At 50.6% G+C, this 230,686-nt stretch carries 211 protein-coding genes, 2 pseudogenes, 3 riboswitches and 1 other annotated feature (1 of these 217 only partly in view); of the genes and pseudogenes, 33 read left to right on the forward strand and 180 right to left on the reverse strand.

What is annotated here, in order from left to right; all coding sequences use genetic code 11:
• Positions 1–117 precede the first annotated feature (117 nt).
• The 13 genes from P40081_RS22805 to P40081_RS22860 form a co-directional block, all read right to left on the reverse strand.
• Positions 118–393, reverse strand: coding sequence for a stage VI sporulation protein F (locus P40081_RS22805; protein WP_039301788.1), 276 nt, complete (start codon positions 391–393; stop codon positions 118–120).
• Between the two features lie 66 nt (positions 394–459).
• Positions 460–1,500, reverse strand: a complete 1,041-nt coding sequence (locus P40081_RS22810) for an NAD(P)H-dependent glycerol-3-phosphate dehydrogenase (protein WP_039301785.1) — start codon at positions 1,498–1,500, stop codon at positions 460–462.
• A complete protein-coding gene (gene plsY, locus P40081_RS22815; protein WP_039301782.1) occupies positions 1,493–2,110 on the reverse strand; it encodes a glycerol-3-phosphate 1-O-acyltransferase PlsY in 618 nt (205 codons plus the stop codon). Before plsY ends, P40081_RS22810 begins: the two co-directional genes overlap by 8 nt.
• Positions 2,111–2,122: 12 nt before the next feature.
• Positions 2,123–3,448, reverse strand: a complete 1,326-nt coding sequence (der, locus tag P40081_RS22820) for a ribosome biogenesis GTPase Der (RefSeq protein WP_042138631.1) — start codon at positions 3,446–3,448, stop codon at positions 2,123–2,125.
• A gap of 173 nt (positions 3,449–3,621) precedes the next feature.
• Positions 3,622–4,935, reverse strand: coding sequence for a 30S ribosomal protein S1 (gene rpsA, locus P40081_RS22825; protein WP_081970066.1), 1,314 nt, complete (start codon positions 4,933–4,935; stop codon positions 3,622–3,624).
• Between the two features lie 156 nt (positions 4,936–5,091).
• A complete protein-coding gene (locus P40081_RS22830) occupies positions 5,092–5,679 on the reverse strand; it encodes a lysophospholipid acyltransferase family protein (RefSeq protein ID WP_042138632.1) in 588 nt (195 codons plus the stop codon).
• Complete coding sequence (gene cmk / locus P40081_RS22835) at positions 5,676–6,386, reverse strand: (d)CMP kinase (RefSeq protein ID WP_042138633.1); 711 nt, start codon at positions 6,384–6,386, stop codon at positions 5,676–5,678. The genes P40081_RS22830 and cmk overlap by 4 nt, the downstream gene beginning before the upstream one ends.
• 213 nt (positions 6,387–6,599) lie before the next feature.
• Positions 6,600–7,253, reverse strand: a complete 654-nt coding sequence (locus P40081_RS22840) for a flagellar brake protein (RefSeq protein WP_171716691.1) — start codon at positions 7,251–7,253, stop codon at positions 6,600–6,602.
• A gap of 186 nt (positions 7,254–7,439) precedes the next feature.
• The gene (gene ypeB / locus P40081_RS22845; RefSeq protein ID WP_042138635.1) at positions 7,440–8,798 is read right to left on the reverse strand and encodes a germination protein YpeB; all 1,359 of its coding nucleotides are present in this window, start codon (positions 8,796–8,798) and stop codon (positions 7,440–7,442) included.
• 151 nt (positions 8,799–8,949) lie between these two features.
• Positions 8,950–9,096, reverse strand: coding sequence for a hypothetical protein (locus tag P40081_RS39095; RefSeq protein WP_171716693.1), 147 nt, complete (start codon positions 9,094–9,096; stop codon positions 8,950–8,952).
• Between the two features lie 76 nt (positions 9,097–9,172).
• Complete coding sequence (gene prsW, locus P40081_RS22850; protein WP_039301765.1) at positions 9,173–9,868, reverse strand: glutamic-type intramembrane protease PrsW; 696 nt, start codon at positions 9,866–9,868, stop codon at positions 9,173–9,175.
• A 151-nt stretch (positions 9,869–10,019) separates the two neighbouring features.
• Positions 10,020–10,634, reverse strand: a complete 615-nt coding sequence (locus P40081_RS22855) for a genetic competence negative regulator (RefSeq protein ID WP_039301763.1) — start codon at positions 10,632–10,634, stop codon at positions 10,020–10,022.
• A 286-nt stretch (positions 10,635–10,920) separates the two neighbouring features.
• On the reverse strand, positions 10,921–11,292 hold the full coding sequence (locus tag P40081_RS22860; RefSeq protein ID WP_039301760.1) for a hypothetical protein: 372 nt from the start codon (positions 11,290–11,292) through the stop codon (positions 10,921–10,923).
• A gap of 85 nt (positions 11,293–11,377) precedes the next feature.
• Here P40081_RS22860 and P40081_RS22865 point away from each other — a divergent pair, with 85 nt between their 5' ends.
• Positions 11,378–12,304 (forward strand): polysaccharide deacetylase family protein, encoded by a 927-nt coding sequence (locus tag P40081_RS22865; protein WP_231575173.1) that lies wholly within the window; start codon positions 11,378–11,380, stop codon positions 12,302–12,304.
• A 735-nt stretch (positions 12,305–13,039) separates the two neighbouring features.
• Here the strand turns inward: P40081_RS22865 and P40081_RS22870 are convergent.
• The 3 genes from P40081_RS22870 to P40081_RS22880 are packed head-to-tail and all read right to left on the reverse strand — an operon-like array spanning position 13,040 to position 14,834.
• A complete protein-coding gene (locus tag P40081_RS22870) occupies positions 13,040–13,870 on the reverse strand; it encodes a metallophosphoesterase (RefSeq protein WP_052421949.1) in 831 nt (276 codons plus the stop codon).
• Positions 13,867–14,244 carry a hypothetical protein gene (locus tag P40081_RS22875; RefSeq protein WP_042138637.1) on the reverse strand — a complete coding sequence of 126 codons (378 nt, stop codon included), beginning with the start codon at positions 14,242–14,244 and terminating at the stop codon, positions 13,867–13,869. The genes P40081_RS22870 and P40081_RS22875 overlap by 4 nt, the downstream gene beginning before the upstream one ends.
• Positions 14,241–14,834, reverse strand: a complete 594-nt coding sequence (locus P40081_RS22880; protein ID WP_039301751.1) for a CPBP family intramembrane glutamic endopeptidase — start codon at positions 14,832–14,834, stop codon at positions 14,241–14,243. Before P40081_RS22880 ends, P40081_RS22875 begins: the two co-directional genes overlap by 4 nt.
• A 65-nt stretch (positions 14,835–14,899) precedes the next feature.
• Between P40081_RS22880 and P40081_RS22885 the strand changes: the two genes are divergently transcribed.
• Positions 14,900–15,805, forward strand: coding sequence for a hypothetical protein (locus tag P40081_RS22885; protein ID WP_042138638.1), 906 nt, complete (start codon positions 14,900–14,902; stop codon positions 15,803–15,805).
• A gap of 113 nt (positions 15,806–15,918) precedes the next feature.
• Positions 15,919–16,145, forward strand: a binding site (T-box leader).
• Positions 16,146–16,384: 239 nt separating this feature from the next.
• Positions 16,385–17,977, forward strand: coding sequence for a phosphoglycerate dehydrogenase (gene serA / locus P40081_RS22890; protein WP_042138639.1), 1,593 nt, complete (start codon positions 16,385–16,387; stop codon positions 17,975–17,977).
• Between the two features lie 128 nt (positions 17,978–18,105).
• Here serA and P40081_RS22895 read toward each other — a convergent pair whose 3' ends face one another.
• Positions 18,106–18,951, reverse strand: a complete 846-nt coding sequence (locus tag P40081_RS22895; protein ID WP_042138640.1) for an SDR family NAD(P)-dependent oxidoreductase — start codon at positions 18,949–18,951, stop codon at positions 18,106–18,108.
• A 216-nt stretch (positions 18,952–19,167) separates the two neighbouring features.
• Between P40081_RS22895 and P40081_RS22900 the strand changes: the two genes are divergently transcribed.
• The 6 genes from P40081_RS22900 (at position 19,168) to P40081_RS22925 (ending at position 25,923) form a co-directional block, all read left to right on the forward strand.
• A complete protein-coding gene (locus tag P40081_RS22900) occupies positions 19,168–20,127 on the forward strand; it encodes a helix-turn-helix transcriptional regulator (RefSeq protein ID WP_042138641.1) in 960 nt (319 codons plus the stop codon).
• 123 nt (positions 20,128–20,250) lie between these two features.
• Positions 20,251–21,501, forward strand: coding sequence for a methyl-accepting chemotaxis protein (locus P40081_RS22905; protein WP_042138642.1), 1,251 nt, complete (start codon positions 20,251–20,253; stop codon positions 21,499–21,501).
• A 504-nt stretch (positions 21,502–22,005) separates the two neighbouring features.
• Positions 22,006–22,102, forward strand: a riboswitch (cyclic di-GMP riboswitch).
• A gap of 118 nt (positions 22,103–22,220) precedes the next feature.
• Positions 22,221–23,864: a thiamine pyrophosphate-binding protein gene (locus P40081_RS22910; protein WP_052421950.1), complete on the forward strand. Its 1,644-nt coding sequence runs from the start codon at positions 22,221–22,223 to the stop codon at positions 23,862–23,864.
• A gap of 51 nt (positions 23,865–23,915) precedes the next feature.
• A complete protein-coding gene (locus P40081_RS22915; protein ID WP_042141354.1) occupies positions 23,916–24,278 on the forward strand; it encodes a carboxymuconolactone decarboxylase family protein in 363 nt (120 codons plus the stop codon).
• 200 nt (positions 24,279–24,478) lie between these two features.
• Positions 24,479–24,829, forward strand: a complete 351-nt coding sequence (locus P40081_RS22920; protein ID WP_042141356.1) for a hypothetical protein — start codon at positions 24,479–24,481, stop codon at positions 24,827–24,829.
• A 101-nt stretch (positions 24,830–24,930) separates the two neighbouring features.
• Positions 24,931–25,923, forward strand: coding sequence for a 3-oxoacyl-[acyl-carrier-protein] synthase III C-terminal domain-containing protein (locus P40081_RS22925; RefSeq protein ID WP_042138643.1), 993 nt, complete (start codon positions 24,931–24,933; stop codon positions 25,921–25,923).
• 196 nt (positions 25,924–26,119) lie between these two features.
• Here the strand turns inward: P40081_RS22925 and glpK are convergent, their stop codons facing one another.
• The 22 genes from glpK to P40081_RS23040 all read right to left on the reverse strand — a co-directional run bounded on the left by glpK (position 26,120) and on the right by P40081_RS23040 (position 50,661).
• Entirely contained in the window at positions 26,120–27,613 is a 1,494-nt protein-coding gene (glpK, locus tag P40081_RS22930; protein ID WP_042138644.1) for a glycerol kinase GlpK, read from the reverse strand.
• Between the two features lie 121 nt (positions 27,614–27,734).
• A complete protein-coding gene (locus tag P40081_RS22935) occupies positions 27,735–29,174 on the reverse strand; it encodes a HAMP domain-containing sensor histidine kinase (RefSeq protein ID WP_042138645.1) in 1,440 nt (479 codons plus the stop codon).
• The gene (locus P40081_RS22940; protein ID WP_039301726.1) at positions 29,175–29,891 is read right to left on the reverse strand and encodes a response regulator transcription factor; all 717 of its coding nucleotides are present in this window, start codon (positions 29,889–29,891) and stop codon (positions 29,175–29,177) included.
• Positions 29,892–29,967: 76 nt separating this feature from the next.
• Positions 29,968–31,230: a cytochrome c biogenesis protein CcsA gene (ccsA, locus tag P40081_RS22945; protein WP_042138646.1), complete on the reverse strand. Its 1,263-nt coding sequence runs from the start codon at positions 31,228–31,230 to the stop codon at positions 29,968–29,970.
• A complete protein-coding gene (gene resB / locus P40081_RS22950; protein ID WP_042138647.1) occupies positions 31,227–32,915 on the reverse strand; it encodes a cytochrome c biogenesis protein ResB in 1,689 nt (562 codons plus the stop codon). The genes ccsA and resB overlap by 4 nt, the downstream gene beginning before the upstream one ends.
• The gene (gene resA, locus P40081_RS22955) at positions 32,912–33,436 is read right to left on the reverse strand and encodes a thiol-disulfide oxidoreductase ResA (RefSeq protein WP_042138648.1); all 525 of its coding nucleotides are present in this window, start codon (positions 33,434–33,436) and stop codon (positions 32,912–32,914) included. Before resA ends, resB begins: the two co-directional genes overlap by 4 nt.
• Positions 33,437–33,548: 112 nt before the next feature.
• The gene (locus P40081_RS22960; protein WP_039301714.1) at positions 33,549–34,307 is read right to left on the reverse strand and encodes a pseudouridine synthase; all 759 of its coding nucleotides are present in this window, start codon (positions 34,305–34,307) and stop codon (positions 33,549–33,551) included.
• A 20-nt stretch (positions 34,308–34,327) separates the two neighbouring features.
• Positions 34,328–34,672, reverse strand: coding sequence for a peptidoglycan recognition protein family protein (locus P40081_RS22965; RefSeq protein ID WP_039301711.1), 345 nt, complete (start codon positions 34,670–34,672; stop codon positions 34,328–34,330).
• 814 nt (positions 34,673–35,486) lie between these two features.
• Entirely contained in the window at positions 35,487–35,927 is a 441-nt protein-coding gene (locus tag P40081_RS22975) for a hypothetical protein (protein WP_042138650.1), read from the reverse strand.
• Between the two features lie 30 nt (positions 35,928–35,957).
• The gene (locus P40081_RS22980; protein WP_042141358.1) at positions 35,958–36,446 is read right to left on the reverse strand and encodes a spore maturation protein; all 489 of its coding nucleotides are present in this window, start codon (positions 36,444–36,446) and stop codon (positions 35,958–35,960) included.
• A 52-nt stretch (positions 36,447–36,498) separates the two neighbouring features.
• Complete coding sequence (locus tag P40081_RS22985; protein ID WP_039301699.1) at positions 36,499–37,170, reverse strand: nucleoside recognition domain-containing protein; 672 nt, start codon at positions 37,168–37,170, stop codon at positions 36,499–36,501.
• 730 nt (positions 37,171–37,900) lie between these two features.
• Complete coding sequence (locus P40081_RS22990; protein WP_042138651.1) at positions 37,901–39,139, reverse strand: D-alanyl-D-alanine carboxypeptidase family protein; 1,239 nt, start codon at positions 39,137–39,139, stop codon at positions 37,901–37,903.
• 176 nt (positions 39,140–39,315) lie between these two features.
• Positions 39,316–39,804, reverse strand: coding sequence for a GerW family sporulation protein (gene ytfJ / locus P40081_RS22995; RefSeq protein ID WP_039301696.1), 489 nt, complete (start codon positions 39,802–39,804; stop codon positions 39,316–39,318).
• 82 nt (positions 39,805–39,886) lie between these two features.
• Positions 39,887–40,582 (reverse strand): DUF2953 domain-containing protein, encoded by a 696-nt coding sequence (locus P40081_RS23000; RefSeq protein ID WP_042138652.1) that lies wholly within the window; start codon positions 40,580–40,582, stop codon positions 39,887–39,889.
• Positions 40,583–40,763: 181 nt separating this feature from the next.
• Positions 40,764–41,366: an SMC-Scp complex subunit ScpB gene (gene scpB / locus P40081_RS23005; RefSeq protein WP_039301691.1), complete on the reverse strand. Its 603-nt coding sequence runs from the start codon at positions 41,364–41,366 to the stop codon at positions 40,764–40,766.
• A complete protein-coding gene (locus P40081_RS23010) occupies positions 41,335–42,126 on the reverse strand; it encodes a segregation and condensation protein A (RefSeq protein ID WP_042138653.1) in 792 nt (263 codons plus the stop codon). The genes scpB and P40081_RS23010 overlap by 32 nt, the downstream gene beginning before the upstream one ends.
• 236 nt (positions 42,127–42,362) lie before the next feature.
• A complete protein-coding gene (gene ribH, locus P40081_RS23015) occupies positions 42,363–42,830 on the reverse strand; it encodes a 6,7-dimethyl-8-ribityllumazine synthase (protein WP_036727378.1) in 468 nt (155 codons plus the stop codon).
• 42 nt (positions 42,831–42,872) lie between these two features.
• Positions 42,873–44,126: a bifunctional 3,4-dihydroxy-2-butanone-4-phosphate synthase/GTP cyclohydrolase II gene (locus tag P40081_RS23020; protein WP_042138654.1), complete on the reverse strand. Its 1,254-nt coding sequence runs from the start codon at positions 44,124–44,126 to the stop codon at positions 42,873–42,875.
• Positions 44,127–44,186: 60 nt separating this feature from the next.
• Positions 44,187–44,855, reverse strand: coding sequence for a riboflavin synthase (gene ribE / locus P40081_RS23025; RefSeq protein WP_042138655.1), 669 nt, complete (start codon positions 44,853–44,855; stop codon positions 44,187–44,189).
• A gap of 125 nt (positions 44,856–44,980) precedes the next feature.
• Entirely contained in the window at positions 44,981–46,078 is a 1,098-nt protein-coding gene (ribD, locus tag P40081_RS23030) for a bifunctional diaminohydroxyphosphoribosylaminopyrimidine deaminase/5-amino-6-(5-phosphoribosylamino)uracil reductase RibD (RefSeq protein ID WP_042138656.1), read from the reverse strand.
• A 223-nt stretch (positions 46,079–46,301) separates the two neighbouring features.
• Positions 46,302–46,474: riboswitch (FMN riboswitch) on the reverse strand.
• A gap of 106 nt (positions 46,475–46,580) precedes the next feature.
• Positions 46,581–46,982: a large conductance mechanosensitive channel protein MscL gene (gene mscL, locus P40081_RS23035; protein WP_042141359.1), complete on the reverse strand. Its 402-nt coding sequence runs from the start codon at positions 46,980–46,982 to the stop codon at positions 46,581–46,583.
• A gap of 178 nt (positions 46,983–47,160) precedes the next feature.
• On the reverse strand, positions 47,161–50,661 hold the full coding sequence (locus P40081_RS23040; RefSeq protein WP_042138657.1) for an LPXTG cell wall anchor domain-containing protein: 3,501 nt from the start codon (positions 50,659–50,661) through the stop codon (positions 47,161–47,163).
• A gap of 275 nt (positions 50,662–50,936) precedes the next feature.
• Here P40081_RS23040 and P40081_RS23045 point away from each other — a divergent pair, with 275 nt between their 5' ends.
• Positions 50,937–51,698: a YwaF family protein gene (locus P40081_RS23045; RefSeq protein WP_156118671.1), complete on the forward strand. Its 762-nt coding sequence runs from the start codon at positions 50,937–50,939 to the stop codon at positions 51,696–51,698.
• 472 nt (positions 51,699–52,170) lie between these two features.
• Here P40081_RS23045 and P40081_RS23050 read toward each other — a convergent pair whose 3' ends face one another.
• The 5 genes and pseudogenes from P40081_RS23050 to P40081_RS23070 all read right to left on the reverse strand — a co-directional run bounded on the left by P40081_RS23050 (position 52,171) and on the right by P40081_RS23070 (position 58,267).
• A complete protein-coding gene (locus P40081_RS23050) occupies positions 52,171–52,602 on the reverse strand; it encodes a peptidylprolyl isomerase (protein WP_039301672.1) in 432 nt (143 codons plus the stop codon).
• A 140-nt stretch (positions 52,603–52,742) separates the two neighbouring features.
• Positions 52,743–54,077, reverse strand: coding sequence for a diaminopimelate decarboxylase (gene lysA, locus P40081_RS23055; protein ID WP_042138658.1), 1,335 nt, complete (start codon positions 54,075–54,077; stop codon positions 52,743–52,745).
• A 193-nt stretch (positions 54,078–54,270) separates the two neighbouring features.
• Positions 54,271–55,935, reverse strand: a pseudogene (locus tag P40081_RS40110) (spore germination protein); the annotation flags it as partial.
• A 1,244-nt stretch (positions 55,936–57,179) separates the two neighbouring features.
• The gene (locus P40081_RS23065) at positions 57,180–57,605 is read right to left on the reverse strand and encodes a stage V sporulation protein AB (RefSeq protein ID WP_042138659.1); all 426 of its coding nucleotides are present in this window, start codon (positions 57,603–57,605) and stop codon (positions 57,180–57,182) included.
• A gap of 2 nt (positions 57,606–57,607) precedes the next feature.
• On the reverse strand, positions 57,608–58,267 hold the full coding sequence (locus P40081_RS23070) for a stage V sporulation protein AA (protein ID WP_042138660.1): 660 nt from the start codon (positions 58,265–58,267) through the stop codon (positions 57,608–57,610).
• Positions 58,268–58,454: 187 nt separating this feature from the next.
• On the opposite strand from P40081_RS23070, the gene P40081_RS23075 reads away from it, so the two are divergent.
• Positions 58,455–59,630, forward strand: coding sequence for a hypothetical protein (locus P40081_RS23075; RefSeq protein ID WP_042138661.1), 1,176 nt, complete (start codon positions 58,455–58,457; stop codon positions 59,628–59,630).
• Positions 59,631–59,833: 203 nt separating this feature from the next.
• Here P40081_RS23075 and P40081_RS23080 read toward each other — a convergent pair whose 3' ends face one another.
• Positions 59,834–60,805, reverse strand: coding sequence for a DMT family transporter (locus tag P40081_RS23080; protein WP_042138662.1), 972 nt, complete (start codon positions 60,803–60,805; stop codon positions 59,834–59,836).
• Positions 60,806–60,934: 129 nt separating this feature from the next.
• Positions 60,935–61,083: riboswitch (FMN riboswitch) on the reverse strand.
• Between the two features lie 226 nt (positions 61,084–61,309).
• Here P40081_RS23080 and P40081_RS23085 point away from each other — a divergent pair.
• On the forward strand, positions 61,310–62,488 hold the full coding sequence (locus P40081_RS23085; RefSeq protein ID WP_042138663.1) for a PstS family phosphate ABC transporter substrate-binding protein: 1,179 nt from the start codon (positions 61,310–61,312) through the stop codon (positions 62,486–62,488).
• Between the two features lie 216 nt (positions 62,489–62,704).
• On the opposite strand, the gene P40081_RS23090 is transcribed toward P40081_RS23085, so the two are convergent.
• The 6 genes from P40081_RS23090 to P40081_RS23115 form a co-directional block, all read right to left on the reverse strand.
• A complete protein-coding gene (locus tag P40081_RS23090; protein WP_042138664.1) occupies positions 62,705–64,213 on the reverse strand; it encodes a carboxylesterase/lipase family protein in 1,509 nt (502 codons plus the stop codon).
• A gap of 19 nt (positions 64,214–64,232) precedes the next feature.
• Positions 64,233–65,390, reverse strand: a complete 1,158-nt coding sequence (locus tag P40081_RS23095) for an AI-2E family transporter (protein ID WP_039301649.1) — start codon at positions 65,388–65,390, stop codon at positions 64,233–64,235.
• Between the two features lie 115 nt (positions 65,391–65,505).
• The gene (locus P40081_RS23100; protein ID WP_042138665.1) at positions 65,506–66,204 is read right to left on the reverse strand and encodes a 5'-methylthioadenosine/adenosylhomocysteine nucleosidase; all 699 of its coding nucleotides are present in this window, start codon (positions 66,202–66,204) and stop codon (positions 65,506–65,508) included.
• Between the two features lie 45 nt (positions 66,205–66,249).
• On the reverse strand, positions 66,250–66,981 hold the full coding sequence (locus P40081_RS23105; RefSeq protein WP_042138666.1) for an SDR family NAD(P)-dependent oxidoreductase: 732 nt from the start codon (positions 66,979–66,981) through the stop codon (positions 66,250–66,252).
• Positions 66,982–67,025: 44 nt separating this feature from the next.
• Positions 67,026–67,835 (reverse strand): GNAT family N-acetyltransferase, encoded by an 810-nt coding sequence (locus P40081_RS23110; RefSeq protein WP_042138667.1) that lies wholly within the window; start codon positions 67,833–67,835, stop codon positions 67,026–67,028.
• Positions 67,836–67,948: 113 nt separating this feature from the next.
• Complete coding sequence (locus tag P40081_RS23115) at positions 67,949–68,308, reverse strand: (2Fe-2S) ferredoxin domain-containing protein (RefSeq protein WP_039301636.1); 360 nt, start codon at positions 68,306–68,308, stop codon at positions 67,949–67,951.
• A gap of 146 nt (positions 68,309–68,454) precedes the next feature.
• Between P40081_RS23115 and P40081_RS23120 the strand changes: the two genes are divergently transcribed.
• The 3 genes from P40081_RS23120 (at position 68,455) to P40081_RS23130 (ending at position 71,526) form a co-directional block, all read left to right on the forward strand.
• Complete coding sequence (locus tag P40081_RS23120) at positions 68,455–70,044, forward strand: helix-turn-helix domain-containing protein (protein WP_042138668.1); 1,590 nt, start codon at positions 68,455–68,457, stop codon at positions 70,042–70,044.
• Between the two features lie 102 nt (positions 70,045–70,146).
• The gene (locus tag P40081_RS23125; RefSeq protein WP_231575176.1) at positions 70,147–71,163 is read left to right on the forward strand and encodes an ABC transporter substrate-binding protein; all 1,017 of its coding nucleotides are present in this window, start codon (positions 70,147–70,149) and stop codon (positions 71,161–71,163) included.
• 147 nt (positions 71,164–71,310) lie between these two features.
• On the forward strand, positions 71,311–71,526 hold the full coding sequence (locus P40081_RS23130) for a YczF family membrane protein (RefSeq protein WP_042138670.1): 216 nt from the start codon (positions 71,311–71,313) through the stop codon (positions 71,524–71,526).
• 13 nt (positions 71,527–71,539) lie between these two features.
• Here the strand turns inward: P40081_RS23130 and P40081_RS23135 are convergent, their stop codons facing one another.
• The 10 genes from P40081_RS23135 to P40081_RS23180 form a co-directional block, all read right to left on the reverse strand.
• Positions 71,540–72,637, reverse strand: a complete 1,098-nt coding sequence (locus tag P40081_RS23135; RefSeq protein ID WP_042138671.1) for a GerAB/ArcD/ProY family transporter — start codon at positions 72,635–72,637, stop codon at positions 71,540–71,542.
• Positions 72,638–72,672: 35 nt separating this feature from the next.
• Positions 72,673–73,878: a Ger(x)C family spore germination protein gene (locus tag P40081_RS23140; RefSeq protein ID WP_042138672.1), complete on the reverse strand. Its 1,206-nt coding sequence runs from the start codon at positions 73,876–73,878 to the stop codon at positions 72,673–72,675.
• Entirely contained in the window at positions 73,868–75,451 is a 1,584-nt protein-coding gene (locus P40081_RS23145) for a spore germination protein (RefSeq protein WP_081970067.1), read from the reverse strand. The genes P40081_RS23140 and P40081_RS23145 overlap by 11 nt, the downstream gene beginning before the upstream one ends.
• Before the next feature lie 169 nt (positions 75,452–75,620).
• Positions 75,621–76,661, reverse strand: coding sequence for an NAD(P)/FAD-dependent oxidoreductase (locus P40081_RS23150; RefSeq protein ID WP_042138673.1), 1,041 nt, complete (start codon positions 76,659–76,661; stop codon positions 75,621–75,623).
• Positions 76,662–76,688: 27 nt separating this feature from the next.
• Entirely contained in the window at positions 76,689–77,723 is a 1,035-nt protein-coding gene (locus P40081_RS23155; RefSeq protein ID WP_042138674.1) for a FecCD family ABC transporter permease, read from the reverse strand.
• 2 nt (positions 77,724–77,725) lie between these two features.
• Positions 77,726–78,784 carry a FecCD family ABC transporter permease gene (locus P40081_RS23160; protein ID WP_039301612.1) on the reverse strand — a complete coding sequence of 353 codons (1,059 nt, stop codon included), beginning with the start codon at positions 78,782–78,784 and terminating at the stop codon, positions 77,726–77,728.
• A gap of 251 nt (positions 78,785–79,035) precedes the next feature.
• Positions 79,036–79,347 carry a hypothetical protein gene (locus P40081_RS23165; RefSeq protein ID WP_039300260.1) on the reverse strand — a complete coding sequence of 104 codons (312 nt, stop codon included), beginning with the start codon at positions 79,345–79,347 and terminating at the stop codon, positions 79,036–79,038.
• 122 nt (positions 79,348–79,469) lie between these two features.
• Entirely contained in the window at positions 79,470–79,691 is a 222-nt protein-coding gene (locus P40081_RS23170) for a hypothetical protein (protein ID WP_039300264.1), read from the reverse strand.
• A 153-nt stretch (positions 79,692–79,844) separates the two neighbouring features.
• Positions 79,845–81,539, reverse strand: a complete 1,695-nt coding sequence (locus P40081_RS23175; protein ID WP_042138675.1) for an oleate hydratase — start codon at positions 81,537–81,539, stop codon at positions 79,845–79,847.
• Positions 81,540–81,674: 135 nt separating this feature from the next.
• Entirely contained in the window at positions 81,675–82,289 is a 615-nt protein-coding gene (locus tag P40081_RS23180; protein ID WP_042138676.1) for a TetR/AcrR family transcriptional regulator C-terminal domain-containing protein, read from the reverse strand.
• Positions 82,290–82,441: 152 nt separating this feature from the next.
• On the opposite strand from P40081_RS23180, the gene P40081_RS23185 reads away from it, so the two are divergent.
• A complete protein-coding gene (locus P40081_RS23185) occupies positions 82,442–83,377 on the forward strand; it encodes an aldo/keto reductase (protein WP_042138677.1) in 936 nt (311 codons plus the stop codon).
• Positions 83,378–83,389: 12 nt separating this feature from the next.
• Here the strand turns inward: P40081_RS23185 and P40081_RS23190 are convergent, their stop codons facing one another.
• Together P40081_RS23190 and P40081_RS23200 are read right to left on the reverse strand one after the other, a co-directional pair.
• Positions 83,390–84,118: a metallophosphoesterase family protein gene (locus tag P40081_RS23190; RefSeq protein ID WP_231575177.1), complete on the reverse strand. Its 729-nt coding sequence runs from the start codon at positions 84,116–84,118 to the stop codon at positions 83,390–83,392.
• Positions 84,119–84,318: 200 nt separating this feature from the next.
• Positions 84,319–85,899: a sigma-70 family RNA polymerase sigma factor gene (locus P40081_RS23200; protein WP_042138680.1), complete on the reverse strand. Its 1,581-nt coding sequence runs from the start codon at positions 85,897–85,899 to the stop codon at positions 84,319–84,321.
• Between the two features lie 309 nt (positions 85,900–86,208).
• On the opposite strand from P40081_RS23200, the gene P40081_RS39820 reads away from it, so the two are divergent.
• The gene (locus P40081_RS39820; protein ID WP_052421952.1) at positions 86,209–88,386 is read left to right on the forward strand and encodes a YDG domain-containing protein; all 2,178 of its coding nucleotides are present in this window, start codon (positions 86,209–86,211) and stop codon (positions 88,384–88,386) included.
• A gap of 331 nt (positions 88,387–88,717) precedes the next feature.
• Here the strand turns inward: P40081_RS39820 and P40081_RS23210 are convergent, their stop codons facing one another.
• The 19 genes from P40081_RS23210 to P40081_RS23300 form a co-directional block, all read right to left on the reverse strand.
• Positions 88,718–89,269, reverse strand: coding sequence for an RNA 2'-phosphotransferase (locus P40081_RS23210; protein ID WP_042138681.1), 552 nt, complete (start codon positions 89,267–89,269; stop codon positions 88,718–88,720).
• Positions 89,270–89,765: 496 nt separating this feature from the next.
• A complete protein-coding gene (sigF, locus tag P40081_RS23215) occupies positions 89,766–90,521 on the reverse strand; it encodes an RNA polymerase sporulation sigma factor SigF (protein WP_039300284.1) in 756 nt (251 codons plus the stop codon).
• Positions 90,522–90,532: 11 nt separating this feature from the next.
• Positions 90,533–90,988 (reverse strand): anti-sigma F factor, encoded by a 456-nt coding sequence (gene spoIIAB, locus P40081_RS23220; RefSeq protein WP_039300287.1) that lies wholly within the window; start codon positions 90,986–90,988, stop codon positions 90,533–90,535.
• Positions 90,985–91,338, reverse strand: coding sequence for an anti-sigma F factor antagonist (spoIIAA, locus tag P40081_RS23225; RefSeq protein WP_042138682.1), 354 nt, complete (start codon positions 91,336–91,338; stop codon positions 90,985–90,987). Before spoIIAA ends, spoIIAB begins: the two co-directional genes overlap by 4 nt.
• A 185-nt stretch (positions 91,339–91,523) precedes the next feature.
• Entirely contained in the window at positions 91,524–92,756 is a 1,233-nt protein-coding gene (locus P40081_RS23230; RefSeq protein WP_144026039.1) for a D-alanyl-D-alanine carboxypeptidase family protein, read from the reverse strand.
• Between the two features lie 140 nt (positions 92,757–92,896).
• Positions 92,897–93,322, reverse strand: a complete 426-nt coding sequence (locus P40081_RS23235; protein ID WP_052421953.1) for a hypothetical protein — start codon at positions 93,320–93,322, stop codon at positions 92,897–92,899.
• A gap of 99 nt (positions 93,323–93,421) precedes the next feature.
• Positions 93,422–94,447: an acyltransferase family protein gene (locus tag P40081_RS23240; RefSeq protein ID WP_042138683.1), complete on the reverse strand. Its 1,026-nt coding sequence runs from the start codon at positions 94,445–94,447 to the stop codon at positions 93,422–93,424.
• A gap of 273 nt (positions 94,448–94,720) precedes the next feature.
• The gene (locus tag P40081_RS23245) at positions 94,721–95,683 is read right to left on the reverse strand and encodes an ABC transporter ATP-binding protein (RefSeq protein WP_042138684.1); all 963 of its coding nucleotides are present in this window, start codon (positions 95,681–95,683) and stop codon (positions 94,721–94,723) included.
• A complete protein-coding gene (locus tag P40081_RS23250) occupies positions 95,680–96,657 on the reverse strand; it encodes an ABC transporter ATP-binding protein (protein ID WP_042138685.1) in 978 nt (325 codons plus the stop codon). The genes P40081_RS23245 and P40081_RS23250 overlap by 4 nt, the downstream gene beginning before the upstream one ends.
• Before the next feature lie 214 nt (positions 96,658–96,871).
• Complete coding sequence (locus P40081_RS23255; RefSeq protein ID WP_042138686.1) at positions 96,872–98,155, reverse strand: M20 family metallopeptidase; 1,284 nt, start codon at positions 98,153–98,155, stop codon at positions 96,872–96,874.
• Between the two features lie 119 nt (positions 98,156–98,274).
• A complete protein-coding gene (locus tag P40081_RS23260; protein ID WP_197074259.1) occupies positions 98,275–99,879 on the reverse strand; it encodes an ABC transporter substrate-binding protein in 1,605 nt (534 codons plus the stop codon).
• 146 nt (positions 99,880–100,025) lie between these two features.
• Positions 100,026–100,925, reverse strand: coding sequence for an ABC transporter permease (locus tag P40081_RS23265; RefSeq protein WP_039300310.1), 900 nt, complete (start codon positions 100,923–100,925; stop codon positions 100,026–100,028).
• Between the two features lie 30 nt (positions 100,926–100,955).
• On the reverse strand, positions 100,956–101,966 hold the full coding sequence (locus P40081_RS23270; protein WP_171716738.1) for an ABC transporter permease: 1,011 nt from the start codon (positions 101,964–101,966) through the stop codon (positions 100,956–100,958).
• Between the two features lie 254 nt (positions 101,967–102,220).
• Positions 102,221–103,747, reverse strand: a complete 1,527-nt coding sequence (locus tag P40081_RS23275; protein ID WP_042138688.1) for a PucR family transcriptional regulator — start codon at positions 103,745–103,747, stop codon at positions 102,221–102,223.
• 1,058 nt (positions 103,748–104,805) lie between these two features.
• Positions 104,806–104,994, reverse strand: coding sequence for a hypothetical protein (locus tag P40081_RS23280; RefSeq protein ID WP_197074260.1), 189 nt, complete (start codon positions 104,992–104,994; stop codon positions 104,806–104,808).
• 288 nt (positions 104,995–105,282) lie between these two features.
• The gene (locus P40081_RS23285) at positions 105,283–105,936 is read right to left on the reverse strand and encodes an aspartate/glutamate racemase family protein (RefSeq protein ID WP_042138690.1); all 654 of its coding nucleotides are present in this window, start codon (positions 105,934–105,936) and stop codon (positions 105,283–105,285) included.
• 111 nt (positions 105,937–106,047) lie between these two features.
• On the reverse strand, positions 106,048–106,992 hold the full coding sequence (locus P40081_RS23290) for an aminopeptidase (protein WP_042138691.1): 945 nt from the start codon (positions 106,990–106,992) through the stop codon (positions 106,048–106,050).
• 16 nt (positions 106,993–107,008) lie between these two features.
• Entirely contained in the window at positions 107,009–107,680 is a 672-nt protein-coding gene (locus P40081_RS23295; RefSeq protein WP_042138692.1) for an AroM family protein, read from the reverse strand.
• A gap of 110 nt (positions 107,681–107,790) precedes the next feature.
• A complete protein-coding gene (locus P40081_RS23300; protein ID WP_042138693.1) occupies positions 107,791–108,741 on the reverse strand; it encodes a DUF1177 domain-containing protein in 951 nt (316 codons plus the stop codon).
• Between the two features lie 294 nt (positions 108,742–109,035).
• Between P40081_RS23300 and P40081_RS23305 the strand changes: the two genes are divergently transcribed.
• Entirely contained in the window at positions 109,036–110,082 is a 1,047-nt protein-coding gene (locus P40081_RS23305; RefSeq protein ID WP_042138694.1) for a serine hydrolase domain-containing protein, read from the forward strand.
• Positions 110,083–110,546: 464 nt separating this feature from the next.
• On the opposite strand, the gene P40081_RS23310 is transcribed toward P40081_RS23305, so the two are convergent.
• The 10 genes from P40081_RS23310 to P40081_RS23355 all read right to left on the reverse strand — a co-directional run bounded on the left by P40081_RS23310 (position 110,547) and on the right by P40081_RS23355 (position 119,850).
• Complete coding sequence (locus P40081_RS23310) at positions 110,547–111,878, reverse strand: pyrimidine-nucleoside phosphorylase (protein ID WP_042138695.1); 1,332 nt, start codon at positions 111,876–111,878, stop codon at positions 110,547–110,549.
• Positions 111,878–112,741 carry a purine-nucleoside phosphorylase gene (locus P40081_RS23315; RefSeq protein WP_042138696.1) on the reverse strand — a complete coding sequence of 288 codons (864 nt, stop codon included), beginning with the start codon at positions 112,739–112,741 and terminating at the stop codon, positions 111,878–111,880. The genes P40081_RS23310 and P40081_RS23315 overlap by 1 nt, the downstream gene beginning before the upstream one ends.
• Before the next feature lie 51 nt (positions 112,742–112,792).
• A complete protein-coding gene (locus tag P40081_RS23320) occupies positions 112,793–113,617 on the reverse strand; it encodes a purine-nucleoside phosphorylase (protein WP_042138697.1) in 825 nt (274 codons plus the stop codon).
• 243 nt (positions 113,618–113,860) lie between these two features.
• Positions 113,861–115,039 carry a phosphopentomutase gene (gene deoB, locus P40081_RS23325; RefSeq protein ID WP_042138698.1) on the reverse strand — a complete coding sequence of 393 codons (1,179 nt, stop codon included), beginning with the start codon at positions 115,037–115,039 and terminating at the stop codon, positions 113,861–113,863.
• Between the two features lie 199 nt (positions 115,040–115,238).
• Positions 115,239–116,132: a site-specific tyrosine recombinase XerD gene (xerD, locus tag P40081_RS23330; protein WP_042138699.1), complete on the reverse strand. Its 894-nt coding sequence runs from the start codon at positions 116,130–116,132 to the stop codon at positions 115,239–115,241.
• A 145-nt stretch (positions 116,133–116,277) separates the two neighbouring features.
• Complete coding sequence (locus P40081_RS23335) at positions 116,278–116,511, reverse strand: DUF4227 family protein (RefSeq protein WP_039300347.1); 234 nt, start codon at positions 116,509–116,511, stop codon at positions 116,278–116,280.
• Positions 116,512–116,719: 208 nt separating this feature from the next.
• Positions 116,720–117,187 (reverse strand): ferric iron uptake transcriptional regulator, encoded by a 468-nt coding sequence (fur, locus tag P40081_RS23340; RefSeq protein ID WP_042138700.1) that lies wholly within the window; start codon positions 117,185–117,187, stop codon positions 116,720–116,722.
• Positions 117,188–117,383: 196 nt separating this feature from the next.
• Entirely contained in the window at positions 117,384–118,019 is a 636-nt protein-coding gene (gene spoIIM, locus P40081_RS23345) for a stage II sporulation protein M (protein ID WP_042138701.1), read from the reverse strand.
• A gap of 71 nt (positions 118,020–118,090) precedes the next feature.
• Complete coding sequence (locus P40081_RS23350) at positions 118,091–119,287, reverse strand: endonuclease Q family protein (protein WP_042138702.1); 1,197 nt, start codon at positions 119,285–119,287, stop codon at positions 118,091–118,093.
• Positions 119,278–119,850, reverse strand: coding sequence for an NUDIX hydrolase (locus P40081_RS23355; RefSeq protein ID WP_042138703.1), 573 nt, complete (start codon positions 119,848–119,850; stop codon positions 119,278–119,280). The genes P40081_RS23350 and P40081_RS23355 overlap by 10 nt, the downstream gene beginning before the upstream one ends.
• 77 nt (positions 119,851–119,927) lie before the next feature.
• Between P40081_RS23355 and P40081_RS38630 the strand changes: the two genes are divergently transcribed.
• Positions 119,928–120,101 (forward strand): hypothetical protein, encoded by a 174-nt coding sequence (locus tag P40081_RS38630; protein ID WP_156118672.1) that lies wholly within the window; start codon positions 119,928–119,930, stop codon positions 120,099–120,101.
• 154 nt (positions 120,102–120,255) lie between these two features.
• Here the strand turns inward: P40081_RS38630 and P40081_RS23360 are convergent, their stop codons facing one another.
• Complete coding sequence (locus tag P40081_RS23360) at positions 120,256–121,383, reverse strand: M20/M25/M40 family metallo-hydrolase (RefSeq protein WP_042138704.1); 1,128 nt, start codon at positions 121,381–121,383, stop codon at positions 120,256–120,258.
• Between the two features lie 97 nt (positions 121,384–121,480).
• On the opposite strand from P40081_RS23360, the gene prli42 reads away from it, so the two are divergent.
• A complete protein-coding gene (gene prli42 / locus P40081_RS38635) occupies positions 121,481–121,582 on the forward strand; it encodes a stressosome-associated protein Prli42 (protein WP_099052488.1) in 102 nt (33 codons plus the stop codon).
• Between the two features lie 73 nt (positions 121,583–121,655).
• Here the strand turns inward: prli42 and lipB are convergent, their stop codons facing one another.
• The 5 genes from lipB to lpdA all read right to left on the reverse strand — a co-directional run bounded on the left by lipB (position 121,656) and on the right by lpdA (position 127,937).
• Positions 121,656–122,357 (reverse strand): lipoyl(octanoyl) transferase LipB, encoded by a 702-nt coding sequence (gene lipB / locus P40081_RS23365; protein ID WP_197074404.1) that lies wholly within the window; start codon positions 122,355–122,357, stop codon positions 121,656–121,658.
• Positions 122,358–122,433: 76 nt separating this feature from the next.
• Positions 122,434–123,843: a dihydrolipoamide acetyltransferase family protein gene (locus P40081_RS23370; RefSeq protein WP_042138706.1), complete on the reverse strand. Its 1,410-nt coding sequence runs from the start codon at positions 123,841–123,843 to the stop codon at positions 122,434–122,436.
• A 381-nt stretch (positions 123,844–124,224) separates the two neighbouring features.
• Positions 124,225–125,211, reverse strand: a complete 987-nt coding sequence (locus P40081_RS23375; RefSeq protein WP_039300367.1) for an alpha-ketoacid dehydrogenase subunit beta — start codon at positions 125,209–125,211, stop codon at positions 124,225–124,227.
• 4 nt (positions 125,212–125,215) lie between these two features.
• Positions 125,216–126,247 (reverse strand): thiamine pyrophosphate-dependent dehydrogenase E1 component subunit alpha, encoded by a 1,032-nt coding sequence (locus P40081_RS23380; RefSeq protein WP_039300370.1) that lies wholly within the window; start codon positions 126,245–126,247, stop codon positions 125,216–125,218.
• Between the two features lie 268 nt (positions 126,248–126,515).
• Complete coding sequence (lpdA, locus tag P40081_RS23385) at positions 126,516–127,937, reverse strand: dihydrolipoyl dehydrogenase (RefSeq protein ID WP_042138707.1); 1,422 nt, start codon at positions 127,935–127,937, stop codon at positions 126,516–126,518.
• A 167-nt stretch (positions 127,938–128,104) separates the two neighbouring features.
• On the opposite strand from lpdA, the gene P40081_RS23390 reads away from it, so the two are divergent.
• Positions 128,105–128,410 carry a DUF2627 domain-containing protein gene (locus tag P40081_RS23390; protein WP_042138708.1) on the forward strand — a complete coding sequence of 102 codons (306 nt, stop codon included), beginning with the start codon at positions 128,105–128,107 and terminating at the stop codon, positions 128,408–128,410.
• 406 nt (positions 128,411–128,816) lie between these two features.
• On the opposite strand, the gene P40081_RS23395 is transcribed toward P40081_RS23390, so the two are convergent.
• The 4 genes from P40081_RS23395 to P40081_RS23410 form a co-directional block, all read right to left on the reverse strand.
• Positions 128,817–129,947, reverse strand: a complete 1,131-nt coding sequence (locus tag P40081_RS23395; protein ID WP_042135621.1) for an IS4 family transposase — start codon at positions 129,945–129,947, stop codon at positions 128,817–128,819.
• Between the two features lie 258 nt (positions 129,948–130,205).
• On the reverse strand, positions 130,206–132,053 hold the full coding sequence (locus tag P40081_RS23400; RefSeq protein ID WP_042138709.1) for an ABC transporter ATP-binding protein: 1,848 nt from the start codon (positions 132,051–132,053) through the stop codon (positions 130,206–130,208).
• Complete coding sequence (locus P40081_RS23405) at positions 132,034–133,812, reverse strand: ABC transporter ATP-binding protein (protein ID WP_042138710.1); 1,779 nt, start codon at positions 133,810–133,812, stop codon at positions 132,034–132,036. Before P40081_RS23405 ends, P40081_RS23400 begins: the two co-directional genes overlap by 20 nt.
• Before the next feature lie 18 nt (positions 133,813–133,830).
• Positions 133,831–134,064, reverse strand: a complete 234-nt coding sequence (locus P40081_RS23410; protein ID WP_042138711.1) for a hypothetical protein — start codon at positions 134,062–134,064, stop codon at positions 133,831–133,833.
• 157 nt (positions 134,065–134,221) lie between these two features.
• On the opposite strand from P40081_RS23410, the gene P40081_RS23415 reads away from it, so the two are divergent.
• Positions 134,222–134,791 carry a thymidine kinase gene (locus tag P40081_RS23415; RefSeq protein ID WP_042138712.1) on the forward strand — a complete coding sequence of 190 codons (570 nt, stop codon included), beginning with the start codon at positions 134,222–134,224 and terminating at the stop codon, positions 134,789–134,791.
• A gap of 350 nt (positions 134,792–135,141) precedes the next feature.
• Here the strand turns inward: P40081_RS23415 and P40081_RS23420 are convergent, their stop codons facing one another.
• Positions 135,142–135,660: a DinB family protein gene (locus tag P40081_RS23420; RefSeq protein WP_042138713.1), complete on the reverse strand. Its 519-nt coding sequence runs from the start codon at positions 135,658–135,660 to the stop codon at positions 135,142–135,144.
• Between the two features lie 130 nt (positions 135,661–135,790).
• On the opposite strand from P40081_RS23420, the gene P40081_RS23425 reads away from it, so the two are divergent.
• From P40081_RS23425 to P40081_RS23440, 5 genes are all read left to right on the forward strand, one after another.
• Positions 135,791–136,462, forward strand: coding sequence for a hypothetical protein (locus tag P40081_RS23425; protein ID WP_042138714.1), 672 nt, complete (start codon positions 135,791–135,793; stop codon positions 136,460–136,462).
• A complete protein-coding gene (locus tag P40081_RS37710; RefSeq protein WP_197074261.1) occupies positions 136,443–136,961 on the forward strand; it encodes an accessory gene regulator ArgB-like protein in 519 nt (172 codons plus the stop codon). Before P40081_RS23425 ends, P40081_RS37710 begins: the two co-directional genes overlap by 20 nt.
• A 143-nt stretch (positions 136,962–137,104) precedes the next feature.
• A complete protein-coding gene (locus tag P40081_RS23430) occupies positions 137,105–137,443 on the forward strand; it encodes a LytTR family DNA-binding domain-containing protein (RefSeq protein WP_042138715.1) in 339 nt (112 codons plus the stop codon).
• A 263-nt stretch (positions 137,444–137,706) separates the two neighbouring features.
• Complete coding sequence (sda, locus tag P40081_RS23435) at positions 137,707–137,886, forward strand: sporulation histidine kinase inhibitor Sda (protein WP_039300400.1); 180 nt, start codon at positions 137,707–137,709, stop codon at positions 137,884–137,886.
• 251 nt (positions 137,887–138,137) lie between these two features.
• Positions 138,138–140,705, forward strand: coding sequence for a bifunctional 2',3'-cyclic-nucleotide 2'-phosphodiesterase/3'-nucleotidase (locus P40081_RS23440; RefSeq protein WP_442950230.1), 2,568 nt, complete (start codon positions 138,138–138,140; stop codon positions 140,703–140,705).
• A 107-nt stretch (positions 140,706–140,812) separates the two neighbouring features.
• On the opposite strand, the gene P40081_RS23445 is transcribed toward P40081_RS23440, so the two are convergent.
• Positions 140,813–141,121: a hypothetical protein gene (locus tag P40081_RS23445; RefSeq protein WP_039300408.1), complete on the reverse strand. Its 309-nt coding sequence runs from the start codon at positions 141,119–141,121 to the stop codon at positions 140,813–140,815.
• Between the two features lie 119 nt (positions 141,122–141,240).
• On the reverse strand, positions 141,241–141,900 hold the full coding sequence (locus tag P40081_RS23450; protein WP_039300411.1) for a helix-turn-helix domain-containing protein: 660 nt from the start codon (positions 141,898–141,900) through the stop codon (positions 141,241–141,243).
• Between the two features lie 268 nt (positions 141,901–142,168).
• Here P40081_RS23450 and P40081_RS23455 point away from each other — a divergent pair, with 268 nt between their 5' ends.
• Positions 142,169–142,540: a hypothetical protein gene (locus P40081_RS23455; RefSeq protein ID WP_042138717.1), complete on the forward strand. Its 372-nt coding sequence runs from the start codon at positions 142,169–142,171 to the stop codon at positions 142,538–142,540.
• A 66-nt stretch (positions 142,541–142,606) separates the two neighbouring features.
• Here P40081_RS23455 and P40081_RS23460 read toward each other — a convergent pair whose 3' ends face one another.
• From P40081_RS23460 to P40081_RS23635, 37 genes and pseudogenes are all read right to left on the reverse strand, one after another.
• Positions 142,607–143,047, reverse strand: a complete 441-nt coding sequence (locus P40081_RS23460) for a copper amine oxidase N-terminal domain-containing protein (RefSeq protein WP_042138718.1) — start codon at positions 143,045–143,047, stop codon at positions 142,607–142,609.
• Between the two features lie 204 nt (positions 143,048–143,251).
• Positions 143,252–143,383, reverse strand: a pseudogene (locus P40081_RS37715) (sporulation initiation factor Spo0A C-terminal domain-containing protein); the annotation flags it as partial.
• Between the two features lie 431 nt (positions 143,384–143,814).
• Positions 143,815–146,931: a type I restriction endonuclease subunit R gene (locus P40081_RS23465; protein ID WP_081970069.1), complete on the reverse strand. Its 3,117-nt coding sequence runs from the start codon at positions 146,929–146,931 to the stop codon at positions 143,815–143,817.
• Between the two features lie 3 nt (positions 146,932–146,934).
• Positions 146,935–149,316: an N-6 DNA methylase gene (locus P40081_RS23470; RefSeq protein ID WP_081970070.1), complete on the reverse strand. Its 2,382-nt coding sequence runs from the start codon at positions 149,314–149,316 to the stop codon at positions 146,935–146,937.
• A gap of 456 nt (positions 149,317–149,772) precedes the next feature.
• Complete coding sequence (locus tag P40081_RS38645; protein WP_156118673.1) at positions 149,773–150,015, reverse strand: hypothetical protein; 243 nt, start codon at positions 150,013–150,015, stop codon at positions 149,773–149,775.
• A 1,298-nt stretch (positions 150,016–151,313) separates the two neighbouring features.
• Positions 151,314–151,562: a hypothetical protein gene (locus tag P40081_RS23475; protein ID WP_042138719.1), complete on the reverse strand. Its 249-nt coding sequence runs from the start codon at positions 151,560–151,562 to the stop codon at positions 151,314–151,316.
• 639 nt (positions 151,563–152,201) lie between these two features.
• Positions 152,202–153,113: a hypothetical protein gene (locus P40081_RS23485; protein ID WP_052421956.1), complete on the reverse strand. Its 912-nt coding sequence runs from the start codon at positions 153,111–153,113 to the stop codon at positions 152,202–152,204.
• Positions 153,110–153,313: a helix-turn-helix transcriptional regulator gene (locus tag P40081_RS23490; protein WP_042138721.1), complete on the reverse strand. Its 204-nt coding sequence runs from the start codon at positions 153,311–153,313 to the stop codon at positions 153,110–153,112. The genes P40081_RS23485 and P40081_RS23490 overlap by 4 nt, the downstream gene beginning before the upstream one ends.
• A gap of 190 nt (positions 153,314–153,503) precedes the next feature.
• Positions 153,504–153,743 carry a hypothetical protein gene (locus tag P40081_RS23495; RefSeq protein ID WP_042138722.1) on the reverse strand — a complete coding sequence of 80 codons (240 nt, stop codon included), beginning with the start codon at positions 153,741–153,743 and terminating at the stop codon, positions 153,504–153,506.
• Positions 153,740–154,093, reverse strand: a complete 354-nt coding sequence (locus P40081_RS23500; RefSeq protein WP_042138723.1) for a hypothetical protein — start codon at positions 154,091–154,093, stop codon at positions 153,740–153,742. Before P40081_RS23500 ends, P40081_RS23495 begins: the two co-directional genes overlap by 4 nt.
• A 396-nt stretch (positions 154,094–154,489) precedes the next feature.
• Complete coding sequence (locus tag P40081_RS23505; RefSeq protein WP_042138724.1) at positions 154,490–155,464, reverse strand: tyrosine-type recombinase/integrase; 975 nt, start codon at positions 155,462–155,464, stop codon at positions 154,490–154,492.
• 182 nt (positions 155,465–155,646) lie between these two features.
• Positions 155,647–156,465, reverse strand: coding sequence for a sporulation transcription factor Spo0A (spo0A, locus tag P40081_RS23510; RefSeq protein ID WP_042138725.1), 819 nt, complete (start codon positions 156,463–156,465; stop codon positions 155,647–155,649).
• Between the two features lie 171 nt (positions 156,466–156,636).
• Entirely contained in the window at positions 156,637–157,770 is a 1,134-nt protein-coding gene (gene spoIVB / locus P40081_RS23515; protein WP_042138726.1) for a SpoIVB peptidase, read from the reverse strand.
• 114 nt (positions 157,771–157,884) lie between these two features.
• Positions 157,885–159,612, reverse strand: a complete 1,728-nt coding sequence (recN, locus tag P40081_RS23520; RefSeq protein WP_042138727.1) for a DNA repair protein RecN — start codon at positions 159,610–159,612, stop codon at positions 157,885–157,887.
• 56 nt (positions 159,613–159,668) lie between these two features.
• Positions 159,669–160,118 (reverse strand): transcriptional regulator AhrC/ArgR, encoded by a 450-nt coding sequence (ahrC, locus tag P40081_RS23525; protein ID WP_039300423.1) that lies wholly within the window; start codon positions 160,116–160,118, stop codon positions 159,669–159,671.
• Between the two features lie 28 nt (positions 160,119–160,146).
• Entirely contained in the window at positions 160,147–160,617 is a 471-nt protein-coding gene (locus tag P40081_RS23530; RefSeq protein WP_052421957.1) for a hypothetical protein, read from the reverse strand.
• Between the two features lie 220 nt (positions 160,618–160,837).
• Positions 160,838–161,737: a TlyA family RNA methyltransferase gene (locus tag P40081_RS23535; RefSeq protein ID WP_042138728.1), complete on the reverse strand. Its 900-nt coding sequence runs from the start codon at positions 161,735–161,737 to the stop codon at positions 160,838–160,840.
• 41 nt (positions 161,738–161,778) lie between these two features.
• Positions 161,779–163,692, reverse strand: a complete 1,914-nt coding sequence (gene dxs, locus P40081_RS23540) for a 1-deoxy-D-xylulose-5-phosphate synthase (RefSeq protein WP_042138729.1) — start codon at positions 163,690–163,692, stop codon at positions 161,779–161,781.
• A gap of 94 nt (positions 163,693–163,786) precedes the next feature.
• Complete coding sequence (locus tag P40081_RS23545) at positions 163,787–164,734, reverse strand: polyprenyl synthetase family protein (protein WP_042138730.1); 948 nt, start codon at positions 164,732–164,734, stop codon at positions 163,787–163,789.
• A complete protein-coding gene (xseB, locus tag P40081_RS23550; protein WP_039300434.1) occupies positions 164,721–164,978 on the reverse strand; it encodes an exodeoxyribonuclease VII small subunit in 258 nt (85 codons plus the stop codon). The genes P40081_RS23545 and xseB overlap by 14 nt, the downstream gene beginning before the upstream one ends.
• Entirely contained in the window at positions 164,950–166,335 is a 1,386-nt protein-coding gene (xseA, locus tag P40081_RS23555) for an exodeoxyribonuclease VII large subunit (RefSeq protein WP_042138731.1), read from the reverse strand. The genes xseB and xseA overlap by 29 nt, the downstream gene beginning before the upstream one ends.
• Before the next feature lie 9 nt (positions 166,336–166,344).
• The gene (gene folD, locus P40081_RS23560) at positions 166,345–167,202 is read right to left on the reverse strand and encodes a bifunctional methylenetetrahydrofolate dehydrogenase/methenyltetrahydrofolate cyclohydrolase FolD (RefSeq protein WP_042138732.1); all 858 of its coding nucleotides are present in this window, start codon (positions 167,200–167,202) and stop codon (positions 166,345–166,347) included.
• Between the two features lie 31 nt (positions 167,203–167,233).
• Positions 167,234–167,683: a transcription antitermination factor NusB gene (gene nusB, locus P40081_RS23565; protein ID WP_042138733.1), complete on the reverse strand. Its 450-nt coding sequence runs from the start codon at positions 167,681–167,683 to the stop codon at positions 167,234–167,236.
• Positions 167,684–167,827: 144 nt separating this feature from the next.
• On the reverse strand, positions 167,828–168,061 hold the full coding sequence (locus tag P40081_RS23570; RefSeq protein WP_042138734.1) for a DUF2273 domain-containing protein: 234 nt from the start codon (positions 168,059–168,061) through the stop codon (positions 167,828–167,830).
• A gap of 15 nt (positions 168,062–168,076) precedes the next feature.
• Complete coding sequence (gene amaP / locus P40081_RS23575) at positions 168,077–168,616, reverse strand: alkaline shock response membrane anchor protein AmaP (protein ID WP_039295507.1); 540 nt, start codon at positions 168,614–168,616, stop codon at positions 168,077–168,079.
• A gap of 72 nt (positions 168,617–168,688) precedes the next feature.
• Positions 168,689–169,105 carry an Asp23/Gls24 family envelope stress response protein gene (locus P40081_RS23580; RefSeq protein WP_039295505.1) on the reverse strand — a complete coding sequence of 139 codons (417 nt, stop codon included), beginning with the start codon at positions 169,103–169,105 and terminating at the stop codon, positions 168,689–168,691.
• A gap of 119 nt (positions 169,106–169,224) precedes the next feature.
• The gene (gene accC, locus P40081_RS23585; RefSeq protein ID WP_039295502.1) at positions 169,225–170,568 is read right to left on the reverse strand and encodes an acetyl-CoA carboxylase biotin carboxylase subunit; all 1,344 of its coding nucleotides are present in this window, start codon (positions 170,566–170,568) and stop codon (positions 169,225–169,227) included.
• A gap of 56 nt (positions 170,569–170,624) precedes the next feature.
• On the reverse strand, positions 170,625–171,134 hold the full coding sequence (gene accB / locus P40081_RS23590) for an acetyl-CoA carboxylase biotin carboxyl carrier protein (protein WP_039295500.1): 510 nt from the start codon (positions 171,132–171,134) through the stop codon (positions 170,625–170,627).
• 271 nt (positions 171,135–171,405) lie between these two features.
• A complete protein-coding gene (locus tag P40081_RS23595; RefSeq protein ID WP_042138735.1) occupies positions 171,406–172,296 on the reverse strand; it encodes a SpoIIIAH-like family protein in 891 nt (296 codons plus the stop codon).
• A 78-nt stretch (positions 172,297–172,374) separates the two neighbouring features.
• Positions 172,375–173,013, reverse strand: coding sequence for a stage III sporulation protein AG (spoIIIAG, locus tag P40081_RS23600; protein WP_039295496.1), 639 nt, complete (start codon positions 173,011–173,013; stop codon positions 172,375–172,377).
• Between the two features lie 54 nt (positions 173,014–173,067).
• Positions 173,068–173,871 (reverse strand): stage III sporulation protein AF, encoded by an 804-nt coding sequence (locus P40081_RS36575; protein ID WP_052421958.1) that lies wholly within the window; start codon positions 173,869–173,871, stop codon positions 173,068–173,070.
• A 73-nt stretch (positions 173,872–173,944) separates the two neighbouring features.
• The gene (gene spoIIIAE, locus P40081_RS23610) at positions 173,945–175,228 is read right to left on the reverse strand and encodes a stage III sporulation protein AE (RefSeq protein ID WP_042138736.1); all 1,284 of its coding nucleotides are present in this window, start codon (positions 175,226–175,228) and stop codon (positions 173,945–173,947) included.
• 46 nt (positions 175,229–175,274) lie between these two features.
• The gene (gene spoIIIAD / locus P40081_RS23615; RefSeq protein ID WP_039295491.1) at positions 175,275–175,664 is read right to left on the reverse strand and encodes a stage III sporulation protein AD; all 390 of its coding nucleotides are present in this window, start codon (positions 175,662–175,664) and stop codon (positions 175,275–175,277) included.
• 9 nt (positions 175,665–175,673) lie between these two features.
• The gene (spoIIIAC, locus tag P40081_RS23620) at positions 175,674–175,877 is read right to left on the reverse strand and encodes a stage III sporulation protein AC (protein ID WP_020426549.1); all 204 of its coding nucleotides are present in this window, start codon (positions 175,875–175,877) and stop codon (positions 175,674–175,676) included.
• Between the two features lie 13 nt (positions 175,878–175,890).
• The gene (spoIIIAB, locus tag P40081_RS23625) at positions 175,891–176,409 is read right to left on the reverse strand and encodes a stage III sporulation protein SpoIIIAB (protein WP_039295486.1); all 519 of its coding nucleotides are present in this window, start codon (positions 176,407–176,409) and stop codon (positions 175,891–175,893) included.
• Positions 176,402–177,403 (reverse strand): stage III sporulation protein AA, encoded by a 1,002-nt coding sequence (spoIIIAA, locus tag P40081_RS23630; protein ID WP_042138737.1) that lies wholly within the window; start codon positions 177,401–177,403, stop codon positions 176,402–176,404. Before spoIIIAA ends, spoIIIAB begins: the two co-directional genes overlap by 8 nt.
• A gap of 82 nt (positions 177,404–177,485) precedes the next feature.
• Complete coding sequence (locus P40081_RS23635; protein ID WP_042138738.1) at positions 177,486–177,749, reverse strand: YqhV family protein; 264 nt, start codon at positions 177,747–177,749, stop codon at positions 177,486–177,488.
• Positions 177,750–178,090: 341 nt separating this feature from the next.
• Between P40081_RS23635 and P40081_RS23640 the strand changes: the two genes are divergently transcribed.
• Positions 178,091–178,957 (forward strand): YitT family protein, encoded by an 867-nt coding sequence (locus tag P40081_RS23640; RefSeq protein ID WP_042138739.1) that lies wholly within the window; start codon positions 178,091–178,093, stop codon positions 178,955–178,957.
• A 716-nt stretch (positions 178,958–179,673) separates the two neighbouring features.
• Here the strand turns inward: P40081_RS23640 and P40081_RS23645 are convergent.
• From P40081_RS23645 to P40081_RS23660, 4 genes are all read right to left on the reverse strand, one after another.
• On the reverse strand, positions 179,674–180,927 hold the full coding sequence (locus tag P40081_RS23645) for an aspartate kinase (RefSeq protein WP_042138740.1): 1,254 nt from the start codon (positions 180,925–180,927) through the stop codon (positions 179,674–179,676).
• 249 nt (positions 180,928–181,176) lie between these two features.
• On the reverse strand, positions 181,177–181,734 hold the full coding sequence (gene efp, locus P40081_RS23650) for an elongation factor P (RefSeq protein WP_039295482.1): 558 nt from the start codon (positions 181,732–181,734) through the stop codon (positions 181,177–181,179).
• 45 nt (positions 181,735–181,779) lie between these two features.
• On the reverse strand, positions 181,780–182,850 hold the full coding sequence (locus tag P40081_RS23655; protein ID WP_042138741.1) for a M24 family metallopeptidase: 1,071 nt from the start codon (positions 182,848–182,850) through the stop codon (positions 181,780–181,782).
• Between the two features lie 75 nt (positions 182,851–182,925).
• Complete coding sequence (locus P40081_RS23660) at positions 182,926–183,417, reverse strand: YqhR family membrane protein (RefSeq protein WP_042138742.1); 492 nt, start codon at positions 183,415–183,417, stop codon at positions 182,926–182,928.
• Between the two features lie 207 nt (positions 183,418–183,624).
• Here P40081_RS23660 and P40081_RS23665 point away from each other — a divergent pair, with 207 nt between their 5' ends.
• Positions 183,625–184,578, forward strand: a complete 954-nt coding sequence (locus P40081_RS23665; RefSeq protein WP_144026131.1) for a DUF1385 domain-containing protein — start codon at positions 183,625–183,627, stop codon at positions 184,576–184,578.
• A 7-nt stretch (positions 184,579–184,585) separates the two neighbouring features.
• The gene (locus P40081_RS23670; protein ID WP_042138744.1) at positions 184,586–184,927 is read left to right on the forward strand and encodes a hypothetical protein; all 342 of its coding nucleotides are present in this window, start codon (positions 184,586–184,588) and stop codon (positions 184,925–184,927) included.
• Between the two features lie 81 nt (positions 184,928–185,008).
• On the opposite strand, the gene P40081_RS23675 is transcribed toward P40081_RS23670, so the two are convergent.
• From P40081_RS23675 to mntR, 3 genes are all read right to left on the reverse strand, one after another.
• Positions 185,009–185,989 (reverse strand): patatin-like phospholipase family protein, encoded by a 981-nt coding sequence (locus P40081_RS23675; RefSeq protein WP_042138745.1) that lies wholly within the window; start codon positions 185,987–185,989, stop codon positions 185,009–185,011.
• Positions 185,990–186,057: 68 nt separating this feature from the next.
• Positions 186,058–187,764 carry a family 10 glycosylhydrolase gene (locus tag P40081_RS23680; protein ID WP_042138746.1) on the reverse strand — a complete coding sequence of 569 codons (1,707 nt, stop codon included), beginning with the start codon at positions 187,762–187,764 and terminating at the stop codon, positions 186,058–186,060.
• A 175-nt stretch (positions 187,765–187,939) separates the two neighbouring features.
• Complete coding sequence (mntR, locus tag P40081_RS23685; RefSeq protein WP_039295471.1) at positions 187,940–188,365, reverse strand: transcriptional regulator MntR; 426 nt, start codon at positions 188,363–188,365, stop codon at positions 187,940–187,942.
• Between the two features lie 192 nt (positions 188,366–188,557).
• Here mntR and splB point away from each other — a divergent pair, with 192 nt between their 5' ends.
• Positions 188,558–189,634, forward strand: a complete 1,077-nt coding sequence (splB, locus tag P40081_RS23690) for a spore photoproduct lyase (protein WP_042138747.1) — start codon at positions 188,558–188,560, stop codon at positions 189,632–189,634.
• Positions 189,635–189,643: 9 nt separating this feature from the next.
• Here the strand turns inward: splB and P40081_RS23695 are convergent, their stop codons facing one another.
• The 27 genes from P40081_RS23695 to P40081_RS23830 form a co-directional block, all read right to left on the reverse strand.
• The gene (locus tag P40081_RS23695) at positions 189,644–190,357 is read right to left on the reverse strand and encodes a cytochrome c biogenesis CcdA family protein (RefSeq protein WP_042138748.1); all 714 of its coding nucleotides are present in this window, start codon (positions 190,355–190,357) and stop codon (positions 189,644–189,646) included.
• Between the two features lie 86 nt (positions 190,358–190,443).
• Entirely contained in the window at positions 190,444–191,247 is an 804-nt protein-coding gene (locus P40081_RS23700) for a metal ABC transporter permease (RefSeq protein ID WP_042138749.1), read from the reverse strand.
• Between the two features lie 803 nt (positions 191,248–192,050).
• Positions 192,051–192,800 carry a metal ABC transporter ATP-binding protein gene (locus P40081_RS23710; protein WP_042138751.1) on the reverse strand — a complete coding sequence of 250 codons (750 nt, stop codon included), beginning with the start codon at positions 192,798–192,800 and terminating at the stop codon, positions 192,051–192,053.
• A gap of 34 nt (positions 192,801–192,834) precedes the next feature.
• Positions 192,835–193,803: a metal ABC transporter solute-binding protein, Zn/Mn family gene (locus P40081_RS23715; protein ID WP_042138752.1), complete on the reverse strand. Its 969-nt coding sequence runs from the start codon at positions 193,801–193,803 to the stop codon at positions 192,835–192,837.
• Positions 193,804–194,029: 226 nt separating this feature from the next.
• The gene (gene metG / locus P40081_RS23720) at positions 194,030–196,063 is read right to left on the reverse strand and encodes a methionine--tRNA ligase (protein WP_042138753.1); all 2,034 of its coding nucleotides are present in this window, start codon (positions 196,061–196,063) and stop codon (positions 194,030–194,032) included.
• A gap of 442 nt (positions 196,064–196,505) precedes the next feature.
• On the reverse strand, positions 196,506–196,769 hold the full coding sequence (yidD, locus tag P40081_RS23725) for a membrane protein insertion efficiency factor YidD (RefSeq protein WP_042138754.1): 264 nt from the start codon (positions 196,767–196,769) through the stop codon (positions 196,506–196,508).
• A gap of 2 nt (positions 196,770–196,771) precedes the next feature.
• On the reverse strand, positions 196,772–197,233 hold the full coding sequence (locus P40081_RS23730) for a Fur family transcriptional regulator (protein ID WP_039295454.1): 462 nt from the start codon (positions 197,231–197,233) through the stop codon (positions 196,772–196,774).
• Between the two features lie 233 nt (positions 197,234–197,466).
• Positions 197,467–199,776 (reverse strand): copper amine oxidase N-terminal domain-containing protein, encoded by a 2,310-nt coding sequence (locus P40081_RS23735; protein ID WP_042138755.1) that lies wholly within the window; start codon positions 199,774–199,776, stop codon positions 197,467–197,469.
• A gap of 344 nt (positions 199,777–200,120) precedes the next feature.
• Positions 200,121–200,912, reverse strand: coding sequence for a response regulator transcription factor (locus tag P40081_RS23740; protein WP_042138756.1), 792 nt, complete (start codon positions 200,910–200,912; stop codon positions 200,121–200,123).
• Positions 200,890–202,743: a cache domain-containing sensor histidine kinase gene (locus P40081_RS23745; RefSeq protein ID WP_042138757.1), complete on the reverse strand. Its 1,854-nt coding sequence runs from the start codon at positions 202,741–202,743 to the stop codon at positions 200,890–200,892. Before P40081_RS23745 ends, P40081_RS23740 begins: the two co-directional genes overlap by 23 nt.
• Positions 202,744–202,770: 27 nt before the next feature.
• Positions 202,771–203,598, reverse strand: coding sequence for a carbohydrate ABC transporter permease (locus tag P40081_RS23750; protein ID WP_039295446.1), 828 nt, complete (start codon positions 203,596–203,598; stop codon positions 202,771–202,773).
• Entirely contained in the window at positions 203,598–204,482 is an 885-nt protein-coding gene (locus P40081_RS23755; RefSeq protein WP_042138758.1) for a carbohydrate ABC transporter permease, read from the reverse strand. Before P40081_RS23755 ends, P40081_RS23750 begins: the two co-directional genes overlap by 1 nt.
• Positions 204,483–204,566: 84 nt before the next feature.
• Positions 204,567–205,970 (reverse strand): ABC transporter substrate-binding protein, encoded by a 1,404-nt coding sequence (locus P40081_RS23760; RefSeq protein ID WP_042138759.1) that lies wholly within the window; start codon positions 205,968–205,970, stop codon positions 204,567–204,569.
• A gap of 340 nt (positions 205,971–206,310) precedes the next feature.
• Positions 206,311–207,048 (reverse strand): pyruvate formate-lyase-activating protein, encoded by a 738-nt coding sequence (gene pflA, locus P40081_RS23765; protein WP_042138760.1) that lies wholly within the window; start codon positions 207,046–207,048, stop codon positions 206,311–206,313.
• A gap of 120 nt (positions 207,049–207,168) precedes the next feature.
• Positions 207,169–209,430, reverse strand: a complete 2,262-nt coding sequence (gene pflB / locus P40081_RS23770) for a formate C-acetyltransferase (protein WP_039295439.1) — start codon at positions 209,428–209,430, stop codon at positions 207,169–207,171.
• Positions 209,431–209,691: 261 nt separating this feature from the next.
• Positions 209,692–212,313, reverse strand: a complete 2,622-nt coding sequence (adhE, locus tag P40081_RS23775) for a bifunctional acetaldehyde-CoA/alcohol dehydrogenase (RefSeq protein ID WP_042138761.1) — start codon at positions 212,311–212,313, stop codon at positions 209,692–209,694.
• A 443-nt stretch (positions 212,314–212,756) separates the two neighbouring features.
• Complete coding sequence (locus P40081_RS23780) at positions 212,757–214,223, reverse strand: ABC transporter substrate-binding protein (protein ID WP_042138762.1); 1,467 nt, start codon at positions 214,221–214,223, stop codon at positions 212,757–212,759.
• Between the two features lie 133 nt (positions 214,224–214,356).
• The gene (locus P40081_RS23785; RefSeq protein WP_042138763.1) at positions 214,357–215,229 is read right to left on the reverse strand and encodes a carbohydrate ABC transporter permease; all 873 of its coding nucleotides are present in this window, start codon (positions 215,227–215,229) and stop codon (positions 214,357–214,359) included.
• Position 215,230: 1 nt separating this feature from the next.
• On the reverse strand, positions 215,231–216,058 hold the full coding sequence (locus tag P40081_RS23790) for a carbohydrate ABC transporter permease (RefSeq protein ID WP_144026132.1): 828 nt from the start codon (positions 216,056–216,058) through the stop codon (positions 215,231–215,233).
• 212 nt (positions 216,059–216,270) lie between these two features.
• A complete protein-coding gene (locus P40081_RS23795) occupies positions 216,271–217,599 on the reverse strand; it encodes a response regulator (RefSeq protein WP_042138764.1) in 1,329 nt (442 codons plus the stop codon).
• Between the two features lie 13 nt (positions 217,600–217,612).
• On the reverse strand, positions 217,613–219,406 hold the full coding sequence (locus P40081_RS23800) for a cache domain-containing sensor histidine kinase (RefSeq protein WP_042138765.1): 1,794 nt from the start codon (positions 219,404–219,406) through the stop codon (positions 217,613–217,615).
• Positions 219,407–219,569: 163 nt separating this feature from the next.
• Positions 219,570–220,532 carry an alpha/beta hydrolase gene (locus P40081_RS23805; RefSeq protein WP_042138766.1) on the reverse strand — a complete coding sequence of 321 codons (963 nt, stop codon included), beginning with the start codon at positions 220,530–220,532 and terminating at the stop codon, positions 219,570–219,572.
• Between the two features lie 18 nt (positions 220,533–220,550).
• A complete protein-coding gene (locus tag P40081_RS23810) occupies positions 220,551–221,060 on the reverse strand; it encodes a GNAT family N-acetyltransferase (protein WP_042138767.1) in 510 nt (169 codons plus the stop codon).
• Positions 221,061–221,100: 40 nt separating this feature from the next.
• Positions 221,101–221,901 (reverse strand): alpha/beta hydrolase, encoded by an 801-nt coding sequence (locus P40081_RS23815; protein ID WP_042141373.1) that lies wholly within the window; start codon positions 221,899–221,901, stop codon positions 221,101–221,103.
• Between the two features lie 79 nt (positions 221,902–221,980).
• A complete protein-coding gene (gene pgmB, locus P40081_RS23820) occupies positions 221,981–222,610 on the reverse strand; it encodes a beta-phosphoglucomutase (protein ID WP_042138768.1) in 630 nt (209 codons plus the stop codon).
• 49 nt (positions 222,611–222,659) lie between these two features.
• Positions 222,660–224,999: a glycosyl hydrolase family 65 domain-containing protein gene (locus P40081_RS23825; protein ID WP_063779803.1), complete on the reverse strand. Its 2,340-nt coding sequence runs from the start codon at positions 224,997–224,999 to the stop codon at positions 222,660–222,662.
• Positions 224,999–227,302: a glycoside hydrolase family 65 protein gene (locus P40081_RS23830; RefSeq protein ID WP_042138769.1), complete on the reverse strand. Its 2,304-nt coding sequence runs from the start codon at positions 227,300–227,302 to the stop codon at positions 224,999–225,001. Before P40081_RS23830 ends, P40081_RS23825 begins: the two co-directional genes overlap by 1 nt.
• Before the next feature lie 455 nt (positions 227,303–227,757).
• On the opposite strand from P40081_RS23830, the gene P40081_RS23835 reads away from it, so the two are divergent.
• Positions 227,758–228,477 (forward strand): Crp/Fnr family transcriptional regulator, encoded by a 720-nt coding sequence (locus tag P40081_RS23835; RefSeq protein WP_216626496.1) that lies wholly within the window; start codon positions 227,758–227,760, stop codon positions 228,475–228,477.
• Positions 228,478–228,611: 134 nt separating this feature from the next.
• Here P40081_RS23835 and P40081_RS23840 read toward each other — a convergent pair whose 3' ends face one another.
• The 4 genes from P40081_RS23840 to nirB all read right to left on the reverse strand — a co-directional run.
• A complete protein-coding gene (locus P40081_RS23840; RefSeq protein ID WP_042138770.1) occupies positions 228,612–229,094 on the reverse strand; it encodes an NUDIX hydrolase in 483 nt (160 codons plus the stop codon).
• 103 nt (positions 229,095–229,197) lie between these two features.
• Entirely contained in the window at positions 229,198–230,016 is an 819-nt protein-coding gene (locus P40081_RS23845; RefSeq protein ID WP_042138771.1) for a formate/nitrite transporter family protein, read from the reverse strand.
• Positions 230,017–230,040: 24 nt separating this feature from the next.
• Complete coding sequence (nirD, locus tag P40081_RS23850) at positions 230,041–230,382, reverse strand: nitrite reductase small subunit NirD (RefSeq protein WP_039295419.1); 342 nt, start codon at positions 230,380–230,382, stop codon at positions 230,041–230,043.
• Positions 230,383–230,407: 25 nt separating this feature from the next.
• Positions 230,408–230,686, reverse strand: the end of a protein-coding gene (gene nirB / locus P40081_RS23855) for a nitrite reductase large subunit NirB (RefSeq protein WP_076245662.1). Its footprint extends 2,148 nt past the window's final position; 279 of the gene's 2,427 nt are visible here — the last part of the coding sequence; its start codon lies beyond the right edge, outside the window — the gene reads right to left on this strand; it ends in the stop codon at positions 230,408–230,410.

Genomic DNA, 230,686 nt, shown 5'->3' on the forward strand with positions numbered 1-230,686 from the left:
TATATTAAAAAAAGAGCAAAAACCTCAGAATCTGGCTAGATTCCCGGGTTTTTGCCCTACACAAGCAGACAAGCAATTTGCCAGCCCTGGAGGGGTGGCTCCTTTATGCATGATATGCTATTTTTTCAGCAGCATTTTCATTAAAGACTCCATCGAACCGGAACCCGCGCCGCCTTTTTTAACGGCATTGATGATTTCCTGCACGGTAGCTTCACTGACTGGCACTTTGGCCATTGCTGACACCTGCTTAATTAACTGGCGGAGCTGGGCTTCATTCTGCGTGGTGCCCGGCTTGACCGTCCCGGCCAGCTTCTTGATGGCACCTTCCGTAATGTTCTTGCCCGCCTTCTTGTTAATGGCGTTCAAAGCATCCTTGGAAAAATCTCTGCTCACTATTCATCCCTCCTCCGTCAATCCCCAATACAACATATGAGGCTCTCCGGCAAAAGGTGAACGCGATCAGGAATGCCATTGCTCCCAGGTTTCCTGTGAAATGGCTTCCATCTCTGTCTTGCGGTCACGGCCCATCAAGGCTTCCACCGCATTACGCGGCGTTCTTCCCTTGAACAGCACATGATAAATCTGGTCCGTAATCGGCATCTGTACGCCTAATTTAAGCGATATCGCATAAGCAGCTTCCGTTGTCCGGATACCTTCCACTACCATGCCCATGGACTCCAGCACCTCTGCCAGCGGCTTGCCCTGGCCCAGCATGGAACCGGCACGCCAGTTGCGGCTGTGCTGGCTGGTCGCCGTCACGACAAGGTCACCGAGTCCGGCAAGACCGGAGAAGGTCAGCGGGTTCGCCCCAAGCTCTACGCCAACACGGGAAATCTCGGCCAAGCCGCGGGTAAGAAGCGCTGCTTTGGCATTGTCCCCGAAGCCCAGCCCGTCCGATAGCCCTGCACCCAGCGCGATAATATTCTTCAGTGCGCCAGCCAGCTCTACGCCGACCTGATCGCGGTTGGTATATACCCGGAAGTCATTGTTAATGAACAGTCCTTGCGCTGCAGCGGCACGGCTATCGTCAGGTGAAGCCACCACAACGGTAGTCGGACAGAGCCGTACTACTTCCTCCGCGTGACTCGGGCCGGAGAGGACAACGACCTGACTTTCATTGCAGCCAAGCTCTTCTGAGATCACTGTCGACATACGCTTCATGCTCTCCGTCTCAAAGCCCTTCGTAGCATGAATACAGAGCATATCTTCCTTCCAGAAGGGCTTCAGGCTGTGCGCAACCTGGCGCATTCCGGAAGAAGGCGCAACAATAACTACTGCCTTCGAACCGGAAACAGCCGTCTCCATGTCCGTAGTGGCAATAATGTTCGCAGGAAGAGTGATTCCCGGCAGAAAATGATGATTCGTATGGGCTTCATTAATCTCGGCAGCTTGTTCGGGCTTTCGCGTCCACAGATAAACCTCCGAGTGGTTAGCCGCCAGCACAGTGGCCAGCGCAGTTCCCCAACTGCCCGCGACCAGCACGGTTACTTTATCAGACAACGCGATTCGCCTCCTTAACTTTGGAGCCGATTTTGTTCTCCCGGCCCTGTGAAATCTTAAGTATATTGCTGCGGTGACGCCAGAACGCAAACAGTGCGATAATCAGGCTACCCCATAGCTCAGGCGTTGTGAACCCGGTAAACAGCAGAAATACCGGTGTCAATGCCACGAAGATCAGAGAACCCAGCGACACATACCGGGTCAGAACGATTGCCAGAATAGCAATCAATCCAGCAATCAGTGCAGGCCAAAATACAAGCGTAGCCATTACGCCAATTGTCGTTGCAATGCCTTTCCCTCCGCGAAAGTGAAAATAGAGCGGCCAATTATGCCCGATGATGGCAGCGATCCCACAGCCCACTGCAATCCAGGTTCCCCAGCCGCCGGCCCATGTTCCAAGCCAGACTGCGGCAATTCCCTTCAGTACGTCCAGAAACAGCACCAGTATGGCCGGTCCCTTCCCCATTACCCGCAGTGTATTGGTTGCCCCCGCATTGCCGCTTCCATATTGGCGGATGTCGATGCCTTTAAGCAGCCGGGCGAGCAATACACTGAAGCTGATAGAGCCAAGCAAATAGCTTACAACGATAACCAGAAGTTCAAACGCCACTACTCTTCTCCCCTAACCTTCGTTTTCGGATTTGCGCCGTGTAAAGAGACGGATCGGTGTGCCTTCGAAATTGAATGCCGCGCGCAGCTTATTCTCCAGATAACGCTCATAGGAGAAGTGCATCAGCGAAGGATCGTTGACGAATACCACGATTGTCGGCGGCTTCGTAGCAACCTGGGTTACATAATTGATGCGCAGACGCCGTCCTTTGTCTGTCGGCGGAGGATTGATCGCAACTGCATCGGATACCACATCGTTCACCAGATGCGTGGTAATCCGGAGTGCATGCTGCTGTGCGACATGCTGTACGACCGGCAGCAGCTTCTGCAGCCGCTGTTTGGTAAGCGCAGACAGGAACACCACTGGCGCATAGCTCATGAACAGGAAGTGATCACGGATATTGCGTTCGAAATTCTGCATTGTCTTGTCGTCTTTCTCAATGGCATCCCATTTGTTGACGACAAAGATAGAGGCTTTGCCAGCATCATGGGCATAACCGGCAATATGCTTGTCCTGATCAATAATGCCTTCTTCACCGTTAATTACCACCAGTACAACATCAGCACGTTCAATAGCCTTCATGGCTCTCATCACGCTGTATTTTTCCGTGTTTTCATAGACCTTGCCGCGTTTACGCATGCCCGCAGTATCAATGAGCACATAACGCTGGCCATCCCGTTCAAACGGTGTATCGATCGCATCGCGTGTAGTACCCGCAACATCGCTGACAATTACGCGTTCTTCGCCAAGAATAGCATTCACCAGCGAGGATTTACCTACATTCGGACGGCCGATCAAAGCTACACGAATGACATCATCGTCATATTCCTCATCGGTTTTATCAGGCAGACGTTCAACAACCGCATCCAGCAGATCTCCGATTCCGGTTCCGTGGCTTCCTGAAATTCCGATTGGGTCGCCAATTCCAAGGCTGTAAAATTCATAAATATCCTCGGTGCGCTTCATGTTATCCACTTTATTAATAGCCAGAACGATCGGCTTGCCGGAACGGAAAAGAATCTGCGCTACTTCTTCATCCGAGCTCGTAAGTCCGCTCTTCGCCTCGCACATAAAGACGATGACATCCGCTTCTTCGATCGCCAGCTCCGCCTGAACGCGGATCGACTTCAGAATGGCGTCTTCACCGTCAATTTCAATCCCCCCGGTATCAATCACACTGAAGGATTTGCCGTTCCAATCCGAAACTCCATATATCCGGTCACGTGTAATCCCCGGTTTATCTTCTACGATGGCCAGTCTATCGCCAATCAGCCTGTTAAAAATCGTCGATTTACCGACGTTAGGCCTGCCAACGATGGCCACAACGGGTCTTGCCATATTCATTCCTCCTGTCTTCCTTACGTTACTCATCATAGCAAAAAACAATACAATTGGCTAACAGTCTTACAACTGTTCCGCCGCTCCATACTTGCCTGTAAAACACAATCGGCGAACCCTCTTATCGAGGGCTCGCCGATTACTTTACCCGTTATGATGAAATAACAAAGGGATTAGTTGTTACCCTTGAATTTGTCCAGCTTGTCGCCGAAACGTTCAGCCAGTGTGAAGCTGAGGCCTTCATTGCTGAGCGATACGTTAGGATTGTTCAGCACTTCTTTTGGCGCTCTGTCTCTGCTGTTGCTGCGTTCAGGTCTAGCCGTAGGAGCCGGAGCTTCTTCGGTTTCCTTGATGCTGAGGCTTACGCGCTTCTCGGATGGATTGAAGTCAAGCACTTTCACTTGTACTTCCTGTCCTTCTTTGAGCACTTCATGCGGAGTGCCAATGTGCTTGTGGGAGATCTGGGAAATGTGCACAAGGCCTTCAACGCCTGGAAGCAGTTCAACGAACGCGCCGAAGTTTACAAGGCGTTTAACTTCGCCTGTAACTACATCGCCGATGTTGATCTGACCAGCTGCGGAATCCCAAGGACCCGGAGCAGCGGCTTTGATGCTGAGGCTGATTTTGCCTTTTTCAGGATCAACCTTAAGTACTTTTACGCGAACCTTATCACCTTCGGATACTACATCGGATGGCTTCTCCACGTGGTTCCAGGCGATCTCGGATACGTGAACCAGACCGTCAACGCCGCCAACATCCACAAATGCGCCGAATTGAGTCAGACGTTGTACAGTACCTTCGATGATTTGTCCTTCGGACAGCTCGGACATGATCTTCTGCTTGTTAGCTTCGAATTCTTCTTCCAGAACTTCTTTGGCGGAAAGAATAACCTTGCTGTTCTCACGGTCAAGTTCTTTCACTTTCACACGCAATGTGCGGCCTTTGTAGTCGCTGAAATCTTCAACGAAGTGACGTTCAACCATGGAAGCCGGAATGAATCCGCGCGCGCCAACGTCAGCCACGAGGCCGCCTTTGACAACGTCAGCCACAGTAACTTCGAACGATTCCTGGGAAGCGAAGTATTTCTCAAGATCTTCCCATGATTTTTCGCTGTCGATTGCACGTTTGGAAAGAACCAGGCTTTCCTTGTTGTCGTTGATGCTGACAACCTTGCATTCCACTTCTTGTCCGACTTCTACCGCTGCTGCGGCATTGTCCAGTTGTACGGAAGACAATTCGCGAATAGGAATGACGCCGTCGTATTTATATCCAATGCTTACATAAGCTTGGTTATCTTCGATTTTGACGATCGTTCCTTTCACGGTATCGCCTTTTTTCAAAGAAATGATTTCCAGGCCTTCTTGGCTTGTCACTTCTTCTTCGGTACCCGTAACAGCTTCTGCGGATTCCACAGCTTCTGTTGCTTCCACGGTTTCGTTGTTCTCAACGTTATCCGCAGCTTCTTGATTTTTGATTTCTTCAGACATGTGATTACCCTCCTCGATTCAAAACCCCATTTATTTAAACCCGCGTATAGCAGAGTTCAAAACAATCATCAATTGCACTTTGTACGTTAGTATGTTCCAAAAAATAGCGGTTATGCTATTAATCATCTGCGATTCGCAGATGCAAGGCGCCCGGGCTTAACGCGTACTGGGCTTGCCTGTTTGGATCATCTCGTGGATACGCCCCATAATAACATCGGTTACCGCTTCCAGAGATTCACTTCCTGCTCCTTCAAACGAACTGAGATCTATGGGAGCCCCGTAAACAACAGTCATCCGGCGAAAGGGCTTGTAAGATCCGATAATAGCCGCAGGTACAACGGCTGCGCCGCTGCGAAGGGCAAAACTTGCTGCGCCTTTCTTAGCTGCACCGGAGTCAGAGTTGCGCGTGCCTTCCGGAAAGATGCCCATAACATTTCCGCTGCGAAGCGTATTAAGGGCCGTTTTTATGGATTCTTTGCTTACGCCGCCACGTTTGACAGGAAAAGCTCCCAGTTGCTTAATGAGCCAGCCTAATACAGGAACAGTAAAGAGCTCCGCCTTGGCCATGTATTTCACCTGTCGTTTCAGCTTAATCCCAATCGTCATCGGATCGAGCAGGCTGATGTGATTTGCGCAGAGCAGGACTCCGCCCTCCTTTGGCACATTTTCTCTCCCCACAATCTTAAGCGGGAACAGTATGGCATAAATAAAGCGAAGCAATCCACAGCAAATTGCATAAATCATAGATGATTTCTCTCCCCGTCAACATAAGTTCTGCAGTGGGAGACGATGGCTTCCACGGCCTGACCGATATCCATATGGGTCGTATCCAGAAGAACAGCGTCTTCGGCACGGCGCAGCGGTGAAATCTCACGGCCCTCGTCAAGACGGTCCCGCGCTGCAATATCATGTTCAAGCTGCTGGAGAGTCACTGTTTCCGTATCCTTCAGTTCCTTGTAACGACGGAGAGCACGCTCCTCCACACTTGCCGTCATGAAAATCTTCACTTCAGCATCCGGCAGTACGGTTGTACCGATATCCCGGCCATCCATTACGACTCCCTTGCGGAGTGCCATCTGGCGCTGCAGCTGGCTGAGTCTGGATCTTACACCCTCGATCTTCGAATACTGCGACACTTGGCCGCTGACCTGAAGACTCCGGATATGCGGGGTCATGTCTTCCCCATTAATCAACACTTTCTGCACGTCTTTCTCCGGAAGAAGGTCAATATTCATGTCCTGGATCCTCTGATGCACCAGTTCATGCTCCTCCGCAGATATGCCTTCACGAATCATATACCAGGTGATTGCCCGGTACATCGCACCCGTGTCTACATAAATGTAAGACAGCTCCCGTGCTACCAATCGGGCTACAGTACTTTTGCCTGCCCCGGCAGGTCCGTCGATGGCGACGTTAATTCTGTCGTAAGTATGTGTCCCCTGCCTGTCCAACGGGGCATTCCTCCTCAAACACTCTTCCGCAGGAAATATGCCTATCGACATATCTCTCTAGGGACTTGCTGATATTATCAAGAAAAAAGCAGGCATTGCCTGCGACTTATAAAATTATACCACAGTTTATACCTCAGTGCAAAATGACTCGGAGGTTTTTGAGGAGAAAAAAGCTTATATTGATGCCTTTTGGGGAATCCCCGCACAGTCCTGTCACCGGTTACGGAAATCAAATTGGCGTTCAAAACAGTAACGGATTATTTTTTGGCGTTCCGAATCGGAAATGGACGAAAATTTCAGCATGACCAGATTACGTCCGGTTTCGAGCTTCTTGATCCGTACAATTTCGCCTTCGAAATTAACATGCTCCGTGCTGCCGTTACGGTACGCTACCAGCAGCCAGCAGCCTAGCTTATCTCCAACCTTCAAAGTAATTTTGGCATCGCTTAAGAATGAGGTCCCCCCGCCGCCGATATCCTCAGTCCGCACCAGAAAGCGGCTGCCCAAGGAATCTTTAACAGCAAGCTCCAGCTCGGCATTCACGCGGAAAAAGCTGCGGCGCTGGATTTTGAAGATGGATTCCACAGCAGGCTTGCGGAGGCGCACCATCCGGATGACCTCTTCCTTGAAGCCAATTACATGGGTGTTGAAATAATTTTTAATGCCGCCTTCAGTAAGAAAATAAACAGACAGCTCATCTCCGACAAACAGTTTTTTCAGACGCCCGTTACTCTCCTGCATGGGGATTTCTATCAGAAAGGTATCTTCCTCCATGTCAGCAATTCTTGCCCGGTATTCGACCTCTGACTCCGCTGCATCGCTGGAAGCAACCTGCAGGTATAAATATTCGTTGATTTTGGGATACAAACCTGTCACCGCCGCTTGAGTTAGTAATTAATGCTAACCCGATTATAGCATGGCCTTTCATGCCCGGTCAGAAATATTATTTGGGCTAAGCGGTTAAATACCGTTATACGGCCAGCAAAAAAGGCGCTTTCCTGTTTTGGAAAGCGCCTTTTCTTAAGGTTAAGCTTACTCTGCCTGAATCTCGGCTTATTTGTCCTGTGCTCCGGAAGAGGTACGGATCTGCTCTACAGATTCCTCATTCCCGTCTGCGGCATTCAGATAGATCCGGAACTGGGAGCCGTTGATTTTGCCTCCGAATTCATACGTCAGCAGTTCTTCAGCATCTTCATTCTCAATCCAGGCCAGCCTGTTATACAGCTCCTTGAACTCCGGGTTCAGCCTGGTTCTGACTTCGGCCAGGGACAGTTCCGGCTTTGGAATCACGCGCTTCTCCTTATGCTCATGCACATAATCACTGGCCTGGAATCCGGTGGCTTCCCCCGTATCCAGTCCGACCCGTACCGTCATCTTCTCCGGATAGATCAGAACACCGTCCTGGCTGGTAACAAAGGTTAAGTTGCCCAGGTTATCATACCTGTCTGCACTAACTGCGGTCATGCCGGGATAACCCTTCTTCTCCAGAAACTTGCCTGCCTTCTCCACGGCCTGCTTCATGGATACCTTGGCCGGACCCACTTCACGGTTGTCATTGTAGGAGATCAGCAGTCCGCCTTCTGCCGTGAAATCCATGGTGACCGGCTCTTTGTGGTCTGCCGATGTAATAGTTGCTGTGTAGGATGCCCATTCGGTCCCCTTACCGTTCTCCTGGATCTTCACGTTTGCATTCCCGCCCAACCCGGCAAATTTCAGCGCCTTGGCTTTGACCTGCTCTGCTGTGACGGGCTTGCCGCCCAGCTTCTTGACAGAACGCTTATCATATATACTTGCTACCGAAGGGCCATAGTCCAGCTCAGGATAGGCAGCAACCCGCTTGTCGACTGTTTTGAACCCGTCGATGATCGTGTTGTCTTCCGCTTCTTCCTCTGTAGCCAGTGCCGTTTCTACGTCCATCCAACGCAGCCTGTTACTGATGACTTTGTTCTGGACATCCTGCAGATCCTTGGAGATCTCTGCCGAATTCGCATAAAGTGTCTTCAAGTTAGCCATTTCACCTTCGGTCAGCGGTTTCTTGGTGAAATCCCGTACCGCTGCCTTATAGGAGAAATTGGAGATCTTCGAGAGGAATTCCTCTGTCTCACTGAACGGCAGCAGCGTAAGCGGCAGCTGGTTGATCTCGTTCTGCGCCTCGCTCGTAATCCGCCATACATTCACCAGACCCTTGCGGTGCATTCCATTGGAAGTGGTGTTGACCGCCAGCGTGTTACCCAGCTCTCCATGAAGCCGCTCCACATGGTAGGACAGATCATGGAACGCACGCTGATATTGGTTCTCCGCTTTGATCAGAATCGAATTCTTCTCCTGGTTCTCCTGATACCCCCAGACCAGTGCTCCAAGCAGCAAGAGTGCGGTCAGCGGGAACATTATGGCGCTTAATCTTTTGTACATAGGCCCGTCAAACTCCTTTCAGTAGCTTATTGCCGTTAGTTTGACAATAACTGAGAAGTCTTATGCACCCATGCGGAAACAGTTGCGCCGTTCTTTAAAGGACGGGGCGTTTCAGGGAGAAATAGAAATTCTTCTATTCTATTAACAGCAGTCAGGCGCGCTCTTCAATATCGAAGCCGCTGACACTGCTGCACAAGCATTGCTTGAAGCCGGTCTGAATGACTCCCTGCTCCTTGTTTCCTCTTAATATGTAGGTTTCGCCGCACTGTTTGCAGACAATCCGAACTTTTACACGCAAAAAAAGACACCCCTCTCCTCTCTGGAATTCCTTGCCTTAAGGAACTGCCCTGTAGGATTAAGTGTGTCCATCTCTATTATAGGTTAACCTCTTCCTCCCGCTTCAAAAAACGAAACGGGGAGCGGCTGTTGGCCCGCGCCACTTTGCCCATCCCTCCGTACCATAAAACAGCCATCAGGGGCACGATGAACCAGATCCAATAATTAGCCGTAGTTGTCAGTATGAAATCATAAATCCCGTGCCAGAGCCATGGCAGCAGCAGGGAAATAAGCAGAATCCCTCTGGTCTTGACTCCTTTTGAAAACTTGGCCCTCCCCATATGATATCCCATAATCACGCCAAACATGGCATGGCCGGATACCGGGAGCAGCGCCCTCATGACCATTGAACCGATTGAAGCATTGCTGTACCAGGCATACATTACATTCTCTATCGTTGCGAAGCCGAGCGAAATCGCCACGGCGTATAGTATTCCATCATAGGGCTCGTCAAATTCGGTATGATTGTAAATCATATGGTACAGCACAAACCACTTCAGACCTTCCTCCACGCCGGAGGAGATCAGAAACGAATCTACATAAGGGCCGCCGTCCAGACCAAGCACAAGACCTCTCTGGATAATCATCACCGGCAGAACTATAATCAGGCCGAGCAGGAACACCTTCAGCACCATATGGAGCGGCTCCTGATCATACTTGTCTTTCAGATAGAAAAAAGTCAGCAGCGCAAGTCCCGGTGCCACTGCTGACGAAATGACCGATAACAAAAGCACCGAATAGCCTCCCCCGCGCCTAAAAACTAGTATCTTTCTGAATTTCAATCCAGGGCTGAACTACTGCCCGTCCCTTAAATACGATCGTCTCCCGTCAGCAAAACCTCAGGGAAGGGCAGTTAAGCCGATGCTTCCTTGCCCTTCTCCGTCTTTATTCCTGGCGTTTAAAATGAGTGCATAAGGTCTCGATTGCATTCTCCGCCATCACTGTCTTGCCGTATTCAGCCAGAACAGCCTGAGTAACCGGAGATGAATCTCCAAACTCTGCAAGCACGCCTACAAGACCCGATAATGCCGCTTCTTCGAATTCCTTCGGATCAAAGTAGAGATACCATTTATCATTATAAGAATACAGCTGTCCTTGAGAAGTAATATTGCCGATGAGCACATGGGCCGCTTCAACCAGAACCTCAAAATCGCGGAATGCATACACAATGGAGTCGCTTTGTTCAAGAGTAACTTCCATCTCGTAAATCTCTTCAGGCAATTCATCTTCCCCGGGACCACCGTACGAATGGTGATCATATTTCCCCCGGGTCACAATAACGACCATGCCTTGCGCGGGCAATGCGAACACTTCCACGGCAAGCGGACCGGTAGCGTCAAAACCAAGTTCACTGTACGCCTGATCCATCATTTCCGTAAAGAGGTCGTGCACCTTGGGAACTTCCTGCCACATGTCTTCCTTCTGGATGCCCCGCTCGCTCAGGTCGTCAAAAGTGAGGAAAATCCGTATCTTATCTTGACTTAATCGCTCTATTCTCATGACAGGATCCTCCTTTTGCAAGCTCATTTAGTATTAATGTATGATGAGTCCCGAGTAATGAGCCAAAAATGGTTACTATGTATGTATGTTATCATTTTGACGCTACAAATGCACGTAAATAAATATAGAAAAGGCCCAATTAACTGCCCAATATCTGCAAAGCCCGGCTTCACCGCCTTTTCGTTGTATGCACATGCATGTATCCGAAACCTCTTCGCGGGCAGAAAAAAGAATCATTCTGGCGACTTTGGTGTCCCCAAAATGATTCTGCAGCGGCCTATTCCGGTTACAATCCCGGTATGGCTGTATGTGTATCCTTGAGAATCTGTTCTACTTCATGTTTCACATCGGGATTGCTGCGGATGAAGTCTTTGAGCATATTCAAGTTGGATTCTTTGGACTTCACCGGTGAATCCTCCTTCTTGTGTTCGCTGCTGCCGGAAGCATGAGAGCCGTTATCATGGCTGCTGCCCTCAGCGGTACTTCCGAAGCCGGTCATAGCCATTCCCATAATTTTGTCCTTGGCTTTCTCACCGGCACTTTCTGAAGAACCGCCCGTGTGAAGCAGTGAAGACATCATGGCGCTGCGTTTTTTGGACATAATCATACTGGCGGCCGCACCCATCAGCACTCCGCATAGAAATGACGAAGTATTCATATCTCTAACCTCCTTGTATGGTAAAATCATGCTTAGTGTTCGCGGAAAGATTCCGGCTCATACAGCCAAACAACAAGAAAGCGAGATGAAAAAAGTGGGTAAAGCAACAACACTGCTGCTCCTGGCTGCTTTTCTGCTGTCAGCTTGCAGCAACAACGACGTGAATACAGGCAACACCGCTGCGGGGAACGCGTCACAGCCTCCGGCTACAGTACAGCCTGCCACTGACCAGCCTGCCTCTGCTCCGGCTCAGACGGACTCTCCTGCCGGTGAATCCCCCGCTGCGCAGGCAACGCCTGCCGCAACAGCGGATGCGGCAGTTACAGCAACCGCTCAGCCAACCGGGGCAGCAGCTTCAGAGGAAATACCGCTGCTGTACCATATGAACAAAAACTACGACATCATCCCGAACGATGCCGCAACCAACAAAAAGGTCGTCCTGCTGACCTTCGATGACGGGCCCAAGGATGCGGAACTAATAAATCCGCTGATGGATACGCTGGACAAGCACAAGGCCAAAGCCATTTTCTTCGTCAACGGGTACCGGGTGAAGGAGCATCCTGAGCTGCTTGAGCTGATTCATAACCGCGGCGGCATTATCGGGAATCACAGCTGGGATCACATTGTGCTGAAGGATAAATCCGAGGCGGAAGTAAAGAAACAGATTGAAGATGTGCAGAATATTGTCAAGGAGGTCACCGGTGAGACTCCCGTGTTCTTCCGCCCGCCGCACGGTGCAGGCGGTGACGTCGGCAAAAAAATCGCCGCTGACAACGGACTGCTCTATATGACCTGGTCTGTCGGCTCGCTGGACTGGGAGATGAAGGAAAAGGACACGAATAAAACGGAAAAGCTGATCACGAATGTTACCAGCCAGCTGCATTCCGGCAGCAATATTCTGATGCATGAGCTCCCGTGGACCGTGGAAGCGCTGGATAAACTGCTGACTACGCTCGAGGGCAAAGGCTACAGCTTTGTCGATCCACGCAGCATTGAACTGAAAATGCGTTAAGTCTATCTGAAAACCGCAAAACAGCAAGAGGCTGTCTCATAAATAGATTTTCAACAAAGAAACAGCCCATATTTATTCAAAAGCCAGTAAAAAGACAGCAAAGCCGTGATTCTCCTGTTATTGGGGAATCACGGCCTTGCATTTTTGATCCACCGTGGCTTGCTTTAGCATAGGATCGGCAAGCGAAAGCCAACCGACCCCAAGCGTCACTTTTTCCATGTGCGAAGCAGAACGCACCGGAAGCCCCAATTATACTTCAGTTGTCCAAATACACTACCACTCCCCCATTTCCTGCATACTTGGTGCAGCGTTTGCCCAAACAAAGGTGTAGCAATTGGCATTCGCCTCGCCAGAAACCGAAGCACGGCGTTATATACCGCTTTGAGGACATTCCTCATCCATCCGCTCAGAGCGGAAGCAATTAATTAAGCGTACGAAAGTCGGGTCGCTGCCGAGCGGTTTCTTTTAATGTGTGTTTTTTAAGATTGAAGATTCGTTTTTCGCTTAAACAGTGGAGAGGACGGACTGATTGTGGAAAAGCGGTAGCGGTCGCCTTGGTCTCCGGATTTTCACCGCCAAGGGGAATGAAAAAAATCTGGAGAGCACAGCGATTGGAACAACGGTCCGTTCGCGGAGCGTCCAATCAAGTGCAAACGTTGATCTTACTCAAAAAAAGGAGACTTCTCAGAAGACATTACATGGCTTTTGAGGCAGTCTCTTAATTGTTTATAAGTGTTAATCCTGCCTGCAGCGGAGTGTAAGTACATGCATCTCGGCCGGGCTGCCCCAGCGCAGCGGTAAGTGCGCAGTACCGAAGCCACGGCTGATCAGCAGCTTCAGCGGGTGAGCGGCAGTCCCGTACCCGGGAATTTCGTACATGCCGGCATTATAGTGACGGTAGAATTCATCCCCATGCCTGCTTCCGATAAAGGGAAGCACCACTTGTCCGCCATGTGTGTGTCCAGCCAATATCAGATCAGCGGGCACCTCCTGCTGCTGGGACAGCCACAGCGGATCATGCACCAGGATGATCCGCAGGAGCTCTGTATCTGCGGCAGCCACGGGCGGCAGTGCTGCATAAGCCTTCTTGCCGCCTTTTCTCGGGAAATCCATGCCGGTGAGTATTACCCTTGATCCGGACCGTTCAATAGTCACATTCTCATCAAGCAGCAGTCTGGCTCCGCTGCCGCGGATGATATTATCGACAAGCGAGATATTCGCCCGGTAATCATGATTGCCATGAACTGCGTAGACAGGCGCCAGAGATGCTGTAAGCGTCATATTATCCAGCAGGCGCTCCGCCGGACTGCCCTTTTCCGTCAGATCGCCGCCCAGGAAGACTGCATCCACCTTCCTGCGGAGCGGTGCCAGCATAGCAGCCGGAAGACGGCGGCGGTGAATATCGGTAATGAACAGAATACGGAAGCCGTCAAAAGCAGCCGGCAGTCTGTCCAGCACTATTTCCTCGGCAATAATGCGTTTTTTGAAGGCTGCGGCAACCATGACTATACCCGCAGTCACCGCCACTCCAGCACATACGCTCAAGAGAATCAGCAGCCACATCATTGCCATAGCTCATGCAGCGGAGGTGCTCCTTTTATTCCCCAGAACAAAAGAAAGGCGAGCAGCATTACAAATATGACGATCAGCGAGTTAATAAACATTTTGCTGAAACGGATTCGTTCTGACGGATAACTCTGCGCCCGGGAGGGAGTTGCCTCTCCTTCCTGCTGCTCCACTTCACGCTTCGGTTTCCTGGTGGTCTGCTTCTCAGCATGTCGGACCTTTCTCGATAAAGTTCCTGGAGCAGGGACTGGAGCCTCCAGCTGTCCGGCAGCTGATTCGGAAGAACCATTTCCATTATTTTCTTTGACAGGAGACTGTCCTCCGCCCTTATACTGTTTCTGGCGGGACCTTACCCGGCTTAGTTCTTCGCTCATGATGCCCTCCTGTAACGAATCACCATTCCTGAGAACAGATCTATGAGGAAGTGGCACAGGATCGGTGCCCATAGACTGCCGGAATGGATATAGATGTAGCCGAGACCGTAGCTGCTGAGAAATACCCAGCCTGTTGGAATCCAGTGGCGCAGATAACGCACATGAATAACAGCGAAGAGAATGCTCGTCCAGTACGGCCCCAGTGAATGCTGTATGGCACCACGGAACAATAGCTCTTCGCATACTGCAACAATCGCCGCAATGACAATAATATGCCACAAAGGACGGTTGCCGAACAGCAGCTCATTAATCCCCCCGTCATCCATGCTGTCCTCAGGTACAATATGGGTCAGCAGGAAATCAACAACCAGCATAACAGCTGCAAGTCCAAGGCCCCAAAACACAAAATGTGCATTCTCCGGAAAATTTAATATGTGAATAGGATTTCTTTTCTGTAATAATATCCATATCAAACCGATAAATAGAGTAAGGCCCTGAGTAATATACAGATTAATTAACAGCAGCTTGTCCGTTAACTGCTGAGGATCGGCCTTTTTGATTTTGATTTCACCCAATTTGAATTTTTTCATCGTAACCTGCCTGTTCTTTAATATTTTTACATAAGATAATTTCCCTATACGAAGGAGCACTAATTATGAACAGCCGTACCTCCCGCACTCAAATGTTGTACACACTAGGTTTTATATTGTTTCTAATATCCGCATTCGCCTCATTTTTTACGGGAGTAAAGGTTGGAGCAGACAAAACAGAGGCCAAATATGCACAGCTGGCCGGGCATGAAGTTACGGAGGAATTCTCCGGCTCCTACCAGCAGCAGGATCTTGTTACGTTCTATCATAACGTATTTTTGCCCTATCGGGAATTCAAGCGCAACTGGAACGATCAGGTGGACAGCCTTGCACGCAGCACAGATGCACGGCAGAACGCGGCAACGTTGAAGAACCTCAGCCTTCTGGCGGACAAGCAGTATGACAAGGTCACGCAGGATTCCCTCTTCACCAATTCGCCGCTGCTGTATGAGTCACAGCTTAACGTCCTTAAGAGCCTGACTCTCTTCTCACAGGCTTCTGGGAAGGTCACTGCCGGATCTTCAGGAGCCGAAGCCGCCAAGCTGCTGAGAAGTGATAATTTTACCGCCAGCGCTGTGAAATTCGGACTGATGGCCCAGAAGAACTTCTATGATTCTATGCTGAAGTGGGGGGCCAAGGCCAACTCTGCTATACCCGATGCATCCGGGGACCTGAAGACACTGACTTTCATTCAGTGGAAAAAGATGCCTTTGCTCCTTAAGAATGCTTCTATCGCAAACATAATGCTGAACCGCGGAATTTATGCCGGCTATGACCCGCAGGATATTACAGCCAAGATCGACGATATGATCTATTCCGGAACCGCCAGTTCCCTGAAGCTTGGGGATATCCAGTCGTCGGTCAGCCTGCTCATTTCTACCGGTGCCGTGCAGGAGCAGGACTTCATTAAATGGCGGGAGCAATATTACGGCAAGGAAACGATGCCTCAGCTCCCTTTCTTCTATGAGTAGGACCAGTTATTGCATCATAACGAAAAACAGGGCTCACTTCAAGGCGGCACACCGCAGAAGAAGCCTATTGACACACTTGGCATCACCATGTTACATTATGAAAAATTAATCAAGCAAAACCGATGATGGAACAAAGATTACTGATGTCTACAGAGAGCCGGTGGATGGTGCAAACCGGTGGCAGACGGAAATCTTTAGCGCTCCTGAGATATTGTATTGAACCTTGAGTAGATACAATCGGATCACCTCCGTTACCAGTGTGGCCTATTCAGGCCAATGAGGCTGCTTCTTAACCGTTGCAGTGAATTAGGGTGGTACCACGAGAACTCTCGTCCCTTACTACGGCAGTAGTATGGGGTAGGGAGTTTTTTTTGTACCCGGATTCTCTAAATCTGCCTACCCGCCCATACGCTGCCTGAATCAGCACTTCTGCATGCCTTTTCTTTTATGCGACAACGCGTTGCCCCGTTGTTCCGACAAATTTCATTCTTTTGTATGAATCTGGTACTGCGGATTACCCCACCAGGGAATCCTTGGCATATATAATAGGCTTTCCAATTTGAAGGAGGACAAGAGACCATGTTTAAAGTATTAGTATCGGATCCGATCAGTGATTTGGGCATTCAGCAATTGATGGACGCAAGAGATGTGACTGTGGACAAAAAAACTGGACTTAGTGAAGACGAGCTTATTGCAATCATCGGCGAATACGACGGCTTACTCGTTCGCAGCCAGACAACCGTGACTGAGAAAATTATCGCAGCCGGTACTAATCTTAAAGTAATTGGCCGCGCCGGTGTCGGTGTGGACAATATTAAGCTGGAGGCAGCTACACAACGCGGTGTGGTGGTCATTAATGCTCCGGACGGAAATACGATTACCACCTGTGAGCATGCCTTTGCCATGATGATGGCTCTGGCCCGTCACATTCCTCAAGCCTATGCCAAGACCATCTCCGGCGTATGGGACAAGAAGACTTTCCTCGGCGTAGAGCTGCGCGGCAAAACGCTGGGTGTGCTCGGCATGGGACGGATCGGCAGCGAAGTGGCCAAACGGGCCAAGGCTTTTGGAATGGATATTCTGGCCTACGACCCCTTCCTGACTGCAGACCGTGCGGAGAAACTGGAAGTAAAGCTGGCTTCGGTAGATGACATCGTCCGGGGAGCAGACTTCATTACTGTTCACACACCGCTGACACCGGAAACCCGCCACATGATCTCCCGTCCGCAATTTGAAGTCATGAAAAAAGGAATGCGCATCATCAACTGTGCCCGCGGCGGTGTAATTGATGAGATGGCGCTGGTTGAAGCTATCGACAGCGGTATTGTTGCCGGTGCAGCCTTTGACGTCTTTGAGAAAGAGCCGCCGGAAGCGGATCACCCGTTCCTCTCGCATCCGAAGATTATCGTGACTCCGCATTTGGGTGCTTCTACCGTTGAAGCCCAGGAGAATGTTGCGATCGATGTATCGGAGCAAGTGCTGCATATTCTGCGCAACGAACCGTTCATTAACGCCGTGAACATCCCTCCGGTTGCTCCTAGTGTAATGAACAAGCTGCAGCCTTACTTCACCCTCGGCGAGAAGCTCGGCAGCTTCGTGACTCAGATTACGGATGGAGCGATCCGCGAGATTCATGTGGAATATGCCGGTGACCTCTCCGACGTGGATACACAGCCGCTGACCCGCTATATTGTCAAAGGCGTGCTCTCCCGCCATTTTGCCGGGGATGTTAACATTGTCAACTCCATGCACCTGGCAAAGACGCGTGATGTTAACGTAGTAGTGACCAAGGCTTCCAAGACCAAGGGCTTCACTAACCTCATTACCGTTACACTTAAGGCTGAGCATGACGAAGAACGCCTGGTTGCTGGAACCCTGCTGCAAGGCTATGGCGAACGGATTGTGCAGGTTAACAAGTTCCCGGTAGATATCGCTCCGGAAGGTCATCAGATCGTTATATCCCACAACGATAAGCCGGGTATCATCGGACTCGTCGGTACACTGCTCGGCCAGAACGACGTCAACATCGCCTCCATGCAGGTTGGCCGTAAAATTGTCGGAGGAGCTGCAATTATGCTGCTGACCGCTGACAAGGCTGTTCCGCAGGATGTACTGGTCAAGCTCGCCGGATTGCCGGAGATCAATACTGCGGAAGAGATCACTCTTTTGTAGCTGAAGAACGCGGGCTTATATTCTTGGAATACCTGAGTTCAATATAAGCGCACCAAAAAACACTCTTGAGGAATGACGGCCCGTGCCGCCATTTCAAAAGAGTGTTTTTGCATCTTCCGGCTTACGGGTTATTCCGGAATGTTAAATACCGGGACCCGCCGCCCGTCTGTGTCTGTATACCCATATTTCTCCGCCAGACTCCCCACCTGCTGAGGTCTGCCTGTCAGCTGCATCACCTCAGGATCAGCAGCGAGCGCCACGGCAGCCCGGCCGATGTACGCCGTAGACTCACTGGCCTGCAGCTCCTCTACCTCCTGCCAGTGCTCTTCATCCGTCTTCATGCTCTCCAGCACTAGTTCTGTACGCATCCAGCCAGGTGATAAGGGAATCACAGCGATCCCATCCGCTGCCAGTTCAAGGGACAATCCGTAGGCCATGCGCACAAGCGCATTTTTGGACAGATCATAATAGAAGTTCCCTACATATTTATACTGGTCCCAAAAGGTGGTATGAATGATCAGCTTCCCGGTGCCAGTGCCTTCTCTGCGCATCAGCGGAATAGCATAGTAGTTAGTCATGAGCTGCGCCCTGACTCCGGCATTAAACATATGGTCCCAATGAGCGGCCGGGAGCTCCCAGAAGGGTTTGTTCTCAATCGGAAGATTATTGCCTCCCCAGACATTATTGACCAGAATATCAAGCTTGCCCTGCTCCCCGGCAATCTGCCGGATCACTGCTTCCGTCTCCGCGTCATTGGTGTGGTCACAGCGGATATACGCGCCTTCTCCGCCGAAGCTGTGAATCTCACCGAGTACACCGGCAAGTGTCCGTTCGCCCCCTTCCTGCATTGAACCGGCGTTTCTTCCCGTAAAATACACAAACGCACCTGCCCGGGCCAGCTCCAGGGCAATGCCTCTGCCCGCTCCCCTGCTCCCGCCTGTAACTAATGCAACTTTCCCTTGCAAATCTGTCATTATATCCGCTCCTCTCAGCTTTCATCAGATGATCATGAAGTTATCTAAAAGCTATCTTGCACCAACCGGCTCTCCTTATTAATATTAACTCTTATATATGACATCAACTGACATATATATATGATAAACTTAAAATATGTTCTGCTTAAGCGGAAACGGCTTTGCCGTTCTTGAATAATCGGGAAAAATTTCATTATAACCAGGAGGCCTTTATCCATGAGAGCAGACCGACTATTATCTATTCTGCTGCTGCTGCAAAGCCGCGGTAAAATAAGCTCCCGCGAGCTGGCACAAACGCTGGAGGTTTCCGAACGGACCATCTTCCGGGATATGGAGTCACTGAGCATCTCCGGCATTCCCGTGCTGGCAGAACGCGGCCGTGAGGGAGGCTGGAGGCTGGCCGAGGGTTACCGGACCTCCCTGACAGGTATGAACCCCAAAGAGATTGGTGCGCTGCTGCTGCCGGCAGACCCGGCAATTCTGCAGGCGCTTGGGATTCAGGAGGAGTTCTCTTCCGCTGTCCGTAAGCTGCAGGCCGCTGGTGCAAGACAGCCCGCTGCCGCCTTCAGCCTTCTTAATGAGCGTATTCATATTGATGGCGCGGGCTGGCATCCGTCAGGCGAAACCTATCCCAGTCTAACTGCATTACAGGAGGCTATATGGGAAGACCGTAAAGTGAAAATCTGTTACATGCGCGGGGAGGAGAGATCAGAGCGGCTGATTTCACCCTTTGGACTCGTAGCCAAACGTGGTGTCTGGTACACCGTGGCCGAAACAGGCGGTGAAATGCGGACCTACCGGGTATCCAGAATAAGTAGTGCTGAAGTCACGGATGAATATTTTAGCAGACCTCAGGATTTCAATCTGGCACATTACTGGGAAGCTTCTACCATGGCATTCAAATCTGCATTGCCCCGCTACCCTGCCAGGCTGCTGGTGAAGGACAATATAATGAAGGTTCTCCAACAAGAACGTTATGTTTCCGTACTATTCCAGGAGCCTTCACCTTCACCCGGCTGGCACTCCGTCGAAGCCGAATTTAATACGCCGGAGTCTGCCTGCCGGATCATCTTATCCCTAAGCCCGGGCATTAGAGTTACCGCTCCGGCGGAGCTTGCAGACAATGTTGCGGCCACTCTGCGGGAAGGGGCTGCATTATATGAAGACAATGTGTAAACGTACTCTTTTGGAGCAGCCCGGGAAAAAGTTTTATGTCAGTTCTTACAATAGACCGATTACGCTTTAATCCCCTATAATATTACAATGCACAATATTTATTTCTAGGGGGAACTATAGTCTATGGACTGGATGAACAAGCTGCCTTTAAAACAAAGAATCGTTGCCGGATGTTACCTGGTTGCCGCTTTATTCGCTGTCCCTGTGTTAATTACGCTCATTGCAATGGGAAAGGTGATTATCGGTATTATTCTGATTGCGGTATTGGCTGCACTGACCTACCCGCTTGCGCGCTTCATTGAGAGAACGCTTACATCTTCATTTGAGGATATCTCCAATGTGACGCATACAATCGCCAAAGGCGACTTCACCAGCCGTGCAGACGAGAACGGATCAATGGGCGACATCAGCCGCTCCTTCAACACTATGATCGATAAATTGAAGAAGATCCTAACCGACGCTTCGCAGCTTACCCGCCAGGTTATGGATGCCAGCCGGGGTATTGAGGACAAGAACCAGAACCTGAAGATTGTAATGGCACAGGTAGCCTCCTCTTCCAACGAACTTGCCCTGGGTGCGAATGAAATCTCGGTGGATATTGCCGATATGACGGAATCGATCAAAGATATCGAAACCAAAGTCTCCAATTATACAAACTCTACCAAGGAAATGAATAAACGCTCCGCCCATACACTGGAGCTGGTTGAAAAGGGACGCCAGTCCGTGGACACTCAAGCCGAAGGCATGCGGAAGAATATCCAGGCTACACAAAAAGTAGCAGATACGATCGAAGCGCTCTCACAGAATGCCCGCGGCATTACCATGATCACCAAGACCATCACGGAAATTGCCGAACAAACCAATCTTTTGTCGCTTAACGCCTCAATTGAAGCTGCACGTGCAGGTGAGCACGGACGCGGTTTCGCAGTTGTAGCACAGGAGGTCCGCAAGCTTGCCGAAGAATCAACCGCCTCCACCAAGGAAGTGTTCGGGCTGGTACGCAGCATCGAGGCCGATATCAAGCAGGCTATCGATAACATCGCTATTAATGAAGAGGTTGTTCAGGTGCAGAACGAGATGATAACGGAGACAGCACATATTTTCGCGCAGATCGTACATAGCGTGCAATACATAACCGAGCAGATCTCCTCCTTCTCCGCAGAGAGTGATCTGATGCTGGAGAGTGCGCTCAAGATCTCCGGGGCGATCGAGAATATCTCGGCCATTACCCAGGAGACGGCAGCAGGTACCGAGGAGGTATCTGCGGCGATGAACGAACAAATTCATGCCCTGCAGTCCGTAGCGGAAGAGACCGAGAAGATGACACAATCTGTCTTCCAGCTGCAAAAAACAATCCATATTTTCAAATTCTAGCAGCAGCCCCAAGAGACCATTTCCGCAGAGCAGTATGCGGGAAGGGTCTCTTTTTGGCATGGAAAAAGCAGATTGTAATGTAATATTCACAAAGTGTTAAAATAGTGCATAACCCTAAAATAACACCTTTGCACTTCTTTACTGCTAATTCTTTATTACTAATAAACTAACATTATTTTAAATTTTAATCACCTATTTCTTAAGACCTATTTCTAGGTTTTCCCAGCCTATAATTCTAATACATCTGCATAGTTTCAGGAGGTTCCTACGACGTTATGAGGCTTATGGCTTATGCAGATTAAATTCTGCTCTTTTTCTGCATTTGCATTATAAGACTTTGGTCTTCCAGACGCATCCATTTTCAAAAGTTTGAATATCTAATATTTCATCTCCTATTACATCTGAATATTCGCCAAATTTCGCGTTTTGCTGCAAACGGCTTATTGACAAAAGGCGAGCGAGGAATATATTGTAAAGGAAAATTATCCTTCGCTGTATTGATAACAACATATGAGGCAAAATTCACCGAAAGGGAATGACGCAAAGCCATGGATCTACAGTCTCACTTATCCGGTGAGATCATGACAGCCAGGTTGCTGAAAAACTATGAACGTCCGGGAATCCGCGTTCAGTTATGGTGATTCGTGCAACAGGCCTGTGCTCCTATTTCGAGTACAGGTTTTCTATTGCTAGCATACAATCAAAAAACAACTTGTGGGGTGGATGTTCTGAAGACAGTTGCAGATTATATGGCGGAAGCATTACGCGATCTTGGGGTAACACATTCTTTTGGTATTATTGGCAAGTCCATTTGTCCTATAGCTCTCAAACTTGTTGACTATGGCATTGAGTTTATTCCCGGCCGGCATGAGTCCAGCTCCGGCTTCGCAGCAGGCGGCTATGCACTGAAAACAGGCAGTCTCGGGGTTGCCTTCGGCACCTCCGGTCCAGGCGGAACGAACCTGCTAACCGCAGCAGCACACGCCAAAGCCAACAATCTCCCGGTGCTCTTCATTACCGGTCATCAGTCTATTAAAGAGCTGGGGATTCCCCAGTGTCAGGATTCCACATCCTATCTCGCCGATTTGGCGGACATGTTCAGACCGGCCACTCTTTTCAGCAAGCTGGTAGAACGCGGCGACCATTTCAGTACGATTTTCAATCATGCCCTGTCTATCGCCCTTGGTGACAAGAAAGGACCTGTTCATTTATGTATTCCGTTTGATGTTCAGACCGAGCGCCTTGAAGAATGCCGGATTGTCCTTCCGCAGCGGGAAAGGCTCGTCAGCTACGCCAACTACGAACGGGTCATTTCAGCGATCAATGCTTCCAGCAGGCCTCTGATCATTGCCGGTAAAGGGGTTAACCGCTCCGGTGCGCACAAGGAACTGGTACAGTTGGCCGAGACCTTCAACATACCGGTAGTAACCTCCCCCGGCGGTAAAGGAGCCATTGCTGCGGATCACCCGCTCTATCACGGTCCTGTGGGCGTTGGCGGATGTACGCATGGGGATGAGATGTTGAACAACAGTGATCTGTTTATCGTGCTTGGTTCGCGTCTGAGCGATATGACCATATGCAATCTTAAGAGGGAGAATCATCCGGATCAGCTGATCCAGTTTGATGTCGATCCAACCTTTGTCGGTAAAATACTGACTTCCGATACCATCTCCGTCGGCGGCGATTTACGTGACAACCTGGAGCTGTACCTCGGCAAGATTGATCCGTCCACCATAACCAGACGTGAAATAGAGATCTCCAATCACTATACTGAAGAGCTGCCTGTGCTGTCCAAGCTCTCGCTGGCTTCGGTAATGAGCACGATGAGCGATTTGATTCCATATAACAGCAGCGTGTTTGTTGATGACGGCAGCCACGGCTTCAATGCGGTCAAATGGTTCAACGTGAAGAAACCGGGGAGCTTTGTATTTGATGCCTATTTCGCCTGCATGGGGAATTCAATCGGCATGGCCATCGGTGCCAAGGCGGCTGCGCCGGAAGAGACGGTCTTCTGCATTACCGGTGACGGCTGTTTCATGATGCTCGGAACTGAAATTAACACAGCAGTTTGCAAGAATATCCCGGTTATTTTCATCGTTGTGAACAATATGCAGCTGGATATGGCCCTTAAAGGAATGGAAAAAACAACCGGACGTATCGATGGAACCATCTTTGAAGTCCCTATGGATGCAGTGAAGTTTGCTGAGTCCCTGGGAGCCACCGGCTTCCGCGCAGAGACGCAAGAGGAGTTTGCCTTTGCAATCAGCCAAGCAGTTGAACTTAACCGCGTAGCCGTTATTGAGCTGTTGACCGACCGTGACGAAATGCCTCCTACGGCCCACCGTACACTGGATCTCAACTAGGCTGTATCTTACAGATTCTCTAACTTACTATCAGGAGGCAAACAAGTGAATATGAACGTAGACAGCGGACTGGACCATTTCACCAATCTTTCCGGGGACTATGGTGCCAAAGCCCTAGCTCCTATTAAAGAGCATTTTCCCGAATTAGCCGAGTATATCATGGGCAATGCATACGGTGATATTTTTCAGCGGACGACCATCGGTTCAGACTGGAAAGAAATTGCTGTCATCTCTTCTTTGATCACCATGGGACAATTTGAACAGTTGGGTGTTCACTATGTTATGGCTCTCCGCGTGGGGATGACCGTTGATCAAATCAAAGGTATCCTGCTTCATCTGACACCTTGTATCGGCGCACCCAGAGTGATCTCGGCATTCAATGTTCTGCTGGAGACGCTGGAAGATATTCGTTAATTAACAACATAATATTACATCATTCGACTTTTGTGTTGCGCATTCAAGAAAGTTCTGGTTATAATGAAGGCAAAATATCCCAAAACCAAGTTCATGTTGTCGAATTTAGTCGCAGGAACGTAGTTTTTCGGGATATCAACATGATGAATTATCAGATCACTCTGAATAGTCATGCAATTAAAATTACGGGAGAGATGAACATGGGACAATTTATTTTGAAGACGGACACTGCGAAGAAACTAATTAACATCGAGCTGGAAGGAACCTTCTCGAACGAGGACGGTCTTAAATCGATACAAGCCTATCAGCAGACCATCAATCCGATCAACCCGTCCGAATATGCACTGGATATCGATTGCCGCAAGCTGAATGTAACCGCTCCTGATGTTGTGCCGTTGCTCGAAGGCTGCTTCATTATGTTCAAGGCAGACGGCTTCCAAAAAGTGAGCCTTACCCTTGAGAATAACCCTATTCTCAAAATGCAGCTGGCGCGACTGGGCCGCAAAGCTGGACTCGAAAACCTGGAAATCACGTTTACGGTACAAGCTTAGGTTAACTTATTTTTAAACCATTGTTAGCGGTTTGAAACGCAAGATTCGCTCACGAAACTAAGTGTATGCTTACGGGCTACAAAACTTTTAGGAGGTTTACTATGGCAGGGATTCGCATTAAGGACATTGATATCTATCATCCAAGCAAAAGCATCGGCAATGACTTCTTCATTCAGCACTTCGATGAGAAGGGAATTGATATCCGTGGCCTGCTGGCTGCTCTTGGCCGTGAAAACCGCTACAGTATCGACAGCAAGGATGAGAACTCCCTGACGATGGCTTTTGAAGCCGCAAGCAATGTACTGGACAAGACCGGCCTGACCGGCGCAGACATTGACCTGATCGCTTATGCAAGCCAGACTCCTGAATATATTTTCCCAACGAACTCATTGATGATTCACCGCCTGATTAATGGTGCATCGCATACGATCTGTATCGACAGTAATGCCAACTGTGCAGGAATGACCGCTTCGGTTGAACAGGTCAGCCGTCAAATGATGGCGAACCCGAGAATCCGCCGTGCACTTGTCATCGGTTCTGACTACGTTGCCCCGCATGCGGACAAGAATGACCCGGTATATTACGCCAACTTCGGCGATGCAGCTGCCGCGCTCATTCTGGAGCGTGACGAGAATTCGGTAGGCTTCATTGATTCGATCTATCAGACCGATACCTGCGTCTACGGCAACTCGCTGTTCCCGGCGGAAGGTTTAGCCAATCTCGGACGTACGGGTGTGGCTGCTGGAGAATTCAATGTGAAGTTCATCCCGTTCGATGATTCCATCTGTGTGGATGCTGCTTCAGAATCAATTAACACCCTGCTCAGCAATAACGGAATCGCACCTGAATCCATCAAGGCCGCCTGCTTCTCCCAATTGTCACTTCCGAACATCAAGGCCGTTTCCGGCAAAACCGGAATTGACGCTGATGCAGCTGTCTACATCGGGGATGAATTCGGCTACACCTCCACCAGCAGCCCGTTTATCGCCCTGCACAAAGCAGTGACTACCGGACAGCTTGAACGCGGAGACAAGGTCCTGTTCTGGACAGTAGGCGCCGGATGGCAGAATGTCGCTTTTGTAATGGAGTATTAATCTTAGCTGTTGAACTTATAGTTTCTAGTTGAAATCCAAACAGCCCGCAGCAGAATTCCTGCCAGCGGGCTGTTTCTTTATGTATACATCTGGGCCCGACTCTCCCCAGGCAGAACCTGCAGCGTTCATCCTGCCTGAGGTGAACTTACCCGATTCATCCGGTAAGCGCAGTCTGCCATATCAGCAGCTGTTCTTGTTACCTCTGCCCTTCATGCTTCTCCCAGCCCATAGTCCGGGACACCGCGTCCTGCCAGGCATTGTAACGGCGTTCACGCTCTTCCGTCTCCATCTGCGGTGAGAATACCTTCTCGGCCTTATTGAAGCTCTCCAGCTGCTCCCGGGTCCATATGCCGGAGGTGAGTCCTGCCAGCAGCGCAGCGCCGAGCGCTGTGGTCTCCGCATACGTTGTACGGGTTACGTCGCTCCCAAGAATGTCCGCCTGGAACTGCATCAGCAGATTATTGCGCACGGCGCCTCCATCCACTCTCAGGCCGCTGAGCGGCATGCCAGCGTCTTTTTCCATCGCCCCGATGACATCGCGGGATTGAAAGGCCAGCGACTCCAGCGTTGCGCGGACCAGATGTGCGGCAGTCGTTCCCCGGGTCAGTCCAAACACGGCGCCCCTGGCATACATATCCCAGTAAGGTGCACCAAGGCCGGTAAAGGCCGGCACGACCACAACCCCCTCACTGTCCTCCACCTCACTCGCCTTCTCTTCCGAGTCGGCCGGAGCTACAATCAGCCCAAGTCCCTCCTGCAGCCATTGTACCGCTGCTCCAGCCACAAACACACTGCCCTCAAGGGCATAATAGAGTTCGTCTCCCATGCCCCAAGCTACCGTGGTTAACAGGCCATGACTCGAAGTCACTGCCTCAGTGCCTGTGTTCATCAGAATGAAACAGCCGGTGCCGTAGGTGTTCTTGGCGCTGCCTGCCTCCAGGCAGGTATGACCGAACAATGCCGCCTGCTGGTCCCCAAGCACAGAACGGATGGGGATATCTGCACCGAACCACTGCTTGTCTGCAGCCCCGAAGTCCCCGCCTGACATCCTTACTTCAGGCAGAATAGAGGGCGGAATGCGCAGCGCCTCAATCAGGCCGTCATCCCATTTGCGCTCATGCAGATTGTAGAGCATGGTACGTGAAGCATTGGTAACATCCGTAGCATGCACAGCGCCTCCTGTAAGCTTCCAGATCAGCCAGCTGTCAATGGTTCCGGCCAGCAGCTCCCCCCGGTCCGCCCGCTCTCTGGCCCCCGGCACATGGTCCAGAATCCAGGCCAGCTTCGTTGCCGAGAAATACGCATCGATGACAAGACCCGTCTTCTCAGCGATCTCTCCGGCCATTCCCTGCGCCTTAAGCGCCTCACACTGCTCTGCAGTCCGGCGGTCCTGCCAGACGATCGCTGGATAGACCGGCGTTCCAGTAGCCTTGTCCCAGATCAGTGCAGTCTCACGCTGATTGGTAATGCCGATGGCCGTAATGCTATCAGCAGGGGCGGAGCTTGCCGCGATAGCGTCTCTGGCCGCGGCAAGCTGACTCTCCCAGATTTGCTCCGGATCATGCTCTACCCAGCCCGGCCGGGGAAAGGATTGTCTAATCTCATATTGCCCTTGCGCGATCATTCCCGCCTCCTCATCAAAGAGGATCGCGCGTGAACTGGTGGTACCTTGGTCCAAGGATAAGATCATTATACACAGCCTCCTGCAAGCCTCAGCTTCTATGATATGTTCCACGTTGAACAAGATTAATGTGGTGGTTTCAACAAAAAGCACCTCTGCTGTCAGAGGCGCTGTCATGCATTGTCCGGATTTACTGTTTTTCGACAGGAAGCCGCAGGGTAAAAGCGGTGCCTTCTCCAAGCTTGCTGGAGGCGTGGATACTCCCATGATGCGACTCGACGATGTTCTTCACAATCGCTAGTCCCAGACCGGTTCCTCCCGATTCTCCCCTTACGCGTGCTTTGTCGGCTTTGTAAAAGCGCTCGAAGATATACGGCAGATCCTCAGGCGTAATGCCTACCCCTTGGTCCCGGATCTCAATCTCCAGAACCCTCCGGCCTTCCAGCGCGGTGGAATCCGCCCGAATGGATATCCGTTTATCGGCCGGAGTGTGGCGGAAGGCATTGTCGAGCAGATTGGTGAGCACCTGCTCCAGCTTGTCTTCATCGGCAGCCTTAAGGAGCAATTCGGTATCCGGTTTCTTCAGCTCAAGAATGATATCCCGCTCCTTGGCTCTGACCGAGAACTTGCGGTACACCCGTTCCAGCAGTTCTCCAGCATCCACTTGCGCCTTCAGCATATCCGTATGCCCCGCTTCCATGCGGGCCAGATCGAGCAGATCCTTCACCAGCCGGCCCATACGGAGCGATTCATCGTGGATTACCTGGACCAGCTCGCTGCTCTCCTCCGGGGAGGAGGCCATTCCATCCAGCAGCGCCTCGCTGTAGCCTTGCATCATCGAGAGTGGTGTACGGATCTCATGCGAGACATTGGCGACGAAATCGCGGCGCATTTTCTCCAGCCGCACTTCCTCCGTCACATCGCGCAGCACCGCCACCGCACCGCGGAGATTATCCTCGGAGTATAAGGGTGCCATATGCACAGACCATACACCCTGCCGGACATGGATATTGGAGCGTTGATCGCCTCCTACGCTGAGCGTACTGAAGAACAGCGGCCGCAGCGGCGGAGGCACATCACGGGCAGGTCCAGCCTGCGGATACAGCCCGCCATCCTCTTCCTGATCCCAGGTAAGGTCACTCCAGGTTTCCAGCAGCGTCTGACCATGCGGATTGGTGAGGATAATCTGCCCCTCAATATCGAAGGTGATCACGGCATCGCTCATACTGCGCAGGACGCTGGACAAATGCCCTTTCTCATTATTCAGACTGCGTATATTCTCTTCCAGCTCTTCTGCCATGTGATTGAAGGATGTCGCCAACTGGCCGATCTCATCGCTGGTAACCAGCGTCAGTCTCGTCCCGTATTCGCCGCGGCGGATATCATTGGCCGCCTCAATCACCTGCTGCATCGGCTGGGTAATCTTCGTAAACAGGAATAAGGCAAAGAATGTCGTTAAGGAAAACCCGATCATACAGGTATACATAAATAAACGCTTGATCGCCCCGGAATTGGCGAAATTACTGTCGATATAGGGTAACAGAAACAGCCCCAGCGTAATGAGCACGACAGCAACCAGACAGATGATCGTGATCCACAGCTTACCGACAAGACTTCTCCAGAAGTTCACTTATTTAGGCACCTCAAGCTTATAGCCGACTCCCCATACGGTAGTGATCATAGCCGCCGATTCCGGGGACACCTTATTCAGTTTCTCGCGAAGACGCTTGACATGGGTATCCACGGTACGCAGATCTCCGAAGAACTCGTAATTCCACACATCCTTGAGCAGTTCCTCACGAGAGAACACCTTATCCGGTGAGATCGCCAAATAATGCAGCAGCTCATATTCCTTAGGGGTCAGACTTACCTCCTGGCCGCCGGCGGTTACGCGGTGTGCATCATGCTCAATAATAAGAAACGGAAACACGATATTGTTGCTTGAATTGCTCTCTTTGGACAAAAAAGCAGTTGCGGAAGAACGGCGCATTATCGCCTTCACCCGGTAAATCACTTCACGCGGGCTAAACGGCTTAACGACATAGTCATCTGCGCCCATTTCAAACCCTTGAACCCGGTTAATCTCTTCACCCTTGGCAGTAAGCATCAGGACCGGTGTAGATTTGACTCCTCTGAGTCTGGTCAGCACTTCAATCCCGTCGATGCCCGGCAGCATAACATCCAGCAATATCAGACCGTAGTCATTGGCTGTAGCTTTGCGCAGAGCAATTTCCCCATCTTCTGCCTCGTCAATTTCATAACCTTCTTTTTCAAGATACATTTTGAGCAGGCGGCGGATGCGTTCTTCGTCATCCACCACCAGAATTCTATTCAAGTGCTCTGCCATTTACACAACAACCCCTTCATCAAATACAGTAGAACGTTACCCTAAAATCTTGTGCGTGCCAGAGAATATAGTCTACTCAGTCTGTCCCCGCATAAGAGTGAAGTCCGGCGATCACAAGATTAACGCCAACCAGGGTAAACATTACGATCAGAAAGCCGAGTACAGCGAGCCAAGCGGACTTGCGTCCCTGCCATCCGCGGGCCAGCCGCAAATGGAGATAAGCACTGTAGAACAACCAGGTGACGAGTGCCCACACTTCCTTAGGGTCCCATCCCCAGAACCTGCCCCAGGCCACTTGAGCCCATATCATTGCAAAAATCAAAGCCCCCAGTGTAAAGATCGGGAAACCGATGGCGATCGCCCTGTACGTTATTTCATCAAGGTCATTCTCATCAATTCCGTCGAGTACCGGATGAATCGCCTTACCCAGCGGTTTGCGGACAGCCAGGCGGAGAATTCCATATAGAATCAGCCCGGACAGCAGTGACCAGATAACGGTATTGAACTTGCGCCCGGCATTGACACCATTCATCCAGGATGGAGCTTCGAAGAGCGGTTCTTTTATGCCAAGAAACGACTGGAAGCTCTCAATTTCGCTATGGTAAGGTGCCACAATCGGCGGCATTTTATAACTCACTTTCTCTATTGTACTATCTCCCTGCCCGGGGCTGTCAATCGTAACGTTAGTGCGGACAAAAACAGATTCATAGCCGGCACCGCGGAAGGCAAATACAGATCCAAGAAAACCAATTATAACAATGATTGAGAACAGAGTAAATTCGACAAGTCTCTGCTGCTTACGGTCACTGCGTTCCTTGCTGCTGAAATCGACCGTCCGCAGGAGATACATCAGCCCGGCGGCAAAGCCTACAGCGAAGAACGATTCTCCCAGTGCGGCCAGCGTAACATGAATGTTCAGGTAGATGGATTTCAGCGAGGGGATCAGCGGCTGTACTTCCTGCGGAAATACCGCTGCATACGCCATCACAATAATCGAGATCGGAACCGCGAAGACACCGAGAATAATTTTGCGGTAAATCGCGAAGATCACCGTAAATGCAACCATTACCATCATCGATAAAAAAGTCATGAACTCATACATGTTACTTACCGGAATATGACCCGATCCCATCCAGCGTGTAATGAAGTATGCCAGATGGCACAGCAGCCCGAGCGAGGAGGCGATAAAAGCAATTCTCCCCCAGCGTGCGGTATGCTCCTCCGGCTTCCTGCCGGACCATCTGCGCCCCATAATGGCGATGGTGAACAACATGAATGCTCCGCTGTATAAAAAGAATGCGGCAATAAAGACGTCACTGCTGAAATCGAGCAAGCTCATGCCAGGCCTCCTCCGTTGTCCAATGATTTTTCATCGACTGTCATGTCTATCTTCTGGAGAATAGAAACGATCTCGCGGCGGAAGCCGAACCAGTTCTTGTTCGTATGGCCTCCCAGCACCAGTTCCCCGCCATCGACGGTCAACCAGATGCGTCTATGCTGCCAGTAGAAGCCGAGGATCAGCCCCAGCATGATAATACCCGCACCAACCCAGACAAATGGCATTGCCCGGTCGACCCGCACATTGAGATAGGTGGTGGATTCTGAGAAGTCAACGTCACTCATGCTGCCGACCTCAAGCTCCAGAAACCGCCCGCTGCCGCCAAGCTTGTCGTTGATGGCTGACTGCTGGAATTGCTCCTTGTCAATCTGCTTCGGAAAATAGAAATACTGCTGCCCCCCGGCCGGAAGCTCCGGCCCTTTAATAAGGAAGAGGAATGCAGGGGCATTCGGATACGGTGATTTGGACACCGGCTGGCCTTCATCGCTCAATCCGAAATCCATATATTTCTCTTTCAGCTCCAGCGTATACGGACCTGCCTGGAAGCTGCGCTGCGGATTCTTCATATCCAGTTCAAACTTGCCGTAAATCTCGCCTGTGGAAGAATTCGTCAGCCCGGGCTGCACAGAACGCAGCACAGGGGTCAGGTCATAATCAAACTGATACGCTTTCAATCCTTGGTAGCTGAGCGGTGAATTCACCTGAATGTCATGCCGGGCCACTTCCGTAAGCTGCAGCTCCTTAGACGGGTCCGTGCAATCGGCAGTACATTCATAGAGAACCGCCCGGGTCTCGTAGAGCTTGGGAAGCACCTTGATTCCGCGGAACTCCTCAGGCATCTCTTCTTCCGTGTAGAATTCTACGGTGAACTTCTCATTCTTAAGATAGAGGCTGGTGTCCGGTATTTTGACGGTCTCCCCTTGCGGAAAAGCTAGATGCTGGTCCATATTCAGCCCCGGAAGTCCTCTCGCCAGCACGGCGAGCAAAAAAATAATCAGGCCGATATGTATTACATAAGGTCCCCAGCGGCTGAAACGGTGTTTCTCGGCCAATAAAGCGCCGCCCTCCGTCCGGACGCGGTAACCTTTCTTCCTGAGCGGCTGGACGATGCGCGCCACCCACACCTCCGGCTCCTCTTCCACTTGCGTGACGAGCGTCAGCTTCTGACGGGTCAGAAACTGGCGGTGCTTGCGGATCTTTTGCCGGGTTAATGCCTTGTACAGCGGAAGCACACGGTCCAGGCTGCAGATGACCAGAGAAGCTCCGATCATTACGAGCAGCGTCACAAACCACCAGGATTCATAGGTATGCGAAAGGCCGAGTCTATAATATATATTCCCGGCTGTTCCGTACGTTTCTTGATAATATGTTGAAGCGTCAATATTCAGAAAAGTGCTCTCTTGCGGAAAAATCGTACCCAGCATAGCGCCCAGCAGTGTCAGCACAATCAGGTAGATGGCGATTTTGACCGAGGAAAAAAAGTTCCAGACCCTGTCGATCACTCCGGGACCTACACGCTGTGAACGGCGGGCTACCCCATCGTAACGCATCTCCAGATTCTCGGAAGAGTTCCATTCCTTCTCATCCAGCGGCTTGCCGCAGGCTTCGCAGAGAACAGTGCCCACAGGATTCTGGTGACCGCATTCGCATTTGGTATTGCTGATCAGCGGCATGTGCTCCTTCATTCTCCCACCAGCTTCCCGATTTGCTCGTCAAGCGAGCTCAAATCCAGCTGGCCGATATGAATGCTGTCTACCTTGCCCTTCGTATTAATGAAGAAGGTGGTAGGCAGCGGGGAAACCCCGTAACTGCGGACGGCATCACGCCCCGTATCCATCACAACCGGGAAATCAATATCCACGAGCTTCACGAAATTGTCCACTGTCATCTGATCCTCGCCTACATTAACGCCTACGACCACTACGCCCTGGTCTTTCCACTTCTCCCACTGTGCCTGCAGGGCAGGCATCTCCTTCACACATGGGGCGCACCAGGAGCCCCAGAAGTTAAGCACAACCGACTTCCCTTTGTACTCCTCCAGCGTATGGGTCACGCCGTCCAGCCCAAGCAGTTCAAAGTCCGGCGCTCTCCCGCCTTCCGTGGGTTTGCCATCCCCTCCGAACACGGAGGAACCGATTGCATAACCCCCGAGCAGAAGGATTAGAAATAGTATCACGATTTGTATTGGCTTTCTGGCTTTGCCCATACGAGGGTGCCCCCTTCTGTGACGCAACTCATTACTTTAGTTGTTAGGTGTGAACATCCTATGAACATTATAACGAATATTGTCACAGTTTTAGGAGGGGGAATTGTGAACTTTATGTGTCTTTGCGTGTCGTATTCTCTCTTAGCGCCCCGGCCTTGGCTATTTGCTGCAGATGATTGATTTCATCCTTGGTCAAATGACGGTAGGAACCGCGTTTGAGATTCTGGAGCAGAATATCTCCGAACGAAATCCGTTTCAGGCGGATCACCGGATGGGCAATTGCCTCAAACATCCGCCGTACCTGACGGTTGCGGCCTTCATGAATGGTAATGCTGATGACCGTTTCTTTATTCGCTTCATCAACGTCCTTGTATTCAACCTCCGCCGGAGCCGTCATGCCGTCTTCCAGCTTAATTCCGGCCTTCAGCTTGTCCAGTGCCGTGCCGTGCGGCACACCCTTGACCGTCGCCAGATACGTCTTCGGCACGTGATGCTTCGGATGCGTGAGCAGATTGGCAAACTCACCGTCATTCGTCAGCAGCAGCAGCCCCTCCGTATCATAATCCAGACGGCCTACAGGGTATACGCGCTCTGTAATGCCTTTCAGGTAATCGGTTACCACCTTGCGGCCCTTGTCATCGGATGCGCTTGTAATTACGCCCTTGGGCTTGTTGAACATGATGTAGATTTTGTTCTCGCCCCGGATCAGTCTACCGGAGACCTTAATAATATCTGTTGCGGGGTCCACCTTCGTGCCAAGCGTAGTTACGAGTTCCCCGTTGACTTCCACTTTACCGGCCAAAATCATTTCTTCACATTTGCGTCTGGACGCAACACCTGCTTGCGCCAAAATTTTCTGTAATCTTTCCATTTTCGACTACTCACCTCAGGTTAATGATAACCATCGGAGGGATAAATCACAAGATCATTCCATGGAAAAAATGCTCCCGGACAAGTTTTGCTATGCGGTTCAACGAGTAATGGCGCAATTTGATAGCGCCCTGCCAGCTCCAAAATGAGTTTACCTGCCGCAAATAGCTGCTGCTGGCGTTCCGGTAAGCCGGGAAGCTCATCCGCTTCACCGTAGTTGCCCTCCAGGCAGATATGAATATGTTCGGGATCTGTCAGCAGCGGCGCAGCGTAGATCCCCCCTTCCAGCCCGACCCAGAAGTCAAACCCCTTGCCGTTAATGGACGGACAGCGGGAATGATGAAGAATAAAGCCTTTGTATTCCATCCCTTGCCCTCCTCCCTCCGTATTGCTGAAATAGCATATGAAGTGGGGAGGTGCGGGGTGATGACCGGTTATTAAAATCTTTGGGGCTCGTGGCGTGGTGCGCTGGAGCAGACGCAGGACGCGAGGGCAACAGCGGGCGAGGGCTAATCGTAACTCCGGGGAATGTTTGGACTTCCGGCCGCTGTTAAAGTTGGATTTCCTTGATTCTACTGCCATACAGCAGTTGAAATCCAGCTTTAAAGGCGGTCGCTGACGCTCCTCCAGTTCCAAACTTCCTCTCGGTTACTCCGCCAGCGCCAAGCCACCCCTGAACAGATTAATACAAACAGTCCTCACCCCTTGGTGGTGGGTGAGGACTGTAGTGGAAAGCGGTGGCTGCAGTACCCGTACAATTATCTCGCAGTCTAAATCCTGCACGAAATACAACATTTTCTTCGAGATATCGGCCTTAATCGAAGATTGTTGTATAAAAGGCATCATTTCCCCTCCTTTTAGGAGAAAAACGAAAAAATTCTTGTACTACATACAACAATCCTCCCGCACAGCGGCTTTTCACCGGATGCGAGTTGTAATCCATACAACATTTTACATGTATCCGGTGGTCAGCGGTGGTTCGGGTGCTAATTGGAATAGTCTTACGTTGCAGGCAAGGATCAGGACGCAGCGGTCCAAATTCCACGCTGTCTCAAAAATATCTGTCCCGAAATGGAGCAGATACAGTAAAAGGGGTATGTAACAGGCCAATAGAAAAATAATAAGTTCCACTTTGCTACATGCTCCCTTTAACTTATCAATGTACAGCAGTGCCCATTCACTAAAATATCCTATCGTCCGGCTCTTCCAGCGGAACAGCTCGGTCTAATAAAAGTGCCGCACCGACAACAATCAGATTCATGAATGAAATGAATCTGCTGTTTAAGCCAAGTCCGAAATCATCCAGACCATTACCGGTAATGTCAGCTGCGTAATTAAACATAATCAGATCATATATGTATAAGCATCCCATGAAGGCAGCCAGAATCTTCCTTCGGGCAAAAAACGCTAAGAGTCCTGAGAACACGATGACCCCAAGCACTGCATTGTATTGCAGGATGCCACTTCCTGCGTGTTCCCGGCCTACATTCAGCACCAGGAAATCAATCAGGAGAAGCAGGATAACCCCCCCACATAAAATCAGCAGTTTGCGAGCCAGATCTTTCCGGTCCTGCTCCCGCTCCCACTCTTCCCGTATAACGTCAGCCGCATGCCGGATCAAATGAATGAAAACAAATTCATCCCCCCTCTCTTACCCGAATACCAGCAGACAAACCGCAATAGCAGCGATAAAGCCAACGACATCCGAGAACAAGCCCACCTTAAGGGCATAACGGCCGTTGCGGATCCCTACAGCGCCGAAATAAACAGTCAGCACATATAAGGTTGTATCCGTGCTGCCCTGTATAGTAGAAGCAATCATGCCTATCAATGAGTCCGGGCCGTGGACCCGGATCAGATCTGTAGTATAGGCAAGTGATCCAGTGCCCGTCAGAGGGCGCAGGAGACCGAGCGGGAGGACTTCAGCAGGAATCCCAAGACTTTGTACAAGAGGGCTTACAAAGCCCATCAGGAAGTCCAGCGCACCCGAAGCGCGGAAGACACTGATCGCCACCAGCATGCCGACCAGATGGGGGATAATCGCAATGGCTGTGCCGAATCCGTCTTTCGCACCTTCCACGAAAGATTCGTAGACCGGAACCTTGCGGGAGAAAGCATACAGCGGAATAAAGGTGACCATTACCGGAATTGCCCAGGCGGATATTAGACTGATTAACTGGAACACGGAAAGCTCACCCTTTCACTGAAGAATGCGGGAGCGTAGCACTCCCTTTCGCTGCAGCGGTGCCGGACCTTATCGCAGGCGGCGGTCCGGGCGGCCTGCGCAGCAGTGTCAGGCGGCGGCACAGCCTGTCCGCAGCAATGGCGGCAAGAGTAGCCACCGCCGTCGCCGCCAGCGTGGTGCCGACGATTGCCGCCGGGTCAGCCGATCCGTAATTCAGCCGGATCGCAATCAGGGTTGCCGGAATCAGCGTGATACTGGCAGTGTTCAGAGCAAGCAGGGTACACATGGCGGGCGTTGCTGTTTCCTTATCCGGGTTGAGTGTCTGCAGCTCCTGCATTGCCTTAATGCCCATGGGTGTAGCGGCATTTCCAAGTCCCAGCAGGTTGGCGCTCATATTGGAGAGGATATAGCCGATCGCAGGATGGCCTTTGGGCACATCCGGAAACAGAAACGATACTACCGGTCCCAATACTCTGGAGATTTTCTTCAGCAGGTCTGCATCCTCCGCAATCCGCATAATCCCCAGCCAGAACACCAGCACACTGATCAGCCCGAAGCTTACGGTGACCCCGCTTTTGGCACCGTCAAACACGGCAGCTGTGAATTCGTTCATCCGTCCGTTTACCGCCGCAAATACAAACCCGATCAGGATCATCCCCAGCCAGATACCATTTAACATGCTTATCCCCTCCTCCAGCTCTATTTCTTCTTACCTGCCTAGTCCTCTGCATGACCTACTTTGAAATGCTGATTAAAGTATATCTGTACAAATGCTACTGTCTGAGTATGGCTTCTTACTTAACGATATATTTTGCGGATGGAGTAGTGGGATTTATGTTACTTATTCTCCGGATTTCAGCTGCTTTATGGATTTTTGAGGGTTTTTTGCTGCTTATTCTGCCCATACCCTAGTGATCCGCCAATTTGAATGAAATTAGGTGTTGTTTATCCAACTACGTCTTCGAGTATTCAGCTTTCCGCATTAACAGATGCCTTTTCTCCAATTAATCCCCTCACGGCATGAGCAAGATACGATAAGACGGTCTTACTACGTAGCTAGGTGAATGCCAAGTGAGCGCTAGTTGAGTTCTAGTTGACTGCAAGTTGAATGCTGCATGAGCGCCAATTGAGCATTAGTTTAGCGTCAGCTTTAAAGTAGTGAAACCTATTGGTAAAATCGCTTGCGGAGGGTTTGCAGTGACCATACTACGGTATATGCTGGAGGCTTAATTGCACTTTGTACAACTAAAACGTCTGATTCTCAACCCATTAACCGTTTAGTTGTATTTCGTGCAATTAAACTGCCAGTTGTAGATGATTTCCAGCGATTAGGGCATATTTAGTTGTACAGAATACAGTTAAAAGTTGTAAGCCTACCTTTTCGCTGTTTTTAATTGCACATTGTACAACTATCTCTGCTCTTCGCCGCTCTTGAACAAAGCACGCAGCGCGCTGCCGAATGCCTGCAGCCAGTTGTCCGCCGGATAAGCCGTACCTCCCGCAGGACTGTATTTCTTCTGATAGGGTGATGTTTCCGGCGGCAGCTGGCTTGGCGTATACACCGGAACCCGGCCGATTTCCTTGCCGCCCAGCTGCATTATAATTACACCCTTCAGCCCGAAGCTGCTGGTGTTGGTGCTGGTCTTAGTGCCGGCACTGGCACGCGCCTCTGTTCCTGCGGCACTCTTTTCTTCGCTTAATACCAGCTTGGTAACAAGCCTTGCCTCTTCCCCTTGTCCGAGCGGATAGGCGAAATCCTTGCCGGTCACCAGGGGGTAGCCGCTGACGGTTTCTCCGCGTTCCACTAATGTTTTGAGCGGATAGTGGTTGAAGCCGAAATCCAGCAGCGCCGAATGGTCATTCCAGTCATTGCCGTCATTCAGCGTAACAGCGACAAGCTGCTGGCCGTTTCGGGTAGCGGAGCTGACCAGGCAGCGGAGCGCTTTTTTGGTATAACCCGTCTTCACACCGTCCGCCCCTTCGTAGAGGCGCAGCATTTTATTTTTATTGCTCCACTTGTAATCCCATTTCTCATACGGATTGTCCGCCGTCTTCTCTTTGGTAGCTACAATCTCCTTGAACACAGGGTTATGCATCGCGTAAGCAGTCAATACAGCCAGATCATTTGCGCTGGAGTAGTGTCCTTCGGCATCGAGCCCGTGCGGATTGGCAAAATGCGTATGGGTTAAGTTAAGCGCCTCCGCCTTGGCATTCATCAGATAGACGAAGCCCTGCTCTGAGCCTCCGACATGCTCGGCAATCGCGGTGGCCGCATCATTACCCGAACGCAGCATTAATCCGTACAGCATATCCTCCAGCGTCATTTCTTCGCCCTGCTTCAGATACAGCGAAGAACCTTCCTTGGCAAAAGCATTTTTGCCGACCTTGACCTTTGAGGTCAAGTCACCGTTCTCTATCGCTACAAGTGCTGTCATTATTTTGGTCAAGCTGGCAATCAGCATCGGCTCATCCCCGCGGCTGCTATATAGAAGTCTTCCCGACTCCACATCAATCAGCGCCGCCGCTCTGGCATGAGTGGATATGGAACTATTCTCAGCCCGGATAGAAGACAGCGGCACCAGTGCAAGCAGCAGTAAACACAATATTAAGGAAATCAACGATTTTCGGGTTAATGTCTTCATGTTCATCCTCCGGCTTCTTATCAGGTCTAGGGCAGCGGTTCTTCCGTCTTGCCTGGTTGTACAAGTGTATGCGGTACGGGGGACTGGTATGTCCCATCCGCTTCTGTCCGTCAAAAAAGGGATATCACCTTTGAAAGGCGATACCCCTGCTTATTCTTATCCTGCCGCCTTCTGCCGGTGTGTTAGTGTGCTGATGAATGCGTATCCGGCTCGGTCTTCACTACGGTTTTGGTCACCGTGGTACCCGCTGCGTCTGCCCCCAACGGCATGCCGTTCGGCTGGAACATATTCTGGATTTTATCGATCAGGTTAGGTGTTGCATCAATAATTTTCTCGAACAGATGGGTTTGATTGTCAAGCGGCACAATATGTACCCCATCCCTGCCCACTACCAGAAAAGCGATTGGCCGTATGGATACACCGCCCCCGCTACCGCCCCCGAAGGGAAGCATTTTGACTCCGGTTCCGCTGCCGTTTACACCCGGAGCATCGTCTTCCACCCGGAAGTCACTGCCGCCTGCGGCAAAACCGAACGCGACTTTACTGATCGGCAGAATGATACTGCCATCTGGTGTTTCTACTGGATCTCCGACAATGGTATTTACATCCACCATGCCTTTGATATTTTCCATAGCCGTCTGCATGAGACCTTGAATAGGATGATCTGACATTGTTTTTCTCCTCCTCGTGTGTATATAAGTGTACCTGCAGTCTTATCTTGCCCACTATGGAAGGGAGTATGTAGTCTTTTTATCACTGGCCCCGGCTAAGCAGTTTCTTCCATCTCCCGAGGCCGCCTTCCACCTTCGAAACACGCCGCAATAATAACAGTCCCGCATAAAAAGCATAGCCTGCAGAAAGCTTGCCTGTGCAGACCGCTTCCGTTGAGAAACAAGGCTCGTCGCTGAACACCGGGGCAACGAACATCCGCGGATTCCGCTGCAGTCTGACGAAACGCGATACCCAGCCGATCATGGTCCACTTCATTCCCCATAAAGCGCCAGCCGCGGTTGCCGTATCTGCCGCATCGCCCAGCGAGAAATCCGTGGACCAGTCCAGCTTGGTAATCCGGACATGCGATAATGTGCCAACCAGCCATTTTTTGAGACCGCGGGTTGCCTTGAGTGCAGTACGGATGTTCTTTAACCATTCCGTCACGGATTCCCGGTCGATTTTTTCTTCTTTGTCGCTGTCCATTTTCACCGGGGCGATTCCGCTTTTTTCGAGCTTAACCTTAATGCCTTGTTCAAGGCTGTCAAAAACCAGCGCAGGCAGCTCATAATGGAATTTGACCAGCCCGTATACAGCTTTGATATCAAATTCAATACGGTCATCCTTTCCCAGCCTGCATAGACGGAAATGAAAATGAATCGATGAAGCCAGAACCAGCAGGCACAGCAGAATAACCAGCAGCAGCAGGGATAAGGGTATTACAAGCCATAACGTCACAATCGTAACCTCCAAGCAGCCTCAGGTAATGTGAATAGTGGAGCCTCTGGTTTAGTATGGCAAATCCCGCTGGATAAAATTCGGCATTTCAGCAAACATCTCCAAAAGATTCTGCGCCAAAAAAATGCCGCTGTCCCGGCGGGGACAACGGCATTGCTGGAACAGCGCGTATCCGCTGCGTTTATTCTGTCTCTACCTCTTCAAAGGTCATCTGGCTGTCCAGCTTGCTGAACAGCAGCTGCGTCTCTTCTTCCAGGCCCTCTGAGGTGTCGAAGCTCGACGGCTCCGGAAGCTCCTTCAGGCTGGCCAGGCCAAAGCTGTCCAGGAAGGACTTGGTCGTTCCGTACAGGATCGGACGGCCGACTGCCTCTGCCCGGCCCACCTCATGAATCAGATCCTTATTCCCCAGCGTATGAATGGCCCGTTCGGACTTCACCCCGCGGATTTCTTCGATCTCCACTCTTGTAATAGGCTGGCGGTAAGCCACAATAGCAAGTGTCTCCAGCGCTGCCTGGGACAGGGATGATCTGGAAGGGGAATACGCCAGACGCTCGAAATATTGCGCATGCTCCGGCAGTGTCGCCAGACGGTAATTCCCGGCGATCTGCACTACCTGCAGGCCCCGGCCCTGCGAGCTGTAATCGTCTTTCAAATCCTCCAGCGCCCGTGTAGCCAGATCGGGCCGCTGTTCGGTAATCTCGGCAATCTGGCGTACAGATAAACCTTCATCCCCTGAGAGAAACAGCAGGCCTTCAATAATTGATTTCAGCGTGTTGTAGTCCACTGACTTCCTCTCCTCCTCTCCACTCCATCACAATATCGTCAAATAATTTCTCCTGGTAGCAGAAAATCGCCTTCATCTTCATCAGCTCCAGAATGGCCAGGAAGGTCACTACAATCTCATGCCGGGCCATCTCATCATGCAAAAGCGACGAAAAGCGCAGTCTGCCGCCCATCCCCTTACGCTGCAGTGCTTCCGATACATCACGAATCCGGTCTTTCACCGAAATCTCATCACGGGTAATCCGCTGATAAGAGGATCTCCGGGCCGCCTTGCTCAGCGCCTTACGGAACGCAGCAATCAAATCAGCGGTGTGCAGTCCCTTTAGCGTATTATCGGTCTGCGTAGGAACAAAGGGGCCCAGATCCTCGGGCTCCTTCGTGAAAATCAGGCTGCGCTCGCTCTCCATATCCAGCAGCTGCACAGCAATGCTCTTGAATTTGCGGTATTCAATCAGCCGCTGTACCAGCTCCGCCCGCGGATCATAACCGTCGTCCTCGTAATAATCGAAATCCTCGATTTCGATCACCGGCGGCTTCGGCAGCAGCAGCTTGCTCTTGATCGACAGGAGGGTAGCAGCCATAACCAGAAATTCGCTGGTGATATCCAGCTCAAGCTCCTGCATCCCCTGCAGGTATTCCATGTACTGCTCGGTGATCTCGCTGACCGGAATGTCCTGGATGTCGATTTCCGCTTTGTCAATCAAATGCAAGAGCAGATCGAGCGGACCTTCGAACGTCTCCAGCTTGTACAATACAGTCACGCGGTTTCCTCCAGCCCAAAAAAAGTAAAGTGCAGCGCCGCACGGACGCTACACAAGTAGAAAGATCCTTGAGACTGCGGCGAAATAAAGTACCGCTAATTTGATGACAAAACTCCCAAAACCATGGAGATTTGTCATCAAAAGCGGATACTAATTTCCTCGCAGCTCCTTATGTTCATGCTTTCTTCTCATACATATAAATAAGCACGACTTACGCTGATTCGTCAAGAGGGGTGTTATTTAAACAGCTTGTTCAGGTTCGCCATTTCGATCGCAGCAGTTGCCGCATCCCAGCCTTTATTGCCCGCTTTGGTTCCGGAACGCTCAATGGCCTGTTCGATATTCTCGGTCGTCACCACGCCGAAGATCGTCGGAACGCCTGTCTTGAGATTAATGGCTGCAACGCCCTTGGCAACTTCATTGCACACATAATCATAGTGTGTTGTAGATCCGCGAATAACCGTACCTAGAGTGATTACTGCATCATACTTGCCGCTTTCGGCCATTTTTTGCGCGATCAGAGGAATTTCGAATACTCCCGGTACCCAGGCAACATCCACTTCATCGTCAGCTACGCCATGGCGTTTGAAGGCATCGAGCGCTCCGGAGAGCAGCTTGCTTGTAATAAATTCGTTGAAACGTCCTACGACAACCCCGTATTTCAATCCTTCAGATACTAAATGTCCTTCAAAATAATTCGGCATTATGCTCATCAACCCTTCATGTATAAGTTAGTGATTCTATAATTAAATTTTGGAATCCTCGTTTTGTTCGATCTTGTCAAAAGTCAGCAGATGGCCAAGCTTGGCCTGCTTCGTATGAAGATACTTAGTGTTGTCCTTGTTCTCCGGCATCTGGATCGCCACGCGCTCCACCACTTCAAGGCCGTAGCCTTCCAGCCCTTTGATCTTGCGCGGATTGTTGGTCAGCAGTCTGATCTGGCGGATGCCCAGATCCTTGAGAATCTGTGCACCGATGCCGTAATCACGCAGATCCGCCGCGAAGCCCAGCTTCAGGTTGGCATCTACCGTATCCAGTCCTTCTTCCTGGAGCTTGTAAGCACGCAGCTTATTGATCAGGCCAATCCCCCGGCCTTCCTGGCGCATATAGAGCAGCACCCCTCGGCCTGCTTCTTCAATCTGGCGCAGCGCCGCTTCAAACTGCGGGCCGCAGTCGCAGCGGTGGGAATGGAATACATCGCCGGTCAGGCACTCGGAATGCACACGCACCAGCACCGGCTCGTCACCGGAGATATCACCTTTTACCAGAGCAACATGCTCTTTGTCATCCACTTCATTCGTGTAGGCAATCGTCTGGAAATCACCGAAATCAGTCGGCAGATTCACCGCAACCTCGCGCGTAACCAGATGCTCCTTCTCATTACGGTAGTGAATGAGGTCCTTGATGCTGATCAGCTTGAGATCATGTTTCTTCGCGATCTCAATCAGGTCAGGCAGGCGGGCCATCGTACCGTCAACCTTCACCACTTCGCAGATGACGCTCGCCGGATAGGCGCCGCACATGCGGGCCAGATCTACAGCAGCTTCCGTATGGCCTGAACGCCGCAATACCCCGCCCTTCTTCGCGATCAGCGGGAACATGTGGCCCGGTCTGCGGAAGTCGGAAGGCTTCGCATTCGGGTCCAGCATCGCCTTGATGGTCATGGATCTTTCCCCGGCGGAAATACCGGTAGTGGTATCCTTGTGGTCAATAGATACGGTAAAAGCAGTGCCGTGGTTATCGGTATTCTGGGCCACCATCGGCTGCAGATCCAGTTCCTCTGCACGTTCCGCGGTAATCGGCACGCAGACCAGGCCGCGTCCCTCGGTAATCATGAAGTTAATAACTTCAGGGGTTGCCCGTTCGGCAAGGGCGATGAAGTCTCCTTCATTCTCGCGGTCCTCATCATCAACAACGATGATCACCTTCCCGCGCATCAAATCATAAATCGCATCCTCAATCGGGTCCAGGACGCTGTCCTTCTTGTCTTGCTGGCTCATGTTACTGTCCTCCTGATGGCTGTACGCTGCCTTACCGGCTGCCGTATGCCTAATCTTTAATTATACAAACCCGTTGGCCGCCAGAAAATCGTGGCTGATCTTCGAGCTCTTCTTATCTTCTTCATCGCCGGAACGTGAACCATAATGCAGCAGATGATCCACATACTTGCCCAGCACATCACATTCGATATTGATACTGTCACCCGGCCGTTTATGGGCCAGCACCGTTTCTCCAAGGGTGTGGGGAATGATAGAGACAGTGAACGTGGACGACTCTGTATCCACTACGGTGAGGCTGATGCCGTCAATCGTAATGGAGCCTTTGGGGATGATGTACTTAAACAGCGATTTACGGTCCGGCGCAATTTCGAACACGACCGCATTCTGATCGCGCTTCACGCTGCGGATCTCGCCGGTTCCATCCACATGACCCTGGACAATATGCCCGCCGAACCGTCCGCCCGCTGCCATCGCGCGCTCCAGGTTCATTTTGCCCCCGGGCCGTAAGTTTCTGAGATTGCTGTTGCGGTAGGTCTGAGGCATCACATCAACCGTGAAATAATGGTCGCCTATGGATGTGGCTGTAAGGCAGACCCCATTGACGGAGACGCTGTCGCCAATCTTCAGATCCCCCATAATGAGGGAGGCGCCGATATTCAGCACCATCATCTCCCCTCCGCTGGTGACGCTGCGGAGGATACCCACCTCTTCAATCAGGCCGGTGAACATACTATCCCTCCTTCATAACTATATAAGACGCACTTAAGATTTGAGCTTGAAGCATAGTCGTCACGGCGGTGAGCATTTGGACTTCCGCCGCTGCCCGCCACCCGATTTCTTGTTCTTATCCGTTGTTAGCGCGCCGGGGTACCGCTGATACAGACATTATCCCCGAGCACTTCCACTTCCAATCCTTCGAGCGTAATGGCATCCCGCATCAGTTCCACACCCGGAAAGTCGAAGGTACCTGCAGCGGCGCCGCCTCCGACAATCTTCGGAGCGAAGAAGAGAACCACGCGGTCAACCAGTCCCTGCTCCAGCATCGCACCGTTCAGCGTACCGCCGCCTTCGAGCAGGATCGAACCAATCTCCATTCCGCCCAATGCTGTCATCGCGGCCTGCAGATCGACACGCGGTCCGCTGCCTGCGGCCACAACCTGAACACCCGCAGCGAGCAGTGCTGCCTTCCGCGCCGGATCACCCGCTTCAGTAGTAACGACCACCGTAGGTGCCAGTCCGTCAGTGACAACGGCGCTCTCCAGAGGCAGCCTCAGTGTAGAGTCGATGATAATCCTGATTGGATTGAGCCCGGGCACATTCAGCCTGGTCGTCAGCGAAGGGTTATCGGCAATCACCGTATTCACCCCGACCATGATTCCCTGATGGCGGTGGCGCAGGGTATGTACTAGCTCCCGGGATTCAGCATTTGATATCCATTTGCTGTCCCCTGTACGGGTGGCAATTTTGCCGTCCAAGGTGCTGGCGCTCTTCAGTGTAATGAAAGGCTGTTTCGTCAGAATGTACTTGATAAACTTCTCATTCAGCCGGATAGCGCGGCTCCGAAGCAGGCCTACCTCAACCTCAATGCCTTGCTCGCGCAGCATTTCAACCCCGCGCCCTGCAACCTGCGGATTAGGATCTTCACAGGCAACGACAACTCTTGCGACCCCTTCATCGATCAGGCGCTGGCTGCAGGGAGGCGTGATGCCATAATGGCTGCAGGGCTCCAGCGTAACATACGCTGTGCTTCCCTGTGCCTTGCCAGCAGCCATATTGAGCGCATGAACCTCGGCATGCCCGGTGCCGCGCTGCAGATGCGTGCCGATCCCGATCATGGCACCATCCTTCACAACAACACATCCGACCACGGGATTGATTCCGGTCTGTCCTTGAGCCCTTTCCGCCATGTCCAGCGCAAGAGACATATAGAACTCATCATTCATCTTATCCATGTGACTTCCCTCCAATCAGCCGGCTATATTCATAATGTGCACAGTTTAAACAGAAAAACCCGTCTCAATCTCCAGGAGGAGTTCAAGACGGGATATACGAGAGGTATCAGCAGCTCAAAAAATAGGTGCGTAAATAAACGCCGGATTTATGGCATTGTGAAAATTCGCACGTAATGTTCGAAAATACTGCAGCACGGCCGCCTATATAAGCACAGCACGTCAATCTCTCCTTCTTCCATCCAGACTATACTGTCGGTCCCGGAATTGCACCAGGTCCACCGTCCGTACCATCAGCATACGGATCGGGTAGCGGACTGAGCAGCAGAACTGGCCAGAAACAGCCAATCTAACAGCATCACCGCCGGTAGGGAATTACACCCTGCCCTGAAGGATTGATATATTCAGTTGAATAATAAGTTTTGCCTACAACAAAATTATCACTTACGTGCCGGAAATGCAAGTGTGTTTCGGAAATTTACTTTATTTATGTAACTTAGTTCCCTTAATTCCCTGACTCCCGCTGCTTGTCCGCTCTCAGCAAATCACGAATTTCGATCAGCAGCGCAACCTCCGGTGCCGGAGCAGGGGGCTCGACAACTTCGACTTTAACAGTTTCCTTGCGTCTGAATCTGCTGGTCAGCTTCACTACCAGAAAGATAGAGAATGAAATAATGAAGAAGTCCAGTACGGACTGTAAGAACAGGCCGTAATTCACGGCGGCTTCTCCGCTGCCCAGATGAAGCTCCTTCAGATTGGTATCTCCACTTATTAAGCCGATAAGCGGCATAATGATGTCACTAACCAAAGAAGTAACAATTTTGCCGAAAGCCGCCCCGATTACAACCGCCACTGCCAGATCAAGCACATTCCCCTTCATGGCGAAGCTTTTGAATTCCTTCCACATGGACATTGCTGCATCCCTCCGAAACTTTGAATTTTAGTAATTATAGCATTTCCGCCGCAGATGACCAATCTATTCTAAGCCTTTCTTAAGTCACGGCAAAAAGAGCAGGCAGCTATTTTCTGCCGCCTGCTCTTGGTGAAGGCTGATCCTATGATCAGCTGTCCTGTTTAACTACCGTTTATCCCTGATTCCGGTTCCGTCTGAACACCCGGTGTAATACGAACCCGATCAGGATCAAACCGAGTCCTGCCATATAGATCGGCAGCGGGCTGTTCTCTCCAGTCTGCGGCAGTGTTCCGCCGGAGTCTGTTGCCGTGACCGTCCCTTGCGGGATGTCTTCATCTTCAATATCAACACCGCCGAGCGGAATGTCCTCATCAACCGGCACTTCCGGTGCCGGCGTGACTGGTGCAGGTGTAACCACTGCTACCGGCGCAGATGGCTGCGCTGTTGCGGGTAAGCCTGGACCTGCCGGGATTTCCAGATCATCGATAATGATCCCCGGAACCACCGTGCCCGCTGGTGTGGGTACCGGCGTAATATCAGGTGTGACTGGCGGTGCTGTAGGATTAGGCGTCGCCTCCGGTCCATTCGTTGCCGTTGGAGCAGCCGTTGGCCCAGCTGTCTCAACAGGCGGTACCGTTGGAAGCGGTGTGGCTGTCGGTGCTTCTGTCGGCGCAATGGTGGCCGTCGGTATTGGCGTTGGCGTGGCTGTCGGCTGCTCCGCAGGAGTATTCGCTACGGTCAGATTCACTGCTGCGGATGAACCGATGGTGACCGCATGCTCACTTGTATCTAACACATAACCTGCCGGTGCTGCAGTTTCAATCAGGACATAGCTGCCCAGCCAGATATTGTTGAATACTGCATTGCCCGCTGCATCCGTAGTCCGGGTATTCACAAGCACACGATCGCTGCCATTCAGGCGGTACAATTCAAAGGTGGCACCGGCAAGTGCTTTGGTGCTGTCACCTGCATCAATTTTGTGGACATTCAGCGTTCCTCTGACCCCGCTGCCTGTTCCCGAGCCGCTGGATACGCCGACTATGATCTCTTTACTGGTATCCTTGTTGACCAGTACGACATTATTACCGCTGAAGTTAACGGTATTGACCAGCTTATCCCCCGTATTCGCTACGATCAGTGATTGATATTCAAGCACATATGCGGAATGGATATCCTGGAGGAAGCTAAGCACGAAGGTCTGCTTACCCTCTGCATCAGCACTGATATTCAAGGTGTAGTCCGTATCCTTTACAAGCTCAGGTCCGCTCTTCGTTACATCACCATTCACGGCTGTAACTGTCCGGTACAGATGGAACGTGTCCGGCAGCAGAATCTGATTGGTACTTGGCACATCTGTAATAACGGCATCCTTCACATGGGACTGTGCCCGGTTAATAGCGATCGTCCACTGCAGCTTATCACCGTTCTGAACGCCGTCTTTGAATACATATTCGTCGCCATGCGGAATATCTACCGAGGCCTTCAGAGCTTTTGAGACCTTCTTGGTGCCATCCAGCAGATTAGCTGTGTTAGCAACTGTGGTACCAATCAACTGCCCTGCAAGGCTTGTTTTGAATACAACATAGTAAGGCGAATTGATCGCATTGTCAAAATCCACCTGAAGCTCATTCCCGCTTCCGACAGTGTAGCTATAGGAGCTGCCGGCAAGTTCGGTGCCGAAGCTGTGGGCCCCTCCGGGAGCAATATTCATCCGGTACACTTTCAGTGAACCCGGCACCAGTGACTGTCCCGCGTTAAGTATGTCTGTTACCCGGGGATCAGCAATAGCCTTACTGTTGTAATTAACGCCCACTGTCCAGGTGATCTCTTTGGCAGACGCATCATATGCCCCGGATTTGAAGCCGTTGTTCTTCACCTCAGGACCCGGAATGAACTGCCCTCTGGCTTCTGTCCATTGGGCGTTATTCGCGCTGTCCTTCCAGTCAATCCGCGCTACGTTAATGAAATTATCTGTAGTACCTGTAAGCCAGTCATTACTGAATTCAGTCTGATAACTAATTGTGTATGTGCCGCTGATCGGTGAATTGAATTTCACCTTGAAGCCTTCGTTAGGCTGTGCCGGTGAACCGGCAATCAGTGTATACGCTGAAGCATTAAGCACGGTGCCGGCTTCATTGCGTACGACCAGTGAACCCGCGATAAACTTCTGGCCGCCGTACGGGAAACTATCCGTAACCACTACCTGGCTCATCGGATAATTATCGCCGTTCAGCGTAATCTTCCAATCCGTTACATGGGTGGCGTAGTTGACTCCTGACAAATTCTTATAAATGATGGCCGGCCGGATAAGCTGTGTAGCCTTATCGCTATAAGTACTGTCTGAGACAGTGTTGGTAATAGTGGTATCGCTGAATACGCGGTCTACTGCTGTGGTCTTATATTCGATCAGATATGCAGAGGTCACAGCATCTGCAAACTCCAGTTTGAATCCGGCGTTTGTGCCTTCAACAACCGGCGTTACTGTATAGTCTGCACCTGCGGTTAGAGCCGTCCCTTTCGTAGCTCCTCCTGCAGAATCCAGCGTCACCGGATAAATCCGCAGCGAGTCTGCAACCAGCTGCTGGGATTGATTGAATACATCTGTCAACACCGCATTCTCTGCAGAGATCGTGCGTTTATTGTAGTTGTATTCAATAGCCCAGGTGATGGTCTGCTTCCCCCACTCATAGCTGGCTGCCTTCTTCTTGATGCTTCCTCCGCGTTCAATAACGACTGTAGCCGAGCTGCTTACCGGATCACGTCCATCACCGGTGAAGGTAGCGGTATTCGTGAAGCTGGTCAGACTGTCGCTGACTACCTGTGTTGTATAGGCAATGCGGTACGCACCTGTGATTACAGGGTCTGTGAAGCGGAGAACAAGTTCACCGCCGGAAACGTCAGCGGTATATTGGCTGCTGTCTAAAAGCTGGCCTTGAGTCACTGTACCGTCAAGCAGAACATTCAGCTGGTACACTGCAAGGGTTACCGTGCTGTCCAGCGACAATCCCGCAGGAACAGGGTCTGTCACCACCGCATTGCTGACCGGTTCCAGCTTCTTATTGACATCCACCGTCCAGAAGATATGATCAGCATTGAAGCCGCTGGACACACCTTTTTTCTCAATCGTCGAACCCACGGATGGCTTAAATGCCACGCTAATGGTCTGTATTCCGCCGTTTACGGGGAATAGAATCTGCTGAACCGTACTGCCGCTTATCACCTGTTTATCGAATTTGGTATTAATCCGCAGGGTTCCTTGTACGTTGTCATGACTCTCAATGTAGTCGTTGAAGGTCATGACTATCTGATGTGTCGACTGGCTCACTGTGAACGTCCCGACATCTCCATCGTCGGACACAAGACCGCCCTGGATATCATTGAACAGCTCGAATTGTTCAGGAAGCTGGAAGGTGAAGCTATCTCCCTGAGTATATCCGTGCCCGTTGGGAAGCGACCAGGTATAATCCAGCGTAACAGTAGAGTCCACATCATATACACTACCTGTTACGGTCTGTCCGTCCGGCCCATACACAGCCATTGATACACTGGTAATTATGTCTCTGTCCTGCTCGATTCCCTCCGCTTTAACCTGCTGGGTGAACCCCAGTCCGTAGGCATACTGCACAAACAGCATGATTATTACAATTGCCAGACTTGTTCTTTTTTTCACCATTTCCCAGAAGCCCCCGTTCTTAAGTTTGATATGAAACGAGCATGCAGAAAAGATGGCTGCCGAACGCACCGGTAAAAACACTCCGCCTGATGGGTCGTTATGTATACGGGCATATGCGTCCATCTTATGTAAATAAACCGATACTCCTGTCTTTTCTGTCTAGCCCGAACGATATATACTTATATCACCTAAGAGTAGATCTTTAGAATCAGTTATATTCAAATTATGAACTTTTATTTTCTTTTATTTATTTCTGGATTCAAGGAGAGAGCACAGTGAACCTTAATCTTTTTTGGGACCGCCATCGTAATCATGATTTCTCAATGTTCTCAACCCCGCATCTCATTGCCCTGTCTATCGTCGCCCTATGCTGTCTGCTGCTCTACGGATCACGTTTCGCCCTGCGTACACATTCCGGTCTGAGGCGCAGTGTCCGCCTTCTGCTGGCACTGCTGCTGATCGCCTGCGAGGGCGGGCTCCATGTCTGGTATGTCTCCCAGGATATCTGGAGCCGCAGTTCCTCCCTGCCGCTTGAACTATGCGGTATTACCCTGCTCTTGTCGGTGATCATGCTTCTTACACGCAGCAGGCTGCTGTATTCTTTTCTCTACTTTGCCGGGATCGGCGGTGCATTCATCGCCCTGCTTACGCCTAATCTGGTCTACCCGTTTCCGCATTTCCGCTTCCTGCTATTCTTCATTGCCCACGGGTCGATTATTCTGGCATCCCTGTACATGACCTGGATTGAAGGCTACAAGCCTGCCTGGCGCTCACTGTTCTTCACCATGCTCTGCCTGAATGTTATCGCCGCATGTGTCTATGCCGCCGATATGCTGCTGGATTCCAACTATATGTTTCTGGCTCACAAGCCCAGCACGTTCTCCGTACTTGATTATTTCGGCCCTTATCCGTATTATCTGCTCGTCGAAGAGGCCTTTGCCTTTGTCATCTTCCTGCTGATGTTCCTGATCTTCTTCAAGCTGCCGGAGCTGTATGCCTCCCGGCGCGGCCGCAGAGGCTGGACCAGTATGAGGTAAAGGCTAATATGGGCAAAAAAAGAGGCTGTCCCAAAAGCCATGATATGGCTGCTTGGGACAGCTCTTTATTTTGGAGTAGGATTAACGTGAGCACTTGGGGGGACGCTCCGCGAACGGAACGTTGTTCCAATCGCTGTGCTCTCCAGATTTTTTCATTCCCTTTAACGGTGAAAATCCGGAGACCAAGGCGACCGCTGTCGCTTTTCCACAATCGTTCCGTCCTCTCCGCTGTTTAAGCGGGAATTGTGTCAATCTTTTAAAAATCAAAAAGAAACCTCTCTTTGACAAAATGGAAGTGCGACCATCCATTGTTAACCAAGGTGAGGTTTCTTTTGCACATTCAATAGACCATGATGGACCCGGTCTGCGTACTTTCCGGGGTCTCTACAACATATAACTCTTTCATAAAAAAGGGGCTGCCCATGCAGAAGAAATTCTTCCTGTGAGACAGCCCCTTTTGACGATGCTTGTATTATACTTCTACGACTTCAACGGTAGCCATTTTGTCGCGGCCTTTGAAAGCATCGACTTGGTCCATACCTTCAACCACTTTACCGAATACAGTGTGTACTCCGTCAAGGTGAGGCTGTGGAGCATAAGCGATGTAGAACTGGCTTCCGCCTGTGTTCTTACCCGCATGGGCCATAGCCAGGGAGCCGCGCTCATGCTTGTTCGGGTTGATTTCGCAGTTGATGGTATAACCAGGGCCGCCGGAGCCTGTTCCGTTAGGACAGCCGCCTTGAGCTACGAAACCTGGAATTACACGGTGGAACAACAGTCCGTTGTAGAATCCGTCTTTAGCCAGTTTCTCAAAGTTTGCTACAGTATTAGGCGCATCCTGTTCGAACAAGTCGATCAGCACGACACCGCCGTTTTCGAGTGTAATTTTCGCTTGCTTAGCCATATGTAAATGACCCCTTTCGAAATGACAAATATAGAACACTTTTATTAGTTTACTATGAAACGGGGCACAAAGCAAAGCAAGCGGGAACGATCCCCGCCTGCCCTGTAGGACTGCCCCGCTGCCTGCGCAGCGGTTAAGGTTTATTTCGTAACGGTCTGTTTGGCAATACGTGCCGGCACAATATCATTGGCGACGATATCCTGATGCGATTCACGGCGGACCACCAGATCGCTCTGGCCGTTCTGTACGAAGACTACCGCCGGACGGCGGATACGGTTATAGTTGCTGGCCATGGAGTAATTGTAGGCTCCTGTGCAGGCAACAGCGAGCAGATCACCGCTCTCTACCTTCGGAAGCTCTACATCCCAGATCAGCATATCCCCGCTCTCGCAGCATTTGCCGGCGATGGATACGGTCTCCTCGTTAGGCTCAGTCGCGCGGCTTGCGAGCACGGCTTCGTACTTGGATTCATACAGCGCCGGACGCGGATTGTCCGTCATTCCGCCGTCAACGGCAACATATTTGCGCACACCCGGAATTTCTTTGCTTGTTCCTACGGTGTACAAGGTCGTACCGGCATCACCTACGATACTGCGGCCCGGCTCAACCCAGATCTGCGGCAGCCCATCGCCGATACCGGCGAAATGCGTCTTCACTGCATCCGTAATAGCTGCAACATACTCGGAAACCTGCAGTGGAGTATCTCCATCCACATAACGGATACCGAATCCGCCGCCAAGATTGACGACCGGGAAGCTGATGGCCAGCTCTTCCTTCACTTTGCGGGTGAACTCGGCGATCCGCTCAACTGCAAGCTGGAAGCCCTCTGTCTCAAAAATCTGCGAGCCGATATGGGAATGAACGCCAAGCAGGTTCAGATTGGCTTTGCCGTCTGCCTGTCTTACCGCTTCCTGCGCGGAGCCGTTGCCGATATCGAAGCCGAATTTGGAATCCGTCTGTCCGGTCGATGCGTAGGCATGGTGGGCATGCGCTTCTACGCCCGGAGTAACCCGGAGCAGAATATTAACCGTTACTTCCTTGCGGGCAGCAATCGCCTGCAGCAGGCTGAGTTCAACCAGGTTATCGACTACAAAGCAGCCGATGCCTGCATCGATCGCCATTTCAATCTCATCCGGAGTCTTGTTATTACCGTGGAAGTGAATGCGTTCTGCCGGGAAGCCGGCTTGCAGCGCGGTATACAGCTCACCATCGGAAACAACATCCAGCGAGAGTCCTTCCTCATCCGCCAACCGGCACATGGCCATCGTTGAGAAAGCCTTACTGGCGTAAGCAACCTGGAAACCGAGTCCGGAAGCTGTAAAAGCGTCCATGTACTCGCGGCAGCGGCGCCGGACCAATTGCTCGTCCACTATATATAGCGGGGTACCATACTCCGCTTTCAATTCTGTCACATCACATCCGCCGATTTCCAAATGCCCTGCATCGTTAATTCGGCTCGTCCCGTGTAAAAACATTGCGCAGTCCTCCAATTTCTGTGGAATATCTGTTCCACCCTGTCTAGTATATGTTACAGAACCCCGCAGCGTTCCTTAAAGTGTGGCCTCAGGAGAGGAATTCCACTTTATTGCGGGGCTGTTTAGTGTATTCAGTATAGCAGACAGAGGGAACTCCATAGAATGGACTAATTTGCAGTTGATTTGTATTTTCCTACGATTTGTGTTCCTTCTCCTGCTTAGGCGGCATCCGGGTATTATCCCGTGTTTTGTTGAAGGAAGGCCTTGTTTTGGAGCTGAGTACCGGCTGGCGCAGGAGGATTTCACCCATTGCTTTTGCATTAAACGGTATAAACGGCCACAAATACGAAGAATTGTAGGAACGGTGTGTAGTCAAGAGCACCACCAGCAGCGTTGTCCCGATCATGAAGCCGGGAATCTGGAACGCGGCCACCGCCAGCAGAAGCGCAAGCCTGACAATCCGGTTGGCCAGCCCCAGCTCATAGCTCGGCGTTGCGAACATCCCGATGGAGGCCACTGCCATGTAGAGCACCACCTCGTTGACAAAAAGACCGGTCTGCACGGCGATGTCACCTACCAGTATCGCAGCAATCAGACCCATCGCCGAGCCGAGCGGTGTCGGGGTATGGACGGCGGCCATCCGCAGAAGATCCACTCCTAATTCGACGATTAGGAATTGGGCGATAAGCGGGATTTTCGCCGTCTTTTGCGGACCGATAAATTCCAGCATGGCCGGCTTCAGCTCCGGATGAAGGACCAGCAGCATCCACAGCGGCAGCAGGAACATCGAGGCAAAGATCCCAATGAAGCGCACCCAGCGCAGATAGCTTCCCATAAAAGGCGTCTGGCGGTTCTCTTCCGCATGCTGGCAGAGATCAAAGAATGTTGTCGGCAGAACCATGACACTCGGCGAGGTATCGACGAAGACTACCACTCTGCCCTCCAGCAGATGGGAGGCCACAATATCCGGCCGCTCCGAGTACCGCACCAGCGGATACGGGTTCCATCCGCCGCCGACAATGGCCTCCTCGAGCTGTTTGTCAGCAAGGGGAATCCCGTCGATATCGACGCTTTTCAGCTTATCGGTAACGGCCTGCACCTGAGTCTTGTCGACGATATCGTCAATATAGGCCACGCAGACATCGGTCCGGGTCCGGCGTCCGATCTGATGCATCTCGTATTTCAGCCCCGGGTCGCGTATCCGTCTTCTGACCAGAGCCACGTTGCTCAGCAGCGTCTCTGTGAAGCCGTCGCGCGCTCCGCGGACGACCCGTTCAATCGAAGGCTCATCCGGGCTGCGCGAAGGATACGAACGGGTATCCATGATAATAACCTGGCTTTCGCCCTCGATGAAGAATACGCTCATGCCTGACAAGACTTTATTGATGCTCTCGCTGAGCAGCTCGCCCTTCTCTACCTGGACATGGGGAATATATTCGCTCATGAAGCTGGCGAATACATCGGTAGATATATTGTCCGGGGTCAGATAGGTCAGACGCTTCAGAATTTCGTCAATAATGGTATCCTTGGCGAACCCGCTGATGCAGAGCAGCGCGACGCGCCGGCCCCCAAAGGACATTTCCCTGAAGACGATATCAAAGGATGAACCCAGGCCCATGACTTCGGTCAGGGTTTTTTTGGTATCCTCCAGGTTGGTCGATACCTTATCATTGCCTTGCCAGTACTTAATAGACTCCTCCAGAGAGTCAGAACGTTCATTGTCGCGTTTCTGCTGCAGCAGATCTTTGGGCTTGCCGGCGGAGTCCGCCCCTTGACTGGACTTGGCTTTCTTAGCCTTGTTGCCGGACTGATCCCCAGCCTTCTGAGGGGCTCCAGATTTGTCTGTGTCATTACTTGAGGCCCCCCCGCTCTGCGCCTGCCTGGACGGTCCCTCTTCACCCTTATCCGCACCAGAAGCGTTCTGCTCATCTTCCTCAGGCTCTTCATCATCTCCGAATAATCTGGCAAAAAATCCTTTGTGGCTCTTCTGCGGTGTCTCCGCACCCAGTTCGTCTGATGTCTCTGTATCCTGTGACTGGCTGCCCGAAGCCGGAGCTGGCGGGTTGTCTTCGCCGGATGCTGAAGCGGTGCCTGCACCATCGTCTGCAGCGGGTCCCTCGGCTTCCTGCTTGTCCTCATCGCCGCCACTTGCTCCCTGGGCGGTAATCTTCTCTGTATCCGGGGTGCCTTGATCAGGTTTGGCCGGGCCCTCCTGATCCGGTGTACCGGCTCCATCGGAAGCCTGTAAATCGTGGTCCCCGTAACCGGTTGCTCCGGAATCCACTCCGATATCCGCACCGGACTCCGCTCCGCTATCCTCACCAGATTCTGCTCCGCTTGCAGCTTTATCTCCTTGTCCAGCTGAGGCGGAATCTCCCTGCGGCTGGCCAAGCTCGTCCGCAGCTTCAGCATCCTGATTCTGTCCGTCACCGGAGTCTGCTCCGGCTCCCTGTCCCGGTCCGGCATCATCTCCAAACAAGCTGCTCAAAAATCCTTTGACGCCGCCGCCGGACTCCTGGCTATCCGAATCGTCTCCGGCTGCGCTGCTGTCCTTCGAGGTGCTGCCGGAAGCTTCGTTATCTGCTGCACCTCCTGTTTCAAGGCTGTCCGCCGCTGTGCTGCCTGCAGCCGCGCTATCCGCTGCGTCTCCTGCTTCACGGCCTTCCGCTGCTATACTACCGGCAGGCTCTGCCTCAGAGGGCCTGCCTTCTGCGCCCGGACCCGCATCCATGCCGGAACGAATTTCCGCACCGCCCTCTATAGGCCGGGTAACAGCTCCCAGCTCACCTGAAACCTCCGTCTCCTGCGGTTGTCCCCCGCCTGCATCAGCCTGATGTACAGCTTGTCCTTCTTGCTGCGGCGTGGCTCTATCAGCCCCATTCTGCTGTGCAGCCTGCGCTTCACCCTGCGGTTGACCTTTGTCAGCACCATCCCGCTGTGCAGCTAACCCTTCATCCTGCCGTTGGCCCCCGTCTGCAACACTTTGCTGTGCAGCCTGTCCTTCATGCTGCGGCGGCTTTTGCTGCTCCGGCTTGCCATGCTTTTTATCCGCTTCCACCTGATCACCGCTGTGAATATACCTAACCACCCCGTAGCCTCCTTTTACTGTCGGTATACAAACCAGTCGAACAATGAACCTGCCACTTTACCGCATACCATAGCCATCAGCAGCCCGAACAACATATGTGTCATATGCAGTCTTTTGGCCAGAATCGGCAGTACGTTCAGTACCTCCGTCAGCGCAGCGGCCAGCATACCGATGAATACTCCGTCGAACAGTCCGACCCCCAGCTCTATCAGCGGGCCTGCGGTTATTTTCCAGTTCCAGAAATCACTCATCGTGCCCAGCAGCGAACCCCCGACCATGGCCCCTTCATACCAGTGCACTTTATTGTAGGAGGAGGTCAGCTGCGCCAGCCGGGGCACCATATCAAGCACTATAAAAAGAGCGATTACCCCGCCGCCGACAGCGATTCCTCCGGCAATGCCGAGCAGCAGGTTAAGTCCGAGTGAAATTTGTGCAGTCATGCTCACTCCCTCCTACGTCCCGATGTATCATCTCCGCGGCGTTTCATTTTGCTGTATTCCTCGTTGACGACATAGTGGTCGATATTTTTCTGATACAGGAACATCTCCACTTCGAGCGGTGTCGGCTCCTCGTTCCATTTCTTTTTGAACAAATGGTTGAAAAAAATCACCATTCCCAGCCCGATGCCCAGCGAATAAGCGATCTGGAATACATACGGATGCTCATCCCTGCGGCCGGTCAGCATCTCGACAATCCGGATCTGCACCTCCTGCATGCTGACATCGGCATGGAAATTCATGATCGTCAGCGCCGAGCCGAAGAACAACAGCAGCCATACCAGCACAAACAAAGCTATGGAAGGTTTGTTTGCCGTTGCCGGGCCTTCAATCTGCACAATCGTCCGCCCTTCGCCAATCGGCTGGATATCCGCATGCGGAAGCAGCTCATGAATCCGGGGAATCACCGTCAGCAGATCAATCAGAATCAGATTGCCGTCACTTTGCTCCGGCTGAAGCAGCAGCAGTGAATACAGCGGCTCCCGCCACTCCGGCTCGGTGATCAGAAAAGCTACATCGCGCAGCATCACACCTTTGCCTTTGGGCACGGTTACCCGGTTTTTGAGCTGTATATAAATGGCGGGAGCCGGGTGAGGATTGTCCATTGGCGGTGGCCTCCTAAGGTTGTAGTGTGAAGCAGCTGAAGATGCAAGAATAACGGTAGTATGGGAGAAAAGGTTTATTTTTACTCTTTAACCCTGTAATTCATATTTATTGAGCCGGGCATCCGAAACCTTTCGTTACTACGGCCGTCTATATTAACAGTTATTTACATAGAGAGGATGGAAGGTTATGAAAAGAGTGCTGCATCAATCATTACATCTGGCTATAAGCGCATCTATTTTACTGGCATTCACTGCTCCGCTTACAGCACATGCCGCAGAAGAAATTAACTATTATGATTCGTATATCAGCAAAACCAGCGGCGTCCAGCTCTATTCGGCGGGCCAATTGGACGGAAACCAGTTTGTCGATGCCGTCATTGCCAGACAACCGGACGGAACCTACGCCAAATGGCAGGAGCCTTTTCATTATTTCCGGAATTATGGCGGTGATGACCTGAAGTTAACGGGAACTGATGATCCGGAGCAAAGTTATGTGTACGATACCCGGAGTCAATCCATCCTGCGCAAAACCGCTTATACTCTGTCTCCGGACGGGCTTTGGGGATATCTGGAGCGCTCACGTTACCTCTTGATGCCAAATTCTCCGATGGGCAGCGGGTATGTCGGCAAATACCATGACTATTATCTTAAAAACATGAAGACAGGTGCCGTCTCGGTATATTATTCCACTCAGAGATACTACAGCGCCTATTGGCTGAACCAGCACACGCTGCTGGAGAGCGGGTACAATGAAGCTGCTAAACAGAATGTGATCAGTACTTATGATCCGTCCACCGGGGAACGGCACGAACTGCTGAAGGGCAGCATGTATAACCGGAACTTTAGCAAAGGAATCATATATTATGTGAAAAATGAGCCGCAGCGCCTGCCATGGGTATATAACCTGAAGAGCGGGACGTCACGGCTGATCACTGACTATAGCGAACTCGAAGCACTGTTTCCCGCTTCCCCCTCCTCCAGACCGGAAGCAGCGCTGCCGCGGGATACCGTGCTGAAAAACCTGCCGGTCATCGAGATTCCTGTCTCCATGACATACGAATACAGTGTCAGCCTGGACGGACAGAACGCCGATGTATCTACCGTATTCTCCAGGGAGGGACAAGACTGGATTCCGGTGAAGCCGCTCGCTGCCGCGTTCGGGTGGAGCATTGAATCTGAGGACCGGGGCCACTTAAACGCCCCCTCTGCCGGTTACAGCTTTGAGATTACAAGCGCCAGCAAGAGTGTAAAGCTTACCCCTGCGAACAGCTTCAATTCCGGAAACAGGCTGTACATCTCGCAGGCACAGCTGAAGCAGCTGGGTTATAACACCATCGTAATAACTCCATACCTGCAGCAGTAATAACGGCAGCAGGACGAGCCCCTCTCCGGATGCCGGACAGGGGGAGCCGGCCAAACGGACTAAGTCCGGTTCACTCGCACATTTGAGTCATCAGCCCTACAAAAAATAAAGAGGATGTCCCGGGCCATTGCGGCTCGCGGGAACATCCTCTTTTGGTGATACCGTAACCCTGGGGTCGTCCCCTCAGGCTGCGGTAATAGTTGTTAATTCTGTTTGATAAGCTCAGCCTGATGTCCCTGACGGCTCTGCTGGCTCGAAATAAAGAACAGCGCCGTCCAGATCAGCGCAAAGCCGATAATTTGCGGCAGAGTCACAAGCTGGTGATATACAATCCAGTTAATCAGAATCCCTGTCATCGGGAAGCTGAGTTCAGCCAGCGTGGCTACAGAAGCCTTGGTTGTGTTCAGGCCCTTGTAATAGAGCAGCATGCTGAGCAATCCGGGCAGCAGAGCCTGCAGCAGGAGATTAATGGCAACAGCGGCCGAACCGCTGATTCCGCCGGTAATCTGCCACGGGGCTCCCTCCATGCTGGTGATCACGAATAAAAGCGGCAAAGCCAGAATAAAGCGCAGGGAAGTTACAGTTTCATATTTCATGGAACCCAGCAGATAGCGGCCCATGACAGTCGACCCGCCCCATAATGCGGCGGCGCCCAGCGCCATTAGACTGCCTACACCCATGAAGCTGTTCACATGGCCGAATGGAATCGTCCAGCCAAAGGTAAGCAGGTAAGTGCCTAATAGTGCAACAATGATAAGCGGTGCGAAATTCTTAGGCAGGCGTTCTTTAAGGATAACAGCGGCGAGACCAATGGCGAAGAGCGGCTGCAGCTTTTGCAGCAGCAGTACAGCATTGAAATCTCCGCTGGACAATGCTTTGGTGAACAGGATTGTAGCTATGGCCGAACCTCCCCATGACACAACCAGCAGGGCCCCGGCTTGACGAAGGCGGATCCCCTTCAGTTCGGCGCGCTGGCGCCACATTACAGGTGCAGCAACCAGGAAGAGCACAACATGCTCCAGCAGGACAATCTGTGAAGAGGTCAGGGATTTCAGCAGGATAATACGGAACAGCGGGTCAACACCCCATAGGGCTGCCCCCAGAACTACCAGCCAGAATCCGCTGCGCAGCGGTGCGGTACGGACTCCTTGAGATGAAGCAGATACATTACTCATCATTCATTCTCCTTGTCGATACAAACCCTCGATAAGAGACCAAAAGCCCCCGCGTCACCTGTAAACAGGGCAAACACCGGGGGCCATTATCAATAAAGACATCAGGGAATACACCCGCTGCCTTTACCTTATGATCCTCTCCCATCCGGACTTTACCGTCGGCTCTGGATTGTCACCAGATCAGTCGCTTTCCCTAGTAAAAGAGTAACGAGTCGCGGGCTTAGCTCACTTGGAACATCACCGCCGGTCAGGAATTTCACCTTACCCCGAGAATCTTGTATTCTGTTATTTTTTTCACAATCTCAGGATAACTCCGTTTCATGAATTCGTCTAGCCTTTTTATGAAAATATACGCATTTTTTCATCGTACGATCATTTTTATGAGAAAATGCATCATTTCGTAATTACACGAACTGCATAGTTTGGCAGAAACGGAGCCTTATTATAGAATAAGATACGAATACACTTTTTATCCATATTATAGTAACCCTAACGGAGGCCGCTGTGAAAAGATCATTTGAAACCAAGCTGTTATTCTCTATCCTTGCCTTAGCCGTCATCACAATCATAGGCTTCATTGCTTATATCATGGCTACATTTACCGGAGGCCTGCTGTTCTATGCACCGCTCGTCCTCGCCGCTTCGGCCGGACTTGCAGTATTCGCTGTAATCTTTATCTTTGAACTCTTCAGCAAACGGTTCCGCCTGATTGCGCTCGCGGCTTTTGCCGGAATCTGCCTGCTGAGCGCAGCCGGTCATGAGATCAGGCAGGCTTATGTGAACAGTCTTGCCGAAGTAAGGGAGCAGGAGGTCAATCTGTTCCAGTACGCACCTTTTGAAGTAAATACCAAAGCCGCCAGCCTGGATCATAAGGCAGCCTATTATATTCAGGAACAAATGCCCCGGCTGGACGGCGCAACTGCGCTTTACCCGTTGTATTCCGCCTTTGCCCAAGCCGTGTATCCGCCGGATACGTATAATCACAGCATTTACGAGGTCGGTAATGATCTCGTGTTATGTACCACCACCTCCGAAGCCTACAAACGGCTGATTAAAGGAGATGCGGATATCATCTTTGCTGCGGGCCCCTCACTTGCCCAGACCAAGCAGGCGAAGCTGGCAGGCCGTGAGCTGAAGCTTACCCCTATAGGACGCGAAGCATTCGTCTTCTTTGTCAACAAGCGCAATCCGGTTAATGGACTGACCACTGAGCAAGTGAAGGATATCTATTCCGGCACACTGACGAATTGGAAGCAGGTCGGCGGCAAGAAAGCATCCATCCGGGCGTTTCAACGGGACGAGAACAGCGGCAGCCAGACCATGCTTGAGAAACTCATGGAGGACCGGACGCTGATGAGCCCCCCGAAGGAGAATGTTGCAGACGTCATGAGCGGGATTATCAGCCTGACCGCCAGCTACCGCAATTACAATAATGCACTCGGCTTCAGCTTCCTGTTCTACGCCTCAGAGATGAACGCCAGCGATGAGATTAAGCTGCTGGAGATCGGGGGTGTGCCTCCCGCCAAGGAGAGCATCCGCAGCGGGGCATACCCCTTCGCAGCAGAATTCTACGCGGTAACTGCGGGAAGCACCAACCCCAATATTGAGCCATTTCTGGAGTGGATTCTGTCCCCGGAGGGACAGGAGCTGGTCGAGAAAACGGGTTATACCCCGGTGAACTAACTTTTGCGGGCTGCACATTCATTATTCGGTGGCTTGCGGTGAGACTCAACCTAAAAAGCAGCAGCCCTCATGCCGGAGAATCAGACTCTCCGGTAAGGGCTGCTGCTTTTTTCATGATCAATAAAGTTTGCCGTAGTTAGGCCAATTCTGCGGAATGAGGGGCACTTCTGCCCCTCATTCCGGTATGTCACGCCTTCTTGAAATCAAAAGCCGCGTTCACCCTGCGTAATGCTCAAAAATCCGTCTGCGCTTCTCTCCGTCCGGATCGTTCACTACACGCGAGACCTGATCGAACAGCAGCGTAACACGCTGCTCAGGTGTGTACTGCGGCCACGCAAGTTCCGGTGCAGACGGATCTCCACAGTGGGCAAAGGCTGTCCAGGCTCTCTGCATCGCTTCGGCCACCCCTGCCATCTCAGGGGTTACCGTCAGTCCGTATTGCTTCAGCAGCGGCAGGTTGTTGAACACGTAGAGAATCTCCGCTCCGTGTATGGCCTTCTCCAGCAGCGGATGGCCGGTGACGGTCCAGTCGAACCGGTACATCCAGACCGGCGCGTGATCCAGCTGCTTTTCCGCGAACGAAATGGAGCTGGCCCAGAAGAACAGATCGGTCAGAACTTCGGCTTGCCCTTCCCAGGTTTTGCTGTAATCGGAGGTCAGCTCTGAGAGGTCTTCGATGCCCATCAGCAGCTCCAGCGACTTGAGTGAACGGTCGAAGCTTTCGCCTGCCTGCCCTTCACGGAAGAACAGATTGCCTTCATGGAGATTCGTCCCGATCAGCAGCGGGATGCCGCTTGCCGCTCCTTCGCGTACCGCCTGCGCCGGTTCTACCGGCAAGGTCAGCGGCTCAATAACCGGCTGGAAATACATGCTCAGCGAATTCCCGGACAGCTTGTACGCCATCCGTCCGGCCGCTTCCATGATCTGCAGCGCGGGCAGTGTATGCAGCAGCTGCGTGTCACCGCCGGGCTGAAGACCGAGCTCTGCCAGGAAGGCTGCCGCAATCTGTTCCCCCTGCTGACCGCTCAGGCTCTGCCCCGCACCGCTCTCCATAATCGCACGCGAGAACAGCCCCTTGGCCGCCGGCATCGCCAGCAGCGCGGCAATGCTCATGCTGCCCGCCGATTCCCCGAACACCGTAACATTCCCGGGATCACCGCCAAATGCGGCGATATTCTCCTGTACCCATTCCAGTGCGGCAATCTGGTCCAGCAATCCAAGATTGGAGCCAAGTCCCGTACCCAGCGGGGACAGATGCATGAATCCTAGCGGACCGAGCCGGTAATTCACTGTAACAAGCACAACCCGGCCGCTTGCCGCCATGTTGGCACCGTCAAACATCGGCTGGCTGCCGGCACCGGTTACAAAGGTGCCCCCATGAATCCAGACCATGACCGGCAGGGCATCCTCCTGCCAGACCATGACCGGCAGGGCATCCTCCTGCGCTGCTGCAGGTGACCAGACATTCAGGTACAGGCAATCTTCAGAGTACACCGGATTGCTGCCGCCAAAGCGCGTACCGCTGGTACTTACCGGCTGAAGGCTGACCGGGCCGAATTCCTTCGCCTCCCTTACAGCATTCCAGGGCTCAGGCGGCTGCGGAGCACGAAAGCGCAGCTCTCCGACAGGAGGGGCAGCAAACGGGATTCCGCGCCAGACATTCACTCCGCCGCTATCTTCTCCCTGCAGTTGCCCATAGGCTGTAGTCACTAGTTGTCCTGTCATTACACTCATCCTTTTCGCTTTATTCCTCAGCTTTTTCTTCAATCACTTTATAGAGTCCGGAGCGGAAACGGAACCACTGAAAGATATGGGTAACCACTACTTTGAGTACGGCGTAACCCGGTACCGCGAGAATGATGCCCAGTACCCCGAACATTTTACCGGCAAAAATAATCACAAAAATAATCGTGATCGGATGAATCTTCAGCGTTTTACCCATGATCTGCGGAGAGATAAACTTCCCTTCGATCAGCTGGACGGCAGTCCAGACAATCACCATCTTGAGCAGCATAAACGGCGAGGTTACCATGGCTACCACCAGTGCTGGCGTAATCGCGATCGCCGGTCCCAGATAAGGGACTACCGCAGTACAAGCGGCAACGATAGCAAGTACCAGGGAATACTCAAGCCCGATGATCAGATAACCAATATAGAGCAATGCGCCGATACAGCAGCTGACAATAATCTGCCCGCGGATGTAGGATGCCACCTGACTGTTCATTTCCTGCATGACCATCCGGGACTGCGGCTGCAGTGCAGTAGGAATGAACCGCATCAGGTAGTCGGGCAGTCTTTTGCCATCGCGCAGCAGATAGAACAGAATGAACGGCGTAGTCACCACTGCCAGAACAATCTCTGTCAAAGTGCCTACAAAGCTGCCTACGCCACTGGCGGCATTATTGATGAACGAGGTGCCCCAGGTAGTCACCTTGCCGGTGATATCACTGAGATCCGTACCCACACTTTCCTGAATCTTTCCGAAAAATTCACTGCCCGTCAGATGTAAGAATTCCTCCTGAATCTGCGCGCTGTATATCGGGAAGTTGTCAATCAGCCCCATCAGCTGGGTACGGATAATCGGAATAACCATCAGCAGGATCAGTGTAATAATTCCGGCTATTACGAGGTACATCGTAACAATTCCGTAAGCGCGCTTCACCTTGCTTCTCCGCTCCAGGCGGTCAACCAGCGGATTCAGCAGGTAGTAAGCAACTCCCGAGAGAAGCAGCGGCGCTGCCACTGTATGCAGAAGCACTGACAACGGTTTGAATATAAACGGAATCTTGGAGAATACGAGCACGGTAACACCAATCAGTAACGCAATTAAAAGCCCCACGACAAACTTGTTATTCAGAAAAAACTTTTTGAATTTATCCGGCCAGACCTGACGTCTATCCATATACTGCCGCCCCCCTGCTGCAACACTTACGATATAAGTGTGATTAATTGCACTTTGTATTAGCATAGTCAACACGGAGGCTGCAAGTCAAATTTTCTGCCCCGCCAAAAAAGCTCTAGTGCAGTGAAGACTGCAGGCCGACCAGCAGACATTCCACCAAAGCCAGGGAGTTCAGCGAAACCGTCTCAACATTGCTCTCAAAAGCTTCTACGCTATCCTCATCCGCATGATCTGAAATGGAGCGGATTACAACAAAGGGAATGCGGTTCACATAACAGGTCTGCGCCACACTGGCACTTTCCATGTCCACACACATCGCTCCGAGGGCAGCGAGTTCCTTATGTTTGTCAGCGCAAGAGATGAAAGTCTCACCGGAAACAATGATACCCTTATACACCTTCCCTGCAAATTCAGCGCTGTCCGCTACACGGATGCATGCATTTACCATGGCCTTGTCAGCCTCCATATAAATACTTTTCATCCATGGATGATATTCGGTCAGGATCTCTGCAGGCAGATCGTGATGCGCGACCTGTGCGGACACAATAATGTCCCCGCAATTCAAGCGTTCATCCAACCCTCCCGCTGCCCCGGTAAGAATTATATGAGTGACTGCGAACTGGTCAATCAGTACCTGCGTGGCTATGCAGGCATTTACTTTGCCCACTCCGCAAATCACCAGCACTACCTCGGTGTTCTCCAGCAGACCTGAATAGAACTTCAGGGAAGCCCGTTCCGTAACAACAAGCGTCCGGATCCGGCCGATCAGCACTGAAATCTCTTCATCCGATGGACCGATGATCCCAACTTTCATTACCTTCCCCCCGATTTCATAACTGCTTACCGCCAGCCTGGCTGCTTAGCGCAAATAACAGCCATTATTAATATCAAACGTCGCCCCGGTGTATGCTCTCGCTTTGCGGCTTAGCATAAAAACCACCGTATCCGCAATATCCTCCGCCAGCAGCGATTCCGGGATTAGCTGATGCTCCTGATATTCCTGCTGCCTCCAGGCCGGGATATGCCCCATCATCGGAGTGCTGGTCATCGTCGGGGCAACAGCATTCACCCGGATATGAGGGGCAAAGTTCATGGCGCAGCTTTTGGTCAAGCCGAGAACAGCTGCTTTGGTCAAGCCATACACCGCATCTGAGCTGCCTTCCTGACCGGAGACGGAGGCCATGTTGACGATGACGCCTGTCTGCTTCCGGTCCAACAGCAGGCGCCCGAAGCCCTGCGAGAAATAGACATATCCCTTGATATTGATATCCATTACCCTACTTATATCTTCGGGGGTATACTCCAGCAGACTGCGCCCCAGATATATGCCTGCATTGTTGACCAGACCGTTAACCTCAGCATGTTCTTGCTGTATGTATGCGAAGAATTGCTCCACCTCGCTGTATTTGCTCACATCCACCCGGAAGGAACAGAGCTTATCCGAACCCGCCTCGGCCTTCAGTTCCTCAAGCCCCCGGCCATCCAGATCACAGGCAATCACTTCAGCACCTTCCTGCAGACTGAGCATTACGATAGCCTTACCGATTCCCGAAGCGGCCCCGGTCACAATTATTTTCATTCCCTGCAGCATTCTTAGACACTCCCTCACCTGTATTCTCCACCGGAAGAACCGGCTTACTGAAACCGCAAATCAACAATACTGCCGGTCCGCTCAAAACCGATCGACTGATAGACCTTGTTGGAATCCGGGTTTGCAGCATCGGCATAGAGCATAGGAGTAATGCCCTTGCCCAGCAGCTCAGCACACAGCTCTGCTACAGCGGCACTGGCATAGCCCTGCTTACGGCAGTCCTGCGGAGTGAACACTTCATTAATCCGGGCATGTCTGGAGGACAGATGGGCCAGATTCGCCATGGACACGGGCCTATCCTGTACCATCCACAGGCGGAGCTTGCCGGATTCCGTAATATCTCTTGCGTAGCCGAGGAAATTCTCAGGTGCATTCTCGGTGCCGAACGCATCCTTCACAAAGCCGGCCAAATAGTCTGCAATGACCGGGATATAGCCAGCATCTGCCTGCAGCAGCTTGCCGCTGACATTAGCGGGCTTCTTCACCTGCGGGCAATGATAGGCTTCCATGATCATATGGACATGATGCAGCTTGCCTGTATTCTCACAATAAGCCTCTGCAAACAGCCTGCCTGTCTCCTTAGTCCCGTTAACCCCTGACAATCCGCGGCCCTTCAGCCGCTCCACAAGCTGGCGAACCAAGGCTCTGCCCTGATCTGCACCTACCTCCGGTGCAATCCATAACCAGGGGTTATGCCCCTCCGTGTGCGCAAAGATCAGATGATCCTCGGCTGTCTTGATCCGGAGCGATTCCGGGTTTCCGGTGATAAGGTGAAGGAGATTATATTCCACCTCTTCCTGTAAGAACGCTTCGCTGTGCAGCACTCGGTCATCCGGCTCGAAATCCACAAACATCCCGCTTCCCCCTTACTCTATCTTTTCTATCCATCATAATCCTCCGTCTGACAAAAATAAACAATCCTCCACCGAAAATTTTCCAGTGGAGGACTGCATTTTTCTTTCATATTTTATTTCTTCTTTTTACCCTTTGCCCCTTTTTCAATTGCGGCTTTCAGTCCTTCATCATAAGTGTAGAGAACATTCTCTTCCAGCCGTTCACCCTTCAGCACCTTGCGTACCAGGCTTTTGGCTGATTTGGGGGTGATATCCCTGTACCATACGCCTTCCGGATATGAGATGACTACACACGCATCCGAACATCTTCCGTTGCAGCGGGTTACTGTAGTATGAATCAGGCTGTCTGCCCCTTGCTTCCCGATTTCATCCTCTATCGCGTCAGCGACCTCTTCACCCTTATGCTTCTTGCAGTCGCTTCCGTTGCAGATCAGCAGATGGCTGACCGTCCCTTGCAGATTCCAGGTCGTCATGGAATTCCCGCCCCCTCTAGTACAACAATACCCTGTTTGTCTGTCTCCCTAAACTCTACTTACCAATCAGAGGATCGTCAATAGGGGGAAAGACTGTTATACTGTATTGAGAATGATTATCACCCAAGAAAAGAGTGACTCTGAACATGCATAAACCACCTTCCGGCAGTTCATTGCCTTATCCTCATAGTTTTTATGTCCCGGTGCGGATTGCTGCACTGGACAAAGCCGCTTCTAACCGGGGAAATTCCAGCCCGCCCTTCTCTTCCCTGCTGATTATAGTTACCGGAGGCAGCGCAACGATGGAGTGGGATGGAGCGCTTACCCGTGTGTCCAGCGGCAGTACCTTGTGCTGTGACAGCTCCGCACACATCATCCTGCAGCACAGCCATAACCTGCAGGGGGTGTGGATCGAATATATCACACTCTCCGGCACCAGCCATCCTTCCAGCCCGCTGAACAACGGTGTACCGCTCCGCAGCTGTGCGCCCCGTATTTGCGCGGTGGCGTCGCGGCTGCTGGGCAGCTGGAGCCAGCCGGAAGAGCATCAGCCTTTTGCAGTGCAGCAGCTGTTCACAGAACTGCTCACTGAGCTGTATCACAGCGCTGCTGAGAATACGGAGCCGGCGCTTCATTGGCTGGACCGTGTATTGCAATATATAGAATCCCATTATAATGAGGACTTAACGAGAGGGCAGGCGGCAGAGCTTGCCGGAGTTACCCCGGAGCACTTCTCCCGCGCTTTCCGCAAATCCACCGGTCAGACCTTTAATGAATATGTAACACTGCTGCGCATCCGCAAAGCCCAGCAGCGCATTCTGACAGGAGCCCCGAATCTGAGCACGCTGGCGCTTGAAGTCGGTTATGGTGAAGGCACCTATTTAAGCCGCAAGTTCAAACAGGTCGTGGGTCTTTCTCCTGCAGCCTATCACAGCAAGAATAAATCCGTGGTATCGCTGAACTTCAATCACACGGCCAGCCTGCAGGCGCTTGAGGTTGTTCCCCGGCTCGGAGTATATTCGGCTTGGATGGAGAGCCTGAAGCCTATTCCGTCCAAGCATAAGCTGCTAAATGAAGGAAGCAGCTCCACAGGTCTATATGAACGCTTGTCTTCTGCCCGGCCGGATGTGATTATCAGCTACTCCCTGCCTGACAAGAATAAGCAGCTGATGTCGTTAGCTCCGGTTATTGAAATCCCCTTTATGCAAATGGACTGGCGGGAACAATTCCGGCTGATTGCAGAGGTCACCGGCCGCAGACCACAGGCGGAAGCCTGGCTGAATGTCTATGACGAACAATGCCACGCGGCCAACCAACAGCTCAACCGCCGGATCGGTCCCCGGGGAACCGCAGTCGTCTGGGAGATTGGCAGGGACGCTGCATACTGCTTCAGCAGCAGCTATGGCCACGGATCTCAGATTCTGTATAATGATCTGGGCTTCCGGCCCCCAAGCAGCCTTGTAAGCGAGGGACTCCTCCGCCAAGGTTATCTGGAGGTTGCCTTCAGTGACTTCGCCGGCTACCCCGCGGATCATATATTTATTACCTGCAGCGCCGGAACGGCCGAGATGCGGGAGCCGCTCCGTTCCTTTCTTCATCGTGCAGTACAGCAGAATCAGGCGTCCGCTTCCGGCAGCAGAATCTATTTCCTGAATCAGCCTGCCATGTTCTACGGATTTGATCCGCTCTCTTCCGAAGCCCAGCTCAGGGTGCTCCTGCAGGCGCTGACATCATAAATTTACATAGCCGGACATCACATTCAGCCATAGTGTAAACTGTACAAAATCTGTAAAGTGTTATTGAGAATGATAATCGTTCTACATAAGGAGGCATACATCTTGAAAAAACCGTATTCAAGCTCTAATTCCCGGAAACAATGGATCATCTTCCCGTTGCTGCTGGCACTGACGCTTCTTGCCTCAGCTTGTGGAAACAACACATCCAATAATAGCACCGGTTCTGCTGCTGCTAATGCTACAGAAACTCCTGCTTCGTCCCCGCAGCCGGAGACTCCAGCCGCAACCGCAGCTCCCGCCTTCAAAACAGTAACAACTGTAAATGGAGATATTGAAGTGCCGACAGCACCGCAGCGGATTGTTGCCGAAGAGTATCTGGGCAGCCTGATTGCACTGAATACAATCCCCGTGGGTGCTCCCGGACTGACGCTGGAGAATATGTATTTCAAAGAATCACTTACCGGAGTCACCGATACCGGCACTTACGGAAAGATGTCACCGGAGAATATTATCGCCCTGAACCCGGACCTCATCATCTCCGGCAATGCCGACAGCTATGAGACACTGAGCCAGATTGCCCCTACCGTCATTGTGCCGTACGGTGATCTGAAGGATGCTCACGCGGAGCTGACTTATTTCGGCAAGCTGCTCGGCAAAGAAAAGGAAGCTGCGGACTGGCTGGCAGATTATGATAAGCGTATCGCCGCAGCCAAGGCCCGTGTGGATGCAGCGATTCCCGCTGATGCCACCTTCAGCATCCTGGAGCATGCCGACAAGTCCACCTGGGTATATGGGGACAACTTCGGACGGGGCGGACAGCCGGTCTATCAGGCACTGGGACGGAAGCCGCCAACCGAAGTGGCTGCTGAAATAATGGAGAAGCAGTGGGCAGAATTATCCGCCGAGACACTGGGCAAATATGCTGGTGATTATCTCGTTGTGACCGATAATACACAGACTGTAGAAGACTTCCAGACAGATCCGATCTGGGGCAGCCTGCCTGCTGTCAAGAACGGACACATCTATGTATGGAAAGAAGAACGTTCCTGGTATTATGATCCGATCGCCGTTCTGGCACAGACAGAAGAGCTTGCGGACTGGCTGACTTCGGGGCAATAAATGAATGTTCCTGAAGCTGTCTGGGCAGCCTTAACCGGCTCCCGGCAGCTTTTTTTGCTGATTACTCCTTCCATAAATGGAGATAATACCTGTAGCCCGCCTGCCGGAACCGGCAAATCAGCTTGCGGAGCCTAAGGAGCATCGCCCATGAAAATTCTCGCTATTTATGTCCTGTTAGCCGTCATCACCTTGCTAATGCTCACACTGGTTGATGTCTTATCAGGAATCAGGGTGAGTGCATCGTTGCATTCTCTTTCGGTAATCTTTGCCACAACCACACTGCAGGAAACGATCTGTGTGGTGATCTTCCTGGCACTCCCTTTAATCCAGGTTGTCGCCGGCGCCCTCAAACGCAGCCGCTAATCTCCAGCGAAACTTAACGGTATAGGCCGAATCTGCGCCGGATACGGTGAACAAGAAACAGCAGAACAGGAATATACGCACAGAATACCGGCAGGATATTCTCCAGAAAAACCTTCCCTTCACTCATATGCACCGGATAATTCTCTGCACTGACGAAAGAGCTGAACAGCATGACCACCGCCGCCGGAATCACCAGTTTTTGGGAATCACGGACCTTGAAGAGATCGGCAGTTATGGCCACAGCAGCATAGCAATAAACAGTCATCTTGAAGAACACCCCGATAATGAGTGTAAGCATAACAAGTGCATCCAGACGCTGGATGAAGTTGGCTACATTCACGAGTGTGATGGTGGTAAACATCGGAAAGGTTGTCCGGCTGTAGAGGTTCTCTCCGAGCACTCCCATCTCAATGGCATGGGTGAAGCTAAGCAGACAGGCGCTTAAGGTGATGGCCACGATGCCGGTTTTCTTAATCTTCCTTGATTTGTTAAAGTGCGGAAGTATAGTCGTGAAGCACACGACCTCCCCGAACGGAAAAATCCAAATGTTAGGGTAGGCAGAGCCCAGAGCCTCCCAGAGATCATTGATATGAATTGGAAACAGGTTCTTAAGCTCCACCAGTCCGGCAGCAATGACAATAAAAATACAAATCAATCCCATGACGATTATGATCCAGAAGAAAATCTCCGCCGTTCTGGCGAATACCTCGATTCCCTTGCTCAGGATGTACATTACCGCAATAATCATGATGGAATCAATAATAAGAATCGGAGTTTTGTCGTATGAAGCTGAAATTAACAGATCCCCCGCTTCACGCAGATTTCTGGAGCCGTTATAGAGCAGCACCGGGAGAAACAGCAGGCCTACTACCCAGCCTATCCAGGGGCCGAGAATCTTACGGGCATAACCGCTGATGATCAGATCCGGGAACTGCTGATACAGATGTGTAAACACCAGATAAAGCAGAATGCCCCCTGGGAGCGCCATCAGGATGGAGAGCCAGACCGCATGCCCGCTCTCCAGGCCCACGGGTACAACCAGCGCCGTTCCAAGCTCAAACAGCACAATCATCGCAAAAAGCTGACTGGGGCCGATCGCTTCTTTTCTCATAAACCTATTCACCTTATTTCTGCATAAAAAGCTGATTATTCGGGAGCAGGGTGATACGGCTTCAGGCTCATTCCGGTACTGCGGATGTACGCCTCCACATGGAGATCCAGCTTCCCTTGAGCGAAGATATGACCCCAATTCTTATCTAGTGAAGCCCAGCCTTGGGGATCGCTGCGCTTCAGTTCATTACCGAAGTTAAAAATATCGCTCTCCATCTGCTGTGCCATCTGCAAGGCCTGCTTCACTTCGTTACCGGTCTGCTTCTGCAGCTCCTGTTCAAGCTTCACAATTTCTTCCCTCTTGCTGAGGTCAACGAACCCATCCGTTTCATTCACAATTCCTTCTTCACTGATACTTACATGAAAGACCGGCAGGCCGTCCTGAATATCAATCTTCACCTTCGTTCTTGAATACACAATATTGACGGCAATTGACTCTTTCTTATCCGCAGAATCAATATTGATTATAGTTTCTTCTATCCGGTTAAGCAGCCACTCCGTACCCCGTGCTTCCGAATCCTTCATCCAGTAGATCAGTTTGCCCTCTCTAAAAGCACCAAGTCCATGCATAACAGTCCCAGCATGTGACACGGTTTGTTCCAGATTGGATTTCTTCATGCCTTCAGAAGCATTCCCTTGAATAGACACTCCATTAATCGTCAGATCCCCTTCGCCCGTTATGCCGTTAATAATATCGAATACGTCGATCGTCCGGTTCTCTCCCCATACTCTCGAGGTATTCTGCGTCTTTTTGACCAGTCCCAAAGAAGGCAGACTTTCTATTGCAGTTAATATCTTCAGAACAGATGCTGCATCGTTGTTGCGGGCAACAAGCACTGCCGAATTGAGTCTGAGCTCATGCGACCGCTCAAAGATGTCAAATACATCGTTAATTCCGCTCCGGGCCAGGGACTCTCCCAGGACAACAAGCTGGGTGTGGGCAAAAAAAAGCTGGCGCGTTGCCCGCTTGGAGGCCTTGCGCAAAGCACCGAAAATTGTACGGTCGGTAGCAGAAACAATCACAATGGAAGGCTCTCCCGCGCTTGCTCCAAAACCTGTAGCCGTTGAGGATGGATTGACCAGCTGAAATGTCACCTTGAATTCATTGGTTTCCGGTACCAGATCTATACCGATGCCGCTGACGATAGCCAGGTCATTTAATTCTCTGCTGTTCCAGCAGCCGCTCAGCATCAGCACAATGACTCCCATAGAAATCACGCGCATAACGCCTTTAATGTTCATAGGAGTTCCTCTTTGCAGTTTTTTTGCCGGGGGCTGTGGAGCTGTTGCCCTTATTCAGCAGCCGTTTGCGGATCTTCATAAAAGTCAGAGGAGAGCGGAGAAAGGTGTCCTTCTGATTCTCCGGCACAAACGGACCCATAGGCGACATATACGGCACTCCAAGTGAACGCAGGCTGCACATATGTGCAATTAGCATGATGGTAAAGATGGCGATCCCATACAGCCCCATAAAGGCAGCGATGACCATAATGACAAACCGCAGCATCCGGATGGAGAGTGCCATATTGAAGGCCGGAGTGGCGAAGCTGGAGATACCTGTAAGCGACACAACAATAACCATGGCCGGAGAAACAATACCCGCCTGAACCGCTGCAGTCCCTAACACCAGCCCGCCGATAATGGAAACCGTCTGACCAATCGGAGACGGCATACGTACACCTGCTTCGCGGATGATCTCAAAGGTAACCTCCATCATGACGGCTTCCACGAAAGCAGGGAAAGGTACCCCCTCCCGCTGCGAGGCCAAATTGATCAGCAGCGGTGTCGGAATCATCTCCTGGTGGAAGTTAAGCGCCGCCACAAAGATTGCAGGCCCATATAAAGAGATAAGCAGGCACAGGAACCGCAGCAGCCGGATCAGTGTTGAGATATCATAACGCTGATAGTAATCCTCCACGGTATGAAAGAACATAAAGAAGGTAGTCGGGGCAATCAGTACAAACGGTGTGCCGTCCACAAAGATGGCAATCCGTCCGTCCAGCAGGTTTCCCGCCACACTATCCGGCCGTTCCGTATTATAGAGTGTCGGAAATGGAGAATACTTGTTATCTTCAATAATCTGCTCAATGTAGCCTGATTCCAGAATTGAATCCACCTTGATCTCCTGAAGCTTTTTTTTGAATACCTTGATCGTCTCTTCATCTGCAATCCCATGGATATACATTATGGTGATATCGGTGTGGGTCACATCGCCAAGCTTCATCGTTTCGGTCCAGAGATCGGGATTCTTGATGATTTTGCGGACCAGGGCGATATTGGTACTAATGGTCTCCGTGAAGCTTTCCTTCGAGCCGCGGATCGCCACTTGAGTCGATGCCTCGGATACCGGTCTGACCTCACCGCCGCAGGTGCTCCCGCTCACCGCTTCACCGAGTCCGTCAACCATAATAATCGTGTCCCCCGACAGCAGCGCTTCAAGCAGTCCATTGATATCTTGAACCAGCTTCTCTTTGCCGATGCTTAGCGCATTGTCTTTAATATAGGAATACACTTCGGCTGTTGTTGCTGCGAGTAGTACATCGTCATTCAAAGATTCGAAGGACATCACATGTGAAATGAAATGGTCGACCATTTCTCTGTCCGTAATACCAATCATATATACCGCTGCTACCCGGGCCGTCCGATTGATGAGTTCATAAGTACGTATGATAAGATCCGGGCTGTTCCCCAGCCTGGCTTTGATTTGAGTAATATTCTCTTCCAGATCAGGGGAGATAGGCGGATTGTGGGGTTTCCTGCCAGCGCTGTCCACCGTTTGTGCGGCTTGGCCGGATTCTTTGGTTGTCTTATCCATAATCAGCACCTCCTGCACTTACTATTCGCCCGCTATCCTTTTTTTATGCAGCTTATGGAATGTGTGAGGAACGCGGGGCTAAGCTGCGCCAGAGCAAAGCTTACTCAAAAAAAAAGGCTGCTCCCCGCACGGAATCTCCCGTGTAAGGAACAGCCTGTATGTGTTTAGACTAATGATCATCAACTACGCCAAGCGCCTTGTTCTTCTCCTTAAACCGGTCGTTATGCGAGGAGACATAAGCCACCTTATCCGCTTCAGGGTCCATGTACAGCTTCGCGCTGTTGAGGGCAAGCACCGCATCCGTGAACGTTCCGGCAATCAGTCTTACCTTGCTGTCATAATCTACGAAATCTCCCGCCGCAAAGATACCCGGCAGATTCGTTTCGAGCTTGCCGCTGACCTTGGCCCACCATTCCCCCATGTCCAGTCCCCAATCCTTCAACGGACCGAAATCGCTCTTGAGGCCGTGGTTGACAATAACGGCATCCACTTCAAGCTGCTCACTCTCACCGGATTCGATATGGCTGATCGTAACCTGGTCAATCTGCTCGCCATTGCTGCTGTGCAGCTGGTTAACCGCATAGGGTACACGTACATTCACAGAGGAATCCTTCATGCGAACGATATTCTTCTCATGGCCGCCGAACCGCTCCCGGCGGTGCACGATGGTCACGCTGGCGGCAATCCCCTCCAGTTCATTCGCCCAATCTACAGCGGAGTCGCCACCGCCCGAGATCAGAACCCGCTTGCCGCGGAAGGGCTCCAGCTCCTGCACCGTATAATGCAGGTTCGTCACTTCATAGCGGTCTGCGCCTTCAATCTCCAGCTTCGCCATCTGCAGAATACCGTAACCGATGGTTAGGATAACGGTGCGTGTCCAGTGCTGCTCACCGGTCGCCGAGGTCAGGATATAAGTCCCGTCCTCCTGGCGCGCCTGATGCACAATCTGCTGTCCGAACACAATGGTGGGATCGAAGGTCCGCGCCTGCTCTGCCAGCTGGTCTATCAGCTTACGGCAGAGCGTCGGTGTAACACCTCCGACATCCCAGATCATTTTCTCGGGATAGATCAGCATCCGTCCGCCCAGCTCTTCCTTCGCTTCAATCAGCTTCGTCTTCAAATCTCTCATTCCGCTATAAAAAGCCGTATACATACCTGCGGGGCCACCGCCAATTATCGTTACATCATATAATTCCATGGATTCGTTCATTTGTTTCCCTCCAGCTTCTAGGTGTATTTAAGATTTGGTCCGGGCCAGCAAATACAGAAAGTAAGGAGCGCCGATAACGGCAACAACGATACCGGTAGGTATCTCAGACGGCTGCAGAATCCGGCGGCCGATCGTATCGGCAGTGATGACGAGCAGCGCGCCGAGCAGCGCTGAAGCGGGAAGCATCAGCTGATGCTTCGGTCCCACGAGCCTTCTGGCCAGATGCGGGCCGACCAGTCCGACGAAGCCAATCCCGCCGCTTACCGCTACGCTTGAAGCGGCAAGTCCGACCGCCGCTGCCAACAGGCGGAACTGCTCCCTGGTGACATGGGCACCCAGACCGGTAGCCGTCTGCTCGCCCAGATTCAGCACATTCATGACCCTTGCCTTATAGATGACGTAGGGCAGGAGAATCACAATCCAGGGAAGCAGGGACAATACAAATTTCCAGCTGGTGCCCCAGATGCTGCCCGCAAGCCACGTGGCGACGAATTGATATTTGTCCGGATCTAGGCGAAGCGTCAGCACAATCATCGCTGCACTCATCCCAGCCGCAACTGCGACACCGGTGAGCAGCAGACGGATCGGTGCAATTCCCTGATGCCGCTTATAGGCCAGGCTGTAGATCAGTGCGGCAGTAAATGCCGCCCCGACAAACGCAACTACCGGCAGCAGATAGACAGGTGCCGCAGAGGTCGTCGGATAGAAGGACACCATCAGCATAACCATCAGCCCGGCTCCGGCATTAATGCCCAGGATTCCCGGATCGGCCAGATCATTGCGGAAGACCCCCTGCATCACCGCTCCGGAAACTGCCAGTGCAGCTCCAATCAGAATGGAAATTACAATACGCGGCAAGCGGAATTGGAACAGAATCAATTCCTGCTTGTCCGTCCCCTTGCCGAACAGCGTATTCAGCAGCTCTAGCGGAGTTAAACGTATGTATCCTGTATTCACACTTATAATGAACATGATAATAATCAGTACAGCCAGCACGCTAAGTACAGTCAGGCCATGCTTACGCCTTGTTTCTTCGAAGGAAACCACTCTGGTTCTCTGCATCTTTACAGCTCCCTTCTTTCTTTGCGGGCCAGATACAGGAAGAATGGAACCCCGATCAGCGCTATAATTGCTCCTACTGGCGTTTCATGCGGCGGGTTGATCATCCGGGCAGTCAGATCCGCCCCTACCACGAGCAATGCACCCAGCACGGCGGAGCAGGGAATAATCCATCTGTAATCCACACCTACAAGATAACGTGTCAGATGGGGAATAATCAGCCCGACAAACCCTACCGCTCCTACTACAGCCACCGAAGCGCCAGCCAGAATCAGGACGACTAAGGCCCCGGCCAATTTGACCAGACCGGTTCGCTGTCCCAGTCCTCTGGCGATATCTTCCCCCAGACTGAGCATCGTAATGGAACGGGACAGGATAATCGCCCCGATGAGTGCCGCAATCACCCAGGGAGACATGACCTGAAGCTGGAACCATTTCGTTCCGGCCAAGCCGCCTGCATACCAGAAGGCGAGGTCTTGTCCGATTTTGAAATACAGCGCCACGCCTTCACTGAGCGCCGAGAGCAGCGCACTGAAGGCGGCTCCGGCCAGTACCAGCCGGGCGGGGGTAAGTCCGCCTTTGGCCAGTGAACCGATGCCATAGACGATACCTGCTCCCGCTCCGGCCCCGATGAAGGAATATAGAATAAGATACATAAACGATAAATTCGGAAAAAAAGCAAAGCAGACGGCCAGCGCAAAACCCGCCCCCGAGTTAATGCCCATCAGCCCCGAATCCGCAAGCGGATTGCGGGTCATTCCCTGCATGATCGCTCCCGCCACTGCGAAGCTGGCTCCGACCATCACGCCGCCGAGAACCCGCGGAAGCCTGAGCTCGCGGATAATCTGATGCTCTGTAATATCCGGATTGAAGTGAAAAACTGCTGTCCACACGACAGAAAGCTTAATATCTGCTGCCCCAAACGATACTGAAACAGCGATGCCCAGCGCCAGCGCAATCAAACCGCCAATAAGGATCAGCGTTGCCGCCCAAGGGCGCGAACGTAGTTTGAGCGGTTCTGCTCTCTGATCAAGCCCATTCCTGGACACTGCCTGTTGATTCATGACTGTCACCCGTTTTCTATGAAATTGATTCTCATTATCATTGTAATATTGTAAATGAATTTGTCACTGTTTGGCAATGGACAAATATAAACCTGTACATAGAAAGTCTCTAATCATCCATTTCGCGCAGGATATCCGGCATGAAAAAAGACAACCTGTATCCTGATTACATCCGCAGGGGATGTATCTGGAGAGTCAGGTTGCCTTGTTCCATTGCTGCTGAATAGGCGGGAATGTCCGGGGCTTTCGCACTATACATTCTGAAGCGTACCGCCGAATAGTCTGCGGATATATCCCTGCAGCTTGCCGATATGCGGCACGAAGGTGCTTTTGTCATACACATAATTAGACTGGCTGACCAGCTGTGAATAGATCAGAAACAGAATAGCTGCGAGCTCGCGGTCAATCTGCTTCTCATGCTCGATCAGCAGATACGTTTCATCCAGCGCCTCGTATAACTGAAGCAGGGCAGCTTCATTAATGATTTTGCGGCGCAGCGGTACAATAATATCCGTGGCAATAGCGTCAATCCGCAGAATTAAGGCTGCCAGTCTCTCGTTCACGCGGTTCCCCTCCTGCTGTGACTGAATGGTTAAAGCGCTTGCTTAATACCATCCTATGTCAGCCGGACCTTGAGCATGCCTTGAGCGGCCGGAACCCATTCTGCTTATCTATGTAATTCTTCTTACCTTGTGTATTCCTCGTACTCATCTTTCTGGTTATGCCTCGAATACATGTACTCATCGTTCTTCAGCTTGTACATCTGCCCCATCCCGCCAAATATGAACAGCAGTACTACAAGCAGTGTGTAGGCATAAGTGAATTGATTGAAGTAGAAGCAAAGCACAACTGCCGCTATAATCAGCAGCAGCAGTCCGAGGCCTATACGGCTTAAGATTTTTCTCATCAGGGGTTCCTCCGCAGAAATTTTAGTCTTACTGTACCATGTTCTGCGGGAGGAATATGTCGAAAGCTGGCACTATACAAACAGAGGATGTCCCGGGCAGCCGCTTCCCGGCTCCGGTACATCCCCCTGCTATATGTTATGCTTTTACACCTTTTATAGTAATTTGGAGATCACCGTTCCGGCCAGCAGCTGTCCGAGCGTCTTATCCAGCGGCAGCGGCTTGTTGCCGAGGCAGGTTCTGAGCGCGGTCAGCAGCACCCGGACATCATATTTACTCGGATGGACAGGAATCACTTCTTTTTCCAGCGCCAAAAGATTATACACTGCCATCATCGCGGACCGGACCGAATATTCCACGGTAAAGACGCAGTCGTCCGGAACTTCGGCAAACTGGCCGAGGAAGGCCAGATTGGTGCTGCCCTGCGGAACCACCTGCGGGCGGTCTCCTGCGACACGCGGCATGAACTGTGAAGTGATATAAGGCATCATACAAGGAATAACATTGGTCGTATGCTCCAGAATCTCCGGAATGCGGTTCTTCAGACCGATATGGTACATCAGCTCCTCCAGAAGCTCGCGTCCGCTGCAGTCACTCATTTTCTTCTTGATATAGTCGCCTTCGGCATCCGGGAATAATCCGTAGGCCCAGAGCACCTTCACATTCTCCGGCTGGTTAATGAAATGCGGCTGCTTCGGTGCGGTCCAGGACATCATCCAGCTGGAGTCTTTGATGGTCACAACGCCGCCCATTCCGGGAGCATCCCCGGTCAGCTCCAGCAGATACGGGAATACAATATCGTCATCGGTAAAGGTCATCGTAAACGACAGCCACTTGGACTTGTCGATGTCCCCGCAGAACACTTCCGGGTGGCCGAAATCCGGAGATTTCGCGGCAAGCTTCTCCCAGAGGCTCCAGCAGCCGCGCTCCGTAACAGAGCGGTTCAGAACCGCCGGATGGTCCAGATCGCCCAGGGTCGAGTTCTCTGTCATCGAGCCATTGGTGACCATAACCAGATCTCCGCGTGCTGTTGAGAGGGTCTTTGGCTCTCCGTTCACGAGCAGCTGGATAGCGGTTACTGTTTTCTCTCCGCCTGTGAAATCAAGCTCCAGATCTGTTACCTGATGGCCTTTGTCAAAATTGACCCCCTGGCTTTCCAGCCATTTCATCAGAGGAAGAATCAGTGAATCGAACTGGTTATATTCGGTATGCAGGATTCCCTTCAGCTGGTTCATCCCGGAGATCAGGTGCATAAAGCGCTCCATGTAACGCTTCACTTCAACTACACTATGCCAATTCTCGAAGGCGAACATCGAGCGCCAGAAATACCAGAAATTCGTCTCCAGGAAGGTCGGGTCAAAAAACTGCTCAATCGTCACCGCTCCGAGTCTTTCTTCGGTCGCCAGGGTCAGCTTGCCCAATTGCAGCGCATGCGCAGTGGAGAGTCCCAGCGTTGAGAAATCGGCGGGCTGCCCTTCCTTTTCTACCAGACGGCAGTGGGATTCGATCGGTTCTGCCAGATTCAGCTCACGGAATTCATCCAGCACCGTCCGGTCCGGATTGGTTAATGAGGGAATGAAGCCGAACAGCTCCATGAAGCATTCAAAGTGCTCTTCGATCTCACGTCCGCCGCGGGCGCTGTAGCCGTCCTTCGCATTCCCCGCCCCGTCCATCGAGCCGCCATAGACTGCTGATTGCTCAAGGATATGAATATTCCGTCCCGGCATATGGCCGTCACGGATCAGGAAAGCGGCTGCCGACAACGAGCCGATCCCCCCTCCTACGAGATATGCCTTACGTGAAGCGATGCCTTCCTGTACCAGCGGATGAATTCTTTGATATGTACCCATATGTCCTCTTCCTTCCATGATCAGGGGATAAGTGCCTGCTAACAGCCTTCACTATACCCACCGTGAACAATGAATTCTATGGACAGCTTGGCGCGACTGTACAGGGATTACACATCTGCCGGAGATTGTGTCATTTCACTGGACCGGATGGGCGGCGGCAGCCTGATAGTGTTCCAGGCCCCGGGCGATGCTTCCTTCCATAATCCGGGCTACCTTCTCCACCATTTCGGCCGGGTCGGTATTTGCCCCTGCTTTGAGCCAGTGGATCACCTGTTCAAGGATAGCCAGTGTGTAGAAATCGGCAATGTCCTCCCTGGCCTGGCTTCTCCCCTGTTCCGGAATCTGCTCTTGTCCTTCACGGGCCCGCTCCTGCCCGTCCAGTTCTTCCACCACCCTGATCATGACGCCATAAATAACTCCGTACAGAAACTGCTCCAGATGCTCGCGTCCAAGTGAATGAAAGGTGTTCAGACAGATGGTTTTGTTGCTCACGGTGTACCGCAGGACACTTAGGAACCCCTGCTTCCAGCCGGCACAGCAGCGGTAGGGCTCCAGATCTTCAATTACCTCTGACCTGTAGACCCAGCCGAGCAGCTCGTAGATATCCTGAAAATGATTATAAAAGGTATGCCGGGTCACGCCGCAATCCGCTGTAAGCTGCTGGATCGTAATCTTGTTCAGCGGCCTTGCGAGCATGAGTTTTTTGAGTGACCGGGCTAAAGCGTTCTTGGTTAAAAGTGAATTGGACATTACTTCCCCCTTACTGCAGTAGAAACTTAACCTGATTTCTGGATTTACTGCATTGCTTAATAGGCTTCAAGGTTCTACAATACGGTGTATATGTTCCAATTATAACCAATTAAGAGCAGGTTTTCATAATAACCTTACGGGAGTGGATACGCTTGAATACAAGAAGGTACGGCAATACGGGCAAGACTGTGTCGGAGGTTGGCTTCGGTGCCTGGCAGCTGGGGAATAAGAAGGATTGGGAGGCTATGGAGGATCGTGCAGCGGTCTCTCTGGTCCATGAAGCGCTGGAGCGCGGGATGAATTTCTTCGATACCGCCCCGGGTTACGGGCACGGTGCCAGTGAAACCCTGCTCGGGACCGCCTTATCCGGCAGACGCTCCAGCGCTGTGATCAACACCAAATTCGGCCACGGGGCGGATGGCAGCACCTGCTTTGATACGGACCACATCCGTGCCTCCGTCGAAGGCAGCTTACAGCGTCTGCAGACGGATTATGTGGATTCCGTGCTGATTCATAATCCGCCTTTTGAGCTGCTGGACGGGAAATACGGCCACTACCACGAACTGGACAAGCTAAAAGCCGAAGGAAAGATTCTCTCTTATGGGGTTTCGGTCGATTCCGTGCCGGAAATGCTGGAGGTCATCCGCCATACGGATATCGGCGTTATGGAGGTTATGTTCAATATCTTTTACCAGGAAACGGCGGAAGCTTTCGGGCTGGCCCATGAGAAAAATATAGCGATCATCGTCAAGGTCCCTCTGGACTCCGGCTGGCTCTCCGGCAAATATGACAGCAGCAGCACCTTCGAAGGGGTAAGAAGCCGCTGGTCGCCGGAAGTGATCGCGAAACGCGCCGCCCTGATGGAGCGCATCCGGTTCATAACGGACGAAGAGACGACCATGACAATGGCTGCCCTGCGCTTCATCCTTGCTCACCCGGAGGTCACCACCGTGATTCCCGGAGTACGCAGCAGCGCACAGCTGGCCGAGAATATATCCGCAAGCCGCGAGGGGATGCCGGCGGAGCATGTGGTGAAGCTGAAGGAGCTGTGGGACAAGGAGATCCGGGATCAGCAGCTGGGCTGGTAATCGCGGCTGCAGTTATTCTTTTTCGCCAAGCCGGACTGAATAGGTCTTATACCCGTCTTCATTAATCTCCAGACAGTTCAGCTGCTCTCCATATACACAGCCGCCGTCAATGCCAATCTTGTCTCCGTGCGGGCTGAACCAGATTCCTGCCCCGTCCTGCAAATCTACCGTGGAGGTATGTCCGAATACAACCGTCTTCGCGGTAGAGGTTATCGGATGATTATAGAACGGCTCGCGGATCCAGATGAAATCATACTCCCGCTGGCTTGTCCAGTCGGCAAGGGAAGGATCAATTCCTGCGTGAACGAACACATGAGTGTCCGTTTCATAATAGAAAGGCAGCGTACCCAGGAAATCCAGATGCTCCTGATACTCGCGGCGCATATAATCCTTCATCTCCGCATACTCCTTCCAGCCTGAATCCGGGCGCAGCAGGACCGAATCGCGGCCTCCGCAATAACTCAGCAGGGTATGAAATCCCCCATTGGTAATCCAGTGGGTATCGCGCTTGTCATCCTCACCCGCCAGCGCATCACACGCCATCTGATCATGATTGCCCCGCAGTACGACAACACCGTGCTCCTCCGCAAGACGTTTCACCTGCTCAACCACCGCCCTGCTGTCCGGCCCCCGGTCCACATAATCGCCGAGCAGAATTAACTGGTCTTCGGAGGGGATATAGTTGGCTCTGCGGAGCAGCAGGTTGAATTCCTCCACGCATCCATGAATGTCACTGATCACTAATGTTCTGATACTCGTTCCCTCCTCCTCTTCTTAAGATACTTACACTCAGAATATTAATTATACTGATAAAACCGGATTTCCGCACGGACCGGCTGCTGAAAACCGGTAGTAAGCAGTTATGATACAGCGGCCTGCAGAAAAAAGAGGCTATCCCGTTCAGCCGGGAAACCTCTTCATCCAATACTATTCGCTCTGTGTTACGTTCTGACCTGCACCGGTAATTCAGCAGCGCTGTCCCAGCGCCAAGGCACCTCATGCCCCTGCAGATGCAGCCCGCCGTACCATTCATCTACACCTTGCATGCTCACTCTATCCGCTGTTCCGGTCAATACCCGCTCCCCCAGCTCTGACAGAATAACTGTACGCTTCAGGAATTCCGGTACTTCTCTGTAATCTGTAATTTCTGCCGTACCCTCAATAATAAGGAGAGGATGCTCTCCAGCCGTCAGCGTGCGAAGAACCTTCCAGTATTCCACATCTCCCATTCCCAGCTGGTGCAGTGCATCTGTAACTTGACGGAACAGCTTCAGAGGCGTATCTGCCCCGCCAGCCGCAGCCTCAAGTGTTGTCTGTTCGACAATACCAAGACCGTTATAAACGGAAGGCAGACGCGAGAGATGAAGCTTGAAGGCGTCATAGGCAAAAGAAAACGCGGATTTGGACAGCTCGGGCTTACTCTCCTCCAGGAGCTGTGCCAGCTGCCGGGGATCTGGAGATGCATATGCCTGCCATAGCCTGCTCCCAAGCTGCAGCTCCTCCGTGCCGATATTCTGCCAGGTTCCGGACAAGGTCTGAAGCTGTTCTGCCGTAAGCTGGCCCAGGCCATGGAACAGCTCAATTCCGGGAAATTCCCCGATGCAGAGCAGACTCAGCTTCGTGCTGCCCAGCTTCCGGTTGCTGAACCAGTGCAGCAGATAGGCCAGCATACTCTGGTCGAACAGATCATGCTCAAACCACAGGACCACTTCATCATACTTGTGGAATCCGCTGAGCATGCGTTCCTGCTCCTCACAGCCCTTCATATATTCTTCTGCCGGAATTCCCAGTGTGGCCTGCAGAACCTCTGCCCGCAGCTGCCGTTTCTCCTGTGCCGCCGGATCCATGAATATCGGACCCGCCGTGTAGATTTCTCTCCATACCAGCACATCCCCTTGGACAATCCCCTGCTTCAGCTTATCTCCAACGAAATCACCGTTCACAATATGCAGCATACGCTGTCCTCCCTCTTGTAACAGATTAAATGCGGCCGCAAGATCTGCCACAGGAAAAGCCCCCTTCAGCTTGCGTCTGCCGTCATACAGCCTTTTCTTCAGCGTTCCGGCCGGAATGCCCAAATAAACGGAAATCTCCTGAAGCGAATAGCCATAGAAGTAGAACAGCTGCAGCGGTACCCGCAGCCTGGCGGACAATTCTGACACCGAGCTATGCAGCACCTGTGTCCATTCTCTGCGTTCGGCAATTTCCTCAACACCCGGAGAAGACACGGCGACATGCTCTGCTGCCTCTAGAGGCAGCAGTGTTTGGCGCCTGCGCCGCAGCAGCCGGTGGCACTGCCTGACCACAATGGTTCTGAACCAGCCCGGAAACGCCGCCGGCTCCTGCAGACTCCCAAGGTTCATATACGCCTCGATGAGGGCCTCCTGTACCGCGTCTTCCGCCAGCTGAACATCTCCCAGCATATTGTAAGATACTACGTAAGCCATCCCCCGGACATGCTCTGTCAGCTGCCTGAAAGCTCCGGCGTCCCCCTTCTGTGCTTCTTCAATCCACTGCAGCATACGCCTGCGAACCTCATTTCTGTATTTTCATCTGTTCTAAGGATAAGTGCCATTCCGCGCGGAAAAGGTTACAAAATATTGTTCATGATCCGGGTTAGCCTATCTATGCTACACGATTATATTTTATTGACCAGTGTCAGGTTTATATTTCGATAAATTAAATTTATACAAATTAATTTTATTCTAATTAATTTTTAACAATGTGTGATACTATTATTTCATTTAGCAAATCTTGGAGGCCGGGAGGATATTCAAGCGATAACACTCGCCTATTCATCGGAGACAATACAAATTTCAGGAGGCATAACATTGAACCCTAAACCCGGCAGGCTTCTTCTCTCCACACTAATGATAGTTACCGCACTTTATTCTTCTTCGGCTGGAACAGCTTTTGGCGCGGCAGTACCTTCATTAACAGGCATCACAGGCCACTGGGCTCAGAACGAAGTGACGGACTGGGTTGAAAAAGGGTTCATTCAGGGATACACCGACGGCAGCTTCAAGCCGGATAACAGTCTGAAAAGAACCGAATTCATGGCGCTGATTAATCGAGCGTTTGGATTCACTGAAACGGCGGCTGTCTCTTATACGGATCTGTCTTCAAGCAACTGGGCCTACGCTGAGGTTGCCAAAGCAGTCAAAGCCGGATATATCAACGGGTATTCAGATGGCACAATCGGTACAGGCAAGACCATCAGCAGACAGGAAGCCGCAGTGATCATCAACCGGTTATTGAAGCTGGATGCAGCCCGGACCAGCGCTCTTTTCAGCGATTCCAAGGATATTGCCGCCTGGGCTCTCGGCTCGGTTAATGCAGTAGCCTCTGCAGGAATCATGAAAGGGTATTCCGAAGATAACAGCTTCAAGCCCGGCAGGGATATTACACGCGCGGAAGCAGTAGTGTCCTTAATACGGACCAAGGCCATTGAGGCTGCTCCGGCCAGTACACCGGATAATACCGGCACGTTCACCCCTTCGGCAACTGCCTCACCGGCAGCCAGTCCAACCGCTTCACCGACTGCTACACCTTCACCTGTCCGGAACCCCGATATTCCTTCTGTTCCAACGGCCACACCTGAACCTGTCTCCACACCTACAGCAACGCCAGAACCGGAAGCTACAGCAACACCAGAACCTACAGCGACTCCGGCTGTTACTTCCGATCCGGCAGATACGACAGCCCCGATCCTTACGGGTGTAACTCTTGGAGCGGTTACTGTAGGAGAGAATGTATACGGGACAAGTAACGAAGCGGGTTATTTGTATCTGGTTCCTTCCACTGTAGCAGTGACCCCGGCGGGTCTGGAAGATTCCGTCCAAGCTGCGCACGGGACAAAGCTGGCGGTAAGCGCCTCTGTCTACTCCCCGCTGAACACGCAGGGTCTGCCTGCAGATCATTATGTCGTGTATGCTGTAGATGGCTCCGGCAATATTTCGGTTCCTTCAAGCATTATTGAGGTTAAAGCCATTGAGTTGACCCTGGATGCTCCGGTCTCACTGACGGAATCCAAAACCTATGATGGTACCTCCACCGCAGCGGTAACCGCAAGTCCTCTGCTCGGCGTGCTGAGCGGTGACGTGGTAGAAGTGCATGCCTCCGCTTCTTACAGCAGCGCGGCGCTTGGGGTTAACAAGACTATAACTGTTGTCTATACCATAAGCGGAGCCCAGTCAGCCAGCTATATTGCACCCGCTCCATATACCGTCCATACGGGAATTATCTCGCTGAATCAATTAACCATCGAAGCTCCGGATTTGACCCTCGCCAAGTTCAAGGACGGAACAACCATAGCAGATGTAACCCCTGGTCAGCTCATTGGAGTAATCCCCGGGGAAGATGTCAGTGTGATCGCTGTTGCCAATTATGATACCTCTGCAGTAGGTACGAACAAAACCATAACTGTAGTCTATACACTCAGCGGACCAGATGCCGGAAATTATATTGCACCTGCGAACTACGTCGTGAACACAGGTGAAATTGACCGGGATCAGATCACACGCTCCAGAGTCTATGATGGAACTACTGCGGCGGTAGTGGTTGCTGGTGCTGTGACCGGAATCGAACCTGGTGATATCGTCACAGTAGAAGGTATTGGTGAATACAGCGATGTCAACGTGGGTACGAATAAAATCATAACTATTTCGTACATTTTAACAGGTCCAGACGCTGGCAATTATCTCCCGCCTGTTAGCTACACCATAAGCACGGGGATTATCACCGCCTTGCAGTTAGACATTACCCCGCCAGCCATCACGGAGTCCAAGCTCTTTGACGGAACGCTATCAGCGCAAGTCACTCCAGGCACTCTGATTGGAGTCCTTCCGGGGGATGATGTAACGGTCAGCGCAACGGCGGCCTACAGTGACGCTGCTGTGGGCAGCGGCAAAATCATCACCGTAGTCTACACCTTATCCGGGGAGGATGCCGCGAACTATTTGGCACCAGGGAATTATATGATATCCACAGGTGTGATTGTAGCGCCTTAGGCAGAGATATTATGAACACTTGTTAAAAGATAAAAGCGTCCCGCGAGCCGTGAACAGGCTGCCTGGGGCGCTTTTTGATGTTGGGAGTAGTAAATCGCTTGCCCGATGGTTTGCAGTGACCCAATTACGGTATATGCCTGGGAGTTGGGAGTATGGTATATGCTTGCTTAATTGCACTCTGTACAACTAAATTGTCTGATTTACAACCGATTCTTCGTTTAGTTGTATTTCGTACAATTAAACTGCCTGTGTAGATTGCTTATCACCTATTCGGGCAGATTTAGTTGTACAGATTACAGTTATTTGATGCAGGTATCCCTTTTCGCTGTTTTTAATTGTACATTCTACAACTATCGATGAATTCAGGCGGAATGTAGTCTGCTAACCAGATATTATGATTGCCGTGGTAAAACTTAATCCCTTCGTTCGCTGCCCGCCCGGCGTCAATTGTTAAGATCACAGGATTGGGATCTTTCCGGCCTCCAACCAGCTTTGCTGTTTCCGTATCCACCGAGAAATGAACATACTGTCTCTTCATTGGTTTAAGCCCATCAGCCAGAATCATCTCCACCCATTGCCTGGCTGTCCCATGGTACAGAACGGGGGGTGGGGTTTCATTCTGCTTAATTATTTTTTGAGGCACAGAGTGACCATATAGCGCCCTTATCTTGCCCTCCACAATCTCATGCCGCTGTTTAGCCGAACCCTCTATCATCTTAGCCACATCATCTGCAGTTACTGAATTCCATTGTTGCTCAAGGTGCAATGCATTTAATAGCTGCTCCATCTCTACAAAGCCCTCATCATCTAATTCCAGTTCATACTCCCATGGCGCGTGACGCAGTGCATATGAAACCTCTTTGCTGAGCTTCGAATAATCCATATCAAACCTCCTTACCAAAACGCCTCATAGGCGTCAAAGGAACATATATGATTACGATTTTATCATATGTAACGCTGCCAACATAATAATACGCAGGGCCATATGTGATCCTTCATCCGGCGAGGAGGACTGAAATTCCGCTATTTCAGCTAATCAGGCGGGTTTGCGGAGCACGCGGACTCAGAATCCGTTATGTCTGCTGTAAGCAAGTAGCTCTAGCCAACATTTTGGGCGGTGGAGGCAGAAGTTAGCTGATATTGATGACGGGGGTGGCGGTGCTACAATGGCAACATAAGCGGCGGCGGTTCCTTTGTCTTGGTCAGTCCTGTCCGCAGCAAAAAGCCGCCCCTCCCGAGGCGGCCGTCCTGCACCCGTCACTGTACATCCTCATACCTGATTCATGCTCAACTGTACTGCCAGTCCGGCCACCCTGGCGGTTAACGCCAACGACGGGACTGTTTGACTGCTGCATCGCTGCTGAACCCTTGATTCCGGCCTACTGCGCGATCTGCTCGCGGATGTTCGCGAGAATCTTCTTCTCCAGCCTCGACACCTGAACCTGCGAAATGCCGAGGCGGCTGGCAACTTCAGACTGGGTCTGGTCGCGGTAGTAGCGCAGGTAGACAATCAGGCGCTCGCGCTCGGTTAAGGCGCCGATGGCCTCATTCAAGGCAAGCTTGTCGAACCAGCGCTCCTGCGACTCGTCGGCGATCTGGTCGATCAGAGTGATCGGATCGCCGTCATTCTCGAAGACCGTCTCGTGGATCGAAGTCGGCGGCTTGTTGGCTTCCTGGGCGAAGACGATTTCTTCGGGCGTCACGCCCAGCGCCTCCGCCACTTCGCCGATGGTCGGCAGGCGGTCGAGCGTTTTGGACATTTCATCCTTCATCTTGCGCACCTTATTGGCCATTTCCTTCAGCGAGCGGCTGACCTTGAGCGTTCCGTCATCGCGGAGGAACCGCTGGATCTCGCCGATAATCATCGGCACCGCATAGGTGGAGAACTTGACCTCATAGCTGAGGTCGAATTTATCAACGGACTTCAGAAGCCCGATACAGCCGATCTGGAATAAATCATCCGGTTCATATCCACGGTTCATAAACCGCTGCACCACCGACCAGACGAGGCGGATATTGCAATTGACCAGCGTGTCGCGGGCCGTATTATCCCCGGCTTGACTGAGCGCGATTAGACGTTTGACCTCCGCATCGTCCAAATAGGTCGGCGGAGCTTTTTTTGACTCTGCATCCATGGCTCCAACCCCTAATTGTATAAAGCTTTTTTCGAGACGATGGTTTTCTTCATTGAAATGGATGTGCCGCGTCCCGGTTCACTGGTAACTTCGAATTCATCCATGAAATTCTCCATAATGGTAAAACCCATGCCCGACCGCTCCAGCTCCGGCTTGGAGGTATACAGCGGCTGCTGGGCCAGCTCCAAATCCTCAATGCCTCTACCCTGATCTTCAATCGTCAAATGCACAGTCTCAACATCAATGGAAGCGGAGATGCTGACCACTCCTGCAGGATCACTGTCGTACCCGTGGATAATGCAGTTGGTGACCGCCTCCGACACAACCGTCTTCAGGTCATTCAGCTCCTCCATGGTCGGATCGAGCCTGGAGACAAAAGCCGCCACTACCACACGTGCGAATGATTCATTCTCCGACAGTGCGGCAAACTGGACGCTCATGAAGTTACGGGCTTCACTATTTGTCATAACGCAACCTCCAAATCCGAGAGTGCAGCGCTCTCGTTGTCATATAGGGGCATGATCTTGAACAGGCCCGACATTTCCAGCAGGCGCTTCACGGGTGCGGTGGCATCGCAGACTGCCATCTTGCCGCCCTTGCTGCGGATCAGCTTGTACCTTCCCAGAATGACTCCGAGGCCTGAGCTATCCATGAACTGCAGCTCCTTCAGGCTGAGAATCAGATGCTCTACCTGGCCCCGCATAATCGCTTCATCCATATCCATACGTACATAATCGGCTGCGTGATGATCCAGTTCGCCAGACAAACGGACGATCAGTACACCCCGGTGATGCTCCATCTCCACATGAGAATTCATCCTTGCCACTCTCCTCTTCGTTGCTTGGACAACCGCCCTGTACTACTTTCTTTCCCCTACAAGGACAAGGTTTTCTACACCGCAATTGAGGATTCCTGCCTCACGACAAAACTAGAAGAAAACCCCTAAGAACTTACATAAAGCATGGGACTAATCTACAAAATACAAGAAATTAATCGCTAGCTCTAATCAATCGTAAAAAGCGACCCCGTTGTACGCTTGAACAGCTTCCACCAGCCTGCCTTGGCTACAGCTTCCCCTGCTTTCAGCTCATATTCCTTCAGCACGTCAGTCCCCTGGTATACGACCAGCTTGCCGACAGTCTGATCTGCGGCCACAGGAGCCTTCAAGTGTTCTTCCAGCACCAGCTCATGCCGGATACCCTCCTGGGTAATTCCTTTTTTGAGTAATACACTGTAAGTTTCCTTCGCCGTCAGCGGCAGCTCTCTCTTCACGCCCTTCTCAATCTTCACTGTGCCGATGGGGTCCCCCGCCTTGTGAATCGTATGCAGCTTATATTGGGAAAAGAGGTAATCGAACATCGCCGACACTTCGCTGTTGCGTGTTTTGGTGTTCGGCTCACCCAGTACAACCGCGACAGCGCGCAGTCCGTCTCTGGCCGCGGTTGCGGACAGGCAGAACTTCGCTTCAGCCGTATACCCCGTCTTCAGGCCGTCAGCGCCTGTATAGAAACGCACCAGCTTGTTCGTATTGACCAGCCAGAACGGCTTGGCCGAATCCTTGCGCAGGTAATCCTGATAGGAGCCGGTATACTTGATAATCCGCTCATGCTTCAGCAGTTCCTGGCTGATTACGGCGATGTCATGCGCAGATGAATAATGATTCGCAGCCGGCAGTCCATTGCAGTTGGCAAAGTGGGTATCTTTCAGGCCTAAGGCTTCAGCTTTCTGGTTCATCAGATCAACAAAAGCGCTCTCCGAGCCGGCGATTTTCTCCGCCATAGCTACAGAAGCGTCATTGCCGGAAGCCATCGCGATGCCCTTCAGCATTTCATCCACCGTCATTTCCTCACCCGGCTCCAGAAAAATCTGTGAACCGCCCATCGACGCGGCATACTCACTGGTCCGCACTTTGTCGGTCAGCTGCAGTCTGCCTTCATCCAGCGCCTCCACGGTCAGCAGCATGGTCATAATTTTGGTGATACTGGCCGGCGGCAGCTTGTCATGACTGTTCTTCTCGTAGATGATCGTGCCTGTACTGGCATCCATGAGAATGGCAGAGCGCGCCCCCGGTGCCAGGTCAGCGGCCGCAGTACTTCCGGTATTGCCGGTATTGGCAGTACCTTTAGCTTTTTCTTCGGCAAAAGCGCCGGAAGCCCCTCCCAGAACCGAAACAGCGATGCACAGCGCAAGCGTTACATAACGAATTTTTCTCACAATGGTTCCCCTCCTGAACATTAACCTTCATTTCACAGGTACTGTGTTCCAGTTTCGTCAAAAAGGCAGGAAATTATTCCATTTTACGCACAAAAAAAGAAGCTTCTCCCGGTATCCTCGCAGATACTTGAGAGAAGCCCCTCTTAATTGCCTTATGAAAGTTAGCCTCCGATGGCCATTGCGCTGAAAATAACAGGTCCAACCACAACAGCCGTAGAATTGGCATCCTGATTCTCAACAATCAGCTGATAGTTCTGGACACCAGCCGGTGCATTGATATCTACCATATGCAGCGAGATAATGCCGTCGTCATTGAAGAAATCCTCGTACTCTGCCCGTGCATAAAAGATTTCGTGGCCTGCACGCCAGATGCGCACCAGGATATTCGGGGTATCCAGCGTAACATTTACGCCGATCGTTGCTTTGAGCTCTACTTTGTTCGGAAAATGGGCCGGAACTGCGGGATCAATATATACCGATGTTCCGGCAATCTGCACGCCAGCCGGGGAGATGGGGACCGGAATGGCGACCCCGTTAGTAATAGGTGTAACTACGGATGCATTATAGTCCAAAAGCGTTTTAACCATGCTGTATCACTCCTTTTCATGTTCTATTAAAGTATATGAACATTATGAAAAAGAGCTTGTGCACTTCTATTAGAACCATTGCCTATTTATCCGGCAGATTCACCCGTTACTAGAGACAGATGCTGCCTTGCCTGTCCGCTTAGCCGGAGGAACACCTGCTTTTCCCAGATAGAATCTCGATAATACCGGGTAACGCACAGCCCACTTGGCGGCAAGCAGCGGCACAATGACCCCAATTAATGTAAAGGGTACCAGCCCGTAATCCGCACCAAGCAGATATTTAAGACTGTAATTCAATGGCAGATGCAAATACATAATGGTGATGGTATTCCGTCCAAGGCTGCCCATCCAGCCCAGCGGAATCAGCCTTGCAAGCTGGTACACCGCCGCGCAGATCGTCAATGAAATCAGCAGCGGAACAGCCAGATCCAGCAGCAGCGACTCATACTCTTTGTATTTCATATTCAGACTGTAATGAATGACGCCAGTCCGTTCCAGCAGCAGCACAAGTGCAGACAAAGGCAGCAGTACCAGCAAGGCCGAATAGCGGCTGATTAGCGCAGGTATGGCTTGTTTGCCATAGAACCCGATCGCATAATACGTAACAGCAAGCAGTGCAACATCGATGTTCCAGGGAAGATTGAAGTTCTTAAGCACGGTCAGGGAGATCAAATGGGAGACCAGGTAGGCGGAGGTGATCAGAAGAAATTGAGTTCGGCGGGAATATCTGACGATGTATCCAAAGAGCAATTGCGTAAACAGCAGGCAGGTAATGAACCAGAACACCCCGTAAGGACCGGTCAGCGACAGCCCCCCGTAGAGCAGCCTCGCTATATTTTCGGCAAACCCTCTAATATTGAAGCTGAACAGCAGCAGTACCCCTGCAATCAGGAGGCCGTAGGCAAAATAGGGAGTCATTAGCCCTTTGGTCCGTCTTGCGGCCCAGCCCCGATAACGCCCGGGATCGACCGGTTTAAACACCAGCCCGCTAAGCACGAAGAACAACGGCATCCGGAACCAGGACAGATAATGATTCGCTGCCGCATCGCCGGAATGGCCCATGACTACAAAAATAATACTGAAGCCCTTGGCCGCATCAATCCATAATTCACGTCTTTTTTCCACTTTCTCCTTCCATCTCCTCCCATTTCAGTTGTTATTTAATTATAATTATAGGTTGGTTCATGATTTATTTCAATTTTAAATGAAAAATTTCAGTGATATTTCTGAAAATAACAGCACTTAACAACGGACGAACAACGTAGAAAATAAGGCGCTGCTCCTAGATGACACTCGAATCTGTTTCAGCTTGCCATACTAGGGCTAAAGTCTGACACACACCCGCGCACAGCAAGGGCCACCCGCTGCCGGATGGCCCTTGACTATACATTATATGCATTAATACAAATGGCAGGAGACCTGATGGCCCGAGTCCAGCTCGCGCAGGACCGGAGCCTCACTCTTGCAGCGGTCCATGGCGTAAGGACAACGCGGATGGAAGGCGCAGCCGCTCGGGGGTGTCTCCGGATTCGGAACGTCACCGGTCAGGACAATCCGCTGCTTCTTCACTCCCGGATTCGGCACCGGGACTGCCGACATCAGCGCCTGCGTATAGGGATGCAGCGGCTTCGCGAACAGTGACTTGGTCGGTGCCAGCTCGACGATCCGTCCGAGGTACATCACTGCCACGCGGTCACTGATAAATTTCACAACGGACAGGTCGTGGGAAATGAACATATAGGTAAGGCCGTATTGCTCCTGCAGATCCTGCATCAGATTCAGCACCTGGGCCTGGATGGAGACATCCAGTGCAGATACCGGCTCGTCACAGACAATGAACTTCGGATTCAGTGCAAGCGCCCGGGCAATCCCGATCCGCTGCCGCTGGCCGCCGGAGAATTCATGGGGAAAGCGGTGGGCTTGATAGGGGGACAAGCCCACCACCTCCATCAGCTGCTCGACCCGGCTTTTGAGCTCACTGGCCGGAGCGGACTCGTGTGTACGAAGCGGCTCCTCCAGTATACGCTGGACGGTCCAGCGCGGGTCGAGCGAAGCATAAGGATCCTGGAACACCATTTGCATATCGGTACGGAACCTGCGCAGCTGTTCGGTACTCAGAGCGCGCACATCGGTGCCGTTAAACATAATCTCGCCTTCCGTCGGCTCAATCAGCCGCAGGATGGCCCGGCCGGTGGTCGATTTGCCGCAGCCGGATTCACCGACCACCGCAAGCGTCTCCCCCTGCCGGACGGATAACGTAATGCCGTCTACGGCTTTTACAGCGCCGACCTGCTTGGAGAAGAAGCCTTTGCGGATCGGATAATGCTTCTTCAGGTTGCGGACTTCAAGGATTGTGCTCATATGACTCCCTCCTGCTGCAGGATACAGCGGCATTTGTGTCCCGGCTGCACCTCAAGCAGCTCCGGAAGCTTCTCGCTACATCGCTCTACAGCCACCGGACATCGCGGCGCGAACCGGCACCCGGACGGCAGATTAGCCGGATTCGGCACCTGGCCCGGGATGGAGCTGAGCCGGTTCTCATCACCAGCAAGCTGGGGCAGGGAAGCCAGCAGCCCCCGGGTATACGGATGCAGCGGATTGCTGTACAAGGTAGCGACATCCGTCTCCTCCACGATCTGACCGGCATACATAATGACAACCCGGTCACACATCTCGGCGACTACGCCAAGATCATGCGTGATCATCAGAATGGACATGCCCTCCTTCTCCTGCAACTCGCGCATCAGATCAAGAATCTGTGCCTGGATGGTTACGTCCAGTGCCGTTGTAGGCTCATCGGCGATCAGCAGCTGGGGATTGCAGACCATCGCCATTGCGATCATCACCCGCTGGCGCATGCCTCCGGAGAGCTGATGGGCATACTGCTGCGCGATCTTTTCCGGCCGGGGAATCCCAACCTTGCGCAGCATCTCCACCGCCCGCTCCGCCGCCTCCTTCTTGCTCAGCTTCAGATGGTAGCGCGCAGATTCTGAAATCTGGCGGCCGATCTTAAATACCGGATTCAGCGAGGTCATCGGCTCCTGAAAAATCATCGCAATCCGGTTGCCCCGGATGCCCCGCACCTCCTTCATCGACATCTCCAGCATATCCTTGCCTTCAAACCTGATGTGGCCGGAGGCGATCCGGCTAATCCGCTTGGGCAGAAGCTGCATAATTGACAGTGAAGTGATGCTTTTGCCGCAGCCGGATTCGCCGACAATGCCCAGCGTCTCCCCTTTGCGCACTGACAGACTGATGCCGTCCACCGCGCGGATTGTTCCGGCCGCTGTCTGAAATTCGGTGCATAGCCCTGATACTTCCAGCAGTTCTGTCATGATTGCCCCTCCTCTAACTTAAGATTTGAACTTGAAGCATAGTCGTCACTGCGGTGAACATTTGGACTTTCGGCCGCTGTTGTCCCCAGATTTCTTTATCCAATCCGCTGTTCGCGGTGGAAATCCGGTGACAAAGGCGGTCGCTATCGCTCCTACAGTTCCAAATTTCCCCTCCGTTTCTTTTCGCTTTTCGTTGATCTCATTAGTTTGTAAATCAGTTCTCTGTATCTTCCACACCCAGATATTTAAGTGCCGTCAGGGCATATACTTTCGCGCATTGGATGATCTGCCAGACCGGTGCCTTCTCGTTAAAGTTATGAATCGTTGACAGCTCGGCCGGGCCGTATTGCAGTACAGGAATGTTATGCGTGCGGAAATGGCGGGCATCACTGGATGCCCATTGCAGCACACCGTAAGCTTCTTCCCCGCTGACTTCACAGATGCTCTCTACCAGATCGCTAACTACCGGCTCCTCATTCGAGGTCCAGTTGGCGTTGCCCTGGAAGCCGAAGCCCTTCACCTCAGACTCAATGCCTGCCTCCAGCAGCAGGGAACGAGCACGATCAAGCACATCGCGGTAGTCTACGCCGAACGGTACACGGGAATCGACCTGGATCGTGCAGCGGTCCGCCACCACATTCACCTTGGTTCCGCCCTGGATCGTTCCGATATTCACCGTCACATGATCGAATACCTGATAGGCGATCGAGCCGTCCTGTTCGCGCTCCTTCACATAATCCTGCGAGATGCGGATGATCTCCTTCACTTCATCTGGAATATCGACCTTGATATCCCAGAGACGCTGCAGGGCATCGATGCCCTTGGCTGCTTTGACAATCGCGCTGTCACCGACAACCGGCGACAGGCTGCCGTGACCCGGCGTGCCTTCGACGGTGAATTCGAACCAGCAGCTGCCCTTTTGCCCGATCGTCGGGTTCAGCGGGCCTGACGGCTCGGCGATAACCGCTGCCGTTCCGCTGATCAAGCCGCGTTCCAGCACCCAAGGCACACCCAGATGGCCGCCGGTTTCTTCATCCGGCACGATCAGGAGCGACAAGTCGCCTTTGAGCGGAACGCCCAGCTTCGACAGCAGCGCTGTCACATAGATCAGCCCGGCCAGTCCGGCCTTCATATCGGAGGCGCCTCGGCCTAGCAGATAGCCGTCAACGATATCGCCGCAGAACGGATCGAAATCCCAGCGCGAGCGGTCTCCGGCCGGAACAACATCCGTATGTCCGCAGAAGATCAGGTTTTTGCCGGACGGCTGTTCAGCCCCTGTACCCAGTGTAGACACCAGATTCAGCATCGTATCGGTTGCCGGATGGATACTTGTATCAATGCCGGCCTGCTTCAAATAATCAATGATAAAAGCGCTGATCTCGCGCGAATCTCCAGGCGGATTCTCCGAGGGGAAGCGGATCAGCTGTGAGCAGAGCTCCAGCAGCTTATCCTGCTCTGCATCAATCGCCTCCAGCACTTTGCTTTTCCAGTCAGTCATGGTTGTAATTCTCCTTTGCGTTCCCTGCTGCCTGCCCTGCGGCTGGCGTGGGGTTTTATGAATTTGATAAAAAGAGGGACAAAGCCAATGGCCCGTCCGCTCTCTTTTGCCAAACCTGCTTATTCTGTAATGGATAGCGGATAGAAACGGATGACTTCATCCGGATAGAAGGCGTAACCGCTGATCTTGTTGCTCATGCCGACAATGCGGTTGTACTCGTACAGATAAGCCCAAGGCGCTTCGGTCGTAATGATTTCCTGTGCCTGCTCATAGAGTGCAGTCCGTTTCGCTGTGTCTGTCTCCATATTCGCCTCTTCCCACAGCTTGTCTACTTCAGCGTTCGAGTAGTTGATGTAGTTGGAGGAGCCTTTGCCGTAGAGCAGGAAGCCGAGGTGGTAGCCCGGATCATTGACGAACGATGTCCATTTAGAGATATAAGAGGTAAGATTATTTGTCTTCTGCTGCTCCAGGAACTGGGCGCGGGCCAGCTTGTTGATGTTCATGGTTACACCGATTTTGGCCAGTTCAGCCTGAATCAGGACCGCATCATCCTCCCAGTCATCGAACCCGGAACCAAGCGTGAAGTCAAAGGTAAACCCGTCCGGATAGCCGGCTTCTGTCAGCAGCTCTTTAGCTTTATCCAGGTTATGCTCGTAAACGTAGCCTGCATCTGTGAAGCCCGGCGTGTTACTCGCCACAGAGCTCTTCATCTGCTTGGCCTGGCCGTACATTACCCCGCTCAGCAGCTCATCATAAGGAATCGCATAGTTGATCGCCTGGCGGACTTTTACATTGTCAAAAGGTTTAACCTTGTTGTTCATTGCGAAGAACAGAATCCGGTTACTCGCATTGGAGGCGACGGTCAGATCCGTGTTGCTCTGCAGGGAGGCCACATCCTTCGGAGGAATCTCGATTGCCATATCTACATCGCCCTTATCCAGCAGCAGTACGCGGTTAGAGGCTTCTTTGGTGAATTTCAGGGTTACTTTGCTGAGGTTAGGCGCACCCTGCCAGTAGCTCTCATTAGCGGTGAAGACAGCTTCAGTCGCCGGGTCCCATTTCTCAAGCGTGAACGGGCCGGAGCCGGCAGCATTCGTCTTGAGGTAGTCGGCACCTTGTGCTTCTACAGTCTTTTGATCCACGATAGAGAAGGTGTACATAGCAAGAATCTGGAGGAAATTATGATTGGCATTAGTCAGTGTAACTTCAACTGTGGAAGCGTCTTTGACCGCAACGGACTTGATATTCGCCATTCCATAGAGGAAACTGCCGGAGCTTGATTTAGCCACGCGGTCAAAAGAGTACGCAACCGCCTCGGCATCCACCGGATTGCCGCTCTGGAAGCTCACGCCGGATTTCAGCTTGAAGGTGTACACCGTGTTGTCAGCGTTCACTTCCCAGCTCTCTGCCAGCATGGGCTGAATGTCTTCGGTGTTGGCGATGCTTGCGCCATTTTCGGTTTTGATGCCATAGGTGACCAGCTGATCATACGCAGCAAGCACGAGTGTATCGGAGGTCAAATCGTTAGCTTCTGCGGGGTCGAGCGTAGTGCCGCCCTCGGAATAAGCAACCGTGAGATTTGACTTGGCAGCAGGAGCAGCCGTCCCCGTAGTTCCTGAAGCTGCGGTAGTGGCAGCAGGGGTCTGTGGATTAGCGCTGCTGGCGCATCCGGCAAGCATGACTGAAAAAGCGACGAGTGTGGACAATAATTTAACTCTTTTCATCAGAAGTTCCTCCCTTTTCTATATCCTGCCTGCATAGGTAATACTGGTGCTGCTTGTGATCACCCTGCCGCAACCGCTCCGGCAAGCTGTGATCTATATTTACCGGGATACTGCGGAGCTTCGGGAGAATGATCCCCTGCTCCGCCTTATTTACCCGAGCGCAACCGTGGATCAAGAACGTCCCGGAAACCGTCTCCGAGCAAGTTAAAGCCTAAGATGGAAGTGGCAATGGACAATCCTGGAAAAGTAACCAGCCACCATTGCCCGGAAATAATGTATTCCCGGCCTTCTGAAATCATCGCGCCCCATTCGGCAATCGGGGGTCTGACGCCAAGTCCGAGGAAGCTGAGACTGGATGCGGTCAGGATCGCGAAGCCCATCCCGAGCGTAGCCTGAACCATCAGCGGAGCCAGGGCGTTCGGCAGGATGTGGCGGTACAGGATGACTGTATTCTTCACGCCGATCGCCCGGCTGGCCTCTATATACTCCTTCTCGCGGAGCGAGACGGTCTGTCCGAACATCAGCCGGGCAAATTCCGGGATGCCGACAATCCCGACGGCGATCATTGCACTGCTGAGACCTGCTCCAATGGAAGCGGCAATCGCCATTGACAGGACCAGTGACGGGAAGGACAATAGTACATCCATCAGCCGCATGATGATGGTGCCGGTACGGCCGCCATAGTAAGCGGCAATTCCGCCGAGCGGCACACCGATGACAAAGGAAATCGAGACGGCGATCAGGCCGGTCCAGATACTGATCCGCGCACCGTACAGTACCCGGCTGAGGATATCACGCCCGAAGTTGTCGGTTCCGAACCAGTGGCTGCCCGAAGGCGCCTGGAGTTTGTTCGCCATATCCGTTACATAAGGATCATGCGGTGCAAGCCAGGGTGCGATAATGGCTACCACGGTCCAGATTAGAATAAAGGTTAACCCCAGGGCAGCCAGACGGTTATGCAGCAGCAGGGACAACAACGTTTTGGGTTTTGCCGCCGCAGCGGGTTTGGCCGGACTGCCCTGTGCTGAATGTGCTGCAGTGCTCACAAGCAATCTCCTCCTCTCACACAAGCTGTTCTATTCATAGCGGATTCTCGGGTCAATGAAGCCATAGATCAGGTCTACCGCCAGGTTAATTCCGCAGTAGAGCACGGCGCTGACCAGAGTAAAGGCTTGAATCGGCGCATAATCCGCAGCCAGAATGGAGTCAGTGACATAGCCGCCGATTCCCGGCCAGGAGAAGATCGTTTCCGTAATGACCGCGCCGCCCATCAAAAAGCCGAATTGCAGACCGAGAACGGTCAAGGTTGGTATTAGTGCGTTGACGAGCGCATGCTTGTAGATGACGGCTGATTCCCGCAGCCCTTTGGCCCGGGCGGTGCGGACGAAGTCCTGATCCACGACCTCCAGCATGCTGGAACGGGTCATCCGGGCGATGATCGCCATCGTGCCTGTGCTGAGGCAGATAGCCGGGAGCAGCAGATGCGAGAGGCTGCTTTTGAGTGCAGCGGTATCGCCTGAGAGGATGCTGTCCAGAACATACAGCCCGGTGATATGCACCGGCGGATTCAAGTCTCCGCTGATCCGTCCCATCGGTGCCGGAGCCCAGCCGAGGATGGAATAAAAGACGTAAATGAACATCAGGCCCAGCCAGAAGATCGGCACGCATGCACCTATCAGCGAGAACACCCGTGAAATGTGATCCAGAAACGATTCTTTGCGGGTAGCGGCGACAATCCCGACGGGAATGGCCACCAGGACCGCGATCAGAATGCTGGCCAGGGTCAGCTCAATGGTGGCCGGGAACCGTGAAGCCAAATCGCTGGCTACGGTATGTCCGGTGTGATACGCGTAGCCGATATTGCCTTGCAGCAATTGGCCGATGTAAGTGAAGAACTGGATATACAGCGGCTTGTCGAGCCCCATATCCTGACGGATCTTGTCCACAATCTCCTCCGGAGCCTGCTCTCCGGCCAGCATGATCGCCGGGTCACCCGGCAGCACTCTTGAGAGAATGAAGGTGATGACGATAATACCTAGCAAGGCTGGAATCATCTGCACAAGTCTTTTTAATGTGTAAGCAAACAATGAATCAACCCCCTTACGGCTTCTGTGCCATCCATGCTGTGACATTCTTGTTGACGGAAACGCGCTGCCCATGTCAGGTACTGTGCGGTTTCTTTGTCCTCTTTAGTAGTTGTGCTAATTCTACATAGAATTTGACCACCACTCTACGTCCCGTTCAGCTAAAAAAAAGCACAACCGTTTGTCGATTGTGCACTATCAACACCTCTATATGTAATCTTTCCTAACATACAATTCCATAAAAGTTCCAGTCCCGCCTATTTTTCCTGCAGGTAGTAGTAAATCAGGCACAAATGGCACACGAACTGCTCGCGCGGATCGTTCAAATCGAAGCCGGTAATATCGCGGATCCGCTCCAGCCGGTATTTGACCGAGTTGCGATGAATGTACAGGCTGTTCGCCGTCTCAATCAGGCTGCCCCGGCACTCCAGATAATGATAGAACGTCAGCATCATATTACTGTCATGCTCCTGGTCGTATTGCAGCAGCTTGCCCAGCTTACGCCCGAACAGCCGCTCGAAGCCCGGACCGCCAAGGCCCTCCAGCAAGTGGTATACTTCCATCTCTTCATAGCGGGTGACACCGCCTGTACCTTGTCCGAGCCTTCTGGAGATAGACAAGGCTTTGCGCGCTTCATTGTAGCTGGTGTGGATGTCCCACAAGTATTCCGAGGTGCCAATTCCGCTTCTGTAGCTGCTGAGGCCTTCGCTTTTGTCCTTCAGCCAGCCCTCCAGCGTCTTCTCCCAGGGCTCCTGTGCATCTCCGCCCGGCGTGAATTTACGGCCCTCCTGCGTGGGCAGGAACAACACAGCCCGGCTGGAGCGGTATTCTACGTGGGGTGTAACTCCGCGTTTCTTCGCTTCCCGCTCCAGCAGCCGGTTCACCGTTTCCTCACTCGGCGCTGTCTCCCCTTCGATTACAGCAACCTCCCACTTATGCTCGGGATTCATCCCGAGCTGGCGTGCCCGCCGCTCCACCTCATGCCGCGAAGGCAGCGGCGGAGTCAGCAGCTCGTCAATGAAGTTGCCGCGCAGCCGGAACTCGGTATCCTCGGCAACCTTGCGGCGCATCAGCTCCAGGGCGAAGACAAGCCGGGCCTGCTCGATGCCTACTTCCTCCATATCATCCAGCCGCTCCTTGTCCACAAGCAGTCTGGCGACGGTCCGACGGTCCACGTGAATATTCCAGTTCAGCGGCGCCTCTCTCTGTGACCAATCGAAATCAGCCGGCGAAGACACGATAGTCTTCCGGTCGGTGTCAACAAGGGCAACCGGCGCTTTCAGAAAATCAGCGACATTATCGCTGACCGCCTGAATGCCGCTGTTCTCCAGCACCATCGTTGTCAGCGTGCGGTAGACCTCCTCCGCACGGCGCAGCAGCATCGCCTGGCGTCCGAGCAGCAGCTCCATCACCGGCTGGGTGATATCCGTATACGGAATCTCCGGCGGGATCTCCACAATCGGCAGACCGCAGGCATTGCTGGCCTCGATCGCCCCTTGGGGGATTTCCTTCAGGAAGCGGGCCGGCTTAATCGCCAGCGCCGCTGCACCCAGATTGTCGAGCGTATAGATCAGCTCAGTCAGCAGCGAAGGATCATGGCGGATGGAATACGCCGTAGTCAGCAGCATGACGCCTTCGCTGATCCAGCCCTTCAGATCCGGAACCTCCATAATATCTACGAACCGGACCACCCGGTCCAGCCCCTGCTGGCCGCTAATAACCTTCGCTTTCCCAAGAACAGAGAGCTCCATTAGCTCCCTTAGAGTAATTCCTCGTGTATTCAACATTCTGCCTCCCTCTACTGTCTTCAGTATTTCATGATTTTTCCTGAAATATGCCACCCGTATGCACCCGTAGCCACTCGTATGCCACCAGCTTACATTCGCATTCCCGCTAGTTTATCAGACATTCCCGCCCAGCCACAGGAAAAATATATAAAATTGCAGATATTTTTTCGGATTTATGCGTAAGTGTGGGAGGGAAAGCACTGGTTAACAAGGTGATCCGGTGACTGTGAATAGGACGCGAGTAGTACGCAAATAGGACACAACCTGTCCTTATTGAACAAAGTAACTTATCTGACGGCTACGCCGGCCTCTATGAGGGGTACGCGTGAAGCTGGTGAGAAATGGCCGCTATTAGACGGGTGGGGCATTAGTGCTACTACATTCCGTGCTGAGGCCACTTCTGGTGAAATGAGAGGGAATGTGCACCTTAATTTGATGCTGCTGGCGATATCAGAGGGATTCGTACCTTTGATTTGGTGCTAACGGGTTCCTTCGGACGGAATCAGGGGCACTTTTGCCCCTCATTTCCACTTCTTACCTTCGGGGCGGAAACAAAGGGATTTATACTTTTAATTTAGTGCTGTGAGCCACTTTCGGCGGAAACAGAGGGATTTATACCTTTAATTTGGTGCTATCAGCCACTTTCGATGGATTTAGAGGGATTTATACCTTTAATTTGGTGCTGTGAGCCACTTTCGATTGGAATTAGAGGGATTTATACCTTTAATTTGGTGCTGTGAGCCACTTTCGGCGGAAACAGAGGGATTTATACCTTTAATTTTTCTGCTGTGAGCCACGTTTAGCGGAATCAGAGGGATTTATACCTTTACTTTCCTGCTGTGAGCCACTTAAAATGTTTGCTACTATACTTTCTGTCTGGTGCCCGACCAACTGTCCATTTCAGTATGTACTTAAATCTGCACACTCTCCTGCTTCTCATCTCTTCACCTTTCCACTCACCTCCACCTCCATACTCTTCATTTCCCACTCCCCATACTCAATTCTCAATTTCCACTTCTCAATTTTCACTTCTCATCCCCTCACTTTCTCATTTCCTACTTCCTTACTCCCTCACTTCCTTCCTTCCTTCCTTCCTTCCTTCCTTCCTTCCTTCCTTCCTTCCTTCCTTCCTTCCTTCCTTCCTTCCTTCCTTCCTTCCTTCCTTCCTTCCTTCCTTCCTTCCTTCCTTCCTTCCTTCCTCCCTTCCTCCCTTCCTCCCTTCCTCCCTTCCTTACTTCCCCCACTTCCCATTCCCCCCCTGTATCTCTCACTTCTCCATCCCAACTCCTCCTTCCTTATTTCCCACACCCACCTCCCCCGTACCTCTCACGTCTCCCCACCTCCCCAACTTCCCGCTCCACATACTCATACGCACTCCCCACAGCAGCTCAGAAACACCCTGCAGTAGCAGCCAGCCAGCCAAATCAGCTACACAAAAAAACGTTCCCCGGACCTACATCCGGAAGAACGCTTAACTATATTTCCTGAATTACTATACTTCGTACTTCCAAGAGCAGATTTGCACAGCGCAATCAGCGCCGCACACCCCCAGGCAAGGAAGCAGACGCAGCGGCCGCTGCTCCAAGCGCGAGAATCGGATCAAACGCACGGATGCCGAGCTGTTCTTCCAGCTCCGCCGCCAGCCCGATGGTGGCAAACCCGGTGCAGGCGAGGACTATGGCCTCCGCACCGCGCTCCACCAGCCGGGCTGCTCCGGCAAGTGCGCCTGCCCGTCCGGCAGGTGTACCCAAATCAAGTGTGGTCGTTACCCCATCTGGCCGGTCCATGCCGAGGTAAGCATCGCCTAGAATGCTGCGGATCAGCGGCGGCACCTCGGTCAGAATCGTCAGCACGCCGATCTTATCGCTGTATGCAAGCGACATATGGGCTGCACACGAGCCTGCACCCAGCACCGGTACGTTCACTGCCATCCTGGCTTCCAGCAGCGCCGGATCTGCGGCACAGCTGATGCCGATGGCCGTACAGCCCTGCTGCTCCAGTTCCCGGGCCAGGCTGATAATCTTCGGCACTGACTCCGCTTCGGTCTCGTCATTGTATACGCCCTGAGGCTGATCCGGAATGCAGCGGCTGATTACCGGCAGGCCATACCGGTGTTCAATCAATTCTCCGTGCAAATGAATTGCAGACTCCTCTTGCAGTGTGATTACACGTATAATTCCAAGCATCCTTGTCTCCCCCTGGTCAGCCATTGTTGGGCGTTCTGAATATCCTCACCATATACTTTTGCTTCATCCCGTACCGCGATAACCCTGACAACAACACAGCAGCCGCGCAGCCTAGAGCAGTTCTCCTGCACGCATAATCAGCTTATCATCAATATACACATCCGGTTTCATAACTACAGCATCAATATGAACGCCAGCCGCTACAACCCCGCCGAACGTATTATTGCTGCCAAAAGCGACATGGATGGTCCCGTAGACCTTCTCATCCTCCAGCACCACACCTGTAATTCTGGCCTTGTTGTTTGTACCAATGCCGAACTCGCCCAGAAGCCTGCCGTCACCGGCACCAAGCATATCCAGCAGCCTGTCACCGCTCTCGCTTTCTGCACTAATTAATCGGCCCTGCTCCACTGTCAGCACCATCGGGCTGTTCAGCGCGCCAATACCTGCAATCGAACCGTCCACCTTAATCTGGCCGGCGGCTGTACCTTCCATAGGCGCAATATAAGCCTCGCCCGAAGGAAGGTTACCCGATTCTCCCGGATTCAGATATAATCCGGTGCTCAGCACGCCATCCCGGCCCTCAATCGAAAAGCTCAGACTCAGTCCATCCTTCTCCACACGAACCTGGCTTCCCTCAGACAGCAGCGCAGCTACCTGCTCCGTTAATGTCTTCACCTGCGCATAGTCCGCAGTGATCGCGCCATGGCTGAACATGTCATCTGTCATGCCCGGCATGGTCGCCACCCGTGTTCCCGCTGCGGCTGCCTGCTTGCGCGCCGCCGTATGTGTCATCGAATGTGTCGTAATGCATACTGCCACATCCGCTTTGGCCATAGCTTCGGCAATCGGAGCCGGCGGCTCCTCGCCGGATTTGCTCCGCGCCTGCATAATCAGTAGCATCGATTCCGCTCCGATCCGCTTCCCTGCTTCATAGACGGATTCGGCAAGCTCCCGCTTGTCGTCATCGGCCACTACAGCCAGCAATTCGCCGCTGCCAAGCCCAAGACAGTCCTTAAGAACATTCATGCTGATCAATATTCGTTGCTCACTCATTATCTTTTCCTCCCGGTTACACCATTTCTGCTACCAGCTTGCCCACGAGGGCATTGGACAGCACGGCAGGCACTCCTGCGGAGGCCGCCCACTGTCTATGCTGCTCCACATATCCCATACAGTCAAGCACAATCACGTCCGCCAAGTCTCGCAGACGCTCAGCTGCCGCTCGGAAATCCGCTTCCGTACCGGTATACGGAGAAGCAGCTGCAAACGGCAGCCGTGCTCCGGCTCCCGCGAATTTCTCATTCATGCTCTCTTCCTGCTCGGGCAGAGGACCTATCAGCCCCAGCCGGCGTCCGTCAAGCATCGCCATTACGACCGGAGGGATAATCCGGTCCGGTTCAATCAGATGGGCCTTGGCCGTATGAAGTCCCGGAAAAACACCGGTACAGGCCAGCAGAATCGTCTCAATTCCAGCAGCTTCCATAGCATCAACCTTCCCCTGCAGAACTGACTTTATCCGTTCACGGGAGATCACCGCAGCTGATCCGTCCGCCATGCGGGTAGTCAGCACATACTCTCCAGGACCAGGACTATAGAATTCGCGTACCTGATCAGCAGTGAACCCGTCAAGCACCCCGGACTGAACCAGTCCTGCCTTACCCTCCAGATACTTCTCAATAATCGGTGCAACATCGTTCCTGGGAGCTTGTCCGATCGTGATTAACCCTATATTTTTACTCATCTTGCTCCCTCCCGCTTCTCCATACGGATTGAAATCATGGCAACTCATGCCTGTATACATTGAGCAGGCGCTGAACCTTGCTCAGCGCCTGCCATTATTCCGTTCTATTCCTAGTGAGAGGTTACAGCCGGTTTACCCAGCGTCTGCAGCACTTTCATCGAACCGTACAGCTCGGTAATCTGTGCGAATTCAGCTTCGTTGTAGAAGGAGCATATGCCTTGAGTGAACTCTTTGGCTGTCTCAATGGCAAAACGCACCGCCTGGGCGATATCAATCTCATGGCTTGCCCCTGTACCGCAGCCGGGCACCATGGACTGGGCCGTAATCGCCAACCCTACAACAGGAGCCGAAGTCGCTACTGCCGGCTGCAGGATGGAATTGATATGATATAGTCCGTTACCGTAAGGAGTAATGTCCTGCGTAGTTACCGGAAAAGTTACCGGATACTGTCCTGTCGTCATTTCCTTAATGCGCAGCAGATCCTCACTGACCCGCAGAATGTACCCTTCTTTGACCGTAGGTGAGATTGCAATGCCTTTGTGATTCACCACACGGTTGCCCTTAGTCGTATCAATAGAAATAATCGCTTCCATCTCCGGCAATACCTCATGCTCATTCATCTGCAGGATATCCACCGGGGAATCCATGAAATCAACGGGTTCATGCGGCAGTGTCGGAGCATCCGGACAAATATGTGTCGTAACCAGGACGTCACCCTGCAGCACATCCCCTTTGGTCTGCATGTTTGCCAGTTTCAGTGCCGCTGCGATTGCCGCTACTGCGCCGTCTGCATCAGAGACAATGCCGATCCGGCTGGGGCGCGCCCCTATGCCGCCAAGTCTGCCGACAATTCCGAAGGTTGGCGCGCTTCCGCCTCCAAGCTTGCCTTGACTGCCCGGAATGGTGATTTTGACGAATTCCGTACTGCCTTTTTCACCTTCCACTTTCTGAACCTCAACCTTAACCGCAGGATATGCTGCGAATAACTGCCTGACCTGCTCACCATTAACATAAGCGCTGTCCAGTGCGTTCAAAACTGTAATCGTCTGATGAAGTGCCATTATAATTCCTCCCCGGATGCATGCTCATGATTGTGATGTTTGAATTCATACTATCTTAAAATTCGAAACGTCCACAATGTACCGCCCTGCCAAAACTAAGTTGTTTTTCTTGTCCTTTGCACATAAACCTTACGCGCAAGGTACACTCTTCGGCCTTTCAGCAGCATCCGGCATCCATTAAACCCCTAAATTCCCGCTCCATATCATACAGAAATATAAATAAAGGTTAATTATTCCATATTGGCGAATTACAAGAAGATTACACATCATCAAGTTATGGAAGAGGGTTACTACATGAAGCAGAAACAGACTGAGCATCAAAAAGAGCTCCAACATATCATCGATCAGGAGGTTCTGCTGTCCGGATTTTCGGGGACGGTATTGGTTACGCAACACGATCAGACCCTCGCAGCGGCTGCTTGCGGACAAGCCAACGTAGCGGAGGAACAGATCAATCAGCTTAACACCCGCTTCGGGATTGCTTCCGGCAGCAAACTGTTCACAGCAGTAGCTATCTGCCAGCTGGCCGAGCAGGGGAAGCTTTCTTTTGACGGCAAGGTGCTGGAGGTCTTACATGAGCGGAAGTTCCCCTTGTTCAGCCCGGAGATCACGGTTCATCAGCTGCTGACGCATAGCTCGGGCATTCCGGATTATTTCGATGAGGAGGTTATGGACGATTTCGCAGCACTATGGGAGGACATACCGATGTATACGCTCAGGCGACCGGGTGATTTCTTGCCACTATTTGCATCGCTGCCGATGAAATTCACTCCCGGCGATCGTTTCCACTATAACAATGCGGGTTATATCATGCTTGGCCTGATTGTCGAAGCGGTCAGCGGAATGAATTTCATGGATTATGTGGAGCAGCATATTTTCCGGCCTTGCGGGATGAAGGCTTCCGGTTACTTCGCCCTGGATGCCCTCCCTGCCAATACAGCTCTCGGTTATATCGACAGTGAGACCGGAGAGAATATCAGCAACATCTACTCCATTCCGGTAGTGGGCGGCGGCGACGGAGGTGCTTTTGTCACGGCAGCGGATATGCAGAAGCTGTGGACATGCCTGCTCGGGCACAAGCTGCTTCAGCCAGAGACAACTGCCCTGCTGCTCACACCGCATATTCATGAGGATGAGGATACTTACTATGGCTATGGAGTATGGATTACGATCAGAAACGGCGGGGTGTTAAAATACCATCTCATGGGCTCCGATCCCGGGGTCTCCTTTCGCTCAGCAGTTTATCCGGCAAGCGGTGTAACCTTCACCGCTCTCTGCAACCGCAGTAGGGGGGCTTACCGGATGATGCAGGTGGCTGAGAAGAACCTGCTGCTGGACTAGCTGCGCGCTCAAGCAGGAGCCCCGTTCTTCCACGGGTTACGGGTTACGGGTTACGGATTACGGGTTACGGGTTACGGGTTACGGGTTACGGGTTACGGGTTACGGGTTACGGGTTACGGGTTACGGGTTACGGGTTACGGGTTACGGGTTACGGGTTACGGGTTACGGGTTACGGGTTACGGAATAAGTGGATTCCGTACACTTATTTTCATCGTGTGGACCGCATACCAAAAAATAAGTGGATAAACGTCACCTAAATTTGCTGATTCCGCCGCCAAGTCAGTAAATCGGAAAATTAAATGTACTTTTTCCAACTAAAACCCAAATATCAGCGATTCAAGGATAATTAAATGCCCTTTTTCCACTTGTCTTACGGGGGCGGTCCTGAACAATCCAAAAAAGCCGTACAATCAGCGAATTGCTGATGTACGGCTTTTGAATTGTTTGAGTAACCGGCACCCGCTTTAGTACCGAGTTACGCCATTCTTAGTCACCAGTGCAAATACCAGCGGCTGCGGCGGAACCGGCTGAGCGGAAATGCGGTAAGCTTCCAGCACCTTGGCTTCGGCTTCCTGCACTTTGCTCTCACTGGCATCATTCACATGCAGCACAGCAAGCGTATCGCCTGCGGCTACGGCATCGCCAACCTTAATCGCCAGCTGAATGCCAACGGCCAGGTCGATGACGGATTCCTTCGTTTCGCGTCCGGCGCCGAGCAGCATCGCCGCTACGCCGATCTCTTCAGCCTGAATGCTCTCCACATACCCTGCGGCTTCTGCCTTCACTTCGATGAACTTGCGCGCTGCCGGCAAAGTATCCGGCGACTCAATCTGCGCGGCATCGCCGCCTTGGGCAGATACCATCTGCTTGAACTTGTCCAGCGCACTGCCGTCTTCAATATGGGACAGCAGAATGGAGCGCGCTTCTTGTTCGTCCTTCGCCTTGCCGCCGAGCACCAGCATCTGGCTGCCCAGAATGAGGCAGACCTCCTGCAGATCCTTCGGCCCGTGGCCGTTCAGGGTCTCAATGCCTTCTTTGATCTCCAGCGCATTGCCAATGCCGAAGCCGAGCGGCTGGTCCATGTCGCTGATCACAGCGACCGTGTTGCGGCCAAGATGTGTGCCGATATCCACCATCGCCTGTGCGAGTGCAATGGAATCATCCAGCGTCTTCATGAACGCGCCGCTGCCGGTCTTCACATCAAGGACGATGGCATCCGCACCTGCGGCGATCTTCTTGCTCATTACGGAGCTGGCAATCAGCGGAATGGATTCCACGGTCGCAGTCACGTCACGCAGTGCGTACAATTTCTTGTCCGCAGGCGTAATGTTGCCGGACTGGCCGATGACAGCTGCGCCGATCTCCCCTACCTGGGTGAAAAAGCGCTCCCGGTCCATCTCCACGGAGAATCCGGTGATCGACTCCAGCTTGTCGAGCGTACCGCCGGTGTGGCCGAGGCCGCGTCCGGACATTTTGGCCACCGGAACTCCGGCTGCAGCTACAAGCGGGGCAAGAACAACCGTCGTTTTGTCGCCAACACCGCCGGTAGAATGCTTGTCCACCTTGATACCTGCAATCGGACTGAGATCCACCTGGTCACCGGACATCGCCATTTCCAGGGTCAGATCGCCGGTTTCCCGTGCGTTCATTCCCCGGAAATAGACAGCCATCGCCCAGGCGGAAATCTGGTAATCAGGAATTTCACCTTTGCTGTAGCCTTGAATCAGGTAAGCTATTTCTTCACGGCTGAGCTCGCCGCCGTCTCGTTTTTTCTGGATAAGGTCAACTGCACGCATTATACCTGTACCTCACGGACAAAGGAGCGCACAAGGCCGATAAATTTCGGTTTGGTCAGGTTAGCTACTTTTACCACCTGCTCATGAGTAAGCGGCTCCAGCTCGTCCCCGATCGCCATATCGGTGATACAGGTAATGCCGAGCACACGCAGCTTGCTGTGGCTGGCTACGATCACTTCGGGCACGGTGGACATTCCAACGGCATCGCCGCCGAGGTAGGCCAGCATTTTGAGTTCAGCCGGAGTTTCATAGGTAGGTCCGCTGATGCCGGCATATACGCCTTCCTGCAGCACAAGTGCTTCACCATCGGCACCCTTAACTTCACCGGCCAGCTTCTTCGCCAACTCGATATATTCCGGGTCATACGCACGGGACATATCCGGGAAACGTACACCCAGCTCCGGATCATTCGGTCCGATCAGCGGGTTGTCGCCAGTCATGTTCAGGTGGTCGGTAATCAGCATGAGGTCACCGGCTTTGAACGCTCTGTTCATTCCGCCGCCTGCATTGGTAATCACGAGTGTGCCTACGCCAAGCTTAGCCATTACGTATACCGGCAGCACCACTTTGCGCATTTCATAACCTTCATAGTAGTGGAAACGGCCCTGCATGATAATAACATCCTTGCCTTCCAGCTTACCGATCACGAACCGTCCCGCATGACCTTCTACCGTGGAACGCGGGAAATGCGGAATTTCTTCATAAGGCAGATATACCGCATCTTCGATCTGGTCACCCAGATCCCCGAGGCCGGAGCCCAGAATAAGTCCGATAGCCGGTGTGTAAGAACCGAATTTGGATTGAATATATTCAGCAGCTTCTTTTACCTGAGTGCCGTATGGGACTGTTGATGGTGTTGTCATAGGTTGATCCTCCCGGATATGAATTGTCTTGTAAATAGCTTGAAGCAGGAACTACATCTTCGGAATAAAAGCCAGCACCAGCTTCAGGAATTGCTCGCGCACACGTTCCGCTGTCTCCATCACTTCTGCATGGTTCAGCGGCTGTTCCAGAATTCCGGCTGCCATGTTGGTGATGCAGGAAATACCAAGTACTTCAATCCCGGCATGACGGGCCACAATCGTCTCAGATACCGTGGACATCCCTACTGCATCTGCCCCTTGGCGGCGCAGCATAACGATCTCAGCAGGAGTCTCGTAGTTGGGTCCGAGCAGGCCGGCGTATACGCCTTCCTTGAACTCGAAGTTCAGCGCTGCTGCAGCTTCTTTGGCAGCTGCGATCAGGCGCGGGCTGTAAGCCGAAGACATATCCGGGAAACGTACGCCCAGCGCATTATCATTCGGTCCGGTCAGCGGATTGCGGCCTGTGAGGTTCAGATGGTCAGTAATCAGCATCAGATCACCCGGTGTGAAATCGGTGTTGACCCCGCCGGCAGCGTTAGTTACCAGCAGGCTGGTTACGCCCAGCTCTTTCATAACACGTACAGGGAAGGCAGTAGTCTCCGGTCCGTAGCCTTCGTATATGTGAAAGCGGCCTTTCATCATTACGACGCGGCGGCCTTCAATCATGCCGATCAGCAGTTCACCTTCATGTCCTTCAACAGTGGACACCGGGAAATGCGGGATTTCATTATAAGGAATGACTACTTCGTCTGTAATCAGATCGGCCAGAACGCCGAGGCCGGAGCCGAGGATCAGCCCGATTTCGGGTGCGACGGTACATTTGTCTTTGATATATACTGCTGCTTCTTGAATATTGCTTTGGGTAACTGCGGTCATGGTTGGTTCCTCCTTGAGGTGGGTGGGATGAACTTTAGTCATCGACGTAAAGCTGAGCCGTCACTACGGTGATATTTGGACTTCCGGCCGCTGTTGTCTACAGATTTCTTCAATTATGACCCGCTTAGCGGTTGAAATCCGTAGACAAAGGCGGTCGCTATCGCTCCTACAGCTCCAAATTTCCCCTTCGATTCTTCTCACTTTTAGTTATATCCTTCAGTTCATCTTGATTTATTATTTAAATTAAATTAATTCAGACAAAAAGCTCGTCCCGTACTGCGGTGCCTTCGCTCCGAAATTATCAGCGATGGTAGCAGCAACGTCAGAGAAGGTCTGGCGGATGCCCAGGCTGCCCGGAGTCTTGAATCGCGGGCTGTAGATCAGGAGCGGCACATATTCGCGGGTATGATCCGTTCCGGCATGGATCGGGTCATTGCCGTGGTCTGCAGAGATGATCAGCAGATCATCTTCATCCAGTGTGGAGAGCAGCTCAGGCAGCGCCTGATCGAATACCTCCAGCGCCCGGCCGTAGCCTTCCGGATCACGGCGGTGGCCGTACAGGGAATCGAAATCAACGAGATTAGTGAACAGGAATCCGTTGAACGGCTTGCGCAGCTCGTCAATGGTAATCTGGATGCCGTGCTCATTGCTCTTCGTCGGGTAAGAAGCTGTTACACCTTCGCCGGTGAAGATATCATTGATTTTACCTACCGCAATCACGTCTTTGCCGATGTCCTCCAGAGCGTTCATAACGGTCGGCTCCGGCGGCTTCACCGCGTAGTCATGACGGTTCGGGGTACGCACGAAATTCCCCGGCTCACCGACATAAGGACGGGCGATGACACGGCCGACGGAGAATTCGGGAGCCATCGTCAGCTCGCGGGCGATCCGGCAGGCGCTGTACAGCTCTTCCAGAGGAATGATATCTTCATGCGCGGCAAGCTGGAATACGCTGTCTGCCGAAGTATACACAATCCATGCGCCGGTCTTCATCTGCTCTTCGCCGTATTCTACGAGAATCTCCGTGCCGGAAGCCGGCTTGTTGCCAATCACCTTGCGTCCGGTTGCCGCTTCGAACTTCCCAATCAGCTCTGCGGGGAATCCGTCAAAATAAGTATTAAATGGAACCTCAATCTTCAGGCCCATCAGCTCCCAGTGGCCGGTCATCGTATCCTTGCCTACTGAAACCTCCTGCATTTTGCCGTAATAGCCTGTCGGGGCAGCTACCGGTTCCAGCGGCGGCAGCGGAGCAATATTCGCAAGTCCCAGCTGCTGCAGATTCGGAAGCTTAAGACCCGGAACCCGCTCCAGAATATGGCCCAGCGTATGGGAGCCTGTATCTCCAAAATTAGCGGCATCCGGCGCTTCACCGATACCTACACTATCCAGAACAATAAATCCGATGCGTTTAAATGAGGACATTGCCGTCTTCACTCCTTCGTAGTTTGCATAATCGTAAAGTCTGCTCAAAACAGGAAGAAACTCCGGGAGAACCTCTCCCGGGAGCTATCCTTTCAGTATGATTCCATCATAACTTTCTTACTCACAAAAAGCATCTTTTCGGGCCAATCCATCCCATCACCCGTTCTATCCACGGTTACACCATACCTCTGAATAAAGACTATTTTGCCCGGGGATGGTGATTCTCATAGACTTCCTTCATATTCTTGCGGGCGATTCCGCTATAAATCTGAGTGGTCGAAATATCGGAATGGCCCAGCATCTGCTGCACGGAGCGCAGATCTGCCCCGCCTTCCAGCAGATGAGCGGCGAAGGAATGCCGCAGGGTATGCGGTGTGATGTCCTGCTGGATGTGGGCTTCACGCGCATGTTTCTTGATTATTTTCCAAAAGCCCTGACGGGTCAGCCTCCCGCCCAGACTGTTCAGGAACAGCGCAGGCTCCTCCAGATTCACCCGGAGCAGCTTGTCCCGCATACCGGAGACATAACGGGCCACACAGTCCGCAGCAATCGTACCAATCGGCACCACTCTTTCCTTGCCGGAGGCCCCGCTGCAGCGTGCGAACTTCAGCCCGGTATTCACGTCCTCCACATTCAGCGAGATTAGCTCTGTAACACGGATACCCGTAGCATAGAGCAGCTCAAGCATCGCCTTATCGCGCATCCCCTGGGGAGCAGATTCATCAGGGACGGCCAGCAGGCGTTCAATTTCTTCAATACTAAGAATCATCGGCGGTTTCTTGCTCGGTTTAATCGTTTCCATATCCAGTGTCGGGTCTTGCCCGATCAGCCGTTCTTTCAGCAAAAAATGAAAATAGGCGCGCAGCGATACCGTATTCCGGTTGACTGTTGCCGTTGCCTTGCCCGCTCCGCGCAGAGCGCCGAGGTAGAGCATAATATGTGATCTTCTGATTTCTTCCATCGCAGCCGTGCCGCGCTCTTCGGTAAACTCCAGAAACTGCGAAATATCCCGTCCATAGGATTCCAGCGTACTAGGAGACAATCCTTTGTCCCCGGACAAATACTGCATAAACGGCTGCAAGTGTGACTTCATCTATTCACGCTCCTGTCATACTCAGGCTGCTTCATGCCGCTCTGCAGCGGTTGGGGTCCGGCAGCAGTCAGAACGCGGGGCGTCCCTTACATGCTCTAGATTCATTCGACAGGCTTCTAGCTTTTTCCTGCAACCGGCGGAGCGCTCACTCCCCGTACCAATAGTAGAACCGCAGGCGCTGACCTGCACTCAGCCCTTCATCGCTTTGCTTCACATCATGAAATGCCCGGATGGCTGTGCCCTCCGGAATATCATAGTTCTGAGCGGGGCTGATCCAGGCACTGACCCAGCTTAGGACATAGTACAGCACACAGCTGATCGCAACGAGCAAGGTCATGAAATACAGCCGGCGTACAGTTTTGGGAATGGAGACAATCATCTTAGGCAACCTCCTAAAAGTAAAAGTTATGGCAGCATCTGCTTCACTATTACACTTCGCAGAACTCGTCCTTCACTTTATGCGCCGGAGGGTGGTGTTATGTATTGCTCTTTGAATAATCAGTTAAAAAGCCCCCTCCGGCCATTCAGCCGGGGAGAGCTTGTGCGGTAATTCCTCATCTGTATAAGAGTTCATGCTCTATATTAGCTTATTCGGGAGTATTGCCGTCTGCAGGATTCTTATCCTTGCAGCGGTGGCAAATTCCGTGAAAATCAAGTCTATGATCAAGCACCGTAAAATTATAATCCTTCTCAAGACGCTCTTCCAGCGGACCCAGCCAATCCTCACGAATCTCATCCATGGTTCCGCATTGTACACAAATCAGATGATGATGATGATGTTTCGCTGTATCGGTCCGCAGATCATAACGGGCAACACCGTCTCCGAAATTAATCTTCTCCACGACATGAAGCTCGCTGAGCAGTTCCAGGGTACGATATACGGTGGCGAGACCGATCTCCGGAGCCTTTTCTTTCACCAGCATGAATACATCTTCAGCGCTTAAATGATCATCCTCGTTCTCCAGTAGAACTCTTAAGGTCGCTTCCCGTTGAGGTGTAAGCTTGTATCCTTGGGATTGTAGTTGTTGCTTAATCTTGTCTATCCGGGCTTCCATTGTCTGCCTCCCCCTTGGAAAATTACCGCACCGGGCTTCAAGCCACTTCTTCCATTATAGGGGGAGTTACTTTGAGAAGTCAAACGCTTTTAGCTTACGCGGAGGCAGGACCCCAACGTTCAAGGAAGTGCCCGAATGGAAATTCATTCCACCGCATGTTCTCAGTACAGGCTTATGCTTCCTGAAGATTCTACGCTCATCCGGCTGACACCAGCATCGGCGTCACCCATCTCATCATCACCGGGGTCACCCAAGCCTCAAATCCGGAGATTCCCATAACCAGCAGGGCCATGCCGAGTGACAGCAGGGTGTACATTACAAAAGGCCGGGTCACCTTGGTACGCCGCTGTTGTCCCAGCACCCGGCTGCGGATCATCAGCAGGGAGAAGGCGATCGCTGCCGCGCTGCATACAAGCAATACCGGAATCAGCACCAGATTATGCGGGGCCACAGAGACCAGGGCAAACAGCATGCCATGCCAGGAATACTGGCTGACCAGACAGCCGACGGTGAAGCCGATCAGCACGCCTTTGAGGAAATCCAGAATCAGAATCCCCGGAAGTCCGATAACCGACAAGCCGAGTATCCATATCAGTCCGACCCATTTGAGATTGAATGCGGCAATCCCCCAATACGAATCCTGCGCGGCAGGCAGTCCCTGTTGATCCACGGTCATGAAGAAATTACCCAGATAATCCCCCAGCTCCTGCTGCTGATCCAGCGTTAACGCACTGACAATGAGCGCTCCAAATACGACCCCGACCAGGAATAATACCGCGACAAAAATATAAAGAGGCGTCTGTTCCTTCATCATCAGCCTTAAACTGCGCATCAGGACATTCTCCTTTCCGGTCACATGTTACACCTTATGAAGGAATGTCCCGCTCTATGACTTGTCCTTGGTTACTTCCCCTTAATGACCTTGCCGTACGTCCCTCCGCCTCCTGAAGAGAGCGCAAGCCTGCCGGTACGGGCCAGTACGATCAGCTCTGCAAGCTCTTGTCCGGCAACAGCAGCAAGCTCGGCTTCACCCGCCTTGTGCAGTATATTCATCTCTGTGCCAAACGCCTGCAGCAGGGCATTCAGCTTGCGCTTGCCAAGTCCCGGAATAAACTCCAGAGGCACCTGGTAATGGTAGGGCGGACGGTACGCCGGAACCAGCGGCTCCTTACGATCAGCAATATCGAGAATACGGTCCAGCACTCCTTTCACCAGCTTCGGACTGCCGCAATACGGACAGCGCTCTGAAGTCGCATACGCCTCATCGATAATGCTGCCGCAGCCGCCGCAATATGTGCGGTGGTATTTCCCCAGCCGGGGGTTCAGCCCGAAGTTGGCACTGATCCGGCGTCCCTCCGAGCGTTCCAGCGCCAGCTTCAGCTCATGGAAAGAGGGCTGCTGCATCTCAATCACATTATACTCACGGCCGATTTTGCCCAGGGAATGAGCGTCAGAATTGGTCAGGAAGCTGTACGGGTCAAGCTCTGAAATATACCCAGCCATTTCTGAATCCGCACTGAGTCCAAGCTCTACTGCCGCAATGCGTTCCAGGTCAAATAAGTCAGCCATGCGCTCCGCTGCACAGCCGTAAAGCCCTTTGTGCGGAGTGAAAATATGTGCCGGAATCAGCAGGCCTCCCCGTCCTGTAATCTCGTCCTGCAGCACCCGGGAGGGTGCATACAGGCGCTGGGAGCTTAGATTCACGTTCCGCATATGGGCGCTCATCCAGCTGCTGAACTCTTCCATGGTCCCAAGGTCCGGCATGAAGGCCAGGACGTGGCACTCTTTTCGCCCGGGCTCACGGATCTCAATCTCGGTTCCCAGGATTATCGTAGTCCCCCTGTAGGCAATACCTCCGCCTTCCGCCATCGTCATCTCGCCGGAATCCAGCGCCGCATGAATATCCCGCAGCACCCCCGGGGAGTGGCTGTCGATGATGCCGATCAGACCGATTCCCTTGCGTTCCGCCGCCTCTTTGGCAATCCCGGCGAAGGTGAGCTCGCGGCTGCCGCTGATTTTGACCGCCTGTCCCTCTGAAGTCCGCCCGATATGCACATGCAGGTCGCAGTAAACGCTCTGCAGCGTGGACTCTAGTGCCATTGCCCAGTCAGCGTATACAGATGCCAGGCGTAGACAGCCATCATGGTCTTGGCATCGGCAATACGTCCATCCGCGATATACTGGTAAGCTTCCTCCAGCGTCAGCTCGGAAACCTCCAGGAATTCATCCTCATCCAGCGCCATCTCACCCGGCTGGGCATCTTCGGTCACATAGAGGTGAATGATCTCGTCGGCGAAGCCGGGAGAGGTATAGAAGGACTTCAGCAGCTTCAGCCCGCCGCTGTGAAATCCGGTCTCCTCCTGAAGCTCACGGCCCGCAGCCGCCAGCGGATCCTCGCCTTTGTCCAGCTTGCCTGCCGGTATCTCCACCTCAGTCCGGTGCATCGGCTGGCGATACTGTTCCACTACTAGCATTTTACCGTTATTCAGTGCCAGCACAGCTACGGCCCCCGGATGCTTCACGACCTCACGGGTTGCTGTATTGCCGTCCGGCAGCTTCACCGTATCTACCTGCAGCGAAATAATGTTGCCAGTAAAGATCGGCTTCGTCGACAATGTTTCTTCATCCAATGCGGGGTTGCGGTTGATTTCATCGTTTTTCATAGATTTGTGGTCTCCTTTGGCATGGTTATGCATAGGGTGTATTATAGCAAACTTAAAAGGAAAGAAGGAATGCAGGCATGAATGATTGTCTTGTCCGAGCAAGCTCATCCGCAGTTACAATGGTAGGTAAACCGGAGCAGATCATGGCCGTAATGGCCGGATGGATGAAGCAGTACGGGCGCGATATGCCCCTATCCTATATCCTGCTGCTCCAGACGGAAACGCGGATCACAGCTTCCAAGGCAGGATAATGCCGCTTCGTTCTTCCGGATATCCGTGAGGAAGATTAGCTTCACCGAGTAACAAGAAGGAGCTGTCTCCCGGTGAATTCCGGAACAGCTCCTTTTTGTTACATTTAAGCGCAGCCGGCCCCTTGATCGGCAGGCATCTGCGCAGTTTTTGAAATCAGCCTTTTTGGCTCTCGGCCACAATAGCTACAACCAGGCTGGCTACTTTGACAATATCTTCGGCTTTGATCCGTTCCTTCGTTGTGTGGATATCCTCATAGCCGACAGCCAGATTCACAGTAGGAACCTTCAGGCCGTTGAACACATTGGCATCACTGCCGCCTCCGGAAGCGAACAGCCGGGTGGTCAGTCCCAGTGAAGTAATCGCGCGGTCTGCCAGCTGTACCACCGGATCATGCTCATTAAAGCTGAACGCCGGATAAATGATTTCACTGCGGAATTCACTCTGTGCGCCATTGTCACGTGCGGTTGTCTCCAAGGCTTCACGCATAGAGGCAATCTGCAGTTCTACCTTTTCCTGCACGATACTCCGGGCTTCCGCATCCAGCTGCACATGGTCGCAGACCACATTGGTCGGGCCGCCGCCGGCAAATTTGCCGATATTCGCTGTCGTTTCATTATCGATCCGTCCAAGCTTCATCGCCGAAATCGCTTTGCTCGCCACTTGAATCGCACTGATTCCATCCTCCGGATTAACTCCGGCATGAGCGGATTTGCCGAAGATCTGCATCGTTACCCGCGCCTGTGTCGGCGCAGCAATGGCAATTGCTCCTACTTCACCATTGGAATCAAGCGCGAAGCCAAAATCGGCATCCAGATGCGCCGGGTCCATTGCGCGTGCGCCCATCAGCCCGGACTCTTCGCCTGCCGTAATGACAAACTGAATCTGCCCGTGCGGAAGCTTCTGCTCCTGAATCACCCGGATCGCTTCGAACAGGGCGGCAAGCCCCGCTTTGTCATCCGCTCCGAGAATTGTACTGCCGTCGCTGGTAATCCAGCCGTCTTCCCCAAGGGAAGGCTTAATATTCTGCCCGGGAACCACTGTATCCATGTGGCAGGTGAACAGCAGCTTAGGCGCGCTCACGCCGCTGTCCGCAGGCCAGGTCACGAATAGATTACCAGCTCCGTGTCCCGTTCTCTCCTGGGAATCATCTTCAACTGCTGTCAGTCCCAGAGTGCTGAATTTTTCCTTGAGTACATCGGCAATCCGCCGTTCATTTCTGGTCTCACTATCAATACGGACAAGCTCCATGAATTCATTGATCAACCGGTCTTGTGATATCACTTGGACTTCCCTCTCTTTCGCGGATACGTTACAATGGTTGTACTGCGTTCATTTACGCCTACGTTCTTAACTTAAACTAATCTCAAAGGAGTCACTCATGCAACAGAAAAAATGGTTCCGCATCATTATCTACATCATGCTGATCGCTATGATCGCCTCTACGGTGCTGTTCGTCATCGAGCCGTTTATGGCCGGTTAGTCACGTTTAGTACTTGAATAACAGCGTCCGGGTTCTCCGGGCGCTGTTTGACGTTGCCTGGATTCAGCATTCCTTATTCTGCAGCACTTACAGCCCCGGCAACCGCTTCATACGGAAACTGCTGCAGGAAATAAGGCACCAGCTCGGAAGCAACACTCTCCAGGCCAAAGGAGCGCCCGGTGCATTCCTCAAGTGAAGTGACCCCGTACTCGGCAATGCCGCAGGGTATGATTCCCGAGAAGCCGCTTTGGCTGATTCCGGCTGAAATGTTGAACGCGAAGCCATGGCTGGTAATAAAACCTCTGCGGAATTTACTCTTGTTGAATTTGACGCCGATCGCACAAATTTTCTCATCGCCGACCCATACGCCCGTATATCCCTGCTTGCGGGTTCCTGATATCCCGTGTGAAGCCAGATAGGCAATAATAACGGCCTCCAGCCTGCGCAGATATCCGTGCAGATCGACCTTGCCGTCTTCGCCAAGCTTCAGGAGAGGATAACCTACAAGCTGGCCCGGTCCGTGATATGTAATATCTCCTCCGCGGTCGATTTCAAACAGCGCAATCCCTTGTTCCCCAAGCTGTTCCACGCTAAGGAGCAGATGCTCCGGATGATTCTGTGAACCGATGGTATAGGTAGGCGGATGCTGCAGAAGGATCAGCCGCTCGGAAGCGGTGCCTGCGTCAATCCCCTGCACCGCTTCCTTTTGCAGCTCCCAGGCCGCGCCGTATTCCATCAGCGGGAGATAGGAAACTTCCAGTTTGCTTAAGTTCAGGTTGTCCATGGTCATAAGGTCCCCTTTGCTTCATATTCTCCCTGTCACAGGGTTCCGCAGCTGCCTTGTTAAAACATTAGTACAGCTTGGTGTCCGGCGTATAACCTTCCACATTATCCTTCACGCGCTGCAGGAAACGCCCGCTGATGACTCCATCCAGAATCCGGTGATCCAGCGACAGGCAGATATTGGCCATCGAGCGGACGGCGATCATATCATTGATGACCACTGGTTTTTTCACGATAGATTCAAAGGTTAGAATCGCCGCCTGCGGATAGTTAATGATCGGGTAGGACAGAATCGAGCCGAACGAGCCGGTATTGTTAACCGTGAACGTGCCGCCCTGCATATCTTCCAGCCGCAGCTTGCCTTCACGGGTCTTCAGCGCCAGTTCGTCGATCTCGCGGGCCAAGCCTGCGACGTTCTTCTGGTCGGCTTTTTTGATGACCGGTGTCATTACAGAGTCCTCTGTGCCTACAGCGAGCGAGATGTTGATATCGCGTTTGACAATGATTTTGTCAACGGCCCAGACGGAGTTCATGATCGGATAATCTTTGATTGCACTGACAACCGCCTTCATCAAAAAGGCCAGATAGGTCAGATTAATGCCCTCTTTGCGCTTGAACTCATCCTTCAGCTTGTTGCGCAGCACGACAAGATTGGTCACATCGACCTCAATCATCGTCCAGGCATGCGGAATCTCCGAGACGCTCTGGCGCATACGGGTAGCGATCGTATTACGGATCGGCGTAACGTCGATCAGGTATTCCGAGCTGCTGCCCCGCCCGCCTTCCACTTCGATCGTCGGAATCTTCGGCGACTCGCTTAAGTGCAGGCCGGAGTGACGCAAATGCTGAAGCTCTCCGCGCACTTCTTCCTGAATAGGCTGGAATACAGGCTGCTGCGGCGCAGGAGCAGCAGCAGTTGGGGCTGTAGCTGCAGGCTGAGCCGCAGCTGCACCGCTCTCCAGGAACGCGAGCACATCCTTGCGTGTGATGCGTCCGCCCAGGCCGGTGCCCGGCACGGCCGCAAGGTTGATGCCGTGCTCGGCGGCCAGCGTCTGCACAGCCGGAGAGTAACGGGAACGCATCGGAGCATCCGCGTCAAAAGCCGCAGCCGGCACAGACGGCCGGACGGAGGCGTGGGCAGGCTGCGGCGCTGCGCCGGAGGCCGCTGTTGCTGCGGCATTGGCAGCTGCCGGGGCCGCTGCGGATGCCGCAGGGGCTGCTGCACCGGCTACTGCGATGCGGGCGATGATCTCGCCGACGCTGACCGTCTGGCCTTCTTCGGCGAGCAGCTCCACCAGCGTACCGTCTACGGTAGCCGGCAGCTCAGCATTTACCTTATCCGTAATCAGCTCACAGATCGGCTCATATTGCTCGATCGTATCGCCCGGCTGCTTCAGCCATTTCCCGATCGTCGCCGATACCAGCGATTCTGCCAGCTGCGGCATGATTACATCCGTCAGCTTTGTATTGTCAGACATAATGTCACTCCTTAAAGTTTTGTAAGCACAAGCTTCCTGAAGCAGCTTCGTACAAAACTGGCTTCGGAAGCATACACTTATGTTTTGTAAGCACATACTTCCTGAGTTAGCTTCGACAAAACTGACTTCGGAAGCATGTAGCCACGAAATCCTGCCCAAAATACAACATTTCACCACTTAAATGTGCCAAAAATCAGAAAAGTTGTACAAAAGGCAGCATTTCTCTTTATCCAAGCGGATAAGCGTGCAAATTGTTGTATTTCATACAGCAATCCTGCCTAACCCACCGCTAATTTCGAATCTAAGCTGCAATAATTGCAACATTCATGCCCAATGTACATACAGGCTGAACATAAAGACCTCACCTGTTGTTCACATATATCAGTACTGCGCCAAACGCAGCATCTCCGCCTTTAATTTGTCCTTGCTCAGCATGAAGAACTTCTCCATCGGCGGGGAGATTGGCATCGCCGGCACATCAGGTCCGCACAGGCGGAAGATTGGCGCATCCAGATCAAACAGGCAGTGTTCAGCGATAATTGCTGCCACTTCGCCGCCAATGCCTCCGGTCTTGTTGTCCTCGTGGACAATCAGCACCTTGCCGGTCTGGCGGACAGCGGCAATAATCGCCTCGCGGTCCAGCGGCTGCAGGGTGCGCAGATCCAGAATATGCGCGGTAATGCCCTGCTCGCGCTCCAGCTCTTCCGCTGCCTGCATCGCAAAATGCAGCGGAAGGCTGTACCCGATCACCGTAATATCGCTGCCTTCACGCAGCAGATTCGCTTCACCGATTGGCACAATGTAGTCGCCCTCCGGCACATCTTCCTTGATCAGCTTGTAGCATTTCTTGTTCTCGAAGAACAGCACCGGATCGGGGTCACGGACAGCAGCTTTCAGCAGTCCCTTGGCATCGGCAGCCGAGTAAGGGGCTACAATCTTCAGTCCCGGAGTACCGAAGAAGATCGATTCCGGACACTGAGAGTGGTACAATCCGCCGAAGATCCCGCCGCCGATAGGCGCGCGGATTACCACCGGACAGTTCCAGTCGTTATTGGAACGGTAGCGGATTTTGGCCGCCTCGCTGATAATCTGGTTCGTTGCCGGCAGCATGAAATCAGAGTACTGCATTTCGGCGATCGGCTTCATGCCGTACATCGCCGCGCCGATCGCCACGCCGGCAATCGCTGACTCCGCAAGCGGTGTATCAAGCACGCGCTCTGCGCCGAACTGCTCCTGCAGTCCTTTGGTGGTCGTGAATACGCCGCCCTTCACGCCGACATCCTCACCCAGCACGAACACCGAATCATCGCGCTCCATCTCTTCCTTCATTGCCAGCCGGATTGCATCGATATATTCCATCATCGCCATGGCTTTATGCTCCTCCCTTAAGGCCGGATTCATCGTACACATGCAACAGCGTATCTTCCGGTTTCGGGAACGGTGCATTTTCGGCGTAGGTTATGGCCTCTTTCAATTCAAGATTATATTCGGCAACCAGATCACGCTCCTGCTCGTCACTCCACAGACCCAGTCCGGTCAGGTACGTGCGGAACGCGGCGATGCCGTCCTTTTTCCAGTTCTCGTCAACCTCTTCCTTGGTCCGGTAAGCCAGATCATTATCCGAGGTGGAATGCGGCGACAGGCGGTACATCATCGCTTCAATCAGGGTGGGGCCTTCTCCGGCGAGCGCACGCTCCCGCGCCTCTTTGACCACACGGTAGACCTCAAGCGGATCATTGCCGTCCACCCGGACACCCGGGAAGCCATAGCCGAGGGCGCGGTCACTGACCTTGCCTCCAAGCTGCTTGTGGGCCGGAATGGAGATCGCATACTGGTTGTTCTGGCAGAAGATGATGACCGGCAGCTTATTCACACCGGCGAAGTTACACGCTTCATGAAAATCCCCCTGGTTACTGGAGCCTTCACCGAACGTAACAAAGGAAACAAACTTTTTCTTCTGCATCTTGGCCGCCAGCGCGAAGCCTACAGCATGCGGAACCTGGGTCGTAACCGGACTTGATCCCGTTACGATACGCAGGCGTTTGCTTCCAAAGTGGCCCGGCATTTGCCGGCCGCCGCTATTGGGATCTTCCGCCTTGGCGAATACGGACAGCATCAGCTCACGCGTGGTCATTCCTACCGTCAGCACGAACGCATAATCACGGTAATACGGGAGGAAATAATCATTCTCCCGGTCCAGCGCAAAAGCCGCTGCGACCTGCGCCGCTTCCTGTCCGATGCCGGACACATGGAAGTTGATCTTGCCTGCGCGCTGAAGGAGCAGACTGCGCTCATCGTATTTGCGCCCGAGCTGCATGAATCTGTACATATCGATAACCTGGCCGTCGCTGAGTCCAAGCTGTTTATGTCGGTTAACGGTTTCTACAGTACCTTGGGATTCCATATAAGAGGTACCTCCTAAAAGTTTTGTAAGCATAGCTTCCTGAATTCAGGTCGTACAACCGGCTCCGGAAGCGTTCGCTAACTTTGTTAAGCATGACTCAACAAAGTATATGTCCTGATCTTAAAACCAGGTACTAATTTCATTCTAAGTTCATTATAATCCCTTTCCATACAAAAAGAAAAGCCAAGAAATGCCGCTATGGAGCTGTTTAGGCGCATCAAGCGCCCTCAGCTCCGTCCGGCATTCACTTTAGCCCTTTCATCTTATCCTAGAATCCAATTGCTCTTCCATCCACCGCCAGCATCGCTTCCCCGATGATCTCCGAAAGTGTCGGATGGGCATGGACCGCCTCGCCAACCTCCCAGGGTGTTGCATCCAGAATCTGTGCCAATGCCGCTTCACCGATCAGGTCCGTCACATGCGGGCCAATCATCTGCACGCCGAGGATATCCCCGCTCTTCGAGTCGGCGACCACTTTTACGAAGCCGTCCTTCATGCCGTAGACAATCGCTTTGCCGATAGCCGAGAACGGGAATTTGCCGGTTACAGTCTCATGTCCCAGCGCCTTCGCTTCCTTCTCGGTATAACCGACACTTGCTACTTCCGGCCGCGTATAGACACAGCGGGGAACAAGATGGGCTTCATACGGATGGAGCGTTTCGCCAGCCAGGTGATTCACGGCACGGATGCCTTCATGGCTGGCCGCATGTGCCAGCTGCAGTCCGCCGATGCAGTCGCCAATAGCGTAGATATGCGGCTCCCCCGTCTGCATGCTGGCATTCACTCCGATGACACCTTTGTCGAAGCGGATATCTGTATTTTCCAGGCCGATATTCTCGATATTCGCTACGCGCCCTACGGATACCAGCAGCTTCTCGGCCGACAGGCTCTGGCTCTGCTCACCCTTGCGGGCTTCAATTGTAATTCCTGATTCCGATATACTACAGGTCTCTGCATCCACGGTAGTACCGGTCAACACTTTGACTCCGCGTTTCTTGAGCAGACGCAGCAGTTCTCGGGCCACTTCTTCGTCTTCCTGCGGCAGCAGCTGGCTTGCAGCCTCAACTATAGTTACCTGCACACCGAAATCGGCCAGCATCGAAGCCCATTCCACGCCGATAACCCCGCCGCCCACAATAATAATCGAAGCCGGAAGCTCTTCGAGCGTCAGCGCTTCTTCACTGCTTAGAATCACCTTGCCGTCAGGCTTCAGGCCAGGCAGTACACGCGGACGTGATCCGGTAGCAATGATGAGATTGGTGGAGACTACAGTCTCCATCTCGCCATCCTCCAGCTCCACGGCAACTGCACCGCTTCGCGGAGAGAAGATAGACGGGCCGATGATCCGGCCTTTGCCTTTGAGAATCTGAATTTTATTCTTGCGCATCAAATACTGCACACCCTGATGGAGCTGCTCCACTACCGCTTCCTTGCGCAGCTGCACTTTGGGAAACACCAGCTCAACGCCAGTTGTCTCTATACCGTAGCTTTCGCTCTCCTTGATTTCAGCAAATACCTCGGCACTGCGCAGCAGTGATTTGCTGGGAATGCAGCCGCGGTGCAGGCAGGTTCCGCCCAGCTTGTCCATTTCGATAACGACGACGGATTTGCCGAGCTGCGCGGCGCGGATCGCCGCCACATAACCGCCGGTACCTCCACCAAGTATCGCCACGTCACAGGTAATTGTCATGATATGTATCCTCCAGTCATTCCTCTAAAGTTCAGTTTAACCTATTATATTGTACTCTCTTTTGATTCTATTACAAAACTTATAAACGTCATGTATCCATGGACTTTTGCCAATTGAAGCGTTATCATAGGGGTGAATTCAAACGGTTGCGAAGAGGAGGGACGATTATGAAACTGCTCATTTCACGCTTCATTGCCATCCTTATCCTGGTGATCCCCGGCCTTCTGGCCATGAAGGGTTTCCTGATGATGAAAGATGATATTTTCAACTTTATCTCCATGCATGGCGACGAGTCCGTCACTCCGGATTTCGCCTGGCTGCATTTTGGCGGAGGATTACTGCTGTTCCTGGCCGGGATGAGCTTCCTCGGCGGCTGGATTCTGACCCGGGACCGCAAGAAGAACTACGTAGGACCACGGTTCAGAGAGAAACAGAAAGCGCAGCAGCCCCCGTCCACCAATGCCACACCCTAATAATAATCAATAACACTAATAAGCAGGGGATGTCCCAAGCCAGGATTGAAATGGCTGCAGAGGCATCCCCTTTTGTCGTTCGAATGTTCTGAAACCAACTGCAATGTAACTTGAGCCGGAGAAAATCCCGATCCGCACCCGGAATTCTACAACCTCTTATACTTGATTCGTTACCGGCCTAGGAAGCACTGTCTATTAGGCCGCTGCAGACAAAAATGTTGTATGTTTTGCAACTTTGATACCCAGATAGCCAGGTATCCGGGTGGATTGTTGTATGAAATACAACAATAATCCGGCTAAGCCGCTTAAATAAAGTGAAATCCTGCATTTACTACAACAATTATGGTTTTAGGCCGGTAGGTAGAGGGAAATGTTGTATTTTGTGCAGGCCTGTTGATTCCCCATATTATGGTATGGATATAATTCCCAAAACAACCTTGTTCCTGAGCAGACTAAGTTGAACCTGCCACTCCAGCGGAAGACTAAATATACGCCAATGCTGCATAAATTCCCAAAGGGTCAGTTGAGCAAAGGCAGGCACGTTGGGGTGGATTTCATCATAAACACGTCTCAAAAGTACATAGACCGCAAGGGCCACAAACAATTGGCTGTATACTGCATTTTCAGTGGTTCCAAATAGACATGGCACGTTCAGATGCTGTTTAATCCAGCGGAAAAAGACTTCAATTTCCCAGCGTGCCTTATAGATTTCAGCGATCACATAAGCAGACTCTTTTCTCAAATCGGTCACGACCCGTACGACTTCCCCCCGGTCATTCTCAAATTCTACGACCCGGTGGCGCTTAGCGGATTGGCACTTCCCTTGACCGATATAACAAGTAATATCACGAACAATGTTCGTTTCTCCCTCTGCGGGTCGCTGGAGGTTTCTCGGCTTCACCAAATGGAGATTGTCTTTGAGTCGAATCACAAACGACTGGCCCTGGAGCACATATTGATCCAATCTGCTGATTTTTCCGTACGCCCGATCCTGTACCAAAATGTAGTCCGTATCTGCCAAGACTTCTCCAAACGGAGCGTCATTGCGCTTCGCGATCGATTCCTCCACGTTCACGGGTGAACGCTGACCCTGCGAAAGAGCAACATGCAGCTTAATGCCCCCTCTGAATTTTTTGTACGAGGCCCAAGGCATTCGGGAGTTCGCCGCCGTGACCGTAGTCGAGTCAATCAGCAGAAGATCTTTAGGCAGATTCAGATGCCGCCGGGTTTGACGGTTACATTTCGTGACGAGCATTTGAAAGATACGTTTGAAGATTTCGTAAGGGACTTCACCGGCCTTGCCGGAAAGGGTGGAGTAATGAATCTCAGGCAAGTCAAAGTTTGGGCCTAAGCGGGCACTTTGCCGGAAGCCGTCCCATTTGTGGTAGCAGGCTTGGACAAAGTAATCGAGTAGCAACCCGACGGTCATTTTGGTTCCTCTATCCACGTAGTCCTTGGTTTGTCCGGTCACCATTTCGACTTCATCCGATGTTAACACTTGTTTGAAAACAGCTAAGAATGGGGTATATTTATTCATGAGGTCGCCTCATTTCGGTTTGGTTTGGTCGTACTTACCATTACCCGAAATGGCGGCCTTTTTTGTCCCTTTTTTTGGGAAATCAACACGCCTATATTTTGTGCAGGATTTCATTAAAGTTGCCCGATCTCTGTCCCCGGAAAGCGGATATAGTCGGGACATTCGTGCGGCCACAGCAACAGCAGCAGCCCGGAAGCCCATCCTGCACCGCCCATTTCAGCAAAGCATCTTCCCTATCCCATCCTTGCCGGCAGCAACTTACTGCGCAGCAGCCCCCTTGCTCCCCTGTACCAGTTCGCTATAGAGACCGCCCCGCCGCAATAGCTCCTCATGGGAACCCTGCTGAATCAGCCGTCCGCCTTGGAGCACCAGTATGCGGTCAGCAGCCCGGATCGTGCCCAGCCTGTGGGCAATCACAAAGCTCGTCCGCCCTTTCATCAGCGCCTGAAGGCCTTCCTGAATCTTAATCTCGGTCACTGTATCAATACTGCTCGTAGCTTCATCCAGCACCAGCATAGACGGATTCGCGAGAATTGCCCGGGCAATAGCTAGCAGCTGCTTCTGCCCCTGACTGATGCCGCTGCCGTCTACGGACAGCATCCGGTCATAGCCCCCTTGCAGCCTCATAATGAAGGCATGGGCATTGGCAAGCTTCGCGGCTTCCTCCACCTCTTCATCGGATGCCTCCAGTCTGCCGTAACGGATATTGTCGCGGATCGTTCCTTTGAACAGGAAGGAATCCTGCAATACGAAGGCCATGTGGCTGCGCAGACTTTCCCGGGTAATCGTGGAGAGCTCTCTTCCGTCCAGCGTAATACTTCCTTTACTCGGATCGTAGAAGCGGGACAGCAGGCCGATTAGGGTGGTTTTGCCGGCTCCTGTAGGTCCAACCAGCGCAATCATCTCTCCGGGCTTAGCTTCAAAAGAAATATCCTGCAGTGTATCTGCGCCTCCATCATAGGAGAAGGATACGCCCGAGAACTTCACCGCGCCCTCCACATGCTGCAGCTTTACCGCTGCCCCCTCATCCCTGGCTTCTGTTTCTTCATCAAGTACTTCGAATACCCGCTCCGCTCCGGCAATTGCCGACAGAAGCGTGTTCCACTGGTTCGCCAGATCATTCAGCGGGCGGGTGAATTGACGTGCATATTCGGCAAAAGCAATAATTATCCCTACTGTTACGAGTCCGCGGATGGCGAGCAGCCCCCCGACTCCGGCAACGATTGCAAAGCTTAGGTTGTTCAGACCATTCATTAGCTTGGGAATGAAACCGGATATCGCCTGCGCCCAGTACCCTGACAGCATAATCCGTGTATTGCGCTCCCTGAAGCCGGTAATGACCCGCTCCTCCTGCGAGAACGCTTTGATAATCCGCTGCCCGGACAACGTTTCTTCTATAAAACCGTTCAATTCCCCCATATTGCGCTGCCGTTCCTTGAACAGCGGGCCGGTCCGCCGGGTAATCCAGCGCATACCCAGCATCATCAGCGGCACAACGATGAAGGTCAGCAGCGTCAGCAAGGGACTGAGCCACAGCATTACCCCCACCGTACCCACCAGCGTCAGGATACTGGAGAAAATCTGAATCGCCGAGCTGTTCAGCGTCGAGCTGATATTCTCAATATCATTGGTTAGCCGGCTCATAATCTCCCCCTGCTGCCTGCGGTTGAAGAAGGAGATCGGCAGACGGTGCAGATGAGAGAACAGATCCGTACGCATCCGGTATACGGTCTCCTGGGCAATCTCGATCATCCAGATATTCTGCAGCCAGGAGATCAGAGAATTAAGCAGATAGACAAGCGCCAGTGTGACCAGAAAAATCACCCAGGTTCTGCCCCCGTCCCCTTCAAGATAATGGTCCACCGCCCGGCTGATCAGGTAAGGTCCAAGCAGGGACAGTCCTGAGCTGAGCAGGACCATAAACAGTACCAATAACAGCTTAGCCCTGCGCTCCGCAAGGTAACTCCATATCCGTCCAAGCGTACCGGACCAGTTCTTGGCTTTGGCCTTCGGTTTCCGGGCGCCCATTGCCCCGAAGACCTTCCCTTCTCCCAGTCCGACCTCCAGCTTCGGATGGCGGAACGGCTCAATGAGTGCTTTGAACATGCTGCGCCTCCCCTGTCTGTGACTGATAGATTTTGCGGTACAGCGGGGACGCATCCATCAGTTCTGTATGCGTCCCCTGGGCAATCAGCCGTCCTTCGTCCAACAGCAGAATCAGATCGGCCGACACAGTGGAACTGATCTTCTGGGTGATGAGGAACGTTGTGCAGGACATCGTCTTCAGCTCCGCCAGTAAAAACCCCTCCGTCACCGCATCAAGCGCACTGGTGCTGTCATCGAGAATCAGAATCGCCGGTTTGCGTACCAGTGCCCGCGCGATGGTCAGACGCTGCTTCTGTCCACCGGACAGATTGACTCCGCGTTGCCCAAGCCGGGTATCGTACCCCTCCGGCAGTCCTGTAACAGTCTCATGAATCTGTGCCGCTGCGGCTGCCTGCTCAATGTCCGCCTGACCCGCCTGCCCGTTACCCCAGGCAATATTTTCTCGGATCGAGCCGGTGAACAGCAGTACCTCCTGCGGTACATAACCAATCGATCCCCGCAGTGCCTGTATGCCAATTTCCGTATGCTTCATCCCGTCAATCCTGATGACACCGCTGCCACACTCATACAGACGGGGGATCAATGTTACCAGAGAGGATTTACCTGAGCCCGTTGCACCCATAATCGCCACACGTTCTCCAGGCTGCACCGTGAAGGAAATGTCCTCCAGCACTTTAATCTCACTGCCGGGATAACTGAAGCCGACCTGCTGGAACTCGACCTTCCCCTTAATGGCTGGCACCTTATTCTGATTCAGAGGACCCTTTTGCGCTGGCCCCATCCCGTTCAGGGGCGCCATTCCCAATTCCCCCGGACCTTCACTGGCCGACATCACTTCATCAATGCGCACGGAAGAAGCTCTGGCGCGCGAGAAGCTTACCATGATCCAAGACAGCGCAGACAGTGCACCCATGGTGCGCAGGGAGTAATTAATGACTGCAACGGTCTGGCCGAGCGTCGCATCACCTGTGGATATCTCAATCCGGCCAAACCATAAGACAGCCAGAATTCCAGCATTCACGATGATCATAATGAACGGTGTCGAGGTCTCCGTGAGCCGCAGCGCGGATACAGTCGATTGCATCAGCTTCCCGCTGAATGAGGCAAACCGGCTAATCTCATGACCCATGCGTACAAATACACGAATCAGGCGGATACCGGTAAGGTTCTCCTGAATGACACCATTGACATCATCCAGCCGGTTCTGCACATTGCGGAACAGAACAGAGGCTCTCCGCATCAGCCATAGGAGGAAAATCACCAAAAACGGCAGCGTCACCGTCAGCAGCAGCCCCAGCTTGACATGCACCACGAGCGCCATAATTACGCTGCCCACCACTACCAGCGGGATACGGGTCATGAACCGCAAACCCATGAATATTGTATCCTGCAGCTGAGACACATCACCCGTAAGCCTTGTAATCAGCGACGAAGTAGGGAACCGGCTGAAGATTTCATAAGAGAAGGATTGCACCTTCTCATACAGCTTGTCCCGCAGGTCAAATGCGAACCCCTGGCTGGCATGTGATGCAAAAAAGGAGCTGAGCACTCCGGCAAGAAACGCCACTGCCGCGCTTCCCACTAGCACACCGCCCCACAGCCAGACTACCGCTGTATCTTTTTCCCGGATGCCTTCATCAATGATTTTGGAGATCAGCAAAGGCTGCGACAGCTCTACTGCCAGTTCGATCAGCATCATTACCAGCGCGGCAATGGCTGCGACACGGTATTTTTTAAGATAAGAGAAGGTTAGCTTCATCGGTTATACCCCATTTATTTATTCGTAGAGCGCATCCCGCAGACGGGTAGACATCGCTGAGCCTTGTCCCGATTTCAGGATGACCCGGCGCAATGCCTTATTGCTGCGGTGAAGCTCCGTCATTTCTGCCAGCATTTGAACCAGTAAATCCTCCGACTCAGGGCTTAGTTCCCCCTTCTCCTGAAGTAGGTTCAGCCGTTCCTTGTATTGCTCCAATTTCTCTGTCACCTGATAAACTTCCTTTCTGTTCACAAGATTCTCCTGCTGAAGACATAATTGCGTTCATTATATCACATCCCCGCTGGAGCAATCTTTTCACTGGCTACCCCGGCCCCGAATATGATACTCTAATAAGGTCGCATTTTTCGGATACTATTAACCAAGCTGAACAGCGAAAGGATAGATGGACGTGGCACAGTTATTTTTCAAGTATGGGGCAATGAATAGCGGCAAATCCATTGAGATTCTCAAGGTTGCACATAATTACGAGGAGCAGGGCAAGTCGGTACTCCTCTTCACTCCATCCCTTGACGACCGGGACGAAGTCGGTTACATCTCTTCCCGGATCGGACTGCGCAAGCAGGCCATCCCTATCGACGAGAATACGGATATCTACAGCATTGTCAGCAGCAATCTGCCGAAACCCCACTGTGTGCTGATAGATGAGTGCCAGTTCCTGACTAAGGACTGCATTCTCCAGCTCGTGCGCATTGTCGATGAGCTCGGCATTCCGGTCATGGCCTTCGGCCTCAAAAATGATTTCCAGAACAATCTGTTCGAAGGCAGCAAATACATGCTGATCTACGCCGACAAGATTGAGGAAATGAAGACCATCTGCTGGTTCTGCGCCCGGAAAGCCACCATGGCACTACGGGTCGAAGACGGCAAGCCTGTATACAGCGGCAAACAGATTCAGATTGGCGGCAATGAAGCCTATTACCCGGTCTGCCGCAAATGCCACAAGAATCCTCCATTGTAAAAAAGAATGTATAAAAGGCTTAAAAGGTTTCCCCTTCCAATCCTATTTAGCCTTTTGTTATTTCCTTTAATCACTTTATAGATAGAAAACACCAAAACGCATTCCAGCCATTGTTAGGCTAAAATGCGTTTTTTGTGTTTTATTCTAATGAATAGCCTTCAGTGCACTGTGCTCATCTTCCTTACGTACATACAGATCATGCTGAACCGTAGCCTTTCCTCCATAATTAGCACGCTGGGTATCCCTGGTCAAAAGTGGTATATACTAATGTGCGTTCCCGCGGAACGAAGAAATGCCAGATGCCTTTTAGCAAGCTCATAAGCGCTCCCCTCCTGCCTAATTACAGCATTTTAGTTCAAGTAACGTTCATGAAGAATCCGCAGATGATGCAGCTCATGTCCGATAATCAGACAGGCCTGCGCCCGAACCGACATGGCTATTCCACCGAAGCTCCCCTTGCGTGTATAGGAATCCTCCGGCAGACTATCCAGCAGCGTCAGGGTGGACTCCCGGACGATCCGGTAATGCGTGATCATCTCCTGTAGCGAGAAGCGGTCGAATCCGCCAGCAGCAGCGTAATCATTCTCTTCATAGCCGGGCAGCGGCGCCTGCTCTCCTCTGGCAAAACAAAGCAGACGGTAGGACATAATCCGGTCGTTATCCGTTAGATGCCCTATCATTTCTTTGATGCTCCACTTCCCTGGTGCATACCGGTATGCGCCTTGCTCCTCAGTAAGTCCGCCAAACAGAGCCAATACTTGCTGCGTCTGCTCTCTTAGAATGACCCTCAAATCTCCTTCTGGCGGCACCAAAGTAATATATCTGGACTGGAATTCGGTGTATTCTCCCTGCTCTGGACGCTTCTGCATGGTAAAACTCCTCTCAAAATACATTTTTTAAGAAATATTTGCCGGAAAGTGTCAAAAACTGTTGTTGCATTTTATCCTATTATGTATAATATCACCAAGATTAGCTACTTTGGTATTTGGGAGTGTAGGCATGCTGGATTTTGTGCTCTTTATAATCCTATCCGTATTAGAAAGCTCTGCATTGTTCTATCTTGGATTCAAATTGTTCAAGATTGATCTTTATTCTAAAGAGATTATCTTTGCGGGTATTATTATGGCGTTTTTTTCTTATGTCCTCCGCTACGATTACCAACTTGCAGAACTAGATGTTCTAGTACAATACACTCTTATCATTTGCTTTTTATGGTTACTTTTTCGCATTCATATTTTTTATGCATTTATAATGACAGCGATTGCTTACCAATCCTATTTGTTAATACAGTCTCTTCTATATTTAATCATTGATTATACAGGGATATACGGACTTAACTATCCAACGATTTCTACAGGAATCTATATATTACAAATCCTGACCGCAACAACTACTATTATCATTGCTAATTACGTGGGTAAAAGAAGAAAAGGATTTGACTTTATTCCGGATAAACCTGATGAAAAAATCACTATCGGAAAACGCGAGAAAATTATGTTTATTCTAACAATTCCTTCGATTATTTTTGCAATGCTAATGCTATTTTTTGCAGAACATCTATTCAGATTTTTCTTTATTATACCTTTAATCTATGCTCTACTTTTATTTGGATACCTGTATCAATCAGACAAAAAAAATCGGGGTGATGATTTTGAACAGTTTGGCTCTTAAAATTTCACTCGCCATAAAGAAAACTAACCCTGAAGAAACAGTATCAGTTGAAGTTATGCAATATGCTTTAAGTATTATTTTGAATACACTCTTGACCTTCATCGTTTCACTGTCTATTGGATTAATATTGAACAATCTCAAAGAAACCCTGATATTCTATATAAGCCTTTCATTACTTCGTGTTTTTTCAGGAGGAGTTCACCTAAAATCCGCAACAGCATGTAATATTGTGACGATCTTAATTTGCTCCATGACCCCTTATTTATTTCAGCTTACAGATACCATCCTTTGGTTCGTTACAGCTATTTCTTTAATTCTAGTGCTTCTATTTGCACCAAATCCAGATAAAAATACCCAAATCCCAGTGAAATGGTACCCTTCACTAAAATTAATTTCAGTTATAATGGTTTGTTTAAATTTTTTTATTGCATCCTCTGTCATCGGACTGGCATTTTTAGTCCAGTCAGTTACAATAATTCCTTGGAAAAGGAGGTGCTAATCATGAAAAGACAGGTCGCAAAACATGCTTCTTCTGCCCTTAACGTATCTGCCCGCTTTTTTGCAGCTGTTATGAAGCTAGGATTCCACAGTCCAGAAGCTCCACAAGAATTACGTAAGTAATCGAACAAGGATGGGGACAACATGCGTGTTCTACTAAACGACGGCTCTTCCCGGGATATTCAGGAAGAAGAAATATTGTATTTCTCTAACTATAAGAATACAATATTCGTCCATACGAAAGAAGGCGAATTCGTTCTCCCCACCACCCTTTCCGATCTGTTGTCTGCATACAAGGATAACGGATTCGAACGTCTGGACCGTAGTAATGTAGTCAGTCTCAGCAATATAGAAAACTATGATATAGAACGTAAGGTCGTTCTATTTAATCAAGGAGAACAATTCGCTCATGTTTCGGAGTCCAACGAATCCCGGATCAAGAAGTATTTGAATGCTCGCCAATCTAATGTCTCTGAGTCCTAGTTAGCGCTCGTGATTCAGAATAATAATCCCGGAACCTTACAGGTTCCGGGATTATTTATATTGCAAGCCAGAAAGGTAGATATGAAGACCCCGAACCAAAGCCAATCATTATCCCATATTACCCATCTTTTGTAAAGAAGAATTCAGAGGGCGAATGACAGCAGACGGATTAGCTTCCAAATGGTACCATTTTGATAGATTCGTAATGATTTAAAACAATTCACTTATTTGCTAGCACTCTCAACTACAGATGGAGGAATCTAATGGAATATTATTTTCATCCTTCTCCGCGCCCCTCATCACTTGAGCTATTGTCTGACGAACAATTAATTAACATCTATGAATTGGCGCTGGAAGCTAAAGCTTCAGCTGATTTTATCGAAATCATCAGAAATGTCCTCTCTGGCCGAAATCTGTTAGGCTCAGATCATTATGATGCCTAATCCCTATTTTCAAGCCCTCCTATAAAGCCATCCTGCTTATTGGTATATTGACCCGGCCTGCCGGGCAATATACTTTTTTGTCATTTTAAGATAATTAAATTTTAGTTTTTAATTTCAATTTCAATATCTTTCCTATATAATATTCTTTGTGTTTGTTACCTAACTTGACAATAGAAGGGATGAAAGATTGCATGAGGCATAATTTCCAGCACTTATTGCACAAAACTGTTCTATCTTCACTCGTAATTTCTATGACTGTATTGCCATTCAGTGGAATGTTCGCGGCAGCTGCGCCGGCTGACTCCACAATGAAGCTGCGCATCATGGAGACTACAGACATCCACACCAACCTACTCCCGTATGACTATTATAAGAGCGCTACGTCTCTGACCGTCGGACTGGCCCGCACAGCTAATCTAGTGAAAGCAGCCCGCCAAGAGATTGGCAATACGCTGCTGGTAGACAACGGAGACCTGATCCAGGGGACACCTCTTGGCACATACAAAGCGCTGGTGAACCCGATAAAGGGCACCGAGATTCATCCTGTGTACAAAGCAATGAACCTGATGGGGTACGATGTAGCCACCTTCGGCAATCATGAATTCAACTATGGTCTGGATTACCTGGATCAGGCGATCAAAGGCGCCAATTTCCCTTATATTAACGCCAATGTATATGTAGATGACAAAGACAGCAATCCGGACAACGATGTTAACAAATACAGCCCTTATCAGATCATTACCAAATCCTATAAGGATGAAGCCGGCAATATGCAGACGCTGAAGATTGGTGTGCTCGGCCTTGTCACTCCGCAGATTACCGAATGGGACAAGAGCAATCTGGAAGGCAAAGTCATTACAAAGGATATCGTAGCTACAGCTGAGAAATTCATTCCACAGATGCGCGCAGCCGGTGCAGATCTGATTATCGCCATGACCCATTCCGGGTTTAACGGCAGTGCCGAAGCTTACGTGAAGGCAGAGGATGCTATTTTCCCGCTGAGTAAGGTTGCCGGTATTGATGCGATTACCTTCTCTCATACGCATAAAGTATTCCCTGCAGCAGATGAGAAGTCGCTGGATGTCCTCTTCAAGGATGCATCCGGCAAAGTATTGCCTGGTGTCGACAATGCCAAAGGAACCATCAACGGTGTCCCTGCAGTACAGGCCGGCTACGGCGGCAGTAATCTGGGCCTCATCGATCTGACTCTGGAAAAAACAGATGGCAAGTGGAAAGTCGCTTCATCGCAATCCTCCACCAAGGCAATCTATGATGCCGTTGCCAAAAAATCTACGGAAGACGTGGATCAGGCCATTGTGAATGCCGTGCAGGCCGATCATGAAGCAACGATTGCCTATGCGAACAGTCCAATTGGCACAACGACCGCACCGATCTACAGCTACTTCGGACTGGTTCAGGATGATCCATCCGTACAGATCGTTACCACTGCGCAGAAGCAGTATGTAGAGAATTACATTAAAGCTAATCTTCCGCAATATGCAGGTATCCCGGTTCTGTCCGTCGGTGCACCATTTAAGGCCGGACGTAACGGCCCGGAAGAATATACTGATATTGCTCAGGGACCACTGGCCATTAAGAGCGCAGGCGACCTGTACCTGTACGACAATACGCTGAAGGCGATTCTCGTGAAGGGTTCTGTGGTCAAGGAATGGCTGGAAATGTCTGCGGGCAAATTCAATCAGATCAACCCGTCGGCAACAGAAGCACAGGAGCTGCTTAATTCCTCCTTCGCCGTCTATAACTTCGACGTAATTGATGGTGTAACTTATCAGGTCGATGTTACCAAACCAGCCAAGTACAAACCGGATGGTACCGTGAATGACGCCTCCTCCAGCCGGATTATCAATCTGCAGTATAACGGCAAAGCGATTGATCCGAATCAGGATTTCATCATGGCAACCAATAACTACCGCGCAAGCGGCGGCGGTAACTTCCCTGGTGTCAAAGGCAGCAAATACATCATCGACTCACCGGATGAGAACCGCCAGATCCTGATGGATTATATCACGGCCAGCAAAACCATTAATCCGTCCGCCGATAACAACTGGTCGATTGCACCAATCTCCGGGAATGTGAAGGTCACCTTCACCTCATCTCCCAAAGCAGAGGCCTATGCCAAAACAACGGACAACATTGCCTATACAGGTCAAGTAGATGAGAAGGGCTTTGGTGTCTTCACACTGGACGTGAGCAAGGCCGTAACGCCACCTGTGCCCGCTGCTGATCCGGTTACGGAACAGCCTGCCGTTGCAGTATTCAAGGATGTTCCCGTGTCACACTGGGCGGCTGGTTACATCAATAGCCTCACAGCAGATAAGATCATTTCCGGCAAAACAGCCGATACTTTTGATCCGAACGGTCTGGTAACCCGCGCCGAATTCGCCAGCTTGCTGACCAAAGCTTTGAAGCTGCAAGTCAATGTATCTCCAGTCTTCAAAGATGTACCCGCATCCGCCTGGTATGCAGGTGCTGTTGCAGCAGCTCATGAGAACAAGCTGGTTAGCGGTGTAACCGCCGACACCTTCGCACCTAATGCTTCCATCACCCGTGAACAGATGGCGGTTATGGTGAAGCAGGGGCTGGATCTTCGTGCCGGTAAAATATTGACTGCCTCCACAGCAGTCAGCTTCAGCGATTCGGCTTCCATCAGCGCTTGGGCAGCATCCGCTGTAGCCGTTGCTGTCGATAAGAAGATTATCGCCGGACGCACAGACGGCAGCTTCGCCCCTAAGGCTACTGCCACCCGCGCTGAAGCCGCCAAAGTAATCTCCAGCCTGCTGTCTGCTTCTGTAGAGTAACCCTCAGCTGCGAGGGCTGAAAGGCTATCCTGACCAGCATACACAGACGCAAAAAAGCCATCCTCCACATACGTGCGGGGATGGTTTTTATGTTGGTACGCAAGGATCTACTCGATGAATTCTGTTTTGAAGACATTTTCCAGCTTGCCGCCGAGTCTCTTCTTCAGCGGAACCTTGATATCGCGGCCCAGCTCTTTGAAGAACGTATCCACATCGCATTTCACATTCTGCGCCAGGGCAATGATCGTACCGTCGCCTACGATATTCTGATTCACTTCAAGAGGCACATCCACTTCAATATCGTATTTCTTAGTAAGTGTTTTGATGTATCTTGCAAAGATCTCCAACAGCTCATCGTTATTGAAATTCTCGATTGCAGCTTTACCTTTGCTGGTAAACTTCATATTGATTCTCATGATTCGTATCCCCTTTTCTGTCTAACCATTTGTAGTTGTTTATGGATCAAGATGAATAGATGGCTGCAAGAAAGGGCAACATTATTCATTTTTGACAACAAGCTGAGCTAAGCCCTTCTTCACTTATACACGCCCTTGATCTGCTGAACTTTGAACTGGGTGAATTCCTTCAATGACTGGATAACCTGGTCCTGCTCTTCTTCCTTCAGCTCATAGATGCATTCGCGCAGCCATTCTCCGAACAAATAGGCCTGACGCCCTTTGCGGGGCTGTTTGCGGAGGCTGTCCAGACTTCCCTCGAATTTATCGTTCAGGACATCGGTCAGGTTATATTTCTCGATCTTCTCTATTACCATTCCTGCCCCATATTCCGTTTCATAAACGATAACTTCGTCAGAATCAAACGAAACATATGACGTTTCTTTGTCTTCCTTAGCCCGGAACTCCTTCAGCTTGTTAAACGCCGTTTCATAGATGTAATCCTGGGACTGATTATGCTGCGGCAGCTTGTAGCCCTGCTTGAGAGTCTTAATGTATTCAATGTCAGGCATGTAGTCCGCCAAATGATACATCCGGTTCTTAAGATCCCCCCCGAGCGCCTCAATGATCTTGTCCAGGTTATCTTTAAGCGGAATACTCTCTCCCCGTTCAATCTTGCTAAGCTGTGAATAGCTGATGCCGCTCTTCTCTTCAAGCCCTCGTAAGGTCAAACCTCGAGCTTTGCGGAAGTGCCGGATGAAATTCCCCAGCTCATCGGGATAGTTATCGAAATCGTTCATAGGAGCCACCTCTACCTATATCATAACACAAGATAACAATTTGTGTTTCATTATAACAATTGTTTGTGTAAATTCTTTAGGCAGAATCAATAAAAACTCCATTATTAGCACTCAGAGCAGCTAAACCTAAGGCTAAATCCGCTCTAAATGGAGGTAATTCCCATAACTGTGAACTGATCTGTTTTGATTTCCTTATTCTCTCAAATACCCCGCATTATTATCCGATAAAGACTAATGTAAAATCAAAATCACTACTGGGGGAATTATCATGTCTTACACCATGGAAGTAAATGTAGCAAAAAATCAGGTGATTGTTAGAGCCTATGGCCTCACCGAAGGTGACGTGCCTGCATACATAGCTGATTTCGAGAATGCTCTGAAGAAACTGAAACCGGGATTCACCGGCGTAACCGATGTAACGGGATCCCCGACTGTACTGTCTCCGGAAGTAGCAGCTTTGCTTGCTCCGACGGGCGACCTGGCAATTGCCGCAGGTGTCGGCGGCTGGGTCTACGTTGCAGATTCCCCGGTATGGAAAATGCAAATGAAGCGCTTGTTCGGTAAATTCGCTGTTCACTACCCGACCTATGAAGAAGCAGATGCTTACCTGAACGGCTTGTCTAACCAGTCGATCCACTAAAAAAACAGACAAAAGGTGATTCCGGACCGGTTGGGTTGGGGATCACCTTTTTTTTAATTTAAACGATTATTCAGGAAAGCTAATGTAGATTGAGGCATCATCGTTTGTTTTATTCCATTGAACCCCTGCCCCTAATGCTTCAGAGACAAACCTCAGATTAACGTAAAATATATTGTTGCTCGGTTCTAAGGTCGGAACCTGAGTTAAAGCAACCTTTTCTCCATTAATAACTCCATCATGAGAATTATGTGTTAATTTAATGACCGTCCCCTCTTTCGTTGCAGTTACTGTTTTCGTAACATTATCCCATTCAATGCTCATTCCATATTTCTCAAAGATCGGCCGCATAGGGACCAGTGTCGTGCCCAGAGATGATACATTAGCATAAATATCTAATTTATCATTATTAATATAAATGCCCGGATGTTCTCTTGAAGCAAATGTACTTGTTACACCAAATACCATTGAAAGAACTGTTATACACATGAATAATCTTAATGTTTTCATAATAGTCTCCTTTAATTTAAGAATACTATATAATTACACCTTTATTTTCCATATCCATCATTTTATTTTATATCATTGCTCCAAAAAAACTCCCTCAAGGGATTTGCATACCCATGAAGGAGTGTTTTGTACATATTCTCTGCAGAAACTGATTGACTCATCGGTTCCCCGTTAACCCTTTCACGTATCCTGATCCTTACCCCTTCAAGACACCTTATGCTCAATCCGCAGCTTGTCGGCTACCATGGCAATAAATTCCGAGTTAGTCGGCTTAGATTTGGAGATATTAATGGTATAGCCGAACAGGTGGGAGATGCTGTCGATGTTGCCACCTAGAGCCGCAAGGGTTACAAGGTTTCACGCAGGAGTTATAGGAACTCTTCTAAAATGAAAATTCAGCTGAAAACCATTTATTTATTGGGTTCCGGTTGAATTATTTACGGGCATTAATGCCTACGACCAAAATAACCCATTTGGACAATAAAGTCAATTATGCCTCTTTCACTAATAGTTGATGTTACTGGACAATTATTGTAGGGGGAGGGGGATATTCAACGCTATTTCCAATGTCCTCGCCTAAATTGGCTGACGCAGCTTAAGATATAAATTATACATAATTTCACAAAGTGCTCATTCACTCTCAGGGTTTTGAATGTTAAATGGTTTATCAATGAACTAAGAAACTACCAACCCCTTTATAACACTTCACATGAAATCTAAGTGTAAATATATACCAACATCTGGAACGCCTTTAAGAAAGGAAAAAATTAATATATTTTTTCTCTATCCTCAGCAACCTTAGAATTTTGGTCTATTTTACTCTCAGAATAAACAGTTTGACTTCTTAAATCCTTATAAGATTCTCTTGCGATTTCTTCCATTACTGAATTATAAAATTTCTTATCTTCAAATAGCTTTGAGAATGAAGACATAGATTCCATGTAACACTCCTGAGTAATCTTTTTAAAAATTTCAGGGAAGATACTTCGTTCAAATACTTCTGCGTCATTATTTTTTGCATAGGTTCTAAGCTTCTTGTTATCTTTTACAATTCTATTATAAATAGTTTCTACGATAACTTTATCGCCTTCTGTAAACATACCATTAAATCGCTCATTTATCCTATTAATGATGTTTTCTAAAAGTTCATCATCGGTTATGATAATTGATTCAGGAACAAAGCTATTCGGATTCACAAGTGTTTGCTCATCTTTTGTCGGATTAAGAGAAATATCTCCTTTGAAAGTTTCTTCAAGTTTATAAAACTCTAAACGTAGCTTATCTTCTAAATCAACCTTCTTGTCATCTTCTTTTGGTAGTATCTTTGCTAGATATGAGGTAAATGCAAATTCCCTTTGAAGGCTCTTGTCAAACATCCTTATGATTTGTGCGATGTAAGAATACCACTTATTAAAATTTCTAATAGTCATGCGGTATTCATAACGCTTCTCAACATCAAGATCATTGTATCTTTCTACAACGGGCTTTAATAGAGCTGTCATTTTGCCAAGGTCTTTGTCTGTCTGTTGTCCATTCTTATAATAAATCTTAATGAATTTTTCTATGTCAACATCGTTATATAGCTTGAATTTACGTAATACGTTCTGTGCCTGATAAATTAAATTGATATTTATTTCTTCATTTAGGAAGGTAGCCTCATAAAAGCGAGAAAAAGATTTTTTCATATCCTCTGTGGAATTTACAAAATCCAAAATAAAGGTATCTTCTTTACCACGGCACGTGCGATTTAACCTTGAGAGTGTTTGAACAGCTTTAACTCCATCAAGTTTTTTGTCAACAAACATTGTATGTAATAATGGTTCATCAAACCCTGTCTGGTACTTTTCAGCAACAATTAGACAATTATAGTCGTGATGAAACTCTTCGGGCAACTGTTTTTCTTTTATGGTAGATTTGTCTATACGTTTATTCATTCCTTCTTCTGTATAGGCTACGGTTTCTCCATATCTATCGAGGTCATTTATTACGCCTGAAAAGGCGATTAGAATATCTATATCATTATACTTATTCTTTTCGATATAACGCTTAAACTCGTGATAATATCGTACAGCATGAAGGCGAGATGCTGTGACCACCATAGCCTTTGCATTTCCACTAATTTTATTTTTTGTTATTTCTCTAAATTGCTCTATCATAACCGCTGTCTTTTGTTGAAGATTATGTGGATGCAACTCCTGATATCGGCGAACTGCCTTTACCGCCTTTGTGGTTGGTACCTCTGGATTATCTGGAGTATTTTTAGCAATTTTAAAACAAGTTTTGTATGTCATATAGTTTTTTAGTACATCAAGAATAAATTCTTCTTCAATAGCTTGTTGCATGCTGTAAATATGAAAAGCACGAAAAGTCCCATCATGTTGCTTTTCACCGAACATTTCAAGTGTTTTCTCCTTAGGAGTTGCAGTAAATGCAAAAAACGATAAATTCTTGTGTCGTCCATGAGTGATAAGCTCCTTTATAAGATTATCCTCTGCATCTTCCACATCGATTTCAGCTTTGTTCTCAATCTCAGCATACTCTTTTAACGCTTCTTCAACATCTGCTAATGCTGCCTTTAATTTTTTGGCACTGTTACCAGTTTGAGACGAATGAGCCTCATCAACGATTATTGCAAACTTCCTGCCTTTATTATCATCTATTTCATCATAGATAACAGGAAACTTTTGAAGAGTTGTTATTATAATTTTCTTGCCATCATTAACAGCATCGCGCAAGTCTTTTGAGGTTTTCTTCTCATCAATGGTTTCAACTAAGCCTTCAATATGATCAAAACCTGAAATGGTGTTTTGAAGTTGATGATCAAGCACTCGGCGGTCTGTTACAACAATAACCGAAGTAAACACACTTTTATTGTCCTTATCATGTAGAGTTGATAAGCGATATGCAAGCCATGCGATAGAGTTACTTTTTCCAGAACCGGCGGAATGCTGAATTAAATAATTTTTCCCGCTACCATTTGCTTTAACATCAGATAAAAGCTTTGTAACAACATCAAGTTGATGATAACGAGGAAAGATAATTTTTTTACTTGTCTTTATTTTACGCTTGCCGTTTACTTTTTCAGTTGATTCTGAGATATCTAGATGTATATATCTTTGTATAATGTCAAGTAAGGTATCTTTTTGCAAAACCTTTTCCCATAAATAAGAGGTAATATAGCCCTCTCCATCGAAAGCGGGGTTCCCTGCACCACCAACTTCGCCTGCACCTTTAGAGCCTTGATTAAACGGCAGAAAGAAAGTATCTTTGCCATTTAATTGTGTTGTCATTGCTACTTCATAAAGGTCAACAGCAAAATATACAAGTAGTCTATTATTAAAACCAAAAATAAATTCTTTATTGTTCCTATCGTACATAAACTGACGTTTAGCATTGTCAACCGATTGTCCTTTAAGTTGATTTTTAAGCTCTAAAGCAACAACAGGGATACCATTCAGAGATAAAACCATGTCTATAGAGTTTTCATTTTGTGTTGAATACTTAAACTGTCGAGTACACGTTAGATTATTAAGGTTATACAACTTTACAACATCAGCATTAAGGCTCGTTTCTGGTCTAAAGAATGCAAGTTTAAACTTGATTCCACGGTCAATGATTCCATGTCTTAAAACATAAATTAGACCGTGACTATCAATATTGGTTTGTAAACATCGATATATTCGTACCTGAGCATCCTCTCCATCACGTTTAACTTGGCGATCCCACTCTATAGGCTGTGATGTGGAAAGAAAAGAAACAAGCTTGACCATATCAATAGCTTTATCACGATTATATGTTTTTTGATCGCTTTTGATATAACCGCCCATCGGAGAAAGAAAAAAGCTTTCTATATCCTGTTCAAAGCGTTTTTCATTGTCCTGCATTTACTATACCTCCTTTTTACCCGTTACACTCTCATATATTAATGACTTCTTATATTCTTCCAACTCAGCAATAAGCTGCTTATTCTTTTCGATCACTTCATTAATTTTGTTTAGCTTTTCATCCAAAAATGCAGAAATTTTTTCTTGCTCAATTATATCGGGTTGAATAGTCTGAATTGCACCAAAATCTGTTTCAGTTAATGAGCTTCTTAGATTTTTTGAGAGATGCAAAAAACACTTTTTATCGTCAATCATTCTTAACAAATAGTTGTAATATTCCGCATTGTTACCATCTTTAAGCACGAACTGACTATACGCAGGACTTGTTAAACCTTCATTCCTTATAAGTCCAATGCATCTTGGTGTTACATCAATATCAAATAAACACATAAGTAAATTCCCAGCATCTACTTTCTGATATCCATCAAAAGTTGCAGGCATCTTACCGGAAGGATTTTCTAAATCCCTTACAATAACCCCATTCATTGTAAGAGATAGAATATCTTCACCATTATACTCTTCACATACTTCTTTCTTTTTTTCCATAACGTTTCTATGCGGTTTTATTCCCCATGAATATGGAATTTTACCGATCCAACTAATATCACTTTCTTTAAGTTCTCTTATAGGTTTAAGAGTCGTTTCGGAAAAAAGTTGGGTTAAGCTTTCTTTAAGCTCATGTTCAGTAAGTGATATTTTCCCCCTTAGGAGTTCCGTATCAGCCGGAGATTCATATTTATAAAAATATTTCGAGAATGGTATTTCATATCCAGTTTTCGTCTTACTTCTATCAATCTTTGAGTTCGGATTAAATGATAAAATGTACTTTTCAAAATATGTATCGATATCATTAGTTATTGGAATATTCACTGAAAAAGTTTCTCTAATTCTAGGTTTTTTCTTGTTAGACGAATTATCCATCTTCTCATCAAAAACATTTACAATGACTTTATTATAGGCAAAATCAACATTATCAATAATAATTGACTCTACATTCTTGCCATTTTGAGAATATTCTTTGTTTAAAAATTCACCATATGCATTTACAATCATTTCTCTACATTCATTTGTTATATCATTTTTCTTTTCACCGATAGCTTTTCTTCTTTTCTCAAAACATTCTTTAGCATCAATAAGTTGTACTTTCCCTTGTCTATGCAATGGCTTTTTTTTATTTATTATCCATATATAAGTGATTATTGGAGTGTTATAAAATTGGTTATTGTTTAAACGTACAATTGAATCTAACCAATCATTTTCAATTACATACCGTTTAATCTCACTTGGACCAGATTCAGCATCTCCATAAAGCGAAGCCCCATTTTGAATAATTGCCATCTTACCCGTATCTTTTAACTTGCTTATGCCATTAAGCATAAACAACATTTGACCGTCCGATATCTTTGGTAACCCTGCACCGAATCTACCTTTATCACCAAGCTTATTTTCTGCTTTTACGGCTGTTTCTTCACGTCTCCAGTCAATACCAAAAGGTGGATTTGAGATACAATAGTCAAAGGTATACCCCGGAAACTTGTCATCAGACAGTGTGTCTCCAAATTTCATATTATCAGCATTACCACCCTTGATAATCATGTCTGCCTTCGCAATAGCATATGTTTCAGGGTTAAACTCTTGTCCAAAGCAACGAATTTCAGCATCTGAATCTAATGCACGAAGACGTTCTTCCATACAGCCTAGCATCTGTGAAGTCCCCATTGTTTGGTCATATACAGTTTTAACAACACCATTTTCAACTAAAGCATCTTTTTCATCACATATTAAAAGATCAGTCATTAAGTAGATGATGTCACGACTTGTAAAATGTGCTCCTGCTTCCTCATTATAAGTCTCTGAAAAAGTTTTTATTAAATCCTCAAAAATATACCCCATATCAACGGCTGTGATAATGTCTGCACCAAGGTAACTTGATTTTTTGTTAAACTCTTGAATTATATAAAATAAGATATTATTATTTGCAAGTTTGGAAATCTCTTTCTCAAAATCAAAGTGCGCAAGAACATCTTGAACATTGTCTGAAAAACCATTTATGTATGAACGAAAATTATCTTCAATATGAGAAGAGTCGGCTAAGAGGGATTCAAATGTAAACGGACTTGTATTATAAAAACTCAGCCCAGAGGCAGCTTCCAAGAAACCATCCTTTACTTCGAAATTTTTAACTTTCTCATAGGTTACAAGAACCTTTTCTCTAGTTGGTAACAGTGTATCGTGAAAGCGTTTGATAACAGTCATTGGAAGAATAACTTTACCATATTCATGTGGTTTATATAAACCCACTAAATGGTTTGCATTGTTCCAAATCATGTTCGATTTTTCTGAGATGTTTACAGTGGTTTGCTTACTTGAATAAATATCTAACATATTGACTAACCTTCTTTCATTTACTTTTTCTCGGCTTTATTCATAGGTAAAAAGAAGAAAAACAAAGATTACATAGTTTTCAATTCCTTAAATATCACTTCTATACTATTTGTTATAGCTGCTCTTTTCCCTCCGTTGTGTAACTTCTATCTTATGCATTAGTCATTTAGTCTTATTCCACAAACCTACTTAAAATCCCTTTTTTCGACATGCAATGCCATTTCACTTCATTCCAATAGAGTATCCTATCTATTTTTTGTCAATGTATTAATACCAAGATGATTAAGGAAATTTTATGTGTACAATTCGAATGTTGGGACCAAAGTATATATAATAGGAATTTTAGTCATTATCCTGTCTTCATTTCATATTAGTATATTTGATTAGTATTATAATATTTCACCTCAATAAATGCTTTATTAATGTTTGAGCAGTACTAGACCTTGTTTGACAATTCTATAAAAGGAAAGAAATTCGTCCAACCCTCAAAAGTTGATGAATTTTTTTCTTATTCAATTTATCATTGACCCTATACCACTTCATTCCTTCTGCATCAGCAAATATTTCTTCATGATTGACCATGCCTGGAATACTTCTTGCTCGCAGCTCCAAAAAGTGTCTACGTAAAGCTTCTTGGTTATCAGCAGCTGCCGGAAGTGTATTTCGAATAACGACTTTGTTGTTTTGTCTAACAATCAATTCTACTTCGGTACCATCATCTAAGTTAATTGTACAGCTGTTTTTTGCGGAAATCGAATAGCCAAGCTGTTTCCCATTTGCGTATCGTTGTGGTAGTCATATTCTCCCCCGCCTTTTCCTTTAGGTGGTTTTCTTAGCTTCTACGCGCTTGATTGAGACACGTTTGTATATTATACATCCTATCAATCCAAGAAAGTAATATCCCCTCTGTATAAGGCTTACGTAGGGTCAATATAATACAGTGAAGATGAACGAAATTCGTAGTTTAAAATGTGAAAACCCACCGTTAAATAGGTTGACCGCCTACGGGGGGCTTCGCTTGAATTAGGTTTGTTGTAATTCTTATGAGCCGTGGCAATCCACAGCGTTTCTTGATCTAGAAAGTCTTAGTCGTTCGCGACAAGGACTCTTTCTTTAGAGTATAGATTGGTTTTGTTCATTAATAATATCATCAGCCAAAATATGATACAACAATATGAAATTCTTAAATCAGCAGCATTATGGATTCTCCCATAATCGCCATAAACACTCATCTTTTGCAGTAAGGAAATCGACAAATCCTTGATATAGCTGGGTAGAGCGAAGATCCAATCACGACAGATAGTTTCTCGCTGATTTGTTGGCGAGTTCTTGCTACGAAAGTTGAGGAGTAGCAAAAAAATGATCTAAATTGACAGGGTATTTTTATTTCAAGCTTTATTCTTCATGTGACTGAAATTAATACATCGAACATTACATTAGTTTAGCTTCCTTTATATCTTGTTTAAGTAAACCATGTTTTTTTTCGTAGTATGTTTTGGTGTATGATCATCCGTATAAAGCTTACTCTTTCATCTCTTTTGATTCATTTTGGTTCCCCTTTGCAGTTTCATAGTTAGGAATATATAATAACACGAATAAATTTAAATTACCATTTTTGGAATATATTATAATTATAATATAAGTTTTGTTCATCTTGCTTAGCTTCTAAAGAGAGAATCAGTTTAAAATCAAATAACAAATTAATAGCCCTTAGAATATTTCCTAAGGGCAAATATATTCACTATAGAGGGTCAATCTACTGATATACTAAATCTGAATATACTCTTGTTTTTAATATGATTTAACTATACTCACACATATATTCATAATATCCAGAAATACAATAATCTGAAAGGAAATCCGTAGTTTAACGTACCGATGCACTATATTATTCCTTTATCAGAATAAAGCATTACTACAAATGATCCGAACGAATAAATTATTACACAACTCATTCCTAGGATTAAAAATACTATATGGAGTCAAGATTTAGCTCATTAATGATTAGTTTTCAGGTGAGCAAATGGCTCTTTTATCGACTTATCTTTAGGGGAGAGGTCAGTCGATTTCATGTGAGCAAATGGCTCACATGGTTTAGCAATCGGTTTAGGATTTGGTTCATTGAACGATATAGATTTACTATTCAATGATTCAGATACCAGTGAATCAATTTCTTTATGACTCATTATTTGAACAGAGAAATCACGACTTACGCCATAGGCAACCTTATATATTTCAATTGACATTTTTGTTCTCCTTTGATTAGTTTTTGTTTAATATCGCCGGATTAGAAATACTTTTCAACCCGGCTCTTTGCTGTTGATTCTTAAATCTTCCTATGTCAGCAATGATAATTCACTTTAACTTAACTGTTCGCTATCAATAAATAAAATCAAAATATTAACACTGCCGATGAATATCGGCTCTTGCCTTGCCAAGCAGTTGTTATATACGTATAAGGCAAGAAATAATTCAGATTCATTGTTGGTTGATACTCCAAAATCAGCCGCTTCAGACGCTCTCACCTTAGCTTTATGGAGTTTTGCGAAGGCACGAATGATATTCAATAATATTCTTATCACTGACTACGGCAGATATTAACTTGTATAGAACTCCCTCCCGGTTGCAGTAAATAACTATTATTAAGGGAGGGAGTAAACTTTTATTGGATAACTCATTGTACAGTTATATCTTTAAATCCCCCTATGGGTGATTCAGCTTCTACGCTATGAAAGCTTGATACTGGAGATGAACTTTTTTTGTAAATTATATATAGTGGATAATAAGATAAAGAATAGAATTTCATTGAAAACCGCTGAATGCCTTGATATCATTGAGTTTTTCAGTATTTTCTATAGTATCATATCCTCCCGATGAATAGCTGTTTATAGTATTATATCCTCCCGATTGTCTTGATCTGATCTATGCAAACCTAATTCATTTAACTGTTTTTCTCGTTCGAATGTTCTTGCTAATTCTCGGAACATTCCTTTCACGCTTTCTGTTTCTGTCGTTAATATTCCTGACCTTTCTTTGGACATAATATCAGGGTTAACTCTATAGTTTACTGCACCACCCATACCCTTAATTTGGATGATGAATCCTCTATAAATCAATTTTCTCATGTGAGTATAAGCAGTCTTTTCATCTACTCTGATTAATTTTGCTAATTCCTGATGTGAAAGATGATGTATGACCTCTGGATCATTTTCGTCGGGGTTGGAGCAAAGGTAATAGTTCTGATAATGAAACCAAGGAAGGATTCTATATAGCATCCCCGCTTCGTGTAATGTAACTTCCTTTAACCCTGTGCGTGTTTCCACTTGATATAACTTAGTGAACAGTCTTCCATCAATTACTTCTCCCATGGTATGGTACTCCTTGCTAATACTATAAGTGGGCTTTTTATTCGAGCCGCCCCTAATAATAATGCCAACGCTTATAAGACGTTTCATTATTTTTTTTGTTTGTGGAATACTTCTTCCAATTACAGTTGCTATCTGCTCCATTTTCATTGTTTCTCCACCCCTAGAAAGCAACCCGTCCCTTTTAAAAAACATGTACGGCAGTAGTTTGATAACTGCACCTAATTCATGCAATTCTAACTTAGTTGCTATTTCTTTCACTGATTCATTATAGCAAGTTACAAAGTTCTTACCTTTTGCATTAATCTTATATGCTTCAAGCTCAAGCTTTCTTTTATAGCCTTCCTTTTGTGCTATACTTACTACTTCGTATTTGTCTGCTTTCGCTATGAGAAATTGTTCCCCATCCAGTTCTATGATTCCGGTATTCATATATTTCCCGCTTCCTCTAATATATTATTTCTTATCAAATTTCTATTCATAAACCATTCTGTAACCGCCGCAATATCATATCTGACCATGTTATAGGATAACTGTATGGAAGGTAATCCTTCATTTTTCCAGCGGTAAAGCGTTCGTTTTGAGATGCTAAACCGCTGGCATATATCCTTTGCTTTAACTAACTTCCCCATGCATTTCTCTCCTTTCAATTGTCTTAATTACAATCTTCCATAATCGTGCAAAATAACGCCTTGTTATGACTGATTAATATATATTTACAAATTCGCTTTCACTTTTCTTCACCTAAAAAATCCCCCAGAAGCGGGGGATAGCAAAAGTTGATTTTCTTACGGTATTTTCAGAATAATCTCCAAAAGTAGATCATTTAAGAAATTTAATTTGATTATAAATACCAACTATGTCCTTATTCTTTTGCATATCTTCTTCAACCATCACTGTAAGTATGGCGTTTATTGGCAAGCTTTCCATAGCAGACATGAATTTTAGGTAAAAATAAGTGTAATCATCTAGCGATAACGTCAAAATCTTTTTCTTACCTGTATCATCAATTCTTAAATTCTCTACAATGTGCTCTTCATTTTTTGGATTCTCATTATTCATTTTTTTAACTCCTCTAGATTTTTTTTAATATTTTGAAGCAGAATTTTGATTTCCTTCGATTTATCTAGTCCTACGTTTAAAGCAGAAAGTAAAATATTAATCGCGTCCAATCTCAACATTAATGTTCTTTTATTATCTTCACTTATGGCAACACCGTACTGATTTTTCAAAGGCATATTCCAATCTATTACTTGTTTTAGTGTTTTCTCTGGCACATTAAAAATAGTAGATAATGAAGTCAAATCAACAAAATAATGCCTAGGAGCGTTAATATGAAATGCCCTCTTAGCTAAATAAAACAACAGTCCTTCCACATCGTACGTTTGCTTAATTTCGTATTGAGTTATCATCTTAAATCTTCCTTTCTTAATAATGAATTTTCAAAAGTACATTACGGTATGGTGAACCAGCCATACCGTAATAAACAAAATCTTCTGAGGAGAAGGAGGAACTTCCCTTATATCTAATACTTCCTGTAGGTGCATAAATAATGCGCTATGTAAATACATACAGAAATGATGATAAACGTGGTAAAAAGCAATGAGAAACTTCCAAATACTTTTTCTTATAGAAGAACTTCATAACACATACTATACAGAGCGTGTATGAGCCCCATACAAACCAAAAAAGCCATCCCAGTAGTAGGAATGGCTCTAAAAATATAATGCTCATTGCAGCCCTCATAAAGGCTGTATTAAGGTAAACAACCGACTCTGAATGAATTAGAAAACACATTCAGCGGTCACTCAAAGCTCCATATTCGCTAGTGGGCTGTGCTTCTGATACTTCTTACCGATTTCTTCATCCGTAAAATCAAGATATGCCTTTTGTGTTACCTCAACAGAAGAATGACCTAAAATTCTACACAAGCTGAACCAGTCGCCATTATTGAGAATGTAGTACTTAGCAAAGTTGTTTCTTAGTTGGTGCGGATGAATAGAAATCCCTACTTTTTCTCCTGCTTCCTTAAGTGCTCGCTCATAATTTCTGAGTTCTAATTGTGTCCCTCTGGTGGTGGGAAACAAAAAGGGGCTATCCGAATAACGGTCTTTGTATCGCATCCAGCTTTTAATCTCATTGGCTGATTTAAACGAAAAATAAACATATCGTTCCTGACCATTCTTGGGATTCTTGATAAGAATACTTTTATGCTTAAAGTCAAAGGATTTCGGTTGCAGATGCAAACACTCACTTATTCTCATTCCTGTATCGAGCAAAAGCCTTGTGATCACATAATTTCGGTATCCATGAAAAGCAGATTTATCAAATTGACCAAGCACCTTTTTTAATTCTTCTGGCGCAAGAGTCTTCTTTATTTTCCTCTCTACCTTTGGGTTTTCAATGTTTTCCACCGGATTCTTCGGCACTTCCCGCTCCACTTTATACAAGTAATTAAAGAACACTTTAATATTCCGCACATAGTTGGCTATCGTTGTGGTAGAGATATCTTTTTTATAGTCAGTTCGTTGTTCTGGATGATTGTTATTTTTGGAACTCGGATCAGTGACTACTGAATATTTCCCCCGTTCCCTTAAATACTTAATGTATTGTCGAATATGACCTGATTGAACCTTTTTGACATCTTCAATCTGAAACTGGTCTTGTAGAAATTTCCCGAACAGTTTTAATGATTGCTCATAGCTTGCTAAGGTTTTACGGGACAGATTCTTGGAGGAACAATAAAGCATGAAATTGTCCAATTGGAAATCGAAATTAGTCATAAAAAACACCACTCCTCTAATGGTTTTTGGGAACCAATAAATAAGTGGTATCAGTTGATTTTTCATTTAGAAGTTAGTTGGTATGGAAACAGCTTTTGGGGATATTAGTAGCCATAATTGTTCTGGCTGGATGCTGTTTCCAATCCCCGTTAAACCCTTCACGTATCCTGATCCTTACCCTTTCAAGAAACCTTATGCTCAATGCGCAGCTTGTCGGCTACCATGGCAATAAATTCCGAGTTAGTTGGCTTGGATTTGGAGATATTAATCGTATAGCCGAACAGATGGCTGATGCTGTCGATGTTGCCGCGGGTCCAGGCGACTTCGATCGCATGGCGGATGGCGCGCTCCACGCGTGAAGGCGTTGTCTTGAATTTCTCGGCAATGGCAGGGTAGAGCGTCTTGGTGATGGCACCCAGAATCTCGATATTGTTGTAGACCATGGTGATGGCTTCACGCAGGTACTGATAACCTTTAATATGCGCAGGTACGCCGATTTCATGAATGATCGATGTAATATTGGCATCCAGATTCTTTCCTTTGGACAAAGGTACCACATTACTGGAAGATCTGGAACTCGAATAGCCGGACATGCTGGCAGAAGTGCTCATGCTGCCTTGGGCGCCCACAAGCTGACGCACGCGGTTCGCCAGAACCTCCATATCGAACGGCTTCAAAATATAATAAGATGCTCCTAGCTGAACAGCTCTTTGGGTGATGTTCTCCTGGCCGAAAGCGGTCAGCATGATGATCTTCGGCTGCGGGTTCAGATCCATATCGCGCAGGCGTTCCAGAACGCCAAGGCCGTCCAGATGCGGCATGATGATATCAAGAATAAGGACATCGGGAACTTTGCGTGCTCCGCTCAGCATTTGAAGCACTTCTTCACCATTATAGGCAATGCCTGTCACGGTCATATCTTCCTGTTCGGTAATGTACTCGGCAAGCAAGTTAGTGAACTCCCTGTTATCATCGGCCAACAACACTTCAATATTCTGCACTGGCTGCTTCCTCCTTATTATCTTCTCTCCCTTAAGTTTTCGACATGAAGATTGAATATCCTTCTGTCGAAAATTATTTTTCTTTATTTTTTTTCGGCGTTGATTTATAATTAAATATTTTGTTTCACGATTCGATGTTTCTCGCTGGCCTTCGACAAAAAAATCTTAAGGCTAAACCGCCTTAAGATTGTAGGGAAGCAAATTCTCTTGTTGCACCACACCGGAGTCACGAAGCATCCATTCGATGAAGCAGCCGTAACCCGACTTGGGATCATTGACGAATACGTGGGTAACTGCACCGATCAGCCGGCCATTCTGGACAATCGGGCTGCCGCTCATCCCCTGAACAATCCCGCCGGTCTTATCAATCAGACGGGAATCGGTGATGCGCAGGACCATGCCTTTGGTCGCCGGAGTCTGCTGGCGGGCCACATGAATGATCTCCACATTGAAACGCTCCACCTGCTGACCATCGACTACTGTAAGAATCTGTGCCGGGCCTTCCTTCACTTCAGCGCTCATTGCAACGGGTATCGGTTCCTGGTACAGGCTGTGCTCCGGATTGCGGGTCATTTTGCCGAAAATTCCGAAATCCGTATTGCTCTCCACATTACCGAGAACCTGGCTTTCCTTCAGAAAATGAGCCCGTTTCTCCCCAGGATCGCCATCCTGGCTTTTGGAAATGGAGGTTACACTGGACTGCACGATATGGCCGCTGCCGACAACAATCGGCGTGCCGGTGTTCATGTCGGTAATGACATGCCCCAGAGCACCGTATACGCCTTGTTTTGGAGCATAGAAAGTCAGGGTACCCACACCTGCCGCGGAATCGCGAATGTAGAGCCCCAGTCTCCATACCTTGTCATTGCGGTCATACGCGGGTTTTAGCTGAGCTTTGTGCTCTTTGCCGCTGCGTTTGTACACAATACTTAAGGAATCATTGCTTTTGCCGGCACGTTCCACAAGCTTTGCTACCTTCGATACCTCGTCCAGCTTGACCCCATTAATGGAGGTCATCAGATCACCAGGCATCAGTCCGCTGTTCTCGCCGGGTGAAATCTTGGACTGCTCCGATACTTCAATCAGATGATGGCCCACAACCAGAACCCCTGCTGACTTCACTTTCACGCCAATCGTCTGACCTCCCGGGATGACTCTAAGCTCGTTGTCATTCCCCTGAACCGCTTTATGCGGCTGATGTTCCAGCGGTGCTGCAAAACTCTGTTGAGGTCCCGTTATGCCTGATAAGCTGAGAAAGAAGGCAAATAAAAGGCCGGGCATTAACTTCCTGAGGTTCGGCTTCAATGGCTGTCACGCTCCCTTTTGCTTCTTTCGCTTGACGAAAAAGGTGGTCGCCAATTGCGTACCTATAAGATAACCTTGCCCCCAGGCTTTTATTACTGTCAATCATTGTCCCGCTTACCCAGCAGCAGCTTTGCTGGCCTCAGCCAAACCGAGCATTTCCTGTGCGTGATGCAATGTTTTTTCGGTAATTTCCACACCACCCAGCATACGGGCCAGCTCCAGCACCCGGCCTTCCGCCGAGAGGGAGTCCACTTCGGTCATCGTGCGTCCGTCTTCGACTTTTTTGACAATCAGATATTGATGATCCGCCATACAGGCCACCTGCGGCAAGTGAGTAATTGAGAACACCTGACAGGTGGAGGACAGCTTGTATAATTTATCCGCAATGGATTGTGCCGCGCGCCCGCTGACACCGGTATCCACTTCATCGAAGATCAGGACAGGAATGGCGTCATGCCGGGCAAAAATGCTCTTCATCGCCAGCATGATGCGGGACAGCTCACCGCCGGAGGCGATTTTGCCCAGCGGCCGCAGCGGCTCGCCCGGGTTCGGGGAGATCATGAACTCTGCGCTGTCGATCCCCTGCCGGGTCAGACGGTAACGCCGGTCCTGATACTCAATACCGCGCGGGTCTTCGAGCGTATCCATTTTGACCTGAAGCGAAGTCCGCTCCATCTGCAGATCCTTCAGCTCACCTTCCACTTGGGAAGCGAGATCCGTGGCACACTGGCGGCGTGCCGTGCTGAGCGCTCCGGCGGCTTTCATTAAAGTGCCGAGCAGGCCATCGCGTTTGGCCGTCAATTTCTCAATGTATTCGTCCTTATTCTCCAGAAGATCGGTCTCCCGGTGAATCTGCTCATAATACGCCAGAATCTGCTCTACACTATCCCCGTATTTGCGCCGCAGCCCTGTGATCAGATCCAGACGGTTCTCAATTTCCTCCAGCCTCGCCGGATTGAACTCGATCTCTTCGCGGTAGTCACGCAACTGGAAAGCCGCATCCTCCAGCTGGTAATACGACGACTGCAGCTGCTCGAACACAGCCCTCAGGCCCTTCTCGTCATAACGGATCGCATCCTCCAGCTTGGAGATGACACTCCCGATGGATTCCAGCCCTTGCCTGTCATACAGCAGCTCGTATGCGCCGGATACTGAATCCATCATTTTCTCACTGTGGGATAGTTTGACCCTTTCTTCGTTAAGTAATTCATCTTCTCCCGGTTTTAATCCTGCAGCAGAAATTTCCTCCAGCTGAAAACGGTACAAATCAAGCATTTGATACGCTTTTTGACTGGATTCCTGAAGTTCCCGGAGTTCTTTTTCCACTTTGGCGAAGGCCGTATATTTCTCCTGGTAGTCAGCTTTGAGCGGGCCAATCACAGCTTCGCCGTAAGTATCCAGCAGCCCCAGATGACGTTCAGCCTTCAGCAGGTTCTGATGCTCATGCTGCCCGTGGATATTCACCAGCTGTTCACCGATTTCCCGCAGCATGCTGAGATTGACCATCTGGCCGTTCACCCGTGAAGTGCTTTTGCCTTGAGAGGTAATCTCCCGGCGGATCACCAGATGCTCTTCGCGTTCTGCTCCAATGCCAAGCCGTTCCAGCGTATCCCAGACCGGATGGGTTCCCGGCAAGCTGAAAAGCGCTTCCATTTCTGCCTTTTCACACCCATACCGGATAGAGTCCGCAGAACCGCGGCCCCCGGCAATGAGTGCAAGCGCATCGATAATAATCGATTTCCCTGCCCCCGTCTCCCCTGTAAGAACATGAAAGCCGGGATAAAAATGCACATCCACCGCCTCAACGACGGCCAGATTGCGGATTGATAACGTGTCTAACACGAATACAGCACCTCCGAAAAGATGATCGCTTATTTAAGTGTAAAAGGGTGATGAAGTTACGAGATGTAGCCCATAATTTGTGCAATAACGCCTTTGCTGTCCTCAGGCTGGCGGCAGATAATCAGAATAGTGTCATCGCCCGAGATGGTGCCCATAATTTGCGGCCAGTCAATATTATCAATCAGTGCAGCCACAGAATTGGCTGTTCCCGGAAGACATTTCATAACCACAAGGTTGGCGGAGAAATCGATCTGCACAAAATTATCCACCAGCACCCGCTTGAGCTTCTGGGTCGGATTATAGCGCTGGTCAGTCGGCAGGGAGTATTTGTAGCGCCCGTCATCCATCGGCACCTTAATCAGCAGCAGTTCCTTGATATCACGGGATACTGTAGCCTGGGTAACCTGAAATCCGGATTCACGCAGAGCCTCCACCAGATCATCCTGGGTCTCGATCTCCCTCTGCGTAATAATTTCTCTTATTTTGATGTGCCTGTGTCCCTTCATTGTTGCCTCCCGTATTTATAAGTTGATCTCAATTGGATTCACCATCGTCTTTGCCTAACTTAATCACATGAATTGCTGAATTCACCGTATCCACGTACAGCACACCGCTGCAATCCGGATAAATTAGCAGATAAGGAAGCAGAGTGTCGCGAAGTCCGCTGCCGGTGAACTCAAGCCCTTTGCGCGGCCGGGACAGAATAACCAGATAGAAATGCTCCTCATCTTTGCTGGCCACATAATCAATGAACAGCCTGCTGTACATCGGTGCCCCGTTCACTTGAAAGGACAAAGGAATCTTCAGCTTGCCACCAATGACCTCGTAACCGGCATCCTCTAATAATCCGATGGACGGATGAGGCTGAATAATGGTATTGATCGGCACCCGGTCCTTCATGAACGATCTTGGGGAACCTTGGAGCCAGATGTAGATCCGGTAAACGATAAAGATTGCCGCTGCCAGTCCAATGAGTGCTACAACGGCCTTGTCAGAGCTCGCCACTCCCATCACCTCGGTGAATCTATTCGCGTGAAGGCAGGCGAAATCCTGCTTGAGGGAAACAACAGAGCCTGATCCGGCAGCAAAAAGTTAAAGCTGTCTGCAGATGAAGCGTTGCCTGCTTAAGTTCATTAATTATAACGTATAACACCGCTTGAAGCATGTATATTGCAGGCAGAAAACGGCAGATGATTTAATTCTTTATTTTTGCAGCAAAAGAAACTCATCGTTTAGATGAGTTTCCATTGTTCGTAGCGCTAAAGGTTGCATTCGCTTCCTTGATTACGGATTCGGCAAGCGCGGCGAAAGGATTCGGCTGTGCTTCAGCCGGGAAAAGCTGCTGTTCGTGCTGTTCATCCGGAGAGTTATCTACTGCTTCAGGCAGCAGCTTCCAGTGAGCCAGGAATTCAATATTGCCTTCCCCTCCCGTAATTGGAGAGAAGGTCAGCCCTTCCAGCTTATAGCCCAGCCCGGCCGCCATAGACAGCACATTAACAAGCACCTCTTTGTGAACGGCGGATTCGCGGACTACACCGGATTTGCCCACCTTTTCCCGTCCAGCCTCGAACTGCGGCTTGATCAGCGCAGCGATATCGGCCGGGCGGTTCAGGAGCGCCATCAGCGGCGGCAGAATAATCTTCAGTGAAATAAAGGACACATCAATACTGGCAAAGTCAGGTACCGGCCCCTTCAGGTCAGGCGGGGTCATGTAGCGGAAGTTGGTCTGCTCCATAACGGTTACCCGCTCGTCGTTGCGCAGACTCCAGTCCAGCTGGTTATGGCCGACATCAATAGCATACACATGTGCTGCCCCGTTCTGGAGCGCACAATCGGTGAAGCCTCCTGTAGAGGAGCCGATATCCAGCATATTCCTCCCGTTCAGGTCAATGCCGAACTGCCGCAGTGCCTTCTCCAGCTTCAGGCCGCCCCGGCTGACGTAGGGATGCACAGCTCCTTTGACTCTTAAGACAGAGCTGCGCAGCACCTTCATTCCCGGCTTCTCAATCCGTTCTTCATTCGCCAGCACAAGACCCGCCATGATTGCTGCCTTGGCCTTCTCACGGCTGTCGTAGAAGCCTTGCTCTACTAACAGTACATCTATACGTTCTTTAGGGTGTTCCATGTTCATCTCCTGGTCACTTGGGTCCGGCTTCCACCCTGTACTCAGGAATTGGAAGTCGACTTGTAAGTATAAGTGCTTAGCGCCTTCATCGCCTTGATCCGCGTACACAAGGCTTCAACGGTGAGGCCGGTTTCCTGGCGCTGCTCCTTGATCGAACCATGCTCAACGAAGATATCCGGCACGCCCATCAAGTGGACTCGTGCATCATAAATCTCATGTTCCGCATAGAATTCGAGCACAGCACTGCCAAGACTGCCTGCCTGGCTGGCTTCTTCAAGCACAACCATGCTGGTTCCGGCATGAGCCAGTTCAAGCAGCATGGTATTATCCAGCGGCTTCAGGAACCGGGCGTTCACTACGCTAACCTGAATGCCTTCACGCTTAAGCAGCTCAGCTGCCTCCTCGGCTAACTGAACCATCGGGCCGCAGGCCAGCACTGCGTAATCATCCCCCGGACGCAGACGCTCCCAGGAGCCGATAGGCAGACAACGCAGTTCGGCATCTACAGCCGCCCCGGTGCCCTCAATCCGCGGATAACGGTAAGCGATTGGTCCGTCATTGTATTCCAGTGCCGTCTTCATCATGTGGCGCAGCTCATTCTCATCCTTAGGCATCATAAGCACTATATTCGGGATGTGCCGCATGAACGCTATATCATATACCCCTTGATGGGTCTCCCCGTCCGCTCCGACAAAACCGGCACGGTCGATGGCAAACATTACATTGGCGTTATGTCTGCAGATATCATGGACAATCTGGTCATAGGCACGCTGCATAAAAGTGGAGTAGACGGCATAGACCGGCTTCATCCCCTCCATGGCCAGAGCGGCGCACAGCGTGGCTGCATGCTGCTCAGCGATACCGACATCGATCATCCGGTCCGGGAATTCCTTGGCGAACGGGAACAGGCCCGAGCCGCCCGGCATTGCCGGTGTGACCGCAATCAGTCTTGAATCCTGCCGGCCCAGCTCAATTAGCGTCTCTCCGAATACTTCGGTATACATCGGATGGCTGACAGCCTTCACAGCCTTAAGGGACTGGCCGGATTCAATTTTGTAGGGTGAGATCGCATGTGATTTATAGAAGTCCGTTTCGGCCGGCTTGTAGCCTTTGCCCTTCGTCGTCAGCACATGTACCAGCACAGGACCAGACACATTATCTGCCTGATGGAAGGTGTCGATCATTTTCTCCAGATCATGACCATCCACGGGTCCCAGATACGTGAATCCGAGCTCTTCGAATAGAACACCGGGAACGAGCATGTTCTTCAGGCCGTCCTTCACATTCTGCGCCGTCTTGGCCAGCCGCCCGCCAATCGCCGGGATTTTCTTGAGCAGGCCTTCCACTTCATCCTTCGCACGCAGATAATGGCGGTCCGAGCGGATTTTGCTCAAATAATTATGCATGGCTCCTACATTCGGTGCAATAGACATCTCATTGTCATTGAGGATAACCATCAGTTTGCGGCGTTCATGTCCAATATGGTTCAGCGCCTCAAAGGCCATCCCCCCGGTAAGCGCACCGTCGCCGATCACAGCGATGACCCTATTGTCCTCGCCCTTCAAATCCCGGGCCATAGCCATACCCATTGCGGCAGACAAAGAGGTACTGCTGTGTCCGGCTTCCCAGACATCATGCTCGCTCTCCGAACGCTTCACAAAGCCGCATAAGCCGCCCTGCTTGCGCAGTGTATCAAACCGGTCCTGGCGGCCAGTCAGTATCTTGTGTACATACGCCTGATGACCGACGTCATATATCATCTTGTCCCGGGGACTGTCATAGCAGTAATGCAGGGCCAGCGTGAGCTCCACTACCCCCAGGTTGGATCCGAGATGCCCTCCGGTTACTGTAAGTTTGTCAATTAAAAACCGGCGGATTTCTTCCGCAAGGGCTGCCAGCTCCTCGACTGACAAAGATTTAAGTTGCTGAGGATCATTTATTTGTGGAAGCAGCACGAGTATTCCCCGCTTTCCTAGATGTTGTAAAATATAAACCCCATTATAACACAAACGAAACGGCTGTCGAAACACAGCCGTTTCCGAAATGTACCTAATGATCGCGTGACATCAAATAATCTGCAATTTCAAGCAGCCGGGTATGATCCTGAAATCCGCCCTCAAGGACCGCGCTGTGCGCTGCAGCGGTCAGCCGCTTCACCTCTTCACGCGAGGCTTCCAGGCCGATGAAGTAGGGATAGGTCACCTTTTGCTGCTTGATATCACTGCCGGTTTTTTTGCCCAGCTTGCTCTCATCGCCGACCAGATCAAGGATATCATCCTGAATCTGAAAAGCCAGGCCAATCTGCGTACCGAACTGGCGAAGCGCCTCCAGCTGACGCTCATCCGCACCGGCGATCCTGCCTCCCGCCAGCAGCGAGAAGATCATCAGATCGCCTGTCTTATGAAGATGGATATACTGAAGCTGATGCAGATCGGTTAAGCCCTGCTCGCCTTCCATATCGGCAACCTGCCCGCCGACCATTCCGCGCGGACCGGCCATTTCGGCCAGATCCTCAACGATGGACAGCACATTCTCTGCCGGAACGCCAAATTTACGCGAAGCTTGTACCACGCTATAGAATGCATGCGTCAGCAGAGCATCCCCGGCCAGGATCGCCGCAGCTTCCCCGAAGACCTTGTGGTTCGTGAGCTTGCCGCGCCGGTAGTCGTCATTATCCATGGCCGGCAGATCATCATGAATCAATGAATAGGTATGCACCATTTCAATCGCTGCCGCTACGGGCAGCGCAGCCTCCCGGCTGCCGCCAAGCGCTTCACAGGCGGCGATGACCAGCAGCGGGCGCAGGCGTTTGCCTCCGGCCTGCAGCGAATAGTCCATCGCCTCCCTGAGCACCTGAGGCACAGTCCACTGCGCTGGCAGGGTTGCCGTCAGCGCATCAGCAACCCAGTGGCCCACCTCTGCAATATACTGCTCAAGCGGTGCGCGCCCGTGTGCTTCCGATTCACTGCTGCCCGGTTCCAGCTCAGAACGACTCATCGCCATCGCCTTCCAGCCGGGCTCCGAATGGCTTCTTGCGCAGCTCGCCATCCTCTACCGTAATCATCTCGATCTTGCGCTCTACCTGCTCCAGCTTGCTGCCGCAGAGCTGCGACAGCTTCATTCCCTGCTGGAATAAATCAATCGCCTTCTCCAGGGGAACGTCGCCATGCTCAAGCTCGCGCACGATTCCCTCCAGGCGCTCCATGGCTCCCTCAAAATCCAGTTCCGCTTCCTTCGCCATTCGTTTTAACATCCTCCTTCATTCCCCATACCTGGCAGTTTAGCTGTCCGTCATTAAGCTTTATGTTCACCTTATCGCCTACTTCAACTTCCTTCAGCGATTTGATTAAATGCTCTTCGTTCTCGTCGTACACGAGGCTGTAGCCCCGTGACATAACCTTGAGCGGGCTGAGCGCATCCAGATGGCGCAGCTCAGCCACATAGCGTGCGCGCTTATCCTGGAAGCGCGCCTGCATGGCCCCCGTCAGCTCACGGGTAAGGCTATCCGTGCGCCGGCGGGCAGCGCTGATGCTGTCCCGCGGATGGAAGCGCTGCAGGCTCTGATGCAGCAGCGCGCTGCGCCCCTGCGCGCGGCTGTGCCTTGCCTCGGCTGCGCGGACCAGGGCCGCGCGCAGCATGTCCAGCCGCTGCGCGTGCTGGGCCAGCTGCCGGCGCGGGCCGGCCAGCGCCAGCGAGCGCTGCAGCGCCGCGAGGCGCTCGCCGCTGCGCTGTGAGCGGCGCAGCAGCCCTTGGCGCAGCCGCTGCTGGGCGGTGCGCAGCTGCCCGGCGAGCTCGGCTGCGCTCGGAACGGCAAGCTCCGCTGCCGCCGTAGGGGTTGCCGCACGGAGATCGGCGGCGAAGTCGGCGATCGTGAAGTCGGTCTCGTGGCCGACGGCCGAGATGACCGGAATTCTGGAGGCCGCAATCGCGCGGGCGACGGCCTCTTCATTGAAGGCCCAGAGCTCCTCCAGGGAGCCGCCGCCGCGCCCTACAATCAGCACATCGGCCTCGCCCATGGCGTTCAGGTTCTCGATGGCCTTCACAATGGAAGGGCCGGCGCCTTTACCCTGTACAAGCACGGGATAGAGCACCACCGCCACCTGCGGATAACGGCGCTGCAGGGTGATGATAATATCCCGCACTGCCGCTCCTGTCGGCGAGGTAACTACACCGATCACGCGCGGGAACCGCGGCAGCGGACGCTTGCGCGCCGCTGCGAACAGCCCCTCCTGCTCCAGCTTGCTCTTCAGCTGTTCGTAAGCCAGATACAGGCTGCCGATTCCGTCCGGCTGCATGTGGGTGGCGTAGAATTGATACTGCCCATCCCGTTCATAGACCGTCACGTTGCCTCTGGCGATGACCTTGGTTCCTTCCTTCGGTACAAAAGGCAGCCGCGAGTTATGTGAAGCAAACATGATCGCCTTGATCCGGCTGCTCTCATCCTTCAGCGTGAAATACATATGCCCGCTTCCGTGGTGGGTGAAATTCGATATTTCACCGCGGATCCATACATCGGAGAGCACCGCATCCGAATCCAGCTTCATGCGGATATACTTGTTAAGTTCCTTAATGGAGTAGACCTGCCGCTCTGCCGCCATAAGCTTAGCCTACTTCAGGCCGTGGCGGCGTTTGGCCGCGATCAGCGTGTTGCTCATCAGCATCGTGATCGTCATCGGCCCTACTCCGCCCGGCACAGGCGTAATAAACCCGGCGACTTCACAGGCACTCTCATAATCGACATCACCGGCAAGCTTGCCGGTATCCAGGCGGTTCATTCCGACATCTATGACAACTGCACCCGGCTTCACGAAGGAAGCATCGATGAAGTTAGCCCGGCCGATGGCAACTACCAGAATATCGGCCTGGCGGCTGAGTTCAGCCATATTCGCGGTGCGTGAATGACACATGGTAACCGTGGCATTCTCACGCTGCAGCAGCAGGGACACCGGCTTGCCGACAATATTGCTGCGGCCGATAACCACAGCATGCTTGCCGGAAATATCAGTGCCTGTCCGTTTGATCAATTCGATGACTCCCGCAGGGGTACAAGGGAGCAGACTGTCATCACCGATCACCAGGTTCCCTACATTGACGGGATGGAACCCGTCAACATCCTTCTCCACGGAAATGGCATTAATGACTGCCTTCTCTTCAATATGCTTCGGAAGCGGCAATTGCACGAGAATGCCGTCAATATCATCACGGCCGTTCAGATCAGCCACCAGAGCGAGCAGCTCCTCCTGGCTGGTTGCCGCATCCAGCCGGTGAACCTCCGAATGGAAGCCCAGCTCAATACATGATTTCTCCTTATTACGCACATAGACCTGAGAAGCCGGATCTTCACCGACCAGAACGACAGCAAGACCGGGCTTAACGCCACGTTCCGTAAGCTCTGCAACCTCCCGGGCAATGCTGATCCGAATTTCGTCCGATACCTGTTTACCGCTGATAATCGCTGCTGTCATGTAAGTCTCTCCCCTTTTGTCTATTTAACGATTACAGATCCGCTCTAAGCGTATCTACATCCTGAATCATCTTGCCGAGTACGCCGTTCACGAATTTACCGGAATCATCGGTGCCGAAATGCTTGGCCAGATCAATTGCCTCATTGACAGCTACCTTAGCCGGCACATCACTGGCAAAGATCATCTCGAACGTGGCCAGACGCAGAATCTGACGGTCAACACGGGACAGGCGGCTCATCTGCCAGCCTTTGAGGTAATGCTCCAGCATTTCGTCGATGGCCATTTTGTGCTCCCAGACTCCGTTTACATGGGCGATCACATAAGCCTTCAGCTCGGTCTCGTCAGTGATGACGCGTTCGGTTTCGTTCTCATCTGCAGCTTCCTCAATGAGCATTTCTACAGCCTCAGTAACTTCCACATCATTCATTTCCATCTGGTACAGGCTCTGGACAATAATTTCTCTCGCTAAACGTCTTTTCATTTGTTCCTCCTACAGTCTTTAACTAGCATACTTTGTATTTGAATTTCTTAAATCTTCTTACCAAAAAACCGCGCAGCCGTTCTTCCGCAGGTCAGCAACTCAAAGTAACGGGTTCCAGGCTTCCGGGAGAAAGACTATCGCGGTTCATTTGAAGGGACGCCAGCGTCCGGACAGCCGGCTCACGAGCTCCTGCCACTGAAACAGGGGAGCCTGTGCGGTATCCTTTCTTTTGCCAAGCGTATATCCGATGAACACTACCAGTGCAAAGAACAGCATATCCCAAAAACCGCTAATCAGATAAATCAGACCGAGAACGACCCCGAAGGTAACTCCGGCAATTCTACCCCCGTGACTTTCCCATACTTCTCTCCAAGACATAAGGGAAACTCACCTCTATTCCACTCGACTTTTGAAGCTTGGTGACTGTGTGAGGTTAGCAATATATACAGATACATCCGCTACCGGAATTCCGGTTGTTTCCTGCACGAAATCATGCACCTGGCGCTGCACCTCCGTAGTAAGCAGAGGCAGGGAATGCTCGCCGTCCACAACTGCCCGGATCATAATTTCAAGTCCGGCCTGCGAGACGCGGATGCGCGACTTCAGATCACGGATGCCCTTCACTTTGCCTGCAGCCTTGAGGCTGAGGTTCTCAATGGTTTCCATGGAGATCTGAATGTCCCCATACTCTGTACGCTGATCCACGGACGGCAGGGAAGCACGGTCGCGGCGCAGGGAGATGTAGAAGAAACGGATGCTCAGCAGGAAAAGAATAACCGCAGCTGTAATCGCAGCGATATAGGCCCCCGGCCCGTCAGGAATCTCAAACGTGTCCGGAATGGCGCCGCTCAAGAGGAGGATGGCAATTACAGATAGTATTCCGATACTTAAGCTGTAAAGGAACAGCAGAAGCCTGTCCAGAATTTTGGCCACGAGTCACATAACCTCCTTAAATTAAGGTAAACCCTCGACGTACGTCGGGGGTTTATGGAAGAACAAAGGCCTTTACTTCACGCGGATAACCGCGTCTGTATCTTCGCTTTTGTCAACACTTGTGGCGTTTCTGAACTGCACATCATGGATATGCACATTCACTTCTACCACAGTCAGACCGGTCATGGTTTCGATGGAACGCTTAACGTTGCGCTGAATTTCAGCAGCCACTTCAGGAAGACGGTTGCCGTATTCAATGATTACGGATACATCCACTGCAGCTTCGCGTTGTCCAACTTCAACCTTAACGCCCTTAGACAAGTTCTTGCGTCCGAGAAGCTCCACGATTCCTCCGGCGAAACCGCCGCTCATTCCGGCCACGCCTTTAACCTCTACGGTTGCCAAACCTGCGATAACCTCGATCACTTCAGGAGCAATCTGGATCTCACCAATTTCCGTACGTTCGTATTCTGTCGGCAATGTACTCATTTTGGACTTCACACCTTTCCGGTAAAAAAGTTATTCGGGCATTTCAAGCAGGCAGCACGTCTCTTATTAAACATACTATATCATTTGACGAACTTTATGACAAACAATGAGAAGTCGTCCTAAATTTCATACTCTTCCAGGAATTTGATATCGAAATTCCCGTCCAAAAATACCGGATGCTCCAGCAATCTCTGATGGAAAGGTATGGTTGTATGTATGCCTTCCACAGCGAATTCGGATAAAGCCCGTTTCATCTTGGCAATGGCTTCATAGCGCGTCGGCGCCCAGACGATCAGCTTGGCGATCATCGAGTCATAAAAAGGTGAAATGGTGTAGCCCGGATAAGCCGCGCTGTCCACCCGCACTCCAAGTCCGCCCGGCGGCAGATAGAAGCCGATTTTGCCCGGAGACGGCATGAAATTACGTTCAGGGTCCTCGGCGTTAATACGGCATTCGATTGACCAGCCGTTGATCACAATATCCTCCTGGGTGAAGGACAAGGGGTTGCCTTCCGCCACAGAGATCATTTCCTTGATCAGATCTACGCCCGTGACCATCTCAGTTACCGGATGCTCAACCTGGATACGCGTGTTCATCTCCATGAAGTAAAACTGTCCGTCCGGCCCCAGCAGGAATTCCAGCGTACCCGCTCCCGAGTAATTTACCGCCTGCGCAGCCCGTACAGCCGCTTGACCCATTGCATCACGGACTTCCGGGGTAAGCACGGAGCAAGGCGCTTCTTCAATCAGCTTCTGGCGGCGGCGCTGCACGGAGCAGTCCCGTTCACCCAGATGGACTACATTGCCATGATTATCGGCGATAATCTGAATCTCCACATGCTTCATGCCGGTCAGGAATTTCTCAAGATACACACCAGCGTTGCCAAAAGCCTTCTGCGCTTCCTGCTGGGCAGCTGTAATCTGCTTCACCAGTGATGCTTCGTCCTCGGCAATGCGGATGCCTTTGCCTCCGCCGCCTGCTGTGGCCTTGACGATGATCGGATAACCAATATCACGGCCCAGCATAACCGCTTCCTCTATGTCGCCGACAAGCCCGTCAGAGCCCGGAATAATCGGAACTCCGGCCAGCTTCATGGTTTCTTTGGCTACAGCCTTGTCACCCATCCGTGTGATCGCATCCGGAGAAGGGCCTATAAATGTAATATTGCAGGATTCACAAATCTCCGCGAAATCCGCATTCTCGGCCAGGAAGCCATAACCGGGATGAATGGCATCACAGTCGGTGAGCGTAGCTACGCTCATAATATTTGTAAAATTCAGATAGCTGTCCTTGGCGGGCATCGGACCAATACAGTACGCTTCATCAGCCAGACGGACATGCAGTGAATCCCGGTCCGGCTCCGAATAGACTGCTACGGTGGAAATGCCCAGTTCACGGCAGGCCCTGATAATGCGGACCGCGATTTCGCCGCGGTTGGCAATCAACACTTTTTGAATGTTCATGCTTTTCCTCCCAAAGTTTAGCGAAGCTTGCAGGCTCCTCATGATTCTCGCGGCAATTATTCCGCTCTCACCAGAAACAGCGGCTGGCCGTATTCCACTAACTGGCCGTTCTCGGCCAGGACGGAGACGATTTCGCCTTTCACTTCCGCTTCCAGCTCATTCATCAGCTTCATGGCTTCAATGATGCAGACCGTTGATTTCTCATGAACCCGGTCTCCCACACTTACAAAGGACGGTGTTTCCGGAGAAGCAGCACTATAGAAGGTCCCTACCATCGGAGAGACGATTTTATGTAATGCGCCTTCAGCGGAGGATGCTTGCTGCTGCGTTACAGCAGGAACTTCACTGACAACCGGAGGAGCAACATGCTGCGGACTTTGCGGCTGCGGTGCTGGCGTAAAGGGGTAGGCATAAGGAGTCGCCTGGATTGCTGTTCCATCAGCTTCAGGGCGATCCGGTTTGCGGATAGCCAGCTTCATACCTTCGCTTTCAATCTCCAGCTCATGTACGGAAGAGGTCTGGTCCAGCAATTTAATTAATTCCTTAATCTCGCTTAACTTGAACATTGGGTAGTTCACTCCTTCAGCTTTCTCTCGAAGCCATTTTGGACGCAGATAAACAGGGTACGATATTCCGTTCTTCCCGGGAAACCTGTGATTCGGTCTGCTTGCGGTTCTTTAGAATCGCTTTCAGGATAACCGCTGCCTGCGTATTCTTCTTATATTTCAAGATAACTTTATGTATTATATCACAAACGCTAGAAATGGAAAGAGCCCGGGACGTGCCCGGGCTCTTTCGGCATTTTATTCTATTTTCTTTCATTTAATTCAGGAGGGCTTACTGTTCCGATACGTATTGGACTTTAATCTTGTCCTGGGACACACTCAGTTCTTTCATTACAAGGTCAACGATGCCCACGGCCTGCTTCACATCCAGCTTATCGCTGAGCACTACGATTGTGTACGCATCTCCGGCTTCCTCTTTCACAATAGCTTCACCGTATTTCTGCTGAAGCTGCTCTTCAATTCCGGTGATTTTGGATTCTTTTTCCTCCAGCTTGCTGAGTTGTTCCTGGGCAACCGCGTTCTCCGCAGGTGTCTTATCCATGTCATTAATCAGGGCCAGCAGATCATTGTGGTCCTTAAGATTCTGCTGCTCGCGTTCATACAGGTAATTCGTGAACATGCTGCTGGCCGATACGCTCTGGGAAGCTACTTCATCCAGAATAGCCGCATCATCCTTGGCCGGAGTCTTCTCTGTGGAAGCTGCTGCTGATTTGTCGGCACTTGCAGCCGGTTTCTCTGTCTTGTCCGCTGTATCTGCTGCGGCCGTATCCTTGTCAGCGTTGGAACTGTTAGCTGCTGCGCTGCTGTCATCTGTTACTGCTGCGGATGTGCTGTCATCCGTCACGGCAGCGGCTGCGGTCTTGTCTGCAGCATCTTTGCCGGCATCCTCAGTTACAGCAGCAGTTTTGCTGTCATCTGTCTGGGCTCCCGCATCGGCAGTAACGGAATCATCAGTTGGTACTTCGTTGATCACGAGCCCGCTGTCAAGCGTAGTAGCGGTCCCGCCGCCCGTCCCGTCCTTCACGGTGTCCACCTGAATGCTGCCCGCAGTTTCTTTGGGAATGGAAGCTCCAGTGTCTTCCGTGAACAGGTAATAAGCCGAGAGCACCACCATTAAACTGAGCATTGAAACCAGCCAAATCGTTTGTCTTTTGCCCTTCATTTGTGATTCCTCCTAAAAGTTTTATTGAATATGCCTCTACGAATTCGCTTGCGTATGTCTGGCTTGTAAGCTGAACGCCTATTCCTGCTTGCGCGGAACGACGGAGATCCGGTAGCTCGGCACGTTCAGCCCTTTCTCGACAGCCTGCTCGATCAGGTTACGCACCACTTTATTCTCTGCCCCTTTGGCGACAACCAGCACACCGCGCACCTGGGGTTTGATCCGTTTGGTGATAATCGGGGTTTCGTCGCCGGACTGGCTGTAGGTTACGATTTCGCCGTCCCTGGTGTATTGTGTAGTATGGCGTTTACCGCCGCTGGCATCGGTTTCCTCACTCTGCGCCTGCGAATCATTCATATTGCGCTGCACGACTATTTCCTCTGTGGAATCCACGGTGACCATAATGTCAACTGTGCCGACCCCGACGATTTTCTCCAGAATCTCCTTCGTCCGGTTCTCCATCGCCAGCTCGATGCTGTCAAAAGAATTGGGTTGCACCGCCTCCTGCTGCAGGACCGCCTGAGAGGTCTCGCTTACGGGCGGTTCACGTCCCGTATTCTCGCTGTCCAGCTTCTTCACATTCACGAAGGAGTTGAACAGCATGATAGCAACGCCCAGCAAGCCAATAATGATCAGCCAGCGGAAAGTATGACTCCTCTTCGGATTGCCGCTTCCGCCGCCGGCCCACTGCTCCAGCTTTTTCAGCCAATTGGCCATTGATTTCCCTCCTTCTGTATATGGCATTCTGCCTTGTGTTCCCTGGTCTCTGTCTTATGATTTCACGGCGCTGGTGCCGCCGCTCAGCACATGTATCGAATCCGGGTCCAGGTTCCAGTTCTGCTCGAGCAGCCTTTTGACCGATTCGGCCTCTATAACCGCTGCCGCCTGTTCCTCCTGCGTCCCGTTTCCTGCGGCTGAAGGCTGCGAAGCACCCGTTGCGGCTCCAGAGCCTTCACTTGCCGCCCCGTCCTTGTCCAGGCTGACCTGGACCGGTTCTACAGGGGTAATCCGTATCGGTTCGGGTGCCGGGCCTGCAGCAGGCTGTGAGCCCTCTGCTGAACGCGGTATGCCGCTTGCAGCAACCGCTCCCGCCACCGGCATATCTACTGTGACCGAAGAGATCACCGGCACCTCTTCGCCCAGAGGCGCACTCGGATTCGGCCCCATGCCCAGCGTTACCGTAACATTCACCCCGCGGATGCCGGTGCTGCCGGCAATCTGATCGCGCATCTGCCCTGCTATTTCTTCGGCGGCAAGCTTCAGGCTCTGATCACGCGCCCCCTCTGCCAGCATCCGCCCGTCCGCCAGAATCTTCTCCAGCGAGTCCGCGCCGTCCCCAGTACCTGAGAGCAGCCCGCCGCTCCGCTCCTGCTGCTCCATGGCCAGACTAAGCTCCTTGCTGGCGTCCCCCTTGAGCATGGAGACGATCGGACTAAGCATCGTCAGCAGAACCAGCAGACTGAGCACCAGCCTGGCATAGCGTTCCATGGATTTGCTGGGCAGCAGCATCTCGACAAACGCGGCCATCAGCACCACCAGAATCAGTTCATGGAGCCATCCGCTGAGCCAGCTCATGGCGCACCTCCTGAAAGTTTGTTTACACAACCTGCCTCATATCTCATACAAACGGACCCGGATGATATCCGCCTCACCGCATCATTACGGTGACATTCCCGGCGGTCAGCATGATGGTGACGGCCAGGAAGAACATCAGCGATACGGCAGCCAGCGCGGCGAACACGTAGATCATGCTTTTGCCGATCGTCTGCAGGCAGGTCACAATCGGCGTTTCACCCAGCGGCTGCATAACGGCGGCGGCTACGTTGTAGATCAGGGCCAGCACCAGAATTTTGATTGCCGGGAAAGCACAGAGGAAGAGGATGATAATGACCCCTGAGAGCCCGATGGCGTTCTTCACCAGCAGTGATGCCGAGATTACGGTATCAGTGGCATCTGCGAACATTTTGCCGATAACCGGCACGAAATTGCCTGTGATATATTTGGCGGCGCGGATGGTTACACCATCAGTGACCGAGCTGGTGATTCCTCTGACCGAGATTACCCCGAGAAAGACGGTAAGCAGTACTCCGAGCAATCCGGCCCCGATATTGCGCAGCAGGTTGGCCAGCTGGGTCAGCTTATATTTCTCCGACATCGCACTCACCAGATGCAGCACCGCCGAGAAGAACAGCAGCGGGAACACTATGGTGTGAATCATCGTACCCACTGTATGGATCATGAACACGATCAGCGGATGGGTCACCGACACCGTTACGATATTGCCCATCGAAGCCAGCAGTGCGAACAGCAGCGGAATCATCGCCATCATGAAGTCGATCATCCGGTCAATGGCATCCTTGGCGTAGCCGATGGAGATGTTGAAGCTGTTCACGGCAATGACCAGTACCACCATGTAACAGAGCATATAAGCGATTTTACTGACGGATTTCCGTTCAAAAGCGGTCTGCAGCGTCTCCAGAATCATACTCAGCACGCTGATCATCACAATCGTAACCAGCAGCTTGCCGTTGTAGAGGACCTCATGCCACATGAAGCGGGTCAGGCCGGACAATACGCTTTTGAAGCTTAATCCGTCTTCTCCGGGCAGCAGCATATCCATCAGCGAGGGTGTTTTGCCTTCCGGGAAGAAGCCCCCGTAGTCCTTCATCAGCTGATCCCAGTACGTCTCCACCCCGTCTGTCGGAAGGCTCTCGACCTGCCCCTTCACCCACTGGTCTACAGGGGATGAGGAGACTCCGCTGCCTCCCGTTTGCGCTCCCGTTTGCGCTTGCGTTTGCGTTTGCGTCTGTGTCTGCGCTTGAGAAGCCGGAGCTGCATAAGCGGTTCCTGCACACAGCAGAAGCAGCAGACAGGGGAGCAGAACGAGCAGCCTGCACCCTTTTGGCGGACGAAAAATACTGCGCTCCTGCACACCCTCACCCCGCTTTCCTGTGGCCTTCCGCTACTCCGTCTGAATCTCAGGCAGGCAGCAGCTTCATCACCGTTTCTATAATGATGCTTATAATCGGTACGGCCAGCACCATGATCAGCACCTTGCCGGCCAGCTCGATTTTGGAAGCGATCGATTCCTGTCCGGCATCCCGCACGATCTGTGCCCCGAACTCCGCGATATACGAAATGCCGATGATTTTAAACACGGTTTTGATGTAGATCATTTCCATCCCGGAGGATTCTGCCACCCGCTCCAGCGTGCCGAGAATCGTTCCGATCTTGCCGATCAGGAACAGAAAAATCAGTATGCCTGCCGCAGTAGTCAGCAGAAAAGCGAACATCGGCTTTTGTTCCTTCAGGACAAGGATGAGGACGGTCGACAGAATTCCTATTCCCACTACTTGAATGATTTCCATAACCCCAGCCTATTGAAAAAGAAAGATCGTTTTGATTTCCTGAAGCAGTCCGTCCAGCATGCGGATGACCATGAACAGCACGATGATAAAACCGACAATTGTTACCCAGTGAGCTATGTCCTCTTTGCCCATCTGCTTAAGCACCGTGTGGATCATGGCGATAATGATGCCGATGCCGGCAATCTGAAAGATCGCGTTGACTTCAATATTCATTCCTGGCACCTCGCTAAAAGATCAAAATGACGATCAATGCTCCAAGCAGCAGACCCAGGCTTTTGCTCACTTTTTCATATTTGCCCTGATCTTCTCTGGCCGCTGTCTCTTCCTGCTTCAATTGCTGTAAAGCCAGTGCAATATGCGTGCTCTGATTCGATCTGTCACTGGTTCCGAGTGTGCAGCTGAGCTGCCGGAAAATTTCCTTCTCTGTTCCTTTCAGGGAAGCGCTGCTCCAGTGAATCTCCATGGACCGCTGCACGGCTTCCTCGGCGCTGCAGTTATGCGGCGGGCTCATCTCTTCCGCTGCGGTGAGGAAGAATGCTCTAAGCGGCTCCTTGCTCTGCATCCCGATCCGGCGAAGCGCCTCCGGCAGCGGGGTATAGCCGTACTGGATCTCCGTCTCCAGCCGCTGCAGCGCTGCGATCAGGCCTCTGATATGCCGGGGCCTGTCAGCATACTGGGCAGCCCGCTTGAAGCCGGCCAGCGTGCCCGCAAGCACGATGAGCACTGCCCCGAGCAGCTTAAGCATGCCGGTCACCGCCTATCCGCTCTTCCGGAGAGATCAGCAGCAGCCCGCGCTTCTGGGCGTCCAGGATGCGGAAGGACAGGCCTGACTCCGAACGGTGCAGGATTACATACCGCTCGAACATCCGGTGCTCCAGCAGACCGCCAAGGCCGGGCCGGCGGGCCAGCTCGGACACTTCCTTGCCATGCGCGGAAGCGACTACCGAGATGCCGGCGTGCAGCGCCTCGGTTACTGCATCCGCATCCTCCAGGCGGCCGATCTCATCGGCGATCAGCACGTCGGGCGACAGCGAGCGGATCATCATCATCATGCCTTCCGCTTTGGGACAGCCGTCCAGGATGTCCGTGCGCGGGCCGACATCGAAGGCGGGGATTCCGCGGCGGCTGCCGGCAATCTCCGAGCGTTCATCGACGATGCCGACCTTGAGACCGGGGCGGCTGCCCTCGCGTCCGCCCTGCCCTCCGGCCGAGATCTGCCTGGCGAGGTCGCGCAGCAGCGTGGTCTTGCCATGCTGCGGCGGCGAGAGGATCAGCGTATGCATAATCCGCTGCCGTCCCCGGTCCAGCAGATAAGGCAGCACGCCGTCTGCCAGCCCGTGCACTTCGCGGGCAATCCGCACATTGAAGCCGGTAATATCGCGGAGATGCTCAACCCCCCCGCCGCTTAAGACTGTCCGGCCGGATAAGCCGATGCGGTGCCCGCCGGGAATCGTGATGAAGCCCTTGCGCAGCTCCTCTTCCATCGTATACAGCGAATGATTGCTGATCAGGTCCAGCAGCCGGTGCGTATCCTCCCGGTCCGGCTTGTAGGCTTCAACGGGAAGCTGTGTCAGACTGCCGTCCACGCCGACAAAATGATATTTGCCGGAGTAATTAATCTCGAGCGGCCGTCCTTCACGGACGCGCACTTCCTCCACCTTGTCCAGGAGCGCAGCGGGGAGGCCGCCGAGCAGCGCTCTTACTTTTTCGGGAAACAATAGAAGCCAATCATTAGCCATACAAAGTACCCCCAAGTTGTCCTCTACTTAATAGCTTTATTCCATATTTATGCTTGTACTTGTACTTTATGACTATCATCTATCATTTCTTCAGAATGCCGATTAAGAGAAAGGCCACGCCGCAGCCGATCCAGCCGAGCTTGCCCCACGACAGCTGCTGGGCCATCCCCGTCAGGCCGACCGCTGTGGTCAGAATCAGGATTGTCGGCCCGACCAGCGCCAGCCCGGAATTAACCGCAAGCGCCTTATCCACCTGGTTCAGCCTCAGCATAATCAGTGCAGCAGCAATCTCTACACTGCCTGACAGCAGCCGAAGTCCCGCCATCCAGCTCACATACTTGTCCATACTGTTCAACTCCCTTGTACAAATCTATGGATACCAAAGAATCCGCTGCGCAATAAACAAGCTGTTATCCATGGATATGCAGAAGCTGTCCACTTTAGACAAGAAGAAATGCAGGAAGCTAGCAGAGATTTAAGCAGGTGTGAAAGAAATCATAGTGCTCTCCTCTATAAAAAAATATCATCGGTATGATAAAATTAATTTTGCGCGTGCAATAAAATGGAGCTTTGGAAAATAGAAGGGCAGGCAGCTGGAGAAACTAAGCCTTCCTAACTGCTTCTGGAGTGGGTCCGAGCGCCGCAGAAATGTAGATAAAGACATCGGAAAAAGAGGGGATCACAGTCATGCAAGTTCGTAATTTCGTAGTACCGCTCGTATCGGGAACAGTAGCCAGACAGGTAAAAGAAGTAGCCATTATCATTTTTTCAGCCTTTCTGGTAGCGGGCGGGCTCCGGCTGTTCCTGATTCCGCATCAGCTGCTCAGCGGCGGCGTGGCCGGGACGGCATCCATTATTGGCTACCTAACGAATCCTAAGTATATCTCGCTGTATTATTTCGCCATCAACCTGCCGATCCTGATCTGGGGTTTCGTAGCCGTGGGGAAGAAATACATCTGCTATAGCATGCTGTCGGTTATCTCCACTACCTGGTTCCTGAATATCATCCCTGTGGTGAAGCTTACCAAGGACCCGATTCTGGCCAGTATCTTCGGCGGTGTGATCATTGCCGGCGGTGTCGGCTTCTCGCTGCGTGCGGGGGGATCTTCCGGCGGATTCGATATTCTGGGCTCCATTATTACCCGCAAGCGGGACATTCCTATGGGAACCGTGCTGTTTGTGATGGACGGTCTGGTCATCCTAAGCCTGGGCTTCTTCAAAAGCTGGGATTCGGCGCTGTACGCGATGCTCTGTATTTTCGTCAAAAGCCGTGTAGTTGACATGATCCACATCCGCCACGTCAAGCTGACCTGCTTCATTGTCACGAAGGAGCGCGAGAAAATGCTGAACCGCCTGACCTGTCTGCCGCACGGCGTCACCGTCGTAAATGCGGAGGGCGGGTACAGTCATGAAGGCAATACGATGCTGATGACGGTAACTACCCGCTACGAGCTGGCTGACCTGCGCAAGACTATTCTTGAGACAGATCCGAAATCCTTCGTCAACGTGCTGGAGACGGTGGAGATTATGGGCCGGTTCAGACGATTGAGTTAAACGAGGATAGTTGTATAATGTGCAATTAAAACCAGCGAAAAGGGATGCGGACATCTTATAACTGTATTCCGTACAACTAAATTCGCCTAAATGGGCGGGAATCAAGGTACAAAGTCAGTTTAATTGTACGAAATACAACTATATGGATAATCGCTAGTAAATCAGACGATTTAGTTGTACAAAGTACAATTACAATTAAGCATATCGCCTATACCGTTGCTAGCCACATTTACTATGCAAAAAGAGTGCTGCTCTCCGCTCGCGCGGGGAACAGCACTCTTTTTGACTAATGATGGTTAGTTACTAATAGGATCTTGTCTTTGTGTCTTTGTGTTATACATTATTCGCTTTACATTGACGATGGCGCAATGTATTCGGTTTTTCGCATACATTTGGCTCGTCTACCCTATCGATGCCACAATGTATTCGGTTTTTAGCATACATTTGGCTCGTCTACCCTATCGATGGCACAATGTATTCGGTTTTTCGCATACATTTGGCTCATCTACCCTATCGATGCCACAATGTATTCGGTTTTTCGCATATATTTGGCTCGTCTACCCTATCGATGGCACAATGTAGTCGGTTTTTCGCTCAAGCCCCAAATTAATTCAGGGCTCACCTGCCGCCAGACGCCAAACAGGGATGCCCTCCAGCCTTCCGGCCAAAGAAACATCCCCGATGTTGTCCATGCTGTAGAATTACAATCCAGAAGCTTACCGGCGGTCCTGCGGGCCTCCGACGAAGGCCTGCTCTGCGGTGTCGAGATTATAAGCCGTATGCAGCGCCTGAATAATCTGCTGCAGATTGCCGGATTCAATGACACAGGAAACCTTAATCTCCGAGGTGCTGACCATCTTGATGCTCACACCTTCGTTCGAGATCACCTCGAACATTTGGGCCGCCACCCCCGGATGGCTGACCATGCCGGCGCCGACAATCGACACCTTGACCAGACTATCCTCGGAAGTCACTTCACGGTACGGCAGCACACTGTGCAATCCTTCAATGACCTGCTTAGCCTTCTCCAGATCGCTAAGGGCTACGGTAAAGGAGAAGTCTGCGGTCTGATTCTGAACGCCGCTCTGTACGATGATATCGACGTCCACACCCTCTTCAGCCAGCTTGCCGAAGACCTGGGCGAGTACACCCGGAACATCCGGAACTCCCAGAATACTGATCCGGGCCACATTCTTGTCATACGCGATGCCGCTAACTACTACACCCTGCTCCATACTTGCGTCCTCCTTCACAACAGTTCCTTCATTATGGTTAAAGCTCGATCTGACGACCAGCTTCACTTGATATCGTTTGGCATATTCCACTGCACGCGGATGCAGCACGGCTGCACCGAGATTAGCCAGCTCCAGCATCTCGTCATACGAGATTTCCTTCAGCTTCCGCGCTGTCTTCACAATACGCGGGTCTGTGGAATAGATGCCGTCTACATCGGTATAGATTTCGCAGACATCCGCTTTGATCGCAGCAGCCAGCGCAACCGCCGTTGTATCCGAACCTCCGCGGCCCAGCGTGGTAATCTCACCGTCCAGTGTCATCCCCTGGAACCCGGCAACGATAACAATCTGCTCACGCTCCAGCGACTCCAGAACACGGCGTGGAACGATTTCACTAATCCGCGCACGGCCATGGGTCTCATCGGTTCGGAACCCGGCCTGCCAGCCTGTATAGGATACAGCATTCCGCCCGATTCCATGAAGAGCGATGGACAGAAGCGCTACAGAGATCTGTTCCCCCGTAGTCATCAGCATATCCATTTCCCGTGCGGGAGGCTGCCCGTTCAGCTGTTTAGCCTGATCGATCAGTTCATCTGTTGTATCCCCCATAGCGGACACAACCACAACGCAGCGATGTCCCTCATCCTGCTTATCTGCGATGCGCTTGGCGACACGCTTCATACGTTCAATATCGCCGACGGAGCTGCCTCCGAATTTCATGACATAAAGTGACAAAGTCCCATTCACTCCCTATTTCGCTGTAAGTAGTAGCTTTTATTTGGTTTTCGCTTTAACACAGTATAATACGAAAATCATAACATGCGTTAATGGTTTCACAAAAAAAGCGCCCAATTTTCCGAACATGGCCATTCCTCTATGCCTGGCACGGCAAATTATATTCAGCTGAAGCTGTACAAAAAACCTCCGCCGCATACTGCGGGGAGGCCGTCTTGAATAACGTTGAATCCGGAGCTACGTAAGCTACTACGCGCGGGAGATGTACTTACCTTCACGGGTATCGATCAGGAGAACATCGCCTTCATTAATGAACAATGGAACCTGTACAGTATGTCCGGTTTCCAGAACAGCCGCTTTAGTTGCACCTTGAGCCGTGTTGCCTTTAACGCCCGGTTCTGTTTCAGTAACCTTCAGTTCAACACTTGTAGGCAGGTTGATCCCGAGGATTTCACCCTGGTAGCTGACGATATTTACCGTCATATTCTCTCTCAGAAAGTTAAGCTCCCACTCCAGCTGCTTCTCAGTCAACTCGAACTGGTCATATGTTTCGTTGTCCATGAATACATGCTCAGAACCGCTGGCATACAGGTACTGTACACCACGGTTCTCGATGATCGCGCGGCCGATTGTTTCGCCTGCACGGAATGTGCGCTCAACGGTATTGCCGTTACGCAGGTTCTTCAGCTTGGAGCGGACGAATGCCGCGCCTTTACCCGGCTTCACGTGCTGGAAATCAATGACGGTGAAGATATCCCCTTCTACTTCTACGGTCAAACCTGTCTTGAAATCATTAACTGAAATCACTAAAAATCCCTCCTGGAATCGATGAATTAACTGAATAAGTTTGTCTTACAGTACCGTGTATTCCTTAGACGAATGTGTCAGCAGCGCGATGCCGCTTTCGGTAATGACAATATCATCTTCAATCCGCACGCCGCCGAGGCCGGAGAGATAAATTCCCGGTTCAACGGTAACAACCATGCCCGGCTCCATAATTTCATCGGCAAGCTTGGACAGACGCGGAGATTCATGAACCTCCATGCCCAGGCCATGGCCTGTGCTGTGGCCGAAATACTCCCCGTATCCGTAACGGGTGATAATATCACGGGCCAGGGCATCGCATTCGCGGCCGGTCATGCCCGGCTTGATATGTGCCAGCGTATGCAGCTGCGCTTCAAGCACAATATCATAGATTTCCTTCAGCTTGGGATCTGGCGATCCCAGAGCAATCGTACGTGTTACATCGGAGCAGTATCCGTCCAGCAGAGCGCCGAAATCGAAGGTTACGAATTCATTGTTCTGGATGATCTTGCTGCTGGCTACGCCATGCGGCATGGCCGAGCGTTCGCCGGAAGCAACGATCGTATCGAATGAAGACGAGGTTGCACCATGGGTACGCATGTAGAATTCCATTTCCAGATCGACATCACGTTCAGTCATGCCTGGTTTGATCACATTCAGGATATGACTGAACGTGGCGTCGGCCAGATCGGCCGCCCGCTGCATGACAGCCAGCTCTTCTTCGTCCTTGAACATGCGCAGATTCTCCACGGCTTTGGATACCGGCACCATAACAGCCGGCTGCAGAGCCGCCGCATAGGCAGTGTACGCGCTGAAGCTTACATCATCCTGCTCGAATCCAACCCGGACTTGTCCGCCCTGCGGCAGCAGCTCGCGTACGGTGTCAATGAATTTCGAAGCATGCTGAACAACCTTCAGGCCGTTTACCTGTTCCGAGGCCTGTGTCATATACCTGAAGTCAGTCAGCAGATAACTGTCATCACCGGTAACCAGCACATAACCGGAGGAGCCGGTGAATCCGCTCAAATAGCGGCGGTTATAGCCGCTGGTAATTAACATCGCATCCAGTCCCTGTTCCTGCAAAACCTTACGCAGCTTGGAGACGCGCTTGTTGCTCATTTTCATTCTCCTCTCGAAATAGCCACATTGTATTTTAACATAGTGGCATGCCACCTGAGAAGTTTTTTCGGACGCTTAAGCCAGCTTTGTCTGCTGCTCCCGTTTCCGCTCATCGGTATACTCAATCGCCGCCGTATATCCGATGAATAATCCCCAGAGCAAAAAGAGGCAAAATTCACTGATTACAGAGTTCCAGGGCAGTCTGAAAGGCGGCTGCATCAGGAACTGCCAGGAGCCGGCAAGGAACAGGGCCGACCACCAGAGCACACCGTAAATCATCCCCGGCCAAGGCCCCTTCAGCTTACGGAAGATAAGCACGTAGACCAGGGAAACGATCACCGAGAAGACGATAAAGGATAAATATCCGAGCAGATGCCCGGCGGGCGACACCAAAAAGTCATGTTTAAAGAAGGGCTCCGCCAAAAATCCCGGAATCACCTTGGTGAAATGCAGGACATACATCAGCCAGCGGGCTCCTCCCCAGATGATGCCGGCGAAAAATCCCAGTTCAATGGCAAAATAAAACGGATTCGTATGGACTGACTTTTGCTTGTTGGAAGAACTCATAGAGCAGCCTCACTTTCAATATAGGGTTAATCCGGTTTCCACTCCGCTCTCTATAGACTAGTATGTACAGCAAACGGCAATCCAACTAGTAATGTGCTTAAAAATTAGTTACAATGTATTATATAAATCACATTAAAATACGGGAAGGTGAATTGGTTGTCCCAGGAAACTCCCAGTTACGGCGGCCAAGCCGTCATTGAAGGCGTCATGTTCGGCGGCAAGCATATCAACGTAACAGCCGTAAGAAGGAAGAATCAGGAAATCACATTTTTGGAGGTGCCGAAGAGCGATAAGAGCTGGGTCCTTAAACTGCGCAAGATTCCGCTGCTTCGCGGCATTGTCAGTATTATAGATTCCAGCGCCAAAGGCTCGAAGCACCTGAATTATTCGGCGGAATCCTATGCCGAGGATGAGACAGAGCCTGAAGAGCTTGCCAAGCAGAAAGAGAAAGATAAAGACAAGAAGAAAGATGAAGGCTGGAGCCTCGGTATGATTTTCGGCGTAGCTGTCATGGGTATTCTTTCTTTCCTTTTCGGCAAGGTTATTTTCACACTGGTGCCGGTATTCGTAGAAGATTTTTTATTCAAGAATGCATTCGATAACTATATTCTGCACAACCTTGTTGAAGGCGGCATTAAGCTGATTCTCCTGCTCGTGTATCTGTTTGCGATTTCACAGACTCCGGTGATCAAACGGCTGTTCCAGTATCACGGTGCCGAGCATAAGGTAATCAGTGCTTTTGAAGCCGGCGAAGAACTGACTGTTAAGAATGTACAGAAATACAGCCGTCTGCATTACCGCTGCGGAAGCAGCTTCATGATGCTGACCATTATCCTCGGTGTGATTATCTACTCTGTTGTCCCATGGGATAATCTTATGGAACGGGTACTGCAGCGGATTATTCTCCTGCCGGTAGTCATCGGGATCTCCTTTGAGGTGCTGAAGGGCACCAATGCCGTGAGAGATATTCCCGGGCTCAAGTATCTGGGGTATCCGGGTCTGTGGCTGCAGCTGCTGACGACCAAAGAACCTAAAGACGATATGGTTGAGGTGTCCATCGCCTCGTTCAACCGGATGCGGGAGCTGGATGCCGCAATTGAAGCAAGAGGATATTCGGAGGCAAGTGTGTCAGGCGGCATTTTGGATCCTGCGAAAGGATGATTAGCCCATGATCAGACATGCTTTGATTTTTTGGATTTCAATAGCTCTCGCAGCATGGGGGCTGGTAACGGAATTTATGATACGCGGCCTTGCTGCCCTATCTATCTTTATTCTTCCGCTAGTCCTGCTGGCGATGCTGTATTATGCGTACAAGATCGTTCCCGGCAGAACAAACGGCGGTCCCGGACGGCCGCGTACCAAAGTCAAGCCTTCGGCCAAGACGATGTCCAAGGTTGCGGGTATCCGCAAAACCCAGGCCGCCTCACCCGGCAAGCGTAAAACCTATCCATTCCAGGTGATTGAAGGCAGCAAGGGTAAGAACGACGACCAGCTTCCCAAATATCATTGAAACTCCAGGCTATCCGCTAAGATTCAAGCAACAAAAGGCATCTCCGCATTGTCGTTACGACATGCGGGATGCCTTTTTTGGTTATAATTCAGGTCCGGCGCACTTAGGCCGGGTAAAATATGGACGTGTGCTAAGCGGCGGACGCCAATTTTTGAAAAAATCCGCTCCGGCCGTCAGCCCTGCAGTATAGATCGCCTCACTCTGTTCCGGGGAGATATGAAACTGGGTGGTGGAAATGCCCAGCGTGGGAATTTTGACAGTGCGTACGAATTTATCCGTCTCGATATAACGTTCATCATGGGCAGAGAGCATCGTCCCTACCATGGCCTGAAGCATGCTGAACGGCCCGGTAATGCGGTGAGGCTGCGGCTGTGTCTTACCGATCAACTGGTAGCCCACCGTGGGCGTACGCCGCTCTGGGGACTGGAAGCCATCCTTCTTCTCTTCAAACAGCCACAGCGGAAAATTGCTGAGCATCCCCCCGTCTACCATATACACAAACTGCTCGGCAAAAGATTTTCTCCGGGCTGCCTCTCCGTTCAGCCGCAGCATCACCGGATCGAAGAAGTAGGGAATGCTGCAGCTCATCCGCACAGCCTTGGCGACTTCAAAGGACTCCGGTGAAATCCCGTAGAGCTCCAGATCATCCGGCAAGACGACTATCCTCCCGTTAGTAATATCTGAAGCGATAACGGTCAGCCTGCCGCGAGGCAGATCGCTGAACGTAACCACTCCCTTCTCCAGCAGAATGCCGCGGATCCAGGATTCCAGAGCCTGGCCCGAGTACAGGCCTTTTTTGATCAGCACACGGATTGCCGGTCCTATTACAGCGGTGTTATATAGCGCTCCTCGCTTGAGAAAGGATGTGAAGGGCGTCTCCCTGATGATCCGGCTCATCGCCTCCCCGTTATAACCGGCGGCCAGCAGCGAAGCAATAATGGAGCCTGAAGAGGTTCCGGCTACTCTCCTGAAGGTTCGGCCCGCCCGCTCCGTTGCCTCCACCGCACCTGCGAGCGCAATCCCCTTCACGCCTCCGCCTTCAAAAACTGCGTTAATCTCCATACCTAAGAGTCCCCCGTTCCATAGATCTTATTGCTTATCTATGAGCACGGGGGACTATTCATGACTGACTATGATTTGAAATAAAAGCTGAGCAGGCTGGCCAGGCCAAATGGATCACGGACCACAATATCATTGGCCCGGAACAGAATGCTGCCGGAAACCTCGTCGTATTTCTCGTTATATTTCAGCTGGTTGATAATCTGATCGCCGCTCTGCCATTCCGCGGTTTGTTTGGTATCCCCTACTTTGTAGGAGGCCAGGCCGATATACAGCTTGACGCCCGTGCCAGTGACCTCGTTCACCCACCAGTCAACCAGCTTGTCATAACGGGCGGCGCTGAAAGAGAGACTCCAATATATCTGCGGAGCCACATAGTCGACCCAGCCGCTCTTAATCCATGTGCGTACATCCGCATACATGTCATCATACGCAGATACGCCTGCCGTGGTATCCGAACCGGTGCTGTCCGCCTTTTTATTGCGCCATACCCCAAAGGGGCTGACGCCAAACGAAACTGCCGGCTTCACCGCATGAATCTCTGCCCCCAGCTGCCGGATGAACTGATTGATATTATCCCGGCGCCAGTCACCCTTGGTGGCAATTGCCTGAGAGTTGTAGGTCTTAAATGCCGTATCATCGGCAAAGGTTACGTTGGAAGGATAGAAATAATCATCCAGATGCACACCGTCAATGTCATACCCTCTGACCACTTCCATTACGGTGTCAATGATATGCTGCCGCGCTTCCGGTATACCCGGATTTATGTACAGCTTACTGTCAGCTTTGACGATCCACTCTGGATGCAGCTTGGCCACATGATTGGCGGCAAGTCCTGTAGTGGAGGCATCGGTAGTTGCCCGGAACGGATTGAACCAGGCATGCAGCTGCATACCGCGTGAATGGGCGCTGCTAACCATATACTGGAGCGGATCATAGCCGGGCTCTTTCCCTTGGGTACCGCTAAGCACCTTGGACCAGGGGACCAACTGTGAGGGGTACAGGGCATCTCCGGCGGGTCTGACCTGTACGAATACACTATTGAAACCGGCAGCCTGCAGCTTGTCCAGCATGCTGTCGAACTCTTTCTTCTGCTTGTCTGCATTACCGGCCGAAGCCGTTGACGGCCAGTCCAGATTAAATACGGTGGAGACCCACGCGCCCTTCATCGCCTTTCCAGTCTTGGCCCCGGGAATGGAAGGCACGGTTGGCGTTGGCACGGTCGGTGTCGGCACTACAGGCGTTGGCACGGACGGTGCCGGCACTACAGGCGTTGGCACGGATGGTGTCGGCACTGTCGGAACAGACGGTGTCGAAGGTGTAGACGGCCCGCCAATCTCTACATTTGAATATAAGGCAATATGCTTCGCAGCCTGATTCCAGACTACCTGCAGCCCGAGCTGCTCACTGACGAACCGCAGCGGCACCATCACTCTGCCCTGTGTAATCTGCACAGAGGTATCCAGAGGGACTGAAGCACCGTTAACGATTGCACTTTTGCTTCCGCTAGTCAGCTTCAGCACATTATTCCCCTTGCTGATTGTAGCGGTCTTACTGGCCTGATCCCAGACCACACCGGCACCTAGTCCTTTACTGACTACCCCGACAGGGACCATAGTAACATTGGTCCGCGTAATATAAGGCGGAACATCCGTGCTTAAGCTCTCTCCATCCAGTTCAATGGTAATCTGCACCGAAGCAGCGCGTGCACCTGTTGTCCACACAGGCAGACATAGCATAACCACCAGCAACCCTAATATCCATTTACGGTAATTCATAATTCCTCCCAAATGTTGTAGTGATATAACAAAGAAACGGCCTTCTCGTCCTTGAATCAGGGAGAAGGCCGTTTCTTTAGTAAACGGAGTCCTTCCTTAGGTGAAAAAGGAACGGTATCCGTTTTGACGTAATAAAACTGGAAAGGTTGCGCTAATCAAACAAAAACAGCCAAAATTATGAATCACTGACCATTTCATGGTGAATATCGTATAAGGTCTGCAGACGCGCTTCATCCCGGCGGAAGTACTCCACTAGTGTCTCGATCCGGGTGATAGAATCCCAGCTCAAATGATGCTCAATGCCTTCAACATCCTTATAAATATGTTCTTGCTGAACTCCAATAAGCCCGAGGAATTCCTCCAGCAGCTGATGGCGGTCCACAAGACGTTTTCCCACTTTTTTTCCTTTGCTTGTTAGGACAAGCCCACGATATTTCTCATAGATGAGATATTCGTCCTTATCCAGTTTTTGGATCATCTTGGTCACAGAGGAGGGGTGTACTTCCAGTCCCTCGGCAATATCCGAGACCCGCGCATAACCCTTCTCATCGATGAGCTTGTATATGCGCTCCAAATAATCCTCCATGCTGGGTGTTGGCATTAACTTTACCTCTTTTCTATATTGAGCGTGGCGATGGGGCCGGGCCTTGCTCTAACAATGATACATGTTTCTGCCGCTCCTTGGCAAGTCCTACAGGTCTGCCGCTTCTCCGCTTAGCGATGTTTACCATGATTTCATTCACCCGCTTAACGGCACAATAACGGTATCCTCATCTATAAGGAGCGTGAATTCATGAACGTAGTTACCACTGAACGCCCTCCTGCCAAAAGACCGCGGAAGCCGACGGGTCTCTTCATTCCCGAGCTGGTTTTTTTCGAACCGGATGCCTTGAATTATCCCAAAGGGGAGCGGATTATGGAGTGGGTCAAGGCCCGCAACATTCCCTTCCGTATGACCACCTCGCATAACCGGATCACCAATCTGCCCGGCGAAACCGAAGTGGAGCAATACAAAATCGCTAAAAGAACACTTGTCGTCGGTCTCCGCAAAACGCTGACTTTTGACCAGTCCAAGCCGTCTGCCGATTATGCGATTCCGATTGCTACCGGCTGTATGGGCCACTGTCATTATTGTTACCTTCAGACTACATTGGGTTCCAAGCCTTACATCCGTGTATATGTAAACACTGGAGACATCATCGATGCGGCCAAAAAATATATCGGCGAGCGTGCCCCGGAGATTACCACCTTCGAAGCTGCCTGTACCTCGGACCCGCTGGGGCTGGAGCATATTACCGGTTCGCTTACGGAGCTAATTGAATTCATGGCCGAAGAGCCGCTCGGGCGGCTGCGCTTCGTGACGAAGTATCAACATGTTGAGCCCTTGCTTGGACTGAAACATAACGGCCATACCCGCGTACGCTTCAGCGTGAACGCCGATTATGTAATTAAGAATTTTGAGCCGGCCACCTCCCGGTTCGAGGAGCGGATTGAGGCTGCCGGTCAGATTGCCCGTGCCGGTTATCCGCTTGGCTTCATCATCGCTCCGATCATCTGGCATGACGGCTGGGAAGAAGGCTATGCCGAGCTGCTGGAGAAGCTGGCCCGTACGCTGCCGCCGGGAATTGGCAAGGGTCTTACTTTTGAATTGATCCAGCACAGGTTCACCAAAACAGCCAAGACCGTGATCGAGAAACGTTATCCGAAATCCAAGCTGGAGATGGATATTGAGAAGCGCAAGAAGAAATGGGGCAAGTGGGGCCAGAACAAATATGTCTACCCTGATGAACAGCAAACCGCCCTGCGCGAATTCATCACAGAGCGGATTTTCGAACATTTTCCGGAAGCGGCTATTGATTATTTCACTTAACATTTAGGCTTAGAAAATCAGCCACTCCGGCGTAACCCCCTGCAGCCAGATCGTTATCCGGAACATCTGGTCGGTGAACAGCAGAATGCCCATGAACACCATCAGTGTGCCGCCAAGCTTCATCAGCAGATTGGAATATTTCAGGATCTTCCGCGCGCCGCCCAGGAAAAAAGCGAGTCCGAAGAACGGCAGCGCAAACCCGATGCTGTAAGCCGTAATCAACGTAAACCAGGTTCCCGGATCACTGGCAGAAAGGGCAATAATCGCCGTCAAAATGGGACCGATGCACGGTGACCAGCCCGCTGAGAAGCCGATGCCGAAGATAAACGAGCCCAGATATCCCGCAGGCTTCCATTTCAGCTCCAGCTTGCGCTCCCGGAGCAAAAACTGCGGCTGAAAAATACCAAGCAGGAACAGCCCCATCACAATAATCAGAATAGCCGACAACTGGCGGATCAGATCCCGCTGGCCGTTGAAGAATTCACCAAACAGTCCGGCCCCGAAACCAAGGGTATAGAACACAGCCGAGAAGCCCAATATAAAGGCCAGCGTATGCGAGAGGGTCCGGAAACGGACCTCTTTGCTGTCCCCCCCACTCTTCAGCTCCTGCACCGATAATCCGGTAATATAAGATAGATAGGACGGGTAGAGCGGCAGACAGCAAGGCGATATGAACGACGCCACTCCGGCGGCAAAAGCGATTCCTGCATTCAGGTTGGACACTGGCGCATCTCTCCTTCCCTACTCGGGTTCAGTTCACGAAGGCAGTATTCAAGCATATGTAGTTTAGGCCGCTGGGAGCTTTAGGTTTAGGCTGGCAGCCCTTTTTTGCCGATGAGTGTTAGTGTCAGCAGTGCAATCAGGAGCAGAACAATCGTGGCTCCGGGAGCCAGATTCCATACACCGGCAATGACAAGTCCGCCGACTACAGCGATCTCAGCAATAATTACGGACAGAATGACTGAAGACTTGAAGCTTCGGGACAGCAGCAAACTGATCGCCACAGGAATGGTCAGGAGTGCAGATACCAGCAGTGAGCCGACAATTTTGATCGCCGTACTGATTACAAGCGCGGTCAACACGGTTATCAGCATATTAAGCAGCTTCACCGGCAGTCCGCTGACACTGGCCGCATCCTCCTCAAAGCTGAGCAGGAAGAACTCTTTGAAGAACAGCGAAACTACAACCACAACCGCAATGGTAACGATACCTACTACAATCAGATCGGTGTTATTCAGCGTGTAAATACTGCCGAACAGGTAACTCATCACATCCGCATTATAGCCTTTGCCCAGGGTGAAAAAAAGCGAAGCCAGCGCCACCCCGCCCGACATGATGATGGCAATGGAGAGTTCGGCGTAGCTTTTGTATGCCTTGCGCAGCTTCTCAATCGCAAACGAGGCCACTACGGCAAAGATCAGCCCCGCTCCAAGCGGGTAGAAGCCCGTCAGGAAGCCAAGCGCTACCCCGGCGATGGTCACATGGGCCAGCGTGTCTCCGATCATCGACAGGCGCCGCAGCACCAGGAACACGCCTATCAGCGGCGCGGTAATCCCAATCATCAGCCCGCCGGCCAGCGCCCGCTGGAAAAAGTCACTAAATAGAATTTCCAAGATATTTTTCTCCTTTTATGATCAAACCTTATCGAGACTTTAGATCAAAACCTTTTAGATCAAAAGCCTTTTAGATCCAAACCTTTCGATCCTAAACCTTTCGATCCTAAACCTTTCGATCCTAAACCTTTCGATCCTAAACCTTTTCGATCCCAAACCTTTTCGATCCCAAACCTTTCGATCCCAAACCTTTCGATCCCAAACCTTTTCGATCCCAAACCTTTCGATCCTAAACCTTTCGATCCCAAACCTTTTCGATCCCACCCAAACCCTCCCTTCCAAGGGAGGGCCCCAAGGGCTCTGCCCTCTGGACACCCGTTTAAGTGCAATTGGCGTGGGACAGAAGACTTTCGCTGCTTGGGGACGTTGAGGTAGGACCGCTTTGCCTCCCTGCGGGATATGCTTAACATTTGGCGGGATTTAATTACGCATTCAAGTCAAAATCAAGTTCAAAAGATAAGAGCGAAGCGAAGGCCGTCCAATGTTGTACAATGGACGACCCAGGGGACAACTAAGAGCAGGGCAGAAGAGCCTTGTCCGTTGGAATCAAGCCGTTTAAATGTACTTTGTACAACTATTTGTCTTATTTATAACCAGATCAGGAAAATAAGTGTATTTCATACAATTATAAAGAGGGGTAAGCGGATTATCGCCTGTTTTCCGCAAATATAAGTGTACAAACTACAGTTTTAGCTTAAATCCGCGCCTACAATCTAAAAATAACTGTACGAAATACAGCTATCTTTAGGATGCATGAGAAGCTGATTTTGCAGAATGTCTGAAACACCTCTGCGCTCCCTTTTTCAAGAGAGTGTATGCTGCAGGTTATCGACAACGCAGTCCTGAACATCATGAGAATGGCGGCAATAGAAATTGATCTTTCCGTTCTTCTGCACCGGCTCGTTGCCGAGATAGTTCTTAATCATGTCGATATCATGCGATACCATCAGGAAGGTCATGTGGTGATGGGCATGCATATGCATGATCAGGTCGAAGAATCCGGCCTGCGTCTCGGCATCAATACCGACGGTAGGCTCATCGAGGATCAGCAGATCCGGATGGTTGATCAGGGCGCGGGCCAGGAAGACCCGCTGCTGCTGGCCGCCGGACAGCTGGCCGACTCTTTTCTCCGCGATATCCTGAATCCGCATCACTTCTAGCGCATCCTCACACTGGCGGTGCTGGGCTTTGGATACGCGGCGGATCAGATTCTTGTTATTGTACAGGCCTGACAATACTACCTCACGCACGGTAGCCGGGAACAGCGGATTGAAGGCATTCTTCTGCGGAACATAACCGATCCGTTCCCAGTCCTTGAACTTCCGGACCGGCTGGCCGAATAATTTGATCTCCCCGCTGGTAGCAGGCAGCAGACCGACAATCATCTTGAGCAGCGTAGTCTTGCCGGCGCCGTTGGAACCAATGATGCCCAGGAAATCGCGTTCTTTCACTGTATAATCCAGATTGGAGATTACCTTCTGTTCGCCATAGGAGAAGGACAAATCCTGTATTTCGATCATATGCTGATGGCAGTCCAGGGATACCGGTTGCATGTGAAGTACCACCTTTCAACTTATACTTTCCTTATTATTGTAAAGCCAGAATGAGATTTTGCAAATTTTTCTCCATTAGTGTGAAATAGTTGTCGCCATTCTTCTCCTGGGCTTCAGTCAGACCCTCTACCGGATTCAGCACCATTGTGGACACGCCGGTTTCACCAGCCAGTGTCTTAGCCAGCTTGTCGGATACCAGTTCTTCGAAGAAAATGTATCGGATGCCCTCTTCTTTGACCAATGCCGCCAGATCAAGCAGATCCTGTCCCCTTGGTTCGGCATCCGGTGACAGCCCCATAATAGCGTGCTGTGACAGACCGTAATCACGCGCCAGATATGAGAAGGCCTGATGAGAGACTACGATCTCTTTATTCGGCAGCTTGCCCAGTTCCTCGGTAAACTTGCTATCGAGCGCACTCAAGCGTTCAACCAGCTTCCGGTACCGTTCTTCATAACCTGCGGAATGCTCAGGATCAACGGACTGCAGGCTTTCCTTGATGTTCTTCGCCATCACGAGCGCCGACTTCGGACTTACCCAGGTGTGCGGGTCCGTGTGCAGGCTATCACTGTGTTCTGCTTCCTCCTCCTCATGACCATGATCATGACCGTCTTCCTCGTCGGTCATAATCAAATCAACCCCTTGGCTGACTTCTACAGCCTTGGCTTCACTGTCACTGTCGAGGCTTTTGAGGAAATTGGGCACCCAGCCCTCCAGTCCTGCTCCATTATACAGGAACAGCTGTGCCTTCGAGGTATTAATAATATCCTGGCTGCGCGGCGTCCAGTCATGCGGCTCTACCCCCACCGGAAGCAGATTGATCGCGTTGATATCTTCCCCGCCGATTTCACTGGCAAATTCATATATAGGATAAAAAGTAGTGATGACATTCACTTTTCCCTCGACGATACTTCCGCTGCTCTTAGAACCGCATGCGGCAAGCATCATTAGCAGCAGTATGGTAACAACAAGCAAAAGCCCTTTGTGCAAGCTTTTATATAACATTTCTCTATCGACCCCTTAAATCGTAAAATTTACTATGAGAATTATAATAGTAATCGTTACGATAAGTCAACTCTGATCTTCCAGCCAGCCTCCCGATAATTAGACTGAAGCCGCTTATCCTTAAGACCAGCACCTAATAACGTATATTCTCTATTTACACTAAAACAATCCCCGCTGCATTAAGGCACACGGGGATCGTTCATATCATTCAACTATGCAGCTTGTCTTATTTCACAATAGCTCCGTTAGGCATGCTGTCCGGCACGGTGGCGATCGTCAGCTGGTCGCCCTTGGAGGCTGCCAGGATCATACCCTGCGACAACTCGCCGCGCAGCTTCACCGGCTTCAGGTTCACGATACAGATCACCTTGCGTCCCACCAGCTCTTCCGGTGTGTAGAACTTGGCAATGCCGGATACGACCTGGCGCTGCTCGTATCCAAGATCGAGCTGCAGCTTCAGCAGCTTGTCCGCCTTCTTCACCGGCTCGCAGGCGATGACCTGGGCTACGCGCAGCTCTGCTTTGGCGAAATCGTCGATGCCGATTTCTTCCTTATGCTCCTCTTCCTCCGGATCGGCAGTTGCCGCATCCGGCGTCACTGAAGCCCCTGCAGGCGCAGCTTCCGCAGCTGCTTCTGCAGGCTTGCCGGCTCCCATCGCTTCGGCGATGTACGCCACCTCCTGCGCCACGTCCAGGCGCGGGAAGATCGGGTCGCCCTTGGCCAGCTTGGTTCCCGCTGGAATCAGGCCGAATGATTTGCCGCTCTCCCAGGTGGTCAGCTCGCCCGGCTGAATGCCCAGCTGCTCCCAGATCTTCGCCGGAGCCCCGGTCAGGAACGGCTGCAGCAGGATGGACGCCGTGCGCAGTCCTTCGACCAGATGTCTCATCACCGAAGCCAGCTCGCCGGTTCTGCTCTCATCCTTAGCCAGCACCCATGGCTGGGTTTCGTCGATATATTTGTTCGTCCGGCTGATCAGAGCGCCAATCGCGGTCAGGGCTACGGAGAATTCCATTTTCTCCATCGCTTCTTCTACTTTGACATAGGTGCTCTGCACTACCGATTCCAGTTCCCCGTCAAATGCCGTCACCTGGCCTGCATAAGCAGGAAGCTCACCGGCGAAATATTTCTCTACCATCGCCCCGGTCCGGTTCAGCAGATTGCCCAGGTCGTTGGCCAGATCATAGTTGATGCGGTCCACGAAGCTCTCCGGTGTGAAGGTTCCATCCGAACCGAACGGAACTTCGCGCAGCAGATAATAACGCAGGGCATCCAGACCATAGCGGTCGATTAAAGTAACCGGATCAACGACATTGCCTTTGGATTTGGACATTTTGCCGTCTTTCATCAGCAGCCAGCCGTGCGCGAACACCTTTTTCGGCAGCGGTTCACCGAGCGCCATCAGAATGATCGGCCAGTAGATCGTGTGGAAACGGACAATCTCCTTACCGACAATGTGCACATCCGCAGGCCAGAACTTATCATACAGGCTGCGGTCTTCCGAGCCATAACCGAGAGCCGTAATGTAGTTGGTAAGTGCATCAATCCATACGTACACTACATGCTTCTCATCGCCCTTTACCTTAACGCCCCAGTCAAAGGTCGTACGGGATACGGCCAGATCCTCAAGGCCCGGCTTGATAAAGTTGTTAATCATCTCATTCTTGCGCGATTCCGGCAGGATGAATTCCGGATTCTCTTCGTAGAACTGCAGCAGGCGGTCGGCATACTTGCTCATGCGGAAGAAGTAGCTTTCTTCCTTGACCAGTTCAACCGGATGTCCGCTGTCCGGACTTTTGCCGCCGGTAATATTGCCGTCAGCATCCCGTTCAATATCCACCAGCTGTGTCTCGGTGTAGAAGGTCTCATCCGAAATACAGTACCAGCCTTCGTATTCCCCTTTGTAGATGTCGCCCTGCTTCAGCAGGCGGTCAAAAATATCCGCCACCACTTTCTTGTGACGCTCCTCGGTGGTACGGATGAAATCATCATTGGAGATATCCAGCTTGCGCCACAGATCCTTAATGCCTACGACAATTCCGTCAACGAACTCCTGAGGGGTCTTACCGGCCTTGCCGGCCTTCTCTTCGATCTTCTGCCCATGCTCATCCGTTCCAGTCAGATAACGGACCTCATAGCCGCGCAGACGCTTGTAGCGGGCCATCGCATCACCGGCCACCGTTGAATACGCATGTCCGATATGCAGCTTATCGCTCGGATAATAGATCGGCGTAGTTAAATAAAAGGTTTTGTTCTCACTCATTTACGTTGTCATCCCTTCGTTATACCTTCTCATTTTGACACAAAATAGCCCCATAAAGTGATGCTTTAATTTCGACGCTTACTCAGGTACTTTGCGGGGGCCCCAAAACTTATAAATTCTTAAATAACAAAAAACTCCCGCCCCTATATGGGGCGAGAGTAAACTCACGCGATACCACCCAAAGTTCCCCGGCTCCTCACAGAGCACAGGCTTCGCCAGTCCCTTACGGAACTGTCCATTAACGCTGGAACACGCCGTTATCTTACGCAAGCCGTAACTACCGGCTCCCGCTCAAACACAGTTCCTCCCGGACCATATTCAATCTGGCATCCCATACCGGCTTCCAGCAGCCCCGGCTCTCTGTAATGGTTGTCCACATTTACTCATCCGTTCCTCGGAATATTGCTTATTATTCAAAATATACCCATCACAGCGCCTCATGTCAAGTCGTATGAACAGGCTTATCTCCTGGTGATTGCTCTTTGAGCGGCGGCACCGGGTCCAGCCCTCCCGGATGAAAGGGATGGCAGCGGGCGATCCGCCTTGCAGCCAGCCATGAACCCTTCAGCGGTCCATGGACCTCAATAGCTTCAAGCGCATAGGCTGAACAAGTCGGATAGAACCGGCAGGTTGCCGGCTTAAGCGGCGATATGAACCTGCGGTAGACCCGGATTGGAGCCTGGACCGTTCTTCTTAAGGTAGCCATATTCAGCGGCCTTCTTTGCCGTGAGCAGCTACGGCGGACTCTTCTTCGCGGCCCTGTTCACAGTCTTTGCAGTAACCGAACACCTCAAATTTATGCTTGACCACCCGGAATTGATCCGGTGTATCTGTTAAATTCATCGGACAGAAATGAATCGGGTAAGTCTTCATACACTGAAGACAAATCATATGATGATGATGGTGGTCCTGACTGCAGCTTGCTTTGAATTTGACGCCGTCTTCAAAGACAATCTGCTCCAGCACACCAAGCTCCTCCATGACACGCAGGTTGCGGTAGACCGTATCGAAGCTGAGTCCGCTGTATTTGCGGCCCATATGCTCATATACATCCTTCGCAGACAAATACCCCGTATTCTCGCCGAATAACCTGGCAAGCGTTTTGCGCTGATCGGTGATTCGCAGTCCCTGCCCCGACATGGCTTCCAGTATTTGTTCTGTCGACAGCATTCGCTCATCTCCCATAACATAGGTCGTTTGTATTGCACTCTCTTTATAATGCCCCAAAAGTACTGCCCCGTCAATGAAGTGTGCCTGTCCTGCAGCCTTCTCCACATTCCTGCGGGTGCATAGCGCAAAATAACGCCGCAAAGCAGAAGCTTATATTCCATGATTTCACACTAAAAAAAACGGCAGCCGTCCCCTCAGGAACACTGCCGTTTGCATTTGCATTGAAGTTATATTTATTTTTTGGCCGGAAGCGGAGTAAACACAAAGTTTACAGGCAGATTGCTGCCGGATGCTACGGAGAAGGTAATATCGACCGGACCTTCATATTCGCCGGTACGGAAGACTACTGCATTCATGTCCGAGCTGGACAAGCTTCCCTTGTTCGGCAGATTCACAATCGTTCCGTTCACCATTAACGAACCCAGATAATTACCTCCACGCGGGTTGAAGGTGATCAGTGTGTTCGCTGCCACACGGTCCAGAACGATTTTGTACAGTACACCGAAGTTGCCGGAATTAGAAGCCTCTGTTCCAGTCATCGGATCAATACCAATCAGATTGAGGTCATTTTTATTATCCCCCAGGATCAGCTTGGATTGCGTTGTGCCTACAACATCAGTCACGTTGATGATGCGTGTTGAATCCGGATACGTTCCCCGGTTATGCACACCGTCGCGGTCAAGAATTGGCAGTGTCGGCAGCACAGCTACCGGATCTTTAGTCTGCTCAACCATTACCACATTATATAGAATAGGATAATCGCTAATCAGATCGGCGCTGAGTGAGAGCACCTCTTTCGGTTTCATGGCAATCTTGTTCAGATCTGTCAGGATTGGCACACTTTGTCCCGGCTGCAGGACGATTTGGGATGCACTTGAACCTGTAATCATGGAATTGTAGTATTTCTGAATCGAAATTCTGCCTGTATATTCCGGAGAAGTTACCGGACCGGCAATACCTGAGTATTCGGTCGAAATCGTCGCCGGATATATGCCGTTGTTCGTGGCGATCACATACAGCTTCTGTCGTGTAGTCATATTGTTCATATGATGTACCAGGAAACGTGTCTTCCCTACGGAAGTCTCGCGGTACAGCACACCCTCTGTATTAACCGTTTCAGGGCTGTTACTGCGGATCAGCGTATAACTGTCAGATGAAAGATTGTAAGGCAGGTTAGGAAGTCCCGGGATCAATCCGCCGTCAAACGTCAGAACATCCCCTGGAATAGTGAACAGCTTCGCTACTTCATCCTGGGTATACAGTTGTTCGCTTGTAATGTTAATGGTCTTCTCAAAAGTGCTGCTAAGACCATGCTTATCAGTTACTGTCAGCTGGATGGACGTAGGACCGGGGTTGAAATAAGCCAGGCCACGGTTGCTCCAGGTGGTCGTTAATTCTTCATACTCAGGGTCATAGCTGGTATCTGTCAGAATTACCGGCTCACCCATTTTGTATTCATCTTTATCAGTCGTGAACTGGGCCACAGGCGGCTGATTTGGCTGCAGCACCTGGATCGTTACAGAGTAAGGATCACTCCACAAATTATTCGCATCACGCACAGAATAAGTTACGGTATAGAATCCCGGCTGATCGTACATATCCAGTTTGTTGCCGCCCCATTGTTCTTCAGCCATCGGCGTACCATTCGGTGAAGAATACGAAGTAACATAATTCACAGTCGTTTGACCTGCATAAATCTCAGTTGGTTGGACTGTAAAGGATGCTGTCGGCTTCGTGTTCAGCGTAAGAATGACACGCTTCTGCACATTGTCCACCGTGTAAGGAATATTCAGCGCATAGGTAATGGAGGTTAAAGGAACCATGAAGGTGCCTTTGAACTGGTAGGCAGGGCCTTTCATAGTATTCTTGGCGCCATTTACCGTATAGATCTTACTGTCGGTCTTGAAGCGCATAATACTGGTGCCTTTAGTAACGATAACTTCCTTGGTTTTGTAGTCGTAGGTATAGCTTACTCCGACCATTTCCACCATTGCACGGATCGATACATACGAGACCCCGTTCTTGACAGCCATCGGCTGGTTGGCAGTATACGGTGTACCGTTTCTGTACATTTTGTTACTGTTCATCATCAGGATGAGCTGGCCGCCGCCAGTGGCGGAAGTGGTCAGACCTGCAGTTGTCGGCTGCAACACTTGAGTACTGCCAGGAAGCGGAGTTGCCGTTGGAACAGCCGCATCTGTTGGTACAACACCATCAACAGGAGCCTGGGTTACTGCCGGAAGTGGTGTTGGTGTTGCTGCCGGCACTACCGGAACTGCTGTCGCTGCAGGAACTGCTGTTGCTGCCGGGATCGGTGTTGGTGTTGGCGTAACTGTACCTGCAGGCGCCTCAGTTACTAATGGAGGCAATGGATCTGTAGCCGAGGGCTCCTCCTGTGTTACAACCGTCTGCGTGGTATTCACCACTGCGGCAACATTGCCTGTGATACTTTGTGTGCTGGCAGGAATTGCAAAGGCCGGAACCGCTGCTGCGGTTTGTGAAACGGCCAATACTGCCACTAAGATCATTTTTTTCAAATTCATTGTACGACTCCTTCTGCTCCCAATTGTAGTGTATAAGGCGTTATCTTTCTTTCTTCACCTTATATTCCCCGCAAAAACGCAACCGCCCTCTACAGGACGGCAGAATTATTTGCCACGTTCATTTTACAAAACATAGTATTAGACGCAGGCAACTCCGAAAAGTTTCATTCAGTGTAAAGAAAAATCAAAGATTATCCATTTATTTCTATTAGAAATCCATTTTCACAAAAAAAGATCATCCCCATCCCGGGACAATCTTGGTGTACGCCGCCAGAACAAGCAGCATTGAATTCAGTTATTGTACCAGACAGGATATAATCTCCGGCTTCCCTTTACCCTTACCCTTAGCGGGCTTCGGCAGCCCGGTGCTTATCGCGGTATTCCTTAGGGGACATCCCCGTCTGTTTCTGGAATACCTTGGTGAAATAACGCCGCTCCTGGTAACCCACTCCCGAGCTAATCGCAGTAATGCTTTTGTCGCTGCTGGCCAGCATGAATTTGGCGGCTTCAATCCTCTGCAACGTTACATACTCCACGAAGGTCATCGCGAAGCGGTTCTTGAAGAGCAGGCAGAAATAGCTGCTGCTGATGCCGATCCGGTTCGCCACCTCTTCAATGCCAAGGTCATAGCTCAGCCGCTCGGTAATATAATTCGCCGCCTGGCTCATCAATTGATCCGGTGTTTTTTTGGCGGAATCCTCGGGTACAGGCATCTCCTGAAACAAGGGAATACTGTTATACAGTTTATCCTTATACTGTTTGCTGCGGATCCGAGCTCCGATCTCCCGCACCTTGTTGCCAAGCTCCTCATAATGTATCGGCTTGCAGATATATTCCTTCACACCAAGGCGGATGGCCTCGCGCGCATAATCAAACTCCTGATAGCCGCTTAGCAACAGCACCTCACTCTCGAGCCCCATCTCACGCAGCTTGCCGATGAATGTAAGTCCGTCCATGACCGGCATACGGATGTCACACAGCACCAGATCGGGCGTCTCCTCTTCAGCGATACGCAGAGCTTCCATTCCGCTGCGGGCCATCCCCGTAACCTCCATCCCCATGTCATGCCAAGGCAGCACTTTGTTGAGATTGTTCAGGATAGGCGCCTCATCGTCAACCAATAATACCTTTAGCATAATGATCTTCCCCCTGCCCGTATTTAGGTATGACGCACTGGATAATTGTTCCTTCACCAGGACTCGCACAGATGAAAATCCCATATCTGCCTCCGTATTCTATACGGATTCGGTCAGCTACACTGCGAACGCCAAGCCCCCTCCGTTCCAGATGAATTCCGTGTTGCGCTTTGCCTTCAGGCTTCTGCTCCGCCGGATCATTAACCATATACTGAAACATGGACAGCTGGGACGGAGTCATGCCGATCCCGTTATCCTGAATCCGCAGAATCAGATTCCCCCGTTCTTCCCAGACCTTAACGCTTACCAGACCTTTGTAGCTGATCCCTTCAAAGCCATGCTGAATGCTGTTCTCAACCAGCGGCTGCAGCGTAAGCTTCAGAATCCCGCAGCCCAGCAGCTCCTCCGGAACCTCAAGCTCGTAATCGAACAAGTCCTCGAACCGGAATTTCTGAATATCCAGATAGTTGCGCAGATGCTTAACCTCTTCTTCCAGCGTTATTTCATCCCTGTCCTGGATACTGATCCGCAGAATACTGGCCAGCCTGTAGACCATCTCACTGACCTTGCGCCCTTCATTCTGCACAGCCAGCACATTGATGGATTCCAGCGTATTGAACAGAAAATGCGGTTTGATCTGCGCCTGCAGCACGCGCATTTCCGCCTGATTTTTGCGCCGCTGCTCTTCATTGATCCTGTTGAATAATGAATTGATTTTGTCCATGAGGTCATTGAAGCCTCTGGCGAGCAGCGTCATTTCGTCACTGCCCTTCTCCTCGACCCGGGTTGTCAGGTCTCCATCCTCCACCCGGCGCATGAAGCGGACGATCACAGCAATCCCCCCTGTAATCCGGTTCATGAAGAACAGATTGAAGATCACTGCACCGAGCAGGCACAGAAACATAACCACCACAAACCAGCGGGCAAACACAGTTACTTCACGGGACAGCGAGCCCCAGGAGGTCACAGAAACCAGGCTCCAGGGATAGCCCTTCAGGTGGTAGACTGACAGAATGCTCTTTTCGCCGTCAAACTGTGTTCTGTAGCTCTGGAAGCCCGGCTTAAAGGTAATATCCTTCGTAGTAAAGTCACGGAAATCCTGTCCGTCCAGCTGCCTGTCCGGGTCAAGCAGGATCATCCCGTCATCGTTGACCAGCATAAAGGATACCTTCTGGCTGCTGTCCCCGATCTTGAGGTTGCGGAATATGGATTCGAACTCCCAGTTCTTGATCTGGACTACCAGAATGCCGATGTTCTGAAAAAAGCTGAGCTCCTTAACCAGCCGGATTTGCGTAAACACAGCCTCCGTCCCCGTCAGTTCGGGATACTCATGCGGTGCCAGCCATTTCGGAACCCCGTTAAGCTTCATAACCTCCTGGTAGAGATCGCTCCCTTTGAACTTGTCGTAGGGGAGAGTGCGGAAATTTTCTTTGTTAAAGACCGATACGATCTCCGAGCTGCCTTTTCCATTAAAATTATAGAGAAAGGCATAGCTGATCGACGGATGATTATAGAGCAGACTACGGAAATTGCGCTGGCTGGCGTTCAGGCTGAGCTGCTCGGCATCGGTCAAATCCTGTTTGGAGGGATCATCCGCGCTGAGTGCCATATGAAAGACCGAGGTGGCAATTCCGTTGTCTGTCACATTGTCCATATCCTTAAACACATTCGAAATGCTGTAACTGATCGCCTTAAGTGAATATTCGGACTGCTGGCTGTACTTCTTCTCTATCGAATTATAAGTAACGAAGAACATAATCATGCCAAGAATGAATAAGGGAATGATAATCAGGCCCAGAAATGCCGTAAATAATTTGTAGCGCAAATTCATCGGCCCATGCTCCTGACATGAATAGGGTTATCCTTTTACACTGCCTGCCGTTACGCCTTCAATAATCTTCTCCTGCAAAATAGCATAAATGACGATGACCGGAACCACGCTATAGACAATACCCGCCGACATTTGCGCGTAGTTCATCTGATATTGATCACGGAATTGAACCATGCCCACCGGAAGCGTGCGCAGCTCGTCATTAGAGAGGAAATAGTTAGCCAGCAGGAACTCGTTCCAATTTCCCAGGAAATTAACAATGAAGACTGTAACCATGGCCGGAACTGTCAAAGGTACAATAATTCTAGCAAAGATACCCGGAGCCTTCAAGCCATCCATGACCGCCGCCTCTTCAATTTCACTGGGAAGTGAGCGCATGAATGCTGCCAGGATAATAATCGTGAATGGAATTGCATTGGCGATATAGGGAATTATCAGTGCCCAGTGTGTATTGAGAATATGAAGCTTGCGGACAATCGTGTAAATAGGCAGCATCAGTGCATTGTTCGGAATCAGCATGCCGATCAGGACCAGCGAGAACAGAATCTTGTTCCATTTTCCCTGGCGCATCCGCGTAACCGCGAAGGCAAACATAGAAGCCAACAGAATGGATACCACCGATGACAGGATCGAAATATATAAGCTGTTAAAAAAGTATGTGCTGATCTTGGCGTTCACCCATGCTTCAACGTAGTTCGAGAATTCGAATGTCTTCGGAATCCCGAACGGATTCAGGGCGATCGCATTGTTATCCTTCTTCACCGAGGAGAACAGGACAAAGAGAAACGGAAAGAGTACAACGATCAGGTATCCCAGCAGGGCAACGTGAGGTAAGCTTTTCTTGAGGCGCGGCATCAGTATTCAATCCTTTCATTACGACGGGCAAACAGCAGCTGATAGAGAGCTGTAACCACGAGCGTGAACATAAAGATCAGAATTGCAATGGTATTGCCGTACCCATATTTGAAATTGGTGATCGCATATTTAATCATATAGGTGGCCATAACCTCAGTTGAACCTGCCGGGCCGCCTTTGGTCATAACAATGACGATATCTGCGGCCTTCATCGCTCCGGCAATAGAGAGCATGATTACTACCGAGATAATGGGTACAATCAGCGGCAAAGTGATGCGTGTAGCGCGCTGGAAGCCCGTAGCGCCGTCGATGGCCGCAGCCTCATCCAGTTCACCGGGGATGGAGAGAATGGCCGCCAGCACCATTACAATGTAGAATCCGGTCCATTGCCAGGCATTCGTTATAAGAATTGACAGCATGGCGAACCGCTCATCTGATAGCCAGTAGACAGGCTCAATGCCGACAAGGCCGAGCACTTTGTTGAACAAGCCGATATTCGGCTCATAAATGAAGCCCCACAGAATACCGATAACTGCAGTAGACATAATGGATGGCATGAATACCGCTGTCTTGTAAAGGCCCTTCAGCTTCTTCACATTAGCGATTAATAAGGAGAAGAAGACAATCAGCGGCACCTGAATGCATACGGAGAACAGAATGAACCAGCCGTTATTTTTAACAGAAACCCAGAAGCGTTCATCTCCCAGGGCTTTTTTGAAGTTGTCCAGTCCGGCGTATTTCACTGTATCGGATACACCGTTCCAGCTGGTGAAGCTATAGTAGAGTGAACTGAAAATGGGGTAAATGAAGAACATAATGAACAGAACCAGTGCCGGTATAACGAACAGAATGAACACCAGAGGATTTCTTAGTGCCTTATTCATGACTACCTCCAAATTGCTTAGACATCTCTCACTTTAAAAATGCACCCTGGAGCAAGCACCAGGGTACATTCAATTTACCGCCTCTTATTCTACTGCTGCGTTGGCTTCTTCCTGAATTTTCTGAAGCGCATCGCCCATCTTCTCAGGAGTGGTCTGTCCGCCAATCAGGCTTTGAATCTGGATATTACTGATCTCGGTAGTCACATCTGCCTGCACCAGAGAGTCAAATGCCGGGAAGGAGGACTGGGAGCTGTTGAGTACTGCTACAATCTCACTCATCAGATCATCGGTGATATTCTCAGTCAGTACCGCCTGATCAATCTTCATAGCCGGCAGCACGCCATCTTCCACCAGACCGCGCAGCTGCATTTCTTCATTGAACATATTCTTAATGAATGATTTCACTGCAGCGAGTTGACGTTCATCTTCACCTGCAGATGCCGAGAAGCCATAGCCGTTGTTCACATCACGCATGAGTGCCGTCTGATCACCCACTCCGCCGTCTACCGCCGGAATGTTGAAGAAACCGACTTTACCGATCAGACCTTCACCGGATTGTCCGGCTTTGAATACAGAGGACTTCCATGTGCCGTCATACATCAGGATCGCTTCACCACTGGTGAACTGGGTTGTATATTCAGCATACTCGAAGCCGAGCTCGCCTTTCTTGAAGTAGCCTTTGTCTACCCATTCCTTGTATTTCGCAAAGCCTTTGACTACATTAGGATCATTCCACTTAGCTTCGCCAGTAGCGAACTTCGCTGTAACATCCGGTCCGGCATAACGTGACCAGAGATGGTTGGCGAGCATGAGTGGTACCCAGCCAGCCTTGGAAGCACCGGCAAGCGGCACTTTGCCGTCTGCTTTGATATCAGCCAGCTGCTGTTCCAGCTCAGCGAAGGTGGCCGGAGCCTTCCAGCCCTTGCTGTCATAGTATTCTTTATTGTAGAAGAACCCTTCACCTGAGCCGCCGATTGGCAGGCCGTAGATTTTTCCTTCGTAAGTAAATGGATCCAGATTGGAGAATTTGTCTTTAATGCCTAGTTCATCGAGGATCGGGGTCAGATCGAGCAGCTTACCTTCTTTGGCGTAGATCTTGGAATCCGGACTGCCGAACAGGTCGAAGATCTCCGGCGGATTACCGGCCGCCATTTCCCCGCGCAGCTTCTCTTTACGGTTTACATCCGAATCTACTCCATCCAGCTTGAAGGTTAGTCCCGGTACTTCTTCCTGTACCTTGCCGACTACATCCTCCAGGATCGCCAGACGTTTCTGTTTATCTGCACCAACCTGAGTATGACGGACCGTCATTTCAAAAGGTTCAGCACTAACCGGTTCTTCGGTTGCGGCAGCATTGGTTGCAGCGGCCTCATTCGTTGCAGCCGGTTCTTCCGTTGCAGCAGCATTGTTATTGTTGCCTCCACAACCTGTCAGCAGCGCTGAGGTAACGAACATCAGGGACAACAGCATAGTTAAGCTTTTTCTCATTACGGGTGACCCTCCCTATTTAATGGTTTCCCTTACAACTCTTATTATAGAAAACCCTGATTGTAATCGTAAGGTTAAGATTCATCTACAATAGGGATAAAATACTCTAATGTAAGCGAATTCAGTTGTATTTAGTGACATAAATGAGTTACATTTCATAACACGACAACTTGAAAAGAGGTATTTTTCTATTTTCTTGCGTCAGATTACTTATACATACAATTTGCATTTTCATCAATTTCACACTTTACTATGTATGTTGAACTCATTTCACCGTACATCAAAAAAGCGAAACTCCTCAGATTGGAAGCTCCGCTTTCGTTATATATTGTGTATGAATTTATACCAGAGCAGACTGTTTACGGCCCTCTTCAATCAGCCGGTATGCACGCTGCACTTCTTCTTCGTCCGGTGACTCCACCCCTTCAAGCTCGTAGGGACGGCCAAGCTCTTTCCATTTATAAATCCCCATTACATGATAAGGCAGGATTTCGAACTTCTCTACTCCATTAAGGGTGCCAATGAACCGGCCGAGATTCTGCAGATCCTCTTCCTTATTATGAATGCCGGGAACGTATACGTGGCGAATCCACATTTTACGGTTATTATCTGACAACCAGCGGGCAAGCTTTAAGGTACGGTCGTTGGATTTGCCAGTCAGCTTAATATGAGCTTCATCATCGATATGCTTCAGATCCAGCAGTACAAGATCGGTAACATCCAGCAAGTCGCTGATTTTCGAACCATCATTATAGCCGTTAGTATCAAGCGTAGTATGCAAATTCCAGCGTTTCTTCACTTCGGTGAACAGCAGTTTGACGAAATGCGCCTGCAGCGTGGGTTCCCCGCCGGATACGGTAAGACCGCCGCCGGAAGTTTTATAATAATTCAGGTAAGGTTCAATTTCCGCCAGCACTTCTTCAACGGTCATTTCCTTGCCTTCATTCAATCCCCAGGTATCCGGGTTGTGGCAATACTGACACTTAAGTAGGCAGCCCTGCATAAAAAGCACGAAGCGGATACCCGGGCCATCCACCGTTCCAAAAGTTTCTAAGGAGTGGATATGTCCTTTAAGCATGAGATGTCATCCTTTCAAAAAGCTTAAAATTTTAATTACTTTTAAACAAGAGTGTACCGCCCTCTTGCAAGGGCGGCAGCTCTTTGATTTATTTTAATTCTTGATCTGTAAGAACAAATCTTACATGGAATCGTGGAACGTACGGTTGATAACATCCAACTGTTGTTCGCGGGTCAGCTTGATGAAGTTAACTGCATAGCCGGATACGCGAATGGTCAATTGTGGGTAGTTCTCAGGGTGATCCATTGCATCAATCAGCTGCTCACGGTTAAATACGTTAACATTCAAGTGCTGAGCGTTGTTGTGGAAGTATCCGTCCATCATGAATACCAGGTTGGACTTACGGGATTCTTCGTCTTTACCCAGAGCCTTAGGAACGATTGAGAATGTGTTGGAGATACCATCCTGTGCATCGGAGTAAGGCAGTTTAGCAACAGAGTTCAGGGAAGCAAGTGCACCCTTCTTGTCGCGTCCGTGCATTGGGTTAGCACCAGGTGCGAACGGTTCGCCTTTTTTACGTCCATCAGGAGTAGTACCAGTCTTCTTACCATAAACAACGTTCGAAGTGATAGTCAATACCGATTGAGTCGGTACAGCATCACGGTAAGTTTTGTTTTTACGGATCATGCTCATGAAGGTTTCAACCAGTTCAACCGCGATGTTGTCAACAGCGTCGTCGTTGTTACCGTAGCAAGGGAATTCACCTTCAGTTTCGAAGTCGATAGCAATACCTTCTTCGTTGCGGATCGGTTTAACCTTAGCGTATTTAATTGCGCTCAGGGAGTCGGCAGCAACGGACAGACCGGCAATACCGCAAGCCATAGTACGCAGAATGTCGCGGTCATGCAGTGCCATTTCGATACGTTCGTAAGAATATTTGTCATGCATGTAGTGAATGATGTTCAGCGTGTTGACATAAGTCTTAGCCAGCCATTCCATCATTGGTTTGAAGCGTTTCATTACTTCGTCGTAATCAAGGTATTCGGAAGTGATCGCCGGATATTCAGGACCTACCTGAGCGCCGGATTTTTCATCCTTACCGCCGTTGATTGCATACAACAGGGCTTTTGCCAGGTTGGCACGGGCACCGAAGAACTGCATTTGTTTACCGATACGCATTGGGGATACGCAGCAGGCAATTGCGTAATCTTCACCCCAGTATGGACGCATTACATCATCGTTCTCATATTGGATCGCACTGGTTTCGATGGAAACCTTAGCACAATATTTTTTGAAGCCTTCAGGCAGCTTTTCGGACCACAGTACGGTCAGGTTCGGCTCTGGTGCAGGACCCAGGTTGTACAGGGTATGCAGGAAACGGAAGCTGTTCTTAGTTACGCGTGTTGTTCCGTCTTCAGCCATACCACCGATGGATTCAGTTACCCAAGTAGGGTCGCCGGAGAACAGATCATTATAGTCAGGCGTACGCAGGAATTTCACGATACGCAGTTTCATTACGAAATGGTCAACGATTTCTTGTGCTTGCTCTTCAGTAAGAGTACCTTCTTCGAAATCACGTTGTACATAGATATCAAGGAAAGAGGATACGCGTCCGAGGGACATTGCCGCACCGTTTTGCTCTTTAACTGCAGCCAGATAACCGAAGTATACCCATTGAGTAGCTTCTTTGAAGTTATTAGCTGGTTTAGAGATATCAAGACCATGAGCAGCAGCCATTTGTTTCAGTTCGCCCAGAGCACGCATTTGCTCGGACAGCTCTTCACGCAGACGAATTACTTCTTCTGTCATGGAATCTACTTCAAGTTCAGTCAATTGTTGTTTCTTGTCTTTAATCAGGAAATCAATACCATACAGGGCAATACGGCGATAGTCGCCGATGATACGTCCGCGGCCATAAGCATCAGGAAGACCTGTAATTACGCCGGATTTACGCACAGCTCTCATGTCTGGTGTATATGCATCAAATACGCCTTGGTTATGCGTTTTGCGGATGTTCGTGAACATGTCAACGATATTTTGCGGAAGCTCGAAGCCATAAGCTTTAGTGGCGTCGATCATCATTTTGATACCGCCGAACGGTTGAATGGAACGTCTGAAAGGAGCATCAGTCTGAACGCCGACAATTTGTTCCTTATCCTTGTCGATGTAGCCTGGATTGTGGGAAGTGATCGTGGAGACAGTATCGAGGGATACATCCCATACTCCGCCTCTTTCTCTTTCTTCCTTGCTAAGCTGGGAGATAATCTTCCACAGTTCAGTGGTGTTGCTGGTAGGACCTACCAGGAATTCTTCATTTCCTTCATAAGGCTTGATGTTCTTGGCAATAAAGTTATTAACGTCAACTTTCTTAGCCCATGTACCCTTAGTAAAACTTCTCCAACCCGACTTAACCTCTTGTACTTCTCTTTCAATCACCGACATGCTAAATCCCTCCATTTATATTTAGTATATTTGTAGAGATCGCGGGCTTGAAGGTTAATCCCGTGTCTCGTGATCCCATAGCTATTGGTTGTTATAAAATTCACAATCGCGGCTTCATAACTGGGATCGTTGTTTATATAAACATTTTAGTTTATTTTCTGAAAAAGGACTGTGACAAATATCACTCTTTCGGTGATATTTGTCACTTCCATCCAGTTCCATATTAACCTTTAACCTTGTTCTTTGCCAGACAATCTTAAATTAGTTGTCGAATCTTCCATAGAATGCGTTGCGGTATACATCAGCAAGTTCAGATACCAGCGGCATTTTTGGATTGGCAGTTGTACATTGGTCTTCAAATGCACGGTCAGCCAGGTAATCTACACGGGATTCGAAGTCCTTAGGATCAAAGCCAAGAGCCGAGAAGGATTCTTCGATACCGAGTTTTTTGTTCATGTCGCGGATTGCATTGATCAAGCTGGTTACGCCTTCTTCGGTTGTGCGTGCTGGCAATCCCAGGATACGGGCAATTTCAGCATACCGTTCGTCAGCTACAAAGTGCGAATATTTAGGGAACGAAGCGAACTTCGTAGGTTTCTTGGCATTGTAACGGATAACATGCGGCATCAGGATGGCATTGGTACGGCCATGTGCTGTGTGATACTGTCCGCCCCATTTGTGCGCCAAGCTGTGGTTGATACCCAGGAATGCATTAGCGAAAGCCATACCTGCCAGAGTCGAAGCGTTGTGCATTTTTTCGCGGGCAAGCTTGTCGCCTTGCAGTGCGGATTTCTCCAGCCACTGGAATACCAGTTGAATGGCTTTGATTGCCAGACCATCGGAATAGTCACTAGCCATTACAGATACATAAGCTTCAATTGCATGTGTCAATACATCCATACCTGTATCGGCAACAGCAGTTTTCGGCAAGCTGTATACAAACTCCGGATCAATAATAGCTACGTCTGGAGTCAGCTCATAATCAGCAAGCGGATACTTAGTATTATTGCCAGTTGTCTTGTCTGTGATAACTGCGAACGAAGTTACTTCAGAACCTGTACCGGAAGTTGTTGGAATCGCAACGAATTTCGCTTTGTTGCCGAGCTTAGGGAATTTGTATACCCGTTTGCGGATATCCATGAACTTCTGTTTCAGGCCGTTGAAGTCTGCATCCGGGTGTTCGTAGAACAACCACATTCCTTTTGCAGCATCCATTGGGGAACCGCCGCCGAGTGCGATGATGCAGTCCGGCTGGAATCTGTTCATCATTGCAGCGCCTTTTTCTACAGTAGTTGTCGATGGATCCGGTTCAACTTCCGAGAACACTTCGATCGCTACCGGAGTCTGGCGTTGACGCAGGTAATGCTCAACTCTTTCCACATAGCCCAGTTTAACCATCATAGGGTCAGTAATAATAGCTACGCGAGTGATATCAGGCATTTTGGCCAGGTACTGTGTGGATCCCTTTTCGAAGTAAATCTTGTCAGGTACTTTAAACCATTGCATATTCACGGTACGACGGTTCACCCTTTTCACGTTGATCAGATTGATTGCAGTCACGTTTTGCGATACAGAGTTGCGTCCATAAGATCCGCAGCCCAGTGTCAATGAAGGGATATTAGTATTGTAAATATCGCCAATTGCGCCGTGTGTGGATGGCGAGTTGACGAGAATACGTCCGGTTTGCAGACGGTTGGAGAACTTCATGATTACTTCTTCGTTGTTCGAGTGGATAGCCGAGCTGTGGCCCATGCCGCCAAATTCAACGATTTCAGCTGCGCGTTCGATACCCTGATCTGCGTTCTTCACTTTGTAGCAAGCCAGAACAGGGCTCAGCTTCTCAGCGGACAACGGATATTTGGTACCTACGCCTTCAAGTTCAGCTACCAGGATCTTCGTGCCGGCAGGAACCTGAATTCCGCACATTTCAGCGATCTTCACAGCGGATTGGCCGACGATAGCCGGGTTAACCGCACATTTTTCTACATTCATTGCGCCGCTTGTCAGCTTGGCAGCTTCTTCTTTGTTTACAAAGTAGCAGCCGTTCGCAATCATTTTCTTCTTCACTTGGTCAAAAATCGCTTCTTCAATGATAACCGCTTGCTCGGAAGCACAGATCATACCATTATCAAATGTTTTGGAAAGGATAATGTCTGTCACTGCCTGATCAATGTCAGCACTCTTCTCAATGAAAGCAGGAACGTTACCAGGACCTACGCCGAGTGCCGGTTTGCCGCAGCTGTAAGCCGCTTTAACCATTGCCGATCCGCCGGTTGCCAGAATCAGTGCAACGTCAGGATTGTTCATCAATGCGTTTGTTTTGTCCATGGTCGGAAGTTCGATCCATTGGATGAAGTTCTCAGGAGCGCCAGCCTTCACACCTGCATCATGTAGAATTTTGGCGGCTGCCGCACTACACTCTTGCGCTGAAGGGTGGAATCCGAATATAATAGGGTTACGTGTCTTAGCGGAAATCAAAGCTTTAAACATCGTGGTGGATGTTGGGTTGGTTACCGGTGTGATACCCATAATGATTCCGACAGGCTCAGCAATCTTCTGGAAGTTGTCATAAGCGTTATCCTCAATAACGCCTACTGTCTTGTCGTACTTAATTCCGTGCCAGATATATTCAGTTGAGAAGATGTTCTTCGTAATTTTGTCTTCATAGACACCGCGTCCTGTTTCTTCAACGGCCAGCTTAGCCAGGTACATATGTTTGTCGAGTCCGGCCAACGCCATTGCATGAACGATTGTGTTAGTTTGCTCTTGATCCAGTCCCATGAACGCTTCATGAGCTTTCTTTGCTTTATCCACCAAAGTCTGAATATATTCTTCAGCGGTGGTTTGTTTCACTTGGGCGGCGACTTCGTTTTTAACTGCCATCTCCCTCGTCCTCCTGTCAATTTTTAGGTTGTTTTTCTCTACACATTTATCTTATCATATCCTTTTCACCTTGTATAGTGAAATCTTTCACAAAGTATAAAGTTTTTTTTGATTTGTTTTCAAAGCGCTTTCATTCGATCATATTATAGTCTATTCTCCATTTATTGTGTGATAATTCATTTATATTTGTCCGATTTGCGAACGCCCGCCATCTAGCCTCCCCTGCTTTTCTTGAATCCAGCTCTTCAGCCTTGTTTTTCCCCCAGAATAATGGTGCTATCTGATGTTCTTCCTAATCTTCGTCAGCTCTACTCTCCTGCCGCATTCTCTTACATAGAAGTATAAATATAAATCAGAGCAAGCAAAAAGGCAGGAGACCGGGTCTCCTGCCTTAGCGTTATAAATCCTCTATCAAGCATCGTAACCACTCATTCAGCAAGTGACTATTCCACTTTGATAGTATCGAAGAATTTCTCTTGAACAGTTTTGGCGGCAGCGTCGAGCTGGGCTTTGGAATCTGTACCATCCTTAGAGAACAGCTCCTGGATTACATTGGACATGGTTGCGTAGTAATCCTGAGTATTGTATTGTGCTTCAGGCTTACCATCCAGCAGCGCCATAATTTCAGGGCTGTATTGATAAACGATGTCGTACTTGTCATAGACAGCTTTGGTCTTCTTGCCGAAGTCGGAATCAGCAGCATAGTAATCAAGGAGCGGCGGGATGTAGTATTTGCCGTCCGTTTTGCGCTGGCTGATAATCGCGTCAAGAGCTTCAAGGCCTTTGTCAGAGAAGTAATCGAAAGTAATATAGCGGAAGGCCATTTCCTGCTCGTCTTTGCTGGCGTTCGGATTGATAACCAGATAGTCACCGCCGAGTACGCCGGTATGCTTGCCGCCTTTTTCAGCAGCTGGCATCGGGTAAGTAAGTACATCTTCAGGCTTGAGTCCGCCCTGGTTGAGCGCCTGCTCGATAACACCGTCAGATCCGGCCATTACCATAGCAGTACGTCCCTGCTGGAACGCGCCGACAGCATCGCCCCAGCCAAGCGCCCAGTCCTGAGGAACTGCTTTGGCTTCCCATCTCAGCTTCTTATAGAAATCCAGCGCCTTCACACCGGCATCCGAATTGAATGTAGCCACAACCTTACCGCCTTCAATCTTCTGGATTTCACCGCCTGCTTCGAACAGGAAGTTGGTCCAATTCCAGCCTGCTTCGTTGCCTTTACCCATTGGAGCAATACCGGAGATCCCCTTCTTGGTATCCGCTACCCCTTTGGCGGTATTCAGCATATCATCCCAGGTCCAGTCCATTGGAGGGACGGCTACACCTTTTTCATCCAGCATCTTTTTATTAATCATTGTTGTAGTGACATAACCCTTTTGCGTTACGCCATACACTTTGCCGTCAATAATGAACTGATTCTGCAGGACAGGGTTAATCTGATCCTTGAATTCATAGTTGTTCCACAGATCCGTAACATCAGCGACCCAGCCCTTCTCGACCAGGAATTTCGCTTCAGTTGCATAGGTGTTGAAGAAGGTAGGAGCTTCATTCGCCGCCATCTTCACCCCGATTTCGCTTACATTGTACTGCCAGTCATCCTTGACAATCTCTACATTCGGATAGACCTCCTGGAACCGCTTGATCTTGTCATCCTCCTGTGCTCTTACCTCGGTAAGGTCAGGGGTAGGATAGTGAATTTTGATCGTTACTTTTCTCTGGGTGATATCATCTACCGGTGCCTCTGTCGGAGCAGCGGTCTCCTCTGCTGCATTAGTAGCTGCTGGTGCAGGCGTCGCCTCTCCTCCATTTGCCGCCGGTTTGTTCCCGTTATTATTGCCGCCGCAAGCGGACAATAACGATCCCGTCACCAGGAGACATGCTAATACGCTGGAAAATTTACGCATTGAAACTCCCCTTTTCAATTCATAATTAGCTTACAAATTCATCATAAAAGAGAAACCGTTTACAAACGAGGTGTATTTATATTCCTTTCATGTGCAGGTTTACGATCCGTATCTCCCTGCAGCATAATTCTGATCACCCTTTGACAGCCGACAGGGAAACGCCGCGCATAATGAACTTCTGGAAAACAAGGAAGACCAGAATAGGCGGCAAAGAAACAAGGAACAGAATGGCAAATTTGATGTTAGTGTTCAGTGCTTTTACATTAATAACGTATTTATAGATCGCTGTAGCGAGCGTGTACTTCTCCTCACTGTGCATGACAAGCGACGGCCAGAACCAGTCGTTCCAGGCTGTGGAGAAGATAAAGATCGCCAGTGTTGCAAAAATCGGAATGGACAGCGGAACAGCAATGGTGAAGAAGCTTCTCGGCTCAGAGGCCCCGTCAATCCGTGCGGCTTCAAGAATCTCCGGATGAATCCCGTCGAAGAAGTTCTTAAGCAGCAGGAAGAAGAAGGTATTCGCCCCAGCCGGCAGCCAGAAAGCCGCATACTGGTTCAGCAGCCCGAGTTCCTTCAGATTGACAAAGTTCGGGATCATATAGCTCGTGGCCGGAATAAACAGCGTCATCAGGAAGAAGAAGTAGAAGGCCTTGCGGTAAGGCACATTCATCCGCGAGATGCTGAAGGACGCCAGGCCCAGTACAACCAGGGTAGCTACCATGTTTCCGACAAAGATGTACAGCGTGTTCCGCAGGAACATCGGCAGATTGATATAATCCAGCGCATCCTTAAGGTTGCTGAAATGCCACTCCTGCGGGAAAAAATGCGGCGGGAATGAGTTAACCTCAACATTAGACTTAAGTCCGTTGAACATGGTCATCAAAATAGGATATAGCATGCTAAAAATCATTAACAGAATAAAAAACACCATGATTCCGTATACGATTTTGTTGCCGGTCTTCTTAAGATCATGTTCGGAGAGAATCCCTCTGTCTGCGCTCTTCATCCTAGTTGTCCTCCTTGTTAAGCTTGAACTGTAAGATGCCCAAACCGCCCAGAACAACAAACATCAGCATTCCCAGCGCAGTCGCCGTACCATAATCCAGTCTTGTAAAAGCATATTTCACAATGAGCAGCGCATAGGTCAGCGTAGCATTGTTCGGTCCTCCGTCAAGCAGGGCCATCTGCGACTGGTACCCTTGAGAGGTAGCAATGATCTGCAGAATCAGCATGAGCAGAATCAGATTGCGCAGCGACGGCAGCGTAATATGGCGGATGCGGGCCCAGACTCCGGCTCCATCAATCTCAGCGGCTTCATACCAGTCCCTGGGAATACTGAGCACCGCAGCGAGATAGATCAGCATCCCCGAGCCGAATTGCTGCCAGGTCTCCATGAAGACAAGCGAGATCATCGACCACCTGGTATCCGTCAGGAAAGCGATCTGATCTGCCCCCGTGCTGCCAATCAGGGCATTAATCGGCCCGACTGGATCATACAGCCATCTCCATAGTCCGTACAAGACAACCGCTGGCATTACATAAGGCAAATACGCCGCTACGCGTACGAATCCGCCGAATTTCCTCAGCTCGGAGATCGCAATTGCAAAAGCAATCGGTACCCAGAAGCCGATCACAAGGCAGAGCAGCATGTAATACAGGGTATTCTTCACAGCGATCAGGACATCCGGATCCGTGAGTGCTCTGGCGTAATTGTCCATGCCTACGAATGTATTTCCTTTGACGAAGTCCACCGTGTAGAAGCTGTACAGGAATCCTTTGAAGATAGGCACCCACATAAACATAATAAAGATGATGATCGCGGGGACGAGGAACATAAAGCCCCAAAAATTCTTTTTCCAGCGGTTCTGTTTATACGGCTTGCTCTCGAGCTCCGCTGGCAGGTGATCATGTAACGCAGCAGACTGGTTCATTCTGGCTCCCTCATTCCTTTCGTCTTTCAGCACTTTCGCAAAGTGCTTCCTACCTTAATTGTAGAAAATGAGGGGGAGGCTGAACATGTCTATATCTATGGCAATCGTAAGCGTTCTTACTTCTTCAGTTCACTGGGGCTGATTCCGTAGTATTTTTTGAAAATCTTGCTGAAATGCTCCGGCGACTCATACCCCACCCGCTCGGCAATCTCATACCGGCGCAGATCGGTATTCAGAATCATCTCCCGGCTGTCCTCCATCCGCAGCTTGATGACATATTCCCACAGGTTATGGCCTGTATTTTTCTTGAACAGATAACTCAGATAGTTGGGGCTGACATGGTTCTTCTTGGCAACCTCATGGATCGTTAAGCCCTTCTGGGCGTAATTCCCGTCAATATACTCCTTGGCCTTCTGCACAATCAGATTGCTGTGCGTATGCAGCTCCTCGGGTGACGGATCAGCGGCATAGTTGTTCCAGTTGAAATCGCCATAGTAGAACACATAGTGATCGGCATGCTCTTTGTTCCATAGAATGGCCTTCGAGGCCTGGCGGTTCAGTACATCCATGAAGCTAATCCCCTTGAGAATCTGGCTGATGCCGATTACAGCATTCAGATGCAGATAGCGGTGGATATTGAAATGCAGACTGCGCCCGAGCACATCAAGCCGTCCTACCTGGCCGGTGGCCGATTCCTCGTAGCTCTTCTCATCCCACTGGATAATCACTGTAATCTCCTGGTCCGGTGAATAGAAGGCTGTAGAGTTCCACTCCTGATCGAGCAGCTCCTTGGCAATATTCAGGGCGGCATAACGCAGCAGACTGCGGTCACGGGAAGTATATTTCTGCTCACGCCGTTCTTCCGGCATGGGGAGCTTGATTTTGATGACGGCAAAAAATGGTCCCTGCAGCTTCAGCTCATCCAGCTTACGCAGCTCCTCCTCCCTCCCCAGCACTGAAGCGGTTTCGGCAAGCAGCGTATTCAGCAGTTCGCTATACTCCGGTAGAGGCTCCTCCAGGCGGAAGCTTTCACTGATCCCGTCCATGTAGGTGGCCAGCTCCGGTGACGGCTTATCCATCTTGAGGACTACACTGCGCACCGAATCAAGGAATTGCTCACTGTTCAGCGGCTTGATCAGATAATCCTTGGCTCCCAGCCGGACGGCCATCTGGGCATACTGAAAGGTCTCATGCGCAGAGATGACGATCGTCTGCACCCAGGGTTTGGCCATTTTGGCATGCTGCATCAGCTCGATGCCGCTCATCGCTCCCATCTGAATATCCGTAACGAGCAGATCAATCTCTTCCATCCGGATACAATCCAGTGCCTCAAATCCGCTGTTCGCGGTATAAATATGGTCAATATCAAGGCCTGAAGCGGCCAGCAGACTGCTTAGCCCTTTACAAATAAGCGGCTCATCATCAACAACCAGTATATTGAACACCTTGATCTCTCCTCTACTCTATAGTCTCTGATTTCGGAAGCGTCACTGTCACCACGGTTCCTCCGCCGGTACGCGGTCCGTAGCTGATCCCGTAATCCTGGCCGAAATGCAGATGCACACGCTGATTGATATTGCGTATACCATATCCGCTGGCCGGGTTGGGGCTTTCATCATTCAGTACATAGTCGATTGCCTTATAATCGACCTGCTTATAGCCGTTATCCTCAATGGTAATCAGAATCCTGTCATTCTGCAGAACGGAGGTGATGATGATTTCGCCGTCCTCATCCATATTTTTGACACCGTGAATAATGGCATTTTCGATTAACGGCTGCAGGGTGATCTTGGGAATCAGATTACTTTTGGTTTCAGGGGCAATATTCCAGATAACGGCGAACACATAGTCATACCGGTGCTGCTGCAGCTTGATATAGGCACTGGCATGCTCCAGCTCCTCCTCGAGCGTGATCAGCTCTCTCCACCGGCTTAAGCTGATCTTCATCAGCTTGGATAATTCCTTGATCATTTCCGCGGATTCCACATTGCCCTCCAGCGAGCTTTTCCAATAAATACTCTCCAGGGTGTTGTACAGTAAATGCGGATTGATCTGCTGATAGAGCAGCTGTAGCTGGGCTTCCTTCTGCTTGATCTCCATCTGGTATTTGTACATAATCAGGCTGTTGAGCCTGCGGGCCATATCATAGGTGGAAGCGATCAGCACACTGACCTCATCATTGCTGCCTCTCCGGGGAGTCTCGGGAACGCGGTTGCCAGGCTCATACTTGCGCACAAAAAAAGCCAGCTTCTGCAAAGGAGTCATCAGCGAACGCCAGAAGTAGGTGATAATGATCAGCCCAAACAGCGCGTAAGCAACGGTTATGTATTGAATGACACGTTTCATTTCGTTCTGCTGCTGCAGCAGCGCCTTGACGGGAACCTTATACACCAGCTTCTGCTCGAAGGCGTGATTGTTGTTGACTACATATATGAAGTCATCTGTGATGATATCCTCGGTCCCCTCCGGGTCACCGGCTTCAGAACCCTCTGGAAGAGCAATAACTTCCCCCGTTGAATTCGTAGTAGAGGCAAGCACGCGGTTGTTCATATCCGTCAAATAAATTTCCCCGTCCGGCAGGGAGATGGATTTCAGCGACTCTCCGATCTTCGATTCCATCTTGGTCACCACCAGCACGCCGATTGTGCCTGCACCTCTATAGATATTATTAACTGCCCTGACATAAGTGAGGGTCTTCAGATCCTCGGCCTGCGGGCTCAGCTTCTCCGTGAACATTAGATACCCGTGGCCTTTCTGCTGCACCACCTGCTCGAACCAATAAGGCATTTCACCCTTGGAGAAAAAATAAACCCCCGCCTTCTTCACCTGCGGGAAATTGGGAGCGAAAAAGTAATAGTTGTCCGGATCATACACGTACAGCGAATAGTAAATCCCGTCGCCCCGCTCGGCTCCCTGGGAGTAGCTGCCCAGCAGCTTCTCAATGGTTTCGTACCGTTCGACGCGTTCAAGCACCGGATCATCCCCGCTCATATTCAGCTGCTGCAGGATCGGATTCTGGATGACGGTCGTCGTTATTTTGTTAACCGTATCAATGTCTCTGTTAATGATGGCGAAATTCTGCTTGTTCAGCTCCACATAGGCATTGGTCACATGGCGCTTGAGAATCTCTTCCGCCTTATAGTTGCCGTAGCTGTTCAGAATCAGGATGGGCGAGATCATAATCAGGAACAGCAGAATCAGCTGCTGCTTGACGTTCAGCTTAACGATAGGTTTAATAAGCATCGACAACATCTGGATACACCTCCAGTTTCAATAATATAACAAACCTATAAGCGCTTACATAGGTTTATTTCAAAGTTCTTTATGTTCATTTGTATGGAGTTTCACCATTATTTTATTTAAACAAAAACCAGCCATAACACGAAGCTACCGTGTCAGACTGGTTTTATCACAATCATTCTCTATCGGGTTCGTTCTCAATCGTTCTCAAAAAAGCAAGCACAGCAACAATCATCTGCTCCAGCCCCCGTTGTTCAATCGGAAAATGACCGGCGCCTTCTAAACTCACATATTCTTTTCTGCTTTTGAGATTATCATAAAACGGTTTACTGAAGCGGTAAGGAGTCATAGGGTCTAATTGAGGATGAACAAGCAATACCGGACAACCCTCAAAATCCTCAGGTTTAATTACCGGTTTCATATTCAAGAACGTTCTTAGTAAGCGTAAGGGAATAGATGTTCCTGCCGCAAGGGGATCCTTCATAATGAGTCTGGTCAGTTCAGCGTTGTTCGTGATCCATTTCATCCGGGATATTTTATTCACAGAGATCTGCAAGGAGTCTAATAGGGAAGGGAATTGATTCATACACCATCCCCCTAACCGGCTAATAAGCTTGTTAGGAGCTAACTGATCACGAACTTTTGAATCACTCGTATCTACAAATGTTGTTGCAATTAACCCTTTGACCCGTTTACTTTGTACAGCCGTGTGATAAGCTAACATGCCTCCAATACTGGAGCCCAGCAGAATGATAGGCTTGCCGTCCCGTTTCAGCTCTTGATCGATCAATTCATTAAGGATGTCAATCCAGAGCTGATAATCCAATGATTCCGCTGAATCGGTATAGCTTAGACCATAAGGCGGCAGATCCGGCGACACTACTTCATAACCGTAGGTTTGCAGCATTCGTGCATAAGGAGCGAGCAACCTGCCGTTACCGCCAGCTCCATGAATGAAAATAATTTTCAATTGTGCATCAGGAACAGGCATACGATCCAGGTGAATATGAGCATTGTTCCAGGTCATCCACTCTTCTGTGGGTAAGTGATTTTCATTGATCTGCATGTCATCAGGGAAAAACTTTTGATATTGCTTCCAATAGGTCACCGACTGATTATAGGAAGAATCCTTATTCATAAATATGCCGTTCCTCTCTCAGGGGACCGGAATTTCTTTTTCCATAATATAATCATCCATGACGAATCCATTCCCGATATCCGCCATTTGTTCCCTTAGGGTCCGAAAGCCTTTTCTCTTATAGACTGCAATACTGGATTCATTATCACGATTGACCGTTAGCCAAATATGAGTCAGGTTTCTGTCTTGGCACAGCTTCTCCAGGAAGGCCAACGCCTGGCTGGCATAGCTGCGCCCCCTGTACTCCTTGCCTATATAAAACTTGCTCAAGAAGAGCTTTCCTTCCTCTTGTCTGGCCGAGATATAACCGGCTGTGGAGCCTTCACCGTTATGGATTAAGTAATATTCATAACCCTGATGATGGATCTGATCCGTAATCGCCGGAACCGATTGGAACTTTCCAAGCATATAATCGATCTGCTCGGCGGTAATAATGGAGACATAGTATTCGCGCCATATTTCCGCCGCCAATCGGGCAACCTCAGCGGTTTCTTCCGCTGTATGCACATGTGAAAATCTAAGCTTCATTATATGTACCTCCTTTGGGCGCGTACATAGAAGCAGACGCTCACGCTTTGGTATAACCGTTCAATTCCAGCCAGGATGCACAGGCATCGGTCCACGTCCGTGTATGCGGCTCATCGGCTCCTAAACCAATCCCGTGTATCCCATGTGAATAAATGTGAAGATCGAACGGAACACGGTGACGGCTCAGCCCTGCGGCGAACAGCAGGCTGTTCTCTACGGGAACGGAAGCGTCATCCGAGGTATGCCAGAGGAACGTTGGCGGAGTCTCTGCGCTCACCTGGAACTCACTGCTAAGCCGCAGCGGCAATTGCTCATCCGGGCTTGCTCCCAGCAGGTTCTCCTTCGAGCCCTGATGCGTTACCCCTTCGGTCATGGAAATGACCGGGTAGCATAGAATCAGCCGGTCCGGCCGGCTGGACAGCCGTTCGAGTGGCTCCGGGTGATCCGCATTCCCGAGATCATACAGCACACCGGCTGCAGAAGCGAGATGTCCACCGGCGGAGAAGCCCAGAATGGCCAGCCGGTCCGGATCAATTCCGAATTCATCCGCCCGGAAGCGGATCGTGCGCAGCGCTCTTTGCGCATCCTGCAGCGCACTCGGGTATTTATAAGGTGCAACACGGTAGCGCAGCACAAACGCTGAAATCCCGAGTGTATTCAACCATTCTGCAACCGGCCCTCCCTCGTGATCGGCACGCATCGCATAGCCGCCTCCCGGACAAATCACAACAGCGGCATTCTGCTTGCCTTCAACTAAATAAGGTGTAATCGCGGGCTGGTCCTCATCACTGGTTCCCAGCGCTCCAGGCGCACCCTCAGGCCATAGCAATAACGTTTCCATCATCATCCCTCAAGCTTTCCTTCTATAATAGAATAAGTAGTAGAGGAAATAAGTTCCTCTAGGCAATTCTATCAAGGTCTTACAGTTCATGCAATCCGGATACTACCAGATCAGCCTCCTTCAGCACTTCCCGTTTCCCGATGCCAACGACCTGTATTCCCGCAGCTTTCCCGGCGGCTACACCGGCCTCGGCATCCTCGAATACCACGCAGTCCTGCGGCTGCAGGCCCAGTTCCCGGCATGCAGTCTGAAACACTTCCGGGTCCGGCTTTGCCCTGGATACCTTATTGCCGTCAACAACGGCATCGAACAGCCCTGCAATATTCAGCTTATCCAGTATAAATACGGCATTCTTACTGGCTGAACCGAGGGCAACCCCTACACCGCGCGTTCTAAGACCGCTGAGGTATTCCTTGACACCAGGCAGCAGCTCCGATTCATCCAGTCCGGAGATGTATTCCACGTAAAGGCGGTTTTTCTTATCTGCCATGACAAGCTTCTCCGCTTCACTGAATTCCAGCCCGCCAATCTCCAGCAGGATATCCAGTGATCTCATCCGGCTTACACCCTTGAGCCGTTCATTATGCTCTTCCGTGAACTGGAATCCAAGCTCTTCTGCCAGCGAGCGCCACGCAAGATAATGATATTTGGCCGTATCTACAATTACACCGTCCAGATCAAAAATTGCACCTTTCATTTGCTCCAGCATCTGTTATATGTCCTCCTTATTGCTTCTTGTTTGCTTATACAAGCTGAGTTTAAGACTTCTGCGTAAATCCGCCCTGCATTTCAGATAATATTTGAAGTTCAGCCTCTTGCGCTTTACCCTTAGCCCGCAGCCGCAGCTGCATACCCGGACGGCACAGCTCTGGTTCGCCGCCGAAGCCGGCGAATGCTACAGCTTCGCTGTTGTCCGGCGCTGCGGTAACGGTGATCTCTTCCCGGCTGATCTGCAGCCGGAAGCTGTCTCCGCGCAGCACAACCGGCAGCTCCACTGCTTTCCACTCCTTAGGCAGCGCCGGATTCATCACAGCGGTCACGCCATCAAACTGCAGACCTGCGAAGCCGAGCACCGCTGCCATCCATGCACCGCCGTTCGCAGCCGGATGGGTTCCGCCGATATATAGATCGCCGACATACTGCTTCGATTCTCCGGTGAGATCTACAGTGGCAGTGCGCATGAAATACGGATATCCCCAGTCCGGTGAGCCGATATCTGCGGCAACAAGTGCATAGATGCACGGGCTGAGGCTTGATCCGTGCTCGGTACGCGGCTCATAGAATTCCCAGTTGGCCTGCTTCACTTCCTTGCTGAATTTGCCCTTGAACAGGTTCAGCATCAGCACGATATCAGCCTGCTTCAATATTCTTGTGGAGGTGGCCAGCCCGTTGCCTCCACCCCAGTATTCATGTTTGTTGATCACCCGTGATTTCAGCTCAGCCAGCGCAACCTCTTCCAGCTTCAGATAGCGGTCGAACTGTTCAATAACCAGAGTGTCCGGGTCCGGCTGCGGAACATAGAAATGCTCCAGCATATCTGTGAATTCAGCCAGGAACGGTCCGTCAGCAAACTGCCCTGCCAGCTCCGCATACACAGCAGGGTATTTGTCCTGCAGCAGACCCGCTGTCCGCAGTGCAATTTCCAGTGTCTCCTGCACCAGTGCATTGGTGAACGCATTATTGTTGACCCGCTCATGATATTCATCCGGTCCGGTAACATCCAGAATCTCATAACGTTTCTTCACCGGATTATAATAAGCATACGAGTACAAGAAGCGCGCACATTCCCAGATGACCTCAGCGCCGCCATCGGCAAGCATACTGTCATCTCCGGTGAACTGGATATACTGCCAGATCCCGTGCACGACATCTGCGCTGATATGCACTTGCTTATCCCGGAAATAGGTCCGCATTGGCCGTCCGGTAAACACATCATTCACATTGAACAGTGTGCAGGCATCATCTCCCGAATCCTGGCTCTCCCAGGCATAAAAAGCACCCAGATACCCATACTCAGCTGCCTTACGGCGGGCACCGTCCAGTGTATGGATGCGGTACATCATCAGATTGCGGGCAATGCCGGGATCACTATGCAGGAAGAATGGCAGCATGAACATTTCCGTATCCCAGAACACAGCCCCTTTATAGACTTGGCCGGATAGGCCGCGAGCAGGAATGGATACTTTCTCAGACAACGTTGGCGCAATAATCAGCAGCTGATAAATGCTGTACCGGAGAGCGAACTGCGCATCATCATCTCCTTCGATCACCACATCGCTGCTTAACCACCGCTCTTCCCATTTCCGGCAATGGGCTGCCAGCAGCTCTGCATAACCTGCCGCAGCCGCAGCCCTGACTGTTCGTACCGCCTGTACAGCAGGTTCCTCCTCCATGTCCAGCCCGGTGAACACGGCCACATATTTGTACCATTCATAAGTCTCTCCAGCCTTGGCGTCAAAAGAAACCGTACGGAGCGCTGCCTCTCCATGGATAAGCTGCTCTGCAAATGCGAAATCCGCCTGCTCAGCAACCGCCACCGGCAGCTGTAGTTCACCGGTAACAGCCGTTGCCAGTAGCACGCCTTCCTTCAGCTGAATCCGCTGCTCAAACAAATGGGGGCCGTTGATATCCCAGACCTCACCGTCAATCCCTGTCTTAATCTCTATCCGGCAATCCACCGTACTATGAATTGTCCATTTACCGGCCAGCACATGCAGCTGATCCATGCTGACGAACCGCTCAGCTGTGAGGGTCACCTGCCCGCCGTCCCGGATACTGAACACCGTCTCCCGCCGGTGGACTGCTGTGCGGAGTTCCAGGCTCTGTATATGAGCCTGCGGCTCCGTCTGCAGAACGCTAAGCACTTTCCCGTCACAGCTGATCATAGTGAACATTCCGTTGGGGGCATTCACCGGCTCACGCCACTTATCTCCCGCTCTGTCGTATAACCCGGCCAAGGTAACAGCCGTGAGCTGCTCCTTGCCGAACTCCTCGAGCACACCCCGGAATCCCATATACCCGTTACCGGTCATATATTTATTCCCGTTGGTCGTAATCCTGCCAGGTTCGAAGCTGCTTTCGCTTACGGTCCAGTTCATTATGCCATCATCCCTTCACCGAGCGGAAGCCTCGTACCTGCAGCATCCACTAGAACCAGCTGACCATAAATAGTAACTTCAGTGCTTCCACCCTCTATGGCTCTGAAGCTGACCGAATCTTTGTTCACAATAATTCCGAGCAGCACACCCTCATACCTCACCTGGAAGCTATAGGAGGTCCAGCGCTGCGGCAGTGTAGGCTGGAAGGACAGACGGGTACCATCAGAACGCATGCCGCCGAAGCCGTATACAATGTTCATCCAGGCTGCTGCAATCGAAGTTGTATGCAATCCTTCTCTGGTATTGCGGTTGTAGTTATCCAGATCCAGACGGGTTGCGAACTCGAAGAAATGATAAGCTTCCTCATGTTTGCCGACTTCACTGGCCAGAATGGAATGAATGGACGGCGAGAGTGAGGATTCATGGATACATCTGGATTCGTAGTATTCATAATTCGCAAGCTTGGCTTCTCTGGAGAACTGTCCGTTATATAAGAACATGAACATCAGCACATCCGGCTGCTTGATCATGTCATAACGGTACAGGCGGTCATACGACCAATTCGAGTAGAGCGGGAATTCGGTCACCGGAATCGAGTGAATATCGATATGAGGCATATCAAAGAATCCGTCATGCTCCTCATACACACCACTCTCTGTATCCAGCAGAATCTTCATATGCTCGCGTTTGTTGTCCCAATCGGCCAATTCCTCTTCGCGGAGCTCTGTTTTGGCAACAACGTCCGCATATGCTTCAGGTGCCTTCACCTTCATCCCGGCAATGGTTTCGAGCGTGAATTCAAATAATTTCTTAGCCATCAGATTGATATAGCAGTTATTGTTGACCATCAGCTGAAATTCGTCAGGTCCCATGACGCCGAAATAACCGTATTCTCCGCTGCGCTGACCCCACTGGCCGCGGGTCGCATAGAAGCGGCTGATCTGAATCAGCATCTCGGCGCCTTTGCTGTAGAGGAATTCCCGGTCACCTGTATTCTTCACATAATGCCAGATGCCATAGGAAACGGCTGTTCCGACATGCAGCTGAAGGTTAGAGTGCTGCCACAGATCACAGCTCTCAGTCCCGTCAATCGTGGCAATGGGATAAAAAGCGCCTTGGCAATCCACATCCTTCCCGCGCTGCATGGCTTCCGGCAGTGTCTTATAGCGGAACTCCAGCAGGCTGCGGGCCGCCTTCGGATTATTGAACATATAGAACGGCAGGCAGTAGGATTCCGTATCCCAGAAGGCCAGACCGCGGTATGCTTCACCTGTCAGCCCTTTGGCACCGATATTATAGCCCGGATGATCTCCATGATAGGTCTGATACAGCTGGAAAATGCAGAACCGGATGCCCTGCTGGTTCTCGGGATCGCCTTCAATAGAGATATCGCTGGTTGCCCAGATACCGCTCCAGTAAGAAGCTTGGTCAGCAAACACCTGTTGCTCATCCAGCCCGCTTACCCCTGCTGCAAGCTCCATACCTTCAGCCCAGAGGCTATCCGCCGTATGGGAAGCTTTGTTGTCCGCCGCATTCACGACGAGCTTGGTGAAAGAAGCCGGCTCTCCTTGAGACAGTTTAAGCGAGAATTTCCGTCCGATGAACCGGTCACGCTCCACAAGCTCTGTATTTAAAGGCTGGGAGGACTGAAGCATAAAACCGGAGAACAGCTTGTTCCCGGTTGTCAGCGTACTTCCCAGAATAGCTGTAACCGCTCCTTCGTCTCCGCTGCGCAGCTGCTTCCACATGCTCTGGCCGTGTTCTTCGTGGATCATGTTGAAATCAAGACCTGTACAGATATCTACACTCCCCGTGAAGTTAAGCGGCTCAAAGGTGATCTGCTGCAGACCCAGATGAGACAATGTCATACTTACCAGGCGCGTGAAGCTGATCTGCAGCTGTTTGCCGTCCGGCAGATGCCAGATGAATTCCCTCCGGTATGTCCCGGTACAGAAATCCAGTCTGCGGGAGTAATTCGTAACCTTGCTATGGGCCAGATCGAGCTGTGAGCCATTAACGGATATCCGGGTATACAGCCAGTCCACCGCATTTACCATATAACGTAATGACCGGATAATACCCTTATAATGGTTGCCGACATCCATCTGCTCGTTTAGCCCATTCAAGTAACTGCCAGGCAGTGAATCTCCGCTGTACCCTTCTTCGGCATACCCCCGCACGCCCATATACTCATTGCCCAGTGAAAAAATGGATTCCGAGGTCCGGTTACGCTCCGGATCAAAGCCCTCTTCTATAATCGCCCACGGATCGACCTTCAGATATTTGTCCGCCACTTTTGCCATATTTGATTTCTCCTTCTCTAGGGGAATGTTCCGCCCTTCCCGCAGTTGTCCACGGAGGTACGGACGCTCAGTTCCAGAGTATCTCTAAGCACCTTCAGGACCAAGGTCTGCTTATAACGGAGTTATGTGCATTTTTACGGAAATGGGGAAATCCTGCAGTGTGGGGTATAATATTTAAGACAATTCAGTGCTTTTTCCCGCAAAAACAAAAAAAGCCGCAAGCTCCCAGGATCTTTCCAGATTAGGAGGCAGCTGCTATAATATCCTGTAATACAGGTTTTGGACCCGCTTTTGGCGCGAAAACATATCATATCTCACATAAATGAAGTGAAAATTATCACAATGTAAAAAATTCGACACTTTTTCGCGAAAATTTTTACCCATAAAGAGGAATTTACATGTATAATTAATTTAAAATTTACTGAAAAACTGAGGGAATAAAGGGGATGTCGATTATGATAAAGGAACATTATAATGTTATCGAAGCCCGCGGCAATACAAACTGTTTCTCCGAACAGAATTTTAACCGGCTATTGGTCACAATGAAGGAGCGCATGGTCCCTGAAGGCTCTCACCTATTCTGGGAAGGCGACTATTCGGATAAATTGTTTTATATCAAACGTGGACGTGTGAAACTAACCAAATCAACTGACGAAGGCAAGGAACTAATCCTGTATATGTATCAGGCCGGTGACATGGTTGGTCAGGCAGACCCTTTCTTCAGCACGAAGCATAGCTTCACTGCCGAAGTAATTGAAGAAAGTGAAGTCGGCGTCATCGAGCAGAAGGATCTGGAGATTCTGATCTGCCAGCACTGTGATTTCGCGATTGACTTCATGAAATGGATGGGGATTCATCACCGTCTCACGCAGACGAAATTCCGCGACCTGATGATGTACGGCAAACCGGGTGCACTCTGCTCTACGCTGATCCGTCTGGGCAACACCTATGGAGAGAAGACCGGCGACAGCATTCTGATCAATAAAAAAATTACGCATACTGATCTGTCCAACATGATTGGCGCTACCCGCGAAAGTGTTAACCGTATGCTGAGCGATCTGCGTAAAAAAGACGCTGTAGAGTATGAGAACGGCATGATTGTCATCAAGGATCTGTCGATGCTTCAGGACATCTGCCACTGTGAATTATGCCCTAATGAAATTTGCCGGATTTAATTCCTAATAATAATACCCTCTATTCACCTCAATGAAACATATATGACCCAATAAATTAATAGAGTGGTCGAAGGCGCCCTGTCCGGCGTCTTTTTTTCTTGTCTGCTGAAGTGATTCCCGCGCTGCAAGCAATTCTACAAGGTCTTTATTTCCCAAAAATCATAGTATTCCGTCCTCATAGTCAGCTCATCCCCGCTAAGCCACTTCGCTGCCAGTACAGCTCCCGGTGAGGCCGAATCCAGCGTGATCCGGGCTAATTCCACCCATTCCATCCCGTTCGAATCCTGTTCTGCAAAAGCTGAAATAGCTGCTGGCTCCTGCTCCCCGTCCAATTCAACATGGTACAACGCTGCCAGATGATGCATATGCGTGAAGTCATCCTCCTGATAACGGACAAAAAAATCGAATATGCCCAGGTTTCGTTCTGCCTTGACTGCAAATCCGGTCTCTTCCATGAATTCTCTGACCAGGCCGTCAAGCAGCGATTCGTTCTCTTCGAGTCTTCCGCCAGGCAGATCGTACCTTCCGGTGTATGGCCCTCTTCCCTTATGAATTACCAGCAGCTTGCCGTCACGCTGGCAAATTCCATATACGCCAAAATGGTTAAAGCTCTTCATGACTGTCCACTCCCTGATTCGAGTCCTAAACAGCTTACCACAGATAGATTCTCCTTTCAGTGACAAAAAAGCCCCGCAGTAATTAAACTGCGGGGCTTCTAAATTAACTTATTTTCTTAGTCTGCATGGCAGTTGATACTTTACGGGGACTACGCACAGGTGAGATCAGCCAGTATGCCATGCCGACGAATACACCGCCGCCGATGATATTGCCTAGCGTAACCGGAATCATGTTATGCAGCCAGCCGGCAATGCTCACGGTCTCGGGATGATTCGGCAACAGTACTGCCACGCTGAGCAGCGTCATGTTCGCTACACTGTGTTCGTAGCCGCTTGCGATGAAGGCGAACAGGCACCACCAGATCAGCACCAGCTTCGCCGCTTCACTCTTGGCGCGGGAGGACATCCACAACGCCAGGCAGACCAGCCAGTTACAGAGAATACCGCGGAAGAACAGCTCCGAGAACGGCAGGCTCATCTTCTTGGCTGCTGCCGCGAAGATCAGATGCTCGGCAGGCGCCGCCTTAAAGAGACCCGATCCCTGAATCAGCAGGGCAAGAACCACTGCACCGGCTACATTGCCGAGGAATACCAGGACCCAGTTCTTCACGGTATCCCAGACCGTAGTTCTCCCGGCAAGCGTGCTTACCGTGAAGAACATATTATTTCCTGTGAACAGCTCCGAGCCAGCGAATACAACCAGGGTCAAGGCAATCCCGAAGGATGCGCCCATAATCAGCGGCTGGAGCGGTGACTTGATCGCTGCCAGCGGAGCCCCCAGTGAGAAGATCAGAATAATACCAATACCTACATAAGCTCCTGCCAGGAGTGCCGCCAAGAAATATTTGGGCAGGCTCTCATTCATCTTGTCGCGTTTGCCTACGGCTGTCTCAACGATATTCTCTACGCTCTGCGTAAACATATCTACACCTGCTCTTCTTTTAATTTATAGCCTTGCCACTGCCGCAGGCAGACTAACCTTGACGACTCCGTCCTCCACAACAACCGGATGGACTACTGCCTGACCGCGGTCCGGAGCCTGAACTTCTCCGGTCCGCAGATCGATTTTCCAGTCATGAAGCGGGTCATACAGATAATAGCCGGATACAATCCCCTCAGCGAGCGGACCGCCCTTCGGGTGGGGACTGTGGTTCTCCACGGCATAGAAAGTGCCATCCGATGTGCGGAATATTGCTAACTCCACCTCTCCTGCATTTACTACCCGGCCAATCTGCAGCATGAAATCGTCTGCGGCTCCTACTGCATACTCTCGATTACTGAGTTCCATAATTTTCTCTCCCTCTCCCTTCAGGCTAGACCCGTGTCTGTTCGAACAATGCTGTGCGGGTACCGTTGTCATCCAGCATCTTTTTCCATGGATCGCTGACTTGTGCCAGGGCGAAGTCAATCCGTGCAGCGAGTTCTTTCCGGTTGTCATCACTGCCCAGAATAACGGTCTGGATATGCTCAAGGCCCATACGTTCTACCCATTCTGAAGTTCTCTCCAGGTAATTGCCGGTTTCACGGTAATACTGCATTACGGCGGAGCAGACCTCGACCAGCTCTTCATCGGTTCTTACCTTGCAGAAGGC

The sequence above is a fragment of the Paenibacillus sp. FSL P4-0081 genome (assembly GCF_000758565.1).
GTDB lineage: Bacteria > Bacillota > Bacilli > Paenibacillales > Paenibacillaceae > Paenibacillus_AQ > Paenibacillus_AQ phytohabitans.

Coding starts and splice junctions, on each gene's coding strand:
- der (WP_042138631.1), bottom strand. CDS start 3,448: ATGGCAAGACCCGTTGTGGCCATCGTTGGCAGGCCTAACGTCGGTAAA.
- rpsA (WP_081970066.1), bottom strand. CDS start 4,935: ATGTCTGAAGAAATCAAAAATCAAGAAGCTGCGGATAACGTTGAGAAC.
- P40081_RS22830 (WP_042138632.1), bottom strand. CDS start 5,679: ATGATTTATGCAATTTGCTGTGGATTGCTTCGCTTTATTTATGCCATA.
- ypeB (WP_042138635.1), bottom strand. CDS start 8,798: ATGTACAAAAGATTAAGCGCCATAATGTTCCCGCTGACCGCACTCTTG.
- P40081_RS22855 (WP_039301763.1), bottom strand. CDS start 10,634: ATGAGAATAGAGCGATTAAGTCAAGATAAGATACGGATTTTCCTCACT.
- P40081_RS22860 (WP_039301760.1), bottom strand. CDS start 11,292: ATGAATACTTCGTCATTTCTATGCGGAGTGCTGATGGGTGCGGCCGCC.
- P40081_RS22865 (WP_231575173.1), top strand. CDS start 11,378: ATGAAAAAAGTGGGTAAAGCAACAACACTGCTGCTCCTGGCTGCTTTT.
- P40081_RS22870 (WP_052421949.1), bottom strand. CDS start 13,870: ATGATGTGGCTGCTGATTCTCTTGAGCGTATGTGCTGGAGTGGCGGTG.
- P40081_RS22875 (WP_042138637.1), bottom strand. CDS start 14,244: ATGAGCGAAGAACTAAGCCGGGTAAGGTCCCGCCAGAAACAGTATAAG.
- P40081_RS22880 (WP_039301751.1), bottom strand. CDS start 14,834: ATGAAAAAATTCAAATTGGGTGAAATCAAAATCAAAAAGGCCGATCCT.
- P40081_RS22885 (WP_042138638.1), top strand. CDS start 14,900: ATGAACAGCCGTACCTCCCGCACTCAAATGTTGTACACACTAGGTTTT.
- serA (WP_042138639.1), top strand. CDS start 16,385: ATGTTTAAAGTATTAGTATCGGATCCGATCAGTGATTTGGGCATTCAG.
- P40081_RS22895 (WP_042138640.1), bottom strand. CDS start 18,951: ATGACAGATTTGCAAGGGAAAGTTGCATTAGTTACAGGCGGGAGCAGG.
- P40081_RS22900 (WP_042138641.1), top strand. CDS start 19,168: ATGAGAGCAGACCGACTATTATCTATTCTGCTGCTGCTGCAAAGCCGC.
- P40081_RS22905 (WP_042138642.1), top strand. CDS start 20,251: ATGGACTGGATGAACAAGCTGCCTTTAAAACAAAGAATCGTTGCCGGA.
- P40081_RS22915 (WP_042141354.1), top strand. CDS start 23,916: ATGAACGTAGACAGCGGACTGGACCATTTCACCAATCTTTCCGGGGAC.
- P40081_RS22920 (WP_042141356.1), top strand. CDS start 24,479: ATGGGACAATTTATTTTGAAGACGGACACTGCGAAGAAACTAATTAAC.
- P40081_RS22925 (WP_042138643.1), top strand. CDS start 24,931: ATGGCAGGGATTCGCATTAAGGACATTGATATCTATCATCCAAGCAAA.
- glpK (WP_042138644.1), bottom strand. CDS start 27,613: ATGATCTTATCCTTGGACCAAGGTACCACCAGTTCACGCGCGATCCTC.
- P40081_RS22940 (WP_039301726.1), bottom strand. CDS start 29,891: ATGGCAGAGCACTTGAATAGAATTCTGGTGGTGGATGACGAAGAACGC.
- ccsA (WP_042138646.1), bottom strand. CDS start 31,230: ATGAGCTTGCTCGATTTCAGCAGTGACGTCTTTATTGCCGCATTCTTT.
- resB (WP_042138647.1), bottom strand. CDS start 32,915: ATGAAGGAGCACATGCCGCTGATCAGCAATACCAAATGCGAATGCGGT.
- resA (WP_042138648.1), bottom strand. CDS start 33,436: ATGGGCAAAGCCAGAAAGCCAATACAAATCGTGATACTATTTCTAATC.
- P40081_RS22960 (WP_039301714.1), bottom strand. CDS start 34,307: ATGGAAAGATTACAGAAAATTTTGGCGCAAGCAGGTGTTGCGTCCAGA.
- P40081_RS22965 (WP_039301711.1), bottom strand. CDS start 34,672: ATGGAATACAAAGGCTTTATTCTTCATCATTCCCGCTGTCCGTCCATT.
- P40081_RS22980 (WP_042141358.1), bottom strand. CDS start 36,446: ATGGTCACCTTTATTCCGCTGTATGCTTTCTCCCGCAAGGTTCCGGTC.
- P40081_RS22985 (WP_039301699.1), bottom strand. CDS start 37,170: ATGTTAAATGGTATCTGGCTGGGGATGATCCTGATCGGGTTTGTATTT.
- P40081_RS22990 (WP_042138651.1), bottom strand. CDS start 39,139: ATGAACATGAAGACATTAACCCGAAAATCGTTGATTTCCTTAATATTG.
- ytfJ (WP_039301696.1), bottom strand. CDS start 39,804: ATGTCAGATCATCCTATTCAAGGTCTCATGCAGACGGCTATGGAAAAT.
- ribH (WP_036727378.1), bottom strand. CDS start 42,830: ATGCCGAATTATTTTGAAGGACATTTAGTATCTGAAGGATTGAAATAC.
- P40081_RS23020 (WP_042138654.1), bottom strand. CDS start 44,126: ATGAGCCAGCAAGACAAGAAGGACAGCGTCCTGGACCCGATTGAGGAT.
- ribE (WP_042138655.1), bottom strand. CDS start 44,855: ATGTTCACCGGCCTGATTGAAGAGGTGGGTATCCTCCGCAGCGTCACC.
- ribD (WP_042138656.1), bottom strand. CDS start 46,078: ATGGATAAGATGAATGATGAGTTCTATATGTCTCTTGCGCTGGACATG.
- mscL (WP_042141359.1), bottom strand. CDS start 46,982: ATGTGGAAGGAATTCAAAAGCTTCGCCATGAAGGGGAATGTGCTTGAT.
- P40081_RS23040 (WP_042138657.1), bottom strand. CDS start 50,661: ATGGTGAAAAAAAGAACAAGTCTGGCAATTGTAATAATCATGCTGTTT.
- P40081_RS23050 (WP_039301672.1), bottom strand. CDS start 52,602: ATGGCTAAGCAAGCGAAAATTACACTCGAAAACGGCGGTGTCGTGCTG.
- lysA (WP_042138658.1), bottom strand. CDS start 54,077: ATGTTTTTACACGGGACGAGCCGAATTAACGATGCAGGGCATTTGGAA.
- P40081_RS23065 (WP_042138659.1), bottom strand. CDS start 57,605: ATGACTGCACAAATTTCACTCGGACTTAACCTGCTGCTCGGCATTGCC.
- P40081_RS23070 (WP_042138660.1), bottom strand. CDS start 58,267: ATGGACAATCCTCACCCGGCTCCCGCCATTTATATACAGCTCAAAAAC.
- P40081_RS23075 (WP_042138661.1), top strand. CDS start 58,455: ATGAAAAGAGTGCTGCATCAATCATTACATCTGGCTATAAGCGCATCT.
- P40081_RS23080 (WP_042138662.1), bottom strand. CDS start 60,805: ATGAGTAATGTATCTGCTTCATCTCAAGGAGTCCGTACCGCACCGCTG.
- P40081_RS23090 (WP_042138664.1), bottom strand. CDS start 64,213: ATGACAGGACAACTAGTGACTACAGCCTATGGGCAACTGCAGGGAGAA.
- P40081_RS23095 (WP_039301649.1), bottom strand. CDS start 65,390: ATGGATAGACGTCAGGTCTGGCCGGATAAATTCAAAAAGTTTTTTCTG.
- P40081_RS23100 (WP_042138665.1), bottom strand. CDS start 66,204: ATGAAAGTTGGGATCATCGGTCCATCGGATGAAGAGATTTCAGTGCTG.
- P40081_RS23105 (WP_042138666.1), bottom strand. CDS start 66,981: ATGCTGCAGGGAATGAAAATAATTGTGACCGGGGCCGCTTCGGGAATC.
- P40081_RS23110 (WP_042138667.1), bottom strand. CDS start 67,835: ATGTTTGTGGATTTCGAGCCGGATGACCGAGTGCTGCACAGCGAAGCG.
- P40081_RS23115 (WP_039301636.1), bottom strand. CDS start 68,308: ATGACGACCTGGAATCTGCAAGGGACGGTCAGCCATCTGCTGATCTGC.
- P40081_RS23120 (WP_042138668.1), top strand. CDS start 68,455: ATGCATAAACCACCTTCCGGCAGTTCATTGCCTTATCCTCATAGTTTT.
- P40081_RS23130 (WP_042138670.1), top strand. CDS start 71,311: ATGAAAATTCTCGCTATTTATGTCCTGTTAGCCGTCATCACCTTGCTA.
- P40081_RS23135 (WP_042138671.1), bottom strand. CDS start 72,637: ATGAGAAAAGAAGCGATCGGCCCCAGTCAGCTTTTTGCGATGATTGTG.
- P40081_RS23140 (WP_042138672.1), bottom strand. CDS start 73,878: ATGAACATTAAAGGCGTTATGCGCGTGATTTCTATGGGAGTCATTGTG.
- P40081_RS23145 (WP_081970067.1), bottom strand. CDS start 75,451: ATGGATAAGACAACCAAAGAATCCGGCCAAGCCGCACAAACGGTGGAC.
- P40081_RS23150 (WP_042138673.1), bottom strand. CDS start 76,661: ATGAACGAATCCATGGAATTATATGATGTAACGATAATTGGCGGTGGC.
- P40081_RS23155 (WP_042138674.1), bottom strand. CDS start 77,723: ATGCAGAGAACCAGAGTGGTTTCCTTCGAAGAAACAAGGCGTAAGCAT.
- P40081_RS23160 (WP_039301612.1), bottom strand. CDS start 78,784: ATGAATCAACAGGCAGTGTCCAGGAATGGGCTTGATCAGAGAGCAGAA.
- P40081_RS23170 (WP_039300264.1), bottom strand. CDS start 79,691: ATGAGAAAAATCTTAAGCCGTATAGGCCTCGGACTGCTGCTGCTGATT.
- P40081_RS23175 (WP_042138675.1), bottom strand. CDS start 81,539: ATGGGTACATATCAAAGAATTCATCCGCTGGTACAGGAAGGCATCGCT.
- P40081_RS23180 (WP_042138676.1), bottom strand. CDS start 82,289: ATGTCCAATTCACTTTTAACCAAGAACGCTTTAGCCCGGTCACTCAAA.
- P40081_RS23200 (WP_042138680.1), bottom strand. CDS start 85,899: ATGCTGCAGTGGATTGAAGAAGCACAGAAGGGGGACGCCGGAGCTTTC.
- P40081_RS23210 (WP_042138681.1), bottom strand. CDS start 89,269: ATGGATTATTCGAAGCTCAGCAAAGAGGTTTCATATGCACTGCGTCAC.
- sigF (WP_039300284.1), bottom strand. CDS start 90,521: ATGGATGCAGAGTCAAAAAAAGCTCCGCCGACCTATTTGGACGATGCG.
- spoIIAB (WP_039300287.1), bottom strand. CDS start 90,988: ATGACAAATAGTGAAGCCCGTAACTTCATGAGCGTCCAGTTTGCCGCA.
- spoIIAA (WP_042138682.1), bottom strand. CDS start 91,338: ATGAATTCTCATGTGGAGATGGAGCATCACCGGGGTGTACTGATCGTC.
- P40081_RS23230 (WP_144026039.1), bottom strand. CDS start 92,756: ATGTTCAGGAGGGGAACCATTGTGAGAAAAATTCGTTATGTAACGCTT.
- P40081_RS23235 (WP_052421953.1), bottom strand. CDS start 93,322: ATGGTTAAAACGCTTTTGGACTATAATGCATCCGTAGTTACACCTATT.
- P40081_RS23245 (WP_042138684.1), bottom strand. CDS start 95,683: ATGAGCACAATCCTTGAAGTCCGCAACCTGAAGAAGCATTATCCGATC.
- P40081_RS23250 (WP_042138685.1), bottom strand. CDS start 96,657: ATGACAGAACTGCTGGAAGTATCAGGGCTATGCACCGAATTTCAGACA.
- P40081_RS23255 (WP_042138686.1), bottom strand. CDS start 98,155: ATGACTGACTGGAAAAGCAAAGTGCTGGAGGCGATTGATGCAGAGCAG.
- P40081_RS23260 (WP_197074259.1), bottom strand. CDS start 99,879: ATGAAAAGAGTTAAATTATTGTCCACACTCGTCGCTTTTTCAGTCATG.
- P40081_RS23285 (WP_042138690.1), bottom strand. CDS start 105,936: ATGCTTGGAATTATACGTGTAATCACACTGCAAGAGGAGTCTGCAATT.
- P40081_RS23290 (WP_042138691.1), bottom strand. CDS start 106,992: ATGAGTGAGCAACGAATATTGATCAGCATGAATGTTCTTAAGGACTGT.
- P40081_RS23295 (WP_042138692.1), bottom strand. CDS start 107,680: ATGAGTAAAAATATAGGGTTAATCACGATCGGACAAGCTCCCAGGAAC.
- P40081_RS23300 (WP_042138693.1), bottom strand. CDS start 108,741: ATGGCACTTCATCAGACGATTACAGTTTTGAACGCACTGGACAGCGCT.
- P40081_RS23305 (WP_042138694.1), top strand. CDS start 109,036: ATGAAGCAGAAACAGACTGAGCATCAAAAAGAGCTCCAACATATCATC.
- P40081_RS23310 (WP_042138695.1), bottom strand. CDS start 111,878: ATGCGTGCAGTTGACCTTATCCAGAAAAAACGAGACGGCGGCGAGCTC.
- P40081_RS23315 (WP_042138696.1), bottom strand. CDS start 112,741: ATGACAACACCATCAACAGTCCCATACGGCACTCAGGTAAAAGAAGCT.
- P40081_RS23320 (WP_042138697.1), bottom strand. CDS start 113,617: ATGACCGCAGTTACCCAAAGCAATATTCAAGAAGCAGCAGTATATATC.
- deoB (WP_042138698.1), bottom strand. CDS start 115,039: ATGTCCTCATTTAAACGCATCGGATTTATTGTTCTGGATAGTGTAGGT.
- xerD (WP_042138699.1), bottom strand. CDS start 116,132: ATGAAGTCACACTTGCAGCCGTTTATGCAGTATTTGTCCGGGGACAAA.
- P40081_RS23335 (WP_039300347.1), bottom strand. CDS start 116,511: ATGATTGTCTCCATTCCCAAAACTGTACGCCGGCTGTATTTCATGACC.
- fur (WP_042138700.1), bottom strand. CDS start 117,187: ATGGAAGCCCGGATAGACAAGATTAAGCAACAACTACAATCCCAAGGA.
- spoIIM (WP_042138701.1), bottom strand. CDS start 118,019: ATGCGCAGTTTAAGGCTGATGATGAAGGAACAGACGCCTCTTTATATT.
- P40081_RS23350 (WP_042138702.1), bottom strand. CDS start 119,287: ATGGCACTAGAGTCCACGCTGCAGAGCGTTTACTGCGACCTGCATGTG.
- P40081_RS23355 (WP_042138703.1), bottom strand. CDS start 119,850: ATGAAAAACGATGAAATCAACCGCAACCCCGCATTGGATGAAGAAACA.
- P40081_RS38630 (WP_156118672.1), top strand. CDS start 119,928: ATGAATGATTGTCTTGTCCGAGCAAGCTCATCCGCAGTTACAATGGTA.
- prli42 (WP_099052488.1), top strand. CDS start 121,481: ATGCAACAGAAAAAATGGTTCCGCATCATTATCTACATCATGCTGATC.
- P40081_RS23370 (WP_042138706.1), bottom strand. CDS start 123,843: ATGTCTGACAATACAAAGCTGACGGATGTAATCATGCCGCAGCTGGCA.
- P40081_RS23375 (WP_039300367.1), bottom strand. CDS start 125,211: ATGGCGATGATGGAATATATCGATGCAATCCGGCTGGCAATGAAGGAA.
- P40081_RS23380 (WP_039300370.1), bottom strand. CDS start 126,247: ATGGAATCCCAAGGTACTGTAGAAACCGTTAACCGACATAAACAGCTT.
- lpdA (WP_042138707.1), bottom strand. CDS start 127,937: ATGACAATTACCTGTGACGTGGCGATACTTGGTGGAGGTACCGGCGGT.
- P40081_RS23390 (WP_042138708.1), top strand. CDS start 128,105: ATGAAACTGCTCATTTCACGCTTCATTGCCATCCTTATCCTGGTGATC.
- P40081_RS23395 (WP_042135621.1), bottom strand. CDS start 129,947: ATGAATAAATATACCCCATTCTTAGCTGTTTTCAAACAAGTGTTAACA.
- P40081_RS23400 (WP_042138709.1), bottom strand. CDS start 132,053: ATGTTCAAAGCACTCATTGAGCCGTTCCGCCATCCGAAGCTGGAGGTC.
- P40081_RS23405 (WP_042138710.1), bottom strand. CDS start 133,812: ATGAAGCTAACCTTCTCTTATCTTAAAAAATACCGTGTCGCAGCCATT.
- P40081_RS23420 (WP_042138713.1), bottom strand. CDS start 135,660: ATGCAGAAGCGTCCAGAGCAGGGAGAATACACCGAATTCCAGTCCAGA.
- P40081_RS23425 (WP_042138714.1), top strand. CDS start 135,791: ATGCTGGATTTTGTGCTCTTTATAATCCTATCCGTATTAGAAAGCTCT.
- P40081_RS23430 (WP_042138715.1), top strand. CDS start 137,105: ATGCGTGTTCTACTAAACGACGGCTCTTCCCGGGATATTCAGGAAGAA.
- sda (WP_039300400.1), top strand. CDS start 137,707: ATGGAATATTATTTTCATCCTTCTCCGCGCCCCTCATCACTTGAGCTA.
- P40081_RS23440 (WP_442950230.1), top strand. CDS start 138,138: ATGACTGTATTGCCATTCAGTGGAATGTTCGCGGCAGCTGCGCCGGCT.
- P40081_RS23445 (WP_039300408.1), bottom strand. CDS start 141,121: ATGAGAATCAATATGAAGTTTACCAGCAAAGGTAAAGCTGCAATCGAG.
- P40081_RS23450 (WP_039300411.1), bottom strand. CDS start 141,900: ATGAACGATTTCGATAACTATCCCGATGAGCTGGGGAATTTCATCCGG.
- P40081_RS23455 (WP_042138717.1), top strand. CDS start 142,169: ATGTCTTACACCATGGAAGTAAATGTAGCAAAAAATCAGGTGATTGTT.
- P40081_RS23460 (WP_042138718.1), bottom strand. CDS start 143,047: ATGAAAACATTAAGATTATTCATGTGTATAACAGTTCTTTCAATGGTA.
- P40081_RS23465 (WP_081970069.1), bottom strand. CDS start 146,931: ATGCAGGACAATGAAAAACGCTTTGAACAGGATATAGAAAGCTTTTTT.
- P40081_RS23470 (WP_081970070.1), bottom strand. CDS start 149,316: ATGTTAGATATTTATTCAAGTAAGCAAACCACTGTAAACATCTCAGAA.
- P40081_RS23475 (WP_042138719.1), bottom strand. CDS start 151,562: ATGTCAATTGAAATATATAAGGTTGCCTATGGCGTAAGTCGTGATTTC.
- P40081_RS23485 (WP_052421956.1), bottom strand. CDS start 153,113: ATGAATACCGGAATCATAGAACTGGATGGGGAACAATTTCTCATAGCG.
- P40081_RS23490 (WP_042138721.1), bottom strand. CDS start 153,313: ATGGGGAAGTTAGTTAAAGCAAAGGATATATGCCAGCGGTTTAGCATC.
- P40081_RS23495 (WP_042138722.1), bottom strand. CDS start 153,743: ATGAATAATGAGAATCCAAAAAATGAAGAGCACATTGTAGAGAATTTA.
- P40081_RS23500 (WP_042138723.1), bottom strand. CDS start 154,093: ATGATAACTCAATACGAAATTAAGCAAACGTACGATGTGGAAGGACTG.
- P40081_RS23505 (WP_042138724.1), bottom strand. CDS start 155,464: ATGACTAATTTCGATTTCCAATTGGACAATTTCATGCTTTATTGTTCC.
- ahrC (WP_039300423.1), bottom strand. CDS start 160,118: ATGAAGGGACACAGGCACATCAAAATAAGAGAAATTATTACGCAGAGG.
- P40081_RS23535 (WP_042138728.1), bottom strand. CDS start 161,737: ATGGAACACCCTAAAGAACGTATAGATGTACTGTTAGTAGAGCAAGGC.
- P40081_RS23545 (WP_042138730.1), bottom strand. CDS start 164,734: ATGAGTCGTTCTGAGCTGGAACCGGGCAGCAGTGAATCGGAAGCACAC.
- xseB (WP_039300434.1), bottom strand. CDS start 164,978: ATGGCGAAGGAAGCGGAACTGGATTTTGAGGGAGCCATGGAGCGCCTG.
- xseA (WP_042138731.1), bottom strand. CDS start 166,335: ATGGCGGCAGAGCGGCAGGTCTACTCCATTAAGGAACTTAACAAGTAT.
- folD (WP_042138732.1), bottom strand. CDS start 167,202: ATGACAGCAGCGATTATCAGCGGTAAACAGGTATCGGACGAAATTCGG.
- nusB (WP_042138733.1), bottom strand. CDS start 167,683: ATGAAAAGACGTTTAGCGAGAGAAATTATTGTCCAGAGCCTGTACCAG.
- P40081_RS23570 (WP_042138734.1), bottom strand. CDS start 168,061: ATGTCTTGGAGAGAAGTATGGGAAAGTCACGGGGGTAGAATTGCCGGA.
- P40081_RS23580 (WP_039295505.1), bottom strand. CDS start 169,105: ATGAGTACATTGCCGACAGAATACGAACGTACGGAAATTGGTGAGATC.
- accC (WP_039295502.1), bottom strand. CDS start 170,568: ATGAACATTCAAAAAGTGTTGATTGCCAACCGCGGCGAAATCGCGGTC.
- accB (WP_039295500.1), bottom strand. CDS start 171,134: ATGTTCAAGTTAAGCGAGATTAAGGAATTAATTAAATTGCTGGACCAG.
- P40081_RS23595 (WP_042138735.1), bottom strand. CDS start 172,296: ATGAAGGGCAAAAGACAAACGATTTGGCTGGTTTCAATGCTCAGTTTA.
- spoIIIAG (WP_039295496.1), bottom strand. CDS start 173,013: ATGGCCAATTGGCTGAAAAAGCTGGAGCAGTGGGCCGGCGGCGGAAGC.
- P40081_RS36575 (WP_052421958.1), bottom strand. CDS start 173,871: ATGAGCTGGCTCAGCGGATGGCTCCATGAACTGATTCTGGTGGTGCTG.
- spoIIIAD (WP_039295491.1), bottom strand. CDS start 175,664: ATGGAAATCATTCAAGTAGTGGGAATAGGAATTCTGTCGACCGTCCTC.
- spoIIIAC (WP_020426549.1), bottom strand. CDS start 175,877: ATGAATATTGAAGTCAACGCGATCTTTCAGATTGCCGGCATCGGCATC.
- spoIIIAB (WP_039295486.1), bottom strand. CDS start 176,409: ATGCTTAAGCTGCTCGGGGCAGTGCTCATCGTGCTTGCGGGCACGCTG.
- spoIIIAA (WP_042138737.1), bottom strand. CDS start 177,403: ATGGCTAATGATTGGCTTCTATTGTTTCCCGAAAAAGTAAGAGCGCTG.
- P40081_RS23635 (WP_042138738.1), bottom strand. CDS start 177,749: ATGGACAAGTATGTGAGCTGGATGGCGGGACTTCGGCTGCTGTCAGGC.
- P40081_RS23640 (WP_042138739.1), top strand. CDS start 178,091: ATGCAAGTTCGTAATTTCGTAGTACCGCTCGTATCGGGAACAGTAGCC.
- P40081_RS23655 (WP_042138741.1), bottom strand. CDS start 182,850: ATGAGCAACAAGCGCGTCTCCAAGCTGCGTAAGGTTTTGCAGGAACAG.
- P40081_RS23660 (WP_042138742.1), bottom strand. CDS start 183,417: ATGAGTTCTTCCAACAAGCAAAAGTCAGTCCATACGAATCCGTTTTAT.
- P40081_RS23665 (WP_144026131.1), top strand. CDS start 183,625: ATGTTCGGCGGCAAGCATATCAACGTAACAGCCGTAAGAAGGAAGAAT.
- P40081_RS23670 (WP_042138744.1), top strand. CDS start 184,586: ATGATCAGACATGCTTTGATTTTTTGGATTTCAATAGCTCTCGCAGCA.
- P40081_RS23675 (WP_042138745.1), bottom strand. CDS start 185,989: ATGGAGATTAACGCAGTTTTTGAAGGCGGAGGCGTGAAGGGGATTGCG.
- P40081_RS23680 (WP_042138746.1), bottom strand. CDS start 187,764: ATGAATTACCGTAAATGGATATTAGGGTTGCTGGTGGTTATGCTATGT.
- mntR (WP_039295471.1), bottom strand. CDS start 188,365: ATGCCAACACCCAGCATGGAGGATTATTTGGAGCGCATATACAAGCTC.
- splB (WP_042138747.1), top strand. CDS start 188,558: ATGAACGTAGTTACCACTGAACGCCCTCCTGCCAAAAGACCGCGGAAG.
- P40081_RS23710 (WP_042138751.1), bottom strand. CDS start 192,800: ATGCAACCGGTATCCCTGGACTGCCATCAGCATATGATCGAAATACAG.
- P40081_RS23715 (WP_042138752.1), bottom strand. CDS start 193,803: ATGTTATATAAAAGCTTGCACAAAGGGCTTTTGCTTGTTGTTACCATA.
- metG (WP_042138753.1), bottom strand. CDS start 196,063: ATGAGTGAGAACAAAACCTTTTATTTAACTACGCCGATCTATTATCCG.
- yidD (WP_042138754.1), bottom strand. CDS start 196,769: ATGGCTACCTTAAGAAGAACGGTCCAGGCTCCAATCCGGGTCTACCGC.
- P40081_RS23730 (WP_039295454.1), bottom strand. CDS start 197,233: ATGCTGTCGACAGAACAAATACTGGAAGCCATGTCGGGGCAGGGACTG.
- P40081_RS23735 (WP_042138755.1), bottom strand. CDS start 199,776: ATGAATTTGAAAAAAATGATCTTAGTGGCAGTATTGGCCGTTTCACAA.
- P40081_RS23740 (WP_042138756.1), bottom strand. CDS start 200,912: ATGCTAAAGGTATTATTGGTTGACGATGAGGCGCCTATCCTGAACAAT.
- P40081_RS23745 (WP_042138757.1), bottom strand. CDS start 202,743: ATGAATTTGCGCTACAAATTATTTACGGCATTTCTGGGCCTGATTATC.
- P40081_RS23750 (WP_039295446.1), bottom strand. CDS start 203,598: ATGCCGCGCCTCAAGAAAAGCTTACCTCACGTTGCCCTGCTGGGATAC.
- P40081_RS23755 (WP_042138758.1), bottom strand. CDS start 204,482: ATGAATAAGGCACTAAGAAATCCTCTGGTGTTCATTCTGTTCGTTATA.
- P40081_RS23760 (WP_042138759.1), bottom strand. CDS start 205,970: ATGAGAAAAAGCTTAACTATGCTGTTGTCCCTGATGTTCGTTACCTCA.
- pflA (WP_042138760.1), bottom strand. CDS start 207,048: ATGCTTAAAGGACATATCCACTCCTTAGAAACTTTTGGAACGGTGGAT.
- pflB (WP_039295439.1), bottom strand. CDS start 209,430: ATGTCGGTGATTGAAAGAGAAGTACAAGAGGTTAAGTCGGGTTGGAGA.
- adhE (WP_042138761.1), bottom strand. CDS start 212,313: ATGGCAGTTAAAAACGAAGTCGCCGCCCAAGTGAAACAAACCACCGCT.
- P40081_RS23780 (WP_042138762.1), bottom strand. CDS start 214,223: ATGCGTAAATTTTCCAGCGTATTAGCATGTCTCCTGGTGACGGGATCG.
- P40081_RS23785 (WP_042138763.1), bottom strand. CDS start 215,229: ATGAAGAGCGCAGACAGAGGGATTCTCTCCGAACATGATCTTAAGAAG.
- P40081_RS23790 (WP_144026132.1), bottom strand. CDS start 216,058: ATGTTCCTCGTCCCCGCGATCATCATCTTTATTATGTTTATGTGGGTG.
- P40081_RS23800 (WP_042138765.1), bottom strand. CDS start 219,406: ATGTTGTCGATGCTTATTAAACCTATCGTTAAGCTGAACGTCAAGCAG.
- P40081_RS23805 (WP_042138766.1), bottom strand. CDS start 220,532: ATGAATAAGGATTCTTCCTATAATCAGTCGGTGACCTATTGGAAGCAA.
- P40081_RS23810 (WP_042138767.1), bottom strand. CDS start 221,060: ATGAAGCTTAGATTTTCACATGTGCATACAGCGGAAGAAACCGCTGAG.
- P40081_RS23815 (WP_042141373.1), bottom strand. CDS start 221,901: ATGGAAACGTTATTGCTATGGCCTGAGGGTGCGCCTGGAGCGCTGGGA.
- pgmB (WP_042138768.1), bottom strand. CDS start 222,610: ATGCTGGAGCAAATGAAAGGTGCAATTTTTGATCTGGACGGTGTAATT.
- P40081_RS23825 (WP_063779803.1), bottom strand. CDS start 224,999: ATGAACTGGACCGTAAGCGAAAGCAGCTTCGAACCTGGCAGGATTACG.
- P40081_RS23830 (WP_042138769.1), bottom strand. CDS start 227,302: ATGGCAAAAGTGGCGGACAAATATCTGAAGGTCGATCCGTGGGCGATT.
- P40081_RS23835 (WP_216626496.1), top strand. CDS start 227,758: ATGATAAAGGAACATTATAATGTTATCGAAGCCCGCGGCAATACAAAC.
- P40081_RS23840 (WP_042138770.1), bottom strand. CDS start 229,094: ATGAAGAGCTTTAACCATTTTGGCGTATATGGAATTTGCCAGCGTGAC.
- P40081_RS23845 (WP_042138771.1), bottom strand. CDS start 230,016: ATGTTTACGCAGAGCGTAGAGAATATCGTTGAGACAGCCGTAGGCAAA.
- nirD (WP_039295419.1), bottom strand. CDS start 230,382: ATGGAACTCAGTAATCGAGAGTATGCAGTAGGAGCCGCAGACGATTTC.